Origin of the sequence: Paenibacillus sp. HGH0039 (assembly GCF_000411255.1) — a bacterium.
Lineage (GTDB): Bacteria > Bacillota > Bacilli > Paenibacillales > NBRC-103111 > Paenibacillus_F.
Genome location: NZ_KE150412.1, coordinates 359280 through 589965, shown reverse-complemented (window position 1 = coordinate 589965; position 230686 = coordinate 359280). Strand labels below are relative to the sequence as shown.

Below are 230686 nucleotides of genomic sequence, written 5' to 3'. Positions count from 1 at the left end.
GGTTTCGAATGGGGCGGGGATTGGACCAATTTCCCCGACTATCCCCATCTGCAGCTCAGCTACGGTTTAAGCATCGCCGAGCTTCAGCGCGGCACGAAGACGGCCCGTTCGGGTCCTTAACGGGTAAAAAGGCGGTTTCACGGGGACGACACCCCGGAAAACCGCCTTTTTGGTATGCAGTTACGCGTTCTCCCGGGAATCGGGGCTGAACGTCATGCAGTTTTTCCCGCTGCGCTTGGACATATACAGAGCCTGGTCGGCTAGACGCATCGTTTCGATCGGATCCTCATGATGAAGCGGCCATACCGCTGCGCCTATACTGCAGCCGATTCTTAACGCTTGATCGTCCACGAGAAACGGCTCGTTCATTCTCTCCAGAATGCTCCCCGCCAGACGGATGGCGGCGGGATCGGGAGCGGAAGCGCCCGTCGGAAGGACGATGACAAACTCGTCTCCGCCCACCCGTGTAAGGATGCTGTCCGTACTCATTCCTTGTGTGAGCCTGAGGGCGGTCTGCTGGAGAAGCTTGTCTCCGAATAGATGTCCCAGCGAATCGTTTACTTTTTTGAACCCGTCCAGATCCAGATAAAGAAAGGTCAGTGTCGTCCCGTTCTCTTTCGCCTGCCGCATCGCCTGCTCCAGATAAGCGTCCAAGGCAATCCGGTTCGGCAGTCCCGTCAGCTTGTCGTGAAGAGCGAGATCGGACATCTGGTCCAGAGCATTCTCGGTCTTCGTCAAGTTGTCGACGAGGTTGCGCAGGGAATCCGATAAGATGCGGATCTCCCGGATAAACGTGAAAGCGGGGAATGCGGCAGGCTCGCCTTTCCGGAGCCGGTCCGCGGACCGGGTAATTTTTTGCAGCGGACGGACGACCCAGCCGGCGAGAAATGCGGCAAGCGCCGCAAATACGAGGGACAGGATAATACCGGCTGCGGTTATGTACGTTTTCAGTTCGCTAACGGACGTAAATGCGACGTCTGCGGGCTCCCTCACGAGAACGGACCAGCCCAGCCCGGGATAGTCCAGGTAGCCGTCTCCGTACGCGTAGCCGCTCAAATAGGTGCGCCCGCCTGGATACGTCTCTGTCAGCCAGCCGTTGCCTCCTGCTTGAGCCTGACGGATGCTGACCGTATCCAGCGGACGATACAGGGTTTCTTTCGGTCCGAGAAGGACCGTATTTTCTTTTTTACTCACAATGAGCACTTCGAGCTGTTTCATTTTGTCTTTAAGCGGCTGCAGAAGCGTGGCTTCGACTTCCCGGGACCACTCCCAGCTGAGATGGGCGGCGAGTACACCGGTAAGCTGACCCTGCTTGTTGTAGACCGGGGTGCTGATGTCGACGAACTGAAGCGGTTCGCCCGACGGATTGGGCAGAAGTTTGGCGAGCAGGACGGCTTCGTGGACGTCCCCGATAAACCGCCCTTTCTTCCCTTCGGTAAAAACGGGACGGGAGGCGATGTTGGTTCCCGTCAAAATGCCGTCCGTCGAAGCGGTCACTTTTCCTTCGGGATCGATAAAAGCGACCCAGGTGTAGGAGGGAAAGCTTTTTTTCAATTGTTCGAGCAAATTGCGAAGCTCTTTGGCGTCACCGGAGGCTTCCCGGTCAGAAAGCAGTTCGCTCAGGACGTCGATTTCACCGGCGCGGGACCACATAAAATGGTCCAGCTTGTCCGCCATTTGATAAGCGACCTGGGAGAGCGAGACGCCGATGGATTCTTCGACCTGATGGGTCGTTTTTTTGCCGATTACCGTACTCAGCACTACTGTCAGAAGACAGATGACCAAGGCGGATACGAGGGCAAACGTAGTGCGTAAACTGAGCGACATTCAAGCGGTCTCCTTGTTCATGTAAATCCGGTTCCCTGACCCCAAAATTGCAATCGGGAACAACCTTATTTATATCGACATCTTCGGACAGCTTGTTTAGAGGAGGCGGACGGGGATAAGGGGATGTGCAAAATCAGAAGAATTGCTCATTGACTTGCAATCAAACAGTGGTTTACAATATCTAATATAATACAAACGAAAATATATATTGTTTAGTAAAATGAAAGAGGAGAGAGCGATGGACAGAAGGGCAGAGCTGATTCGGCAGTTTAAAGAGATGGAGACGGAAGCAGGGGTGTATCAAATCCGCAATACGACGAACGACAAAATTTTTGTGGAAAGTTCCCCCAATTTCAAAAATATAAACGGGCGGACTTTTGAACTCAACATAGGCTCCCATCTGAACAAGGAGCTTCAGAAAGATTGGACGGAGCTGGGTGAAGAGAAGTTTGTCTTCGAAATCCTGGAAATCGTCGAGAAGAAAAAAAACGGCTATTTCGACTTAAAGGACGCGTTGAAAAAGATGGAGCGGAAGTGGCTGGACCGTCTTCAGCCATACGGCGACAATGGGTACAACAAGCCGCCTAGAGCGTGAACAAGCGGCCCAACTGCCGAAGTTAAGAGAGGATGCCGTCCGGAAGGGCAGGCACGCCTCTTTTTTCTTTGTAGGCGGAGTCCCGATATTGGTATAATGGGTGAAAAGATTTCAGGAGCCGGGGGAATCGGAATCATGACATACATAGCCTCCTTTGATATCGGCACGACCCATGTAAAAGGAATTCTCGTCAACAGGGACGGGGAATTGTTTCACGAGCAGAATGTTTCCCTGACCTGCCGCCAGGAGCCGCCCTTCATCGAGCAGGAGCCCGAGCAATGGTTTAAAGCGGTAGGCACGATTGTGAGTGAGTGGTTCCGGGACGGAATCGGCGCCGGGCAAATCGGCCTCGTCGCACTCAGCGGGCAAATGCAGGACTGTATCCCGGTGAACGGGCAGGGACACGCTGTCCGTCCGGCCATCCTATACTCAGACAGCCGCGCGGGAGCGGAAGCCCGGATGATCCGCGATGAAATCGGGGAAGAAGAAATTTTCCGAAGCGCGGCCAACCGGATGGACGGAACGCTGACGTTCCCTAAGCTGCTCTGGCTGAAAACGCATGAAGCGGACAACTGCGCCCGTACAAGCCGCTATCTGATTTCTTCGAAGGATTACGTCATCGCGCGCCTGACCGGGGTCTTCGTTACGGACCCGACCTCCGCGGCGACCACAGGGTGCATGGATATCAGGCGGCGGGAGTGGAGGGAGGACTGGCTCGCGCGGATGGGGCTTCCCGCCGGCAAGCTGCCGGACATTCTCCCTTCCGGGGAGACGGCCGGACGGGTGCACGCGGAAGGCAGCCGGCTTACGGGCCTGGCCGAGGGCACGCCCGTTCTGTGCGGCATCGGCGACGCGGGAGCCGCTACGCTCGGAGCCGGTGTCTACGAGCCCGGCGAGGTGTACGCCTACATCGGAACGACCGGATGGATAGCCGGCGTATCCGGCGGGGTGGCTGACCCGGCGGCGGGCCTGTTCAACCTCGCTTACGCGGAGCCCGGCCGCTACATCAATGTCGCTCCGCTGACGAACGCCGGCAATGCCCATCAATGGGCCGCCGAAGTGTTCGGACCGGAAGCGGCCGGGACGGACGGCCGCGGGATATACGAGGCGGCCGAACGCCTCGTGGAAGCATCCGACCGGGGCAGGAACAAGATCCTGTTCCTGCCCTATCTGAACGGGGAGAGATGCCCCGTTCAGGATGAGGGAGCGTCAGGCTGCTTCATCGGTCTGCGTCCTTCCACGACGAAAGCCGATATGGCGGCCGCCGTGCTGGAAGGCGTCGCTTTCGCGATGAAGCAGGTCATGGAGCTGCGCGGGGCGCCCGAAGGGGCTGCTTCTCTGACCTTAATCGGGGGAGGAGCGAGAAGCCGCCAGTGGTGCCGGATCCTGGCCGATGTGTTCGGGACGGAAGTATCCGTAGCCTCGGAATCGCAGTTTTTGCCGTGCCTGGGTGCCGCGGCGCTCGGATTTCCCGGCTTGGGCTGGGAAAGCAGCTATGACCGGTTATGCGAGAAAATTAAAAATAGACGGAAATGCGAAACGTTTAGTCCGGATGTGGAGAAAAAGGCGCATTACGAGTCCAAATATGCACGCTATCTGGAATTGTATCCGGCGCTTGCTCCGGTTTTCCGGCAGGCGGCGACGGAAGCTTAACAAGATGGGAGATTGACATGGAGCACTATCAGACGCTAATCGGGGTGGTTCTGGAGAAATTGAGCCAGTCTCATCAAGAACTGAAATTTAATTTGGACGGGTTGAACAGCGTGCTGGCCAACCATACCGCGGAAGAAATCGCAGCCGCTCCCGAGCTGCTGACGATACGCGAGCTTAGGGACGTGTATGCGGACATAGTCGCGGCGGCGGAAAAGCGTTTCCCGGGCTTGAAGGGATAGCCGTTCGCGCTCAGCGATAAAAACGCCAAATAAACCGGATCGTGAAGTTTACGACCCGGTTTATTTGCGTCTGCGAGCCAGACGTCAGCGACCATGCGTCTGCGACCATGCGTCTGCGAGTCGGACGATAGCGTCCGGATCTCAGCTGTATTTGCCGAGCAGTTCGGCAAGCATGGCTTTTATTTCCGCCAGAAGCTCAGGCGAATCTTTCACGGTTGCTTCACCGCCCAAGCCGATAAAAAATCTCGCGAAATAGGGAAGATCCTCCCTGGAAATGGTTCCTTGAAGCCAGCCGGTGCCATCTTCACGCATGGCAAGCTTCGGTTCCGGCCACGGCTCCGCCTCGCACGCCTCGACCCCTTCAAGGGTCAATTCCGCAAATACACGGACCTCGTTCCGCTCCTTGCGTCCCGCGGATGCCTTGTTTTCAAGATGAATATGGCGGAGGTCCAGCGCTTCCGCTGCCGAAGGGATAGCCGAATGAATGCGGTCGCACCGGAACACACGCATCCCTTCCGACCGGTAACAGTAGGCGGAGCAATACCAGAGGCCGTTTCTCGTAAAAATGCCGATCGGCTGGATTTCGCGGTCGGAACTTTTTTCCCGGGATTGATACCGGATGAGCAGCACTTTCTGCTGAACGGCCGCATCGAGCAGAGTGGATAAATAAGGAGAGACAGCCTTCCGCGCCGGTGTGATAAAATCCACCCGGTTCTTCATCTGATCGATCCGCTCCCGGACATCCTCGGGCATGTACGCGTAAAATTTTTTCAAGGCGGAGGAAGACTCCGTTTCAAACGGGAGGGAGGAATAGTGCCGGAGGGCGTGAACGGCGAAAAAGATAGACACGGCTTCTTCTTCGGTGAAGGCGATAGGAGGCAGCAGTCTCTCCCTCAGTACTTGATACCCGCCGTGCGGACCGACCTCCGAATAGAGAGGGACCCCTAATTCGCCCAGCTCCTGCAAATCCCGCAAAATCGTTCTCTGCGAAACGCCGAATTCCCTCGCGAGCTCTCCCACCGTAAACTTACGCTTCCGGTTCACCGTCATCATCAGTTCCATGAGTCTTTTTGATTTGGACATGTATAGGCTCCATTTTTTTAATTATGACAAGAGTTGTCACTATTATGCGTTATACTGAGTACAAAGTCCAGGAGAGATTCCCGAAAGGAAGTCCAGGAAGCAAAAATTTGACGAGAAAGAGGAGATTAGATGATGGAGCAAAGCAAGGATCATTCATCCGCAAAACGCAGCTATTTCAGATCCGGAGCCAACGAGCTTTCTTACGTGGATTACGGCGGTGCCGATAAACCGGTACTTCTGCTGCTGCACGGACATATGAACGATGCTGGAACGTTTACGGACCTGGCCTCCCGGCTGCAAAAAGACTGGAGGGTCATCGGTCTCGACCAGCGGGGACACGGCTGGAGCGGGCATCCGGCCGACACGGATTATTCCAGAGAGAGTTACGTCACCGATATCCTGAATCTGGTCCGTCAGGAGCTGGGCGGTCAGCCCGTTGTCATCCTGGGCCACTCGCTCGGTGGCATCAATGCGTATCAGTTCGCGGCGCGTCATCCCGAATATGTCCGGGCCGTGATCGTAGAAGATATCGGGGCGGAAATTGACGCCGACCTTTCCTTTGCCGAGAAACTTCCCGAGCGTTCTCCGACCTTGCAAGATCTGAGGGATTCGCTGGCACGGCTGGGACTTAAAGCGATCGATTATTTTTCCGAAAGCGTGTTTGAGGATGAGAAAGGCTGGGGATTCCGGACCGATTTAAAGGGAATGAAGTCTTCCCAGGAAAACAGCAACGGGCAGTGGTGGGAAGACTGGATGTCGTCGACATGTCCTATCCTGCTCATTCACGGCAAAAAAAGCTTTGTCATGAACGCCGAACAGGCGAAATGGATGCAGTCCCGGCGGCCGAATACTTTCCTCGAAATGTTTGAAGATTGCGGCCACGGAGTTCATTCCGACGATCCTGACGGGTATTATGCCGTTGTAAAAAAATTTCTCGACGGACTGGGCTAAAGCAAGAACGAGAATGAGAACGAGAATGTGGGAGTGAATGGCTAAAAGGGGAAAGGCAAAGCTAATCGCCTCCGGTTGAGAAGCGGGAAAGGACGGCAAGCGGTGAAACACAAAAGCAAGAAAACTACCCGGCGGTGTGCGGTGTCTTATGACAGCGGTCACCCACAGTATGCAAGAGAACGATTATAGAAGGAAATAGAAAAGGAAGAAGGCGAACGGCATGCCTTTCTTCCTTTTTTCACGATCTAAAGGCCGGCCACTTGTGTCCCACATCAGTTGCTGTCAGCGCGGAATAAAAAAAAGGCCATCTCAAGATGGCCTCATCCCTTCCCGGGATCGGGTTCCCGGCCGTCCCCGCACAGCAGCAGCGCTTCTTCCCAAGATAGAGAAGGTGCGGCGGACGCGGGCTTTTCGCCCTCAGGACCGAATTCGATCTCGATCAGCTCGACCGGACCGGAGGAATCCGCGAGCAGCGCATGTCCTGTGCCCGGTTTCAGATAAAAGACGTCCCCGGCTTTGACGACGGCTAAATGCCCGTCCATTATCATTTGGCCGGAACCGGACAGCAGCGTCCAGCTTTTTTTCGCGCTGCCGTGGGCCCGGTAGGGAAAAGATCTGCCGGGCAGCACGGTAACCCGGCGAATGACGACCTCCGTTGCGGCGTTGTCCGTACTGCCGAGCGTAGTGACGGTACCCCACCTGTACTCCTCGTACATGGGAGCTCTGCCTTTACCCGGATTGATTTGCTTGATCCGGCTGCTGCCTGTTTTGCTGGCTACGAGAATTCCGTCGGGACTTGCCGCTACGATAATCCCGGACACGTCGATGACATGTACAGGGGAGGAAAGCTCGTTGACGATGTGCGTATTCGCCGAATCGTCGGATACTTCGCCGGGGCCGACGGCCCGGCTTTCCAAATGCGGAGCAAGCGCCTGCCAGCTCCCCAAGTCGTCCCATCTGCCTTCGTACGGGAGGACAACGATCGGCTTCGTCTTCTCGACGACTTCCTCGTCAAAACTCAGTTCCGGCAGTTTGTCGTACAAGCCGAGCAGCTGCCCGTAATCGTCCGGCAAACCGCGCGATGCCAGAACCTCCAGCATGAATGAATTCGCAAAAGCAAACACGCCGCTGTTCCAGAGAGCTCCCCGGGACAAGAGCGCCGAAGCGCCCTGTTCGTCCGGTTTTTCCGCGAATTCCGCGACGGAAAGATACGGTACTGCCTCCCGGTTCTGCGCAGGCACCGGTACGATGTACCCGTACTGGGTGGACGGGAAGGACGGCTTCGTGCCGATCAGAGCCATGCGGGCGCCGGACTGTGCGAGCACAGAGGGGAGGGAGGCGACCTTCTCGAAGAAAGCGGCGTCCACGAACGGATCGGCAGGCATAAAACAGACGATCTCGTCGGGGCTTATGCCTTGGGTGTGCAGGTACCGGCTGGCGAGACCGATCGCCGTGAACGTCCCTCTTTTGTGCGGCTCCGCCAAAACCGGAATTTTTTCGCCGACCTGGCTTCGGACGATTTCAAGCTGGCTGAAGTGGGTAACGATAGATGTCGAACTGAGCAGCCCGGCGGCATCGAGCTGTCTGCACACGCGCTGAAGCATAGACTCTCTGCCGCCGTCAGGCGCCGGTAACAGCTTCAAGAACGTTTTGGACCGGATTTCGTTGGACAGCGGCCAAAGCCTCTTGCCGGATCCCCCCGACAGCAAAATGATTTTCACGACCCTTCCTCCTTGTCTGAAAAGTGCTGGTCAAGAAAAATTCGCCGGCCGACCGGCTGCTATTTGGCTTTTTTGGCTTTGAAATAGTAGCCTCCCCGTTTATGGAACGAGAGCGACCGGAATTTGCCGGCCCATTTCTCCCTTTCGCTGTGAGGGACGAACCGGATGCTTTTTTTGAATTCCTTGTTGCGGGCGGGTTTTAACAGGGAAGTGCCCGGATACCTGGCATGAACGAAGTTGCCGTACGTTTCGAACTCGGAAAAACCGAACTGCTTGGTCGTGTTCAGGTTGTTGAGAATAGCCCTGTACCACGGCATTTTGTGACGGGCCGAGATCGCCTTTTTCAGGCGGGACAGCTTGACTTTGTCGTAGAGCATATAGTGGTTGACATAGGAAGGGCGGGAAGTGGCTTTCTGTCCCAGGAGTTTGGCATGAATGCGGAAATATTCCTGGTGGCTCCAGTTCCGGGTAAAGAACACCTGCTTGCCTTTTTCCAGAAACCGGTGAGGGCGAATAAGCACGGTATCCGCGTCAGTGACGAGAAAATAGCGGTTGCCGCAAATTTTATCGCCGTTTAGTTTCAGCAGCTGCTGGTACAGCCAGCCTGAGCGGTCCCATCGTTTGGAACGGTAACGGATGTCTTTTTTCGTCAGGGGAAGAACGGAATTTTCATGCACAAACTTGCATTTTTTAACCTTGCAAAGTTTCTTGATCCGGGGACTGTCGGGCGAAACGATATAGATGCTGCCGATCGGATGTTTGACATGCCGGCGGAGTCCGTCAATGACGAAAGGAAGAGTTTCCAAATCTTTGTCGATAGCCGGGATCAGAACATCAATGGGGGTTCTGCCGCTTCCGGAAGCTTCGCTCATTCTCGCTTCATCTCCATTTATCAAAATCTATCGAAAGACATGCAATAAGATATGCGAGGGGGGGCCAACCCGTTTGTGTCCCTGTCTACTTCCTCCTTTCATAGAAAAAAGAGGGCGGAGGCCGGATAAGAGAATTCTTATCGGCTTTAACAAAAGCAGGAAAACGAGGTGAAATGTCGAATGTGATTCTTAAGACCTAGGTCAATTCGACTCGCTGCCTGCACCGGGTCCTTTTCATGTTTCCGCCAGGGGCGGAGCTGCAGAGGGCTGCAGGAAGCTTGTTAAAATAAACGGAAAGCGACGGGAACAGCATGAAAACTCGACAAGTGAAGGTCTTGGGAACTGGGGCCTATCTGCCGGAAAAGCGGGTAACCGCGGAAGATTTGGATAGAAGGCTCGGCAAACCCGAGGGCTGGGTGTATAAAAAATCGGGGGTAAAAGTCAGGCATTACGCGGAAAACGAAAGTGTTTCGCAGATGGGGGCGAAGGCCGCTTTCGCGGCACTGGCGGACGCAGGTCTGGAAGCGGAGCAGCTCGACTGCATCGTTTGTACGAATGCGGTTCCGGAGCAGCCCATTCCATGTACGGCGGCGCTGATCCAAAGTGAAATGAAGCTGGGCGATTCGGGCATTCCGTGTCTGGACGTCAACTCCACCTGCCTGTCGTTTCTGGCCGGTCTGGATCTGATTTCCTATCTGATCGACGCGGGCCGGTATGAGCGTGTCCTGCTGGTGGCCCCGGAAATCGCCTCGGTCGGCCTGAATTACAGCCAGTCGGAAAGCGCGATCCTGTTCGGGGACGGAGCGGCCGCCGTGGTAGTCGGGAAAACACCTGCGGGCGAAAGCTCGGGGATCGTGGCTTCCCGTATAGAAACCTACGGCTCCGGCGCGGCGCTCTCCGAGGTGCGAGGGGGCGGCTCCAAGCTGCCCTCGATCGCTTACGAGCCGGATCGTATCGCGGATTTCCTGTTCGATATGCAGGGGGAAGCCTTGTTTAAGAAGACGTCCAAGCTGCTGCCCGATTTTCTGAAAAAGCTGTTCGGAGAAGCCGGCGTCACGCTGGAAGACGTCGCCCTCGTCATTCCCCATCAGGGAAGCGCCATGGCGATGAGGCTGCTTCAGCGAAAGCTGCGGATTCCGGACGACAAATTGATGAACATCATCGAACATCACGGCAATATGATCGCCGCCTCGCTGCCGATGGGGCTGCACGAAGCGGTCCGGCTGGGCCGGCTGAAACGCGGAGACTTGACGGCCGTTATCGGCATCTCGGCCGGGCTGTCCCTGGGCGGGCTTCTTCTTGAGTACTAGCAAGAAGTCCGGAAGCCGCCGCATCCTCATTACCGGCGGCCGGGCGCCCGCCGCGCTGGAATTGGCCCGCCAGCTATCGGCCCTCGGCCATACGATTTATGCGGCCGACAGTCTGGCAAGCCCTCTGCTGCGCTTTTCGCGCTGCATAGAGAAGTTTATCCGCATCCCGGGACCGCGGGACAATCCGTCCGCTTTTGCGGAAGCGCTGCAGGCAATCGTCCTGGAGCAGAGCATCGACCTGCTGATCCCGACGTGCGAAGAAATTTATTATATCGCTCAAATAAAGAACAAGCTGCAGGGCTGCACCGTGCTGGCCGATGATTTCGGCAAGCTGATCGCCCTTCATGATAAAGCGTCCTTTATCCGCCGGGTAAAGGAGATGGCACTGCCTGCACCCCATACGGTCCTTCTGGAAACGGAGGAGGACATGCACGCGCTTCTGGAACGGGAGGGCACGCGGAAATGGGTGCTGAAGCCTGTTTTCTCCAGATTCGCGAATCACATACGTCTGTTCAGTCCGGGTGAAGTACGGCCCCGGATTAACGTTTCGCATGAGAATCCCTGGATCGCTCAGCATTTCGTCGAAGGGCAGGAATACTGCGTCTATGCCATTGCCCACAAGGGCCGGTTGACCGCGTATGCGGATTACGCCGCGGATTTCACGGCGGGACGGGGCGCGACTATTTATTTCAAAACCTGCGGACGTCAGGATCTCTTCGGATGGGTGGAGCATTTTGTCCGTGAAATCGGGTTTACGGGACAGATCGCGTTTGACTTTATCGTCAATGAAGCCGGCGTTATTTATCCGCTGGAGTGCAATCCGCGGGCAACGAGCGGGCTGCATCTGTTTACGCCCGATGAGGGAATAGACCGGGCCCTGACGGACTGCACGGACACGGTTATAAGCCCTTCACCCGGAGGCCGTCCCGCGATGATTGCCGCTGCGATGCTGATGTACGGAGCGGCCGCGTGCGGAACGCCTGCCGGGCTGCGTCACTGGATTACCAGCCTTGCGCGGGGCAGGGATGTGATTTTCAGTCCGGGCGACTGGGGACCTGCTCTGGCCCAAGGCCGGATTTTGCTGGACTTATGGAGAGAAGCGCGGGCAAAACGTGTGCCGCTTAAAGAGATTACCACTTACGACATCGAATGGAATGGTTACTATGAAAGCGTTAGTGACGGGGGCGACAGGTTTTCTCGGAGGAAATCTGATCCGCCGCCTGCTGGAGGAAGGTTATGAGGTGACGGCGGTCGGCCGCAACCCGGAAGCCGGAAGAAAGCTGGCGCAAGAAGGGGCCGACTTTGCGCGGATGGACCTGGCGTCGGAAGAAATGCCGGAGGCCGTCCGCGGCCACGAGATTGTTTTCCACTGCGGAGCGATGTCCTCTCCGTGGGGGGTTTACCGCGATTTCTACACATCCAATGTGACCGGGACGCGGCAGATCATCCGGGGCTGCATGAAGCACGGCGTCCGGCGACTCGTTCATGTGTCCACCCCGTCGATCTATTTCGACTACCGGGACCGCTACGGCATCTCCGAAGAAGAACCGCTGCCGATGAGAGGCGTCAATGCCTACGCGCAGACGAAACGTCTGGCGGAAAGCGAACTGGACGCCGCCCGCAAGGCCGGTCTTCCGGTGATCACGATCCGGCCGAGAGGGCTTTTCGGTCCCGGTGACACGGCGATTTTCCCGCGTCTGCTGCGGGCCAACGAGGAGAAGTTCGTGCCCGTTTTCGGCGGCGGACGCGCGTTTATGGATGTCACCTACGTGGACAACGTGACGGAAGCGCTTCTGTGCTGCGCCCGCGCCGATAAGACCTGTGACGGGCAGAAGTATAACATCACCAACGGAGAGCCCGTCTATGTGTACGAGCTGCTGGCGGAGCTTTTCCGGCTGCTGGAGATGCCCTTCCGCGCCCGGAAGGTTCCGTATCCGGCAGCTTACGGCGCGGCGGCGGCGATGGAAGCGTTCGCCGCACTTCCTTTCGCGCGCAAAGAACCGATGCTCACGAGATACACGGTGGCGCTGCTGGCCTTCAGCCAGACGCTGGATATTTCCAAAGCGGAGCGGGAGCTCGGCTACAAGCCCCGGGTTTCCGTCGCGGACGGCATCCGGCGGTTCAGCTTGTGGTGGCGGGAACAGGAGGGACACGCATGAAACTGACGATGCACTGCACGGGTACCTGCAAGCAGTTGGAGATCCTGTCACTCCGCGGGGGGAAATGGCGGTCCGTCGCGTTTCCGGGCCTTTTTGCCATGCTTGAACATCTGTCCGAAGGGTTAATTTTGTTTGATACGGGATATTCCCCGCGTTTTGCGGAGGCGACACGCCGGCTTCCCTATGCGCTGTACCGCTGGACGACTCCGGTGGAGACGGGGGGACATCTAACCGCCGCGGAGCATGTAAGGGCGGCCGGATACGCTCCGGAGGATGTGACTGCGGTCATAATTTCGCATTTTCATGCGGATCACATCTGCGGGCTGGCGGACTTTCCGAACGCGAAGTTCATCTGCTCGAAGGCGGGCTATGATTCGGTCGCTTCCTTAAAAGGTCTGGCTGCGGTAAAAAGAGCGGTGCTCCCGGACTTGATTCCTCCGGATTTCGAGACCCGGGCAAACTGGGTGGAGCAGTGCCAGGAAGCGGCGCTGCCCGCCGCGTGCCGCCCGTTCGAGCGGGGCTGGGACCTCTTTGGCGACGGGAGTGTGACCGCCGTGGATCTTTCCGGCCATGCCGCTCACCAGATCGGCGTCTTTCTGAGGGGAACGGACGGAAATCCCGTGCTGCTCGGCGCGGACGCAAGCTGGTCGGCGCAGGCCGTGCGGGAAAACCGGCTGCCCAGTCCGCCCGCTTTTATTTTGTTCGACGGCAGGCGGGACTACAAACGTACTTTCGGCAATCTCGTGGAGCTGCACCGCAGGCAGCCGGAGATGCGCCTTCTTTTTACCCATTGTGCGGAAGCCTGGGAACTTTGCGGAAAGGAGGGCATTGAACTCCTGTGAAACTCATCCTGCTGCTCAAACAATACGCCCTGACCAAATGGAACGGGCAAAGATGGAAAAGCCGGGAAGACCTTGAGGCTTGGCAAAACGCGCGGGTCCGGGCATTTCTGGAAGAAACCCGGCGCAAGTCGCCTTTCTACGCCCGCCTGTTTGAAGGTCTCCCGCCGGATAGCTGGCGCGAATGGCCGACCATAGACAAGACGGCCATGATGGATGCCTTCGACGAGCTGAACACCGCGGGCATCACGAAGGACGAAGCGCTCCATGCGGCCCTTCAAGCCGAGCGGGAGCGCGACTTTACCCCCGAGCTGAACGGGGTTACCGTCGGGCTTTCTTCCGGCACGTCGGGCAACCGCGGGCTGTTCATCGTCAGCGCCGAGGAAAGAGCGGCGTGGGCGGGCGCCGCCCTGGCGAGAGCTCTGCCGGGTTCCCTGCTGCGGAAGCACCGGATCGCCTTCTTTCTCCGGGCGGACAGCAACCTGTACCAGACGGTGCAATCCCGAAGAATCCAGTTCAGCTTCTTCGACATGATCCGCCCGGTCCCGGAGCATATCGAGCGGCTCGGCCGGCTGCAGCCGACTCTCCTGATCGCCCCGCCGTCCATGCTCCGGCTGCTGGCGGAAGCGAAGCAGAGGGGAGAACTGGCGATTGCGCCGAACAAAATCATTTCCGTCGCGGAAGTGCTGGAACCGGTCGACCGGCAGGAGATCGAGCTTGCTTTCAACACCCGGCTGCACCAGATTTATCAATGCACCGAAGGGTTTCTGGGCGCAACCTGCGAACACGGGACGCTGCATCTCAATGAGGATATCGCCGTGATTCAGCGGGAGTACGTAGATTCCGAGCGGCGGACGTTTATGCCGGTGATTACGGATTTTTCCCGTACATCCCAGCCCATCATCCGCTACCGGCTGAACGATCTGCTCACGCTCCGGGATGAACCTTGTCCCTGCGGTTCGGTGTTCACGGCGGTCGAATCCGTCAGCGGACGCGCGGACGACTTGTTCTTCGGCCGGAGTATGGACGGAGGACAGGACGTTCCGGTCTTCCCGGATTTCATCCGGCGGGCGGTGATGCTGGCTTCGGACGGAATCACCGAATACAAAGTCATCCAGCGTGACCGGGAACGTCTGGAGGTATCGGTCCGCACGAAAGAAGGAGTGCCGGACGTCACCGGACCGCTCCGGCGGGAGTTGGCCGGGATTTTCGCCCGGCACGGCTGCCGGCCTCCGGAAATCACGTTTGCGCCTTACTCGTTCCAGCCGGGCTTGACGAAATTGCGCAGAATTGAGCGCGCCTATGCCGTAGAGCCGGATATGACGGCAAGAGAAGGGTGGATCGGCAGCAGATGAATGTGCTCCTCACAGGCTGCCGATCCTACGCGGCTCTGGATCTGGCGAGGCGGTTCCGGGATTCCGGGTGGAACGTATATGCCGCGGACAGTGTCAAATTTCCGGTGTGCCGCGGCTCACGGGCGATAAAAGAATTCTTCCATGTTCCTTCTCCGAGAGAAGGATGCCGGGAATTTATTGCCGCGCTGGCGGCCATTATCCGGTCTGCCGGAATCGATCTGCTCCTGCCTACGAGCGAGGAAATCTTTTATATCGCCCATGGGCGGGAAGAGCTGGCCCGGTACTGCCGCGTGTTCTGCGACGATTTCGAAGTCCTGAACTCGCTGCACAACAAATGGAACTTCTCCGGACTGACGGAAGGAATGTCCGCGCAGACGCCAGAGACGAAGCTGCTTATATCCGCCGCTCAATTGAAAGAACTCGGCGATCCGTCCGCATTCGCGTTCAAACCGGTGTACAGCCGCTTCGCTTCGGAGGCGCTTCTGGCTCCTTCCCGGCTTCCGGAGGGCTTTGCGCCGTCCGCGCACCGGCCCTGGATCGCGCAGCGGTACATCCGCGGCCGGGAGCTGTGCAGCTATCACTTGGCCGTGGACGGAGAAATCGCCGCGTACGGTTCCTACGAGCCTCTGTACCGGCTCGGCCAGGCTTCCGGCTATTACTTCAAGCCGGTGCATCGCGAGAAAATCGACCGCTTCGCGGCCGAACTGGTCCGCAAGCTGGATTTTACGGGGCATGTGGCATTCGATTACATAGAAGATAAGGACGGCACCCTGCACGTGCTGGAATGCAACCCGAGGGCGACGAGCGGACTGCATCTCGCAGACAACGCCGGGCTGATGAAGCCGTTCGGCCGCAGGGGAGAACGGCTTTCCGAAGTGACCGAGGGGAAGCTTTTTGCCGACGGCCGCACTTCCTTGGAAAATCCGGCGGCAATCCGGAGAGGCCCCGGAAGCCTCGAAAGCCCCAGAAGCCCCGAAAACCCCGAATGCCCGGAGCCTGCGGAAGCTCCCCCGATGATCGGGTACGCGATGCTGGCGAATCCCTTTTACCACGGCTTTAGCCCCTCGGGAATCGGGCGGTGGTTCCACGATTTCCGGCATGGGCGCGATGTGCTTTTCAGCAGGCAAGACCCGTGGGTGCCGCTGCTGCATGCGGGCAGTCTGGCCGAAACGGTTTTCGACTCGCTGCGCAGGCGGATTCCTTTTAAAGATGCGGCAACCGCCGATATCGAATGGGACGGAGAAGCTTTGAACTGAGGGCGTGCTGCGCCGCGGAGGCTCTTTTTTCCATATAAGACTAAAGACAGAAGAGGAGGTGCCTGCCGTTGCGGGACTATTTTTTCGACGAAGTGTTCGCTAAAGAAGCGGGGGCCGCGGAGGAAGTTCTTGAGAGCTTCCATCAAACATGGAAGTTGCCTTTGACGGAAGAAGAAATTCGGGAAATCGCCGCGAGACAGAAGAACCCTTTTCCGGTAAACTCGCCCTTTTACAATCAATATATCCCGATCGATCCGACAAGATGGCGTATGCCGCAGGGGAAACTGCCGGGCGCGTATGCGGAATTTCTGCGTTACTCGAACGGAGGGGAATTTCGGACCGGGGAACGATATTTCCAGTTTTTCTCCACTTCCGAATTCCGTGAGATGAATCTGGCGTACGAGCTGCCCGAATACATGCCGTTATCCGTTTCTTTTGCGATGGACGGCTGCGGCAACCATTATCTTTTCGATATGAGAAAAGCGCCGGTGGAAGGCGAATATCCTATCCTTGCCGCTCATTCGGGAAATCTCGGGTACGACGAATGCGTCCGGGTGGCGGATTCCTTCGAGGCGCTTTGCCGGGGAAGAAGCTCGCTGGACGAAGAATTAGACAGCCGTTACACGTAAACGGCCGGGGAGGTAGCGAATGACACAGCCGGCTGAATTTATAGAACGGCAGGCAGGACAAACGCCGCAAAGCGGAGCTGGAGCGGGGGATTCCCCCTCGAATGAGACCGGGCCGGGTAAAAATCATCCGGCTAACGCAATGACGGCGGCCTACACCGAGCCGCTGATCGGCAAAGGCGCCGATGCGTATATCCGGAATGTCCGTACGAAGGTGGAGCTGGTCCGGGCCGGGGAGCAGCTGCTTCCCGTGACGGTGAACGAAACGGAGTATGACAGCTCCTATGTTTGTTCGCCTTACTCGACCTATGTGTCCTACGCGCTGGAAGAGCTGGTTCTTTTCAAAAGCGAGCTGCTGAAAGGCGTGCTGCGGGGAGTGATCGGCATCCTTTCGCCGCTGCTGAAAAGCGCCCGGATCAACCGGAACGTACACGTCAATAACTGGCTGCTCTCGACGAATTTGTATGAAGAGCTGCCGAAAGAGGATGTCCGTGTGCTGACCGCCGGACTGCTGGAACGTTTTCCGTCGCATGCGGTCATTTTCAGGTCGCTGAACGAGGTGACGAATCTGCAGCTGATGAAAGACCTGACCGGACTGGGGTGGATTCTCGTTCCGAGCCGGCAGGTGTATTTTTTCGAGGGGCGCGAGCCGGATTACCTGCACAAACCGAACAATGTATGGGACCAAAAGCTGCTCCGGCGCTCGCCGCTGCGGATTGTGGAGCACGAAGAGATTGAGCCGTCGGATTATCCGCGCATCGTGGAGCTTTACGAGGATTTGTACATCCGTAAATATTCCCGGTTGAATCCGCGTTTCACGGAGGCTTACATCGCCAATTGCCATCGGCACGGGCTGCTGCGGATCCGCGGTTTGAGGGACAGCTCGGGGGTGCTGCAGGGCGTAATCGGCTGTTTCGATAAAGCCGGTGTCATTACGGCTCCGCTGGTCGGTTACAACACCGCTCTTCCGCAGAAGGAAGGGCTGTACCGGATGCTGATGAGCCTGGTGCTGACCCGGGCCGCCGAGGAAAGGAAGCTGCTGCATTTAAGCTCCGGCGCCGCGCACTTCAAACGGATCCGGGGAGGCCGCCCGGCCATCGAATACAGCGCCGTCTACATCCGGCATCTGCCTCTGAGGCGGCGGGCCGTATGGCTCGGATTGAGTCATCTTTTGAATGGAGTTGGGGTACCCGTGATGAGGAAGTACCGATTATGAATCTGACGAGGAACGATGTTTGCCAGACGGACGCCGAGAAGGAAGTTCTCTATGCCGAGCTGAAAAAGCACTGGCTCCCGCTTTGTCCGTCGCGGGACCTGAAGCGGAAGCCGCTCGGGCTGACGGTGCTTGACGTACCGCTCGTCCTGTTTCGCACGGAAGAGGGCGCGCACGCGCTGCTGGACCGCTGCCCGCACCGGAACGTGCCGCTTTCGGGAGGCAGGCTGAAAGCGGGGAAGCTGGTCTGCCCTTACCACGGGTGGGAGTTCGACGGGACAGGAGCCTGCACCCGGGTACCGGGGCTGTGCACGTTCAAGCCGGGTCCCCACCACGACGCGTCGCCGGTGGCCTTGCGGGAGCGGGACGGCTTTCTGTGGGCCCGGCTCGGCGGCGGGGCGCGGTCAGGGGAACCGCAGGAAGTATCCGTTCCGGAGCCTCTGGCCCTGCCGTTTATGAACAACCCGGAGTATTACTCCTTCGTCTGGAAAACGGCCGTCCGGGGTTCGCTGCTTAACGCGGCGGAAAATTTGCTGGACGCCACGCACACGCACTATGTCCACGCCGGCCTCATCCGTACGGACAGCGGCCGCCAGACCGTGAACGCCCGCATCCGCGCGGAAGGCGCCGCCGTTGAAATCGAATATACCGGAGAATCCGGGCAGGCCGGTCTTATCTCGCGTTTATTCGAGCGGGACAGGCAGCGGAGCTTCGGCCGGTTTTATATGCCCGGCGTCGCCCAGATCGAATACTCTTCCGCCAAAGGTTTGACGCTGCTTATTACGGCCGTGATGAGGCCGACTTCGTTCGCTTACCAGGATATTTATGCGATTATCACGATGAAGCGCGGCCGGTTCACGAACGGGCTGAAGAAGCGGGTGCTGACCCCTTTTCTGAAAAAAGCCTTGAATCAGGACATCGCCATCGTAGAAACCCAGCAGCGAACGATCGAGCGGTGGGGCGGCGAAAGCTTTCATTCCACGCAGGCGGACCTGATCCGTCCTTATCTGGAACAGCTTATGAAGGGAAAGGTATACGACACCCCTTTTGAGAAGAAGGTCCAGTTGTTTGTGTAAGGCTATTATCCCGTGATTTCTTTCAAAATCTTGCGATTTTCCGGCAACCGTTGTTATTTCCGTGAATTTAGATGGGATTTCTAGAAATATTCTGTTTTTTCAAAACCTTTATGCCTGAAAGAGACGGAAATATAGTACACTTAGAAAGATCGTTATCTGAAAGTAGAGAAAGCTGTGTGATAGCTATGACAAACAGGCACCAGGACCCATCCGGTTTTTATAACAATATAGAGGAAGCCGCCGCTCATATAATTGAAGTCGTCAGCGGACTGCTTCAAGTGAATACCATTTTTGTCGCAACGAACGACGGACGGACCAATACGATTCTGAAGGCGTTCAACCGGCGGGAACAGCTCGTGAAGGAAGGGGATGAGCTTCCTTTCGACATCAGCTACTGTAGTCTCGTGGGACGCCGTGCGGGCGAGCCTCTCGTCATTTCCGACACGGCTTCAAGTCCCCTTACCGCGGATCTGGAAGTAACCCGTGCGCTCGGAAGCCGTTCTTTTATCGGACTGCCGATTATTTTGAAGAACGGTCAGTTTTACGGCACGATCTGTATTCTCGATCATCCGTCTTATCCCGTTTCGGAGACCGATCTCAAAACGCTGAGCGCCATGGCGGTCTTTCTTGCCCACGTGGTGGAGCTTGAACATGCGGTCGCGGAGCTGCGTGAAGCCCAGCAGATTCTCCGGGATTCCCATGCGGCGTCCGAGCAGTCGTCTCGGATCAAGAGCAAGCTTCTTGCCATGATCGGGCAGGAGATCAAGACCCCGATGACCGGCATCATGGGCATGACGGATCTGATGCAGGATACGGAGCTGAGCGAAGAGCAGAAGAGCTATATGAACATCATTGAAACGAGCAACAACTCGCTGCTTACTCTCGTAACGGACATTCTGGACTACAGCAAAATGGAATCGGGCGGCGTGGCGGTGGAGGCGGAGCCCTTCGAACTGCTTCCTGCTCTGGAAGAAGCCGTGAATCTGTACGAAATCCGAAATACGGGAGGCCGAACAATCCGCCTCGACGCGGCGCCCGGACTTCCTTCCGTCGTAGTCGGCGATCCGGTGAAGATCCGGGATGTGCTGGTCAAATTGCTTGATCATGCCTCCAAGAACGCCCGATCCGGCGAACTTACCCTCGCGGCGGTCAATCTGCCGGATACGGAACATCCCGATACTCATCATATCCGTTTTGCCGTCAAAGCGCCGCTCATTACACCCGATAAACTGGAGTTCCTGCTGGAAGCGGCCGACGGCAAAGCGGGCGGATCTTCCGTTCCCGTCTATGAAACGAGTCTGGATCTGGCAATCAGCAAGAAGCTGGTCGACCTCATGGAAGGCCAAATCTGGACGGAGAGCGACAGGCAGAAAGAAACGGATTTGATCTTCTCCCTTATGCTGAGCAAGTATGCCGAAGCGGCCGAAGCTGCGGAAGCGCAAGAATTTAAATAAAAGATGACAGAAGCGCCCCGCGTTTCTGTCATCTTTTTTTCGTTTGGCGGTCATACTTGTTTTATCGAGAAGGAATGCGGAAAGAATGCGACAAATTATAAAACGAAATGGAGATAGAGGAGAGAAGTCCATGAATGCCGATCATGAATTCAATGCCATCCAGGCGGCGCTTCCGCAGTGGGTCGAAGAAAGCCGCAAGCTGACTTCCCGGGGAAACGTGGCGTCGTACATTCCGGAGCTTGCTAAATCACCGGCGTCCGCACTGGGCATTCATCTGCTGAACGGGCAGGGGGAACATTTGTCCGCGGGGGACTGCGGGCTGCCTTTTACGATGCAGAGTATTTCCAAAGTGTTTACGCTGATACTGGCGCTAATGGATCACGGGGAAGAAACCGTCTTCTCCAAGGTCGGCAAAGAGCCGACGGGCGACGATTTCAACTCCATGCTGAAGCTGGAGCTGGTCGAGCCGGGCATCCCGTTTAATCCCTTGATCAACGCGGGAGCGATCGCCGTGTCTTCGTTAATCAAAGGCGACGGGCCCGAGGCGAAGTCGGCGAGAGTGCTGTCGTTTTTCCGGGAACTCGCCGCAAACGACAAGCTGGATTATGACGAGGCGGTATACCGGTCGGAAAATGAGACCGGACATATGAACCGTTCGCTGGCGTATTTTCTGAAAGAGAACGAGGTTCTGGACGGCAGTGTCGAAGAAGTTCTCCAGGTGTATTTCCGCCACTGCTCGATCCGGGTCACATGCGGCGATCTTTCGCGGATGGCCTTGGTTCTCGCTTTTGACGGACAAGATCCGCTCACGGGGAAAACGCTCATTCCGCGGCGTTTCGTACAGATCGCCAAAACGTTCATGACCACTTGCGGCATGTACAACGCCTCCGGGGAGTTCGCCATCAGCGTCGGACTGCCGGCCAAAAGCGGCGTTTCCGGCGGCATTCTGACTCTCGTGCCCGGCCGGTACGGAATCGGTGTTATCGGGCCGGCGCTTAATCGCAAAGGCAACAGCGTTGCGGGCGTCGATCTGCTTGAGAAGCTGTCGGGGCGCTTTGACTGGAGCTTGTTTTAAACCTGCTTATTTCTGCCTTGCGCGCGGGGCTTTGGCCCTTCCGGGGCGCCTTTTGGCGCGTGAGCGGGCGGATAGCCGGAGCTCGATCCATTGGAGCTTTACTTCAAGCTCCTTTAAGTTTTGCTGAATTTCCAGGTTCTCCTGCTCGGCTTTATAATTGATGGCGATGTCGAGCATCTGCTCCTGTTTGTCCTTGGCGGCCTGGCGGTTCTGGCTTTTCTGAATCAGTGTCGATTGAAACAGGGAAAGGATGGACAGGGAGAAGCTCAAAATAAACAACGAATTTCTTTCGCTGTTGACGAGCATCCACACCGTAATGGTGACGGCGGATGCCGTAACAAACCACCAGCTGCCGGCCAGGACAGCAACGTGATCGGCCATCCGGTCCCAGCGGTTCGTCTTTTTCTCCTGCTGTTCGTGCAGATGCGCTTTGATCTTCCCCTGATAGTCGCGGACCATTTCGGTGACGCGCTCGACATCCTCTTTGTGCAGTTTCTGCCGGGGATATTTCTCCAACTGCTTAAAAAGCTGTTCTTCGGAAGTTCTCTCCGGCTCGTTTTTATTCCTCATGGTGTCTGTTCCTCCCGGTTTCTTAACATCTTTTATTTTTCTTGAAAAGGTTAGCCAATTTAAGTGAATGGGGGTAAAATAGTGAATTACCCGGTCCGCTTATCCTCTTAACTGGAAAAGAATAGGGGGATGCCGGAATGTTCCCTTTGGACAGGGGCAGAATAAGCGGACCCATACCTACTAAACGACAAGGGAGAAGCCCAATGCGCGCTATCGCGATGCTTCAAAATCCTAAACAGAGAAAACTGCTGTTCAGCGCCGGTTTAAGCTGGCTGTTCGATGCCATGGATGTAGGCATTATTTCGTTTATCGTCGCGGCTCTGACGGTCCACTGGAAGCTCAGTGCGGGGCAGGTCGGTGTACTGACCAGTCTTAACTCGGTCGGGATGGCCTTCGGGGCGGCGATAGCCGGCTATTTGGCCGACCGCTACGGGCGCAAGTCCGTCCTGCTATGGACGCTGCTTATTTTTTCGGCCGCCAGCGGCTTGTCCGCTCTGGCTGCCAGTTTTACCGTGCTCTGCATCCTGCGGTTTATCGCGGGTGTCGGGCTGGGCGGGGAGCTTCCCGTCGCGTCCACGCTCGTGTCGGAGAGTATGCCCGCGCAGGACAGGGGAAGAGCGGTTGTGCTGCTCGAGAGCTTCTGGGCGGGAGGCTGGATTCTGGCGGCGCTGATCGCGTACTTCGTCATCCCGAAGTACGGCTGGCAGTCCGCCTTCGTCATCGGGGCCTTGCCCGCGCTTTACGCGCTGTATTTGAGGCGGGCGATTGAAGATCCTCCGAGGTTCCGGAAAGAACGGTCGGGAGAAACTTCATTTGCCGCGAAAGTGAAATCCGTCTGGTCCCGCGATTACCGCCGGTCGACCGTGATGCTGTGGGTGTTGTGGTTTACGGTTGTGTTTTCGTATTACGGGATGTTCCTGTGGCTTCCTACGGTGATGGTGCTGAAAGGTTTTACGCTCGTCAAAAGCTTTCAGTATGTGCTCATCATGACACTCGCTCAGCTTCCGGGTTATTTTACGGCCGCGTATTTTATCGAGAAATTCGGCCGTAAATTCGTTCTGGTCACCTATCTTGTGCTGACCGCATTCAGCGCCGTATGGTTTGGCGGTGCTTCCACGGAAGGCATGCTGATCGCCGCGGGCATGTGCTTGTCTTTCTTCAACCTCGGAGCCTGGGGCGGGCTGTACGCTTATACGCCGGAGCTGTATCCGACGGCGATCCGCTCGACGGGTGCGGGACTTGCCGCCTCGTTCGGACGGATAGGAGGCATCATCGCCCCGCTGCTGGTCGGTGTACTCGTCGGCTGGGGAATCGGCATTCAGGCGATTTTCATCCTTTTTTTCGTCATGATCCTGATCGGCGCATTGGCCGTGCTCTTCTGGGGGGACGAGACCAAGGGTAAGGAGCTTTCGTCCTGACCGGAGGCGGCCGTAGATTTATGACATCGAATCCCGAAACGAGCGGAGCTTGTAAAAAAAAGCGTATCTCGTCGAACGGCCGGAGGATACCGGGCATTTGCTCCGGCGGGGAATTCATCAAAGGATTGTCTCATTATGGGACAATCCTTTTTTATGGGCGGAAGATGTTCCGGGGCAGCAGATGAGGCCGTCTTGTCGAAAACCAAGGCCATACCGAAGAGAGGACATGCGGGCGGCTACCATAAAGGAATGCTACGATACACACCGGAAACCGATGGCGCGAGGCGGTTTACAGATCGCTCTCGTTGTGCTATTTTAGATAAAGACCAATCATCCTATGTTTGGAGGTTTTCGAAATATGCTGGAGAAACCGAAAAAATTAACGCTGGTCGAGCAGGTTGCGGATCAGCTGCAAACTTTAATCGAATCCGGCCAGTGGCCCGTCGGAACGCGTATTCCTCCGGAACCGGAGCTGTCGGAGGCGCTCGGCGTCAGCCGCAATACGATCCGCGAAGCCGTGCGCGCCATGGTTCATGCGGGGCTGCTTCAGACGAAGCAGGGGGACGGCACGTATGTGTGCTCGTCCAGTGTCCTAGGCGTCGTTCTGCAGAAGCGGGTCAGGCAATCCACCCTGGCAGAGACACTGGAAGTACGGCAGGCGCTGGAGCGCGAAGCGGCAAGACTTGCGGCGGAGCGCAGAACGGATGAAGACATCGACTCCTTAAAGCTTCATCTGGATGCGTGCGCGGCGGCGGAGGAATCCCGGGACATGGAGGCCTACTCGGGCGCGGATATCCGGCTTCACCAAGCAGTCGTCACAGCTGCGCATAACGAGCTGTTCAGCGAGCTTTACGCGCATATGACCGAAGCGCTGGATCATTCCGTGCGGAGTTTGTCGGGGCTTATCCCGGAAATCGGACTTTATCGCCGCAGTCACGCCAAAATGATCGACGCCATCATCCGTCAGGATGTGGAAGAAGCCGCAGAGGCGGTCCACGAATATATCTCGCACTCGAGAAACGATCTGAAACGCTTGGAGGAACAATCATGAACACCAGAGAAATGACACCACCCGAAGAACTGCCGCTGGCGCGGCAGGATCAAGATACGGCGCGAACCGCCGGCTGGCTGCTGATCGTCGGCATTTTGTTTATCGGAGCCGTACTGAGAGCTCCGCTCACATCCGTCGGGCCTTTGATCGGCACCATTAAGGGAGAGCTCGGCATCTCCAATACGCTGGCAGGCACTTTGACGACGCTGCCTCTGCTGATGTTTGCCGTTATTTCCCCGTTCGCGCCCAAATGGGCGCGCAAGTACGGGATCGAGGCGGTCCTGCTCGCCGCGGCTGCAATCCTGACGGTCGGCATCTTACTCCGTTCGGCGTTGGGAGCAGGTACGCTCTTTCTGGGCACCGCCCTGCTGGGAGTCGCCATCGCCCTATGCAACGTGCTGCTTCCCAGTCTGATCAAGCGGGATTTTCCCGCACGGATCGGTCTGATGACCGGCGTGTACTCCGTGTCGATGAACTTGAGCGGTGCGGCGGCATCCGGCATCAGCGTACCGGCGGCAAGCGGCCTCGGCTGGAAAGGCGCTCTGGGGGCCTGGGCCGCGTTGAGTCTTCTCGCCCTGCTCTTCTGGCTGCCGCTGGTTAACGGCAGCCGCAAAGCCCGCCAAGGGGCGGCCCGGGTGTCCGCTGTTTCGGCGAATTCCTCCGGCGGAAAATCTGTTTCCGTCTGGAAATCTCCGCTGGCCTGGAAAGTCACCCTGTTCATGGGACTCCAGTCGACGTTCTTCTATGCGTTTGTCGCCTGGCTGCCGGCTGTCCTGAACACCAGAGGACTTTCCGCCGAATACGCCGGATGGATGCTTTCCCTGATGCAGCTTGCGCTTCTGCCCATCACGTTCGTCGTGCCCATTCTGGCGGCCAGAATGGCCAATCAGCGCTTCCTCGTTACGCTCACGTGCGTGCTGTTCCTCGCGGGGATTCTCGGACTGCTGCTGGGAAGCACTGCTCTCGTGCCGCTGTGGATCATCCTGGCCGGCATAGGCGGGGGCTGCGCATTCAGTCTGGCGATGATGTTCTTCAGCCTGCGTACGCGAAGCGCCCAGCAGTCCGCCGAATTGTCCGGCATGGCGCAATCATTCGGTTACCTGCTGGCCGCCGCCGGACCGATTCTGTTCGGGTTCCTGCATGACACGACAGGCGGGTGGACGACTCCGCTTCTCCTGCTCGCCGCAATCGCCGTCCTGCTCTTTGTGGTCGGCCAGGGTGCCGCGGCCAACGGGTTCGTCGGAGAAGAACGCGGAGCCGAATGAAGGCTTTACGTTTTACGCGTTTACGAGATCCGAAAGAAATGCGGCGTCCATCTGTGGTAAGATAGGGGGCATGGATCCGGTAAATGGAGTGAGGCTTTTTGACGAAAAAACAAATTAAACTCATACTTGCTTTCGGACTGTTCATTGTCCTGATGATCGCGGTGAAAAACGCGGGCTCTTTCCTCGTCTATACGGAAGAACCGGTTAAATCCGATGTGATCCTCGTTCTCTCTGGAGACAGGGGGGAAAGGACGGAGAAAGGAGCCGAGCTGTACAAAAACGGAGTTGCCCCGTATCTCATGTTTTCCGGGGGCGAAGTGTACCGGAACAGCAGAATGGCCGATCTCATGAAAGAACACGCCATGGAGCTTGGCGTTCCCGAGCAAGCTATCGTCCTGGAGGACCGGGCGGACAGCACGTATGAAAATGCCGTGTTTTCCAAAAAAGTCATCGAGAAACATGCGTTCAAATCCGTGACCGTCGTTTCTTCGGACTTCCATATGAGAAGGGTCAAGCTGCTTTTCGACCGGGCGTTCAAAGATTCCGGCATTCAGCTGCATTATGTGGCCGCCCCCGACAAAAACTTTACTCCCCGGAAATGGTGGGGCAATAACAAGAGCCTGATGGTTACTTTCACGGAGTATCTGAAGTTAACCGGCTATTTTCTCGGCAAAAATTCATAAGTTTAAAAGCCGCGCTTTCTGCGGCTTTTTTTATTTGGCGGGAACGGCAGGGGCAGGGTGTCCCGGTTACACGTCCTTGCGAATACGCGGATGCGCAAAAACGAATCAAACCTAGATTCGCGCCGCGCAAGGCTCCCGGCGCGCGATGCTCGGCGTCACATGAAGGCGGTCAGCCGTATGTTACTTGCCTATGGAGCGACACAGCCGATTATTCTGCCCGAAATGGATAGCCTGTACTAAGCTGCGCCCGCTGTGAATACAGATGAGTATAGAGGCTGATTGAACATGAGAACCGGCCTGCCGTTTTCGCTGTTTTCGGCCGTTCTGGCCTATTTATAGACGAGGAGATGAACCGGTAGATGGACCAGACGACTCCTGCAACCGCAATTCTGGGAATAGGTACGGCCGTTCCGGCCTACCCGCTGAAACAATCGGAAGTAGTCCTCCGGTTGGCACAGGCTTTGGAACGTTATCCCGATTCCGCCCGCTGGGCCAAACGGCTGTTCAAACAGTGCGGCGTTGAAACCCGGTACACCTGCGAACCCGGTCTTCTGGCGCCGGTTTCTTCATGCCGTTATCTGCCGGATACGGAGCCGGGTCTTATCCCGTCGACTGCCGAACGAATGGCGGTTTATAAAAGAGAATCGGTGCCGCTGGCGCGTCAAGCGGCCGGACAGGCACTGGCGGACAGCGGTCTTTCCGCCTCGGACATCACACATCTGATCACCGTCAGCTGCACGGGGCAGTTCCTGCCGGGACTGGACGCCTCGCTTGTAAAAGAACTGGGCTTGTCCAGGGAAGTCTCCCGGATTCCGCTTCAATTCATCGGATGCGCGGCGGGACTGCGTGCCGTATGCCTGGCCCGTGAAATAGCGGATTCCGCCCCGCAGGCGAACGTGCTGATCGTTAGCGTCGAATTGTGCACGCTGCATATACAGCCGTCCGGCGGTAAAGAGGCTCTTTTCGGAGCGTCATTTTTCGGGGACGGAGCGTCCGCCTGCGTAATCGGGCGCACGGGAGAATCAAGGCAAGGGATATTCGGGCTGGGGAATCACCGCTCCGTTCTCATTCCGGAAGCGGCCGAGGAGATGACTTGGGAAGTCGGCAATTTCGGTTTCGACTTATATTTGTCTCCGGCTATCCCCAAACTTATTACGAACCGGATTCCACAGGAGATCGGTAAACTGCTGGACGGGGAACGTCTTCCCTGGCTGTGGGCGATTCATCCCGGGGGCAAAGGGATCGTGGATGCGGTCGCGCAGGTATACGGCCTGACGGAAGAGCAGACTGCGCCCAGCAGACAAGTGCTGCGGGACTTCGGGAACCTCTCTTCCGCAACGATTCTTTTCGTCCTGCAGCAGATGCGGACGGAGCTTCGAACGGCGGGAGCGGATGCCGCCGACGGGATCGCTCTGGCCTTCGGCCCCGGACTTACGGCGGAGCTTATCCGGTTCACCTACATACCGGTAGGCGCTGCGCGGGAGAAAACAGCGGATGCCGCCGTTTGACCGCTTGCGCAGCCGTTCGCCGGAAGCGGAATATATGGATGATCTCACCTGCGGAGGAGCCGAGCTTACGGAGGCTTTACGGCATCTTCGCAGGCTCAACCGTCTGTTTGCGGCGTCCGGCCCGACCTTGTACGGGATCGAAAAATTGTGGACGGCAGCCGGAAAGCCAGTAGAACTGACCGTGCTTGATGTCGGTTCCGGCTCCGGCGACGTTAACCGTCACGTACTCCGGTGGGCGGACGACCGCAAGATACGCGTGACCGTTACCTTATGCGATATTACAGAAGAAGCCTGCGAAGAGGCACGGCGTTTGTTCCGCAGCGAACCGAGAGTGGAGATCCGGCGTGCCAGTTTGTTCGAGCTTCCCGAAGGCTGCGCCGATATTGTGACCGGCACCCAGTTTCTCCATCACTTCTCCCCGGACGAGCTCCCCGATGTCGTTCGCACGATGCTCCGGGCGTCCCGCCTCGGCATCGCCGTTAACGATATTCACCGTCACTGGCTGGCCTGGTCCGCCGTCTGGCTGGCTTCCCGCGTCTTGTCGAGAAACCGCTACATCCGCCATGACGGACCGCTATCCGTCGCCAAAGGCTTCTCGCCGGAGGATTGGTCCGTTCTCGGGAAAGCACTGGAGATGCCCGGTTATCACGTCTCCTGGAGACCGCTGTTCCGCTATGCGGTCGTGATTCCCCGGCAGCCGCAGCCGGATGCGGGATCGGAGCGTAAGCCATGAACGTAACCGAGACGGACGTTGCCGTTCTGGGAGCGGGCTTAGCCGGAAGCCTTATCGCTAAAAGCCTGGCGGAGAAAGGATGGCGGACGCTGCTGGTGGACCGGCACCGCTTTCCCCGCCATAAGGTGTGCGGGGAGTTTCTGTCGCCGGAAGTCCGGCAGACGCTGGATGCCGCCGGCCTGCTGGACCGCGTGTCGGCCCTTCGCCCGGCCCGGGTGGAGCGGGCGCGGCTGATTACCGCGGAAGGCGGCCATGTCGACATCCCGCTGCCGGGAACCGCTATGGGACTGAGCCGCTTCCGGCTTGACGAAGCGCTGCATGAAGCAGCCGCAGCCGCGGGAGTCAGGGTCCTGACCTCGGCGGCGGTTCTCTCGGTTACGAGGCTCGCCGATGAGAGCTGCGAGGTAAGAGTGAAGAGAGAAGGCAGGATGGAGCTCATCCGGGCCCGCACGGTTATTGCCGCCTGGGGAGCGAACGGGCAGGCTCCCGTAACCGGTGCTTGTTGCGCGGGTGACTCCGGTGGGGAGAGGTTTTCCGGAGGACCGGGAAGTCTGCGGAGGCCTCAAGGCGCGTCGATCTTGACAAGCGCGAAAACGGAGGGGCAGTTAAATTCTTTCATGCCGTTAAATTTACTGAACCCGGCAGATCGGAAAAACCAAGCTGGCTCATCTAGCCCGGCAAACCCGACAAATCCAACAAACCCAGCATGCCCGACAAGCCCGACAAACGCAGCATGCCCGGCAAACCCGGCAAACCCGGCAAACCCGGCAAACCCGGCAAACCCGGCAAACCCTGGAAAACAGGCCTGCTCCACCCATGCGTGGCGTACCCGCGGAACCCTGAACCCATGGAAACGCAGCGCCCCCGACTATATGGGCGTCAAATCTCATTACGCGGGAATCGAGATGGAGCCGATCGTCGAGCTGTATCTCTTTCCCGGCGGCTACCTGGGGCTGTGCCCCATAGAAGACGGCCTGGTCAACGTCTCCGCGCTGCTGTCGCGGGATGCGTTCCGCGGCGCGGGCAAAAGCGTGCTCGCGCTGCTGGAAGCCGCCGCGCAGCGGTGCCCCCCGCTTCATTCGAAGCTGAAGCGGGGGCTGCCTGTGCCGGGTGCACAGGCAGCGGTCGCGCCGGTGAAGCTGAACCGGCGCTTGAACCCCTGGGACATGGTGCCGCGCCTCGGGGATTCATCGGTGATGATTCCCCCGCTGTGCGGGGACGGCATGTCCATGGCCCTCCGCTCGGCGCGGCTGTGCGCCCCCCTGGCAGACGACTATCTGCGGGGGAAGCTCAGCCTTGCCGGGTGGGAAGAGCAGTACGTCCGCGCCGTTAAGCGCACGTTTGGGAGACCGCTGAGATGGGGACGGCTGCTGCAGTCCTCCCTCGATAGTCCGGCCGCGGTGCGCTTGCTGCTGCGTCTTGCGCAGCTTTCGCCGGGTATGGCCTCCGGATTATTGGAGGCCACTCGGCTGAAGCCGGAAGGAGAATACTAATCTTCGGTTGCTATTCGGAAAGAGAGGAGGGCATGGGCTTGCACAGACTGGCTGTCCTTTCTTTCCGCTATCCGAAGATCATTCTCGTCTGTTGGGCGGCCTGCCTCGTTTTCTTCGGGGGCTACGCCCACAGTCTTCCTTCCGTGCTCCAGGGGCACGGACTCGATCCCGAAGGCTCGTTCGGTACGGTCCGGGAGCGGCTGGACGCGGGTTTTAACCGGCCTGCCGAGCCGGTCGTTCTATGGTTCGAGCAGAACGCGCCCGGTCCGAAGGAGGAATTTAGAGCTTATATCCGCTCCGTCCTGCGCAATGCCGAGGGCTTGCCTGGACTGGACAGGATCGTTTCACCCCTGGATCAGGAGGAAATGCTGCGTTCCGGCAAGGCCTACGCGCTGCTGGATATCCGCTTTACCGGACGGAATGAACAGGAGGTACTGGGAGAGCTGCGCGGTCGCCTGCCCGCTCATCCCGGCTTCGCGTGGAAGCTCACCGGGAAGCCGGTCGTTCAGGCGGATGTGAATGAGGCGAGTGAAAGAGATATGAGAAAAGCGGAGCTGATCGGGCTTCCCGCTGCGTTTCTTATCTTGTGGATAGCCTTCGGCGGAGCGGCGACCGCTTTGATTCCGGTCGTACTCGGAATGGTTTCTACCGTCGTTTCGATGGGAATCGTTTACTGGATCGGGATGGTGACGGATTTGTCCAATTTCGTTCTCAACGTCATTCCGATGGTGGGGCTGGCGCTGAGTATCGATTTTTCCTTGATGCTCGTGAGCCGGTTCCGGGAAGAACTGAGCTGCGGCAGGGCCGAACCGGCGCTTCGGTTTACTATGCGGACTTCGGGAAGAGCGGTATTGTATTCGGCCGGATGTGTGGCGCTTGGCCTGCTCGGCATCCTGTTCATCCCTCTTCCGATGTTCGCCTCGGTCGCCTGGGCTGCCTTTACCGTCCTGATTGTCTCCGTTTTCTTGTCATTTACGCTGCTGCCTGCGGTGTTGTCTTTGCTGCGGACAAGGATTGAAGCGGAAAACGCCGCCCGGTTTCCCGTTAACGGCGGCCGGTTCTGGCATCGCTTGTCTGCGGCCGTTATGAAAAGACCCCTGCGGCTGGCGCTGCTCGCCATCCTGATCGTTTTCATCTTCATCCTGCCGGTGGGCCGGATGAAGATGGCGGTTCCGGACGCGGCTTCGCTTCCCGAAGGCACGGAATCGCGCGCCGCAGCCGAACGGCTGGCCGTCCGTTTTCCTTCGCCGGAAGCCACCCTTCTTCTGGGTGTCAAAGAGGCCGGTGCGCACAGCGGACAACGTTTTGACTGGCAGCATGCTTACCGGTTGTATCAGCGGCTTCAACGGGACCCGCAAGTGGTCCGGGTGGATTCGGTTTTCTCCAGACTGGGCATGAACGGCGAACAGCTCTCTCTGTTTCTTGAAAAGCCGGGTGTCCGTCACGAAGCCGCCTTGCTTCCCTTTTATTTTCATCAAAATCAGCTGGTCATGGACGTTTACCTTCGCACCGATCCCGATTCGGAAGCAACGAGGGAGTGGCTGCGCAAATGGGAGGCCGCGGGAAATCAAGAGCAGATTCCTTTTCAACTGGGCGGAGAGGCCAAGTATCGTCAGGAAGTGTACGACGCGATTTTTACCAACTTGCATAAGGTGCTGTTGTTTGTCCTCGTTACGAATTTTTTCCTGCTGTACAAGGCGTTCGGGTCCGTATTCATTCCTCTTAAAACGCTCCTGATGAATGTTCTCAGCATTACCGCTTCATTCGGTCTGTTGACCTGGATTTTTCAGGAAGGGGCGGCCGATGGCGGCGGCTCTATCGCGATCATGATTCCCGTATTCATCTTCGGCCTTGTGTTCGGCATCAGCATGGACTACGGAGTGTTCCTGGTCGCCCGAATTGCCGAAGTTTACCGGCAGACGCTGGACAACGATTACGCGGTTGCAGCGGGACTGGCCTCCACAAGTCGGATCATTACGTCGGCGGCGGCTATCATGATCGCCGTCACGCTTCCGTTTGCGGGAGCGGACGTAGCGGGGGTTAAACAGCTGGGAACCGGTATTGCGGGAGCCATTTTTCTGGATGCCACTCTGATCCGCATGATTCTGGTGCCTGCCTTGATGAAACTTCTGGGCCGTTGGAACTGGTGGTCGCCCTAAAAATAAAAAGGACGAAACCGCAGCTTCTGCGGTTTTTTTGTGTGTTTATAAGGGATTGAGGTTGTTTTTCAATAAGAAATACTTGTCACTTTTTACGAAGTTATAACTATATCGGGGGGATGGGCGTTTATTTGTGCTACAATCGAAGTAACTTTGTGCCTTACGCTTGATCTCTAGTCCAAACTTCGTGAGTGAGGAGCAGCGCTATGTCAGATGATGAACCCGATGATTTACAGGAAACCGGAAGTCTCAAGAAAGCCGAACCGGCCGGAATTTCCGCCGGCTCAGACCGGGGAGATGAGTATGCGTCCCCGGCTCATGAAGCGGTTACCTTCTGGAAACTGCTTGTCTTCTTTGTACCGCTCGGCATAGCGGCCAGTCTGGTCACGATGTCCCATTCGATCATTAACAGTACGCTTGCCCGGGCGCCCGATCCCGAACATGTTATCGCGGGATATGCCATTGCGATGAGCCTTCTGGGGATAACGGAGAAGCCGGCCGTGCTGCTCAGGCAGACGTGTTCCGCGCTTGTCCGCGACCGGGTCTCGTTTCGCGCCATGCGGCGGGTCGCGTTTTACGTATTCGCGTCCATTATGGCGGCCGGACTGATCTTGTCTTATTTACCGCCCGGAAAATGGCTGATGGGCGCCGTTTTCGGAATCGGCGGCGCACAGCTCGAAAACGTTCTGAACGTTTACCGGATTCTCATGTTCGTCAGCCTGTTTTCCGGGCTGAGATGCCTTTATCACGGCTTGATTATTTATAACAAAAGAACGTTCTGGCTCACGATCGGGATGGTCGTCCGTCTTTTCGGCATGTATCTCGTCGCGCAGTATTACATACGGGTACACGGAGTTACCGGAAGCAGCGTGGGCGCGATCATTTTCCTCGTCGGCATGGTGATCGAGAGCGCCGTTGCGGTGTGGGAGGGCAGTGCGCTGCTCAAGCACAAAATACCGGAGAAGAATCCGGAGCATACCGTTGAAAAAACGGGCGATGTTTTCCGCTTTTACAAGCCGCTCCTCTTCTCGTCGTTTATTGCGGTCGTGATCGGACCTTCGCTAAACGCTTTACTCGGCAAGGCGGGAGATGCGGTTATCGCTATCGCGGCGTTCGCGGTCGCCTCCAATTTGACGCAGCTCGTCCAAAGCTTTTTTTCGTATATTCATCAGATCGTGCTGAATTTCTACCGGATTCATCCGGGACGCGTGAAGCGTTTCGTGCTGGTCATCAGTTTAATTCCGTCCGTTCTGATCGGGCTGCTCGCTTATACGGATGCCGGGCCCTGGTTTCTGAACGAAGTCATCGGTGTCGGCGACCGGCTGATGGAGGAAGTGATCAAAACGCTGCGCGTGTTTATGATTCTCACACTTGTGTTTCCCTGGCTCGATTACGGCAACGGGATTCTTATGCTGCGCCGGGAAACGAGGACAATGGTCTATTCGCAATCGGCCAACGTTACCGTGATGCTCGTCTCGCTTGTTCTGCTGATTGTGATAACGCCGGGCTGGAACGGGGCAATCGGTGCGTTTGCCCAGTCAGTCGGAACGCTGGCCGAGTGTATCGTCGTATTCGTTGCGGTAAAGCGAGGCAGGGGAGAAGCGCTCATAAGCGGCAGCGCCCCGCGAGAAAAATCCGTCTGATCGTTTCCGAAATTTAAACGAAATTTAAACAAAACCCTTCCTCCTTTTAAATGGCAAGGTTTAGCATAAAAGTGGTCATCTTCGTTATGACGCTTTTACTTACCGGCTTACTTACTAGGGGGAATTTCTTTTGCATTCACATCATCTGAAACTAAAAACGATCAAAACGACTATCGCCTTGACAATAGCCGCCGTCTGCGCTTTTCCCGCTGCGGGAATGGCCGCCGCCGATACCGCTGCGGACAGCAAGCCGCCTGCAGTCAGCACAACGCAGCAATACGGCCGAAACTGGGCGAACTGGATTCAAAGCCATGCTTATGCCCTGGACCGCATCCAGCCTGAAGCAAGCGCGAAAGGCGTCATAGAGAAAGACCGGTTCAAGGATCTGGAATTTCTGAAACCGCTGCTGATCGACAAAAAATTGGTCTACCTCGGTGAAAACACACATGGGGCAGCGGAATACAGTTCTTCGAAAGTCCGCCTCATTCAATACCTGCACCAGGAGCTCGGTTACGATGTCATCGCTTTCGAATCGGGACTTGGAAATGCGTCCGCCGCTCTTGCCAAAAGCACTGATTCGACCCCGGAACAAATGATGAAAGAAGCCATTTTCGGAGTGTGGTGGTCTAAGGAGACGCTGCCTCTATTCGACTATATCAAGCAGACGCTCGAAACGGACAAACCTTTGATCCTAGGCGGATTCGATATGCAAATTCAGTCCCCGTATTCGGAGTTCGTCCGGGACTGGATCGGGTCCAGAGACGCCAAACTGGCCGGAGCGTTCGCGGATGCGGAGCAGGAGCTGGGCGATTGGAGCTTCAGTGAAGACGAAGCGGGATACGCCAAAGCGAAACCGCGTCTGCTGGAAACATATGCGAGCATGAAAACGTTTGTGAAAGAGAACGCCGACAAGCTGAAAGCGGACTATCCCCGCAATCCGCACTTGATCGAGATGACGCTGCGCGTCCTGGATAACCGCATCCAGGTCATCCAAACGTATACCGAAGCGAATATCCGAAGCAACCTTGCGCTCAAGAAGAACGATATCGTCCCCTTCCAGGAAACCGTTAGGATGCGTGACGAGATGATGGCCGCTAATCTGACCTGGCTTGCCGAACAAATTTATCCGGACAAGAAAATCATTGTCTGGGGACACAACGTACATATCCGGAAGAAAAACTCGGCGGTTTTAAATTCGGCCTACTCGGGTCTGAGCCTTATGGGCGAGAGCATGCCGGCCCGCTTAAAGAAGCAGAGCTACGTGATCGGCCTGTATGCGTATCAAGGCGAAGCCGCCAACAATATGGGGCAGAGCTATCCCATCGTTAAGCCGGAACGGGGCTCGCTCGAAGACATTTTGAAGCAGCACGGGCACCCTTATACGTTTGTAGACATCAAATACCGCAAAGACAAGCCCGGAACTTCCTGGATGTTCGAACCCCGTCTTTCACTCGATTGGGGATTGATGCAGGAAAGCTTCATTCCACGCGACCAGTTTGACGGGCTGCTGCTTATTGACACGGTCCATGCGCCGTCTTACATACGCGGTAAAGGGGGTTCGCAGTAGCACTACCCTCCCAAATTGAACGGCCGGAATCTGCTTGGGCAGATTACCGGCTTTTTTTCGTTTAACCCGAAAAGATGCAAGCGGGATACAAAATCCGATATAATCAAAAATAAAGTAAAATTGTTCCAATGAAAGGAGGTTGGATAGATGGACTATTTTGAGGACCGGATCGAAGCCGAAGCGGAATTGCGGGAGATGCTGGGGTACCCCAACAAAATCGTGGAAGCGATGAAAATCACTTATATGGAGCGGCACTGCCGGGAGTTTATCGGGCTGTCGCCTATCCTGTTTGCGTCAACGGCCGATCTCCGGGGAAATTGCGACGTTTCGCCGAGAGGCGATGCGCCCGGTTTCGTGAAGGTGCTGGACGATCATCATCTGATTATCCCCGAAAGGCCGGGCAACCGGCGCATGAATACATACCGGAATATCCTGGAGAATCCGCATATCGGACTTGTTTTCATTATACCGGGCCTGGAAGAAACCTTGCGGATCAACGGAAAAGCGTGCCTGACGAGAGATCCCGGTCTGCTCGCTCCGCTTGAGGCGCACGGTAAGATTCCGAAGCTGGCGATCGGGGTCGAGGTGGAAGAGGTTTTTCTCCACTGTGCGAAAGCGTTTAAACGGTCCGAACTGTGGGACATGAAGACCTGGCCTGCGGCGCTGCCCTCCGTGCCGGTAATGATTGCCGCTCACGCCAATCGTCCGGACATTACGGCGGATGAGGTTTCCATAGGGTTGAAGGACAGCTATGAGAAGAGAATGTATTGAGGCTGTCAGCATAATTTACGTATATAGGAGGCCGGTTTAATGCCAAACGCTGAGGAAGAAAAGGAGCTTACCGGGGAACGCCCCGGCTTTGTTTCCTTGTGGGTGGGACAGTTCAGCGAGGATGAAGGCCTCAGGCAGTATACCGAATTTACGTATGATGAAGACGGAGAAAGCGTATTGCCGGCATTTTGCGCCGACTTCGGAATCGACTGGTTCGACGAAGATTTTTTCGAAGCCTATCTGGCCCTGGAAGAAACCTCTTCGTTAGCTGAGCTGCTGGCAGGATGTTCGTACGATGAAAAGATCATTCCTGAGTTCGAGGCGCAAGGACTTCCGGAGGGAACCGCCTGGAATACGGTGGTGCTCCTATTCAATTTCGGCTACCCCTTAAAAAACCGGGGAAAAAGTGCCGCGTCCGGAGCGGACCGTCTTGTATTCGTAGGGATGGCCGAGTACGAGTAGGGAGAAAACTTTTTGTTATCTCACCGATTAAAAGGATGATTTTTACATCGTGTGTTTTTGCCTGTAAGGTAGATAGCAGAGGTGAAAGATCATGACAACTGATTTCGGAAAAGTATCCGGCGACTACGCGAAATACCGGGATGCCCTTCCCGATCTGCTGTTTCGTCAGCTGAAAGCGCGCGGGACGGATTTTGGGGGCAGGAAGGGACTGGATCTCGGCGCCGGCACCGGTATTTTCACCAGAGCTCTTGCGGAGCGCGGGGCTGAAGTTACGGGGATCGAGCCTTCGGCCGAGCTGATCGAAGCGGCTGTCGCGCAAACTCGTCAGGCCGGCATGGAACCGATTCCGTACGTACAGGCCGCCGCCGAGGAATTCCGGCTGCCTGGAACGTACTCGTTCGTGACGGCCGTCCGGGCCTGGCACTGGTTCGATCGCGGTCGAACGCTGGGAAATATCCGGCGGCATCTGATGCCCGGGGGCAGCCTCATCGTGATCAATTCCGTATTTGAATCCACATCGGAGGCTGTTCGGCTCACGTTCCGCATTTTGAAAGAAAACGGAATCGTCCTGAAGCCGGCAGGCTCGAACGCGGAAGTCAGGGAAAGAAGAAGCGGCTTTCCCGTAAATTGGTTTGAGGAGTGGGAGCGGCACGGATTCCGTCTCAGGCACGAATGGGAACAGGCTTATACGCTTGCCTATACCCACGAAGACTGGTGCGGCAAAATCAGGTCGGTTTCCTGGCTGGCCAACGAATCCAATGAACTCCGCATGAAGGTGAGCGGCGAACTGCTGCGGAATCTGTCCGACTTTGACGCGGCGGTGTTGCCTATTCCGCATAAATACTCGGTGGCCGTGTTGACTCTGGAGAGCTAGAGCGGTCTCCGCACATTTCAGGAAAGCGAGTGACTTCCATGATTATATGGGTGAACGGCGCTTTTGGCTCCGGTAAGTCCCAAACGACATACGAACTGCACCGGCGGATACCCGGCTCGTTTTTATACGATCCCGAAAACGCGGGATATTTTATACGCAAAAATGTGCCTTCTTCCACGGCGCTGGATGATTTTCAAGATTATCCGATGTGGCGGGAAAGCAATTACGGCATGCTGAACTACATAAGCGGCAAATTTGACGGCGTTATCCTCGTTCCGATGACGCTCGTCAACCCGGTTTATTTCGACGAGATCGTGGGAAGGCTGCGCCGGGATAACAGGACGGTTCACCATTTCGCCCTCTGCGCATCCAAGGAAACGCTGCTCACACGATTAAGATCGAGAGGAGAAGGCGCGAATTCGTGGGCGGCCCGTCAGATTGACCGCTGCAGGGAGGGACTCTCGCAGGAAGTTTTCAAACATCACATAGATACGGATTTTTTGACGATCGGTGAAGTAAGCGAGGAAATCGCCGCCATTGCCGGGATACAGCTTCTCCCCGACAACAGGAGCACAATCCGGAAACAGGCCGACCGCCTGCTGACCCAGCTCAAACAAATCCGGTTCTAGAAAGGAAGTCGCCGTGACGACCATTCAAAACATCACAGGCTTGTTTCTGCTCGTGTTCGGAACGTTTTTTACTTTTTCGGCAGGCAATCTGTCGGCAGCGTTAATATGTCTGGTTGGCGGTTTTATGCTTATGTCCATATCTAAGCTTGTGGATTTTCAACAGGGGGCGTATCTGAGAGCGCTTGGAGTGCCGATAACGGCGGACCAGTTCCACCTGATTATGAAATATTCGCCGGAATATGCGGTAGAATCTGCGGATTTTGACGTTTATCCGGAAAGTCGTAAGGAATATGCTCTCATTCGTCTGGAAGGCGAATTATACTTGTCCGTACAGGTTTTTAAAAACGTAATGACCCAGGTGGAGAACGAGTATAAGTTCCGCTTTCCGGGGCGGGAGCCCATCAGCCTTCACCGTACCCTCTCGTTATACAAGGGGGCCGAGTTGTTTGATTACGGGGGACTCGCGTTTGTCAGCATTTCGGCATTAAATCTGGTAAGTAACATCTGCGAAGGCCGGCTCCTGCTGAATTTCGCGTTACGAGGGAGAGAGGCAGACCATTAAACTATTATTTCTTTGCAGCCGCAACAGGTGGCGAAGCTTAACGGCCGAGAAAGTGTTTAACGGGCTAAAAGATTGGCAGGTCCGTTCCGCCGGAACGGAACAGAACGCGCGAATAAAGGTGACGGAAGGTCACGTGGGCTGGGCGGACGTGATTTTCGTCATGGAGAAGAAGCATAAAAGAAGAATCGAGGACAAATTCGGCTCCATCGTGAGGCATAAGCGGGTGATTTGCCTAGAGATTCCGGACGAGTACGGATTTATGGACGAGGAGCTCATCGAACTCCTGGAATCCCGGGTATCGGACTATTTTCCTCTCACGGAAAACGAATGATTTTTCGGCGTGGGGGATTGCATTTTTGAAGCGGAAGGACAGGGTTTGGAGAAGGATGTCATCTGAACGCTTATCTTAGCGTTTTATGCGGTTGCCCGGGAAATGAATCGCTTATTTCTCCGATTATTTCCTGAGGGTCAAACATGTGGGGAATGGAGGGACGCGACTTTGGAGGTAAACGGGGAAAACGGGATCGGCTGGCTGACACTGGCGCTCATCAATGCGGGTCTGGCCCAAGGGAAAAACAGGAGCGGATTAAACTGGTTTTTCATTTCGCTGCTGATCGGGCCGCTGGCTACTCTGCTTATTGTCGTTTGGGATAGAATCCCGAAGGAGCCACAGCGGAAAAGAATGTACTAAAAAAGAGCTGTCTTCCCCTGGGGGAGACAGCTCTTTATACTATCGGAACCGGGGAGCGGAATGATACGCCGGCGCCCCGATGCGGGTCATCTCTACGGCGATAGAGCCCATGAACTGGGCCAGTTTGCGGATAGCGATCACGCCGACAGGAGCGGCCAGGATGCCGATTCCCGTATGGATCAGGGAAAGCTGCATGGAATCGATCCGTTCGTTCATCAGGAAGAAGTTCAGCTGATCCTGAAATATATCGATGTGGAGGGTCTGAAGAAGAACCCAGTACACAATCGGAGAAACCAGCAGAGCCAGGACGACCGAGGCAATCGAGACCGCGAACGCAAAAGCGAGAATGCCAAGAGGCAACCGGATGAACTGCCAAAGCAGCGCGCTGAACGATCTTGCGTCGACCAGCTCCGCGCCGAGCAGGGCCCAGAAGGACTTCCGTTCTCCCCGATGAGTGCCGCCGGACGTTTCCGCCTTGGTCTGCGGTTCCAAGCAGAGCAGCCGGGAGGCGAGTCGGGCGTCCAGATCCGTTAGGTTCCGATTCGTCCGCAGTACAAACAGAAGAAGCGGGAATCCGATAAAAATCGGCATAAGCCCGATTGACAATGCGATCCCTACGACTGCATATACAAAGCCGAACAGTCCCATGGGAAGTAGAGCAAGCAAATAAAAAAACGATGCTGTAAAATCTGGCGATTTATTCAATGTCTTCCACCGTCCTTATGTGATCTGCCTAATAAGACGACGATGGAGGACGATGCCCTTCAAAACCTACAAAAACGGGATTTTGAAAGACTTTTTGTAGAACGGATACAGCCATTTCACACCGCTTGGCGTCAAGGTATCCGCGAACAGATGGGAGAAGTAGCCCGCGACGGCGACCATCATAATGCCTTCCAGCTTCAGCTGTTTCTCCAGCTCCATGCCGATGGCGCCCCAAGCCGCAAGCGCCCATACCGTGTGCGTCATCCCGCGGTGTTTCAACCAGGGAGCCCAGACGACAAAAGCGCCGAGTCCGATCAGCCATCTCATTTGAGTATTCCAGCCCCAGTAAATGAGGCCCGCTCCGACCAGACTGACCAGCGCGTTGCGGATGATCCCTTCCTTGGTCACGAAGCCGATCAGAAAAATCATGACCGCGATCGTCATCCGTTCCGGGTAAAACTGATGCTCCGTAAAAAAGAGGTAGGCCACGGCTGCTACAAGCAAAGCGCCTCCCCACAGAAACACTTCGCGCAGCCATTTGGAAATTTTGCCGAGCTTGCTGCTCAGCATGCTGGGACCGTCCAGATCCGCGCTCAACGCGGAGAAAGCGGCCACCGATATGTACACCGCAAAATTCGTTGGGGTAAAAGGATGAAAAGCGGACGCGGCAAGTCCGATGGCAGTGCCGATTGCGAGATGAGTTGAACCTTTCATAATGCCTCCGTTGACTGACGATGATAGGAATGCAAACATATGTTTGCTAAGACAGTATACAAGGAAAGCTCCATACGCACAAGGCATGGAGGAAAAATAAGTACTTCGGCGGAAATTCGAACTTCGGAGAAATCAACAGAAAAGACGCGGCACCCGTCAAAACGGGCTGCCGCGCCTTTTCTTGCATTTGTCTGCGTTCAATCAAAGAAATTACCGAAATTTTTGATATGGAAATCGGCATGGACATGGACTTGTACGGACGGATAGGCCTCTGCCCAGTCCAGCTTCTTCCACTGCGCATACCCCAGTTCGTTCCGGACATACCGGCCCAGCCCGATGCTATCGACGCCGTGTTTTTGCATAAACGAGAGGACCCTCTCGGAATGCTCCGAGATATAGGCCGACATCATCTTCTCGACCTTGGCGCTGTCATCCGTGCTTAAATTTAGTTTGCCGATATACTCAAGGACGCTTCCATGGACCACCATTTGTATATCCGCATGAAGAACGCCCTCCTCATCCCGGCGGATTTTAATTTTCCGCTTGCTGGAGATAGCGTTGAACATGATGGATTTGGTATCCTCGTCGTTCAAGGTAAATGAAAATTCGCCCTGCTTCTGATTCTGGTACAGCAGATTGAAAAAGATCATGTCTTTCGTAGGCAGCTTCGTGACATACACATCTTCTTTGAATAAACCGATCCCGCTGACTTCCAAATCATTACCGGAAATGCGGATGACGGTCGCGATGGGATCGATGCCTTCATCAAAATAATCCCGGACAAATTGATGGAGGAGAATGCGCGGCGTATTCTGAAGCTGGAATTCTTTTTGCAGCAGTTTATCTACATATTGTTCCGTTTTGGGATGCCCCGTGTAGTCCCGGTTGATGATATCGTGCGCTTCGCCTTCCGTCAGGATAATATTGGACCTTTTGGAGATCGAAGGATCGCGCAAGATGGAGTCCATGTTCCGACGCAACCCGGTTTTGGCCAGCTCGATGCCGTAAAGCAGGTTTCTGAGCTGGCCGCTGACCAGCGTCCGGCTCGTTTTCCGGGATAGCAGGTTTTTCGCCGCTTTGCTGCTCGAAGCTGTAATGGTCAGTATTTCGTCGTATCCGTCCCGGGACTCCCTCTCGATCACCGGGATACTGAGGGTGACCTTCATTTTGTTGTCGGGCGCCCAGTCATAAGCGGCGGATTGGATGTATCCGATCTTTTCCAGTATATTCTGGTCGCTTGAGCATCCGGTAAGGAAAAGCAGCGAAGGAAGAAAAAGATGCCGCATCTTAAACATTCGGCAGGCTCCTTTTACGGAAAAGTAGGACAACGAGGGCAAATACCGGAAGAAAGAACGCCAGCCCAATAATCATGACACTGAGATAACCGAACCACTTCTCCACGACCGTCAGGGTCTGGGCCATGTAAGAAATGAAAAACGTGACAAACATGATGGCTGCGGATAGATAGGTCCCTTTTATTTTGGGAACCAGCCTGCTAAGGGTCTCTTTGCTGGTCCAGAAATACATGGAGGACGTAACGATAACCGAAATCAGAAAAACGCTGTAAAGGAAATTCTGAATGCGTTCCATAAACGGAAATTTCAAATAAGCAAGCAAATCCAGCAGCGGGAAAGATTGAAGTTTAAGCTGGACATAGCTGAACACGCCGTAACAGATGAAGGTCACCATAAGATAGACGAACGTAACCACGAAATTTCCGATATAAACTCCCCGCATCCACTTGACGCTCCTGCTTGCGTAGGGAATGAAGAAGAGACTGATCTCGTAACCCATAGACGCGCTGTACATGGTGATGAATCCCTTGACACTGTTCTCTCCATCTTTAAAAAGGGAGGTGGTTAGCCGGACCGAATCAAACTCCGTCGTAAAAGCAACGAATATCGGGGCAAGCAGCAGCAAAAGCAGACAGAATATGATGTTCGCTTTCGAAATGGTATAAATTCCTTTGAGAAGAAGAAGCAGTACAAGCAGATCGACTACCAGCTTCAACACGATATCGGGCGTAGACGGAAAAATCAGAAGCTGGTAAATGAGCACATACTGCTTGACTACCAGGCATCCGATCATACTGAACACGGCGGTCATGAACAGGTAAAGCGGCGCCAGCACCCACTTGGAAATCGCTTTCTCTAGGATATCGAAGAAAGACTCTCCCTTGCCTAATTTGTTGACAAGCGAAATCAGGTAGATATTGAAGGTGGCGATTACACAGACGATCAGCATGGATGCCCATCCGTTCGTTCCGAAATAGGTGGCCGCGATCCGGGGAAGAGTGAAGAACACGACGCCCATCTGCGTATTGAAAACGAGAAATCCGACATGGTGGGTATACAATCTTTCCCTGGACAACGCAACCACCTACTTTTTGAGCTTGTTGTATTTTTTGTTCATCGACAAGGATTGGGCAGGCCGGCTTTTCAGGCTCCAGAAAGGGGCCCGGATAAAGATGTCCTTCCAGTCCTTTAATTTGAGGGGGGCGACGGGAATCGTATACGGAGCGCCCAGGCTCGTTAATTTGGCCAGGTGGATGATGACCAGTGCGATACCGGCCATTATGCCGAAATTGCCGAGCACGCCGGCGGCGATAACCAGACCGAAGCGGATCAGCCGGATGGAAGCGCTCATTGTATAGCTGGGAATCACGTAAGAGGCTATCGCCGAAGAGGCCACCGCAATAATCAGGATATTGCTCGTAAAACCCGCCTGGACGGCCGCCTGTCCGATGACGATACCGCCAACGATGCCGATCGTTTGGCCGATTTTGGTCGGGAGCCGGGCTCCGGCTTCCCGGAGCAGTTCAATCGTCGTCTCCATCAGAAGCGCCTCGAAAACGGGCGGAAAAGGGACGCGGCTGCGTGATTCCGTCAGCGTCGTGATCAGATTGTCCGGAATCATCTCGTAGTGGTAAGTCGTAACGGAGACGTAGAGAGCCGTAAACGAAATCGTGATGACAAAAGCCGTGTAACGCAGTAAGCGGGTCGCGGTGCCGACCGCCCAACGGCTGTAATAGTCGTCCGGCGAAATAAAAAATTCGAAAAAGGAAGTCGGTCCGCAGATGACCGACGGGCTCTGCTCGACAATAGTGACGACTTTGCCTTCCACAAGTTTGGAGGCCGCAACGTCGGGGCGTTCCGTGTTCAGCATAACCGGAAACAACGAGTTGGGAAAATCGTCGATGAGCTGGACGAGCATGGTTGCATCGAAGATCGCGTCCGTCTCGATGGCCTGTATACGCTGCGTCATCGTATTGACGTAATCCATGTTGGCGATTCCATCGATGTATAGGACGAATATTTTGCTGTTCGTAACCTCGCCTACGGTAAACGCTTGGACTTTCAGGCGGTTGCTTTTCACCCGCCTGCGGATGAGAGACAAGTTCGCTTCCGGAGATTCCGTAAAAGCGTCGTGGGGGCCGACGATAACGCCTTCCGTCTCCGACTGTTCGATGACCCGGACTTCGGGCCCGTAAATATCGACGGCATAGGCGGCCCCCTTGACGAACAGGGCGGCCCAGCCGCTGACGATTTTCTCGACAAGGATGTTTTCCTCGGTCACACGGAGAAAAATCGAATTTTGCAGCAGCTGGTCCGTTTCGTTCTCCTGGATATTTTCGAGCGGGGTCAAAATTTCACGCTCGAGCAAATCGGGGCTGACCATGTGTTTGAAATAAAAAAGCGTGATCTCCGGCTCCGGAAACTCCCGCTGGGTAAGATCGCTGCAGTCTTTAAACTGTTCCTTGATCCTGGAAAGCACGGGAGGATCGGCATGAATTTGCCGGATGACGGGCGAAGGGGGATTCGTACTGGAAAACAAACGTATCCATTTTTTGAAACGCATAGCCGATCACCTTTCCGGCGGTTTTTCCTATTTTGTGAAAAGAGGGAAGATTTATACCTCCTGTCCCCTTATTCGGCTTTAACGCACGAACGCATCCGACAACACGCAGAAAACCCGGGAAAGAGCCGATTTTTTTGCGGGCAATGGGGTAAGTATAAGCAGGCGCAGCCTTATTTGGAAAACTACGGAGTACGGAGAGGAGCCGGATGGATGGAAAATACATTTGAAGACAAAAGGTTGCCGGTTACGTCTATCAAGAGCGGGGAAGGGACCGAGGCCGCCCCGGACATCTACTGCCTCACCCTGCAGATCGTGAATGTCGTGTTTGTGGGGGAAGTCAGCAATCCGCAGGGCTGGGTGCTTGTGGACGCGGGAATGCCGCGTTCCGCGGACGAGATTATCCAAGCCGCGGAAAAGCGGTTCGGGACCGTGCCTCCGCGCGCGATTGTATTGACCCACGGTCATTTCGACCATGTCGGGGCTATCATCGAGCTTGTTAAGCGGTGGAACGCGCCTGTCTACGCGCACGAGCTCGAATTTCCTTATCTGAACGGCATGCAGGACTATCCGCCCGCCGACCCGGACGTGGACAGCGGACTCGTCGCCAAAATGTCTCCCGTTTTCCCGAACGACGGGATTGATCTGGGCAGCTATTTGCGCAAGCTTCCGCCGGACGGCTCCATACCCGAAATGCAGGACTGGAGATGGATTCATACGCCGGGACACACACCCGGGCATATTTCCCTTTTCCGGGACAAGGATAAGGCACTGATCGCGGGTGACGCTTTCGTGAACGTCAAGCAGGAGTCGCTTTATAAAGTGATCATGCAGACGCCGGAGGTAAACGGACCCCCGAAATATTTTACGACCGACTGGGAAGCGGCCAAAATCTCCGTCCGGTTTCTGGAAGGATTACAGCCGTCTTTAGCCGTCACCGGACACGGAAGACCGGTTTCCGGACCGGAATTGGCGGAAGGATTGCGAACACTTTCTGAACATTTCGAAGAACGGGCGATGCCGGAGAAGAAATAACGGCTGAAATCCCTCTTTTTTTAAGGTGAATTGTCTGAAAATTTGTCGAAAAAACCGGCAATCTATGAGGTTTTTACCAAAAAAGCCATAATTGCCGGCTAAATTGTGAACTCTTGTGACAAAATGCGCAATTTTTTTGGACTTTTCTATAGACTGCATTATAATAAGTATTGTAATTTCCACATTTGATGACGATACCTGAAATTGAGGAGAGATTCTCGACGAGGAGGGCTATCGTTATTGTTATGCTAGGATGTTCTATACGAGCAGAACTAATATCTTAAAAGTGAGGCGGAAAATTACAGCTATGAGGAATGAAGTGGAAGGCAGTCGGTGGCCCTGGGAATCTTATTACGGGCCGAACCTAGGTTACATTCAAGAGAAGTATGAGCAGTATCTGAACGATCCCGATTCTGTGGAAGCAGCTTATCGGGACCTGTTTGCGCGTTTTGGAGCGCCTCCGGCATCGGTACAAACCGTCCAATCCGAAGGTCAGGCAAACGCAGGAACCACTACCACCAGCGACCCGAACGTGCTGAAGAAAGTCGTCGCCGTCGGCAAACTGGTGTGGAATATTCGCACATACGGGCACTTAGCTGCCAACCTGGACCCGCTGGGTCTGAGCACCAACCCGGATACCAGACTTCTTGAGCCGGGCACATACGGTCTGACCAAAGAAGATCTGTTGGCAATGCCGGCTTCAATCGTGTGGGAAGAAGCTCCGTCCGACGTGGCGAACGGCTGGGAAGCGATCCAGCGTCTGCGTCAAAGATACTCCCAATCGATCGGTTTCGAGTTCAGCCATGTTCATGAGGAAGACGAGCGTAATTGGCTGAACCGTCAAGCGGAATCGGGCGCATCTATCGAGCCGCTGACCAAAGAAGAGCGGACCAAGCTTCTGGACCGCCTGGTACAGACAGAGCAGTTCGAAAGCTTCCTGCACCGCACGTTCGTCGGTCAGAAGCGTTTCTCCCTGCAGGGTACGGACGTACTTATTCCACTTTTAGACGAAATCGTTCATGAAGTCGTTCACGACGGAGCGGAACACATTCTGATGGGGATGGCCCACCGCGGACGCTTAAACGTGCTCGCTCACATTCTGGGTAAGCCGTATAAGAAAATTTTTGCGGAATTCCATCATGCGCCGAACAAAGACATCATTCCATCCGAAGGTTCCACGGGAATCAACTACGGCTGGACAGGGGACGTAAAGTACCACCTGGGTGCACGACGCTCAATCAAGGAAGGCGAAACTAGAGAAGCCAAGCTGACACTCGCGAACAACCCGAGTCACTTGGAGTTTGTAGGCGCAGTCGTTGAGGGCTTTGCGCGTGCGGCACAAGATAATCGTGAAAATCCCGGCTATCCAGAACAGGATCTGAACAAGGCGGCTTGTATTGTCATGCACGGCGACGCCGCGTTCCCTGGTGAAGGTATCGTTGCGGAGACACTCAACTTTACGAAGCTGACCGGTTACGAGAACGGCGGAACGATCCATATCATCGTCAACAACCGGGTAGGTTTCACGACCGACAGCACGGATTCCCGCTCCACTCACTATGCGAGCGACCTGGCCAAAGGGTACGAGATTCCGATCGTTCACGTTAACGCGGACGACCCGGAAGCATGCCTTGCGGCGGCGCGTCTGGCTTGCGAATACCGCAACCGGTTCAAGAAAGACTTCCTGATCGACCTGATCGGCTACCGTCGTTACGGACACAACGAGAACGACGATCCGGAAACGACTCAGCCGCTGATGTACGGCAAAGTGAAGAACCATTCGACGATCTCCGTCCTCTATGCGGAAAAGCTGAAGCAGGAAGGGCTCGTAGACGACAACGGCTACCAGCAGATGATCCAGAACATCCAGAATACGCTTCAGGAAGCGTACGAACTCGTCAAAAATCACCAAGGCAAGGGAAAGCGTGTCGCCGAGCCGGCTATTTTCGACGATCTCAAGAAAATCAAGACGGCCGTTCCGCTTCAGGAACTGCAGGAAATCAACCGCGAGCTGATTACATGGCCGGAAGATTTCAACGTCTACCCGAAATTGCAGCGTATCCTGGAACGCCGCGGAGACGCGCTTAACGAAGGCGGCAAGGTAGACTGGGCGCTCGCGGAGACGCTGGCGTTCGCATCGATCCTGGCCGACGGCAAGCCGATCCGGATCAGCGGACAGGACGTAGGGCGCGGAACGTTCGCGCATCGCCATCTCGTGCTTCACGATGTGAAGAACGGCTCGACCTACTCGCCGCTGCACAAGCTGCCTCAGGCGCGCGCATCGTTCGCGATTTACAACAGCCCGCTGTCCGAAGGCTCTGTCCTTGCTTTCGAATACGGCTACAACGTGTATTCGCCGGAAACGCTCGTGATCTGGGAAGCCCAGTACGGCGATTTCGCCAATGCGGCGCAGGTGATCATCGACCAGTTCATTTCCGCGGGCCGCTCCAAATGGGAGCAAAAATCCAGTCTCGTGATGCTTCTGCCGCACGGCTACGAAGGTCAAGGACCGGAGCATTCCAGTGCCCGTCTGGAACGTTTCCTGCAGCTTTCCGCAGAGAACAACTGGACGGTCGCGAACCTGAGCAGCGCGGCGCAATATTTCCATATTCTCCGCCGCCAGGCTGCCATTACGGAACGCGAAGAGGCTCGTCCGCTCGTTATTATGGCGCCGAAAAGCCTTATCCGTAACGCGCGCGTATCGTCCGACGGCAAGGAATTCAGCGAAAGCTCCTTCCTGCCGGTCATGGAACAGAAAGGCCTTGGCGATCAGCCGAAGAAAGTGAAACGTCTTGTGCTGACCACCGGTAAAATGGCGATCGATCTGGAAGAAGCGCTTGAAACTTCCGAAGACCGCGATTTCTCGTGGCTTCATATTGCCCGTGTAGAGCAGCTTTACCCGCTGCCGGAACAGGATATCTCGGAAATCATCGCGAAGTTCCCTGGACTGAAAGAAATCGTCTGGGTACAGGAAGAACCCCGGAACATGGGCTCCTGGAACTTCATGGAATCCAGAATCCGTTCCCTTGCGCCGGATAAAGTCAACGTGCGTTACGAGGGTCTGCCTGACCGCTCCAGCCCGGCCAGCGGCTTCCAGGAGATTCATACGTTCGAACATAACCAGATCATCTCGCTAGCTCTTAAACAACCGGAATAATAAACCTGCATAGGAGGTCACCATCGTGGCTGATATTAAAGTGCCTGAATTAGGCGAATCTATTACTGAGGCAACCATCTCTAAATGGCTTGTGACTGAAGGAAGTACGGTAAGTCAAGGCGACTTGCTTGTTGAACTTGAAACGGACAAAGTAAACCTGGAAATCAGCGCGGAACAAGACGGCGTCCTGTCTGAGATCCGCAAGCAGGAAGGCGACAACGTATCGGTCGGCGAAATCGTCGGCGTGATCGGCGCTTCCTCCGGCGCACAGGCGTCTGCGGCTCCTGCAGCAGCGCCTGAGGCTCCGAAAGCGGCGGAAGCTCCTGCAGCTTCCCCGGCGGCTCAAGCTCCTGCCAAAGCTCCAGCGGCTTCCGCAGCGGATAGCGACAGCGCGTCGCTGGCCGCTTCGCCGGCAGCCAGAAAGCTTGCCAGAGAGCGCGGTATCGACCTGAGCCAGGTCAAATCGCAGGATCCGATCGGCCGCGTATACTCGGACGACGTGAAGTCCCACGGCACGCAAGCGGCACAACCGGCGAGCGCGCCGGCTGCCGCGAAGTCTGGGGGCGCCGGACAAGCCGCACAGCAAGCGGTACCGGGCAAACCGGTTGAGCGCAAGCGCATGTCCCGCCGCCGTCAGACTATCGCGAACCGTCTGGTGGAAGCTCAGCACACGGCTGCCATGCTGACGACTTTCAACGAAGTCGACATGACGGCGATTCTCGACGTGCGTAAACGCCGCAAGCAGGCGTTCCTTGACAAGCACGATGTGGGTCTGGGCTTTATGTCCTTCTTCACGAAAGCGGTCGTTGGCGCGTTGAAGAAATTCCCTCATCTGAACGCCGAGATCGACGGAGACGATATCGTAGTGAAGCAGTTCTACGACATCGGTATCGCTGTATCCGCGAAAGAAGGTTTGGTCGTTCCGGTCGTTCGCGAAGCGGATCGTCTGAGCTTTGCGGATATCGAGAAGCAAATCGGAGACCTGGCCGGCAAAGCGCGTGCCAACACACTGGCGCTGTCCGACCTTCAAGGCGGTACGTTCACGATTACGAACGGCGGCGTATTCGGTTCCCTGCTGTCCACACCGATTCTTAACGCTCCGCAAGTGGGCATTCTGGGCATGCACAAAATCCAGATCCGTCCGGTTGCGATCGATGCGGAAAGAATGGAAAACCGTCCGATGATGTACATCGCGCTTTCCTACGATCACCGTATCGTAGACGGCAGCGAGGCGGTTCGCTTCCTCGTAACCGTCAAAGAACTGCTCGAAGATCCGGAATCCCTGCTGCTTGAAGGTTAATCGCTCAATTTGAGCGCTAACCGACCGGCACGTACCCCCAGCTTATTGACATAAAAGCCTGCTGAGCATTTGCTCGGCAGGCCTTTTTGCAAATAATGTCCCGTTTGCCTTTCAGATATCGATCTAATTAAGGGTAATAATTATTAACAAGATTAATGAACGGATTTCAGACAAACTGCTCCTGCTTTTTCTTCTGATCCGTCACGGTACTCGGCTGTCGGTTCTTATTCCGGCGGTTCCGGCACAGCGTGGGATTTGTCAGATAAGCAGGCTGCTTTTAAAATTCAGGAAGCTACGGCTGTCATAGTACTTGCATTTCTGGGTAATGAATGAAGAGAAGCGGGATTTAGTGATGACCATTCGAAGGGGGAAGAAGAGATGAAGATCATGATTACGCAAAGCGAGGCGCTGGAAAAGGGAATCTGGCCCGAAGTGATGAAAATGTTCGGCTTGAATCAAGAGGACGATGTGTGGGCCAACGAAGAATTTGTCCTGACCGAAGAACAGGCTAAAGCACTGGGACTGATATCCTAAAGAATCGCCCGGAAGAGAGGGGATGGGAAATTCCCGGATTCGGTGTATAATAGGCTTCGAAGGTTTTGATGAGAAAGGAATGCTGACATGCTAACGATTACAGCTTTTAGTGCAGAACTTGTAAAAGACCCGTTCGGGATTATTTCGGGAAAGCGTTATGAATTTAATCTGGAGGTAGACGTTCCGGAAGACGACGAGCTGTACACGGCTAACGGAATCTATCTGCGGGTCATATACGGCGTGGACGAAGGCCAAAGCCGGATAATCAAGTACGATCTCCATGAAAATTCGACGGATACCTACCTCGAGTTCGATCTTGAGGACGAAGAGCTTGCGGTCGTCGATACGTTCTGCAGGGAGCATCTTCCGCAGAACGAATAAAATGCGGGGATGAGGGGACGGCTTATTGCCCGGACCAATCCCGCCATGCTGGCTGGCAAGAGGCTTACCAGGCGCGTCTTCGGATGGCCGCGGGAAGCCTTTTTTCATGCTTTTTTGCTGTGTAGGAGGGAACCGCCGCTGTTTGAGCGCCAAACGGATGCCGGCCGCCGCATAAAAAGCCTGTTCCTACAGGAACAGGCTCGGCAGATGTAAGTAAGGATTGCGAAGGGATTGCAGGGGTTAATCCGTAACGTCTTCGGACGCCGTGTCTTCGACGGCTTCTTCCGCTTCACCGGTTCCATCGGCTTCCGGGACTTCGCCGTCGACCTCTTCTGTACTGTCTTCTAAGGCATCCGCGTCCGGGGCGACATCTTCCGCCGTTTCGGTTTCCGCAGCGTCGGCGGCGCTTTCCGCCTCCGCTTGGGCTTCCCGGGCTGCTTCTACCTCGCCGGCAGCGGCTGTTTCTGAGGCTGCGGCTTCTTCTTCAGACAATTGAATTTCATTTTCGGACTCTGCCATCGTTCATCCCTCCATTTGTACACTTAGTTCTCTAAGCGCATCCTAAGCATACCAAACGGAAAGCGAAGAAAATGTCGGAGATTGAGAGCGAATTCATTAAAATCTTATAAATCCTGGGACATCCGGACCATATCGATAACCTGCATCCCGTTCTCGTAGATTTCTTCGGCATAGTGCCGGACGAAAAAATCTTTGTCGATTCCCGTAATCCGGAATCCGCACTTTTGATAGAGCGCAAGCTGGGCGACCCCGGTGCTGCCTGTTCCGATTTCGATCGTTTTGAAGCCGATCTCCCGGGCCTGCCCGACGGCATGGAGAACCAGCTCCTTGCCGTAACCTCTGCCGTGACAATCCTCGCGGACCGCCACGTTGACGAGCTCGACCGTCCCCGGGCGGGTCGGCAGCAGCACATAGACGCCTATCACGGTCCCGTCCGCAGCCGCTCCGGTAAAGCAGCGTCCTCTCTGTACGTATTCCCGAACCAGTTCTTCCGAAGGGTCGGCAAGCAGAAGCAGGTCCATCGGATAAGGTTCGCCATGACGCAGTTCCGTAATGTTCATCGTTTTTTTCTCCTTTTATACGATTTCTGTCTTCTAAATAACTCCACACCTTTACTCGTATTAAACATCCGTCTCCCAATTCCTGTCTCGTGAAAAGGAAAAACGCCTTTCGGCTCGAATTATTTGGGGTAACAGCAATCGGGAGGCGCAAAAATGGAACCTATCGTAAACTACTACAGCCAATTTGACGAGTGGGGGAGGCTGGACCGGGAACCGTGGGAATACACCATCAATTTGTCTTTTATAAAAAAGTATCTGCCCGCCGGCTCCGCTGTTCTGGATAACGGGGCGGGGCCGGGCAAATACGCCATGGAGCTGGCTCGTCAGGGCCATGGCGTGACCTTGGCCGACTTGACGCCGAAGCTCGTGGAAACGGCGCGAAGCAAAGCCGGCGAGCTGGGGCTGCTGGACCGGTTCCGCGGCTTTCACGCAGCCGATGCCAGGGACCTCAGCCTGTTCGGAGACGGGCAGTTCGACGCCTCCTTGATGCTCGGGCCGCTTTATCACCTGCAAGCCGCTGAAGACCGGGTGAAGGCGGTAGGCGAGCTTCACCGGGTAACCGCCAAAGACGGCTGGGTCTTTGTCGCTTTTATGCCGCGGATAAGGCACCTCGCCAATTCCCTGCGAGATCCGCTGAATTGGAAGCCGAGCGATACGGTCCGCGGGCTGGAGGCTTTCGCCGAAACGGGCCGCTTCGATCACAGCGATGACGGGCGTTTTACCGGCGCGTACTATTTTCCGGTAGGCGATATCATCCCGTTCATGGAGACGAACGGCTTCGGGACGGTCAAGCTGATCGGTTCCGGAAGTATCGCCAGCGGAATGACGGAGGAGCAGTGGGATTACTGGCGCTCACAAGGGGAGGAAGTCTCCAGGAGAGTAATGGATCTGATCCTGCAAGCGGCCGAAGATCCGTACAATCTAGGCTCTTCCTCGCACCTTTTGTACGTGGGCAGGAGACTTTAAAGCAGGCGTCCGATTATTCTCTGTATAGGGATTGGAATAAGATGATATTAACGCTATAATCGAGTTAGGATTTTTAGCTCTTTTTGCGATCCATTTCAAATTCAAACGAAGTAAGGAGCCTTTATTGATGGAAAAAACATTGATTTTCGGACACAAAAACCCGGACACCGACACCATTTGTTCCGCACTCGCATATGCAGACCTGAAGACCCAGCTTGGCGAAAACGTAGAAGCGGTCCGCCTGGGAGCCGTAAGCGGCGAAACCCAATTCGCGCTGGATACTTTTAAGGCAGAAGCTCCCCGTCTTGTCGAGACGGTTGCCGGCGAAGTCAAGACCGTTATTCTCGTCGATCATAACGAACGTCAGCAGAGCGTTAGCGACATCGATCAAGTGCGCGTAGCCGAAGTCATCGACCACCACCGCATCGCGAATTTCGAGACGAGCGGCCCGCTTTACTACCGCGCCGAACCTGTCGGCTGCACGGCGACGATTTTGAACAAGCTGTACAAAGAAAACGGCAAGTCCGTTCCGCAAAACATTGCCGGACTGATGGTGTCCGCCATCATTTCGGACACGCTGCTGCTGAAATCGCCGACCTGCACGGAGCAGGACGTGGCGGCCGCCCGCGAACTGGCGGAGATCGCCGGCGTTAATCTCGAAAGCTACGGACTGGATATGCTCAAAGCGGGCGCGGACCTCAGCGACAAAACGATCGAGCAGCTCATTTCGCTGGACGCGAAAGAGTTCCAGATGGGCTCCCGCAAGGTGGAAATCGCGCAGGTAAACGCGGTGGACACGAATGAAGTACTCGCCCGCCAGGACGAGCTGGAAGCGGCTTTGAACGCGATTATCGAGAAAAAAGGGCTGGATCTTTTCCTGTTTGTCGTAACGGATATTCTTAACAACGATTCCGTCGGTCTGGCGCTCGGCTCCTCCGCCAAAGCGGTTGAAGAAGCGTACAACGTAACGCTTGCCGACAACAAAGCGGTGCTGAAAGGCGTCGTTTCCCGCAAATCGCAGATCGTTCCCGTTCTGACAGACATTTTGAGCAAATAAGACTTTAAAAATAACGGCCGCCGGGCATCCAAGCCTGGCGGCTTTTTAACATTTTTTTACGGTGCCTCTTGACGAAACGGTCATTCGGCTTTTATTATTTATTTATCGATAAATAAAAAGGGGGTGCGGAATTGGTTGTCCGCGAAGATCGCAAAGAACAGATTATAAATGCAGCCGTTGGAATATTCGCGGAACTCGGATATTACAAAACAACGACAGCCATGGTGGCTAAAGCGTCGGGCGTGACTCAGCCGTATGTGTTTCATTTTTTCAAAAGCAAGGAAGAACTGTTCAAGGCGGTGATTGACCGGGCCGTACAGCGGCTCTATGATGTCTTCATACAGGTGGAAGCTTCAGGGGATCTCATTCTGGAATCAATGGGCCAGGCGTTCAAAGATCTCATGCGGGCTAACCGGGCGGAAATGTTGATGGTGTTGCAGGCGCCTGCCATATCAGAGCCCGAAATCCGCAGGCATATGAGCGAGAAGTTTGCGCTGATACACACCACAATCGTGCGAAAATTCGAAGAATCCGGAGTGGACGAGGTCGAGACGGCAGCCGGAAATTTCATGGCAATCGGACTTCTGATCGTAACTTCGGATGTGCTGCAGCTTCCCGAGATGCTTCCTTTCAAAGATTTGAACTGCTAGGAAACCTAGCAAGGCGGCACGTTAAGGCTGCCTATTTTTTTGCAGGATTATTTATTGACTAATAAATAAATATTTAAGAATAGGATGTGGGCAAAATGAAACCAGCTTTTTATAACGGGCATGACGGCTCCAAATCGATGTTTTCCGGCGAACGCGTACTAATCTGGACGGGTTTGGCAGGCTTGGTCCTCGCCGCTTTTATGGCGGTTTATATGACCTTATACGGAAGCCGGGTCCTCCCGGAAGGCAATGTGGAAAGCGCCTTTTCCTTTAACGCGGCGCTAGGTGTTTTCATCTTGTCGATAGCGGCCATTCTCCCATTGGCCGGAATGGGCAGCCGCCCGCGCAAAGTATTCCGCTGGCTGCTCGCATTTACGGCAGGAGCAGCTTATCTGCTGGAATCCGTCCAGCATCTGAGGGGAATCAATCCGCGGTTTACACAGGCGGGCTCCGCCGTCGATCACATCGCAGGCATCACCTTCGGTCTTGACTCCATGCTGCTGATTGTTCTCATCGTCTGGCTTGCCGCGGCTTTTTTCAGAAAATCGGTACTTGCGGAGCGACCACTTGTTATTCTCGGCATCCGTTACGGGTTTCTCTCCACGATGGCGGCCGTCGCGGCGGGTATCGGCATGATCGTGCTCCAGAGCCGCTTCACCGGCTCTTCGGGCAATCTGATTGTTCTGCACGGGCTGGGGTTTCATGCGGTTCAGACGCTTCCGCTGCTTGGCTGGCTGCTGGAAAAATCGGATGACGCGCAGTCCCGCAAAGTCATGCTCGTCCACGCCGGTTCACTCGGCTGGATGCTGGCGGTCGCGGGCATTGGATTCCAGACGGCTTCGGGCATGTCCGTCGCCGAGCTGTCGCCCTGGACGCTCACGGCAGCCGCCGGAATGCTCGTGTGGCTCCTTGCTCTGGGCACGGCTCTCCGGAAGTCGGTAACCGTAACCTGGAGAGTCCGGCCAGAGGCACCGAAGCTTTAACGGCCCCCTCCTTCGGCAAAGCTGCGCGGCATACTGCCGCACGGGTTCCGCACTCAGCCGGATTTTCCTTGCAGACGAAGGAAATCCGGCTTTTGTCGGCGGATTGAAGAGAGATTGAAAGTTTTAGAGAGCGGAAGCCGATTTCGGCGTTTCTAAATGGTTCGTTGTTGTTATAATAACTACATCGAACCTATCTGTTTCCCGGACGCATCGCCGGTTTTGGTGAAACAGAGCCCCTGATTCAGGGGCGGAATCAAGGAGGCTTCCCGTGAACATCCCTTCGCAGGCTAAAGAAACGCTTTTTACCCATTTGTACGGTCAGGCGGCGAACGGCCTGGTATTCGCATCTCCTGAAAACGGGGAGTGGCTCGGCGTTAATCCGGCTTTATGCAAAATCCTCGGCTACTCGGAAGCGGAACTGCTCGGGAGAACCGAAAAATCACTTCTGCATCCGGACGACGAAAGCTTTAGGAGTGAACACAAACACGTGATGGAGAAGCTTGCCGCTTTTCCCGGTGAGGTCTCCGACAGAGAGAAACGGTATTTTCATAGAGACGGGCGCGTCATTTCGCTAAACGTCCGCACGACACTGGCACGCGATCCGGAGGCTGGACAGCCGCTGTATCTTCTTCATGAAATCACGGATATTACGGACCAGAAAGCAGCCGCAAAAGAGCTTGAGGACAACCGCGACCTCTCCCTGCTTTTTTCCCAAAACATTCAGGATGTCATTTCGTTCAGCTCTCCGAGCGGGACAATTCTATATATTTCGCCCTCTGTCGAAGGGCTGCTGGGCTATAAGCCGGAAGAAATGATCGGCCGCAAACGCGTCGATTTCTATCATCCCGACGATGCTTTGCAAATGAGGAACCGGGACAAGCTCTATTCGGAGAAAGAGGTTTTCATAAGACGGGTCCGGCACAAGCAGGGACATTATATTTGGCTGGAGACCGCCTTTCAGCTCGTGCGTAACAGCGAAGGCCGCGTCATCAAAGTTTTAGCGATCGGCCGCAACGTGACGGAACGCAAAAAGTATGAAGAAACGCTGGCCGCGGCTCAGCGGATTGCACATATCGGTTCCTGGGAGTGGGATCTGCTTAACTCGCGGCTTTCTTTCTCGGACGAAATGCGCCGCATTTTCGGTTATGCGATCCATTCCGTGGATTCCAATGCGGAATTGTTTCTGAGGTGCATTCACCCCGAAGATCTCCCGCGTGTCCGCGGAAGCATCGAAAAGGCGTTTGAAAACGGGGAATCCGGTGAAACTTTCTACAAAATTTGTCTGCCGGACCAATCGGTACGCACCATTGCGGGTCAATGGGAAGTCGTGACCGACGAATTCAATAAACCCATCCAGATTATCGGGATGGTGCAGGATATCACCGAACGGCGGCGGATGGAAGAACGGATTCTGGAAAGCGAGCAGAATTACCGGCTTATTTCGGAATATTCGCTTGATTTTATTTCCAGACATGCCGTGGATGATCTGGCGACATTCCTGTTCGTGTCTCCGATCTGCCGCACGATGCTCGGTTACGAGCCTGAAGAAATGGTGGGTACGGCGGGACTCGGCTACATTCATCCCGACGACGTCGGCTATGTTAAAAAGTATCTGCAGGAAAATCTCCACGGGGAAGGAGAGGAGAAGGTTACGTTCCGGTTCTTCCGTAAAGACGGCACGTATGTCTGGTTCGAAACGACCAGTCGTTACACCCTGGACGACCAGGGCAGAGAACAGGAAATCGTAGCCATTTCACGCGATATTACAGAACGTAGAAACACGGAGCTCCGGCTCCAGGAATACAAGTCGCTGTTTGACTACAATCCGGTCGGCGTAGCTTCGCTCGATCTTCATGGAAAGCTGCTGACGGTTAACCGGGGTCAACAGGTTCTAACGGGTTATTCCGAAAAGGAGCTGACCGACGGTTACTTCGCATCGCTGGTTCATGAGGCCGATTACGACAAGACCTTCCGGCATTTCGAACTGGCGGCACAGGGCGAACCGCAGACTTACGAGACGGGGCTCATTCATAAAGACGGACACCGCATCGAAGCGAACGTCATGAATGTTCCCATCGTGCTGGGCGGGAACATTGTCGGGGTGTATGTCCTGACGAGCGACATTACGGACCGCAAAAAATATACGGAAGAAATCGAGAAGCTGAGCTACGAACACGCGCTGATTCTCAATTCCGTTTCCGAAGGAATCTTCGGGCTGGATCTGCAGGGGCAGGGGATGTTTATCAACCCCGCAGGCGCATCTATGCTCGGGTTTAACCCGAAGGAACTGATCGGGAACCGGCACCTTCAAACCGTCGAGCAGGCCTGCCCGGACGGCAATCAATACCTTCCCGGCGATTCGCCGATTGAACGGACGGTAAGAGACGGCATTTCCGTATCGCCGAGCGAAGGAATTTTCTGGCGGAAGGACGGAACGAGCTTTCTGGCGTCCTATCAAGTTACGCCCCTGTTCGATAAGGGGGAGAGAAAAGGCGTCGTAGTCGTTTTCCGGGATGTGACGAACGAGAAAGAAATTATCCGGGCCAAAGAATTTGCCGAACAGGCCGACCGGGCCAAGTCGGAGTTTCTGGCCATTATGTCTCACGAACTTCGCACGCCGATGAACGGGATTATCGGAATGACCGGGCTGCTCCAGGAAACGATGCTGGATGAAGAGCAGCGCAGCTATGCGGATATTATCCGGGAGAGCAGCGACGCCCTGCTGCATATTTTAAATGAAATTCTGGATTTCTCCCGGATCGAAGCCGGCAAAATGGAATTAAACCTGGGCGCGGTCGATTTAAGGGAAACGCTGGCGGGCGTTCTGGAGCTTTTCCGGGTAAAAGCGGAGGAGAAGAACCTGAAGCTCTCGTACGATATCCCGGCCGGGGTGCCCCGGTATGTGCTGGGGGACGAGGCGCGAGTGAGACAAGTGCTGATCAATCTGATCAGCAACGCGATCAAATTCACCGAGCAGGGCAGCGTCTCGGTAGCGGTGGAGATGACGAATTCTCCCGATCCCCAGTCGGTCCTGTTGGAATTTAAAATCCGGGATACGGGAATAGGAATTCCTGCCGGGAAAATCCACCAGCTGTTTCAATCGTTCTCCCAGCTTCATCCCGCCATTAACCGCAAATACGGCGGTACGGGTCTCGGCTTGTCGATCAGTAAGAAGCTGGTCGAGCTGATGGGAGGCGAAATCGGCGTCGAGAGCGAAGAGAACGCCGGCTCGACTTTCTTCTTTACCCTGCACTCCAGTTTAGGCGGCACAGAAGCGCCGGACACGGCTCCCGCGATCCCTCCGGCGGAAACCGCGCCTGTTCCGTCCCTTCCGGAGGCGAAGCCTGCGCCGCTGCGGGTGCTCATTGCGGACGACCATCCCATGAACCGTAAGTTGCTTCATACGTTAACCGGCAAGCTGGGTTATTCGGCGGATGTCGTAAACAGCGGAGCGGAAGCCGTGCATGCTGCAGGGGAGCGGGCGTATGATTTGATTTTCATGGATGTGCAGATGCCGGTCATGGACGGGCTCGAGGCGACCCGTCTTATCCGTGAACAACACGGGGAGAAGGCAATATCTCCCGTCATCATTGCCGTAACCGCTTTTGCCAGAGAAGAAGACAAAGAGCAGTGCCTGGCATCCGGGATGAACGATTATATCAGCAAGCCGATCCTTGCCGATGAGCTCAAACGTCTGATTGCCGAGTGGTCCGCTCGGATAAAAGAACGATAGAAGCCGTGAAAACCCGCCGTGAAGCGGGTTTTTTGTTTGTACAGGCCCGAATACCGGGCCTATCCGCACCGTACGCGATTTGTGAAGTCGATCCGAATGTTTTATAATAAGCTACATTTAAACCTACAATAGATTAGCCGCATACAATAGTTTAGGTGAATACGTCAGTATATTACTGGAGGAATCTTCATGCAGTTTATTAATCAGGCGGCCGTCCAGCAAGTTCTTGATCTGCTTAAGGGCCAAGACCTGTATATTCATCTGGAAATGACGAACGGGGCTTATGCTTCTCATCTTGACCAGTCCAAACATACGGCCTCGACGTTTATCCGCAATTCGAAGATCCGTTATCTGCAGGGGTCCATTGCCGGAAACGGCCCCTACCGGGTAGGGCTCAAAATGGAAGAAGGCTGGGTTTATTCCGAGGGACTTACCCATTGGGATGAAACAGAGACGCAGAGACTGATTTTGTCGGGACATGATAAGGACGGCAAGCTCGTCGTTTCGCTGCAGCTGAGCCGCGCCCCTTTTTAACTTACAAAGAGAGAAGGTAGATGGAGATGGAACGACACATACTGGTCGTCCTGCCGCATCCCGATGACGAAGCGTTCAGCGTATCCGGTACGCTTGCCGGCCATATACGGCAGGGAACCCCGGTGACTTACGCATGCTTGACACTGGGAGAGATGGGACGCAACATGGGCAATCCCCTTGCGGCCAATCGCGTAACGCTGCCTGAAATTCGCAAAGCCGAGCTTGAGGAATCGTGCCGGTCAATCGGAATTCAGGATCTGCGTATGCTGGGCTTTCACGATAAAACGATTGAATTCGAAGACCGCGAACTGCTCGTCGGCAAAATCCGCGGCCTCATCGACGAGCTGAATCCTTCGCTTGTCATTACGTTCTACCCGGGCTACAGCGTGCATCCGGATCATGACGCAACGGGCGCGGCCGTGATTGATACGGTCCAGCGAATCCCCGTGGAAGAGAGACCGGTCGTTCACTGTATCGCTTTTTCCAAAGGGTGCGAAGATGTGCTCGGCAAAGCGGATATCGTGAGCGATGTCAGGCCGTATCTGGGGCAGAAGCTGGGCTCGATCCTTGCACACAGCTCCCAGTTCCAGCTCAACGGAAAGCTGAGCGGCAAATCCGCGAACGACAAAGAGGTGCAGGAACGGTTCGGCCACGAGCGGTTATGGACGTACCGGTTTCAATAAAAGAGTGTGCGGGGCGGAAGCCGTTTGCCGCACGCCGAAAGACCGCCAAGGAGCAGGCGTATCGCTCCTTGGCGGTTTTTTGCCGTTATTCGAGGGAGAGGGCGGCCCGAGCGTTGACCGCGTCGTTTTCCAGCAGTTCCTTCAGGTCATAAGCGGGGTACGCACCGTCCGCATACATCCGGTTGAACACTTTGGCATGAAATTCGACCGCTCTCAACAGATGTTTCACAAAGGTTGCCCGGAGACGGGGAGTCGCGGTTTCCGTGAGGGCGCAGGCGTAACCGCGTACGGCGGTTTTGGCAAAACCGAGAAGCTGTCCCGCTTCCAGGACGGGCGGCTCCGGATTTTTATTCCTGGAGGAAGCAGGCGCTTTGGGATAATACGCCAGCAGCTCGTTCAGATTCTGCTCCAAGGTTTGTATCGCCTCTCTGAAGAGCGTTTGAAGCCCTTCGTCCGTAAGCGTCGGCAATTTTTGTTTAAAAGCGATCAGTTGTCCGGTTTGAAGGCTCACAAGCTCGTGAAGCTCCAAGGTTTCGTGCCAGGCGAGATGCTTGGGGACTTTCGGCAGGCTCATCTTCTCAGACTCCGTTCGTGGGGTTTCTAACAGCCTATGTGAAGGGGCGGAAATTAGTAAGTTGTCAGCATCTACAGACGGAAGTTCAAGTTTACAGAAAAGTTAACGGTGAATAGGTAAAGTTAATTGATAAATATTTAATACCTGTCAGGGGATGCGGCAACGATGCTAAGATATTTTTAACCTTAATTAAGGAGCCCTCGGAGTGCCGAATAATAGCAGCCTTATTTCAAAAACGGTTTTAATAGCAGAAAAAGCCGGATTAAAGGACATTACTCCTCTCGAACTTGGTAATGGCGGGAACCTGATCGTTCATTTGGCCCCGTATCCGATTGTGGCCCGAATAGCCACTGTGCTTTCAAAAAATCATGCAGATTACGCTTACAAGGTACTGGTTCGTGAATTAAGAGCCGCACGTCATCTCCATTCAAAGGGAGTGCTGGTACGACTGCCAACGGACCGTACGGATGCAGGACCCTACGATATTGGCGGCACATGGATGACGTTTTGGAAGTATGTTCCCCCTACAGAACTGCGGCGCCCTTCCCCAAGCGAAGCAGTTGATTTGGTTAATAGACTTTCACTGGCATTGAAAGATTTTACCGACGAGATTCCTCTGCTTGGTGTTTGGGAGAGGACATGTCAATCGGCTTTTAGATTAATGAAGCATCCGGATCGGCGTATACAAAATTTGCTGAGTCTGTTCGTAGCGATTGATAGACAGATGCGTCTCGAAACAAGTTTGCTGCTACCGTCTCATGGAGATGCCCATTCAAGAAACTTATTACCGAGTCCCGAAGGTTGGGTCTGGTCGGACTTTGAAGATTTATCCTGGATGCCCGCATACTGGGATCTGGCTTCATATGTAGGCAATCTTGCATTATTCAACGGAATTCAGGAGCCAACCTTTCAATATATCTGGAGTCAGATGAATAATCAGGCCGACAAGCAAGCTTTTGGATTTGCCGTTACCGCACGCATACTGATGTCCACTTTAGGTAACTTGGATTTCGCATTTTCAGGCAGCGGAGATTTGGAATTTGCATATAAACAGCTTGGGCTGGCAAAAGATTTTATTCATCAAATCAACCTGATTATTGAAGGGGAATAGCGGAGTCATAAACCGTCGCGGCTCCACTTAATAGTCCAAAGTTTGGCGGGCCGCTTTACCGGTACACCTGCTTGCCCGCACGCTTCGGTCATTTGCCAAAACGCCGGATTTGGACTACTATTAACCGTGAAGTTGTTTGGCATACATGCTTTTCTTAATAAGACAATGAACTATCAAACATTCTTTATTAAACAGGTTCCGGTTCTTTCTCTGGGAAGAGGGAACGGATTAAAAGGGAAGTTCGGTGCAATTCCGATACGGTCCCGCCACTGTAAGGGGAAAAGGGGGGAGAAGCCCCGGCCGAAGCGCATCACGTCACTGGTTAATCCGGGAAGGCGCGCATAGGGTTCCCGAGTCAGGAGACCTGCCTGTTTACCGGTAACTTCATTCCTACGCGGATAGGATGGCGTTGATGCGAATGTTCTCCCTAATCGTCCGGGTCCTGACCCGAGCGTATTCATGCGATGAACCCAAACATCCTGCCTCCGGCGGGATGTTTTTATTTGTTTAGGATCGATGGACTCCTCCGGCTTTACAGGTAAAATGAAGTCCGCCGCATTTTGATCGAAAGAAGTATGACTAACAAGATCTTCAAACCGTATGGGGAGGCAAACGATGTATTACGGAGTCAAACTAAATACGAATTACAAAACCCTCTGGCAGGAGGGGATGAAAGACTGGGACGGAAATCTTCCCGTACGGATGACTGATGACGTCAAGGAAGAAGGGTTCTGGAACGCTTTTATGAAAAAGAAAGAACAAGCCGGGGTGGATTCCTGGGTCGCCAACCTGCGCAAGGAGCTGATCGCTTTGATCGATCCCGGCGAGGATGTGCTGGAAATCGGTCCCGGCTGGGGAAACTATACGTTCGAAGCGGCCGAGAAAGCGGGTTCCCTTACTTGCGTCGACAGCTCCGAGAGCGTGCTTGCTTACCTGAAAGCCGCAGCGGAGCGGAAGGGCTGGAATCATTTAAACTTCGTACATGCCAAGTGGGAAGAACTTCCCAAGGTGGAGCGAGCCGACGTGGTATTCGGCGTCAATTGTTACTACCGGATGCAGGAAATCGACCGGGCGCTGCTGCACATCAACAACACGGCGAAGCGTCTTGGAATCGCGGGCATGGTTAGCGGTCCTGAAAGACCGCATTACAAAGACATTCAGGAGCAGCTGGGCTGCCGGATTAAATTTCAACGCCGAGATTACATCCATTTGCAGAATCTGCTTTATGAATTGGGAATCGATGCGAACTGTAAAATGGTCAACCTGCACAAAACGTATGCCTACGATACGGAGGAAGAGCTGCTCAAGGACAACCTGAGCGCGGTTTTGGACAAGGAATATGACCGCAGGAAGGCCATTGATCTCTTGTACTCTTATGTGCGTGAAGAAGACGGCAGGCTGATTTACCCGCACAATTTCAAAGCGGCTCTCCTTTACTGGAAGCCGGAAAAACGGCTGGAACCTGCGGACCTGCCCACGGAAGTGAAACGGATCATGCAGGTTTAAATCAGAGCGGTTGAAGCATGTCCCGGTAACGCGGTTTCGCGTGCCGGGATTTTTTTGGCTTCACGGGCCGGACAAGAAGGAGCTTGTCATAGATTCAGACAGACTCGCATAGAGATGAAGAAGAGGAGCGGGTTTAAGGGAGAAGTCTTTTTTGTTGAAAAACGTAATAATTACGATTAAAATAAAGGTACTGTCTTACACAGGAGGGGAGAACGTGCATTTCAGCGGAGCAAGCAGAGGGATGAGAAAAAGACACCTGATTTATATCGCAGCGGGAAGTTTCCTGGCTATACTGGCTTGGCAAGCCGTGCGGACAGGGAATGCGGTGTTGCCGGACCCTTCGGTCATCCGCCTGTTCAAGACGATGTTTATCGGCATCGTGCTCGAAGCGGTTCCTTTTATTATGCTCGGTGTGCTGCTTTCCTCGTTCATGCAGGTCTACATCCCGGAGACCTGGATCCGCAAAGCGATCCCCCGGAATCCTTTGCTCGGATTCGTGTTCGCCTGTCTGCTGGGCATCCTGTTTCCGATTTGCGAGTGCGGCATGATCCCGGTCGTCCGGCGGCTGATCAACAAGGGAATGCCGCTGTACATAGGCGTAGTCGTCATTCTGACGGGTCCCATCGTCAACCCGGTCGTCTATGCGGCCACGTACACGGCGTTCCGGATGAATCCCGAAATGGTGTATGCCCGGATGGGACTGGCCCTTGGAGTTAGCGCGTTTATCGGCTTGTTCGTGTACGCGTTTATTAACAAAAATCCTCTGAAACACAGGCTGGACTCGCTGTACGCCGGGAACGGACAAGACTGCGCGCACGTGCAGGGCGGCGGCAAATTCGTTACGATGATGGGTCACGCGGGCGGGGAATTTTTCGATATGGGGAAATATCTCATTTTCGGCTCTCTCCTTACGGCCGTTATTCAGGCGTTTGTGCCGAGAGGCGATTTGTCGGCGCTGGGGGAGGGGGAGGTGCTTCCGCATCTGTTTATGATGGGATTTGCCTACATGTTGTCGCTCTGTTCCACCTCGGACGCCTTTGTCGCTTCTTCCTTTCTCCAGACGTTTTCCAAAGGTTCCCTGCTCACGTTCCTCGTTTTCGGGCCCATGCTCGATTTTAAAAGCACGCTGATGCTTCTGTCCGTCTTCAAAACGAAGTTTGTCCTGCTGCTGGCCGTTCTTATCACGGTGACCGTGTTTGCCGGTTCCGTAGTGGTCGAGCATCTTTATTTCAAGTAACCTTTTGAATTGGGTGAGGTGAACCGGGTGGAAGACAGGCGCGCTTACGCCTTCCATTATTTTATCCGGGCGGCGATTCTATGCGGGTTTTCGTTCTATATCGTTTATCTGGTCAAAACGGGCAGCATGCCGCATTATTTGGCGCCCCGCCTGGTACCGTACGTCAAAGCTTCGGCGATCGCCCTGTTCGTGCTGGCCGTGATCCAGATTTATCTGGCTCTGCAGCCCGCTGCAGGCAAGGAACCCGACTGCGGATGCGAGTCCGATGTAAGGAAATCGAAGCTTTCGCATAGTGCGGCTTATTCCTTGTTCCTTTTACCGCTGCTGCTCGGCTTTCTGCTGCCCGACCGGGTAACGGGGAGCGATATCGTTCAAGTCAAAGGGATTCAATTGAATACCTCCAGCCTCCAAACGCAGAGGAACGCAAGTCCACAGGACGATCCGCCCAAGAAGGAACTATCTTCCGGGGGGACAAGTCAGGGCGGGGAAGACACGGAAGAAGCCAGGCTCAAGGAGATGTTCAAAGGCAGCCGGTTTACGGAAGACTACGCGAAGCTGGCCATGCGGCTTTACAAAAACAAAACCATTCTTATCGGAGATAAAGGCTTTATGGAGAAGCTGACGGCAGTAGATCTGTTCGCCGGGAATTTTGCCGGAAAGCAGATGGAAATCAGCGGCTTCGTTTACCGGGAGGACGGCATGCCCAAAAACCAGTTCGTCGTCGCAAGACTGACGATGCAGTGCTGCTCGGCCGATGCATCCCCGTACGGCGTTATCGTTGAAGCGCCGGGAGCGGATTCGTATCTCAAGGATACATGGGTGACGGTGAAAGGCACGATCCGAAAGTCCGTGTACGAAGATAAAGACGTGATGAAGCTGGAGGGAGCCGTAATCCAAAAAATCAAAGAGCCTTCGTCCCCTTACGTGTATCCGTATGCCGGTGATTTCGCCGATCTCGGAAAATAAAGGCTGTGGCAAAAACAAAAACCGCTTTCCCACGGAAGGCGGTTTTGTGCGGTGCAAGAGCCGGATGTTGAAGGTACTTAATCGGTAGACATACTCAGGCAGAACAGGGAGGAGGGGACAAAAAAAATCGTATAGATCGTGCCGAATAGAAGGCGCCTCCCTCTCCGTGCCTGAAGCTATTTCCGTCGGCCGGACTCCGGTTCAAGGGACTGCGGTGCATCCAGAAGACGTTTCCATTCTTCGCTCAGCCGGTCCGCATCCAGATCAATCCCGATAAACACGAGATAGGGCTCTCCCCGGTAAAAGGAAGGCTCCCAGTAACTCCGTTTTCCTGCGTATTGCAGCAGATGCATGTGCCCGGATTCCGTGAACGTCACATAACCTTTGGCGCGGATCAGACCGTCCTTCCACCGCTGGAGGAAGGCGTCCACATCCGCTTTGGTCAGCCCCGCAGCCGGATTCCACGGGAGGGTGACGGTACGGACGCGGGAGTGGGAAGGCGCGGTTTCCGCCGGTGCCGGCGAATCTGCGGGGTGCATGCCGCGTCCGGAGCCGGCTGTGCTGGGCTCCTTCGGATGAGTCCGGATCTTCGTCATCCGGATAGGCCGGACCGTCAGAGGACCCTTCTGCGCGGGCTGAACTCCCTCCAGGATCGGTTTAAGCTCAATGCGGCAGTGAGTCGTATACACGAGCATAGCGTGCCCGTTCAGCTTGCGTATCGCCTTCTCGATTTGGTGCAGCCGGATGCGGTGCACATAATCCGTTTTGTTGACCAGGATAAGGTCGGCAACTTCGACCTGCCTGCGAAGCGTCCGCACGAGCTGTTTGTCCGATGCGAACAGGCTGTTGTAATCCATGAAGTTTTCGGCATCGAGCACAGTGATGACCTGCTTGAGGGCAACGCGGTCCAGCAGACCGGGTTCCGTGAGCACATCGGCAATTTCTTCGGGGTTGGCCACGCCGGTCAACTCGATGAACAACATATCCGGATTGCGCACAAGCAGAGCCTGCAAGCTGCCGGTAAGCTCGCTTTTCTTACTGCAGCAGACACAGCCGTCCAGCAGTTTTTCAATCGAAGCGGAACTGTGCCCTTCCAGAATTAAGCCGTCGACATCCGCCTTGCCCAGCTCGTTCATCAGTATTCCCGGGCGCAGACCAAGCTTCTTGGATTCTTCGAGCATACGGAGCAGAAGAGTCGTTTTACCGCTGCCCAAAAAACCGCTAAGTACGAATACAGGTATTGTCACGGTTTTAGTTCCTTTCTGAAATAAAAGATATATTCTCATTGTATTCTTGTCCGGGAACGAACATGCAACAAAAATCGTAATCGTTACGTTTAAATTTATTGTACAGGAATCAGCGCTGTCCGGCAAACGGAATGTCTTCATTAGGAGGGGAGTGGAAGGCAACTTCCAGAGCTTCCTTATGTTTTTGTAATCCGGGTAAAAAATCCTTTATTTTTCAAAGTGGCAAAAAAATCCTCCACGCCCATTAAAGGGTATGGAGGATTTTTTTTGAATTTCCTATGCTTTATTGCAGAGACTGTTGAGTTTTAGCGGAACCCGCAAAGGTCTGAAATTGATCCTTTAATTTCTGGCGGGCGTCTTTATTGCGGAGTAAGTAAGCAGCTCCTAGACCAATTGCAGTAAACATCATTTTTTTACCCATTTTCGTTTACCTCCTCGTATGTTAAGGTTGCTGGCTCTACAGAAAATTACCCGCTCAGCCCGATGCTAAACATTTTTCCGCGTCATAAACTAAAAAGAGAGGGCGGTGCTGCCGTGCAGACCCATCTTCTTCAAATAAAAAAGACCACCCGATAAGAGCTCGGATGGTCCTTCTTGTTGAGTGAATTAAACGGTTTTCCAAACGTCGGCTTTACCAGGAGTTTCACCTTGTGTCCACCATTTGGCTTCGTAAACGACACCGTTGTAAGTAACGCGGTTGCCTGCTGTGTAAACGGAGGATGCGCTCCAAGCAGGTGCAGTCGTGCCGCCACCGCCGGCCGTTGTTTTAGCCGTTACAGCGGAGCTTGCAGCGGAAGTGTTGCCTGCTGCGTCTTTCGCTTTTACCGTGAACGTGTAGCTAGTGTCAGCCGTCAGGCCTGTTACCGTGAAGCTGGTTGTCGTGGAAGTTCCTACAAGAGTGGAACCTTGGTATACATCGTAACCCGTTACGCCGACATTGTCGGAAGAAGCGCTCCAGTTCAGAGTTACGGAGTTAGCTGTTACGCCGGAAGCAGTCACGCCTGCAGGAACAGTAGGAGCTTGATTGTCTGTAGGTGTGCCAGTTCCGCCACCGTTTACGTTAACGTCGATTACGTTGTAGAAAGCGTTAGGCGTATCGGCGATTTCCCAAACAGCCAGGATTACGTTGTAACCGCTGCGGGCAGGAACGTCACAAGTGTGGGAAGTGGAAGGGTTCGGTTTTTTACCGCCGTCGTTGAAGGAGCAGAACAGTTCGAAATCCGAACGTTTCAGAGCTGCGTTAGGATTCCAGCCAGTTTTCGTGATGTAGTATTTCCATTCTCTCGTTGCGTGTGCGGCAGTCAGCTTCCAAGTGAACGTGTTGCTACCGCTGTTGATGTTCACTTTGGACCAGCGGTCTGCAGTTTGAGCGTTCAGTTCAGGGAAAGCGGCGCCAGCGCCGGCGATTTGACCGTCAGCAGGGCCTCCTGCAGGGTAGCTGCCAGGTGCTTCAAGGCTTTGCGGCTCGTACACGATGGCTCCGCAGTTTTTGTTAATGCCTTGATTACAGAGGGCTGCGCGGCTTGCCGGACCTGTGATGTAACCATGAGCGGAAGCGCTTTCAGCGAAAACGAGCGAGCAGATGGCACCGATTACGAGCGCAGCAAATGCTACGAGAAAAGGAGAAACTTTGAAAAGAGAGCGGTTCCATGAAATGGATTGGGACATTAGTTTAATACCTCCGATTTAATTGAATTTGGAATACAGGGAATTTAGAACTATACTGCTGCGAATCGTAAAAAATCAATAATGACACAAACCAGAGAGATTCTGGTGGATAGGTCAGGATTCGGCATCGTAAGCAGTGAATGGCTATCTACCGAGAGCAGCAAATGAGCTTTAATTCCTGCCTGTCAAAAAGTTTAGCATCTACCTCCTGTCAATTTATGTCTAAATGAATCAATTCACCTCCTCATATCCATATTATAGTATAAGGCAGAAGCAATGGAAGTAGGTCTTTAGAACTATTTATATACATAAAATGGTGTAAATAGTAAAACATCTCCTCCGAAATATCCAGAAAATATGGATATTTTTTTGTAAAGATCGTAAATTGGAAAATAAATTAGAATTAAAAGGGAAATTGTCGAAAGAAACGAATTAGATGTATACGAATGCGGAAGAGGAAGGGAGTGAGCCGGTTATGAGTGTCGCGGCAGACATCAAATTGTTTATTTCCGTCAAAAAAGCATGGATTTTGGTCCTGGCGATGATTTTGTACGGAATCGGCGTCGGGATTTTGGCGCCCATGAACGCCATTTACTTAAAAGAAGGGATCGGACTCGGGAAAGGCGAGATCGCGTCGATTTTTGCCGTTTCGCTTGTGCTCAATATGATTTTCACGATCAGCGTGGGCATTCTAAGCGATAAGATTCCGCGGAAGAAAATCATCCCCATGGCGGCTTCCGTCGTGTGTGCGGCCGGGCTGCTGATCTATATGAGAGCCGACGGGTACGTATCCGCGCTGGTGGGCATGTCGATCGCATCGGCCCCGTCCGGGATGGTTATGGGTCAGATGTTTGCCATGGCCCGGAACCATTTCTCGAAGCTGGCGCCGGACATCGTGGAGATTTCGCAGCTCTGGCTGCGCGCGTCTTTCAGCGTGGGTTTTTTTACGGGACTGCTGCTGGGAGCGAACATTTACTTATGGTTCACCTTCTACGGGGTACTCTGGGGCAATCTTGCGGGATACGCGGCACTCTTCGTCCTTCTGATGTTTTACCGGGAAACGGTGGAAGCGCCTTCCAAAGCGGTCGTCAAGAAGAGCGGCGAACCCTTCTCGCTGGCTATGCTGGCCGCGCTGCTTATGCTGTCGTGCGCCGATGCGATTCGGGGACTGTATCTTCCCCTTGTCGTGAACGAGAAGTTCGGCAATCCGGAGCTGATGTCTTACATCTGGAGCGCGCAGGCGGTGTTCGAACTGTTGTTTATGACGGTTGCGGGCTATTGGGCGCTGAAATACGGCTTCAAGCCGGTCATTCTATTCGCCGGTCTGTTCGCTCTGATCGTCTATCTGGTGTACGCCAATGTCGATTATCTGCCGTTCTTTTTCGCCATGCAGCCGCTGTATTCGTTTTACGTGGCCGTGCTGCTCGGGGTGGCAATGGGCTACGTCCAGCGGATGTTTTTGCACAAAACCGGGTTCGGAGCCAGCCTGTATGTCGTGATTACCCAAATGGCTTCTCTGGTCGGCTATTTCCTGCCGCTGCTGATCGATGGCATCACGCCGTCCATCTTTTATATCCCGGCTGCGCTCATTGTCGTCTCCATGCTGCTTATCACGAGAACGATGCTGAAAGAACGCGGCAGCAGAAAACCGGGAAGCGTACAAACTTTGTAAGTGAGGCGGTGTGCCAAACGATCTTGAAAAAAAATGCTTCTCCGGCACTTTACCGTAAAACGTTCGCTGTGCTAAAATGAGGCCACTGGAACGGTGTGTAACTGGCGGAACGTGGGGAACCACGGGGGAGCACACGGGAAATATAGCCGTACGCCTGGGCGAAAGTATTTGCAGATAACGGGAAACCGCGGTCTGCGGATACTTTTTTTGTTTTCTTTTTGCAGGGAACCAATAAATCGGGGGGCGGAAAACATGGGAATGTTAATGAAAACGGCAGATCTTGCCGGTCGGTTAAGGGAATCGATCCGAATAGAAACGGACGCGTGGAAAAAGCGGGGAATAGAACCTTCCCTGGCGGTTGTACTCCTAAAAGGAGATCCGGCTTCCGAATACTACGCCAGAGCCAAGGAAAAGACGGCGCAAAAACTCGGCATCGGCTACCGGCTGATGGAATTCGATCCGGCTATTACGCAGTCGGAATTGCTCGGACATCTCGGAGAGCTGAACGAAGACAAAAGCGTGCACGGAATCATGCTGGAGCTTCCACTGCCCCGGCATTTGAACCCGTCCGAAGCTTTCGAGCTTATCCGCTCCGACAAAGATGTGGACGGGATTACGCCCGGCAGCAAACTTGCCTGTTATCTTGGCACAGAGGGACTGTACCCGGCAACGCCCCAGTCTTGTATCCGCATTCTGCAGGAATTCGGATTCGGACTGAAAGGGCGGCATGTGGTGCTCGTCGGGAGAGGCGAGACTGTCGGCAGGCCTTTGATGCCTATGCTGCTGCGGGAGCACGCGACCCTTACGGTATGCCATTCGCACACGGAGAATCTCGCGCGTCATATTGCCGGTGCGGACATCCTCATTACAGCGGCCGGAAGGGCGGGGATGGTTACCGCGGACATGGTGCACCCGGATCTGGTCGTTGTCGATGCGGGCATCAACGAAACGGACACGGGATTAACGGGGGATGTGAGCCCGGACGCTCTGCAGCGGGTAAAGGCGATGACGCCGGTGCCGGGAGGCGTAGGGACGTTAACGACGCTGATCTTGTTTGAAAATCTGTTAAAAGCGGTCGGAATGCAGATCGGGGAGGGAGCGCACAAATGAGGGTGTACGATCAGTCGATTCGCGAATTTCTGGCCGAGGCTTCTTCAGGCTCCCCGGTGCCCGGCGGAGGAAGCATTGCCGCTTTGGCCGCAGCCCTCGGAGCGTCCATGGGATCGATGACCGCCTGCTTGACCACGGGCGCCAAGTTTAAAGAGCAAGAAGCCGCGATGCTCGAGAATGCGGAACTTTTTCGGCAGGCCATCGTGCGGTTCGAATCTTTGCACGAAAAAGATATGGCTTCCTTCAGCCGGTTCATGAAGGCGCTGAAGCTGCCGGCTTCCACTTCCGCAGAGAAAGAAGCCCGGAGTCTCGCTATCCGGGAAGCCTCCGCTTATGCGGCCGATGTGCCGCTGGAACTGATGGAGGCGTGCCTCGGGGTCATGCGGCGGCTGGCGGCCCTGGCCCCGGAAGTCAACAAGAACGTGGTGTCCGATCTGGGAATTGCGGTTCTGATGCTGGAAGCCGCGGTACAATCCGCCTGGATCACGGTGGAAATCAATTTGAATACCATGTCCGGCGACAGCCGAAACGTATACAGAGACAAAGGAATGCTTCTGCTGAGAGAATCGGAAGAAATAAAGCGGAATGCTTTGATACAAGTAAGAGAACGGATTTGAGAAGCGGCTTGGGGCCGCAGAGCTTTCCGATCATGGACGGCAAGATGAACCGTCCCGGCGATGATACAAAAAGCCGTCTGAGCTTCTTCTGAGAAGAAGAGTTTCAGACGGTTTTTTTTGCCGGTTTAACGAGCCCGCGCCTTTATTCGTAGTGGCGAGTCGCCGGCCAGGAGCCTTGAAGCTTGCGGATCAGCACGATCTCGCCGGTATGAAAAGCGTCGTGCTGGATGACGCTGCCGATGCGGAAACCGATCGGAGAATCGCGGTATACAGCGTCCATGTCCGGATCGGATTTGGCGCCCAGAAGGCTTCCGATGCGGGTATGAACGGCGTCGAGCTCACGAAGCGTCCGCTGCCAAGCTTCTTCGGAACCGTGCGTATCGGGCGTTTTGAACGTGTCGTCGTTGTTTTTAGCCCAGTTGTCCGGTTCTTCGCCCTGGAGCTGCTCCAGCAGCCGCTGCTTGTAGTAGACCAGATGGTTGACTGTCTCCCAGATGGTATTGCCCGCTTCACCCGGCGGCCGCCAGGAAGCCTGCTCCGCGCTTATCCCGCTGACGGCGTCTTTCAGAGGGGCATACCAGTCTTCCGTTCCGTAAGCGTGTTCCCAACCTCGTTTGAGAAGATCCAATCCGTTCATTCGATTTCCTCCTAAATTAAGAATGGTGTAAAATTAGTAAGGCGATGTCATCATGCGTGGACAGGTTGTGCAATGAGCCTGCCCGTTAGCGAACAATTCGACAGGTTTATTGTAACCATCTAAAATGATTATGATGGTTACACATTGGATTTTAACATCCATTGGAAAAAGACTCAATCTTTATTCGGAGGTTGTTTTGGAAAATTCGGCTTTAGAGTTTATGAACAGCCAGTGGTACGACTGGCGGGGAACGGGGCGGAGCGAGGACAGGCTTGACCGGCCGGGCTGGCTGGAAGCTTTTCTCGAGAAGTGGGAGCTGCAGGCCCAGGTGCCTCCGCAGCCCCACGAACGCGCCGCCCTCGGCGAGCTCCGGCAGGCCATGCGCGCGATCACGGAATGCGCTTGCACTAACAGCGAGCCGGATCGCGCGGACATCGCCAGGCTGAACGAAGCGATGGCGGAAGTGCCTTCCCGCCCGGTTCTGGCGAGGGAAGAAGGCGGCTGGCGGCTGGAGCGCAGGACGGGCGATAGGGGCTGGGCCGCGGTCATGGGCCAGGTGGCCGTCGCATTTGCGCGGCTGCTGGCGGAAGAAGACGTGCGGCGGCTCAAAATGTGCGCCAACGAAGACTGCCGCTGGGTTTTCTTCGACGAGAGCAGAAGCCGGACGGCCCGGTGGTGCGACGATAAGATGTGCGGCAACCTGATGAAAGTCAGGCGCTTCCGGAAACGCCGGAAAGAAAACGATTGATCCGGCGCCGGAGTATTTTGCGGCCGTGCCACAAGGAATACGGCTTCGAAAGTCGAAGATGTAAGAGGAACCTACATAACGAGCAGACCGAGAGTAAATTTACCTACAAAGGAGAATGAATATGGCGAATCAATTCGAAAGAAATCTGGAAAAATACGCCGAGCTAGCGGTGAAAGTCGGTTTGAACATACAGCAGGGTCAGTCCTTATGGGTGAATGCTTCCATTCAGCAGGCCCCTCTAACCCGTTTTATTGCGCAAAAAGCATACGAAGCGGGAGCGAAATCGGTTCACGTGGAATGGATGGACGATGTTATTACGAAGCTGAGATATACGCTTGCTCCCGACGATTCGTTCGATACCTATCCGGCGTGGAGAGCGCAGGCGGTAGAAGAGCTGGCCGAAAACGGCGGCGCTTATCTGCTTATCGAATCAGGCAACCCGGAACTGCTTCAGGGAGTGAAGCCCGAACGCATCACGGCTTATTCCAAGGCAGCGGGCAAAGCGCTCGTCAAGTGGAGAGAATACATGACCTCCTACAAGATGACGTGGTCGATTCTCGCGGCGCCTTCCACCGGCTGGGCCGGCAAAGTGTTCCCCGATCTGCCGGAAGATGAAGCCGTGGCCGCTTTGTGGGAGGAGATTTTCAAAGCTACCCGCGTGGACCAGGACAATCCCGTTCAGGTCTGGGAGCGGCACAATGCGACGCTCCGTACTAAAGTCGAGGAGCTGAACGCCAAACAGTACCGGAAGCTTCATTACCGGGCGCCGGGCACGGAGCTGAGCGTAACGCTGCCGGAGCGGCACATCTGGTGCGGAGGCTCGACTGTGAACGAGCAGGGGGATGCTTTCAATCCGAACGTGCCGACGGAGGAAGTATTCGTTTCTCCGCTTAAGGACGGCACGAACGGAGTGGTTCGCAGCACGAAGCCGCTGAGCTATCAGGGAAATCTGATCGAGAATTTCACGCTTACGTTTGAAAACGGCCGTGTCGTGGACTTTCAGGCAGAGAAGGGCTATGAAGCGTTAAAAGGACTTCTCGAACTGGACGAAGGAGCCCGTCATCTGGGCGAGGTTGCGCTTGTGCCTCATGAGTCGCCTATTTCCGCGAGCAACATCATATTCTTTAACACGCTGTTCGATGAGAACGCGTCGAATCACCTTGCTCTGGGGAAAGCCTTCGGCTTCAGCATCCCGGACGGAACGAAAATGTCGGTGGAGGAGCTGACGAAGGCGGGCCTCAACGACAGTATTACCCACGTGGACTTCATGATCGGATCGGCGGAAATGGACATTGACGGAGAACGGGCCGACGGGACGATTGAACCGATTTTCCGCAAAGGGAATTGGGCTTAATTACCCGTAAAATGCGCATATTCGGCCTGTAAAGGCAGGGTAACGAGCGCGATAAGGATATCAAAGGTCAGCCGGGATTGCCGGCTGGCTTTTTCTTTGAGTGCATCCGTTCTTTTCTTTATGTGCAGCTCGTTATGCGTTTCTTACGGAAGCGTGCGGCGGGCTTTTTTTGTTTTTAGGAAAGGTTTATTTGGAATTCCCTGGAATATCCTTTTATACTTACAAAGGGGCCCTTATAAAACTCATGGGGAGTGAGGAAATGAACGTTTACGAGCATCTGGTCCAACCGGAACGGTCAGGCGACTTGAAAAAAGAGGTGTATGCTTTTCTGACCGAAAACGGACACCGCGAAACCGCGGAGCACTGCATGAAGGTGGGCGAGAAGGCTCGCGAACTGGCCGTCCGCTTCGGGGCGGACCCGGAAACAGCGGCATCGTCCGGTTATTTGCATGATATCAGCGCCGTTTTTTCCAACGATACGCGTATTTCCGTGTCGGTTCAGCTTGGGATCGAAGTGCTTCCGGAGGAAGAAAGCTTTCCGATGATCATTCACCAGAAGATGTCGAAAGCGATAGCGCGGGATCTATTCGGAGTGGCGGACCCTGAAATCTTGAGTGCCGTCGAATGCCACACCACGCTCAAAAAACAGGCATCTCAGATGGATAAGCTGCTTTTCACAGCCGACAAAGTGGCTTGGGATCAGAAGGGGACGCCTCCGTATCTCGAAGAGCTGAATAGGGGACTCGCGCTTTCGCTAGACCATGCCGCGTTTGCCTATATCCGCTACTTATGGAGCCGGAAAGACACGCTGAGAGTCGTTCATCCATGGCTTAGAGAGGCGTACGCGGATTTGTCGGGACGAATTGGAAGTGAGCCGGAAACGTGCGGAACCTAAGCCGGGGAAAAATTTTTGCACTGTCAATCGTTCTGATCGTTTTACTGGCTCTGTTTGTTTATGTTCAGGGAAATAAAATGGCCTATGCGGAAAGAGTCAGGAGCTACCTGCTCCAGGAAAAAAGCTACAAAGAAGAGGAACTGGCATCGGTCAAAGGGATTTGGGGGATGAAACTGCCCTCTTTCTATACAGTCGTTGTTTTCAAGGATGAGCCGGAGGTGAATTATGTTTATTTTTCGCATAACGATGTCCTGCAATTCGATCAGTGGATTACCCCGAAAGGAGTAGAGATGGGGATAACGCCTGAAAAGCTGAAACACACGGAAAAGCGAAGGGAGGGGTAGGCGGTCAAAAACCGAAACGAACTGATTTTAATTTTTTTGTAGACAAATCAAATAGTTGTTGACCTAAAACCAAACGTTATTATATTATGTTTATGTAATACATAAACAAAACGAGATATCGTTTGTTGACCAGGTCTTATTCTGAGTCTGAACAAAATCTCAGTGGGAATGACAGGAAGGGGCTCTCAGTCGTGTTTAAAAATACTTTTGTCAGAACGATTATTTTATCTAACGTTCTGCTCCAGCTTGGCATCTGGGTAAGAAACTTTGCCATTCTGCTGTACGTGACGGATATAACGAATAACAATCCCAAGTTTGTATCGTTGATCTCAGTCGCCGAATTTACTCCGATTTTTCTTTTCGCGATTATTGGAGGAACTTTTGCGGACCGGTGGAAACCGAAGCGGACGATGATCGTTTGCGATCTTCTCTCGGCGTTGTCCGTATTCGCCGTCCTGCTCGTCGTAATGTTCGGTTCGTGGCAGGCGCTGTTTTTCGCGACGCTGGTGTCGGCGATTTTGTCGCAATTCTCCCAGCCGTCCGCATTAAAACTGTTCAAACAGCATGTCCCGGAAGAGCAGCTTCAAGGGGTCATGGCGATGTTCCAGACGTTAATGGCCATCTTTATGGTATTCGGCCCGATTCTCGGGACATTCGTGTACCAGCACTACGGTCTGGAAATTTCGATTGCGGTCATGGGGGTTTGTTTCATCGCTTCCGCCGCCGTTCTTACTTCACTACCGGCCGATCAGGAGAATCCGGCTAAGGCGGAACGCAATTTCATGCAGGAAATGAAGGACGGACTCCGTTACGTGTGGAACAGCCGTGCATTGAAGACGCTTGGAGGAACGTTCGTCGTTTCGGGCTTGGCGGTAGGGGTTATTCAGCCTTTGATGCTGTTTATCGCTATCGAAAATCTCGGGCAGGATAAACTGTTTCTGCAATGGCTTCTGGCGGCGAACGGAATGGCAATGCTGGCAGGCGGGGGTTTCGTCATGGCACTCTCGAAAAAAATGCAGCCGCAATCACTGCTTGCGGCGGGGCTTATCGCCAGCACCGTTGGAACGATAGGAATCGGCTTGTCCACAAGCGTTCCGCTGACGATCTTTTTCCAGGTGGTGAATGGGCTTTTTTATCCGTGCATCATGATCGGAATTAACACCATGATGATGAAAAACACGGAAGCGGCTTTTATCGGCCGCGTGGGAGGCGTATTAACGCCGATGTTTATGGGGTTTATGGTCATCGGCATGTCTGCCGCTGGATTTATGAAGGATATTTTGTCCCTTCAAACGGTTTATGCCGGCAGCGGAATTCTCTTCTTGCTCGGTGCGCTGCTGCTTGTTCCGCTAATGCTGCGCCGGACGGAACCTCCCCGGGAGAGTCAAGGTGCCGCAGCGGCAGCGGACAGCACCGATTAATCAAACGGCATCGCACGCAGTCCGGTACCATAGAAAGCCTCCCCTTTTGTTAGAAGGGGAGGCTTTAGTCTGTAGACAAAGTCTTAGTCAGACTTAAGTCTACCGCAAATTATTTTAATATGGTTGAAATAGAAACAAAAATTTGAATATACTGTTGTTAATGCGCCAACGGGCGGGAGGACAGGCCATGAACAAAGAAGAACAGGTCATAATGGGTTTCAGGGACTTATTTAACAAGCTGGTTTGGCTTAATAAGGATAAGATGGAAAACAGTCTTAAAGGGTATAAGCCTTCTGAAGTCCATTGCATCGAATACATTGAAAGAAATGTAGATTCCAACGTGACAAAACTTGCGGAGTCCTTTTATATGACTCGCGGCGCCATAAGTAAAATAACTAAGCAGCTTTTAAAAAAAGGCCTTATCGAAAGTTACCGGAAGCCGGATAACAAGAAAGAAATTTATTTTAGGCTTACTGAGCAAGGGAAAGTTATTTATAACATTCATGAGGACCTGCACAAAGAATTTCAAGAGCGGGATAAAGCCGTATTCGAGCAGGTGACCGAGGAACAATTTGACAGTATGCTCAGCTTCGTGGAAAAGTATAGCAGGCATTTGGAGGCAGAAATAAAGAAACGGGGTTTAGATATTAAGTCGGAATAAATTTGAATAATGAAAATGAAACCACAGGCAGCCGGGCTCTATTGAGAACGGGCTGCATTTTTATTGCTTTTATTTTGTTGACGAGGAAACAAAAATGTAATAAGCTAAGTTTGTTTCCTAGGAATCAAAATCATGATTTTTGAGGGGAGAATGCGATGTTTAAAGGTAGATCGCACAAGGAACGGAACACAGAACAAACCGTAGATAAACACGCTTTACTATTCGGTCTTATCTCTGTGTTTCTTTGCGGAATAGGCTTCAGTATCCTAACGCCCGTCGTCCCCTTCTTAGTGCAGCCTTATATAAGCCATCCGGGAGAACAAGCTATAGTTGTTACGCTGCTGACCTCTGTTTATGCATGCTGCGTGTTTTTTGCGGCCCCCGTACTCGGAGCTTTGAGCGACAAATATGGCCGTCGTCCATTACTCTTGGTATGTCTGTTGGGTTCCGCAATCGGGTACTTCGTTTTTGGCATAGGAGGGGCTCTATGGGTACTATTTGCCGGGCGTATAATAGAAGGGATAACAGGCGGGAGCATAGGCACGATCTTCGCCTATTTTGCAGACATCATTCCTGCGGAACAGAGAACCAAATACTTTGGATGGGTGAGTGCGGTTGTAGGTGTGGGCACCGTCATTGGCCCGACTCTAGGCGGATTACTTGCCAAGTTTGGTTATTCCGCACCCATGTATTTTGGAGCCGTCATAACTTTAGTGAATGTTATTTATGGATTCTTTTTTATGCCTGAGAGCCTTAAGAAGAATAACAGACTGAAAGAGATTACCTTTGTAAGACTGAATCCGTTTACACAGCTTGCAAACCTGCTTTCCATGAAAAACTTAAGAAGGCTGCTTGTCTCAGCGTTCTTACTTTGGGTACCTAACGGATCTTTGCAGGCCGTTCTTTCACAATTTACAATGGACACTTTCAGTTGGAAGCCTGCACTGATCGGACTTATGTTTTCAATCATGGGCGTCCAAGACATCATTTCACAAGGTTTCATCATGCCGAAACTTTTGAAAAAACTTAATGATAAACAAATAGCGATTCTTGGAATGGTTTCGGAGATTATAGGTTACAGTCTGATTGCGCTATCTGCTTTGTTCTCCTTCTATCCTCTTCTTATCGCTGGCATGTTTATATTCGGTTTTGGCGATTCGATCTTTGGGCCCTCATTCAATGGGATGCTCTCCAAGTCTGTCGATTCCAGTGAACAAGGAAGGATTCAAGGAGGCAGCCAATCTATTCAGGCTTTGGCAAGAATGATTGGGCCTATCATTGGAGGTCAAATCTATGTATCACTTGGTCATGCCGCTCCCGCTTTTATGGGGATGATCCTTATAGCGGCGGCAATACCCGTTTTGTATAAGAGAACGGATGTAAGTAGGTAAACTGCTTTACAGACTGAAGCCTCCCCTTTTGTTAGAAGGAGAGGCTTTTTGGCGTTAAGGCGCGGCTTCAACCGGCTGCGGTCCGGCATGTCGGCTGAGCGCGCGGAGCAGCGTACCGTCCACGAGGTCGCTGATCCGTTTCATCATCGTTTCGGGCAGTTCTTTCATGCCCGTTTTGACCCATTTGACGACGATGCCAACGAACGCGAAGGTGTAAAATTCCGCGATAAAGCATTTGTCCGCATCCGATACGCCAAGGCCGGAGGAAGCGTCGTCCACTACTCGTTTGATCATGTCCTTGGTAGCCTCGAACAAATAGCCGTCAAACGCGTTTTGTCCCGGTGTATGGAGCGCGTTGACGTAGAACAGCCGGTTTTTCATCAAATAATGCAGGATTTGTACGGCCATGTCGCTCCAGTGTTCGTAATCGCGGTAATCGGCGATGCTTTCCACCGCTTCCGAATAGTAAATCCAGTGAACCAGGTCGTATTTGTCTTTAAAATGATAATAAAAGGTCTGTCTGTTCAGTCCGCTGCCGGAGGAAATATCCTGAACACTGATTTTCGCCAAAGGTTTCGTTTCCATCTGCTTTTTAAGCGATGCGGCCAGCGCTTTTTTGGTCATTTGCGAATCGGTCATGATGTCACCTCGATTGGTTCTCCACACTCCACTTTCCAGTATAAAGGAATTGAGATCTTTTTAAAAATGTAGGAACGGATACGTGCGGTTCGTTAACGGAAAAAATCGAATTCATACATAGACAATCCCGGTAAAGTGGTTTGTTTTTGGACAATTCGCTGGAATTGTCTATTTTGCGGGGGCGGTTTTTCGCGTTACACTGGAAATGATTACATAAGGCATCCATACAAGTGGTAATTTTTTTCGCAGGCAGCCGGTGGAGAGCGAGAAAAAATGGATAGCCGTTCCTTTCTTTTCAAATAGTAGGGAGGATGTGTAAGTACCAGTATGGGATGAACAAGGAGGGCGAGAGTGTCTTGGCTAAATCAGAACCTTTAATTCCGCAGCCCAAAACCTACGGGCCGCTCGGCAATCTTCCGTTAATTGATAAAGAAAGCCCGCTGCAATCGATGATGAAACTGGCGGATGAACTGGGACCCATCTTCAAGCTGGAGATGCCCGGCAGAACTCAGCTGCTGATCTCCAGCCACGAGCTGGTCGCAGACGCGTGCGACGAATCCCGTTTTGATAAGAAAATCGGAGCCGCTCTTTCGAATGTGCGCGCATTTGGGGGAGACGGGCTGTTTACCGCGCACACGGATGAACCGAACTGGCAGAAAGCTCATCATATTCTGCTGCCGACGTTCAGCCAGCGTGCCATGAAGGGGTACCACAACATGATGGTGGACATTGCGGTCCAGCTCATCCAGAAGTGGTCCCGGCTAAACGCGGACGAAATCATTGATGTGCCGGAGGATATGACGCGGCTGACGCTGGATACGATCGGATTGTGCGGGTTCAACTACCGGTTTAACAGCTTTTACCGCGAGCAGCCGCATCCTTTTATTACAAGCATGGTAAGAGCGCTGCACGAAGCGATGAATCAGACCCAGCGTCTCGGACTTCAGGACAAGCTGATGGTCATTACGAAGAGACAATTCAACCATGACATCCAGGCGATGTTCGCTTTGGTGGACAAGCTGATTGCCGAACGAAGGGCCCAGGGCACGGAAGGTATCGACGACCTGCTGTCCCACATGCTGAACGGCAAAGACCCGGAAACGGGCGAATCCCTGGGTGACGAGAATATTCGCTATCAGATCATTACGTTCCTGATCGCGGGTCACGAGACCACAAGCGGACTTCTCTCGTTCGCCCTTTATTTTCTTCTTAAAAATCCCGACAAGCTCCGGAAAGCGTACGAAGAAGTGGACCGGGTTCTGACCGATCCCGTGCCGACTTACGGACAAGTCCGCGAGCTTACCTACATCCGGATGATCTTGAACGAAGCGCTGCGGCTTTGGCCGACGGCTCCCGCTTTCGTGCTTTACGCGAAAGAAGACACCCTGCTGGCCGATAAATATCCCCTGCAAAAAGGGGACAGCCTGACGGTGCTCATTCCGAAGCTTCACCGGGACAAGACCGTGTGGGGAGATGACGTGGAATCGTTCATTCCCGAGCGGTTCGAAGACCCGGGGAAAATTCCTTACGATGCGTACAAGCCGTTCGGCAACGGACAGCGCGCCTGCATCGGCCAACAGTTTGCCATGCAGGAAGCTACGCTTGTGCTCGGGATGGTTTTGAAGCATTTCAACATTATGCCGCATACGGATTATGTCCTGAAGGTAAAAGAAACGCTGACGATGAAGCCCGAAGGCTTCACGATGAAAGTGGAGCCGCGCCAGCAAGGCGTTGCAGTCACCATTCCGGGGACTGCGGTTTCCGCGGCGGATGACAAGCGGGTCAAAGAACAAGCCGCCCCGCTCAGCGTGAACGCCCACAACACGCCGCTGCTTGTGCTGTACGGCTCGAACCTCGGTACCGCCGAAGGCATTGCGCGGGAACTGGCCGATGCGGCGAAATACCAGGGCTTCCGCCCCGAAGTCGCTTCCATGAACGACTATGCCGGGAAGCTGCCGAAGGAAGGGGCGGTGTTCCTCGTGACCGCCTCCTACAACGGCAAGCCGCCGAGCAACGCCAAAGACTTCATGGATTGGCTCGAAAGCGCGGAGCCAAGCGAAATCGCCGGCGTGCGGTTCGCCGTGTTCGGCTGCGGCGATCATAACTGGGCGAGCACGTATCAGGACGTTCCGCGCCGGGCCGACGAGCTGCTTGCCTCCAAAGGAGGACAGCGCCTTGCCGGCCGGGGAGAAGGCGATGCCAGCGGCGATTTCGAGAAGCAGTTGGAAGACTGGCGCGAAGCGCTGCGGCCGGACGTCATGAAGGCGCTGGGCCTGGAGCTCGCCGAGATCTCGGAGAAGGAGAAAAGCTCGCTCAGCCTGCAGTTTGTGAGCGGCTTCGCCGGTACGCCGCTGGCGGAATCCTACGATGCCGTGCATGCGGTCATCGCCGGGAACACGGAGCTTCAGCGGGAGGAAAGCGGGCGCAGCACCCGCCGGATCGAGGTGAAGCTGCCCGAAGGCGTGACCTACCGGGTCGGCGATCACCTGGGCGTTCTGCCGCGCAACTCGCGCGAAAGCGTGGCGCGTGTGCTCCGCCGGTTCGGGCTGCAGGGGAGCGACCACCTCATTCTGAGCGGAAGCGGACGAAGCGCCGCCCATCTGCCGCTGGACCGCCCGGTGAGCCTGGAGGATCTGCTGGGCCACAGCGTGGACCTGCAGGAAGCGGCAACCCGGGCCCAGCTGCGGGAGCTGGCGGGATGCACGGCGTGCCCGCCGCACAAGCGCGAGCTGGAAGCCCTGTTGGAAGAGGACGCGTACCGCGAGCAGGTGTGGAAGAAGCGCGTGTCCATGCTCGACCTGCTGGAGCGGTACGAAGCGTGCGAGCTGGGGTTCGAGCGCTTCCTGGAGCTGCTGCCGCCGCTGAAGCCGCGGTACTACTCGATCTCCAGCGCCCCGCAGGTGCAGCCGGAAGAGGCGAGCATCACGGTCGGGGTCGTGAAGGGACCGGCGTGGAGCGGACGCGGCGAGTACCGGGGCGTAGCGTCGAACTACCTGGCGGAGCGCCGGGAGGGCGATGCGATCGTCATGTTCGTCCGGACGCCGGAATCGGGCTTCGGGCTGCCGGACGATCCGAAGACGCCGGTCATCATGGTCGGCCCCGGCACGGGCGTGGCGCCGTTCCGCGGGTTCCTGCAGGCCCGCAGCGCGCTGCGGCGGGAAGGAACGGAGCTGGGGGAAGCGCACCTGTACTTCGGCTGCCGGTGCGAGAGCGACTACATTTACCGCGAGGAGCTGGAGCGGTACGAGCGGGAAGGCCTCGTCAAGCTGCACACGGCGTATTCGCGGGAGGAAGGAACGCCGAAGACGTACGTGCAGCACCTGATGAAAGAGAATGCGGCGGAGCTCATCGCTTTGCTGGATAAAGGCGGCCGGCTGTATGTATGCGGAGACGGAAGCCGGATGGCGCCGGACGTGGAAGAGCAGTTGATGGAGGCGTACGCGAATATCCATCAGGTAAGCCCGGACGAAGCCCGGAAGTGGCTGGACGGCTTGCAGACGGACGGGCGCTACGCCAAAGACGTCTGGGCGGGCATTTAACGATGATCGATCGAACTGAACGGGATCTCCCGAGATAAAATTACAGCAAGCCTCTGTAAGCGGGCAACTCCGCTTGCGGAGGCTTTTTGACTGCCGCTTTTGGGCAAGCGGGAAGGGCATGGACGAAAGGGCGGGCGCACGGAGCGCCGCCCTCTCTTGGTCCTGCTTCCTATTTGGCCGCTACGTCGGTTCTTACTACGCCCACATCGGAAGCGTTGATGGCGAATGCGTAGCCGCCTTGTCCCGTATGCGCCTTGGCCGATTGGTTAACGTTTCTTGCCTTTTTTAAACACTTTCACATGGACGGCGTTGCTGGCCAGCGCGTTTCCGGCGTGTGTTTTGGCGATGGCGGACTGGAAGATCTGGAAGACCAGAAACTTGTTTTTGCCCACTTTATAGGTATAGGATTTGGTTTTCGTATGAACCACAGGATGCGGCCTTCTTATCCGGTAAGTTATCCCTAGCATATGAAGAATGAGAGATAGGAGAAGCGACGAATGGCAGGGCGGATAAGCGGTCTCCGGAAAAAAGAGAGGCAGCTGCGGGCAGGCATGCAAATGCTTCCTGGTTTTCCCGGAAGTAAGGGTGGGAAAGACGAGGTTTTTAAGGTAAGCTTAGGCTAGCGGAAATGACCTTCCAAATGACCCCCCGAAAGGAAAAAGCGGAATTCATGGATATTTCAGACATCGTGTCCTATGTAACAAATGAAGACAATTTAAAACATCTGCTGGAACAATACCGGTCGCTCGGCCCGCTTCCGGGTATTTTGCTTACTTTTATGAAATCGTTTGTCCCGCCCCTGCCGACTTTGCTCATCGTAGGGGTAAATGCGGCGGTTTACGGACTCTGGGCCGGTTTTCTTTACTCCTGGATCGGGATCGTGAGCGGCTGTCTCGTCACCTTCCTGATCGTCCGCAAGATCGCCGGTCATTCTTATCTCGAAAGGCTGGCCCGCAAGCCGAAAATCGCAAGGACGACGAAGTGGATCCGGCGGAACGCTTACAGCTACGTTTTTCTGCTGAGCCTGTTTCCCGTGGGTCCGTTCGTGGTCATTAACATAGCGGCGGGACTGGCCGGCATGCGCCTCCGTTCTTTTCTGATGGCCGTTCTGATCGGCAAAGGCATCATGGTGTTCACCGTTTCGTATATCGGTTACGATGTGGCCAAATATATCGAGAATCCGTACCAACTGCTCTATGTCGTCCTTTTCGTCGCCGTATCGCTGATCGTCAGCAAAAAGATAGAGAAGCGGTTTTCGTCCGGCCAGACGATGGAGCTGGAATAGGGCGGAACTCACTGAAAACCACCCCCTCACCGCGGGAAACTCATTCTGCACGCTGCTTGGCTGCGTTGAACTTGTTCTTCTTCCGCCTTCGGATAATGTTCCGGCTGACGGCATATGTATGAAGGAATGCAGGAAACGGAATGCGGAATGCGGAGAGGAGCTTGGCTAGTGAGCGGATACGGTTATAGGGCCGGCCCGACGAATCATCACAAAAGTTCCGGCATGCCCAATCTCGCCTTTAACGCACGCGATAACGTGCTGTTTAAGCGCAACGAAGACAACGTGGCGTATGAAGTCACCTCAACGCAGCTTCCGCCTATGACGGGTGGAGCTTTTACGGAGCTGCGGCTCGGCAGGGGATATATCCGGGAACCCCACTGGCATCCGAACGCGTGGGAGCTTCATGTCATTGTAGCGGGAGAGGCGGAGATTTCGGTGATGTGCCCCGACAGCCCCCAACTGGTGAACTACCGCGCGAAGGAAGGGCAGGTCGTTTTTGTTCCCGCAGGCTGGTGGCACTGGATTACGCCGGTTTCCGAGAAGGTGCATCTTCATGCGTTCTTCAATCACGAGCAGCCCGAGACGGTGCACGGCTCCGATATCCTGCGGCTGACTCCGCCGGAAGTGCTGCAGAACGCCTATAATGTCAATGCCGCTCTTGCCGGCAAAACCTTCGCGCCGATTACGGAGTCGGTCCGCATCGGACCGGCGGTTCCTGCGCACAGCGAACCGGGAAAACCGGCCACCCCGGGTCAGCCCTATCTTAACGAAAAAAAGAAAACCTAGGCATTTCGGCCCCGGAGGCCGCCGTTTGTCTAAAAGCTTTCCGCATTCTTTCCAGAGCGGGAGGCTTTTTTTGTAAGCGGAAATTCGGAGACAGGGAGTACGACCCCATTTACAGGTGGAAAAATACAGGGTACTATATAACCTATAATCATATTATCAATGATAATATAAATGAGGCGGTTTATTCCTATGAATATCGAACAAGTGATTTTGGGTTTTATTTACGGGGAAGCGATGACCGGCTATGAGCTGAAAAAACGGTTCGACGAGTCGGTCGCCCATTTCTTCGGAGCGACTTTCAGCGGAATTTACCCGGCGCTCAGGCGGATGGAAAGGGAGGCGCTCATTGAGAAGGAAGTCGTCGTCCAGGAGGGGAAGCCTTCCAAAAATATAGTCCGCATTACGGAGAAAGGGCGGCAGTCGTTTGCGGACTATTTGAAGTCTCCATTATCGCCCGGTGTGCAGAAATCGGATCTGCTCGTCCGTTATTTTTTCGGCAGGTATGCCGCCGCGGATCAGATACAAGGCTGGCTGCTGGAGGAACGGGCGAGGCTTGCACATACGAGAGAAGGCCTTCTTCATATGCGGCAGGGAGCTTTGAATGATCCGGACAGCGATGCGTTTCGTCTTAAAACGCTGGAGATGGGTATTGCCCAGCTTGAGTTTTCCCTCCGCTGGATAGACGAGGAACTGACGAAACAGTCCGATGGAGGTTCCGGTGCCCAAGAGAAGCCCGGCAGAGAGGAGAAGGCGTGAATCCTATGAATATTCCTGCAAAAAGCCCGGATGCACTCGCCTCTTCCGCCATAGGCAGCGGGGAAGCTGAATCGCACGCTTCTTGCGCAAAGCTGCCGGAGCTCGGAGCCGCGGAAATGGCCCGCGGAATTAAAGCGGGCAGATGGACGTCGAGCGAGCTTGTGGAGGCGCATATCGCCCGGATCGGACAGATCCAGCCGCTGATCGGAGCGGTTGCCGTCCCGCTGTTCGAGGAGGCGCGCCGGGCAGCGGCGGAAGCGGACCTGCGGACCGCTTCGGGAGAACCGCTCGGTCCTCTGCACGGAGTGCCGGTCAGCGTCAAGGAATCCCTTGACGCGGCGGGAACCGCGTCAACGTGGGGGCTGACGGGACGCACGGCGCCTGCTTCTGAGGACGATCCGGCCGTCGCCGCTCTCCGCCGGGCCGGAGCGGTCGTCCTGGCGAAGACGAATGCGATGCAGCTGCTCATGGGCTGCGAAACCGTGAACCCGGTATACGGGCGCACAAGCAGCCCGTGGAACCCCGCCGGGCGTTCGTGCGGCGGAAGCAGCGGCGGTGAAGCCGCCCTTATCGCGGCGGGCGGATCGCCGCTCGGTCTCGGCACGGATGTCGGCGGCTCCATCCGTACGCCGGCGCACTTCTGCGGCGTCCACGGGCTGAAGCCGACGCCGGGCCGGGTGGCCTCGCGCCCGCCTCGCGGCATCGCGCACATCTGCCGCGAGGCGGCGGAGATGGCGAGCACCGGCCCGCTGGCGCGGAAAGTCGAAGACCTCGCGCTCGCCATGGAGGTGCTCGCTGCGACGGAGACGCTGCAGGCGCATCCCCTGCAGCGTCCCGGGGAAACCGATCCGGCGGGACTGCGGATCGGCTTCTACACGTCGGACGGCATTCTGCCGCCGTCTCCCGCCGTGGAGCGGGCGGTCCTGGACGCCGCGGAAGCGCTGCGTGCCCGCGGCGTGACCGTGAAGCCGTTCCGCCTGCCGGAGCCGGATTTGGCGCTGCATCAGTTCTACGCGCTGATGTCGGCCGCCGGGGCGGAAGGCATCGCGGAGACGGCCGGCGCGGATGCGCTTGTCCCGCAGGTGGAGGGCACACGCCGTTCCTTCGGGCGTTCGCGGACGGCGAATCGCATCCTGGCGCTGCTTCTGCGGGGTGCGGGACAGAAAATCGCCGGCACGCACATTCTTCCTTACCTCGGGCGCAAAACCCGAGAGGATCTCGGGAAAGCCGCGGAGCTCCGCCAAGCTTACCGTGAAAAGTTCGCGGCGGAGATGGAGCGGCAGCAGGTCGACGTCCTGCTGTCGCCGCCCTTCCTTACGCCCGCAATCCCGCACGATCATTCTCTCGCAATGACGTACGAGGGCTCTTATGCGCTATTGTATAATTATCTCGGCATGCCTGCCGGGGTCATCAGCCTCAGTCAGGTGCGGGTCGACGAAGCGGATGCAATGCGGGCCGTCCGAAGCCGGGACAGACTGGTCCAGGCCGCTGCGCAAGCGGACCTGAACAGCGCCGGGTTGCCTGTCGGTGTCCAGGTCGCGGCTGCACCCTGGCGGGAAGACCGGGTGCTTGCCGTGATGGATATGCTGGAGAAGCTTTTCCGGGACCGTCCTGATTATCCGCCGGGAAAACTTGCGGCGGCTCTTTTGCCGATTACCGATAAATAACTGTCAGGAGGAACGAGTATGCCCGGAGCACTTTTTAAAGAAAACGTTCGGAAGGAAACGGGAAATACCTGGGAAGAATGGGTCATCAAGCTCCAGCGTTCCGTGAACGAGCTTTGGTCGCACGAGGAGATCAGGGATCACATTTGCAGCTGTTACGGCGTTTCAGGCGAGTGGGGAGAATGGCTGGCTGCCATGTACGCTCCCTTTCTGGGAAGGACTCCCGTAGGTGTGACTAAGGACGCCGGCGTTCAGATCGGGGTAAGAAAAACGGTTGCGATATCCGCCCCGCAAGCCTGGAGCTATCTGACTTCGAGTGAAGGGTTGCCGTTGTGGATAGGCAGCGTGTCCGAGTTTCCTTTGGAGAAAGGGGCGGAATTCGCTTCCACCGAAGGTATTACGGGAAAACTTACCGTGGTCGATCCGTTTCGAAAGCTCCGGATGACCTGGAAGCGTAAGGAATGGCCGAATCCCTCGCGTCTTCAAATTACTTTGGCGGCCGCAAAGTCGGGAGGGACCACGATTTCCATTCATCAGGAAATGCTGGACGACGTGTATATGCGGGAAATGATGAGACGGGAGTGGGAGTCCGTGCTGAGCCGTATCCAGGAATTGGGTGCGGAGGAACACAAAAGGGTGTAAACTATAGAGAACGGATCACGCATTCCAAATCTGTTCAAAGGCGGTGCGAAGATGAAGCTGAACCATCTTAATTTAACGGTTACAGACGTCCCGGCGACTCAGGCTTTTCTGGAAACGTATTTCGGTTTGACAACGCGGAGTACACGCGGAAGCGCGTTCGCGGTATTGTCCGATGACAACGGAGCGGTCCTGACCTTGATGAAAGGCGCGGAAGTCAGCTATCCGAAAACGTTTCACATCGGTTTTATCCAGGAAAGCGAAGAGAAGGTAAACGAGATCAACCGGCGCCTGAAAGAGGACGGGTTCGACGTGGAACCGCCTCAAAGAATGCACGGCTGGACATTTTATGTAAAAGCCCCGGGCGGCTTTGTCGTCGAGGTGCTGAGCTGAAACCGTCAAGGAGGATTCATCCAATTGGACATCCGCTATAGTCATTCCAACGAAGTCAATATAGACGAGCTCCGGGAGCTGTTCCTGTCCGTAGACTGGGAATCGGGAAAACACCCTGAAGAGCTACATCAGGCGATTCTGAATTCCCACTCGGTCGTGACGGCATGGCACGGCGATAAGCTGATCGGGCTGGTTAACGCTCTTTCCGACGGGGTAATGACGGCGTATTTTCATTACATGCTGGTGAGGCCGGATTACCAGAACCACGGGATCGGCAAAGCACTGATGACCGAGATTCTCGGCAAGTACAGGGAATACAAAACGAAAGTGCTGATTTCTTACGCGGAAGCGGAATCCTTTTACCGTTCGCTTGGATTCCGGGGGGAACAGGGCGCTGTTCCGCTCTATATTTCCGAATTGGTTTAAAGAGAAGTGGAATAAAACCAAGTTGACAGCTTGGAAAAATATGTTATAAGATATGGAAATAACGGCATCGTCCTGCTCCGTGCGGGGTTGAACAGCATGATTTTTTCCTATCCAGACAGCCTCAGGCGGACCCATCAGGTGATAGCCGCGCGGCTGTTTTTTTGTTTGCACAGGAGGTGGGAGGAAATTCCGATCCGGTACAAGGCCGCCTTTAAACCTTGTTATCGGGTAAGAATAGAAGGTTTAACAGTAGGAGGAGAATTGTGCATCTCGACACGGACTTTATGTGGAAGCATCTGCCCGATTTTGTGCGAGCCGGAGGGGAGACGCTCAGAATCGGGGGCATCGCCATCTTTTTTTCCCTTTTCGTGGCTGTCATTCATTCGTTTATTCTGTATTTTCGCATCCGTCCCCTGACCTGGGCCGTCCGGCTGCATGTTGAACTGGCGAGAAACACACCGCTGCTTATCCAGTTGTTTTTTCTGTATTTCGCCCTGCCGCAGCTGGGGATTAAACTGTCCGCGATGACGACGGTTTTTATTGCGATGACCTTCCTGGGCGGCGGATATTTTACGGAGGTGTTCCGTTCGGGCATAGAGGCCGTTGAGAAGTCGCAGTCGGAATCGGGGCTTGCCATCGGGCTTTCGAAATGGCAGCTGTTCCGGTATGTCATCCTGCCGCAGGCGCTGCGGATTTCCATCCCGTCGTTATTCGCGAACTTTATTTTCCTGCTTAAAGAAACGACGGTCGTGTCGGCGATTGCGGTACCGGAGCTGCTTTATACGACGACGAATTATATTTCGCTGTATTACAAAACGTACGAGATGCTTCTGATGATGACGCTCTGTTATCTCGTTATTTTTCTGCCGCTGTCCTTTCTGCTGGGTTATCTGGAAAGGAGGTTCCGGCATGGCGCTTTCGGCTTATGAGCTTCTCGTCGGGAGCCTGCCTCAGCTTGCGGAAGGGCTGTGGGCCACGCTGCGAATCTCGCTTCTGACCATTGTGTTCAGCGTGGCCGGAGGAATCGGTTTCGGGCTGCTGAGAACTTCGCGCCTGCTTCTCGCGCGTCTGCTGTCCGGAACGATTCTGGAGCTGGTCCGGAGCGTTCCGATCCTGGTTTGGCTGTTTTTCTTTTTCTTCGGTCTGCCGATCCTCTTCGACATCCATCTTCCCGCATTCGCTTCGGCCCTGCTTGTCCTGTCGCTGTGGGGGATGACCGAAATCGGGGAAATCGTCCGGGGAGCCCTGCAATCTCTTCCCAAAGGGCAGACGGAGGCCGGAAAATCTTTGGGACTGAGCGGGTGGCAGCTGCTGGGATACGTGCTTATCCCGCAGGCGGTGAGGCGTATGGTGCCGCCGGCCATCAACGTCTTTACGCGGATCGTCATGACAAGTTCTCTGACGGTGCTGGTGGGTGTGACGGAACTGATCAAATCGGGTCAGCAGATCATTGAGCGCCATTACACGTTTTCTTACGCCTCCGTCGTTATTTACGGCCTCATGGCTCTATTGTATTTTGCCTTATGCTACCCGCTGTCTGTGTTCTCGCGCAGACTGGAAAGAAGATGGGCCGACTAGCCTGCTGAACGGCCGGAAAGGAGGTACTTATGGGGGAAGCGCTTCTGCAGCTTAGACAAGTGGAGAAATCGTTCGACGGGCACCGGGTGCTCAAGCGGATCGATCTGGATGTGGCACTGGGGGAAGTCGTCGTCATTCTGGGCCCGAGCGGATGCGGCAAAAGCACGCTGCTCCGGTGTTTGAACGGACTCGAACCGATACAGGGCGGCACCCTTTTGTTCAAAGGGGAAGACCTGAACGCCGGGAAAGTGCCGTGGCGGGTGACCCGGCAGAAAATCGGCATGGTTTTTCAGAGCTATCATTTGTTCCCGCATATGACGGTGCTCGATAACATTTTGCTGGGACCGCTCAAAGTACAAAAACGGAGCCGGCGCGAAGCGGCCGCGGATGCGGAGAAGCTGCTGGCGCGCGTCGGTCTGCTGGATAAAAAGAACGCATATCCCCGTCAGCTATCGGGTGGCCAGCAGCAGCGGATCGCCATCGTCCGGGCGCTTTGCATGCGGCCCGAGGTGATGCTGTTCGACGAAGTAACGGCGGCGCTCGATCCCGAGATGGTGAAAGAAGTGCTGGAGGTGATGCTGGACTTGGCCCGGGAGGGCATGACCATGCTGATCGTGACTCACGAAATGAGATTCGCCCGTGCGGTTGCCGACCGGATCGTTTTTATGGACGAAGGCGAAATTCGCGAAATCGCGCCGCCGGATACATTTTTCAGCAGTCCCCAAAGCGGCCGCGCCAAGCATTTTTTAAACCAGTTTTTCGAAATGGAGACCGGAAAAGGGAGAGAAGAAGCATGAGAAAAAGAATAGCTGTATGGGTAACAGTCGTCCTGCTTGCGGGCGTATTGGCCGCTTGCGGAGCCGCCAAAGATTCGAAAGACGCTTCGGGAAGCGGAGCCAAACCCGCATCGGCCGGTGAAAGCGGCGGAGGAAGCATCCAGAAAATCAAAGACCGGGGCAAGCTGATCGTAGGCGTATTTACGGACAAGCCCCCGTTCGGCTTTACCGACGACAAAGGGAACAAGATCGGCTTCGACAGCGATCTGGCCAAGCGTTTCGCCAAGGATCTGCTGGGGGACGAATCGAAGATCGAGTTCGTGACGGTCGAGCCCGCCAGCCGCATCCCGTTTCTGCAAAGCGACAAGGTGGACCTCATCGTGGCGAATATGACGGTGACCGAGGAGCGCAAGGAAGCGGTAGATTTTACGAATCCCACGATGAAAGTGGCGACGCAGGTGCTCGTGTCCGAGAAAAGCGGGCTTAAGACGCTGGCCGATCTGAAGGGCAAAAAAATCATCGTCACGAAGGGCACGACAGCCGATCTGTTTCTGACCAAAAACCGCCCCGACGTAGAGCTGGTCAAGTACGAGAAAAATACCGAATCTCTGCAAGCGCTGAAAGACGGGCGCGGTGACGGTTATGCCCAGGATAACTTCGTTCTCTTCGCCTGGTCCCGCCAGAACCCCGGTTTCGCGCTTATCCCGGAGAAGCTGGAGAAAGAAGCGCCGATCGCTCCGGCGGTCAAGAAAGGGAATACCGAGCTCCGGGATTGGGTGAACAAGGAGCTGGAGACGCTCGGGCAGGAGAAGTTTCTGCTGCAGCTTTATGACAAGTACGTCAAAGAGGAGCTCGGCTCCGCTACCGATCCGAACGATGTCATTACAGAAGGCGGCAAACTGTAAGCGGCGCAATTGCAAAGCATCCCCCTCTTCCGAACCAGGGAGAAGGGATGCTTTTTTTGTAACGTCTGATGAGCCTGTGCGATCCGTTAGTCTTGGCTTTTGAGGTCAGGTTGATTATCATAGACGCAGGGAAGCTAGTAAATACGGAGCAGTCCGTAAGGAGGGAACCGGGTGTCGCCGAGAAATACGGAACGGGATTTACGCGTCAGAGAAGAACGGATTCAGCTCATTCTGGATTCCGCCATAACGGTCATCGCGTCAAAAGGGTTCGGAGCTGCGAGCATCAGCGATATCGCAAAAGCGGCCGGCATCAGCATCGGCACGATGTACCATTATTTCAGCTCCAAAGACGAGATTTTCGCCGACGTGTTAAAACGCGGACAGCTCGATTACGGAAAGAGAGCGGCGGAGCTCGCCGATGAGCAAACGATGCCGCCGCTGGTCAAGCTGCACGAATTCGCCGCGGGCTGGCTTGCCAATCCGATCAATTGGGCCTACACGATCATGCTGCAGAGCGCACGGACGACCGAAACCGTGCCCGTGGCGATCAGGCAGGCCGTTACGGACCGGTTTACGGCCAATCTTCAGCCGATCGCGCGCATTATGGAGGATGGACAAGGCCGGGGGGATATTAGGGCCGGAGATCCGCTGCAGCTGGCTTTCTATTATGTGAGTCTGATTCAAGGTCTGACCCTGCAGAGGGCGCCGGGTTTCGAAATCCCCGTATCCATTGAAGTGGACGCGCTGATCCGGTTTTTTGAAGCTTGATTCAATTCCGATTTATCCGATAGGAAAAAAGTGTTGACAATCTTCTTTTCAGCCTGATAGAATGCTGGTAACAAACCGAATGAATATTCAGGTTGTGAAACGAACAACCGAATTCAGACCCAAACCTTTTAACGCATTCGACCAGACAGCTGGAGATTGGCGGTAGGCAAACAAGCGGGGAACGAACCTGCTTATAGTCCTGCGGCCATTTTTTATTTCTTAAAACCAATTAAAAAGATCGGTTTTGTTGTTTTTGGCATCGGCGCAAATTTGAGCGACATACGGAGGAGAGATACGGATGAAAACATGGACAACGGCGCTGCTTTTGCTTGCAACGGTTCTGATCGCGGCCGGCTGCGCCAAGAAAGACGAAGCGTCCCCGTCCGCAAACGGAGGCAAGCCGGATTATAAGGGGCTTACCCTTAAGCTGGGCGTCCAGGGAAGCGGGGGCATGTACGCCAAAGCGAGGGAAGAGAAATGGTTCGAGAAAGCCTACGAACCGCTTGGCGTAAAAGTCGAATGGGCGGAATTTCAAAGCGGTCCGCCCATGACGGAAGCGATGGCCTCGGACAAACTGGATTTCGCTTCCCTCGGCAATTTGCCGGTCATCGCCGCCCAAGCGGCCGGAATCAAGTTCCAGATTATTTCCCAGATACTCGACGGCAAGCGGAATACGGCTATTATCGTACCGGCGGACAGCCCGCTCAAGGATATCCGGGATTTGAAAGGCAAGAAGGTTGCCGTTACGAAGGGCAGCAACGCTTATAATCTGCTGACCCGGGGATTGCACGATGCCGGAGTTAACCCTGCGGACGTTCAGGTCATCCAGCTGCAGCCGAACGAAGCTCAGCCCGCCTTCGATTCAGGCAAGGTCGATGCCTGGGCCGCCTGGGACCCGTACATAACCGTCAACACCTTGACGGGAAAAGGAAAAGTGCTGGCCGAAGGCGAGACTTTGGGCGTTCTGGCCCCGTCTTTTGTCATCGTGCGCAAAGAGATCGCGGATAAATATCCGGAGCTTGCCACCGTCTATTTGTCCGTCCTTGAGAAGGCGAGGCTGTGGGAGGAACAGAACTCCGCGGAAGTTCTGAAACGGTATGCGGCGGATTACAAAATCCCGGAAGCGGTCGTCGGCGGCATGCTGACACGTTCGAAATCGATCAATATCCCGGTCAGTGAGGCTACGGCTGCGGAGCTTCAGAAAACGGCCGATTTTCAAGAGTCGGCCGGAACGATCCGCAAGAAGATCAAAGTGGCGGACGCCGTAAACAACACCTTTATCGAAGAGGCTCTTAAAGCGGCCTCTGCGGCCAAATAAGATCCGAAAGAGAGGCGCTGCACATGCTTTCGGCGAGTACCCGAAACAAACTTATGGCCGGCAAGCGGTTCGGAAGTGCGCCGGCGGCCGGAAAATCACGCAAGAAATCTCTTCTTGCGGTTAACCGGCTCACCGGACTTCTGCTTCCCCTCGGTCTGCTTGCAGGATGGCAGATCGCCGGCTCCGCCGGGTGGCTGAATCCCATCCTGCTGCCGGCCCCGTCCGATATACTCGGCGAATTCGGGGCGATGCTGCTAAGCGGGGAACTGTTGCGCAATCTGGGAGTCTCGACATGGAGAGTGCTGTGCGGTTTTCTGCTGGGAGGGGGCCTCGGACTTGCGGCCGGGCTGTGGGTCGGATTTTCGCACAAGGCGGAAAGACTGCTGAATCCCACGCTGCAAATGCTGCGCACGCTGCCGCATCTGGCGATCGCGCCGTTGTTTATTCTCTGGTTCGGCTTCGGGGAGGAATCCAAGCTCCTGCTCATAGCCAAAGGTTCTTTTTTTCCGCTTTACATTCAAACCTTCCTGGGCATACGTTCTGTGGACAATAAAATGTTCGATGTCGCCCGGGTGCTTGAGTTCAGTCGCTTTCAGATGATCGCCAAGCTGATTCTGCCCGCTTCCCTGCCTAACATCCTGCTCGGCACCCGGCTGTCGCTCGGCGTCGCATGGCTGGGGCTGGTCGTCGCCGAGATGATGGGCTCCAGCACCGGCATCGGTTTTATGATCAACGATGCCCGGTCCATGTCGCTCACGACGGTTATGTTCGTCGGGATTATCATGTTCGCGGTGATGGGCAAGCTGTCCGACTCGCTTGTGCTTCTGGCCGAGCGCAGGCTGCTCCGCTGGAGAGACAGCTTCCGGGGGGAGGGGGGATAAGCATGGCGAAATCCGTATCCGCAAAAGGCGCTGCCAAAACGTTTTCGGGCAAAACGGCTCCGAACGCCTACGGCAGGACGGCCAAAGACTTGGGCTGGCTCGGAGTGTTCCCGTCCCGGATGCACGGCCTGCTTGTCCCGTTCGTCCTGCTGGCGGTATGGCAGGCGGCCGGTATGAGCGGACTGGTCGGCAAGGAGCAGCTGCCGACGCCTTCGGCCATTGCCCGGCGCTTCGCCGAGCTGGGCCTGAGCGGCGAACTGCTGCGGCATATCGGCGTCAGCTTCATCCGGGCCGCAAGCGGTTTTCTGCTTGGGGCGCTTACCGGGCTTCTGACCGGGCTGTTCACCGGAATCGGCAAAATGATCGAACGGACGCTGGACCCTTCGCTCCAGATGCTGAGGACGGTGCCGCTGCTTGCGCTGATTCCGCTGTTTATTCTGTGGTTCGGAATCGGGGAATTCAGCAAAATTCTGATGATTTCGCTGGCCGCTTTTTTCCCGGTCTACCTCAATACGTTCACGGGAATCCGGGGTGTGGATTCCAAGCTCTACGAGGTGACCCGCATTTTGCGGTATTCGCGCAGCCAGCAGCTGAGGAAACTCATTATCCCTTCCGCGCTGCCCCACATTTTGCTGGGTCTGCGTCTGGCCATGGGCGTTTCGTGGCTCATACTCGTTTTCGCCGAACTGATGGGGACGAGCGCGGGCATCGGATACATGATCGAGGATGCCCGGACGTATTCGAATACGGATATCGTATTCGTCGGGATTATCCTGTTCGCGTGCGTCGGTTCTTTATCGGACCTCGCGGTCCACGCTCTGGAGAAACGTTGGCTGGGCTGGCGGGATACGTTCAAGGGTTGACCGAAACATTTGAATTAGAGGAGGTTGAATGCGAATGTCTAAACGCATGGACCAGCTCCATCTGGGAGCTTTCATTTATTATGCCGGCCATCATCATGCGGGCTGGCGCCATCCGGAATCCGGGGTGGAGGGGATATACGATTTCGACCTGTACCGCTCCATTGCCGAAACGGCCGAACGCGGCAAGTTCGACATGATTTTTTTCGCGGATTTGTTGTATGTGCAGCATGTGGATAGGGCGGCCTCGGGCATGCTGGACCCCATAACGCTGCTGTCGGCTCTGGCCGCCGTTACGAAACGGATCGGCCTTACGGCGACCGTATCCACGACCTACAATCATCCTTACAATGTAGCCCGGAAGTTCGCGTCGCTCGATTATATCAGCAAGGGGCGGGCGGGCTGGAACATTGTGACCTCCCAGCTCGATATCGAAGCCCACAACTACGGCCTGCCGAAGCACCCCGATCATGCGCTTCGCTACGAGATGGCCGAAGAATTCGTCGAAGCGGTCACCCGGCTTTGGGACAGCTGGGACGACGACGCGCTGGTGCTCGACCGGGAAGCGGGTATCTATGCCGATCCCGGCAAGGTGAAGGCGGTCGACTACCGGGGGAAATGGTTCTCCAGCAAAGGACCGCTGAATGTTCCCCGCCCTCCCCAGGGGAATCCGGTCCTGATCCAGGCGGGGTCGTCCCCGCAGGGCCAGGAGTTCGCTTCCCGTTACGGCGAGGTGATTTTCACCGCTCAGCAGTCGCTGGAGGCGGCCAAAGCGTTCTATGCCGCCGTCAACGGCAGGTTGTCCGGAGCAGGCAGAAAGCCGGGCAGCCTCAAAATTATGCCGGGAATATCGCCGATTCTCGGAGCGACAGTGGAAGAAGCCCGGCGCAAAGAGCGGGAGCTGACGGATCTTATCCCGACCGAGCTGGCCGTCATGGCCCTGTCCGGCATGGTCAGCCACGATCTGTCGGCTTACCCGCCGGACGGCCCGCTGCCCGATATTCCCGATCCGGTGGAGAAGTCCAACGGGATGAAAAGCCGCGTCCAGCTTATTATGGATACCGCCCGTTCCGAGGGGCTTTCCATCCGGGAGCTGGGGCAGAGGATTCTGGGCGCCCGGGGACACTTGCAATTCGTCGGCACACCGGAGCAGCTTGCGGATCTCATGGAACAGTGGTTCCGGGAGAAAGCATGCGACGGGTTCAATGTCATGGGGCCGGTCCTGCCGGGAGACCTGGAGACATTTACCGACGAGGTGGTTCCGATTCTTCAGCGCAGAGGCCTTTTCCGTACGGAATACAACGGAACCACGCTGCGGGATCACTTGGGCCTCGAACGGGCCGAAGCAGGGCATTTCAGCAAACGCGGTTCGGCGGAGGTCGGCGTGAACGGATAGGGAGAGAGCCGGTTTCCGGCGGATTTGACGGCGATTCTTCCTGCAGGCCGTTTCCTATTGCGGGAAACGGCTTTTTAATTGGCATAAATTCAGGTTCAGCTAGAAAAGGCATAAAAAACCTCAATAGATAAAAATTACACATTTCTGCTAAAATGAAGAAGAATCCACCCGATTTAATAGAGAGGTGATAAAAAAGTTACCGGCGGACGCGGATAACCCCGGATTTCGGTTTGACCAAAACGAGAGAGAAGGATGGGAGAAAACCATGAAAAAATTGACTTACCTGACGGCAGCGGCTTTTCTGGGACTGAGCTTGATCGGCGGTTTCGGTATATCTACGGCAGAGGCGGCTCAAACAACGTCTACGACTACCCCCAAAAATGTGGCGGCGGGAGGCTCCGTAACGGCAAGCGGCGAATATGCGCCGACCCAGACCAAGGAAAGCGCATTCGACCAGTCTCTTTATTCAAAATGGCTTACGTTCAGTTCCACAGGATGGATTCAAGTCAAACTCGACACCGCGAAGACGGTCACCTCTTACTCGATTACGGCCGCTGAAGATTTTCCCGAAAGAGACCCGAAAAGCTGGGTTCTCAAAGGCTCCAATGACGGATCGACGTGGACCGTACTCGATACCCGGCAAAATGAAGCTTTTACATACCGCAATCAGACAAAATCCTACTCGTTTGCGAACACGTCCTCTTTTAAATATTTTAAATTCGACAGCATTACAAACCAGTCAGGCGGAATCCTCCAGATCTCGGAGATCAAATTATTCGACGGCTCCGTCGATACCTGGACCACGATCAAGCCGACCGTTACGGCCAGCGCTGAAAATACGCCTAACGAAGGCAAAGATAATCTGGTAGACGGAACCAGCGTGACCAAATGGCTGACATTCAATGCCACGGGCTGGCTGAAATTCGACTTCGGCAAGCCGGTTACGATCGACGGCTACGCGCTGACGGCCGCCAATGACTTTGCCGAACGCGATCCTAAAAGCTGGGTGCTTCAGGGCTCTAACGATAACGCCAACTGGACAAGCCTGGATACCAAGAGCAATGAATCGTTCAGACTCCGGCATCAGCGGAATCATTACGTTCTGAACGGCAACAACACCGCTTACCAGTATTACCGTCTGAATAATCTCCAAAACCACAGCGGGGGTATCCTGCAGCTGTCCGAAGTCGAATTCTCGCGCAAGGACGACATGTGGCATGCCGTGAACCCGGTCATCGAGGTCCAAAATCTTGACGCCGCAGGCAATGGTCAACTGTTCGACCAGGCATTGCCTAACGCGACGGATGATATCCGGGTTATCGTGCGCAAAGTAAACGAGCTGCTGTACAATAATCCCGGCGAGCTGCTGGGCGGCGTGCAGAAAATCAAGGTCACGATCGAAGACGTTCCCGGAGTGGCTTGGGCGTCCGGCGACCACATCCAGAAAACGGTCGGTTTCAGTTCCCGGTTTCTGCGCGATATCGCGAACGATCCGAACAAATCGGTGCGTGACGAAATTCTCGGCGTACTGTACCACGAGCTGACTCACTGCTACCAGTACGATGATAACCGGTATGCCGACAAAAGCGTCGGCGGTGTCAGCTACATGGTCGAGGGTCTGGCGGATACGATCCGCTTCGCAGTCGGCTATCATGACCGTTACAGCATGACCAAGGGCGGAACGTGGCAGGACGGTTACGGCACGACGGGCAATTTCTTCCGCTGGATCGAGGACACGAAAAAGCCCGGATTTATCCGCCAGCTGAATGCAAGCCTGACCCCGTTCGACGGACAGGACTGGACAGAAGGCAAAATCCAGGAGCTAACGGGCACGAACGTTAATACGCTTTGGACAGAATATCAGGCGACACTCCCTAACTAATCGCCGATGGGATTCATAGGTAAAGGCTGCCGGAAACGGCAGCCTTTCTTTTTTTTGAGGAAACCGGGGCAGCTCAGATCCTAACAGCCGGGAAGGGCAGGGCGGGAACGGACCACCGGTTTTTAAGCTTTCTGGATGGCTAGGCTGGGCGTGCCGCTGCTCACATCGACGAACAGGACGTAGGCCAGGCCGTCCGTACCCGTTAACAGCAGCCCGGGCTGATTCAGAACGCCGGGATTATAGTACCGTACCTGTTGAACGGAAGGAATACTGACCGGCAGTGTAGGCTGGTTGAGCGCTCCCACTTGTGCGACCGCACGAATGCTTCCGCCGGCCGTAATCGTTCCGCCCGCAGCCAGGTGGTTTAAGACCGTTTCGCTGCCGTTCACCTGCAGACTGCCGGCGATTGTCTGATTTCCATTCACGTTCAGATGCGAACCGACTGTCTCATTGCCGTTCACCTGAAGATCCTGTCCGATTGTCTGACTGCCTGTCACCTGTACGTTATCGAATGTCGGCAAATCTATCACACTCTCTTTCAATTGGTATATCTCATTCTATGAGGACAACTATCAAGAAGATATGATCTGTTGACACATTTTCGGCCGAAAAAGCGCCTAAATCACTGAAATGAGCTTTTTTTTGTTCAACTGCCTATCAATTTGGGATAAACACACTAAATCAAATGATTTTACCTGTGCATATGCTAGCTTAAAAGCCCCCTTGAAACGGACGTTGTCGCTATCCGAGGACTATGCGGAAATGAGGAGCAGCATGAAAAAAACGATCAAGAAGAAATCCCCTTCCAAACAGGCGCAAAATAAATGGATTTTAAATGATGTGAAAAAACCGTTAAACAAGAAGCCTCAGCCGCTCAAACACACGATGTCCGTTAACCGGCCCGGTACTCGGAACGAGTTGCCGCTGCCGCGGGATGTCCAGAGCCGGGAGATCACTAAAAAACGGCCTTACAAGCGGATGAACCTGCTTCTTGTTGCACCCGACCACCCTATGCCGGGCGCACCGAACGAGATACTGCTTGAAGAGCAGTTGAGGCATTTGGCGAGAAATGTGACGACAATCAAATACACCCAGCCTATGGCGGAGCAGCTAAACCGGCCGGACCTTGACCTGATTCTGATTATAGGCGGGGAAGAGCCGTTCTCCGATGAAAGTACGTACGCCTTGAAAAACACACCGGTTCGTAAGGTGCTCTGGCTGTCCGACAAAGAGAAGCCGTTCGATTTGGATTCGCGGACGGTTTCTTTGTTCGATTATATCCTTACTCAGAAAATGGCCCACATCCCCGTTTACCGGGCGTTACAATGCCGAAACTGCGTTTGTCTGCCCTACGCCTCCGATACCGGCATGTATTTTCCGAGACCGGTCGAGGACCGCTATAAATCCGATCTGTTGCTGATCGGTGACGCCGAGCCCAAAAGCATTCTGTATTCGTTCGCCTTTTCGGACTTACCGGCCGATGAGAAGGTTAGGGCATGCGGAAGAGGCTGGGAAACGTTCCCCTCTCTGATTATTATTCCGCCGGATGAAGATTTGGCGCCTTATTACAACGGAGCCCGCATCGTGATCAACTGCAGCGGTTCCCTCATGCAGACGCTGGAAGTGGCGGCCTGCGGCGCGTTTCAGCTCATCCAGCAGCACTCCGAATTGACGCCCTTTTTGGAAGCGGGGGACTGGGTCACCTTTCAGACGCAGGATGAGTTTGCGGATAAATTTCTGTATTACCGGGAAAACGTCGATCACCGGCGGCTCGCCGCTTCGAGAGCTCTGGCCGACAACAAGTACAATCATTCTTTTCTTCAAAAAGGCATACAACTGCTGGACCTTGTATTCGACTGAACCGGCGGAGGACATCCGGGGTGCGTTCTTATTCAACAAGGAGGGATAGGCATTGAAGCTCATTGCCTTTTTACTGCCCCAGTTTCATCGGATTGAGGAGAACGACCGCTGGTGGGGAAAAGGCTTCACGGAGTGGACGAACGTAAAAAAGTCCGTTGCGTTATACAGGCATCATAGTCAGCCCAGAGCCCCTCTGAACGATTATTATTATGACCTGACCGATCCGCGCGCAAGGCAGTGGCAGGCCCGGACAGCCCGGGACTACGGGATTTACGGATTTTGCTATTACCATTACTGGTTTAAAGGAAAGCGGCTGCTTGAGAAGCCCGTTCAGCATATATTGGCGAGCGGGGATCCGGATTTTCCCTTCTGCCTGTCCTGGGCCAACGAGCCTTGGACACGGAGATGGGACGGTATGGAGTCGGATGTGCTGATGCCCCAGGATTACGGGAACGAAGCAGACTGGAGTCTGCACTTCTATGCGCTCCTGGATGCATTCAGGGATAAACGGTACATCCGTGTCGACGGCAAGCCGGTGCTCCTGATTTACAGGCCCGCGAGCATTCCGAAGTGCGAAGCCATGCTCAACCACTGGAGAAACCTGGCGCGCCTCAACGGCTTGGAGGGGCTTCATCTGGTGCGGACGCTCGGCGGTTTCCCCGTCGGCACGCAGCACGGGTTTGACGCCAGCGTGGAGTTCGAACCGCATTACACATTCGCCCACGGCAGCATACATCTGCCCTGGCTGCAAATCCCGGTCATGGGAAAGGGGCATCTGGCCGTTGACTACGACCGGACATGGACAAACATCCTGGGGCGCACGCCGCACAGGAACGGCGAAGTGATTTATCCCGGCGCTTTCGTCAACTGGGATAATACGCCCCGGAAAGGTGCTGACGGCCAGAGCACTCTGGGCATGACTCCGCGGAAATTCGGCTGGTACTTGTCCCGGCAAATCGCGAGAGCCAGGGAGACTTTCGGCAGCGAATTTCTGTTTATCAACGCCTGGAACGAATGGGCGGAGGGAGCATATCTGGAGCCGGACACGAAGTACGGCTATCAGGTGCTGGAGGCCGTTAAAGCGGCTCTGGAACTTAACAGCGCGGCTTCTTACGGGAACCTCTGACCGGCTGCGGTCTCCCGGCGCTTCGCCTGCTCCGGCGGCAGGGGGGGTTCTTATGCGCGTGTTCCTCCTGCTGGCGACCGAAAGGCATTACAAAGCACATCCGTTTTCTGCGGGTGTGTCTTTTTTAGATAGGGAGAAAATAACCGTTATTATGTCGTCATTAAAAGAAAACAAACAGTTGTATCATGTTATTGTATAATTTGTAATATGAGGTATAATATGAGGTGTATTTTCGACAGTATGCGCCGGATTCTACGTTCTAGCCGGGTGGCTGTGGCCATGCAGCTTACTATCCGGCTGTTTATGAAATCGCTTACGCACGCTGTCGCGAAGAGGAAAGAGGCGGTTAGCTTTGTTTGCAGCCAGCCGCGATCCCCTGAAAGGAGGAGGATGCAGGGGTATCCGCAGGAATAATCTTTGCCGCTGCCCACTTGTACTTAATGGTAGACCCGGCTCCAACGCCGGCATTTGTTAAAACGCTTTCATTTTCATCGCCCACTAAAAGGAGGAATTTATAGTGACCATTCGTTTGCCCTATCAAGGGATGATCAAGATGCTTGCGGCCGGAGCTATTATGCTCATGCTGTCCATCGCCATGCTTCTTCTGCTGGAAAATAAAGCTTCCGCTCACGGGTATGTCAGTAACCCGTCCAGCCGCGCCGCTCTTTGCGCCAGCGGAGTGAACAAAAACTGCGGTCTGATTATTTACGAGCCTTACAGCCTCGAAGCGCTTAAAGGCTTCCCCGCCGCGGGACCTGCCGACGGTAAAATCGCAAGCGCGAACGGCCAGTTCGCACCGCTCGACGAGCAGTCGTCCACCCGCTGGACCAAAGTAAACCTCAGCCCGGGCCCGACGACTTTCAACTGGACGCTGAAAGTTCCGCATGCGACGTCCGCTTGGAAATACTACATCACGAAGCAGGACTGGAACCCGAATGCGCCTTTGAGCCGCGCTTCCTTCGACTTGACGCCTTTCTGCAACGTACCGTACAAGGGACAACCTTCCGGTTCGTACTCCGACACGTGTAACGTTCCGAGCAGAACGGGTTATCAAGTAATCCTTGCCGTTTGGGAAATCGCCGATACGGCCAACGCTTTCTACAACGTAATCGACGTGAACTTCGGCGGATCTCCGGGTACTCCCGACACGTCAGCTCCGACGGCACCAACAGGCCTGACGGCTTCCAATGTTGCCGCTACAAGCGCAACCGTATCCTGGACGGCGTCTTCCGACAATGTCGGTGTAGCCGGCTACCGGATCTACAACGGTTCCACTCAAATCGGCACGACCAGCGGAGCGCTCAGCTTCAACCTGACGGGCCTGACGGCCAATACGGCCTACGCCATCACGGTCAAAGCCGTTGACGCTGCTGGCAATGTATCGGCGGCCAGCAACACCGCCAGCTTCACCACAATCGTTGGCACGACTTATCCGGCCTGGAACGCTTCGACCGCTTATACGGGCGGAAGCAAGGTGACGTACAACGGCGTCAACTACGAAGCCAAATGGTGGACGCAGGGCGAAACACCCGGCAGCAACTCCGGCGTATGGAAAGTGATTCCATAACAGCCGCCGCTGACCGTTAGTCCCAGGATGACTTCCGAATATTCGGGAGTCATCTTTTTTATGCATGCGGCACCTCAAGAGGATTGAGAAGCCCGGCCGTTCATTCGAATGAATGAGGCCGGGCTTCCTTGTCCCTGCCGGCAGTCAGGCCCAGGGGTAAACTTTGCGCGTGGATTACGACCGGATAACCGAAACGCTGTCACCGTTGCTGTTGGTCACATACACCCGGTGCGTTTTGGAATTGACGCTGAGGTCCGACGGCTGGGCACCGACCGTAAGGGTGGCAATGACCTTGTTCTTGAAACCGCTGATGACCGAAACGGTTCCTCTCGATAGATTCGGAGAAGCGTTAGCGACGAAGATGCGGTTCTTCTTTGTATCGATACCGAGAACGGACGGCTGGCTCCCGACTCCGATCGTGTCGATAACCGACAGTTTTTTTCCGCTGATGACGGAAACCGTATTGCCGGACGAATTTGCGGTGTAGATCCGGTTGGTTTTTAGGTTGACTTTGATGTCGGAAGGAAATGCGCCCACACGGATTGTTTTGATGACTTTATTCGTTTTTCCGTTAATGACCGAAACGGAGCTGCTGTTCGTATTCGCGACAAAGATCCGGTCGGTCAGGGGATTGATCGCGATGGTGTCCGGTCCTGTGCCTACTTTAACGGTAGCGATTACTTTATTGTTGGCTCCGTTGATGACGGAAACCGTGCCGGCGCTGTTGTTGGACACAAAGATCCGGTTGGTGAACGGATTGACGGCCGCGTTAAACGGCGTGTCGCCTACTTTAACGGTTGTAATGACCCGGTTGGTGCGCCCGTTGATCACGGTGACGGAGTCGCTGCCCGCGTTGACGACAAACACCCGGTTGGTTGCGGCGTTCAAGACGATAGCCGCGCCGTCCTTGCCGACGTTAACGGACGATACCAGCCGGTTCGTCGCGCCGTTCACCAGACTCACGCTTCCGGTAAGTCCGTGGGGATTCGCCGTTACTGCCGTGTTTAACGTGTGAACACGGTTTTTCCGTGCGTTGACCACCAGGTGATTCGGCGCGTTTTCGATAGGGATGGTTTTAATGACACGATTGGTAAAGCCGTTGATTACCGCCAGCGCATCCAAGCTCCGGGTTACGAACACCCGGTTCGTTTTGCGGTTAATGGCGACATGAAGGGGAGAATTTACAGGAATCGTAGCAATGACTTTCGGTAGTGATTTTCTTCGGATAAGGGTTGCTTTCAACATGGATCGCAGTCCTGCCTTTCTAATGGGAACTACGACACTTTATTCAAGATCAAGACAGTTGCTTATGCGTCTGCCCATCCGAGGCTCAATCCGACTCGTCTTTTTGCCAATGGTTTGACCGGATTTCGCTTGCTAACAAAGTGGAGAAGACCAGCCCGTAACGGTAAGAAAAAGCGGGAGGAGGGCAGCGGCCGATCCCAACAGCCAAACCGAATAGCCAAACCGAATAGCCGGCTTTCGACAGGCCGCGGTAATCGGCTTTTTTGCTGTTTCCGCGTGTAAATTACGGCTGGAGGGAAGAGATCGGAAAGCCAAAAAGGCCCTATTATGCAAAAACTTGAGGACACACGATTTGAAAGCGTGAAGTAAAGAAGTGTATATAAAAGTCGGAAGTTATCTCTTTTATTCAAGAGGCGCGTCTCTTAAGGTTACATTGTAGGCGCTTTCATATCACCCATTTTAGGAGGGAAATTATGAGTTCGAAGAAGAAATGGTTATCGCTGGCACTGGGAGTGACCTTGATGGCTACGATGCTTCCCCAGGCATACGGCGCCCAAGCTCAGCCGGAAGTGCGCAATCTTGCCAAAGGCTTGAAGTACGAATGGTCCGAAGCTCCTCATTCAAACTATCCGGATCCGTCCGGCAAGCTTACCGACGGAGTGATCGGCAGCGCGAATGTGACGGACCCGTCCTGGGTCGGAAGCTTAAATAAGCAGACCCGTGAAATCGTCTTCGATCTGGGCGAGGCCAAGTCTATTTCCAAGATCCGGGCGCATTTTCTGCAGGATTGGCCGGGATCGGCGGTTCTTTTCCCTCTGACGGTCTCCATGTATGTGTCCGACGATAAGCAGAACTGGGGAACGGTAGCCCATAAGGCGACGGAGCATTTGTGGACGGACGGTCCGCCTGTCGACCAGTTCTATACGTGGGACGGAAGCAAGGACGGCATCCCTAATGCGGGCTCCGATGCGAAGATGGCCTATGCCCGTTATGTCAAAGTGGCGTTCTCCATGCATCCGAAGGCGTGGGAGTTTATCGACGAGATCGAGATCTGGGGAGCCGACGGCAAAATCGAAGGGGCGAAGCAGGTGCCTGCGGAAGCTTTCGATTATATGCAGCCCGGTGAAAACACCGCAGGTATCCGCAACCTGTCGCTGCTGTACAACGGATACTACTCGGACGGCGTCAAAATGACGAAGGAGAAACTGGTTCCCGAGATCGGCTATGTGAACAAGGAAGGAAAGCCCGTCGACTGGTTTTTTGACGGAGCCCTTGTCCTCGGTCTGCAGTCGCCGCAAGGACGCGATTTCGGAGAAGGGGGGGCGCTGCTGACGGACTGGAAATGGTACCTGGATAAAACGTTCGCGGATCAGGGAGACCTGGAGCAGCTTAACGAAGCGACGAAGGAAGTCGGCCAGAAGCTGGGACAGCCCGGCCACAAAACGAAAACGGTCATGATGATCCCTAATCCGGGCGAATATACAACCGATTTCGGGGATATCGACGGAGACGGCGTCACCGAGAATTTCAACGAGGGCGCGGTAGGGAAGGATAAAGCCATCGCCAACCGGCAGAAGGTGATCCGCTGGTGGATCGACGAGGTCAGCCGTAAGTTCGAAGAAAAGCACTATTCCAATCTGGAGCTTTCCGGTTACTACTGGTTGCAGGAGCAGGTGGGAACGAGCAGCTCGGGGCCGGATCTTCTGCGCTTTACGAATGGTCTCGTTCACGAGAAAGGGCTGAAGTCGTTCTGGATTCCCCATTTCCTCGCGTACAAAAGCTACATGTGGAAGGATGTCGGGTTTGACGCGGTCACTTTCCAGCCGAACTATTATTTCGAGCCCCTGAACATAGACCGCCTGCAAGACGCGGCCGAAACGGCCAAGAGGTTCGGAATGGGCGTCGAGCTTGAATTCGACGACCGGATGCTGACCGATGCCGTATTCCGCAAGAGATTCCTGGAATACCTGGATGCGGGCGAGCAGTTCGGCTTTAAGGGAAGCCCCTTCAAGGCTTACTATAAAGGCAGCGGGCCTGTCATGGCCCAGGCGGCGGCAAGCTCCGATCCGGAAATCCGCGGCCTGTACGACAAGCTCTACGAGTTCACCAAAGGCGGGACTCCGGCGGGAGGGGCTCCCGTAGCTTCAGACAGCGCACTCAGTACACCGCCGGATACGCCCGTCTCCGGTACTCTTCCGGCGACGGATGACGACGGCGATCCGCTGACTTACAGCATTGTGCGCAACGGCGTCAAGGGAAATGCCGCCGTGACGGATGCGTCCAAGGGGACGTTCACGTATACGCCGGGCAAGGGCCAGACGGGGACCGACACGTTCACGTTCAAAGCCAGCGACGGCAAGACGGATTCCAATGTCGCCACGGTGACGGTGACGATTGCGGCGGGGCAGACGGGCTGGCAGACCGTATTGACAGGCAGCGGAACGGTTCCGGCGGGAGAGAAGTTCTCCGTTACCTACGGCCTGACCGGAGGATCGCAGGCGGTATACGCGCAGGATATTAAAGTCGAATATGACGCCGCGTTTATGGATTTTGTGTCGGCGAAGCCCGTTTTGGACGGAATCTCCCTGCTTGAAACCGACAAAAAAACACCTGGGCAGCTCCGGCTGCTGGTGGCCAGTCAAGGTGACAGCCATGCCGTGACGGGTCCCGCCAAGCTGCTCGAATTAACCTTCCGCAGCAAAAAGGACAACCAGACGATCAAAGGAGTTGTCTCCGTCACGAGCGCGGTGATGGGTGACCGCGACGGACAAGAAGCGGCGGCCGCGCCTTCGTCTCTGACCGTACAAACCGCGGGATCGGTTCCGGGCGATTATAACGGAGACGGCAAAGTGAGCGTTGGTGACCTGGCCATCGTGGCGGCTCCGTACGGAAAAACGAAACAAAGTACGGACTGGGAGCAGGTCAAGCACCTGGACATCAATAAAGACGGTAAAATTAATAATCAGGATCTCTCTGCCGTGGCGAGTAAAATCTTGAAGTAGCCGCCAGCCTCTAGCCGCCGACCGGCGCTGAGCCGTTCATCCCGGACGGTGACTGCGCATAGGAACTAAAGGCGTACAAGAGTAGTACAAGAGTGAACTTACGATTGCCGGCAAAGCATGCTTTGAAAATAGAAAGGAGCCTGTTCCTGTCATACGTCCGGCACGTATACGCATAGGAAGGCTCATAGAACCGCCGCCCGCTTCCTTTGAAGGAAGCGGGCGGTTTTTTGTATGGAGATGAAAGGGGGAGGGAGGTTAGGTCAATCCCGTTCCATTAATCCGACTTCTTTGCAAAGCTCGACGAGTTCAGAGACAGCACGGAACTGCTGCCGGTTCCTCTCATGAATGCTATGAAGCGCTTGCTCCGTCACTTTTTTCGCCTTTTCGATGCTCTGGTGTTCCACGGCTTGTACGATATCCTTCATTCTTTCCAGGAAGTAAACCGTTCTGCGCAGCGTGCGGATCAGCAGAATCTGCCGGATGTGCATAGGCGTAAAAATCCGGTACCCGTTGTCCGGATCTCTACCCGGCTTGAGCAGCCCTTCTTTTTCCCAATGGCGGATGGCGGAATCCTGGACACCGGTGAGAGAGGCGGCTTCGCCGATGGTCATCGCGCTTTTCAGCTTTTTGTTGGCGAGGATCGGCAGCTCGGGGTCTTGGAGGAGAGCGAGTGTCTTGTCGGCCACCGCTTTTTCATGCTGGAGGACGGACTGCTCATGGCTGACGAGCCAGAACGCGCTGTCCATATCGCCGCGCTGGATATGGCGAAGCACATCGCAGCTGAGTCCGACGCCGAAGGCGGGGAACATGGCGCGCAGACAGCGGAAATACGCCAGATGCATCCTCGTGTACAGGCGGTACCCGTTCGTGGCCCGGTCCGGCGCAGGAACGACGCCCCACGATTCGTAATGCCGCAAGGCGCTCGTGCTGATGTTCAGTTGTCGGGCAATGTCGATGGGCTTGTAGTACTCCATGTCTCGGGCCTTTCTCCGCACGGAAATCGGCGGTTTCAGCGTTTGTTTAGGACGATGTTCCGGCTGCTGCTGCGAAACACAGTCCTTTGGCCGCCAGGGCGGGACGCAGCAGTTCAATCCCTTTGGGACCCATGCCGTGCAGCTGGAGCAGCTCTTTCTCGGTGACCCGGGTCAGCTGCTCCAGCCGCAGGAAGCCGGCTCCGGCAAGCGCGCGGAGTGCGGGCTTGGACAGGCCTGCGGGAAAATCGGATTCCGGTCCGGATGCCGCTTTTTTATTCGGCTCGTCAGGAAGGTTAGTCGGCACGTCATTACCTCCTCTCCGCAAATAATGGGTGTCTTCTCCTAGGAGCGGATAAAACTAGCTTTACTATACCACGGGGCCCATGATGTTTTTTCTTAGGAATTGCGGGACCTTAAAAAAAGATAACTCATGTTAAGTCACGGTATCCCGATTGAACGGCCCGTAAGGTACACTTCAATCATACCAAACAAAGCAAGGGTGATGGAATGTGAGCTACAGCGGGGCCGGTCTCGGAGCCGAATCGAAAAGACATCGTACGAGGAAGAAGGCCGGTTTTTTCGCCTATTACAGCCGGTTCAAAGTGTTATACCTCTTGTCACTCCCGGGTATCGCGTATTTCCTGATCTTCAAATACATCCCGCTGACGGGATCTGTGATGGCGTTTCAGGATTACAACATCTTCGCGGGAATCTGGCAGAGCGATTGGATCGGACTCGACAATTTCAGGCGGATGATCGAGTACGCGGATTTCTGGCACATTCTGGGAAATACGCTCTCCATCGGGTTTTACACGCTGCTGTTCGGCTTCCCGATTCCGATTATTCTGGCGCTGATGATGAACGAGCTGCGCAATGCGGCTTACAAACGCTTTGTCCAGACGTCGGTTTATCTGCCGCACTTCCTTTCCTGGGTCGTCGTAGGCGGAATTGTGATCGAGCTTCTGTCCCCGACAAGCGGCGCCATCAATTACATCCTGGGCCTCTTCGGCCGGGAACCGGTGTACTTTATGGGGGAGGATTCGTACATCCGCTCCATTATCGTAAGCTCCGGTATCTGGCGAGACGCCGGGTGGAGCACGATCATTTACCTCGCGGCCATGAGCGGCATCAATCCCGATTTGTACGAAGCCGCGCAGATGGACGGGGCGAGCCGGTGGAAGCAGACGTTCTCGATTACGATTCCTTCGATCATGCCGACGATTACGATTCTGTTTTTGCTGCAGATCGGGAATTTTCTGGATCTCGGTTTTGAAAGGGTTTTCGTTTTCCTCAATCCCTTAACGAACGGAAGCGGCGACATTCTCGACACGTACATCTACAGAGTGGGCCTGATCCAGAGAGAATACAGCTACACGACGGCAATCGGCCTGTTCAAGTCCTTAATCGGTTTCGTGCTAATCGTATCGGCGAATAAATTCAGCAAAAAAACTACCGGAGAAGGATTATACTAGGAAGGAGGAACCAGCTTGTCTCCCTTGGAAAAACAAAGCAAGACGGCGCTGCTGAATCCCGTGATCCTGCTGCTGATTTCGCTTGCCATGATTTTGCCGATCCTGAATATCGTCGCCAAATCGTTCAGCGGGGCCGGAGCGCTCAGCAGCGGCAGCGTACTGCTGTGGCCCTCCGACTGGACGCTGTCGAACTATACCACCGTGCTCCAGCAGTCGGCGATCTGGAGGGCGTTCGGCATCAGCGCCCTCGTTACGGTCGCCGGAACCTTGATCGCCCTGGTGATGACGGCCAGCCTGGCTTATCCGCTGTCCCGGTCCGAATACAGGGAACGCAAAGGGATTCTCGTGCTCGTGCTGATCACGATGATCTTCCACGCGCCGCTGATTCCCAACTACCTGCTCATCCGCTCGCTGGGAATGCTCGACAGCCTGTGGGCTCTGATGCTCCCGGGCGCGATCAGCGCGTTTAACCTGTTCGTGATGCGCTCTTTCTTCCAGTCGATCCCGAACGAACTGATCGAGTCGGCGCGGATAGACGGGGCGGGGGAGCTGCGCATCCTGTGGACGATGATTCTGCCGCTTTCGAAGCCGGCGATGGCCACGATGAGCATCATTTATTCCGTAGCCCTCTGGAACAACTATTCCAACGCGCTTTATTATATAAACGAACGGGCCTTGTTCCCGCTCCAGGTGAAGCTGAGGGAATACGTCGTCACGGATTCCTCGGACCTTGCCAATACGGCGGGCGACATAGCCAACTTGTCACCGGAAGGCCTCAAAATGGCGGTTATCGTCATTGCGACGATCCCGATCATGCTTGTCTACCCGTTCCTGCAGAAGCATTTTATTAAAGGCATGCTGATCGGATCGATCAAGTCTTAATCCCAGGATTCAAGATGTTATGAATCAGGTTAGACACACGCACCTTAAGGGGGATGTCCACATGAAAAGATGGAAAAAAAGCGCGCTGTTCCTCACGTTGACCGCATCTTTGGCTCTGACGGCCTGCTCGGGCCAAGGGGCGAGTCCGAAGGAACCGCCCGGACCGGTGAAAGTATCCTTGTCGCTGAGCGATTCCTTGAACAAATATGCGCTCGCCAGCACCGATATTAACAACGACAAATGGGTGAAAAAGCTCGGCGAGATGACCGGCGTACAGCTGGATATCAAACTGGTGCCGCATGCCGAATTCAAGCCCAAGACGGCTCTCATGTTCGCCAGCAACGACCTCCCCGACGTCATGAATACGATCCAGGGGATGTTCCCGGAAGGGCCGGATATGCTTGGCGCGATAAAAGGCGGGCTGTTCATGCCCCTTGATGATCTTTTGAAAGAATACGGCCAGGATTTATTGAAAGCGATTCCAAAAGAAGCGTGGGAGGAAGTTAAATACAAAGGTAAAATCTACGCCATTCCGGAATACTTGTCGGTACCGACACGCAGAGCCACTTTTATCCGTAAGGATCTTCTGGACGCGACGGGGCTGCCGGCTCCGAAGACGATCGACGAGTTTCTGAATGTGCTGCGGGCCATGAAAAAGAACGGGGTCGAGCAGCCGTTCGCTTTCCGGCAAAATTTCGTCTACTCCGATTTTATTTTCGGCGCCTACGATGTGATGCCTTACAGCACGATGTTCGAGAAAATCGGCGACGAAGTCGTACCGAAATTTTTCAAGGTGGAACAAATGCAGAAGGCCCTCCAGGTTTACAAAACGATGTACGACGAAGGGCTGATGACGAAAGATTTCGCCAGCGTGGACGGCAACAAATGGACGAACAACATCAATGCGGGCAAGTCAGGCATCTGGAATCATAACGCCAACCTGCTCATGACGTGGATCAACACGACGAAGGTCACGAATCCGAAATCCGAAGTCGTCATCATTCCGTCACCGGTAGGAGACGACGGCAAGGGCGGCATGATGAAATACAGCTACACCGGCGGCTTGTCGTATATCAACAGCAAGGTGAGCAAGGAAAAAGCGGCCGCCATCGTCAAAATGCTCAATTTCATGGTGACCGAGCAGGGCGACAAGTTCTTCAACTTCGGGATCGAAGGAGACACGTATCAGACGCAGGACGGCAAAGTGGTTTACAAGCAGCCTAAAACGCCGGAAGAAACGTACGAGGAGCAGTTCCGCTCGGTCATTCTGCGCCTGGTCGAAGATACGGCTCTTAACCGTACGCTGCTGAGCCAGACGGAAGACGGGAAGAAGCTGATCCAACAATTCGACACGATCGTGGCCAAAGAAGGCCGGGACGGTATTTCGTTCGCGCCGGAGCTTACGTCCAGCGCCAAATTCACCGATGCCGGGCTGAAGTTCTCCGATATGCCGCCGGTCATCCTCGACCATATGCTCAAAATGGTGTACGGCAAAGAACCGATCTCCGATTGGCCGAAGGTGCTGGAGGAATGGAAAGCCAAAGGCGGAAATGATATCATCAAGGAAGCAACCGAGCGGTACAACAAAAAAGAAGGCGTCAAGCTCGGCGATTCGAACTAACGGTTTAAACATTTATCCGCTCTCCGGGGCGGGTAAATGTGTTTTTTGCCTTCCACAACAACATCAGATCCGTATACGAAGGAGGGAACGGCATGAAGCGAATTTTGGTGGTCGACGATGAACCGCTGATCCGTCAGGGGCTGGTCGCCATGCTGGGGCGGCTGCCGTATGATTTCGAGTGGGTGAGGACGGCCGGCAACGGCCAGGAGGCGCTTGAACGGATGAAGGAATCGCTGCCGCAGCTTCTTTTAACGGACATCCGCATGCCCAAAATGGACGGATTGGAGCTGTGCAGACAGGTGCACGACCAATACCCTCTCGTGCAGAAGGTGATCATTTCCGGGTACGGGGATTTCGAGTATGCGCAGAACTGTATTTCGTACGGGGTAAAAGAATACATTTTGAAACCGTTTACACCCGCTAAAATCGGTGATCTGCTGGGCCGGCTCATTTCACGGGGGAACCCGGCCCTGTCCATTTCCAAGTACGAGGATCTCATCGGGAACCTGGCGGATTCGGTGTGGTCGATGCGGATCGAGGAAATGGAGGCGTATTTCGAGCAGCTCAAGACTTACTGCCTGACGGCTTCCCGGACGGATTACGATTTTGTCCAGCTGTTGAAGGATTGTCTTCCGATGCTGAAGAAAAGGCTTGCCCTCAAAGGGTTTCACCCGATTGTCGGGGAAATTCCGGATTCGGGCGATCACCTTCATTATTTCGAGCAGCTTCACGTCAGCATTCTGAAAATCATCGACGAGCTCGCGCTGCAAAGAGGGGGACAAGATCTGATGCTGAAAGCCAAAGACTATATGGACGCTCATATCACGAAGGAGCTGTCGCTGGAAGATACGGCCGATTATTTGGGTATCACCCCGCAGTATTTAAGCTTTCTGTTCAAAAAAGTGCACAAAGAGACGTTCGTTCAGTACCGGATTCTCAAACGGATCGAGCTGGCCAAAAAGCTGCTGGAAATCCCGCGTTACCGCACTAACGATATCGCGTACGAGGTCGGTTACGAGAATTACCCGCACTTTTCCCGGATGTTTAAAAAAGTGACCGGCGTTTCTCCGCTTGAATACCGGCAGCAGCTGGGCATCAAATAAATGAAAAAGACGTTGTCCCGGACGATTTTTATTTACATCGCGGTTGTCGTGATCATCACGGCGGCGTCGATCGGGTGGTTTTCCTACCATATTTCTTCCAGTCAGCTGCGGCAGCAAAACGAACAGCATCTGATCGAGGCGGTATCCAACGCGGTCAACCATACGGATCTGTATTTGAAGCTGTACGAGCGCGCCCATCTTTCTCTTTTTACCCACCCGGATATAAGAAAATTTCTCGACTCTCCGCCGAAGGACGATTACGCGTATTTTCAATATACGGATACGCTCAAGAAGCAGGTCATTGATCCGCTTTTTCTGAAAACACCGGAAATTATGACCGTCTATTTGACGGATTACAGCAAAAACTGGGTGTACTTCGTAAACCCGGCCCTGAAAATTATCCAGGATCCCGTTCCAGGAGCGACTCTGGAGGAGCTGGACAAGGAAACCGATTCCAACGGCAACCTGACGATCATCAATAACAGCGTGTTTACGGAAAGCGATACCCAGTTGATTACGCTCTCGCGTAAAATACACGGCCAGGTGTTTAACGAATTCAAAGGCATTTTGACGATCCAAATCAAATCGGATGAATTTTCCACGTTGTGGAAGGGAGTCAATCTCGGACCGGGCGGTTTTTTCTCTATTGTGGATCATGAAGGAAGGATTGTGCATCATCCGGACAAAACCCGAATCGGCCAGGTGATAGACAGCGAACTGCTGGCCAAGCTCGAAAACATGCAGCTGACTTCGTTCACGGACGCATCGTTCGGAGAAGAGCGCATGATCGTCAGCCGGAAGTCCTCGTATTCGGGATGGAATCTCATGGTGTCGATCCCGACCGAAGACATCAACAGGCCTATCGCCAGCATCCGGTATTTATCGTTTCTGGTCGGAGGCATCACGCTGCTTATCGCGCTGCTCATTTCGTACCGGTTCGGCCGGGTCATCACGAAACCGATCCATATCCTCAAAAGAGGCATGCGGCAGACCGAGCAGGGAAACTGGATGAAGATTCCCCAACTGCGCACGCGCAATGAATTCAGCGAACTCATCGACCGCTACAATTTGATGGTCGCAAGCTTGTCCGAACTGATGGATACCTTGTACAAAACGGAGCTGGACAAGAAAGACGCGGAGCTGGAGCGGCAGAAAGCCGAGCTTCAGTCTCTTCAGCTCCAGATCAATCCGCATTTTCTGTACAATACGCTGGAAAATATTATCTGTTACGCGGTAATCCGGCAGTCGGAAGAGATCACGGAAATTGTGGACGCGATCGCCGCCATGTTCCGTTACTCGGTGCAGACGCATATTGAAGAAACCGCCATCGTCAACGAGCTTAAGCATGTGCTGAACTATATGACGATCATGAAGCACCGGGTAGGGCGGGATTTCGAGCTGGATGTGCGGATTACGCCCGAATTTTTCCTGAAAAAAACGGCCCGGCTCACGCTCCAGCCGCTTATCGAGAATGTGTTTCAGCACGCGTTCGCGGACGGTATCGAGGATTACCACTATATCCGGCTGGACGCCTGGACGGACAAGGAGGACAGAGATCTCGTAATCGCGATCGAGGACAACGGGGTAGGCATTCCTCCGGAGAAGCTGGCTTCCCTGCAGCGCCAGCTGGAGTCCAACCAGCTTGCGGATTCCACGCTCGCCGGCCGTAAAGGGCACGGAGGAATCGGGCTGATGAACGTGCACCGCCGCATTCAGCTCGTATTCGGAGAAAAGTACGGCCTGTCCATAAGCAGCGCCCAGGGCCAAGGCACCTCGATTTCCATCCGGTTTCCGAACATCGGCTCCTGAACTTGAACCAGATGCTACAGTAAGCAGGGCCTGCTCGTTTAGAGCAGGCGTTTTTTTATTTTCCCGGAGGCGGCGGAAATTAAAAAAACACAATGCAGATTAAAAGGCGTCATGGGTTTGCGGTCCGGCGGAACTTATAATAGGCATGAATCGAAACCGAGAGGATGGTGGATGGATGATTAAGAGCATGCCGGGTTTTAGAACGCGTGTCCGTGTCTTTCTAAGTTTGCAGCTGGTTCTCTCTCTATGCCTTTCCTTAGCTTTCGTCACAACTGTAAGCGCTACCGAAACAGGCGGGCCTGCGGAATTAACCGATCCGGCCCCGGCCGCCGGCTTGACCGGCCCGTGGCTTGAACCTTTCGAGAGCTACGGTTCTTCCCAGACGGGATACACATCTCCGGTAGGCGCCAGCCCTACGGCCGCACAACCGTGGAAAGCGGTCCTAGGCGGAAGCGCCGGCTGGAGCGTAGGCGAGGAGCCCGCCACAGGGTCCGCGGAGGCCAATCATTTCCTGCAGCAGACGGATCCGACCAGCGGCACGGCCTATCTGATCGCCAACGGCTATTGGGGAACGGATAATCCCGTCCTTACGGACGGCAGTCTAACGTTGTCCGGCCGGGTGAAGGTAACCGGCGCCAACAGCACTTACGCGGGACTGGCCGCCAAATATTCGGTCAGCGGTACGAAGCCGACCTATTACCGGTTTATGACCAAGAAAAATTCGGTCAGCTATCAGTTTTATCTGGAGAGGGTGACGGGGACTTCCAAAACGGCTGTCCCGCAGTCGCCCGGAAGTCCTAACGCCAGCGGCGTATCGGTTCCGAATACCGTGCTGAATCCTTCCTTCGACAGCCAGGGCTACCTGCCGCTGAAGCTGGACGTGATTCACCAGGGAGACGGCAGCCTTAAGCTGGACGGCTACTACGGCGGCACGCTTGTCCTGTCGGGCACCGACGCTTCTCCGCTGACGGCGGGCGGGGTCGGCCTCTACAGCCAGTCGGGCACCACCGCCTTCGACGACATTCAGGCGGCGGCCTACACGGGCGGCGGACCCGGACAGCCGGGTGTTCCGTCCGCTCCGGCGGGCGTGTCCGCGTCCCCTTGGGGGGCGGGAGCCGTCAAACTGGCGTGGACGGCCGTACCATCCGCCTCCGGCTATAACGTGAGCATGTCCGCGAACGCCGGCGGACCTTTCACGCCGCTCAACGCGTCACCGGTCACGGCGACGGAGTACACCGCCGCCGGTTTGACGCCGGGGCAGACGTACTACTTCACGGTCAGCGCCGTGAACGCCTCGGGCGAGAGCGGCGCAAGCGCGCCCGTGAGCGCCGTGCCGCAGGCGTCCGCAAAGCCGCCCGTCACGACGACGGCGGAGCTGCTGACCCGCCTCAACGCGGCGGTGCCCGGAGAAGTGATCGAGCTGGCGGACGGCAGTTACACGGGATTTACGGTCCGCAGCAAGAACGGAACCGCCCAGAATCCGATTGTCGTAAAAGCGCAGCACAAGGGCAAAGCCGTTTTCCCTTCTACGGGCATAACGGTTGAAACCAGCTCCTATATCACGATTCAGGATATGGAATTCCGGATGAATCCGCAGGACAAGTGGATTAACCTGAACGGCTCCAACAACATCCGGATTACGAATAATGCCTTCCGTTCCCAAAGCACCACGACGGCTGCGGACAAATCCAACTGGATTTATATCAAAGGAACGAACAGCCACCATAACCGCATCGATCACAATTTGATGGAAAACAAACGCGACAGAGGGAAGTTCATTCTGTTCGACGGTGTCTCCAGCCGTCCGGAAGGCTCCACGATCCCGTACGAAATTACCCAGTACGATACGGTCGAGTACAACGTTTTCCGCAACACGCTGGAGCGGCAGTCCAACGAATCGGAGCCGATCCGCATCGGGGTATCGGTTTTATCCAGTCTGGATGCCCATGCGACGATCCAGTACAACCTGTTCGATCACTGCGATTCGGACACGGAAATCGTTTCGGTGAAGAGCGGGGCGAACACCATCCGCTACAACTATTTCGTCGAGTCGCTCGGAAGCGTAACGCTGCGAACGGGCAGCGGCTCCAGCGTGTACGGCAACATGTTCATCGGCAAAGGCCGTCAGGTGCTGAGTCCCGATCCCGACGATGCTCCGCTCGGCACCGGCGGAGTCCGTGTCTACGGCGAGAACCACAACGTGTACAACAATTATTTCGAAGGTCTGACCGGCACGAACTGGGACGCTACGCTTGCGTTCACGACCGGCGACAACGACAACATGACGAGTCCCATCGATCCGACGAACAATCACTATATCGCCAAAAACATCGTGATCGCCAACAATACGCTGGTGAACAACAAAAGCGGGTTCGAGCTTGGTATGGTCCGCTACGGAACGGCGCCGAAAAATCTCACCTTCGCCAACAATATCGTCGTCGGTTCCCGGGATGAGCTGATCCGTATCATGACGCCGATTCCGGGGTTAACGTGGTCGGGCAACCTTATGTTCCCGCAGAAAGGCGTGCCGCTCGTGACCGGAAATTCCGCGCCGCTGACGGAAGACGAGGTCAAAGTCGTCTACCCGAGCATGCAAAACGCCACCCTGGAGCTCGGACCTCAAGACTACCCGTGGTTGTGGGCATCGAGCGAATATGAACCGCTGCGCCATATCTCCTATAAGAAGCTCGCTGCGGACAGTCCGGCCATCAACGCTTCCAAAGGCAATTACGCGAGCGGCGGTCCGTTGTCTTTCGTAACGGAAGACATGGAGAGAGAAGCCCGGTCGGGTATACCCGATGTCGGAGCGGATGAGTATGTAGCCGACGGCAGGACGGACGCCGCAGCGCCCGCCTGGCCGTCTCCGAATCCGCTGGCGACGGACGGCGTGACACCCCGTACGGTGAAGCTGAAATGGGCCGCCGCATCGGACGACACGGGAATTACGGGCTACCGCATTTACCGCAGCGGCGCTCTTATCGACACCGTATTCGGAGATGTCTTGTCGTACGAGGCGGGTTCTCTGCAGCCGGGTGCGGCTTACACGTTCAAGATCGAAGCGCTGGACAGAGCGGGGCATACGACAGCCAGTAACACCGTTAGTGTGACAACGCCCGCTTTTACGGGAATCAGCCTCACGGGCGTACCGGCCCAGCTCGCTCTCGGCGGAGTGCCGAAACAGCTAGTCGTGGTCGCGCATTATTCCGACGGGTCTACTGAGCCCGTGCCTTCCGGCGCGGTATTCACAAGCAGCCATCCGGGCGTGCTGGCCGTCTCGACCGAAGGCAGGCTGACTCCGGCAAGTCTGGGCACTTCTTCGGTAAGCGCAGCTTACGGGGGCAAAACAGCCCCGTCGGTTGTGTACACGGTGCGTCCTTCTTCCACGAATCCGTTTGCAATCGGGGGAGACACCTATGTGGACAATATTCTGTCCGACAAGGCGGGAACAAATTTCAGCACGGAGACCGAGATGCAGATTAAGCGGAAATCGGCCAGCCGCAGAAACGGTTACGTTAAAGTAACCCTCCCGGCGCTCGCGCAGCCGGTCGATTCGGTCGAGTTGAAGCTGTTCGTCACCTCGGCCCAGTCCGGTTCGGACCTCCAACTGACCGGCATTCTGAATGACGACTGGAATCCGGCGGCGGTAACGGCCAACGATCAGCCCGCGCGCACTTATTCCGATATTCCGCTCGGCTCCAAGAGCCCTCTGGCGGACGGCAGTTACGTGGTTTTCGATGTCACGGAGTTTTATAAAAACCCGCAAGCCGCTCAGGACGGCGTTCTCAGCTTCCGGCTCGGCATGAATGAAAACGACCGGGAGGCCAGAATCGCTTCCCTCGAAGGAACGGATCCGGCTAAGGCTCCCGTCCTGCTTATCACGACGATTAATCCGTAACTAAGCACAGAACTTATCGGAATTCCGTTCAAAAAAGATATCAAAAGCCCGGGAGTCCAAACAACCCGGGCCATCTTATCCGCTGCCGGATGGGCGGGGAAAGGCGTAAGCATGCTGCATAACGGAGTGTATTTTCATAGTGTTTCGGAGCTGGAGCAGAGGCCGGGATTGCCGGGTCTTCTCCTCCAGAGGTTTCCCCGGGAAGTCCGGGAGGCGCTGTCGGCCAAAGGGCGCACAAAAGCGGCGGAGTCCAGCGGATGCGAAATCCGCTTTGTGACGGAAGCGCCCTATGTGCGGATCACGCTCGGAGCCCGGGAAAAGGACGGCCGCGTCTATGTGTTCCGGGGCGATTTTTTCCACTGCGCTTACGATTTGAAAGCCGGGACGGCCGTCACTCTGCAGCTGGAGGAGCCGGAAAGGTTTGCCGAGGTGCACAGGTCCGCCCTGCAGAGCGGGGCGTTCTCATCCGATGTGTGGCGCGTTTACTGCGACCGCTTTACGGCAGTTTTTTATGACGTCGACGCTTTCGGTTACGAGGTTCGGCCGCCGCATAAAGCGGAGATGCCGCAGCTGACTCTGCTCGCCTACGGATCTTCCATCACACAGGGCGCGGGCTCGCTCAGCCACACCGACAGTTACGTGCAGCAGGCCGCCAGAAGGCTGGGAATCGATGCCCTTAATCTGGGGCTGAGCGGAACCTGCTACTGCGAGAAGGAAGCCGCCGACCATTTGGCGCGCGGAAGCGGCTGGGATGCCGCATTTCTGGAGCTGGGCGTCAATATGCGCAGTGTCATGGACCCGCCGGAATTCGAACGCCGGATCACCTACTTGCTCGATGAGGTGACGGGGCGCAACCCGCACAAGCCTGTTTTCGTCACGACGATCTATCCGAACCGGGCGACTTTTTTTCGGGATGAGGAGCATGTGTTTACGAAACGCGACCTGATTTTCAATGACAGGCTCAGACGATACGTTTCGGACCGGAATCATCCTCGGCTTCATTTGCTGGAGGGAAGCGAAATCATGACCGATTTTGTTTCTCTGACGACCGACCTTATCCATCCCTCCGATTACGGGCATATCCGCATGGGGGAAAATTTGGCGCGACTGCTTGAGCCGGTTTTAACCGAGCTGCGCACATCTATCCGAGAAACTGGGGGAATTTGAAATGGCTATCGATTTAACGGGAAAAATTGCACTTGTAACGGGTTCCAATGCGGGAATAGGGCGCGCCGTCGCGGTCGCTCTCGCCGCTCACGGAGCGAAAGTCGGCATTAACTGCCTGAGCAATACGGCCCAGGGAGAAGAAGTCGTGGAGACGATCCGCGCAGCAGGCGGCGAAGCCGTTCTGGTCCAAGCCGATGTGACCGATATCGCGCAAATCGACCGTCTGGTAAGCGAGGTGGAAGCGGCCTTCGGCGGCACCGTCGATATTTTGGTCAACAATGCCGGACATCTGGTGCAGCGTGTTCCGAACGCGGAAATGACCGAAGACATGTATACGCGGATCATGGACGTCAACTTCAAGAGCACGGTTTTTATGTGCAAAAGAGTGCTGCCGGGTATGGCCGCCAAAGGCTCCGGGCGCATCGTCAATATGACCTCCGTCGCGGCCCATAACGGGGGCGGGCCGGGCTCCAGCATTTACGCGGCCAGCAAAGGCGCCGTGATGGCTTACGCCAAAGGGCTGGCCAAAGAAGCCGCCGGAAGCGGCATCACGGTCAACAATGTGTCTCCCGGGTTTATCGGGAACACGATGTTCCACGCCACGTTTACGACGGATACCGCCCGTCAGGCCACGATTAACGGCATTCCGCTTCAGCGCGAGGGGACGCCTGAGGATGTCGCCGGAGCGGTGCTATACCTCGCTTCCGATCTGGCATCTTACCTGACAGGAGAGACAATCGAGGTTAACGGCGGGATGATGATGAGATGACAAGAGAACGGGAGCGGGAGCGAGATCGGGAGCGTATGAGACTGCACGATGGCGGTGAATCCCGGCAGGGGCTTGAGAACGTATTCGGACAGCAGGGGCCGGACAAACCCGCAATTCAGCGCTATGGCAAGAAGGGGCCGCAGCTCCGGAACGCACCCCGAGGAGTCATGCCGCAGAACGAGCCGAGCGGAGGGGGCCGCCCGGCCGAGGCTTCGGGACCGCTGTCCCGGTCACAGGCAAGCCTCCGGGACAAGGCGGCCCGTTTTCCGTGGGCGAGAGAGACGGCGGAAGCCATCCGTGAGGAGCTTCTCCGGCTGAATGCCGCAGGCAGCCTGGCGATTCCGCGGGAACCCGGCGGCTGGTGGCACCAGTATGTGTGCCCGGTCCATCATACGGAGCTGCTGTTCGACCCGGCCGAAGCGGAGGCCTCGTCATTCCGCTGTCCGTACGGATGCGTGCTGGAAGGCGAAGAATACCGGGGCGCCTGGCTGGTGTTCAAGCACCAGTCGCTGGCCCGGGCAGCCCTTGAAGCGGCTGCCGTGCATGCGTCCCTTGGCGACGAGTCCTGTGCGCAGCTCGGCAAGGAACTGCTTATCGCGTACGCGGAGCAGTTCCCGTTCTATCCCGTGCACGCGGGCGCGCAGGGCTGGATGCTGAAGGGCAGAGCCTTCCACCAGGCGCTGACCGAAGCCATCTGGTCGACGACGCTGCTCGGCGCGTACCTTCTGCTGCGAGACGAAGGCGTATCGTTCGGCGAGGAGGAGACGGCTGCGCTCGGCATCTTCATGGGACTCTTGGAGGAGAGTATGACGGAGTATCGTCATATTCTGATCCACGAGCGGCAAAATGCCGAGAACAACTATACCGCCTGGCTGAACGCCTCCCTTTCCTGCGTCTATGCGGCCCAAGGCCGGAAGGACGCGCTGGAGGCGCTGATCGAAGGCGAAGGGGGCTTCAAGCACCATTTGTCCATCGGAGTCAACGCGGATGGACTTGAGTTTGAAGGCAGCACGTACTATCACGTGTTCGTGCTGCGCGCCTATCTCATCTCCGCCCGGATGGCGGAGAGGTTCGGCATCGACCTGTACGCCTGCGAAGGCGGGAACGGCCAGTCGATGCGCGGGATGTTCGAGGCCATGGCGGATCTGGCCGACGACCGGGGCGTGCTCCCGGCCCTGCACGACGGCCCGATGGAGCGGGGGCCTTACGCCCGGGAGATCGCCGAGATCGCCGAGCAGGGGCTGTCCCGCTACGGGATCGGCGGCCTGCGGCCGATTCTCCGCGAGGCGTACCGCCAGCTTGGCGGGACTCTCGCGTCGCCGCGTGCCCGCTGCGGGCTGGAGGCGCTGCTGTACGGCGAGGACGTACAGCCGGATGCCGCCGGTGAAGGAGGGGAGCCCCGGAGAGGCGCGAGGCTTTGGGCGGATACCGGCTTCGCTGCCGGCAGGAGGGCCGGGAATCCGCTCTCGTTCCTCGCCGATTTCGGCGGGCACGGCGGTGCTCACGGCCATTTCGACAAGCTTCATCTCACCGTCATGCACCCCGCCGGGACGCTGACGCCGGACTTCGGGGTGGTGCCTTACGGGTCCGCCCTGCGCCAAGCGTGGTACTCCGAAACGCGGAGCCACAACACCGTTACACTGGATGGCCTGTCACAGGCGCCCCACACGGGGCAGTGCAGGCGATTCGAGGAAACGGAGGAGGCTCTCTACGCGTGGTTTCAATCGACCGAAGCGTATCCCGGCTGCACTCTGGACCGGCATCTTCTGCTGACGGACGGCTGGCTGCTGGACTGGTTCCGGGTAACCATGGATGACGGCGGGCTGCGATCCGTAGAGTGGTGGATGCATCCGGCTGCGGAACCGTTGCCTGTTTCGGAGGAACCCGGAGAACGGCCGGGCAAGGGGTATCCGACCGCAGCCGGAACTTGTGAAGGGAGCGCGGAAGTGAATCCCGTCCAGCTTGCGGAAAGCCTGAAGGATGAACCGCTCACAGGGGCATCCGGCGGGAGGTACCCGTTAACCGGCAAGCGGGACCAGGACCCGACGGCTCCGGCTGCCGTGCAGATGCGGTATGAGCTGGGCGGCGAATCCGTGTACCACACAGCGCTTGTTATGCCGGGCGATGAGCTGCTTGCCGTACAGACTCCGGGAGATTCCGTCGATCCCAGCAGGCTTCTGACCGCGATTGTGCACAGCCATAAGGGAGCGTCCGCTGATTTTGTCCACGTTTACCGGGCCGGCCAGGCGGTAGATCTTAAACGGCGCTCGGAGGGCGTTGTCGAAGTAGCGGCACGGGGAATCGATTCCGGGGAAACCTGTGCAAGAACAGTCCGCCTTTCCGGCAAGACAGGGCTGGAGCTGATGGAACCGGGCAGCGAGTGATTGACGGGAATGACGTGCTTGAAATAAACAAGGGACACCCCGGGATTCGGTGAGGGTGTCCCTTGTCATGTTCGGCTGATCTCTGTAAGCCGAGAAACGCCATGCTTCATGAAGCGCCAAACGGTGCCGTTTGCTGGAGATTCGTGCGAGTACTCCTTCCTTACGGGTTTGGAAGTCCGGACTTACTTAAGCACATAAAACATTTCGTCCCCCCATACAAATAGGAAGGAGGAGAGGTTCCGTCATCACGAATAAGGAGAAGATGAATTTGGCGATTTCCTATATGGATTACACTTCACCGGATCTCCAGTTTTTTTATGATTTGCCGAAGAACACCGTGTTCAAAACGAACAGCCGCAATTACATCAATCTGCTCGGCTATAAGCAGCTCAATACGCTGGGCAGCGCCTCTCTGCTCGACATTTATTTAAGCAAGGGGCACTATGTGGAGCCGCATTATCATCAAAACGCGACAGAACTCGTTTACTGCGTCTCGGGTGCCGCTACGGTTTCGTTTATCAATCCCTTTACCAATAAGCTCTATCATATTCCCATTAAAACGGGGCAGGTGGCCAATGTGCCGCAAGGGTGGTGGCATTATGAGGAGGCGTCCGAAGACGATACCCATCTTATCGCGATATTCGATGCGCCTACGCCTGAAGTGATTCTGGGCTCGGATATTCTGAGGCTGACCCCCGCCCGTGTAATGGCTGAAACCTATTGTCTGGATGAAGAAAAATGGAAAGAAGCGATCGCCCCCATCACGAAAACGGTTGCGATCGGACCGCTGGACAACTGCCGCAAAAAGCCGCAGACAGTCAGAGATTCCGGCGAACCGAACGGTGAAATTCGGGGGAGCGGAGCTGCCGCTAACGTAGGCTCGATTCTTCCGCCGGGTTACCCGACCGCTTCTTACGGGGCCGCTCCCGCCCAGCCGTATCCGCCCGAGAATGCTCCGATCGGCTATCGCGGTCCGGCGGCTCCATACGGGAGCATCTCAAGCGCCGGGTACCCTGCTTCCGGATATCCCGCCCCATATTCTTCGCCGTTCTACGCAAATCCCGTTTCTGCGGCGAATTCGTATGGCCGGCCCTATGCCCTGCCGAACGCGCAGGCATATACGACGCAGACACACAACCAGGCGTACAACCAGACACAGAACCAGACACAGAACCAGGCATACAACACGGCATACAACACAGCGTACAATCAGATGTACGCGCAGCCTTATTCACGGCAGCCGTATCCGCAGACGCAGTCCGAAACTTACCGGACACCCGCGCCCGGGGCGCCAAGCTTTTAATCAAGCGGTGAATAAGACCCGGCAGCTCCGGGCACCCGCATGTAAATCCCAAACCGAAGGTGACAACAGGCAGGCTTCACAGTGGAGAGTGTCCGCCTGTTCTTTGTGCGGCAGCGGATGTTAGCGGGGACAGCCGGGCCTCCCGCGATCTTTCAACCCGCGGTGAGTCACTGCATGAAGGTGCACAGCCGCACTCCAAGGAGCATCTGTACCGGTACAGTTGCTCCTTTTTGGCGTTGTAGGCGTCTCCGCTCCCTTCTAGAATGGAATTACGCGGCAGGAAATCCATTTCCGGGCAAGCGTAATACGGGTACCCGAGGTGACTCTTTATGTATACATTGACGAGGGAAGAAGTGCGCGCTTATTTAAAAAGAATCGGGATTTCGGAAATCGGGGCGCCCACGCTTCTTTATCTGGCTGAGCTGCACAAAGCTCACGTCAAACATCTTTCCTGGCAGACGCTGGACATTTTCGGCGGAAAACCGGCCCCTATCGGGTTTAAAGAATCGGTGGCGCTCATTCTGAATCAGCGAAGCGGCTACTGCTTCCATTTGAACGGTGCGTTCAGCGTTCTTCTGCATTCTCTCGGCTACCGGGTTAATTTGCATCGTGCCGGCGTTCAGCCGATGGGAGCCGAGCCGCGGATCAATTCTTTTCATCTGGGACTGACCGTTGATTTTTCCGATGAAGAAGCGGGGAACGGGACCTGGATCGCCGACGTAGGGCTTGGGGATATGCCTTTCGAGCCGCTGTCTCTAAGCTATGGCCGTTATGTTCAGGGGCCTTACACCTACAAGGTGACGGAGTCGGGCGTTGCGGCTGACGGCTGGCGGCTGGAGCATGATCCCCTCGCTTCTTTTCCGGGTGTCGATTACGCGCCCGACGTGCTGACGGATCTTGAAGAGTTCAAGCCGAACCACGAGTTTTATGTCCGTTCCGAGGAATCTCCCTGGTTTAATAAGTTTCTGATCAGACAACGGAATGCGGCGGACGGCAATGAACTCAGAGGCTGTATCTGGAGTAGGCGGGATGCAAGCGGACTGGAAAAAACCGAGCTTCGCACGAAATCGCAATGGCTCGAGGTTTTGGCCGGTGTATTCGATGAACAGCTTGTCAACTACAGCAAGCCGGAGCGGGAGGAATTGTGGAAAAGAGTCGAGGCGGCCCATTCCGACTGGCAAAAAATAAAGGAGCGGCAAGAAAAGGCGGGAAGTCTGCCGACGGGATGATTCCGGTACAAATCGGTTATAACGAAATGCGGCTTTCCCGGCGTGACATTTCCGCTATAAAATGAGGGAAGAAGACAGCCGGCTTCAGCGGAAGGAGCAGATTCGTAATGAGCGGCAGTTTGCTTACGGTTTTAACGTTTTGTTCCGCCCTCGGTTCGGGATTGAACGCGGGCTTGTTTTTCGCCTTCTCGGCGTTCGTTATGACCGCACTCGCCCGGATACCGGCGGAGCAGGGCATTGCGGCGATGCAGTCGATCAACGCCACCATTCTGAATCCCTTGTTCGGCATCGTGTTTATGGGAACGGCTTTGTTAAGCGTCGTGCTGGCGGTCACCTCGTGCTTGAACTGGGAAGAGCCGGGCAGCGGCTGGTTATTGGCAGGCAGCCTGGTTTATGCCGCCGGCTTTGCGGTAACGATGGTGTTCAACGTTCCGCTGAATAACACGCTTGATGCCGTGAACCCGGGAAGCGCGGAAGGTGCCGACTTGTGGTCGCGTTATGTCGTCAAATGGACCGCCTGGAATCATGTTCGTACGGCCGCGTGCCTAGCGGCTCTGGCTATGTTCATACAAGCCCTCCGGCTGAAGGGATGAGCATGCCGGGACAGGCGGAAGCCGCATTCGAACCGTTGCGATAACGGCCGAATGCGGCTTTTGACGTTCTATGCCAGGATCTTAAAACGATATTCCGCAAGCGGGGCTTACAAGGGCTTATTCTTCTTGCCCATGGGACAAAATGTTGACCAGCTTGCCCAGCGGATCGCGCACAAAAAAACGCCGGACCCCCCAGGGCTCGTCAGCAGGGCCGTACTCCGCAGGAAAACCGGCCTTCTCCATGCGTGCAAGCGCTTCTTCCAGATCGTCCACTTCGATGGATAGAGCGGGTGTAGGGGTGCCGGAGCCTCCCTGCGAAGCGATGCTGATCTGGACGTTCATCGTCTCGCGGTTCCCGTATGTTGCGATCCAGCCGTGATCCATCAGCAAATCGAGACCGAGCGCCTCCTGATAAAAGCGTTTGGCCGCCGCAAGTTCCGGCGATTCCAGGTTCGCAATGATTCGTTTAACTTTCATAGTCCGCCTCCGTTTATAAGCCGTTATATCCCGACGGACTACTTCGACAAGCATGGACCGTTTCTCCTTGTCCGTGTGAAATTCGGGGGCGCCCGATCCCTCAGCGGAAGGTACGCCGAAGACGTACGTGCAGCACCTGATGAAAGAGAATACGGCGGAGCTGATCACTCTGCTCGAACAAGGCGGGCGGCTGTATGTATGCGATGACGGAAGCCGGATGGCGACGGACGTGGAAGAGGAAATCCGGCAGGCGTACGCGAATATCCATCAGGTAAGCCCGGACGAAGCCCGGAAGTGGCTGGACGGCTTGCAGACGCACGGACGCTACGCCAAAGATGTCTGGGCGGGCGTTTACAGCGTCGAAGCGCAGCCTGAATTCGCCGTCACGTATGCCGCCGGACGATCACCGGTTATTTTACGGAAGGGAAGGCGATTTTTATGAAAATCGAGCATGCGGCCCTATGGACGGCCGATCTGGAGCAGATGAAAGCCTTTTATGAAACTTATTTCTGCGCAGCGGCGGGCGATAAGTACACGAACGTCAAGAAGCAGTTTCAATCGTACTTTTTGCAGTTCGAAAGCGGTGCAAGACTGGAGCTGATGACCAAACCGGCGTGTATCGGGAGAGATGAAGGGCGGGTTTATCTGGGCTATGCCCATATCGCCTTCTCGGTCGGAAGCGAAGACAAGGTCGTGGAGCTGACGGAACGGCTAAGACGTGACGGGTATACGGTCGAGGGCGAGCCCCGAGTAACCGGCGACGGCTATTTTGAAAGTGTTGTTCTGGACCCGGAAGGAAACAGCATAGAAATCACGGTGTGAAACCAACGGACCCCTGAGGTTAAAAAGTACCCGAATGTATGCGAGCGCGGGTTGAAAAATTTTACGGCCCGCCCGAATAAAAAAAGAATACATACGGACCGGACGCCGGCGGCTATCCGTTGCGGTTTAAAGACACAACACGTGTACGTGCTGTGTCTTTTTATTTCCGTCCAATCATTCGTCGCATGAGAAAAAGTCATCGGCATCAAGCACGCCGTTTTCATGGCGGAAGAGCTTCTGTACGCAGAACGAGGGCTTTTTGCCGCACGGTTGTCGTTCCAATTCGTTTAGAACCTTAAAGTACGTGGCTACACATTTTGTAAGCCAGTGCCTGATACAACAAGCCCAAAAGACTTCAACCTTCTCATTTGCATGAATGTTATAGAATAAGGTTGTGTGGCTGGAAAGAATGCTTCCAATAAGGAAGAAAAATCAAATACGAACGGAGGACTTACTTGTGAGCAGCGAGATCGTGATCCGGGGAGCCCGGGAAAACAATCTGAGGAACGTGACGCTTCGCATTCCGAAATACAAACTGGTCGTGCTGACAGGACCTTCGGGCTCCGGCAAATCGACGCTGGCCATGGATACGCTCCAGCGCGAGTGCCAGAGGCAGTATATGGAGTCGATGGGCATGACCTCGGACGCTATTGCGAAGCCGAAGGTAGACGCGATTATAGGATTATCCCCGTCCATCAGCGTAGGGCAGCATGTCACGAACCGCAATCCGAGATCGACCGTCGGTACGATCACGGATATTCACACGTATCTGCGAGTCATTTACGAGAAACTGGGCGAGCGGCCCTGCCCGGACTGCGGAAAGCGCTTCGTACCGGCACCTGACGGGGAAACGGCCGGACAGGGAGACGGAGAAGACGGGGAGGACACGCAGCCGGCCGTGAAGTGTCCGCATTGCGGATCCGGCATGGAACGTCTTACGCGCCGGTATTTCTCCTACAATACGCCGGAAGGCGCCTGCGGGGAATGCGGCGGGCTCGGTCATACGGTTACCCTGAACACGGATGCCGTTTTCGATGAGGAGAAAAGTTTGCGGAACGGCTGTGTAGCGGTCTGGTATGACATGATCACGAAATACAACCTGTCGATCCTCAAAGCGGCGGGGGAGCATTACGGCTTCACCTTCGATGCCGATCTGCCTCTTAAAGAGTACGGGGCCGTCCAGCGCGATCTGCTTTACTACGGTGTCGAGAGCGAGGCGTTCTCCGCGCATTTTCCGGACGTAAAGCTGCCCAAATCGGTCGGCGGCGGGAAGTTCGAAGGCGTAGTAACCGGCATCTGGAGACGCTACAAAGAGAAAGGCGGCGAATCGGGCGAGTCGGCCCTGTTCGTTGAAGCGACGTGCGCCGCCTGTCACGGCGCCCGGTTGAAGGAGAGCATCCGGCAGGTGACGGTCGGGGGCGCTTCCATCTCCGATATTTCCGGCTGGGCGCTCCAGGATGCGCTCGGCTGGCTGCAGCGGCTGATGGGAGAGCTGCAGCCCGAGGCCAGGGAGACGGTCGGGTCGCTTCTGCACGATCTGACCGTCCGGACGGAGCGGATCGTCGCTGTCGGCCTGGGTTATCTGTCCCTCAGCCGACAAACGGTATCGCTCTCCGGCGGAGAGGCGCAGCGTCTCCGGCTCGCCTCGATACTCGGCTCGGGGCTGACCGGCGTGCTGTACATCCTCGACGAGCCGACGGCCGGGCTGCATCCGCGGGATACAGAAGGGCTGATCGGCGTGTTGAAGCAGCTGAGAGACCTCGGCAACACGGTACTCGTCATCGAGCACGACGTCGAAATGATGCAGGCCGCGGACCACGTGATCGACATGGGCCCCGGTGCGGGAAGCTTCGGGGGCCGTGTCGTCGGAGAAGGGACGCTCGCGGAGCTTATGGCCACCCCCGATTCCGTCACGGGAGCGTTCCTGCGAGAGTCTTCCGGCATGACCGCGTCCCCGTCCCGGCAGAGAAGGCCGGGAAACGGCCGGTTTCTGAACGTTCACGATGCCTATGAACGAAATCTGAAGCATATCGACGTGTCCTTACCTCTAGGCTGTCTGACCGCCGTCACCGGCGTCTCGGGTTCAGGAAAGTCGACCCTGCTTTTCGATCTGGTGGCCGCGGGCGGACGCGACGAGCAGCAGCGCCGCGGCTGCCGGAACATCACCGGTTTCGGCGGCATCGGCGGGATCGTGACGGTCGACCAGTCGCCGATCGGCCGGATGAGCCGGTCTAACGTTGCGACCTACACCGACGTATTCACGGCGATGCGGAGTCTGTATGCCGGCTTGCCCGAAGCGAAGCGGGCGGGGCTTACCGCCAAGCATTTCTCGTTTAACACGCCGGGCGGCCGCTGCGAGCACTGTCAGGGACTCGGCGTCGTGCCGATGGACATGTTCTTCCTGCCCGGTCTTGAAGTCCGCTGTCCGGTCTGCCGGGGGAAGCGGTTCAAGGAAGAAGTGCTGCGAGTCACCTGCAACGGGCACTCCATTTCGGACCTGCTGAACATGACGGTTCAGGAAAGCCTGCCTCTCTTGCAGGGCAGAATCAAGATGGACGGGCAAATCGCTCTTTTGACCGAAGTGGGATTAGGTTACCTGCACTGGGGGCAGTCGGTCCGGACCCTGTCGGGAGGAGAAGGGCAGCGGATCCGTCTTGCCAAGGAGCTGGGCGGCAAAACGAAGCAGCATACGCTGTATCTGCTGGATGAGCCGTCGACGGGCCTGCATCCGCGGGATACCCGGCAGCTGCTCGTGCTGCTGAACAAGCTGGTCGACGCGGGCAACACGGTTATCGTCGTGGAGCATAATCTCGACATGATTCGCGAGTGCGATTGGGTCGTCGATATCGGGCCTGAAGCGGGGGACAAGGGCGGAGAAGTGGTGGCCACGGGCACACCGGAGACGGTCGCGGCGGTCGCAGCTTCCCATACCGGACGCTTCTTGAAAAAAGCGCTGGCCGCCGCTTATTAAAAGAAGCCCCTGCTCACGGCCGAAATCTCGGCCGCGAGCAGGGTTTTTTTTCGATCCCGGGTCCCTGCGGGCCTGCAGGAGCAGAGACGGGCAGTGCGGTCCTCCCCGTCATGCGGCTCCGCACTGTGCGCCGGGAGCGGCGCGCCGTATGTTCGCCTTTTGAATCGCGCGCGATGAGCCTCTAAGGTATGACTAGCCGTTCGGGCCGAAAAAACGACTATAATCGAATCCACCTTAACGGAGCGGTCTATTTTTCCATTATAATGAATAGGACTGTGAGCCCTCACGGCTCTTACTACATGGATAAGGGGAATCTGAATGCCGGATACCGGAATTGTTCTGCCTGTAAATCGTTTAACCCACGACCAATTGGAGCAAGTGAAAGAGTTGGAAAAGCGCTGTAACGAATACGATTCCATTACTTTAAAGCTGAACTGGGATATGCTCGAGAACCGGAAAGCGGAAGAATGCAGCGACTGGCTTTATGTCGAGAACGGAAAAGCAGTCGGTTTTCTGGCGCTGTTTGCCTTTAAAAGCAGCGAAGCGGAAATCAGCGGCATGGTGGACCCGGAATACCGCCGCCGGGGAATTTTTCGGAAGCTGTTCGAAGCGGCCGCCGAAGAATGCCGGAAGCGCGGGATACCCGAACAACTGCTTATTGTGCAGCGGGGGTCGGAGTCGGGGCGCTCTTTCGCCGGATATGCCGGAGCTGCTTATGAATTTTCCGAGTATTGGATGGAGCTGCCCTCGGGTTATGACCGGGACGTGCTGAACTCCGTCATTTCTGCCGGTCAAATCGAGCTGCGTCCCGCGGAGCAGGCGGATATGGACTTAGCGATCCGGCTGGACGTTGCCGGGTTCGGCGTCACGGAATCGGATGCCAGGGGATTCAACGAACAGAAGTTGGCCGCGGCCGGAGAAAGCTTCTGGATTGCCGAGCTTGAGGGGATTCCTATCGGGAAAATCAACATTCAGCTCTACGACGGCGGGTTTATTTCCGGATTTTGCGTGCTCCCGGAATACCGCGGACAAGGTCACGGCAGAGTGATCCTGGGCAAAGCGATTTCAATAGCGGAGTCGAACCGGCTTACGGGCAAGCTGGCTCTGGAGGTGGCGGCGAGCAATGACCGCGCACTCGGTTTATACAAATCGGTGGGCTTCGTCGAGCGCAGCGTAAACGATTATTACCGCGTCACCGTGGGATAACCGTCATGTAAAAAGGACATCGGGAAGGCTGCCCCGGTGTCCTTTTTTTTCTTGGAGACACTTGATTTTCTGCAAAACGGTACTTTAGAGGCGAAGCCCGTAGGGGCCGCCTAATCCGGCATCGGAAGGCAGCCGTCCGTTGCCGAAGCGGAACCGGAACGGGAAACGCAGGCAGTGCGAACGTCAGCAGGCGGTATAGGTGTGAATGGAGTCCGGTCGTTAAGGACGCAGCGCTTTCATGACGTCGTCCACGATTTTCTCGGCCGCGATGACGCCGTTATACAGCCAACTGCTGGTTGAAGCGATCTCATAAACGTGACCGTTTTTAACTGCCGGGATGTTTTTCCAGAGGTCTTCTTCCAGGTTTCCGGCCTGGCCTTTATCGTAATTGACGAGGAAAAGATAATCGGCGTCCAGCTCGGCCAGCTTCTCCAGCGAAACGGGCACCCAATTGGCCTTGGAGTCCGGCAAGGAATTCAGCAGGCTCGGTTTGTTCAAGCCCAAGTCTCCATACAAAACCGCTCCGCTGGAAACATTTCCGTTGACGACGTAGAAGGTTTTCTTGGTGAGCCACAGAACCGCGACTTTTTTGTCTCCGAGCGTTCTCTGCAAGCTGTCTTTTGACTCTTTTGTCTTCCGGTCGTAGGCATCCAGCGCTTTTTTCGCTTCCTCTTTTTTGTTTAACAATTCGGCCATTTTCGTTAATGTTTTTTTATAATCGTCGGCGTCCTCCTTCGAGAGGACAAAGGTAGGGGCTATTTTCGCATACTGCTCGTAAAGACTCTCTTGAGCGGCGGCTTCCGGGCGGAGGATGATCAGGTCCGGGTTGAAGCTGAGAACGGTCTCCGGCGGCAGATTCGAAGGGATGGCGGGAATTCCCTCCAACTGAGGGCGTAAATATTCCTGTACGTTTCCGCCTTTTACCGACCATTGGGCCACGGGTTTGATGCCGAGGGCAAGCAGGGGATCTTCCAGGTAAGAAGCGATAATGTTCTTGGGCTCGGCAGGTAGGTTCACTTGGTGACCCATCCCGTCCGTGACCGTTTGCTGCCGGGGCTGTGCGCTCTCCTTATTGCCGCAGCCTGCCGTCAAGGCAAGTAGAAGCAGGATAAATAAAGCGAGCGTGCCGGACTTTTTGAGATTAAACACGGTAGAATTCCTCCATATATGTAGGTTGTAAGGGTAGCCTTTTCCAAACAACAGTATACTGATAATGATTATCATTGTCAATAAAAGAGAGGGCTGGCGCGCTGCGGCAGGGCACAATCATGGGCCGGTTACCTCCGGGTAAAATGCCGTTTCTTCGTCCGTTTTTTATTGTCGTGTCCGTGAATGTAAGATATAATCAATTCCGATGGAATTTATTAGGATAAATTACAAATTGAATTCGGGAAAGAAAATGGGAGGATGAGTGCAAGGATGACGATGCAAACGGAAGAACAGGAAATCATACCGGTTCTTACATCGGGTAATAATCTGGCCGATTACGAAGAGGCGTACGCCAATTTCGACTGGGCGGATGTGGAGAAGGAATTTACGTGGTCCCGCACGGGAAAAGTAAATATCGCTTACGAGGCGCTTGACCGCCATGTGGAAGAAGGCCGGGGGGACAAAACGGCGCTTATTTACACGGACGCGGCACGGAATGAATCGTATACGTTTGCACAAATGAAAACACTTTCAGACAAATTCGGTCATGCTCTGCGGTCTCTCGGCATCGGCAAAGGAGATCGTATTTTCGTGTTTATGCCGCGTTCTCCGGAGCTCTATACGGCTTATATCGGGGCCGTAAAAATCGGGGCGATCGTCGGCCCGCTGTTCGAAGCTTTTATGGAAGCGGCGGTGAAGGACCGGCTTCTGGATTCCGAAGCCGTAGCTATTGTCACGACACCTGCGCTTAAAGACCGCATTCCCGTTTCCGAGCTGCCCGCGCTCAAGCATGTCATCGTGGTCGGCGAGAACAGCGAGCCGGGCGACAGGGAAATTTCCTACGATGATCTGATGGCAAAAGCGTCCGATCAGCTGGAAATCGAGTGGGTTGGACTGGAAGACGGCATGCAGCTGCATTACACATCCGGTTCCACCGGCAAACCGAAAGGGGTTCTGCACGTCCATAACGCGATGATCCAGCATCTTCATACCGCCAAAACGGTCCTGGATCTCCAACCGGACGATATTTACTGGTGCTGCGCCGATCCCGGCTGGGTAACGGGGACCGTATACGGAATGTGGGCGCCCTGGCTGAACGGGACGACTTCGCTTGTACGCGGCGGCCGCTTCTCGTCGAATGACAGCTACCAGACGATCGAAACCTACAAAGTCACGGTGTGGTACTGGGCTCCGACCGCTTTCCGTCTGCTGATGGCGGCGGGCGACGATCTCCTCAAGCAGTTCGATCTGTCCTCTCTGCGCCACATCCTGTCCGTGGGCGAGCCTCTTAATCCCGAAGTGGTGCGCTGGGGGATGAAAGTATTCGGCAAGCGCATTCACGATACGTGGTGGATGACGGAAACCGGCGCACAGGTCATCTGCAACTATCCGGCGATGCCGATTAAGCCCGGCTCCATGGGCAAGCCGATCCCGGGCGTAATCGCGGCCATCGTCGACGATCAAGGCAACGAGCTGCCGCCGAACCGGATGGGCAACCTTGCGGTACGCGCTCCATGGCCTTCGATGATGCGCCTCATCTGGAACAATCCCGCGAAATACGACGAGTACTACCGGCTGAAGCCGTGGTATATTTCCGGCGACTCCGCTTACAAGGACGAGGAAGGATACTTCTGGTTCCAGGGCCGCGTCGACGATGTGATCAACACGTCCGGCGAGCGTGTCGGGCCTTTCGAAGTCGAGAGCAAGCTGGTGGAACATCCGGCCGTTGCGGAAGCGGGTGTAATCGGCAAACCGGACCCGGTGCGCGGCGAAATTATTAAAGCGTTTATCGCGCTGCGGGACGGCTACGAGCCTTCCGAGGAATTGATCAAAGAAATTCAGCAGTTTGTCAAAAAAGGTCTCGCGGCCCACGCGGCTCCCCGTGAAATCGAGTTCCGCGACAAGCTCCCGAAGACGCGCTCCGGCAAAATTATGCGCCGCGTTCTGAAGGCTTGGGAACTGGGGCTGCCTACCGGCGACCTGTCTACACTGGAAGATTAATTCATCCTCTTCGTTTGCTTGCCGTCTCCGGAGCTTGCGAAGGAACGACTAAGCCCCGGTGCCGTTAGTTAAGCGGACGGGTTTTATGCAGGTCTCTGCACACTGCTGCTTTAAAGCAGCACCCGAATAACCGGCCTCCCGAGAGGCCGGTTATTTTTTTCGGGATTCCGGTGAGCTTGGAAGCCTTTTATGGACTTCAGGACATATGTCCTTTTCTGCACTCCTATGGCTGGGATTTAATAAGAAAGAAGTTCTAAGCGAAGGAGACGGCCGCAATGAAAGGGATTTTATTTGCATTTTTAGGTGGGGCATGCATTACGCTGCAGGGTGTCGCCAACGCACGCATCAGCCACGATATCGGCACGTGGCAGGCCGCCACGATAACCCAGCTGACGGGCTTTCTGATAGCGCTGGTTATCCTGCTTTTTGTGCGGGACGGCAGCCTGCAAAGTTTCAAAGGGATTAAGCCGCTCTATCTGATCGGAGGCGCACTGGGGGCGGTCATCATTTTCAGCGAGGTCACGGCCATTCAGAAAATCGGGGTTACGTTTACGATTGCCGCGCTGCTGATCGCTCAGCTCAGCCTTACATTTCTCGTCGATATCAACGGATGGTTCGGCGTCGCCAAACAAAAAATGAAGCTGCCGCAGTTCATCGGTATCGGGTTAATGATCGCGGGTGTCGTGATCCTGAAACTGTGATAGGATAATGATTCGAGGAAAGGATAAGGAAAAGGCTGGAGGTGGACCGGCAGTGAAAGAAATTCAGGACCGGGAGCAGTTGTCCCGTTATTTGCGGGAACACCGGCTGGAAACGGTTTTTAACGAAGCCTTGAACCCTCATTTGTCTCTGTTCAGCTTCGAGCAGGGAGAGATGATCTGTTCCAGGGGCGAGCCGGCCCGCTATTTGTATGTGCTGGTTAAAGGGAAAATTAAAATTTACACGTCCTCCGCGGAAGGCAAAACGCTGATTCTCTGCTTCAAGACGCCGATTGAAGTGATCGGGGATATTGAATATATACGAGGAAGCGATATCGTGAACACGGTTGAAGCCGTATCGCCGGTTCATATGATCGGAATTCATCACCGCTGGCTCAAAAAGTACGGGAACGACCACGCTCCGCTGCTGCGATTTTTATTGGGGATTATTACGCAGAAATTTTACATCGACTCGAATTTTTCCAGTTTTAATTTGATGTATCCGGTAGAAGTTCGGCTCGCCAGCTACTTGCTGTCGGTTTTCTGTGAAGAGTCGGATAATCTCGTCCGGGGGCAACTGAGCACGACTCATCTCATGGATGCGGCCAATTTGATCGGAACGAGCTACAGGCATCTGAACAGGGTGATCCAAAAGTTTTGCAGCGAAGGGCTGCTTCAGCGTACGAGAGGGTTTATTACGATTAAAGACCGGGAAGGGCTGAGCGCGCTGGCCGGTCACAATATTTATGAGTGATACAGGTTAGCGGTCCTCACCGTGTACGGGGAATAGCGTTATTTGTAGAAAGAAGGGGAGCAAAACCATGATACTGGGAATAATGTTGGCGGTTCTGGCCGGTTCGCTGGTCAGCCTGCAGACGGTTTTCAACAGCAAAGTAAACGAGCGGACGGGATCTTGGGCAACGACGACCCTGGTACTCGGAATGGGGTTCCTGGCTTCGTTGACCATCAGTCTGCTGGTGGAAGGGAAGGAAACGTTCGCCTTGCAAAACATGCAGCTGTGGTATTGGGTAAGCGGCATGATCGGCGTCGGCGTCGTTATCTGCCTCGTACAGGGAATGAAGCTTCTGGGCCCGACATATGCCATTTCAATCGTGCTGACGGCGCAGCTCAGTTTTGCCCTGCTGTGGGACTCGCTGGGATGGCTGGGACTGGAGAAGGTGCCGTTTACGCTGAACAAGCTGATCGGAGTGCTGGTCATCGTCGCCGGCATCGTGCTGTTCAAATTCGGCGGCAGGCAAGGAGCCGAGCCGTCCGCGGCCAAGACGCCGCAAGGATTGCCGGACTGACGGATGTGCGGGAAGTCAAAATGAAAAACTCAGTCTCTCCCCGGAGAGACTGAGTTTTTCTGTTGTTTACGCGGCTGCAAGCTATCGCCTGACATGCAACTGGCGGGGATGAAGAAAGAAACGGCGGTCCCGAGACCGGGAGAGCTTTCGAGCGTCAATCCCGTGCCGTACATGTGCCGCAGCCGGCGGTCGGTGTTCGCCAGCCCGATTCCCCGGCGCTCTTCTCCGGCGTCGACGCCCTGGAGCTTCCCCAGGATTGCCGGGTCCATCCCCGTGCCGTTGTCCGTGACACGGACTTCCGTCCCGTTTTCGCGATTTTTCACTTCGATCCGGATAACGCCTCCCGACTTTTTGTCAGGCACGCCGTGGATGAGGGCATTTTCAACCAGCGGCTGTATGGATAGAGGCGGAAGTCTGAGCCCGGGAATGTCATCGATCTCCCAGTGGATGCCGAGCCTGTTTCCGTGGCGGACGGTTTCTACAGCGAGATAAGAGCGGACAAGCTCAAGCTCTCTTTGAAGAGGGATAAGCTGCTCCGAGTTTTGAAAATCGAAGCTGTTTTGCAAGTAAGCGGAAAATTCCTCCAGAAGCGATCTCATTTTTGCCGGGTCGATTTCGCTTAGGATGGAGATGGAGTTTATCGTGTTGAAGAAAAAATGCGGCTTGATTTGAGCCTGCAGCCATGCGGCTTCCATGCGCAGCCGTTCTTCTACCGACAGTTTGAGGCCGATCAGGGAGCGGACCCGCGCCTTCAGGTCGTAAGCGCCCAGCGGCTTCGTGACATAATCGTTCGCGCCGGCCAGAAAGCCCGCCGTAATATCTTGCGGGCTGCTCCGTGCCGTAAGCAGGAGGACGGGCAGCTCGGCCAGCGTATGCCTGCCGCGGATGGTCCAGGTCAGTTCGTAACCGGACATGAGCGGCATCATGACGTCACTGATGACAAGGTCCCAGCCGTTTCCGTCCAACAGGGACAGAGCTTCTCGGCCGCTTGCTGCCGTTTCGACGCGGTAGCCTTCGGATGCCAGCAGGTTGCGAAGCACCGTCAGGTTGACGGGATCGTCGTCGACGACAAGAATACTCGGCCGCTTCTCCGGCCATCCGGTCTGCTCTTGCCGGGCGGTTTGCGCGGCCTGTCCGGTCGGGCTGGCTGGGGAGAGTTCTTCTTCGGCGGCCGCTAAGGGAGCGGGGGACAGGGCGTCGTGCCCGAAGGGACCGTTCTTGTCCGGTCCGGCGGGATAAGCCGGATAGACAGCGGCCCGGAACGGCTCCGCGAGAGGCAGCGTAAAAGAAAATACACTGCCCTGCCCGGGCACGGAGGAAGCTTCGAGCACGCCGCCGTGCAGTTCCACCAGGCTTTTGCAGATGCCAAGACCGAGCCCCATCCCTCCACCGGGTGAGGTAATCCCGGAATCGGCCTGCTCATAGGGCTGAAATAATTGGACCAACTGCTGCCCGTCCATGCCGATTCCCGTGTCAGCAATCCGGATTTCGGCGTGACCGTCCCGGACCCGCGCTTCGATGACAATCGTCCCCTCGTTCGTAAATTTAATAGCGTTGTGGACGAGATTAAACAGGATCTGGGTCAGCCTGTTCTCATCGGCAAGGACGGGCGGAAATGTTTCGGGAATATCCAGCTTCAGTTCCAGGGGCTTGCCGCCGGTCATATAACGCAGCATATCCGCCACGCCGGCCGCGACGGACTGAATTTTCAGCTCCTTCGGCTGCAGGCGGACGCGGTTTTCTTTTAATAACGTGATGTCCAGCAAATCATTGAGCAGCAGAGACATCCGCTGCCCGACCGTCAAGAGCAGTTCCATGTTTTTTCTGCTCTCCTCCGTAAGCCTGTCCTGTTCCGTGTGGAGAACCGTCTGAGCCATATTCAAAATTCCGTGCAGCGGATTCCTCAGTTCGTGGGACGTGTTAGCGAGGAAGTCATCCTTCCGTTTGTCTTCCTTTTGCAATCTTTCGGCAAGCTCCGCCGTCCTGGCGGAAGTGCGGAAATAACGTTTAAACCAGTAGGCGGCAAGCGCAAACAAAGCGGCAAGCAGGTCAAGCGGATAAAAATCCGGTTCCGGACCGGTTACCGGCTCTATGGCGGCCCAGAACACGTTGGAGACGACCGCCGTAATCCCGAGCAGCAGAAACATGCCGTCCTCCTTTTCCCTTTTTACCGTTCTCAGCATAAGGACAAGAAAGACGAGATCCGTCGACAAGCCGGATAACGTTAAAAATAAGGAAGAGCGGGAGACCATATAAGCGGGCGCGAACAGAATGAACAAGGTGTACAGGACATAAACAAATTGAAGCATTCTAAAAATCCGTTTGCCGGTCTGTTTGAGAAACCACAGTCTGGCGAGTTGAATCAGGCAAAGGGCGATTCCCGTGTAGGCGATCAATATCGTCCTCGTGGCGGTTTCGTAACCCATATTCAGCCAGACGGCCAGGGGTTTGCCGTCGTCCAAAAGCACGGCGACCGCCGCAAAGAGACCCAGCGAAGCAAATGTGAGGACGGATTTGCGCTGCGCGCCGATCAAATAAAGCAGCACCGCATAGGCCGAGTGGATCAGCAGAACGAGGGCGATGGCAAGCTGCGAACCGATGCCGATCCATACGGTGCGCGTCAGGGCGCCCTCTTCACCGAAACGGACCGAACCCGTAATGCCTCCGGCTTTCATAGAGGACGGACTGGCTGCATGAATGATCAGATCCGCTTGGCCGCTGTCCGCCGTAAACGTGACGGAGGAGGGGTGGTAGCCCGGGATGAAGCCCTCGCCTGTATCCGCCGGCCGGCCGATTAGATGGATCGGCTGACCGTTTACGAACACGCCGGAAGCCGAGCGGATATCGGGCAGGCGGATGCTGAATGTCAGCTTCGTATCACGGGGTAGAGACACACGCAGCCGGTAACTGCCGAAGCGGTAGCTGTCTTTCGCTTCCGTGGCAAAGGCCTGCTCCCAGGAACCGGGAACCTGCAAAACCTGCATCCTCGCCGGTGCCGCCGAGCCGCTTTCGAAAGGAATCAGTTGATTGGGATAAAATTCCCATTCGCCGTCAAGCGTTACCAGCGGATTTTCGGCAAAATCCCAGTTCTGCAAATTGAGCGATCCTTTAACGGCCGGAGGATGAGCGGGGATGGAGGTCATTTGGGACCAGATCAGACGCAGTCCGCCGAGCGACAGGAAAAAAAGAAGCACCCATATAAACACTCTTAATTTTTTGTAGGTTTTCATCTTGTTGCATTTCTACAAACTTCCTTGAAATCCTTTCACATCTCAAAATGCGTTTCCGTACGATCTAATTCTTTTGGCCTGATAAAAATAGGTAGGAAGGCTCTTACATTTCTGATATGGTAGAGAAGAGGGTGCGAAAACCCAACCCTTGTTTTTTGGACCAAAAGCCGATCTATCACAACACGATAAAAGACCGATAAGATACATAAGTTCGTTTGAAAGAATAGAGTCTGATTCGGAGGGACTGAGGATGTTAAAAGCGATAATTCTGGAAGACGAGCCCCTTGCCGCTTTGCAGATGAACCGCATGCTGGAAGCAATCCCGGGAATTGAAGTGGCGGGTTCCTACTCGGATGCGGACGAAGCGATAGCCAAGGCCGAAGGGCTGCAGCCGGATGTAGCGTTCATCGATATACATCTGCCCGGTAAATCCGGGATACAAGCGGCCGAGCTTCTGCAGGAGGTTTGCCCGGAATTGGACATCGTATTTGTTACGGCCTACGATAAATACGCCGTTCACGCGTTTGATTTGAACGCTGTCGACTATGTGATGAAGCCGCTGCGAAAGGAACGGCTCTTAAAAACCGTCCAGCGTTTGACGGATAAAACGCAGCTCTTCCGCCGCGCCCGTACGGACGATTCGTCCCGCTCCATGCGGATTCGTCTGCTGCAGACGATACAATTCGAACGCCTGAACGGTACCGTAGAGCGGCTGAAGTGGCGTACCGCCAAAGCGCAGGAGCTCTTCGCCTACTTGATTCATCACCGTGGACAGGCTATCCGTAAAAGCGACCTGCAGGAGATGTTCTGGCCGGATTTGGAGGCCAAGAAAGCGGCCGCACATCTGTATACGACGATCTATCATATCCGGCAGGCGTTAAAACATACGGGCACGGATATCGGAATCCGGAGTATGAACATAAAAGAGGGTTATATGCTGGATGCCGGAGACATCCGGATCGACTCGGAGGAATGGGAGCGGGATCTGAGCCGGCTGGAATCCGTTCATACCGGCAATGCGGCGGAGCATCGCAAGGTGCTGGATCTGTATCCCGGAGACTTTCTGGCGGATTGCGATTATCTCTGGGCGGAGAATGAGCGGCAGCGGCTGCGCATTTTGTGGATCGAACATGCGCGGAAGCTGGGAGAATTTTATGCCGGTCATGGCCAGGTTAATGAAGCGGTCATGATTTACAACCGGATGCAGGAGAAATACCCGCACTTCGAAGGCAGCTATTTCCCGCTGATGAAGCTGTATGCTTCTCTTAGGGACCGCAAGGCCGTAGAAGAACAATTCAACCGGCTGGGCGCGCTGCTCAAAGAAATGGATGTGCTTCCCGAGGGTTCCGTTCAAATGTGGATGGAAGAGTGGAGGGAAGGCGCAGCAAGTGTGCTTTGAACAGGAAGCTGTCCTTTTTTCGGCAAGCCGCTTATCAGGAAACCGGGCTGTTTATACAGGCCGGTTTTTTTGTGCCGCTCCCGTTGTTTAGATTTTGTCGAGATGGCCGCGCTACAATACAAAGTGTGCCTTTTTGCGGCATAAACGGATCGGGAGAAAGGAGTGAAACAGGAGAGATCAGACCCTGATGATGCCGGACGGCAAAAAAATCACCGTTGAAGTCTCTGTCCACTTTGTATGCACTTGTCCGAAGAGATGAGGAGCCGGACGTCTTCAGCGTCTCGGAGTCTTCTTCCTGCACGGCGCAGGTGAGCGATGCTCTTGCAAGTTAACTACAAACATAAGGTGATATTGACTTCAGCAAATAAATGAGGGAATGGAGGCGTGAAACGTTCATGCTGAAGCAAAAAATTAGCGCGGCCCTTGTTGCGCTGCTGGTCTTCGTCCAGGTTTTTAACGGATTCGGCCAGTGGAGCGCGGCGAATGCGGCCGGTATTACCGGATCTATTTTGGACAGCGTAACCTTGGCCGTGTACGACAAGGCCGGTAACGTCGTGACTGACAATGTTTACGAGCAGGGCTCCAAAGTGCAGGTGGATTATCATTGGTCTCTGCCTGACGGGCACGGTTACAAAGACGGGGATACGTTCCGTTTCGCCCTGCCTGCGGAGTTTCTTCTTTTCAACAACATAAGCGGACCTCTTCTCATTGAATCCGATGATGTGGGTTCGTTTACGGTCAACAAGGATACCCGTCAAGTAGTGATGACTTTCAACTCCTACATAGAGACACATGATGACGTACGCGGGATTTTAACGATCCAAACCCAGTTTGACAAACAGAAGATAACCGGCTCGACCCTTCAGAAAATTAAAATTCCGATTAAAGGCGGAGAGCAGGTCATTTCACTCCAGTTTAAACCTAACGTTGCCTCGACAATCGGAAAAAGCGGTGTTCCCCAGGGATACAATGCTAAACATATCGATTGGACCGTGGACGTTAACAAAGAATTAAAATCCGTCGAAAATGCGGTGATGACAGATCCGCTTCCGGCGGGACTTTCCGTTCCGGTTACAGCCGCGGTTTATAACCTGGACGTAAATCTGGACGGTACGGTCGTTCAGGGGGCGCTTGTCGATCCCGGCAAGTATACCTTGGACACATCGGGCGGAACGGTGAAGGTGAGTTTTGCCGATAGCCCTATTACGACGGCGTACCGCGTTCAGTTTACAACGCCCGTAACGGACGGCTCGCCGGCGACATTCAACAACACGGCCACGTTTAAGGGCAGCAACCAGAGCGCGGTCAGCGCGAGCGCGACCGTAACCGTACAGCGCGGAAGCGCGCTCAGCAAGAGCTCCGTAAGCTACGACGCGGCCACGCAAACCATCGACTGGGCCATCAAGTACAATTACAACGAAAGAGCGATATCCCAGACGAACGCCGTTCTGACCGATTTGTTCGACAATGCTCACGAACTGGTAGCGAACTCGGTCAAAGTATACCCGGTTACGCTGGATAACGCCGGTAACGAAACGGTCGGCGGCGAAATTCCGGCCGGCGATTATACGGTGACATCCGCATCCGCTGCCGGTAAGAACGGGTTTAAGCTGCAGTTCAATCAGCCGGTTAGCACCGCTTACAAAGTGACCTATCAGACCAAGACGGCCGACCGCGTGATCGCCGACGGAACCATTGCCAACAAAGTGACGTCGGGAAGCGGAGACAGTGCGACGGGAAGCCGTACGATCAAACAGGTTGTGCTGGTTAAGAGCATGGATGCCGCTAACTATCAGGACAAAACGGCTTCTTGGACATTAACGGTAAACGGCGATAAACAGCCCATGAGCGAAGTCGTCATTACGGATGCGTTCCCGAATAAGGGAATGAAGATCGTACCGGGCACGTTTAAAGTCAATCAGGGAAGCACGGTTTTGAACAGCCCTGCCGACTATACGCTGGACGGTACGGTAACGGAAGATTCCGGATTCAAGCTGACCTTCGCGGGTCCTCTCTCGGAGACCGTCACGATCAGCTATAAAACGGAGTACAATTTCGATTGGATTACGCCTCCGGGCAGCACGAAGAACTTTGTGAACAAGGCGGACATCACATGGAAAGACAGCACATCCGCAGCGCAAACAAAGTCCGTATCGGCTACTTTCACCCCGCGCAGCGAGGCTAAAAACAACGGATTCAAAAACGGTTCGTACAATGCTTCGACGAAACAGCTAAGCTGGACAATCGGCGTCAACTACAACGGAAAGCCTCTCACAAGCCCGAGCGTCGAAGACCTTCTCGAATCGAAACAAACTCTGGTCCCGGGCTCGCTTGCTCTGTATACGATGAATATTGCAGCGAACGGAAACCCTTCCCTGGGTACAATCATCGACAGCTCCGAGTACAGTTATTCGGTTGACAGTGCGAATAAGCTGGTGGTGACGCTTCTTAAGCCATCCTCCACTCCGTTCTATATTGTTTATAAAACGAGTTTGGACGGGGAGCTTATCGACAGCACGGTTAACAACACGGCGGAATTGTTCGACGCTGCCGCTCCCGTATCGGAGAAATTGACCGCCAAGGTGACGATTCCGAAAGGCGGCGAGTACGTCAACAAAACCGGTTCCCAAAGCGGAGACAAAATCAACTGGACCATTCATATCAACCGGGGACAATCTACGGTAGCGGATGCCAAAATCGTGGATACGCCGACAGAGAACCAACTGCTCATGCCGGAATCGTTCCGATTGTACACGACGACTGTATCCGCTAACGGAGACGTTGTCAAAAGTACCGAGGCTGCCAAAGGGAATGATTACAAGCTTGTGATATTGACGGACGACGATGGCAAGCAGACGTTCGAGCTAAGCTTCCTGCATGAAATTACAGCGCCTTACGTTCTGGACTATCAGTCTTTAATCGTTGCGAACGATCAGGACACGGTTTCCAACAAAGTCAGCTTTAGCGGAAATAACGTAAGCGTGGTATCGAAAGAAACCACCGACAGCATCATCGTTGGAGTATCCAGCGGTTCCGGTACAGGCAGCGGGATCAGAGGTTCGCTTACCGTCAAAAAAACGGATGCGGCGGACTCTTCGCACTTGCTTCAAGGTGCCGTGTTCGAACTGTACCGCAAATCCGGAAGCTCGCGTTCCCTGATTGGTAGCGGAACAACGGATTCGACAGGCACATTGATCTTTAAAAAGCTGCTGGCCGGTGATTATATCATCAAAGAGAAAGCGGCGCCGTCCGGTTATGTGCTTGACAATACCGACCGTCCCGTTACGATTAATTCCACAGCCGGCTTCACGCTGAACGTGACAAACGCCAAGGTGTCCGTACCGACACCGACACCGACACCGCCGGTGACACCGACACCGACACCGACACCGACACCGACACCTACACCGCCGGTGACACCGACACCGACACCGCCGGTGACACCAACACCGACACCACCGGTGACACCAACACCGACACCGTCGGTAACGCCAACACCGACACCGTCGTCGTCACCGTCCGATAATTCGTCGTCGGAGACACCAACACCGACGCCGACACCATCGGTGACGCCAACGCCGACACCGTCGATAACGCCGACGCCGACACCATCGGTGACGCCAACGCCGACACCGTCGGTGACGTCAACACCGACACCGTCGGTGACGCCAACACCGACACCGCCGGAGACACCGGCACCGACACCGTCGGAGAAGCCAACTCCGGCGCCAACGTCCTCTCCGGCCGCAGGTAAAGTCACAACGGACAAAGATACGCCTACCGGAGGAAAAGTCGATGTACCGGAAGGGCAGAAGCCGTTGATCGACAAGCAGCCGGAACACGGCAAAGTGACGATTGACGAGAACGGCCGTTGGACGTATACCCCCGATCCGGGCTATACAGGCAAGGACCGCTTTACCGTAGCAGCCAAGGACAGCCAAGGCAACGAAACGATCCTTGCGCTTCTGGATGTCACGGTGCAGACAAAGCCGGTTCCCGGTCAAGGAAACCTGCCGGCTGCCGTACTTCCTCAAACCGGTGAAACCGGCCGCTGGAGTGTACAAGCCGCAGGTATCGCTTTAATTGTGCTCGGACTGCTTTGGAGAAGAAAATTAGCCCTAAAAAAATAAAAGGCGGCTATTGAAGGATGGACACCCTTTAAGTAGACTTTGTTTAGAGACTAAACGGGTTTGCTTAAAGGGTTTTTCTACGGGGGAAAGAAGCGGGACTAAAATTGAAATCAAAGCGGGGCGTTCAGATGACAAAACGGATATTCCCCCTGTTGTGCGTGATCCTGGGCATCGCTGTTTTTCTGTATCCGACTCTGCAGGACCGATACGAAAATATACAGCAGAGCAGGCTGCTGGAGCAGTGGCAGACCAATTTGAGGATTATCGACCAATCGGAGCCGGAGAACGAAACAGACGCTTCTTCTGCCGGACAAGCTCCGAGCGCAGCGGAAGACCCGATTTCACTTGCGAAGGACGGTAAACACGTGGAGGGGGTCCTGGTGATCGACAAAATCCAGTTGAAGCTCCCCGTTCTGACAGACGCCACTACAGAAAACATGAAGATTTCTCTCGCAAGCATCTCCAATACGGGGAAACCGGGGCAAATCGGAAACTATGCCATTGCCGGTCACCGAAACTTCGCTTACGGAAAAAACTTTAACCGGCTGGATGAAATGGCCGTCGGGGATACGATCGAAGTGGACACGTCCTCCGATAAGTATATTTACCAAGTCAAAGAGAAGCGGTACGTACTGCCGCATCAGGTGGAGGTACTTCAAGGCAACGGCAAGGATAGTGAAATTACTCTCATCACTTGCCACCCGATGAAAAATCCGACCCACCGGATTATCGTCAAGGGGACGCTGATCAAATCCGCGGCCGTGTAGACTCCTTTACGCACAAGGGGCGGGATACCGCGGTATTCATCCCAAATAAACGCTTACGGGGTTGTTTTGCCGCCCGGCTCTACCGGTTGGATCGGAACCCCGAATTTTACCGGAAAAAAGGCACTGAACCGGGCGGCTTACTCAACTTTGCCCGCCGGTTTTGCCGAAACAGATCGGTCCCGATCAGTTGAAATGAGTAAGGAGATCCGCGCTTTACCGGATCCGGGCACAAAAAGAACCCGTCAGCCTCTACGCTGACGGGTTTCTTTTATTTTTTCAGCAATAAATAGATGAAGTAAGGAGCGCCGATCAAGGCGACCATAATCCCCGCCGCGATGCCGTCGGGCTCGATAATATTGCGGCCGATCGTATCGGCAACGAGAAGCATCCAGCCGCCGAGCAGGATGGCGAGCGGGATAAACATCTGATTTCTCGGGCCTACGAGCGATTTCGCGATATGCGGCGCCATAAGACCGATAAAGGAGATCCCGCCTGTTACGGAAACGACGGAGGCCGCCAGTGCGATGGCAGCAAGCAGCAAGACGGCCCGCTCCTTTTCGACCGCGACGCCGACGCCGACCGCGACGCTTTCGCTCATGCCGAGCAGGTTCAGGCGGTTGGCTTTGTACAGGACGAACGGGATGAGGAGGACCAGCCAAGGGAGAATGGCGCCGATAAACGGCCAATCCGCTCCCCAGATGCTTCCGGCCAGCCATTTCGCGATAAAATCGACCTTGACCCGTTCCGCGGACGAGATGATCACAATCATGACGCCGGACAGCGCCATGGAGAATCCTACGCCGATCAGCACGAGCCTTACGGGCTGTAGGCCGGTTTTTCGGCTGTACGACAACAGGTAGATCAGGCAGGCGGTAATCAGGGCACCCAGGAAAGCGACGACAGGCAGCAGATAGACGAAAGATCCGGGATCGATCGGAACGAATAAAAAGAAAACGGCAATGGCGACGCCGGCGCCGGAATTAATCCCGATAATACCCGGATCGGCCAGGTCGTTGCGGGTAATGCCCTGGAGAACCGCTCCGGACAGGGCAAGTCCCATTCCCGCCAGAAGGGTGATGATAATCCGCGGCAGCCGTATGGAGAACAAGACAAAATTTTCTTTGAAAGAGCCTTGCCCAAGCAGGGTGGGAAGCAGCCGGTCGTACGACAGGGAAGAATACCCGAGGCCCATGCCGGCCAGGATGGTTAACGCAATAAGCACGATAGCGCCCGCGACCAGAAGCCGCTGTTTTCTGATTAGAGAAGGATGGATCATGACAGGGCTCTCCCTCCTTTGCGTTCAATGAGCAGGAAGAAAGGCAGACCCAGCATAGCTACGATCGTGGCCGCAGGCGTTTCGTAAGGGGCATGGATGGTCCGCGCGAGCGTGTCGGCGAAGAGCATAAAAGACGCGCCGCATACGGCCGACATGGGTAAGATGAACCGGTAATCGGTTCCGACGACGGCACGGACGATATGGGGGACCAGGAGGCCGATAAACGCCATATTTCCGACGAGAGCGACGGAGGCGCCGGCGAGCAGGACAACCACCACAAAAAGAACCGCTTTCACCCGAAGCGTCTTCTGGCCCAGCCCTACAGCGACCTCTTCGCTCAAGCTGAGGATGGTGAGCTGCTTCGAGAGAACGAGTGCGATAAGTATCCCTGTCGCGATAAAAGGGGCGATGGCCTGAAGCTGGCCCCAGGTCGTACCGACCAGGCCGCCTGCGGTCCACATGGACACATCTTTCGAGATTTTGAAAACAAGCCCGATGCCTTCGGAAACGGCGTACAGGAAAGCGGACACGGAGGCGCCCGCCAGTACGATTCTGAGCGGAGAGAATCCGCCTTTTTTGAGCGTCCCGATGCCGAAAACGAGTCCGGCCCCGATGACGGCTCCGACGAAGCAAGCCACCATGATGCCGAAGTAGCCAACCGCCGGGACGAACGCGATCGTGAAGGCGAGCGCGGCGTTCGCGCCGGCGGTTAAGCCGAGCAGGCCGGGATCGGCCAGCGGGTTGCGGGTCATGCCCTGCATGACGGCTCCGGATACGGCCAGCGCCGCTCCGACGAAAATGGCGGCAACCTCGCGGGGGAGCCGAATTTCCCGGAGCAGGGTGATCTGCCCGTTCGCCAAGGAAGAGGTGAGAGCAAGCCAGACATCCTTTACGGTGACATCGGCCGCGCCGAAAAGCATAGCCGCCATAAACAGGCCGGCAAATACGAGGATACCTGCTGCAAGCTTGAATGAAAAAGGTAGGATACGCGGGTTTTGTTTGTTCATCCGTCTCATCTTTTCTGTACTGGAATGGAAGAAGGAATTCTTTCGAGAAAGAATCCCTTCAGGGTGGCGCTGCTTATTTGCCGAGATTCTTGATAAAGAAATCGAGCTGATAATCGAGGGTAAGCGGATCATTGAAGTAAAACTCTTTGGCGTTTGCTTCGAACACATGGCCGTTTTTAACCGCCGGGATGTTTTTGTACGTTTCCGTCTGCTGGAACGAATGATCGGCATCCGGATTTTTACTGAAGATGACATAATCGCCGGCATACTGCGGCAGTACTTCGGCCGACAAAGCGTAGTAGCCGTCTTTGAGCGCCATTTCTTTCACTTTATCGGGCATTTTCAGCTTCATTTCCTGATAGAGGATTTCCGTGCCGCGTCCCCAGTTATCGCCGAAGACGTACAGCTGTTTGTCGAAGCTTTCAATGACGGAGATCGTTTTATCCGCTCCGATTTTGGCTTTAATCTCGTCCCCGGCCTTTGCCGCCCGTTTTTTAAAATCGTCGACCCAAGCTTTGGCTTCTTTTTCTTTATTGAGCAGTTTGCCGATCTCCAGATGCTGCGTGAGATAATCGACTTTTCCGTATGTAAAGGTAACGGTAGGGGCGATCTGCTTGAGCTTGTCGGCGTTTTTGATATTGGAGAGGCCGATGATCAGATCCGGCTTGAGCTCGATGATTTTCTCCAGACTTTCGTCGGAAACTTCTTGAACGTCCTTTAATTTGTCGAAACGGGGATTCTTTTTGGACCAGGAATCCACGCCCGCCAGGTTTACGTTGAGGGCCATCACGTTACCGGTGAAGGACGAAAGCACGATCACACGCTGGGGGTTTGCGGGAACTTCAACCGGACCGCTTTCGGACTGGTAGGTGATGGTCGCAGGTTGTTTGTTGTCCGAAGCGCCTCCTTTATCGGCGGTGGTTTCCCGCTTGGCGCCGCAGGCGGATAGAGCGAGAACCAGAACGAGCAGAATGGGTAGCAGAAGTTTTTTCATGATGTCAATCTCCCTTTATTAAATTATAGGTGCAGCACATCGGCTTGTTCGTACGCGGATCGCGGCCGATCTCCGCGTCGATCTGAAACACTTGCTTCAGAACTTCATGGCTTATTACTTCTTCGCAATTCCCGGCCTTTACGACTTCGCCGTCTTTAAGGGCGATGATATAGTCGGCGAACCGGGCGGCTTGGTTGAGGTCGTGAAGGACCATGACAATGGTGCGTCCCTGTTCCAGGTTCAGCTTTTGCAGAAGCTCAAGAACTTCCAGCTGATGCGCCATATCGAGGTACGTGGTGGGCTCGTCAAGGAAAATAATGTCCGTCTCCTGAGCCAGCGCCATGGCGATCCAGACGCGCTGCCGCTGTCCTCCCGACAAGGCGTCCACGGGGCGGTACTTGAACTCGTTGGTGCCCGTGACCTCCAGCGCCCAATCGATGACCTCGTAGTCCTTCTTCGATAACCGGCCGAAGCCCGTCTGATACGGAAACCGGCCGTAGGATACGAGTTCGCCGACCGTAAGCCCGTTTGCGCTTTCCGGAGACTGGGGGAGGATGGCCATTTTTCGGGCCAAAACTTTAGTGTTTTCCTTGGAAATCAGTTCGCCGTCCAGAAGGATAGAGCCCGACTGATGGGAAATAATCCGGGTCGCGGCTTTCAGCAGCGTCGATTTGCCGCAGCCGTTGGCGCCGATAATCGTCGTGATTTTTTTGTCGGGAAACGATACGCTTAAATTTTTAACGATTAAACGTTCCCCATACCCAATATTCAGTTCATCTGTATATAGGCGAACCATGATGCAACCCCCAGTAGCTGTGTAAAAATAAATACCGTTTATTGATAATGATTATCATCGTCAGCACATAACATACTTTAAAGGGGGGGCAAACATTTGTCAACCCGCATTTTGACTTGTAAAATTCAAGAAAAGGTCGTATATTTTATTGAGAATGATAATCAATCACAACTTTAAGGCAAGGAGTGAGGGAACATGAAGGAGAAAGAACTATTCGATGTAACCGTCATTGGAGGGGGGCCGGCGGGTCTCTACTCCGCTTTCTATAGTGGGTTAAGGGAACTCAAAACGAAGATCATCGAGTTTCAGCCGCATTTGGGCGGGAAAATTCATGTGTACCCGGAGAAGATGATCTGGGACGTCGGGGGACATACGCCTCTTACCGGGGCCCAGCTCATTGAAAAGCTGGTGGAACAGGGATTGACGTTCCGTCCCGAAGTGGTGCTGAATGAGAAGGTGGAGTCGATTAACCGCGACGACGAAGGAAACTTTGTTTTACATACCGCATCCGGGGAAACGCATTATTCCAAAACGGTGATCGTGGCTGTCGGCGGAGGAATCTTGAAGCCGCAAAGGCTGCAAATCGAGGGAGCGGAGCGGTATGAGGTTTCGAACTTGAACTACACGGTGAAATCGCTGCAGCGCTTCAAGGACAAGACGGTGATCATTTCCGGGGGCGGAAATTCGGCGGTCGACTGGGCGAACGAGCTGGAATCCGTAGCGAAGCAGGTGTATCTGACCCACCGCAAAGATGCGTTAACCGGGCATGAAGCGCAGGTTAAGCAGCTGATGGAAGGCTCCGCCGTCTGCTTCCTGAATTCGTCGATCACGAGGCTGATCGCCGCTTCCAGCCACGACATTATCGAGTATGTCGAACTGACGAATCACCTGACGGGTGAGCTTACACATGTGCCGGTCGATGAAGTGATCATCAATCACGGCTACGAACGGGACAGCACTTTGCTCAAAAGCAGCGGGCTGGATATTGAGCTTGCGGACGATTTCTACATTGCGGGCAATGCTTCGAGCGTCTCGACCGTGGAAGGGCTTTATGCGGCCGGGGATATTTTGAAGCATGACGGCAAGCTGCATTTAATCGCAGGCGCTTTCCAGGACGCGGCGAATGCGGTCAATCAGGCGAAGCAGTATATCCAGCCCGGCTCGGATAAAACCGGCATGGTTTCCTCCCACAACGAAATCTTCAAGAAGCGGAACCGCGAGCTTGTGAAGCAGATGATGGGGTAGGAGCGATACGTTCCGGAACGGGATGCCAGACCAAAAAAGGTTCGTGTACCGCCTTGTTCTCAAGGCAGGTTCAGGAACCTTTTTATTCGTGCGGGGACAGGTTTCGCCGGACGGGCGGTTCGGGCGGTTCTATGGGAAGAGGGGAAGCTCAGACACGCCGGCATGCTTTTGCACACAGGAGCGAACCGAGACTTCCCCGAGACGAATCTTCCACGCTTTTAAACGGGCGGCCGGGTAATTCTCGACATTCCGTAAAAGTCCGGATACATAAGCTTAAACCCGAACGATTGGTACAACCGGATTCCCGGCGTATCCGAGATGACAATCACCTGGGAACCTTCGGACGTATTTTCTTCCAGGTAACGGACAATTTCCTTCATAAGCGTATCTTCGATACCTGTTCCTTGATCCCGGCAAGAAGGATGCACCAGGACATCCACCACTTGAAAATAGCAGGCTCCATCCCCGACGATTCTTCCCATTCCCAAGAGCCGGGAATTCTCGTCACGCACAACAACCGTGAAAATGGAGCCGTTCAAACCGGCCTCGGCTAAGGTTTCTTCCAAGGGAGCTAACCCTGCGAGTCTCCTCAACTCGGCGTACTCCACAGGGCCGGGCCGCTCATAACTAACGTTCATATCCACCTCTCCTTTCTTCCTATATCCTCACTATACAACATGGATGCAAGTGATAAGGAAGCGGCGATATCGTGGGGATTTTAGGGAGCCAAAGTACATAAAGATTATCTTAGCACTTTAATCTTTTAGTTTAGAAATTCCGGTTTCCTCCCGTAAAATCAAAAAAGAACCGCGTAAAGCGGTTCTTTTTAGACAGGTAAGCGGTGTATGAGCCGCTTCGGACACGGATGGCGCTGTCGTCCGATCATAAAGCCGTCGTTTTATTTGCCGGCTTTTAACGTGGTGCCCAGCGGATTGCTCGAATTGATCACATAATCCCCTTGGCCGCCGAGCGGGAAGTCCGGAGAAATATTGCTCGGGAAAGCTGTGTAGCTGCCTCCGGATTGCGATTGCACGAGCACGTTGCTGAAAGAAGCGTTGGTGTAGCTGTTTTTGTCCTGGTTATCCTGCGTGGAATGAACCATTTTTACGGTTGTTGCCGCTTTAAGCTTACCCGCATTCGCGACCGGAAGGTTTGTGTAGGCCGCAACGCCGTTTACGTAAAGAGTGGCCGTGTCGTTTAAGTTATTGACCAGCTTCAGGGAGATTGTATCCCCGGGGTTGGGCTGGACAGTCAGCGGCGCCGTTTTGTTCGAGGCACTTCCTTCGCCGCCGCCGCAGTTCAGGAATTTGTTCCAGCCCGTGGAAGGCTTAAATGAAATGCCGCCTTCGCATACGACATCCAGCCCGAGGTAGAACGCGATGTAACTGCCGTCATTCGAGACATTCCAAGTACTCGGGATCGTCAGCGTCCCCTGGATCGCCGTATGCTTGGTGGTCGTGATCAGACGCGCGGCGCCTTGTCCGGTGACGGCAAAAGCAGACGAGGCAAAGAACAGGAACGTAAAGAGGGAGAGCAGTGAAATACCGATTTTTTTCATCAAATGACCTTCTTTCGTTATTTTTTTTGGAGCGTTAGTTGTAATCGGCCAAGCGCTTACTCTATTACAACTTAATACTAATACACCCATATACTAGTATCTTTTTGAGGATTCCAATAGATGATTCTAATTACTATATCTGGTAGATTGATGACTGGATGGTATAATCCTTTATTAAATTTCTTTGAAAAGAAGATATTGTTCGAAAATACTTAACCATTTTGTTTTTACATCTCCGGCTGATACACTAACAGAAGAACAGCCAGTCAGACGGCTGCCATCGAAATGATCTGAAATTGCGGAGTAACCAGGAGGAGATTATCATGCTGGCGATTCTTGAGAAAGCCCCGGACGGATACGTCGCACGTTTTGACCGTTGTTTCAGGCATTCCGCTGAGGCGGTTTGGTCCATGCTCACGGAGAATGACAAGCTGGCTCTGTGGTTTTCCGAGCTGGAAGTCGGGGAACTGCGTGAAGGCGGATTTATCCGATTCAACATGCCGGACGGCAGCTTCGAAAAACTGGACATCCTGGAGCTGCACCCTCCTTCCATACTCGAATATACGTGGGGAGAGGACCGGGTCCGCTTTGAACTGTATCCTGAATCGGAAGGATGCCGATTGGTAATGACCGAGAAGCTGCAAGCCATAACCGCGCATACTCCGAAAGACCTCGCAGGCTGGCACGTATGCCTGGAGGTGGTCCGGCTCCTGCTGGACGGAGAGAAAATGCCCTCCCAGAAGAAGGAATGGGAAGCGTGGTACGAGAAATACACCCGTCACGTGGATAACGTTTCTAGCCGAAGAGGGCAGGCAGGGGGACTGAGACAATATAGGAGGGAATGCGGAACGGACCGGTAAGGACGGTATTAGAAGCACAGCAAAAAAAGCGGGAGTTCGGAGGTAAGTTCCGGACTTCCGCTTTGAAAAGTAGTCATAGCTGTAATCTTCCATCGTAGCCAATCGGATAAACCGGCCCGCCGGAATAGTCCGGAAGATGAGTATATTCCTGATATTCGGGACTGGGTGTAAATGCAGCAAATCCTTCCCGATGTTTTCTTCTCATTCTGACATACAAACGGATGTATCGGTCCATCGTTATTTTTTCATGTCTTCTTTTAAAAGGATTCCACACTTTAATATAGGTGCTCCAATAGGCATCTCCAGCCGAAACTTCAAATTCTCCCGCTCCGAATATTTTCCCTTTATTGCTCAAGGCTTGTTTAACTGCGTCGGCCCCGACTTTTTTAACAAGATCCTCTAAACGCTGACCAAGATAAGCCTGGGCGCAGCCTAAATACACGCAAGCGGCTAATACAGCAAAATCTCCGGGACCATAGGATTCGGACCAAATTACAATGTCCCATCCTGTTTCAACGCTGTTCTTCATATCCTGAAAAGTACTAGGCATTTTGACCTCCCAAAATGGAATAGTAAACCTTATATGGATATATGTGTTTAACGGCTTTTCTAATTCCTAATGCACAAATAAAACAAACCAAACCAAAAACCCGGCAGCAGATCGTTGAGATCCGCTGCCGGGCTTTTTTTCGGTGAAACCGCTACTTGGACGAGACCGACTTATACCAGTCGTTGACTTCTTTCGTAATTTGCTCGCCGCCGTTTGCTTTCCAGTTGGCGACAAATTCGTCAAAAGCCGTGATGGGCAGTTTGCCGTAAATAATTTTGTTGAACGTTTCCATTTCCGATTGACGGAGAAGATTCCACTTGGACACCATCGTCGGCGTAGCCGCACCTGTAAAATAGTTCTGCTTGCGGATGTCCCGCTGGGACATGACGACTTTGGCCGCCGCCCAGTTTTCCGGTTTGCGGAATTCGGCCATCTGCTTCTCGTAAGGGGTCTCCGGTGTTTTACCGTCGGCGAGCTTCACGAGCGTTTTCATATACAGATCGGGAATTCGGGCAGGACCGGTCAAGAACGGGAACTCATTCGAGAAATCTTTGATTTTCTCTTTGTCGCTGGTCGGTTTCCCGTCGATGAGATCCCAGTCATAGCCTTTTGCAAAGCCGTATTCATAGTTGCTTCCGGCTGCCGGATTAGCTAAGTTGTCGAGCAGATAGTTGTAATACAGGAAGATCGCTTCCGGATGTTTGGCGTCTTTGTTGATCATGATACTGGCGTTAACGCCGGAATTTTGCCATTTCGTCCCGATTTGGCCGTTAGGTCCGGCAGGGATCGGATAGGCTTTATATTTCGCGCCCTTTACGTTTTTGAGCAGATCCGGTGCGGGCCAGTCCGGTACCCAGTTGGCTCCGGGCAGAATGCCTGCGGTACCCTTGGTCCAGCTTTCCGCCGATTTGGCTTCGTCCCATAAAGCGGAATCCGTATGGATGTAGCCTTTGTCCATCCATTCTTTCAGCTTGGCGAGGGCTTCTTTGGCGCCGGGGTTGGTGGAGCCGTATTCCAGGCTGCCGGAAGAGTCCTTGTTCCACTGCTCCTGGATCGTCCCGTAAGCGCCGAACAGCCAGTCAAGCGAACCCATCCAGGTGTTCGTATTGTTTTTCAGCGATATCGCAAGCGGAAAAACGTCTTTCGGAGCGAGACCGTCCGGGTTTTGGTTTTTGAATTTGTCCATGATATTTTCCAGATCGGCAATCGTCTTAGGCGCCTGAAGGTTCAGCTTTTCCATCCAGTCTTCGCGCAGCCACAGCAGCGTGTCGTCATTGTCGGTATACTCGAGAATCGGCATGTTGTATTTCTTGCCGTCTCTCGTGAACGGGTACCACAATTCCGGATGCGCTGAGGAATGATCTTTTAAAATTTTGTTGGCGTACTTGTCGAAAAGCTCGTCAATCGGCATGAACTGGCCGGAATCGATGAGCTGATTGGTCAGGACCGGATTGGTCGGCACGGATACGAAATCGGGCAGTTTTTCACCCGAAGCGATCGCAAGCTGCAGCTTTTGTTTATATTGGTCATCATTGGCCGGATACCAGGTATCCTTATGTTTAATGCCTAACGTTTCCAGCATCCAGCGGTCGTGGACGTTGTTCTCCTTGGTGTCGCCCTGAACGTACTTTTTGGGCATCAGCACCGAGCTGATTTCAATCGGCGGATCATATTTTCCTTTGGAGAAGGCGGCTTCGGCTCCGGAGGAAGCAGAACTGCCTTTCGATGTGTCATTGGATGCTCCGCCGCAGGCCGTAAGCGTGACAAGTCCCGCCGTGATGAGAACCGATCCCAATTTCCTGAACTTGACCATTCTTCATTTCCCCCTACTTGTGTGATCCTTACATGTGTTACTGTATCAACTTTCCGGGGAAAGCATCTATATGAGTTTGTTAGTATCGATAGGAATCTGTCATGGTAATAAAGCCCCGTCCCGGTATTCCTGGGGGGTAACCCCGAAATGGCGCTTGAACACTTTGATAAAATAGGCCGGGTCCATGTAGCCGATTTCCATGCTGATTTCATACACTTTCTTGCCGGTGGCCTTGAGCAGATGGCAGGCGCGTTCCATACGAAGCCGGGCTATATAATCGCTGATGCCTTCGCCCGTCTCGATCTTGTATATTTTGGACAAATGGGTCGGATGCAAATTGATATGGTCCGCCAAAGCCCGCAGGGAGACGTCTTCGTGCAAATGTTTGTCCGCATACTCCTGTATCTTCTTCACGTATTGGGAGCGGCTGTCCTTGACGCTGCTGGAGCTGACTTCTTTGAGCTTGTTAAGCACGCTCAGCGACCATTTTCCGAGTTTTTTGATGGTGACAAAAGCCTCTCCGCTTTGCAGCGCTCCCATATCTTCTGTCCCGAGCAGCTTCGTAAGCGTATAGCCGCTGCGGTGGGCGAGATTGCTGAAGGAAGAGGTGATGAGGAATCCGGCTTCCATACAGTGCTCCCAGGATTCCGGCCATTTCTCCTCCAGCTCCGTACAAACGGCCGCCAGCTTGGCTTCCGCCGCATCCCAGTGCCCCGCCTCAAGGAGATTAATGAGGGAGGGGGGAACGTACAGCGCGTTCAGCGGCCCCTGCGCCGGAGTGTGGTTGACTTCGTTGACGCGTACAACGAAATCCCGTTCGTCGCCGACGATTTCCCGGAAATAGGAGGAAGCCTGCCGGAAACGGTCGGGCAGCTGCTCCGGAAAGGCGAACCATTCCGTGATGACGATGGAGAGGGAGCCTTTCAGGAACTGCTTCACTTTGTGCTGGAGCTGCTGGGAAAGCTTCTCCAGGAGGGTTTCTTGTCCGGCGCCGCCAGCGGATTCTTTGAGCTGCAGGAGAAACACCAGATAGCCATGCTCCTCCTTGACGCCCCACACTTCCATGAATTCGCCCATGATCTCCTCGGCCATATTCATGATTGCATATTCGATCAAGGGCTGTCCGTTGTTCTTGTACCGGCCGAATTCTTCTTCGAGCCTGACGAGCATTAACGCGCTGTTCTCGAAATCGAACGGCAGCCCGTAGTCACTGAGCTTCCGGTGCCATTCGTCCGTGGACAGCCGGCGGCCTTGCAGGGCATCGAGCAGAAGCTGTCCGCGCAGAATAGGCAAATTCTCGCGCAGCGTATGCCGGGTGCGCTCCAGCGAGCTGATCAGCTCCCATTCCGCGTTGAGCTGATCCATCGCGGTTTTGACGGCGTCGAACAGCTCCTGGTCGGTCGGCGGCTTAAGCAGATAATCGACGGCGTTGTGCCGGAGCGCTTTTTTGGCGTATTCGAATTCCGAATGTCCGGACAGGATGATGCACTTCATCTTCTTGTCGCGGATTCTTATTCGTTCGATCAGCTCGATACCGGTCATTTCGGGCATCTGAACGTCCGAGATCATGATATCGATGGGATGGGTATCGATGATTTGCAGCGCCTCGAAGGCGGAGTAAGCCCGGTGCACCTGTTCGATTCCGAGTTCGTGCCACGGCTTGTGCAGCGACAGGTTGTCTACCCAGTGGGCTTCATCGTCAACGATGATCATTTGCATGTCTAAGGTCTCCTTGAGGTCTCGAATAGTCGGATGTATGTGCGGCAGGTGGCATCTCCCAGACGATTTCGGTCCGGAGTCCGCCAAGCGGCGATTTGACGAAAGCCAGATAAGACCGGCTGCCGAATTGGTGCATGATGCGCTGATTCGTGTTCCACAAGCCGCAGCCCATTTCTTCCTGCAGCGGCTCCCGCATTTTCCGGTTCAGCGCCGACTCCTGCTCGGCATTCAATCCCGGTCCGTCGTCATCGACATAGATTCTGCAGAAGCCGTCCGATATCTCGCCGGTGATCCGGATTTCGCCGGAGGTATAGGATTTGCCGACTCCGTGAATGACGGAGTTTTCCACAATCGGCTGGAGTATCAGGCGCGGAACGGACTGGCTGCGCATTTCTTCGGGAATGTCGATCCGGTAGTCGATCCGGCCGTTCCGGAGCTTCTGGATATCGAGATAGTTGACAAGCAGCTTGATCTCTTCTTCGAGAGAGGCCGTCTCCCGTTCCATCCTTGTGGTATAGCGGTAATAGGCGCTCAAATTATAAGCCATCGCGACGACGGCTTCCTCATCCTTCATCTGGGCCATGTTAATGATGTAGCCCAGGCAGTTATACAGGAAATGAGGATTAATTTGAGCCTGAAGCTGTTTGAGCGTCGCTTCCCGGGCACGAATTTTCTCGTTGAACACGTTCTCGATCAGGTCCTGGATCTGGCGGGACATATCGTTAAACCGGTAGAACAGGAACGAAAATTCGTTGTGGTCCCGGGTATGCAGACGGACGGAATAGTCTCCGCGCTGAACACGACGCAGTCCGTTGATCAGCTTGAGAATCGGCTTCTGGACGTTCCGGTACAGCAGAATCGAGGCCGAAATGCCGACAACGAACAGCAGGAACATCGAGAAGTAGAACAGATCCCGGCTGAACGAAATGGGTCCCAGGATCTGATCGAGCGGAACCACATCAACCAGATGCCAATCCAGGTAGGTCGATTTTACGGAGCTGACCAGATAATTTTTGCCGTCCAGCTTGATGACATACTGCGTCGTATTGTCGGGGGAGTGCTCGTCCAGGTAGCTTATCAATTGTTCCGACAGGCGCTTATCCGCACTGCGGTTCAAGATCGGCGTATCCCCTTTGTGGTAAAAAAACGGATCGCCTTGTCCGCCCGCTTTGTAGGTATCCAGCATATTCTGGATATTCTCATAGCTAAAGCTCGCTTCGATGACGAGACTGCTGCCCGTCAACATGCCGGGCTGGGCCAGAGAGTCATTATAGAACCAGTAAAAAGCGTCCAGCCCTCCCGGAGCTTTGCCGCTTCCGTCCCCGTAGGTCCATTTCCCGCTCCTGTTATTCTGTAAATAGTCCTCGTCGAAGGCCGGCGATTTGTAATTGGAGATGACGTCTTTGTTCTGCTGGGAGTAGACCGCGTACCGGGCCGGCCAAATGTCGGTCACCCGGGACTGGAGCGCCATTTTCTCCTGAATGACATACCGCGTCTGCATCCGGTCGTAGCGGTCTTCCCATATATTCAATCCGTTGAATTTACTGACATTCGGATCTTTCGCGAAGACCAGGCTGAAATCCATCATCTGACTGATGCGCGAATCGATCTGACCCGACAAAAACGTAAGCTGTTTGGTGCTGGACTTCTGCAGCTCTGTGCTGACGACATTGAAAGTCACGTCGTTTGAATACGTATACACAAGAATAATCGGGATAAAAAGAACGATGATCAGGGTGTTCATTTTGGCAAACAGACTGTATCTGTACCGCGCTTTTCCCCGGACTTTCGTAACTATTCCCGCTAATCCGAAACCCATTCCGATCTCCTCCAGACCCTGCCCCTAATAAATCCCTATGGAAGCCTAACATTGTACTATAGTCAGCTTTCCAAAATGCTTGCTACTATTTATAGCAGAGATTCATCGAACACACAAAATAATTTTTGGGGCGGGAGAGAGCGATGGAAGCTAACACGGTACAGCAGGTGAATGCCGGGAAAGCCCGGCGCACAGACAGACAAAAAGGCTACAAGCAGCCATGGATCCTGCATTTGATGGTCCTTCCGGCGGCCGTTCTCGTGTTTATATTTTCGTATATCCCCATGTCGGGGATTATCATGGCTTTCCAGGACTATAAACCGGCGTTGGGGATTTCGGGCTCTCCCTGGGTCGGATTGAAGCATTTCCGGTATATGTGGGAAAACGATTATTTTTTAAAAATTACGTGGAACACGTTGTTCTTCGCTTGTTCGAAAATGGTCATGAATCTGATCATTCCGTTTTTCTTTGCTTTGCTGCTTAACGAAGTGCGGAAAATGGCGCTGAAACGAACAATTCAAACGCTCGTCTATTTGCCGCACTTTCTGTCCTGGGTGACGCTTTCGGGAATTTTGATCGATATGCTCGCTCAGACCGGGCTAATCAACCAATTTCTTGTTGCCGTGTTCGGCATCAAGCCGATTTTCTTCCTGGGAGACGGCAGCTGGTTCCGGTTCACGATCATTTTCAGTGACGTCTGGAAGGAATTCGGTTTTAACACAATCATCTTCCTGGCGGCGCTCTCCGGCATTAACCCGTCGCTGTATGAAGCGGCGGAAGTAGACGGGGCCGGACGCTGGAAGCAGACGTTCTACATTACGATTCCCGCGCTCATCCCGATTACGATCGTGATTGCGACTCTGGCGCTCGGCAACGTGCTCAACGCGAACTTTGACCAGGTGTTCAACCTGTACAGCCCGCTCATTTACCAGCAGGGCGATATTATCGACACGTTCGTGTACAGGGAAGGTCTTCTCAGCGGGCAGTTCAGCTTTGCCACGGCCGTCAGTCTGTTCAAATCGTTTATCAGCCTGATCCTGATCGCGGTCTCGTACAGACTGGCCTACCGGTTTGCCGGGTACCGAATTTTCTAGAAGGGAAGTGAGCGCATGTATCATAAAACACTGCCATACCGGATATTCAGTCTGTTCAACAATGTGTTTTTAACGGTTCTGGCCATTCTTTGCCTGCTTCCTCTGTATCACCTGCTGATGGTGTCCCTCAGTGCTTCGGCTCCGGCGAATGCGGGACTGGTCACCTTCTGGCCGATCGGCTTTACATTCGAAGCCTACGCCAAAACATTCGATAACGCGAATTTCCTGTCGTCGTTGTGGGTGTCCGTGCAGAGAACCGTGATCGGGACGGCGCTGGCCCTGGTCGTGAACACCATTGCCGCCTACGCGCTGTCCAAAGAAAGTCACGTATTCCGTGCGCGCAATCTGTATCTCTGGTATTTTGTCGTGACGATGCTGTTCAGCGGGGGACTTATTCCAAGCTATATTCTGATCCTGAAGCTCGGACTAATGAACACGTTGATGGCCCTTATTCTTCCCGGGCTGGTGGGCGTCTTTAACATTATTCTGCTTATGAACTTCTTCCGCACGGTGCCCAAAGATCTGGAGGAAGCGGCCTTTATCGATGGGGCCGGCCAGTTCCGCACGTTCCTGAGCGTGTACCTGCCGGTTTCTCTGCCCGTCGTGGCTACCGTCTCCTTGTTTATGATGGTCGGGCATTGGAATTCGTATTTCGACGGGATCATCTATATCCGGGATTCGGAGAAGCTTCCGCTTGCCACGTTTATGCAGACGATCATCGTGCAGGCGGACATGTCGAAGCTGGACCCGGCAGCCGTTGCCAGCCTGTCTCAGCGTACGATCCGGGCGTCGCAAATCTTTATCAGCGCCCTGCCCATTTTGCTCGTGTATCCTTTCTTGCAGCGCTATTTCGTAACCGGCATCGTGGTAGGCGCGGTGAAAGAATAGGCCGGTTAATCGGCGGAAACTAACTTATCTATAGAAAAAACAGAAAAAACCTTGTGGAGTTTATCGCTAAAAACCGTGCGCCGCACGGTTTTTTTTGGTTTGGATGCAAAGTTTGAACGAACCGGTTATGCAACTTTTAACAGGAGATAACCGTGTTTTTACCGAAGGAGGAGAACATGAATGAATCGTTGAGTCTGGAAGACATTTACCGCAAGTATTTCAAAGACCTATACGCCTATCTGTTTTCCTTGTGCAAAGATCACCATTTGACGGAAGATATTCTTCAGGAAACCTTCTATAGAGCGTATGTGAACCTGGAGGATTACAGCGGACCAAGGATCAAATCGTGGCTTTTTACGGTGGCCAAAAACACGTATATCGACTATTTGCGCAAGCACAAACGGATGGATTTGAAACAGGATGAATTTTTTGCTCAAGTACCCGTTAAGGGGTCTACCGAACAAACTTTTTTGGAGAAAGAAGGGAAAGAAAAAATCGTGCAGGCGGTTTCTTCGCTTCCGGATAAGTACCGGGATGCCGTGCGGCTGTGTGATGTGGAGGAAATGTCCTGCCAGGCGGCGGCCGATGTCTTGAACCTGAAACTTTCTACGTTAAAAAGTCTGCTTTTCCGGGGGAGACAGAAATTACGGCAAATGAAAAGAAAGGAGAGTGAGCCCGGCCATGAACCACCAGGATCCGTTTAGAGAACGCCTAAAAGCGTTCAGAGAAGGAACATTGTCCGAAGCGGACGAGCGTGAAATGGAAGAAGAACTCGATAAATTGGATGCTTACAACGCGCTGCTGGAAGAGGAAATGGGAGGAAGTATACCCGGAAAACAAAGCGAGGAGATGATTATCGGCAGGAGCAAGTGGAGGGCCAGATGGACTTCTACCCTGATTACACTTGTCGTCCTGCTGTTGATTTTGCCCGTAGCGTATATGGGAACACTCGTCTATTATGCGCTTCATCCGTCCTTGAATGCGAACAAATTGATTGAAGTTCTGGACAAAACCGTTTATGTCACCGAACCGAATATGACTTTGGAAGAGATGCAGATCGAAACGCAGGTGCATCCGTTGTCGCTAACCGTCGATATGGAGCTGTGGAAAAAAGTCGGGAACCGGGACATCCGTGCGGGAAAGCAGTCGGCTTCCTTTATACTCGGAAGGCCGAACGGTTTTCCGAAGGCGGAGTACTTGACGGATGCTCCGCTGCCGAAAGTTCCGACCGTAGCGAACCGGATGCTCGTTCATCCCGGTTTTCCGAGCTTGCCCTATTTGACGGGCACGGAATGGCGGCGGCTTGAAAAGCTGCCTGAAGGGACGGTGGCCGAAGCCTACGTTTCGCTGAACCGCGTTACCGGCACGGACGAAGCGCTTAAAGCGCTCCAAAGCGGCACGGTCGAAGTCGTCTGGTACGCGGTAGACACCGGTTTCGAGCAGCGGGGCGTGGACAGCGGTGGCCGCGTGATCGGACCGATCGGCTATCCGGCACAAGAGGACTGGGACGCGTGGTCGCCTTTTAACGATACGAAAGAAAACGCGGAGCAGTTTATGGACACCCTCGTCTTTCTGAAAAACTATGAAAAGATGGCGGCGTTATTTTCCCGGAGCCAATCGCTGGAACTGGATAAGAGAATCCGGTATTTGAAAGACAACGGGATCAAAACGTATGGAGCTGTGGTGACAGGGCCCGTCAAGGATTTGGCCGCCCTGCGCAATAACGCCCTGGTCCGGGGAATTAAAGTCGGGGAGGTCCGGTTATGGAACTGACTTCATGGTTTGCCGGTTTTAAAAAGAAAAGGCCCGGAAACGGAAAAAACGGCAGGCCGGGCAGCCCTTTTCTCAAAGAATCGTGGGCGGGGTATTTGTCATGCAGTCTGGCGGTGGTTCAGCTGGCCGTTATCAATCTTACGTTTCTGTTTAATGTGTGGACGCTGGACGTTCTTGAATTTCTTTTTGCCGCCAGCACGTTAAGTGCGCTAACCGGTCTTTTCCTGCGAAACCGGAGTAAAAAGCTGTGTCTTTGGGCTCTCGCGATCCAACTGGTTTATGTCCTTTTCCTGGCGGTGGTATTCGTAACGAGCTGGATGATTAATCCGAAGCCTTGATCGGCAGCGGAACCGGGAGACGCAAGACGCGAGCTAAGGTGCCCCGTTGAACGGTCAGCGAGAACCGCTGTGAAAAAGCCTCCGTATCGGAGGCTTTTTTTGTTTGAAGTGCTGAGGCGCTAAACATCCGGTTCGGGAGGGTGTCCGATACCCGATGTAAACGATTGTATATAAATGTAAGAAGTTATCTCTTTTTAACGGGGGAGGGGGGCTTTTAGTATTAACAGTGGAAGGGTCTATTCATCGCATCAAGCATCGGAAGGAGGGGAATGAAGAAACCGGAAAATAATCGGAAAGCAACAGCAGGAGCCGGGCCCGACCTATGTCTCTTACGCGCAGGACCGGAAAAACGATCTAAAGTCCTTCACAAAGAAATGAGGATGAGTAAATGAAGACGAATCAAGGAATGCAAGCGAAGCTTTCCTTCATGCTGACATTTGTACTTGTATTTTCGATCGTTTTAAGCGCGGGCCAGCCCGCCGTGTATGCCGCTCAAAACCCGCTCGGGTTAGGAACGGACGCGCAAACGGGAAGTGCACCGCTAGACACTCCAGTTACGGAAGAAACGTACGGCGGATCGGCGGATCGGCCGTTTCCGGACGTACGTCCCGGGCCCTTGCCTCTGACCGCACCGCCTGTCGGCAGCGAAAACTTTGCCCTGAAGAAATCCGTTAAAGTTTCGGGCAATGAAGTGGATTACGGCTTGTATCCCGAAATGGCCGTAGACGGGGATATGGGGACCCGGTGGTCGTCCGCCAAAACGGACGATCAGTGGTTTGAGGTCGATCTCGGCGGGAAAAAGGAGATCGGCCAGGTGGCGATCCATTGGCAGACGCCCGCCAAATCGTACCGGGTGCTCACTTCCGTATACGGCGACGTATGGGAGAACATACGAGAGAATGACGGCCTGATCCAATGCGAAGGCGGCAAAGAAGTGCTGAATTTCCCGTCCCGTGAAGCGAGATACGTCAAGTTCCAGGGCGTGGAGCGTGCGCCGGCGAGCGACGGCATCCTGTACGGGTATTCTTTTTACGAATTCGAGGTGTATAAAGAGGACCCGATCGCCAAAATCATCAGCGGCATTCAAAAGCTCGACCCGGTCGTGAAGGGGCAGACTTCTCTAAACCTGCCTGCCATGCCGCCCGGTTATAAAATATCCGTGTACGGCAGCGACGCTCTGCCGGTCATCGACAAAGAAGGAACCGTTCACCCGCCGTTGTCGGACCGAACCGTCCAGCTCCTTCTGCAGGTGGAGAGCGAATCCGATCCTTCGCGGAAAGGAGTAACCGGCAACATCGGCGTGCATGTTCCCGGGTTGTTCACACAGACACCGGGTCTCAATCCCGAACCGAAAGTCATTCCTTCGCTGCGCGAATGGGCCGGGGGAACGGGCCGCTTTGCCCTGTCGGCCTCCTCCAGAATCGTAATCAGTGATCCGGCCTTGCGGCAAACGGCGGAGACCGTCCGGGCCGACTTGAAAGAGATGACCGGCCTGAATCCGGAGATCGTTCAAGGCAAAGCATCTGCCGGGGACGTGTACATGACGCTGGACCCGGCTATGAAGCATCTGGGCGCGGGAGGTTATCTGCTGGATGTGAAGGAGTCCGTTACGATTACAGCTCCGGAAACGAAAGGCGTCTTCTGGGCAACCCGATCGGTTCTTCAGATTCTGAAAGGAGACACGGAGCGCCGCCATCTTCCGGTCGGAACCGCGCGCGACTACCCCAAGTACGAAACGAGGGGGCTGATGATCGATGTCGCCCGGAAGTTTTACACGATTGATTTTCTAAGGGATTACGTGAAATTGCTGGCCTGGTACAAGATGACGGACCTGCAGATTCATCTGAACGATGACGTCGGCGTTCCGTTTAAGAACGGGCAGCGGGCCGCCTTCCGTCTGGAAAGCGAGCGTTATCCCGGCCTGGCGAGCTCCGACGGCCATTACACGAAGGAAGAGTTCCGCGAGCTGCAGCGTCTTGGAAGCGATTACAGAATTAATGTTATCCCTGAAATCGATACGCCGGGCCATTCCCGTATATTCACGACGTACGATCCTTCACTCGGGACGGACCACACTCTTGACATTTCGAAGCCCGCAACCGTGGATTTTGTCAAAAGTCTTTTCGACGAATATATCGACGGCTACAACAACGGGGAACCGACGTTTCTCGGGCCGGATGTCCATATCGGGACGGACGAATATGGGGGTCCTTCCAAAGAGGTTTTCCGCGGATATATGGATACGCTGATCAAGCATATCAACAGCAAAGGCAAGCATCCGTATCTGTGGGGCGGCTTGAATGAATATGCGGGGGCGACTCCCATCAGCAACGAGGCCACCATGGACATTTGGTATGAGCCGTACGGAGGGCCGAAACAAGCGATGGATTTGGGCTATGACATCGTCAATTCCGATACCAACTATATGTATCTTGTACCGCGGTTGTACCGCGATTATTTGAATACCCCGTTTCTTTACCGGCAGTGGGAGCCGGTGAAATGGCCGGGCGTTACGCTGCCCTACGGGCTACCGCGGCTCAAAGGCGGCATGTTCGCCATTTGGAACGATATTTCGTACGAAACCGGCGTTTCGATGGACGATTCTCATGTCCGGATGCTGCCTGCGATGCAGGTTCTTTCGGAGAAAATGTGGCAGGGAGCGCGGGAAGGCAGCGATTACGACGCGTTTATGGCGACGGCGGCTGAAATCGGCGAAGCGCCGGGCGTGAACCGCCTGCACCGCATACACGTGGATCAGCCGGACGGCTTGGTAATCCGGTATCCGTTCGACGGGGGTACGGAAGACACTTCCGGAAACAAGTTTCACGGAAAAGGCGAGAATATCGCTTTTACAGAAGGAAAATACGGCAAGGCAGCCCAATTCCGGGGCGGAAAAAGCTACGTCGAGACTTCGATTGACACGATGGGCTTCGGCTGGACGGTTTCCATGTGGATCAAGCCGGAACGGGATAACCCGGACGATGCCGTACTGATGGAGTCTCCTATCGGGAAAATTAAGCTGAAACAAGGAAAAACGGGCAAATTGGGCTTTTCCAAAGAGGATTATGACAGCGTATTCAATTATGAGGTACCGGCTGACAAATGGACGCATCTTTACTTGACGGGCGATGCGATGGGTGTGTCTCTATATGTGAACGGCAATGAATACGCCGAAAAACTCGCTCTGCCGGTCAGACGCATTCAGACGCTGATGCTGCCGGTTCGGAAAATCGGAAGCGAAACGAACGCCTTTAGAGGCGCGATCGACAATGTGCACATTTACAACGAGTTTCTTCCTCTGCTGGACGTCAACAATCTGGCTCTTCACCAAAAAGCGGAGTCTTCTCCCCTCGAAGCTCCCGAGCATACGCCGGGCAATACGATCGACGGCAATTTGTTCACCCGGTGGTCGAGCGCGTACGATGACGCTTCCTGGATGATCGTCGATCTCGGAGAAGCCCAGACGATCAACAAAATCCAGATCGGATGGGAGACGGCGGCGGAGAAGTTCAAGCTTCTCGTATCCGAAGATAAGCAGACGTGGACCAATGTCAAAGGGGGTGACAAGATCCTGTCTTCCGCCGGCAAGCTGGACACCATCGACTTTCAGCCTGTAAAGGCGAGATACGTGAAATTCCAGGGAGTCGAGAGAAAGCCGGTCGACGGCACCAAATACGGGTACTCGATCTACGAGTTCGAAGTATTCGGCGACGACAAAATGGCGCCGTACCAGGAATTGATCGCCGAAGCCGGCAAGCTGCTGTCCACGGGAAAAGGCAGTCCAGATATACGCCGCCAGGTAGAGAGTCTGTTGCTGGAGTATCCGGTCCGTTTCGAAACGGTCATTGACACGTTCCGCGATTTAAACGCCCGTTTAAAAGAGTCCATCAATCATCCGGGAACGGACCCTGATCCGGGGAGTCCGGGAGACGGAAGCAGCGAGACGGGTACAGGCGGCGGCTCAAGCGGCGCAGGCGGTACACAGCCTGACGGCGAGACCGGCGTACTCACGTTGAAGCCGGGCGAAGGGGGAACAACTCGTCTCGGAAGCGAGATCAGTATCGAGATTCCTGCCGGAGCCTCGAAGGAAACCGTTACGTTCGGCATCCGAAAAATCACGGCACCTTCCGGTCTTAATGGCGGGGGACAGGAGAGAGTCAGTCCTGTCTTTGAAGTGACGCGCAGCGCGGGCACGAGCCTGATAAAGCCGATTAAGGTAACACTGGCTTACGAAGCGGGGAAGACAGGCGCGGGCCGTCAAGCTGCCGTCTTCACCTATGATCCCGGCCGGAAAGAGTGGACCCGGCTCGGAGGCGCATCCGCGGGCGGCAAAATCAGCGTGGAGGCGTCCGACACGGGGATATTCGCCGTCTTTGCCGTGAAGGAGGACGGCGCGAATCCGCCTCCGCTTTTCCGGGACACCGCGGGACACTGGGCGGAGGAAGCGGTCTCCCGAGCGGCCGCGGAGGGGATTGCCGACGGGTATCCCGACGGCACGTTCCGGCCGGACGCCAGGGTGACGCGGGCTGAATTCACGGTGCTGCTGGCAAGAGCGCTGCACCTTGAAGGCAACGCGGCCCTGCCCGGCTTTGCGGACGCGGCCGATATCGGCGCCTGGGCCGGGACGGCGGCGGCTCAAGCCGTCGAAGCCGGCATCGTCGACGGCTACGAGGACGGCACGTTCCGGCCCGGGGCGGATATCACCCGCGCGGAGATGGCGGTCATGGCCGCCCGTGCGCTGAAGCTGCCGGCGGAGCCGACGGCGCAGACCGGTTTTGCCGACGACGGCGACATTCCGGTCTGGGCACGCGGGTATGTCGGCGCAGCCGCCGGGCTGGGACTTGTCGCGGGACGCGACGGCGGCATATTCGCGCCGGGTGATCCGGCTTCGCGTGCGGAAGCCGTAACGCTGCTGCTGAGGGCCGCCGGCCGGAAATGAACAGCCGGCCGCGGTGTGAAGACCGAGGTACCCCGCCCGCTTTGTGCTTGCCTGCGCCTTTGAAAAAAGGACGGAAGGTGGTATACTTTTGAGAAAAATCAAGCGGGGGTACATCGTATGACAGCAGCAAGTATTGATAAAATCGCGTGGATCTATGTGGATAACGGCCGCATTCTTAGCGCGCGTTCCAAAGGAAAAGATACGTATTACATTCCCGGCGGCAAACGGGACCCCGGCGAAACCGACACGGAGACGCTTGTGCGTGAAGTGGAGGAAGAGGTTTCCGTCCGCATCAAACCCGAAACGGTGTCGCATTTCGGGACGTTTGAAGCCCAGGCTCACGGAAAAGAGGAAGGAGTTCTCGTGCGGATGGCTTGTTACCAAGCGGATTTCGAAGGCGATCTAAGCCCGGCTTCCGAAATCGAGGAGCTGGTCTGGTTGGCTTACGGCGACCGGGAACATGTCTCTCCTGTCAGCCGTCTCATTTTCGACCGGCTTCATGAATTAAAGCTGCTTCTGTAGCCGGTAAAGTCGGTAGACCGCATCCGGCACAAAAGAAATGTTCTATTGGGAGCATCCAGTAACGGCTATGCTTGAGACTCATTTGATCAATAAATGAGACCAATTAGTGTTTTTACTTGAGACTGATTTTAAAACCAGTAACGGCAAAAAACTTGCCGCTGCTGGTTTTTTTATTCCATGATAAAGTTTCGTCGGGCCAGTGACACATACGCAATTTTATAAGAACACACGGATGTAATGCTGAATAGTGGAGAGTAAAAGAAAGGAAAAAATAGCCATAGTTAGCTATATTTCAAATCATCCAATTGATGTAATATTTAAACTGTCTTTTACAATTTTATATGAAGTCGGGAAGGAGTGAGCCTCTTACAATTGTTTTTTAAAAACCGCTAAGCGGATGATTAAGCTGGGAAGGGGAGAATTTGTGAAAAGTAAATACGCTTTCTTGCTCTCGTTGCAATCGCTTGAGTATGAAATCAATCAATTGAATGCGTTCTCAAGAGAATATCCGGAATGCTTCGAACTTCTAAAGATCAAGCTTGACGATCTTTGCCGGTTTATGGTGAACGACGAAAATGAAAAGCGTTGGCATGAATGGGGAACCCATGATGAAGTGAGACAATACAGCGAGAAACTGCGGGAGACATCGGTCAAGGCACTGTGTGACATGGAGAAATATCAATCGCGGCTGTTGATCAACCAAGAGCTGGAAGCTACCTCTTACATCGAACAGTTGTCCCATGCCGTTCAGGAGGAGCTTGATTTATTCGGGATCGGACCGGCATCCAGAGTGCTTTTTATCGGTTCGGGAGCTTATCCGCTGTCGGCTTTAACGATAGCCAAGGAATCGAGCGCCAAGGTACTGTGCCTGGATATTGATGAGGAAGCCGTCAAACTCGGTTTCCAGGTTGCCTCGGCTTCCGGACTGCATACCCTAGTGGAGTTTGCGGGAGGCCGATTATCGGACCATCCGTTTATCCGAGAGGCTACCCATGTCTTTGTCGCTTCTCTCGTTGCGAATAAGCTGGAGATCGTTGAAGAGGTGAAGCGCACGGCGAGGCCGGACACCAAAATTATTGTGCGTTACGGCAACGGATTGAAGTCGCTTTTTAATTATCCTCTGCATGCGGACTTGTCTTATGAGTGGAATCTGACGCCCGTTGTTAGAAACAATAGCCTCTACGACACGGTTCTTATGGAATCCAAACGACTAACCCGGGAAAGGACGATTGCCTTTGACTAGTCCTGAGCAGGTGATTCCCCCGCTCGGAAATACATTGATCGTGGGAGCGGGACCGGCGGGCATTCATATCGCTGTGGATGTAGGCCGGGGATGGTGCGGCCGGCTGGGCTTGGCGAATCGCAAGGGGGCGCATTCTACCCGTATTCTATGTGAGCTGGATCGGCAAGGCTATACCCTTTCTTCTGTCGTACAGATTCAATCAAAGCGTCATCTTACGGGTGAGGTCCGACTGGACGATTACTACGATGGCTTCGATGGAATTGACGATAAGTGGCATACCGTGATTCTATGTACGCCATCCGACAGCTATTCAGATGTCATCGGCGCGTTAAGGCTGGAGAACCTTTCTCAGGTAAAGCGAATTGTGCTTCTCTCGCCAGGGATCGGATCGAATCTGCTGGTGCAGAGTCTGGTGAGACCCTCGGGCTCCGATATCGAGATCCTCTCTCTTTCCACCTATTACGGCGCCTCCAGGTTCGCATTTGAAGAGGGCCAGTGCACAGTGCTGAGATCGATCGTACGAGGGCTCAAGCGCAAAGTTACAGTCGGCAGCAGTAAGCCGGACAGTCGGGCGATTGGCGATATAAAACGGTTTATTGAGTCGCTCGGCATTCAATTCGAAAGCGTTTCCCATCCTGTGGCTGCCGAAAGTCGCAGTATTACGACTTATGTACATCCGGCCTTTTTCATCAATGAGTTTTCAATGAGTGAGATATTTAGCCGTATACCCTCCAGAAAATATATGTACAAGCTGTACCCGGAAGGACCCATTACCCCACAGGCGATCCAATCTATGTTGCTGCTGTGGAAGGAAATAGGGGAGCTTGTTACCCGCCTGCACGCCGAACCGATCAATCTGCTTAAGTTCCTTAACGATGACAACTATCCTGTTCATGAGACCACACTCTCCCGGGAGGATATCGAAGGCTTTACCCGAGCGGATCCGATCAAGCAAGAGTACCTCTTATATGTCCGATATGCTTCCATTCTGATCGACCCGTTTGCCGAACCGGATGAACAAGGCAAATATCCGGATTTCTCGGCTTTTCCTTATAAACAAATTTCGAAAGACTCCGAGGGCAAATGGATCATTCCCAGAGTGCCGTACGAGGATTATAAGAAAATAAAGCTGGTGGAGCGTTTAGGCAAAAAGTTAAATCTCTCGATGCCGCAAACGTCCGCCTTCATCACCAAGTTTGAGAGCAAGCTGTCTTCTTTTGTGGAAGAAGAGGGCATAGAGCACTTCCAGCCCGATCTTTTCACGGATACGACAGAGAGGGAGGCAGACCTCATTCTAAGCGAGCTAGAGCTCTCTTGGGATGCACATGCGACAAGGCATGCCGAGCTTGGAATTAAAACGGAATAGGATTTTTTATAAAGCCGATTCATGGTAAGGAGGAGTAAGGGAAGGATGTATGATTTATTCAAACGAAAAGGGGGAAGCCGCCCAAGGTTGAGAACGACTTCAGCCATGATCGTGCTGTGTGCGGTACTCTTGTTAACCGGCTGCAATCAAGCCGCTCCGCTAAAGGAAGGACAACCTTCCGAGACAGGCGATGCAACGCAGCGGGAAGCCGTCAAGAAATTAACCATTGTCCACAGTCTCCCGAGCGATACGCTGGACCCGCATAACACCTGGGTTCCCCTCAGAGCGGGGGTCTCGGAAACGCTGGTACGTCTGGACGAGAAGATGCAGGTGGTGCCTTGGCTCGCCGCAAAGTGGGAGACAAAAGACTCCCGGATATGGTCGTTTACCCTGCGTGACGGGATCTTCTTCCAGGACGGCACTAAGCTGGATGCCGCCGCCGCAAAAGCGTCATTCGAGCGAGGAATCGCTGACAGCGCGGCCCTGTCCGCTTCCTTGAAGGTAGAGTCCATTGAAGCAAACGGACAAGAGCTGATTTTTAAAACCAAGGAACCGTTCCCTGCATTTCCCGCTGAACTGGTTCATCCGACAGCAAGCATCATCAGTACAGCGGCCGAGAAAGCTGTGGGAAAGGAAGCATTCAACAAATCACCGGTGGGCACGGGGCCATTCAAAGTAGCCTCCTTTATTCCGGGGAAAGAGGTTACCCTGGTGCGGAACGCCGAATATTGGGACGGTAAGGCCAAGCTCAGCGAAATCAAGTATCAATTTAATTCCGATGCTAACGTACGGACGCTGGCTTTACAGTCCAAGCAGGCGGGTATTGTGTATCATTTGGCGCCCGAATCGCTGGCGGCGATCCAGCAAGACGGACAGCTTTCGATACAATCGGTTACCAGTCTCCGCACGCATTATTTTACGTACAATCCCAAGAGCGCCACGGTTCAAGACATCCGGGTAAGACAAGCGATAGATAAACTCATCGACCGGGATGCTATCGTCAAAGACGTGATGCTGGGTCATGCGCTTCCTGCGAACGGACCGTTTAACAGCACACTGCCATTCGGCAGGAAAGGCGGCTATCAGAAGCTTGACCCGCAAGGGGCACTGGAGCTGTTGGAAAGTGCAGGATACAAGAAAAACGCGAAGGACAAGCTGGAGAAAGACGGCAAACCGCTTACTCTCAAGCTGATTGCCTTCAGCGGAATTAACCCTGAGCTCCCGCTGATCCCGCAGTTGCTCCAATCGGAGGCGGCCAAAGTGGGAATTGAGCTAAAGATCGAATCGGTGGAATATCCGGATGTCTACATCAAGGATCACAACGATTGGGACCTTTCGACATCCAGTTACCTTACCTCGCCACGCGGCGACGGGGGCTCGTTTCTGAATTCGGCTTATGTGCCGGGCGAATCCTATAATCCCGCCGGGGTTAAAGTCGAGAAGCTTGCTCCTCTGCTGAAGGCACTGAACGAAACGGGGGAAGTGGAGAAGCGCAATATGCTCACACAGCAGGCCGTTGAAGTCATTACGGAAGCGATCCCTCATTCCTATATTATTTATCCGAATATACTGGTAGGTATAAACAAAGGGATCAGCGGGTGGAAGCCCGGAGCGGAAGAGTTCTACATTGTCACGAATAAGCTGGATGTGAACTAGGATGATCAAGCTTGCGGCAGGGCGGATTGCGTATCTCGCCTGTGTTCTCTTCTTCTTGAGTATCGTTACCTTTGCCCTGATGAAGCTGGCACCCGGCGATCCGGTGCGGGCTGTGCTGAAAGCGGACGAAGGGGCGGTATCCGCTGTGGATGCGGCGGCTGTAAAAGAGAAGCTTGGTCTGAATATGCCGATTCACGAGCAATACGTAAGGTGGTTTGCCGGGGTTCTAAGGCTGGATCTCGGACAATCTTATACGACAGGCCGGGATGTGTTTGATATTCTCATAGAACGTATGCCGGCTACGTTTTCCCTGATGGCGGGAGCCATGTTGGTCGTTCTGCTGACCGCGGTTCCACTTGGCATACTGGGGGCTAAGTATCAAGGCCGCTGGCCGGACCATATCAGCCGCTTGATCGCATTACTGGGCATCTCCATGCCGACCTTCTGGCTCGGGCTGCTGCTTATCTATCTATTTTCCTATCAATTGAACTGGCTGCCAGTGATGGGCGGAGGAGATCTTCGGCATTTGGTTCTGCCATCGCTTACGCTGGGTTTTGTCATGGTGCCGGAGTATATCCGGCTGCTGCGATCAGGACTGCTGGACACCCTTTCGCAGCCATATATCCGGGCGGCACGAGGAAGGGGAATCCCGGAATGGCGGATTACGGTAAACCATGCGCTAAGAGCCGCTTTACTTCCGGTGATCTCGCTCTTCGGGCTCAGCATCGGCAGCCTGTTGGCCGGTTCCGTTGTCACAGAATCTCTCTTTGGATGGCCGGGTCTCGGCAGCCTTGCGATGGAAGCCTTTACTCAGCGTAATTATCCGATCATCCAAGGGTATGTTCTGTTTTCGGGTCTGTGCATTGGTCTTGCCAATCTGCTGTCGGATATCAGCCTGGGGTATATGGACCCCAGAATTCGTTATTCGAAGGGGAGAGAAGCATGAACGGTCGCATTGCGAATAGCACCGCATCGGCTCCTAACACGGCATGGAACAGGCTGCGTCATAACCGAATGGCCTGCGTCGGGATCCTGATGATCGCGTTGTTTCTCCTGCCGGCCTTGTTCGGGGGATGGCTTGCTCCCCATGATCCGCTGCTGATCAGCATGTCGGAGCGGCTGAAACCCTCCAGCCTGCAGTACCCTCTCGGCACAGACCATCTAGGCCGGTGTATTTGGTCCAGGCTTCTGGCGGGCACTCCGGTCACGCTGGGCCTCTCATTTCTCGTCGTGACGGTTGTCATGGTGATCGGCATTCCGATCGGCATTCTGTCCGGCTATAGGGGCGGCCGCACGGATGCTTATTTCATGAGGCTGGCCGACGCGGCAGCCGCTCTCCCCGAATTTCTGCTTGCCGTTACAGTTGCGGGCTTCTTGGGGCCGGGTTTGATGAAGGTTCTGCTTGCCGTCTCCTGCATCAAGTGGATCAGCTATGCCCGAGTGGTACGCGGGACCATAATGTCCGAGAAGAAACAAGATTATATCTTGGCTTCGATCGTCGCCGGCAGTACCCCTTGGGCGGTCAATCGGCGTCATCTCATCCGGCATGTCGCCTCCCCGCTGGCCGTACTGGCTGCCCTGGATGTGGGGAGGACAATCCTTCTTATTTCAGCATTATCTTATCTCGGTTTGGGCGTACAACCTCCTGCTCCCGAGTGGGGGGGGATGCTGAGCGAAGGACGACCCTATTTTCAGGCGGCACCGCAGTTAATGATCTATCCGGGTCTCACTATTCTTGCTGTTGTAATCGCATTGAATCTGCTGAGCGACGGTTTGAGAGACGCACTTGATGTTCAGAGCGACCGTTACAGCCGCCGTAAGAGGAGGTATTCGTGATGCGTACGGAGCATGAGATAAGGTCCCCGGGAGCTATCGGTGCTTCATTGTCAGCCGTTGAACTTGGGCGGGTAATCCCATCATCTGATGAACCGGTACTGGTCATAAAGGAGTTATGTATCCGCAGGAGAGGACACGATCGGTCTCAGCCCATTATCCAGGATATATCCTTTTCAATCCGAAAAGGGGAGACGCTGGCCATCGTTGGGGAGAGCGGCAGCGGCAAAAGTGTGACCGCGGCGGCCATTACGGGTCTGCTGCCTTCGTCGCTCCAGGTAGCTCTGGGAACAATCACCTTTCAAGGAGAGGACCTTCTAACACTGCGGGGCAGGAAAAGAAACGGGCTGCTCGGCCGCAGAATCGGCTGGGTAAGTCAGGACTACCAAAGCAGCTTTACTCCATTGATTAAAATCGGCGCTCAGCTGACCGAAATGATCCGTGTCCATCAAAGGATGCCATCGAAAGAGGCGGAAACCCTGGCGCTGAGCTGGCTGGAGAAGGTCATGCTGCCCGCGAAGCGCGTGTATGGCAGTTATCCGTTCCAACTCAGCGGCGGCCAGCTGCAGCGGGCGGCGCTCGCCGCAGCATTTATGCTGCATCCCGCCTTGTTAATCGCGGATGAGCCAACCACGGCGTTGGACGCGCTCTCGGCTGACCGGATCCTTGGTCTGCTGGACGAGCTTCGCGCCCAAACGGAATGCGCAGTGCTGTTTATCTCCCATGATCTTCGCCATGTGCATCGCACTGCCGACCGGGTGGCGGTTATGCGGGAGGGGCGATTGTTGGAAATGGGGGAAGCGGCTGAAATCTGCAGGCTGCCTCAGCATCCCTATACGCAGCAGCTATGGGATGCTTGTCCACGGATCATTCCTCACGGCAGGTTAACGAGCATGCAGAACAATGATAGCTTATGTGAGAGTCAGACCGCCCCCAATCCACCTTTAATGACAGTCGTTGAACTTGTAAAAAGTTACCCTAACAAGAGCGAGCAGGAGGCGGCAGTCCGGCAACTATCTTTTGAAATTTATGGAGGGGAATGTCTAGGGCTGGTCGGGGAGAGCGGATGCGGGAAGAGCACGGTCGCCAAGCTGCTGTTAGCGCTGGAGCGGCCGGATGCGGGAGACGTGATTTTTGACGGAGTATCCTTGAATGCCCTTACAGGGCGTGCGCTGCGGTTGGTACGTAAGGATATACAGGCCGTCTTTCAAAATCCCGCTTCATCTTTGAATAGCCGGCTGCCCATTTGGCGCTCTATTGTGGAGCCGTTTGATAATTTTCAAAGTCATGATCTTTCGGAATTTGCAGGGAGAGGGCAGTCAAGAAGAGACACGGCCGCCAAGCTGTTGGAGATGGTCGGTCTGGAGCGGACGCTCGGAGACCGGTACCCCCATGAGCTCAGTGGGGGACAGCGCCAGCGAGTGGCCATCGCCCGAGCTATCCTGCTTAAACCCCGGCTTCTGATCTGTGACGAGCCCACTTCCAGTCTGGATATTACCGTACAATCGCAAATTTTGAACTTGCTGAAGCAGTTAAGACAGGAACTCGGCATGTCCTGCTTGTTCATCTCTCACGATATTGCTGTTATTCAGCGAATGTGCAGCCGTATCCTGGTAATGAAGGAAGGGCGGATTATGGACCGTTTCCCAGTCGACCAGCTCTGCAGTGAAGAACGTCATCCTTACACGCGTCAACTGGTATCGGCGTTTATGCGCGAATAGGATGCAGTCTGAGGTGAATATGAAAAACGGAATCCTGCTTTCTCTTCTGTCTTCCCTCGTGTTCAGTGTGATGAACGCGCTGGTGAAAGGCATCAGCAGTACCATCCCCGCCGCCGAAATCGCGTTCTTTCGCGGGCTTGTAGGAACCCTGCTCATCTTGATCTTGATGCGATACAGCGGAGTAGCCTTCTCAAGAAAGGGGATCCCGATGCTCGCGGTAAGAGGGCTGAGCGGCGGCCTGTATATGCTTGCCTTTTTTTACACGTTATCAAACATTCCGCTCACGGACGCGAGTCTCTTGGCACAGTTAGCCCCTATCTTTGTGGCCATGTTATCCGTTCTCATTCTGAAAGAGAAGCTGAGTCGCAGGGGAGCGGTGGTATTTCCTGTTATTTTAGCGGGGGCTCTCCTGCTGATGAAACTGCATGAATATTCCAGTTACTCGGTCTATGCGCTCGTCGGACTGCTCAGCGCTTTTTTCTCCGCAGCAGCGAGCATATCGATAAGATATCTGAGCAGGACGCATCCATCTTATGAGATTGTGTTTTATTTTGTGGCGACCTCTATGCTGGTTGCTATTCCCTTCATGTGGGACTCGTTCGTTATACCGGATGCCCGGGAGACTGTAATGCTGGTGATCATCGGGCTTGTATCGCTTCTTGGTCAGTTGTTCCTGACGAAGGCCTTTACCCATGAGAATGCGATCATCGTTCAGGTAGTCAGCTATTTCGGCTTATTTCTGAACGTTTTATTCGGCTATCTGTTCTGGAACGAAGTTCCTGACCTGCTGACTGTCGCAGGCGGTGTATTGATTGTAGCCGGCTGCATGATATTGTGCGGAGGGAACCGCCAAAGTAGCCCTAAGACAAAGCTTAGAATATAAAAAGTGTCCGTTGAAACGAGGAGGAAAAGCGATTGAATCAGGATGTTCTGTACGATGTTTGGTGGAAGCATCATGAAGAGGGTGACCAGGGGATGGAGAACGATCATATCCCCCACTGGAAACGGGTGCTCAGCTTTATCCCGGAAGAAGACCTCTCGCAGTGCAGCGTACTGGATTTTGGCTGCAATCAGGGAGGGTTCCTCCGGCTGCTCTACGAGCAGAGACCATTCAAGGAAGGCATCGGTACCGACCTGGCACGCCGGTCGGTCGAGGTGGCCAATAGCCGTAAAGGCGATCTGCCGATTCAATATGTGGCCACTGCGGAGCCGGAGCAATTCGAGGGACGGTTTGATCTGGCTTTCAGTTTAGCAGTGCTGTATCTGATTCCCGATCTCGGAGAACATGCGAGGAAGATGAAGAAAGCGCTAAAGCCGGGAGGGGTCTATTATGCTACCTTCGCCGATTACAGCGAAAATCCAAGTCTGCCCTATATCCAAGAGCGGATCAACAGCAATGCCTCCATCCCCATGCAGGAGCATACCCTCGACCATATAGCGGAAATGTTCTTTCAAGAGGGTTTTCGTGTCGGCATCCGGCGCATGATACCGACATGGTATCTCGATTTGTCACCGGGTAAAAGGTGGTACCAACGTGTGGCCGACCATCTTCAATATGCTTACGAGCAGGCGTATGTACTGCGATTCGAGGCGCCTGACGATCAAGAAAGCAAATGATCGAAGTAGTTTAACAATGGGGAGGATCGTGAACGAGGGTTCACTCCATGCGTTTTTGGTAAGCTGGCCGCAAAAAGCGGATTTTACCGGGAAGCGACTCCAAACACAAGTAACCCGCAGGAGGGGCACTTTTTTAAAAGTGTCCATCTTACGGGTCACTGTGCAGAGTTGAGGTTAGAACAGCAACCTCATCCGCCTTGACTAGTTATTTCTTCGAGGGTGTTTCATTTTTGTGCTCAATCACTTGTAATACTTTTGGTTCAATAGCTTTTAACATCTGTTCAATTGAGCGATTGCCTGGAGGAACGTCGCCATTCTTTTCACCTTGAATTTGTCCGTCAACCTGTGTTTTTGCGATGACGTCAATCACTTGTTGTTTAGAGACCTGTTTAGATGAGGCCACTTCCACAACCGATTTGCCTTTTGCTAGTTCTTGTTTTAATTCTGTCGGGCTGATTTTTAGTAAAGAAAACAGTTTGGCATCGTTTAAAAAGTCGTCGGCAAAGTAATCGGGCTTACCGTCTCTTGAGAAGAAACCTTCTACTTGAATGGTTGAAGGCGCAGTCTCACCTCCGATCAAAGAAGCACTGATCGTATTGCCCTGAACGAATACCTGGTAGAACGGTGTTTTTGAACCCTTTTTGCTGTAATTCAACATAAACGTTTTTTGATCCGGGTTCTCCATTTGCTCCATAGCAAACTCATACTGTTTGATGCTGCCATACAGTTTATCAATCAGAACATCTGTCTTTGACTTGATTTCCTGATCGGTTAAAGCAGTGAGCGGCTTCTCCTTAGGCTCCCAATTCTCTTGAATCACGTGTTCAATCGCACCCGTAACGGCGTTGGTATGAAGGGTAATCTTCTTGCCGGTTCCTCCTTTTTCCTGCAGGATGATGCTTGTTTGGACACCTTGAACGCTGCTTGCCTCGATAATCTCAAACGATTTTGTTTCGGGAAATGCGTGATACAGCTTCTCAAGCGCTGCTTTGCCAACCTCATCCACCTTGACTTGTTCGGCAGTCATTGGTGTTCTCGTTAGCATTTCAATCAAAGTAGGGGCCGCGTAGGCCGCGGTCGGAATCAAAATCGCAGCAGCGACTATTCCGCCGATTAATCGTTTTTTCATGGTTATTTCGCTCCTTTTTCGTTGCAAATAGTGAGAATAGGATTGTTCGATTCGTCTGGTAATAGCCGGTGGGCACTCCATCGTTTCGGCTTCTTCGTGCAGATGTTCACGGATTTTGCGTTCAATAGTCATTGATCTTTTCCATCCTTTCCGGGGGGAGATTCCATACGTTTTTTCGAAGCGCCTGAAGACCGGCATGATATCTGGACTTGACTGTACCCAGCGGAATATCGAGCAATGTCGCGATTTCCTCCAGCGTATAGTCGTGAAAAAAGCGGAGGACAATCACCGTTCGCTGTTTGTCGGTCAGTTTTTGGATGGCCTGCGATATCATTCGGTTCGTCCCATCCATCAACACGGCAGGTTCATCCCAATGAGATTCCTCCCGTGAGAAGGCACGGATGCGTTCAAAAATTCGGAATCTCCGCCAGCTCTTGACCCGAAATCTCTGCACTTGACGGATGACCAAGCCGTGCAGCCAGAAGTGGAAAGGCCGGTTCGTATCGTAGTTGGCAAGTGAGGTCCACATTTGCATGTAGATCTCATTCATGACATCTTCCCGATCCTGCCGATGATCCACCAGAAAGGAGACTGTCCGGTAGACGTTCTGATAAGTGGCGTCATACAACGCGTGAAACGCCTGTCGATCACCATCTTTCATTTTTGTGAGCAATTGGTACATATATTCACTTTGCATTCAGAGGGCCCTCCTGAGTAAGCAGCTTACACCCTATATTGTCTCTCTATCGAAAAAAGGTTCGGTTCTTTCTTTCTTTTTTTGCAAACGGCTGAGTATCGGCGGACTTAGATCAGGTAGACAACCGGGAGTTTAGCGATCCGCATGGCGGCCGCTGCAATCCTTACATTCACTGCGAGAAGAATACAAAAGCCGGATTCCTTAGAGTAGGAAAACCCGGCTTTTTAACTATTCAACAGTCCTTAACGTATATTTTTGTTAAAATGTGGGCGGGACCCTTATACTGTAAAAGAGAGGCGGAGGGAAGCGTAAGCCGATTGGGCTCGCGGCACTTCTCTTCCGCAACACGCGGCCCAAAATCGAATGCTCCGTTGTTTACGTGCAGGGTTCACGTTCTCGTCAAATCGCACTTGTCGTCCGGTCATTGCGTTCCATGTCCGGCGGCAGACCAATGCGAGGGATGAACGAGCGCTGCCGGAATCTTCGTGCGCGCATCGCCTTTCGCCGCATTGAGCTGGGCCTGCGTGAGAAATAAACTCCCGCGCAGATCGGCTCCGCCGAGATCGGCGTCGCGGAAATCCGCGCCGATCAGGTCAGCCCCTCTCAGATCGGCGTTCCGGAGATCGGCGGCGATGAGGTACGCTCCCCGCAAGTTGGCGCCGCTCAGATCGGCTCCCTTCAGCTTCGCGCCCATGAGGTCGGCGCCCCGGCCGATTTTGCGGCGCTGCGTGCCGCCTTTCCGCCGGCTCGCGGCGTCGGCGCGGACGAGTTCGCTCGTCCGCAAAAGAAGCTCGTTGACTTTCCCCCTGTGTGCGACGACATCAAGCTCCAGTAGCGCTTCCGGGGCGAGGAAAGTCAGGCGTTCCGTCTCGTCCAGCGCGGTGCGCAGCTCGCCGTGTACAGAACGGGCGGGCTGGAGAGTCAGCGCTTCGGACAAGTACCACAGAAGCTCATGGAGCTGCCGCATAACCGGGAACACCTCGAACATCTGCTTCGCGGACCCGGGGACCCGGCGCCAGTCTTCTCCGGCATAAGTCACCTGAGACACCTTCTGTCCGGCGCCGAAGCAGTCAAAGACCGTGCAGCCTTTGAAGCCCTGCCGGCGGAGGCCGGTGTGAATGCCGCACCGGAAGTCCTGCTGCAGATTGGGACACGGCTGGCCGGCGTCCTTGTCTTTCGCAAAGTCGGCGGATGCCGCATAAGGCAGCGCCACGCAGCAGAGGCCGAAGCATTTCTCGCAGTCGGACAGGAGCGCCTGCGGGTTTTTATAGGAAACCGTTTCCGGATTTTCATCAGGTTGAGACATGGTAAATACTCCCTTCGTATAACCGTGCGTATATTGCAACAACCTCCATTTTAAAGGCAGGTACGCCCGGAACGAAAGGATTTTTTTCTTATCAATTAAAAAAGCGGCTGTTTCGGACAGGCGAGAGAGGAGGAGAGCCATGCCTTTTACGTTCGCGCATCCCGTCGCGGTTATGCCGTGGTGGAACAAAACGACCCTTCCGGTATCCGCTCTGATTATCGGGTGCATGTCCCCGGATTTCGAATATTTTGTCCGGTTCCGGGCTGCGGGCGTATGGAGCCACCATGGAGCGGGGATCGTGTTTTTTAATCTTCCAATGATCCTTATGCTGTTTCTGCTGTTCGAAACCGTTGTCCGGCCTGCGCTTTACGATTATTTGCCCGGCCGGTTTCCTTATCGCTGGAGAAGGGAAGGAGCAATTCCCGCTTCCTTCAAAGGCTGGTTCACCGTCGCGGTTCTGGGCTTGGCAGGCACCGGGACTCACCTGATATGGGACCAATTCACGCATAAAGGCGCCTGGCTGGTCAACCATATCTCCTTCCTCGGCGGAACGATAACGGCGGGAAGCTTGGAAGTACCCGTATACAAAGCGGCGCAGCACGGAAGCACGCTGATCGGGTTGATAGGGACGGCCTGGTGGATACATCGGCATTTACGCGTACCGGCAGAGGAGAGATCGCGGGTTTCCTCCGCGCCTTTCTGGTTTACCGTGCTGGTCCTGTTTGTCTTGATTTTTGCGATAGCGGCTGTTTTCGTAGTGGACGGCAAAGGTCTGGCGCTTCTTTCACAGCTTGTCGTCCCGGCCATCAGCTCACTTATGCTTGCCGTTCTTCTGGCTTGCCTGTTTTTTGGCAAAAGCGTCAGCAGAACCGGCCGAAGTTGAACCGGTTTTAACGAGAAGCCCGTCGTTCGGCGGCTTTAAAAAAGAGGGCTGAAAGAGCAAAAAGAGCAAAAAGAGCAAAAAGAGCGGGAGATCCCGCTCTTTTTTTCATTCACACGCAAGGTTTAAAAGTTAGGCGCCAGACGGACCAGCTTATCGGGCGATCCGTCTCCGTTCTTATCCCCGTTATTGCTGGTCACGAAATAAAGCGATCCGTCGGGAGCTTCGACTATGTCGCGGATGCGGCCATACTTATTCACGTACAAATAATTGAGACTGCCGCTGTCGATGACGGGCTTGCCGTTCTGTTCCTTGACGGTCATGCGGATAATCTGTTTGCCCTTCAAGTTGGTGACAAGCAGATTCCCGGCCCACGGCCCTTTGGTCACAAACGTGATACCAGAAGGCGCCCAAGTCGTCCCGCTGGCGTAAAGGAGGGGCGGCGTAATGCCCGGTTGATTCTGATTTCCGCCCTCGTACTGCGGCCAGCCGTAATGGGCTCCCGGTTGAATGAAGTTAATCTCGTCTTTGGACGATTCTCCATGCTCGGACTCGAATAGCCGGTTCGTTCCGGGCTGCCAGGCCAATCCTTGCGGATTCCGGTGACCCCGGCTGTAAATCGGCGAAGAAGCGCCGAACGGATTATCGGACGGGATCGTGCCGTCCAGATTCAGCCGGAATATTTTTCCTCCGAGATAGGTTAGAGTGTCATCCTTGTTGCCGTAGTTGCCGTCACTGAAATAGAGCTTCTTGTCCGGGCCGATTTTAAGACGGCCGCCGTTGTGATACACCGCCCCGGGAAGATTCGTGATCAGGACTTTGTCGATTTTGGCGGTATTGTTGCTTTCGATCAGACGGACCACCCGATTGGCGACTTTGTTGTCGGAGGTCTTGTAGGAGTGGTAAATATACATATAATGATTGTTGGCGAAATCAGGGTCGAGCGCTAGTCCCAGCAGACCGCCCTCACTCTTGGGCATGTAGTAGAAAGGCGATCCCAGCGTAATGACCGGCGCGGACTTCAACTGGCCGTTCACGATGACGCGCACTCTTCCGCTGTTGCGTTCGGTGAAAAAAATCCGGCCGTCCGGCGCGAAGTCGACCGCCCACGGCGTTTCCAGATTGGAAGCGACGACCTCGGGCGTGTAAGGTTCCGAAGAGGCCGGGTTCGTCTTAACCGACAGCGCTTTACTGGCGGGGGACACATTGCCAGCAAGATCCCTGGCTTTCACCGTAAAGCTGTAGGAGGTATTGGCGGCAAGACCCGTCACGTTGAATGAGGTCTTGTCGGTGCTGCCGGCCAATTTCCCGTCCGTGAAAATATCATAGGCGTACACGCCTACGTTATCCGTCGCTGCGGTCCAGGTTAACTGGACGGACGTGGAGGTTTTGCTTGAACTCGCAAGTCCGGCCGGAGCGGCGGGGCTCTCCGTATCGGACCCGCTGGTTGTCGTCACCGACAGAGGTGCGCTGGCTGCCGAGCTGTTTCCGGCCGCGTCCCTGGCTTTTACCGTAAACCGGTAAGTGGTGGCGGGTTTCAAGCCCGTAAAGGTATAGGAAATACCGGCAACGTTCGCCTGGGTCAAAACATCGTCCTTATACAAATCGTAGCCGGTGACACCGACATCGTCCAGCGATGCGGTCCAGGCGATTTCCGCAGACGTATCGGTTACGGATCTGGCCTGAACGTTCGTCGGTTCGGTCGGCGGAAACACATCGCCCGCCGCGTTTACCGTCACATTAGTAAACGTGGCGGTGCTCAGCTTGGAAGTGTTATGGCTGGAGACGGCAAGACCGACAAACACGGAGGCGTTCATCTTTAAAGTAAGCGTCCCCAGGTCGCCCCAGTTCAATCCGTTGTTGGACACATACCCCCGGATGACGTTTCCTTTGCGCTCCAGCTTTACCCACGCCGGGCTGGTCGAAGCGATTTTCTCGCTCTCGGAGGCGCCGCCGGTTTCCGTTCGATACTGGAACGTGAATCCGTTGGAAGGCGTCAGAAGCAGATCGGCATGTTTGGAATCGGGCTTCAGCGTTTCCCGGATCGTAATGCCCGCTTTGGCGAAATCGTGGGTATTCGTCTGCGAGGAAACGAGAGCGATGATCGAGCCGTCCCCCGTCCAGGGCTGATAGACGAAATTGAACTGGTCCGATTTGCCCCAAATATCCGTGCCGGAGCCGCTGACTTCAAAACGGCCCGCACCCGGGTCATAGGAGGCGCTGCCCGCCAGAGCGGGCGAACCGATGTTTTGCTGCTTCCAGGGAGCCGGCACGCTTTCCGCCTTGGCTGTTCCCGGTACGGGTATTAAAGCAAGCAGAAGACAAAAGCAGAGACTTAAAGCAACCTGTTTGCAATGCATAATCATTCCCACACGTCCTTTTGATTTGGAATGGCACTAAGGGTTTGCTTATAGACGAAGGCGATCCTCCTTTCGCTTTCGAAAGTTAAAGCGCTTATACTTTCGTAATTCATTTTACCATAAATCCCAGTAAAAGGTATATACGAAATGTAAACGCTTAGCGTTTTGGCTCGTACGGTAAACATGTTAGAATGAAAATGATGCAAAACGAACATAAAGGAGTTCAGACACGATGACGGACCCGAAGCCTATGACCGAGAAACAAAAGATGTTAGCCGGTAAACCCTATAAAGCTTTCGGCGAGGAGCTTCTGCTCGAACGGCAGCATGCCAAGGAAGTCTTATTCGACTACAACGCGCTGCGTCCCGGCGAAGTCGAGAAACGGAACGAACTGCTCCGTGCGCTTCTCGGACGTACGGGCAAAGTCTTTTTTATAGAACCCCCATTCCGCTGCGATTACGGTTACAATATTTCGCTGGGGGAAAATTTTTATGCCAATTATAATTTAACGGTGCTCGACTGCAATCGGGTAACGATCGGGAACAACGTTCTGATCGGTCCCAATGTGAGCGTGTTTACTGCAGGCCATGCCATTCATCCGGAACCGAGAGCGAATGAGGTGGAATACGCGCTCCCGATCTCGATCGGCAACAACGTCTGGATCGGCGGCGGGGCGATACTCAATCCCGGCGTGTCGATCGGCGACAATACGATTATCGGATCGGGGAGCGTGGTTACGAAGGATGTCCCCGCAAACGTTATTGCCGCGGGCAATCCGTGCCGCGTCCTTCGACCGATCACAGAGGACGACAGGAACCAGTTCCGGGAAGCTTAGAGCCGGAACCGCTGCAAAAGGCTGCTTCCGCGGAAGCGGTCTTTTCCGTTTGCCGGATCGTACGTGCCGCATTTCTTCTTCGGAAGCGCCGCAAGCAGAGGCGGCAATCTTTTATCGCTTCACTCAATAAAAAGGAACCTTGGATGCCCGATTCGGGCATCTTTTTTTTATGATTGACGCTTTCCTGCATTGTGAGTATGATAATAGTAATCGTTACGATTACGATTAAATTCGGTAGAGCGACGTGATCCTACATTTTTTTAAAAAAATCGGTCCAGGGGTAGTTGTCTGATGAAACATGAAATCGACTTTGTGAAATGCAATCCCACCCAGAATATGACCATTCTTGTGAGAACGAATCACTTGGCTGAGGACTATAAGCCCATTGCCGCTAAAATGATGTCTTACGACAGTGTGTACGCCGAACAAGTAGGCTTCATCGAAAAACCCGGCAACTATGAAGCCGATGCCAATTTGCGAATGGCGGGAGGTGAGTTTTGCGGGAATGCTTGCATGGCCTTAGCCGCTTTTCTTGCATCTGAAAAAGGAATGAATCCTGACGATTTCATGGAAATTGTCCTCGAAGCTTCCGGAACGGAGCAGTTAGTCACCTGTCAGGTGCAAAAAGTCAAGGAAGAGTATGTGTGCCGGCTTGCAATGCCTGTGCCCAAAAAAATCGATCGGAAGACAATCAAGTTTGAAGGCGATGACTTGGATATCGTCACGGTGAGATATCCCGACTTTCTACATATTGTGATCGAAGTCGATCATTTCAATGAGACCGTGAGAAATCGGGCAGAGGCCTTGGCGAAGCTGCTTGGAGCGACTTCGGAAGCCAAAGTGATCGGCATTTTGTTATTCAAGAGTCATTCGGACGAATTGGCTCCGCTCATATATGTCCCACCCTTGGACAGCCTGATTTGGGAAAGAGGGTGCGGCTCCGGCACGGCTTCACTGGGTGCCTTCCTGTCTTGGAAACACAAGGGGACCGTTTCTGCGCAAATCAAGCAGCCCGGCGGCACCATAACTGTCATGGCCGAATGGGAGGAAGACGAGGTAACAAGCCTCAGCATTGAAGGATCCGTTGGAATTGTAGCCCAAGGCAGAGCTTTTGTTGATGTTTAATATCCTGAATAAGATTGGAGTGAAGGTATGCATAAGGACGAACAATTTCTACAAACTTTAACCGGGTTTCAAGCGAAATTTACGCATTTCACCGATCGTTACGAAGGTACCGCTCAGCGAAGCGCCGAGTTAGAAGCGATCTTAGATGACTATTCCGCTTTTATTACGAACGAGGCTAACGAAGAATCATGGGAACAATTGAACCGGCAAGATCCCGGCCATATGTCCCGGCTAGTGGAAGATTTGAGGAAGACGTCGGCGTTTTGTGTCGCGATTATGGAAAAATACCGTGCATGGAAGCTGCTGAATGGAGACGCGGAAAGGACGGAGTATTTCCGAAATATAGAATCATGCATCGAAAAAGAATTTGGAAGCTTTCAAGTGACAGCGGATTCGAAAGTGCTGCTGGTGGGCTCGGGTTCATTTCCCATGACGCCCTTGTACATAGCGAAGCAAACCGGCGCGGAAGTGGTCGGCATTGATATTGACAGGGAGGCTGTAGAACTTGGAAGAAGGGTTGTAGAGGAGTTGGGAAGTGGATTGAAAATCAGGCTGGAGAACGTGTTCGCAGAGCATCTGGACGGTATACAAGAGGTGACTCACATCATATTCAGCTCAACGGTTGCCAATAAATACGAACTGCTGGACCAATTGGATCGGCTAACCAATCGGCATGTGATTGTGGCCATGAGATACGGCGGCGGCTTGAAATCTTTATTCAATTACCCCATGCAAGAGGTGAACAGACGTAAATGGAGCTTGGTTGAAACTGTTTTGCGTCCCGGTCACGTGTTTGATATCGCTTTGTATCAAAAAGCGTAGGCTTCATTTTGGGAGAGGAAGGGTCAGATGGGTGATTTTCAACGAGTCTTAGTGCTGGGAACGGGGCCCGCTTCGATTCAATTGGCCGTCCTGCTAAAAAAAGTTGCGGACTGCCGCGTAGGAATCGCCGGTCGAAAGTCCGTTCGTTCCGAACACTTCTTTGCGGCGCTTAAGCAGAGCAACCGGCGTATCCGCGCAGACATTCAAAATGAAAAGCACCGGCGGCTGCAGGGCGAGTGCGTCATCGATGATGTTTTTCACGGATATGAGAGCATTACGGGAAGATGGGATACCGTGATCTTGTCCGTTACGGCGGATGCATACATAGGGGTACTCCAACAAATCCATGAACGGCTTTTGCGGCAAGTAAGGTGTGTGGTCTTAATTTCCCCGACCTTCGGTTCAAACAGCTTAATCCGCCACTATATGACGGATATTCGTGCGGATGCGGAAATTATTAGCTTTTCCACCTATCTTGGCGATACGCGCTGGAGGCACGACAAGCCGTCCGATCAGGTCATCACGACAGGAATCAAGAAAAAAGTGTTCATTGGCTCGACGAAGGCTCCATCCGATCATGTGACGAAGCTTCGTACGTTGTATGAACAACTGGGTATAACCTTGGAAATCATGGGTTCTCCACTCGAAGCGGAAACGAGAAATAGTTCCTTATATGTCCACCCGCCTCTGTTTATGAATGACTTTTCGTTAAATGTCCTGTTCGGAGAAGCGGCTCCCAAGAAATTTGTATACAAAATGTTTCCCGAAGGTCCCATTACACCCGGTTTAATCCGCGATATGGTGGCCTGTTGGAAAGAGATGACGGCCATTATCCGCAAGCTAAATATAGACGGCCTTAACTTGCTTAAGTTCATGACAGACGACAATTATCCGGTGCGGCCGGAAAGCTTATCGCGTCATGAGATCGAAAACTTCCTTCATTTCGAAACGATCCATCAAGAGTATTTGGTATACATCCGGTATACATCGCTGTTAATCGATCCTTTTTCCGAACCGGATCAGGATGGGAAATATTTCGATTTCTCGGCAGTCCCCATTCGGCAAATCTTTGTCAACCATGAAGGGTACTGGGACATCCCGCGCATGCCCAAGGAAGATTACTACCGAATAAAAATCATACAAGGCATTGCGAGGTATGTAGATTCAAGCTGTCCGACGATCGATACGTTCATTGCAACTTATGAGCGGAAAATAGAGGAAGCGGCCCGGCATAGGCTGCAAGGCGAGCTGTTGTCGGATGCATTCACCGTCCAAAGTTTTGAAGAAGACTTGAAGAGGATACGAAGTGAAATAGAAATCAGGCCCGGATCAAAGAACATATAATACGCTGCATACTGGAGGAGAAGACGTGACGAGAAGAATAGCGGGTTTATTAGCTGCTTTCATGATTTCCATTGCGCTGCTGGCAGGCTGCGCCGGCGAGAAGAAAGCGAATACGGGGTCCACGGAACGAAGCAAAGAACTGGTGTACGCCACGGCAAAAGATATCAACGATATGAATCCCCATTTGTACACGGGTTCAATGCCGGCGCAAGGAATGGTATACGAATCATTAGTCGAAAATACGGAAGACGGAATCAAGCCGCTGCTGGCCGAGTCTTGGGAAACTTCAAAGGACGGGAAAACATACACCTTTCATCTGAGAAAAGATGTGACCTTTCACGACGGAGAACCGTTTAACGCGGAGGCTGTGAAGAAAAATATCGAAGCCGTGCAAAAAAACGCAAGCAAGCATTCCTGGATCAAACTTTCCGCTAAGATCGTGAGCTGTAATGTGCCGGATGAGTTTACGGTGGAATTGAATCTATCGGAGCCCTACTATCCGACTTTGCTGGAATTGTCGATGACCCGGCCTTACGTATTCATCTCCCCCAAAAATTTCGTTAACGGGGAGACAAAGGATGGCGTGAGCGGATACAACGGCACGGGACCCTATAAGCTCACGGAACATAAAACCGATCAGTACGCCACTTTTGAAGCCAATGAAAACTACTGGGCCGGCGCGCCTAAAGTGAAGAAAGTGACGGCGAAAGTTCTTCCGGCAGGGGAAATGACATTTTTGGCGCTGCAAAAGGGCGAAGTCAACTTTATCTTTACGGATGATCGAGGCGCGGACAGCATTGATGTGGAAGCGATGAATCGGTTAGTTCAATCGGACGATTTCCAGCTGGTCAGAAGTAAAGCGATGAATACGAAAATGATCGTGGCCAACAGCAGCAAATCAGGCCCCGTTCATGAAAAGGCCGTACGCGAGGCCATCTGGTATTCCATTGACCGGGAAACCGTCAGCAAGCAAATTTTTAGCGGAATGGAAACGGCGGCTTACACTCTATTCTCCTCCAATGTCCCGTATGCGGACGTCGATTTGAAGAAGCGGGGCTACGATCCGGAAACAGCGAAAAAGATTTTGGAAGAAGCGGGCTGGAGCCTGGAGAGCGGCAAAGCAGTCAGAACCAAAGACGGAAACCCGTTAGCCATGAAGCTTTACTACGACGTCAATTCTTCCTCCCAAAAAACGCAGGCTGAATTCCTTCAACATACGTTGACAACAATGGGGGCCAAGCTGGACCTTATCGGCGAAGAATCTTCTTCTATCGCGAAAAGAAGAGCCACGGGAGACTATGATCTGCTGTTCAACCAAACATGGGGGCTCGCCTACGATCCGCAAAGTACGATTGCCGCCTTTACAGCGGAAGGCTCTTATCTGCATACAACCAGAGGCATACCGAAAGCGGCCGAACTCTATAAGAAAATCGATGATGTGATGGTGTCTGCCGACGAGAAGACACGGAGATCGTTATACGCGGAAATTTTAACTCTTGTCCATGACGAAAGCGTCTTTATCCCCATCACCAATGGCAGCGTCACCGTTCTGGCTCCCAAAAATTTGAAAGGGATCTCGTTTAAGCAAACGCAATACGAGCTGCTTTTTGAGCGAATGTACTTTGAGTAGCTAAATGAATGCACAGGGATACCACTTGGTTGGTGCCCTGTGCAAAGAAGGAGATGGCTATGGGCAGTTATATCCTAAAAAGAGCGTTACTATCGCTTCCTTTGCTTGTGATTATATCCTTTTTAACGTTTGTTTTAAATCATCTGTCTCCTTTGGACCCGGCCGAAGTAGTCCTGCACGCGCAAGGCGTGCCGAATATAACCGAAGAATTAATCGCGGAAACGAAAGGGGCGCTCGGACTGGACCAGCCGTTTCTAACCCGTTATTTCAATTGGCTCGTTTCCTGCCTGCAGCTCGATTTCGGCCATTCGTACGTGACGGGAAAACCGGTCTGGTCCTTACTGGGCCCCGCTTTTCTGAATACATTAAAGCTGACGCTGGTTTCGATGGCTGCCATTATTGTCCTATCTATTGTCCTAGGCGTGATCTGCGCATGGAAAGAAGGGAAGAGGGTGGACAAATCGGTTAGAGGGGTCTCGTTTTTGCTGACTTCTATGCCGTCGTACTGGCTTGCGTCGCTCATGGCATGGTATTTTTCCGTCCATCTGGATCTTCTCCCGACAAGCGGCATGGACTCCTTCAAAAGTTACCTATTACCGGTTACCGTGATTACCATCAGTTACACAGGCATTTACTTTCGGATCGTCAGAAGCTCCATGATCGGCCAGTTGAACGAGGACTATGTGTTGTACGGCAGGGCAAGCGGTTTACCGGAAAGAAAAATAACGATGCATATCCTAAGAAATTCGCTTCAGGTGGCCATTTCTGTGTTTTGTATGGCCATCCCCATTATATTGGGAAGCACGGTCGTTGTAGAAAACCTGTTCGCGTGGCCCGGGCTGGGGACGTTAAGTGTCAAATCCATTCTAAGCCGGGATTTCCCGATCATCCAAGCTTATGTCCTTGTGTTGGCGGCGGCCTTCGTTCTGTTCAATACCTTGTCGGACATGATTCTTGCGGCGATGAATCCCAAACTAAGGAAGGGGATGTAATGGAACGATTTAAACGTATAGTGAAAGACAAGCCGGCTGTCCTATCTTTATTCATTCTCGTTACAACCATGGCTGCCGGGATCTTTGCCCCTCTGATAGCGCCGCATGCTCCCGGGGAAGTGCATATGGAGCTTCGGTTTGCGGGTCCGTCGCTGGAATATCTGTTAGGCAACGATCACCTGGGGCGATGTGTTTTATCCAGATTAATATACGGGATCCGGCCAAGCGTGCTCTGGGTGATGGCCGCCTTGATCCTGACGGTAGGAATCGGTGCCTTTTTCGGCTTTATTGCCGGGTATTTCAGGGGAAGAACAGATGCCGTCGTGATGAGAATTTGCGATGTGATGCTTTCTTTTCCAGGTTATGTCATGATCTTGGCCGTGATCGGTATTGTGGGCGTAGGCTTTGAAAATATATTGATCGCGTTTGTATGTACGAAATGGGCATGGTTTGCCCGCGTCATCCGAACGTCTGTCATGCAATACGCCGAAGCGGACTATGTGAAGTTCTCTAAAGCGCTTGGCGCCGGCAGCGTTCAAATTATGGTCAAGCATATTGTGCCCGTTTCGCTTCCCGACATTGCCGTTCTGTCAAGCAGCTCTTTCGGTTCCATGATTTTGCAGTTATCGGGCTTCTCCTTCCTCGGTTTAGGCGTTCAAGCTCCGAATGCAGAGTGGGGCATGATGTTGAATGAAGCAAGGGAAGTCATGTTCTCGAAGCCGGAGCTAATGTTAGCGCCGGGTTTAGCGATCGTTCTTGTCGTGTCGGCTGTCAATTTTCTGTCCGATGCGCTCCAAGCTGCGTTAGATCCTAAATTAAGGACTTCCGATCCAAAGCCGCAAGGTCAGACCGCCGCTGCCGGTACGGCAATTCAAGGAAATGGGGTGGCTTAATCCGGTCATGAATAGTTTAGAAGTGAAAAATTTAAAAGTTTGGGATCACCTGACCGGTGAAGTGATGATCCCGAACAGTTCCTTTCATGTAAAGCAGGGAAGCTGTCTGGCCATCGTCGGAGAAAGCGGAAGCGGGAAGTCTCTGACCTGCAGGGCCGTTATGAGATTGACTAAAGCCAATATCCGCCAATCCGGGGACATTCTGTTTGGCGGAGTAAACTTAAGCGAGCTGCCCGAGAAAGAAATGAGAAAAAGAAGGGGGAAACAGCTCTGCATGATTTTGCAAAACGGCATGCGAGCCTTCGATCCCTCTTGTGTGGTCGGGGTTCATTTAAAAGAAACACTTGCCGAACATTTCGGCTGGAGCCGCGACGAAATAACGGCGAAGATGAAAAAAGCCATGGAAAGCGTGAGGCTCCAAGATCCGATAGCGGTGATGAACAAGTATCCGCACCAGCTTTCGGGGGGCATGCTTCAGCGCGTGATGATTGCGCTGGCTATTGTGCTGGAACCCGATCTGGTGATCGCGGACGAACCGACTACGGCACTGGATACGATCTCCCAATTCGAGGTCGTTGAACAGTTGGCGCAACTCAGGAAGAGAATGGGCTGCTCCATGATTTTTATTTCGCACGACCTGGGCATTGTCCGAAAACTTGCGGATGAGGTGCTGGTTATGAAAGAAGGAGAAGTGGTGGAAAGAGGGCCGACCCCGGCCATTTTCTCTGATGCACGCCACGAATATACCCGCTATTTGGTCTCCTCGAAGCTTTCGCTGCATCATCATTTTAGGAACCTAATGGGAGGCGTCAGCCATGCTGAGGGTTAAAGGCGTCGGGAAATCGTACAAAACGGGCGGCTTATTTTCCGCGAAAAAACAAAACGTGTTAGCAGACATTAGCTTCGAATGCGGGCAAGGGGAATGCCTGGGCATCATCGGAGAAAGCGGAAGCGGCAAATCCACACTGGGCCGATTGATCATAGGAATTGAGGAGCCGGATCAAGGAACCGTTCTATTCGAGGGAAAGAGGATAGGGGCGCGGAATGCGAGACGGGGGAACATTAGCGCTGTTTTTCAAGATTATACCTCCTCCATTAATCCGTTTTATACGGTTGAGCAGGCTATTATGGAACCCTTGAAGCTGCAAAACAAAGCCCGAAAAGAGGCTTCGGGTAAGATTGATCTGCTGTTGCATCAAGTTGGACTGGACTCGTCCTATCGGACCAAATACCCCCATGAATTATCGGGCGGAGAAGCTCAACGGGTGTGCATAGCCAGAGCCGTTTCAACCGAGCCGAAATGTATTTTGTTGGACGAAGCCATCAGCTCGCTGGATGGTTCGGTTCAAATCCATGTGCTTGAGTTGCTCAAAAGATTGAGGGAAATTTACGGCATGGGATACATCTTCATCACCCATGACATCCAGGCTGCCGCCTATATTTGCGACAGGGTCGTTTTCATGCGACAGGGTCAAATCGAAGAAACGGTGAACATCGCACACTTAAAAGACGTTCAATCCGCGTATGCAAGGAAATTATTGCAGATGATCATTACCTAGCGTATGGGGTGGACGGAGAGAATCGGGAAGGAGCAAGAACGGTGAGAGGAGCTTTGTCCTGGCCTTTTCTGAGGCTGTATATGTTGACTCTATTGTATTTCAGCGCCAACTCTATTTTAAACGTCATCATTCCTTTGAAGGGCGAATCGCTGGGGGCCACGAATACAACGATCGGGATTATTATGGGGGCGTACTTATTTACAACCATGTTTTTTCGGCCTTGGGCGGGTCATTTGATTCACAAGCACGGTCCGATTAAAGTGCTGCGCACGATTCTTGTTATAAACGGAGTAGCCTTACTCCTGTACACGTTTACCGGGCTCGGGGGATACTTCGCCGCCCGTATGCTGCAAGGGGTCTGTACCGCTTTTTTCTCCATGGCCCTGCAGCTTGGTATTATAGACGCGCTGCCGGATAAGGACCGGTCGCAAGGCATCTCAATGTATTCCTTATGCGCTTCCATGCCGAATATTATGGGTCCTTTGTTGGCTTTGGGCATGTGGCATACAGCGGATAGCCGTTATTTTACAGCGGCCATGATTACGATTGCCATTCTTACCGGAGTGGTGGGTTACAGTGCCCGTATGGAAAAAAAAGAGGCTGAACCCGCTGCGGGTCAGCCGGGACCTGGCGCCACGATGCTCCACTCCTTCGGCCATCTGGTTAAAAACCCGCATCTATTCAAATGCAGCGTTCTGATGCTGACAGCTTCCCTTGTATTCGGAGCCGTGACAACCTTTATTCCCCTATATGCCATGCAGATCGAAAGCGGCAATGCAGCTATTTATCTGATGATTCAGGCGACGGCCGTAGTGGCCGCCCGTTTTGCGCTCAGGAAGAAAATTCCTTCGGACGGAAAGTGGCATTCGTCCTTTATGATAGTGATTATGCTCATTTTAGCCGCAGGGGCGCAATGTGTAAGCTTTTCCGCAGCCGGCGGAACGGTGTTTTTTTATGTCGGCGCAGGTTTAACAGGCATCGCTCAGGCCCTGCTTTATCCGACCTTGACGACGTATTTGACTTTTGTATTACCGCAGCATGATCGCAATGTGCTACTCGGTTTATTTATCGCTACGGCCGATTTAGGCGTTTCGCTGGGCGGTGTCGTTATGGGCCCCGTCGCGGATCTTTCCTCGTACTCGTTTATGTACCTGATCTGTGCGATTTTAGGTTTGTCGATGATCTTTTTTGCCTATGATCGACGTAAGATTTTTGCCCGCTCAAGATAAACTTGAATGCTGATCAGTCACAAACTTGCAAGCTTGCAGGCTATCGGCGTATTCAAACCAGCTTCTGATAACTTGCGATACCGGCCATCTGTCGAACTTGCGGCTGATTTCTTTAAAATGAGCTGCATTTTGGGTAGCCGAGGGTGGTGTTCCGGACTTCGATGCCGGCACTTCAGGCGATGGCACTCTTCGAACGGTGTAAATTGCATGGTTCTTCTTCCTTTCCCGTTGTGGCAGATGAGGGAGCAAGTCCGCCTCTTTCCCAATGCCTCGAGTGGAACGATAATAAAAAAGGAAGACTACTACTGGTAATGGTTGGGGAGTGATATAATAAGTGTGCAAAAATACCTAAAAACTAAACTTATCATGATTTGGACAAAGCAATGTTAGTCTATGAAGAATTGTAAAAAGTTATTTCCAACTTATTTTTCGAGGGGTCAAAATGAATATAAATGAGGTCGCCCAAGTTTTTATAGAGAAATATGGTCAAGAGGAACTGTATACTAAGGATATTGAAAGTAAGTTGGTATCATGGTTGGAGAACACATCTCTAGATGAAATAAAGGAAATTTTGTTGCATTTGTTTTCAGAATTTATCTTCTTTACTAAGAGAGATATTAAAGAATTGATGAAGAGTCAATTAATAGACGTATTAAATAGTTACCCCCTTGAAGATATTTGTATTATTCCTATGGTCTCTAAAGATGGTAGAGCAAATAGTTCATTTGACTTAACAATGCTCCTAAAGGAAGTCATTAAAGAAAATGGCATAGAATTGTACAAAGATACAATAAAAGTTGGTTTAGATCAAATAGATGATGATATTACTACGTTGATTTTTTTTGATGACATTTCTGGTAGCGGTGGGACTATTGTTTCTTTTCTCAAGGAGAACGAGAGTGAATTAATTGGAAGAAAAATAATCATACGACTTATTGTTATTACTGAAACAGCACATGAAGTGATCGATAAATACTTAGCTAATCAAACAGAACTTGATGTAACAGTTATTGCAGAATTTAAGTACGATAAGGTTTTCAAAAATCATAAATTTTTAAATGATTCACATAGATTACTAATTAACGATTTTGAAGAAACAATTTGGGGAAAAGGAAATAATAATGTTATGGGTTTTCGGGATAGCCAACTTTTGGTTGGATTTTCTCATAACATACCTAATAATACCATCAGTTCATTCTGGTATCATACAGATTTTTCTGGAAAGAGAGAAGAGTGGAATTCTTTGTTTAAGAGATATACTCAACTAAATAGAAAAAACAAGAAGAAGACTAGGTCAAACCAAAACCTATCAGTTAAAAGAGAGGGTGGAGGGAGTAAGATTGGATTATAAAAACTTACTGATATTAGTGTATTTTAATTCGGTTCAAGCTAGCTACTCATACAGAGAAATAAGTGATAATTTTGGACTGAGTTTTTTTCAAGTAGAAAATTTAATTAATAAACTTCAAGAGGAAAATTTATTAACATTAGAGGGGTACTATAAACTTACCTCAGCCGCTGTAAAGTTATTAGAAAAGTATAATATGTTACACATTGATTACTTTGAATCTTTCGAAGTTAATAGCATATTTACAAAAAAACCAATGGGTTTTGATGAATTATACATTCCTATTGGATTTACAAAAAAAATCAAGTAAACTACTATGTGATAGTCAGTAGTCTTCTAGATACGGTAGAGAGTCTCTATCTATAATAATGTCACTTAATTGATTTGGGCAAAATCAGAAAACCGCTGCTTTTACCCACTGCAATATTTCATTGCAGTAGTAAATAATTAATGAAAACCACATTAATAATTTACTAAATTTCCAAAACAGGTTAAAGGCAGCGCAAAAAACAAGATCAAAGTAGAAGCTACTGACTATTTAAACGAGGGTATCATGGACTTAAACTTGTTGGAATCATCGTTAACGCAAAAAGGATATGGAAAAAGATACAAAAAAATATGCATAAACTATGCAAAAGCCTTAAATGAACAGGGCTTACCTGTAATTTTTGATAATAACCATCTATCCCTATTAATGGGGATTGAAAGTAAAATACTAGGTCATTATATTATGAATTCGAATAAGTTTTATAAGGAATATCAAATAGCTAAATCGAATGGGTCTCTAAGAACTATTTCAACACCTAGCTATAATATGAAAACAATACAAAGATGGGTACTTGATAATGTCCTATCTTCTTTTGCTATTCATTCTAATGCTTTTGGATTTGTAAAAGGAAGAAATATTAAAGATAATGCTTTATTGCACACTAAGAAGAAAGTAGTTCTTAATATAGATATTAAAAATTTTTTTCCTACTATTAAATTTGATCGTATATTCTATATGTTTTACCATCATGGCTATACTAAAGAACTTTCCTATACTCTGGCTGCACTAACTACATATAATGGTTCGCTACCTCAGGGAGCCCCTACCAGCCCCTATATTTCAAATATTCTTTGCCAAAGAATGGATAAAAGATTATTGGCTCTTGCTAAAAAGATGAATGCGGATTATTCACGTTATGCAGATGACATCACTATGTCAGGCGATGAGAATGTCAGGCAATATATAGAAACAATAAAGTCAATTATAATTAATGAGGGCTTTGATATTAATTATAAAAAGTTAAGATTGCAGACAGATAATAACATGCAAGAGGTAACTGGATTAATTGTAAACGAAGATGTCAAAGTAAAAAGAAAATATAAAAAGCGACTTGAGCAACATATTTATTATTGCAAAAAATTTGGTGTTTATAGTCACTTAAAAAAAATTGAATCTGAAAGTAAATCATATTTTAAAGAATACCTATATGGTATAGCTAATTTCATAAAAATGATAGAACCAGATGAAGGTTTGGAATTCTTGAAAAAACTAGATGAGATTAATTGGGGGAACTGAGATTTCCCTTTTTAAATTTCTGTACTTTAAGTTGAATGAATAGATTCAAATCATCATTAGAGCAAACACTGTCCCTTCGGACATTTGCTGTCACTGTCAACTCTACACATGTGAAATCAGTCGCGCTGCTTGTACGAAATGAATGTAGAAGCCAATTAAAGCTCTCCCAAAGCTTGTAAAGCTCTCACAGGAGCCTATAAAGTCGTATCAAAAAGCCGAGCGAAATTCAGGTATCCACTCCTGTTTTCCTCGGCTCTTTTCATCTTTGGAACGGGTCGTATGACCCGCCAATCTCCGATAAATTAGGCTTTCCTCAACTTTTTTCTCTAACGTCCTTCCTGTAATCCCATTCATTTTCCTAGTTGAATCCCCTTCCTTCACCTCGACTTTATTTACTTGTTTATCAAGGTTTTTCTCCGATTTGCCCCCGATTTTACTCTGATTTGCAGGATGACTTTATTTACTCGTGTTGAACCAGGGGAGAGAGGGCGAGAGGTGTTTAAGCCAAGTGGGGAAAGGGTTTGCGGTGATTTGGTAGACGAGGTTTTGTAAGTCGACTTTAAATCAATGGCACAATGACTAATAGCTGAGATGTATTGGCGGATAAAATTAAAGGTTGGGGAGAAATCCCTACTCTTTATTACTTAAATACGAAATGTAAGAATAAATTTCGTGCGTTTATTTTGGAATATATGGTAGGATTATGTCGAATGAATAAATTTGGATATTTGTTATTAGAAGCTCAATTATAGTGAGATTTTTAGAAACCAGCTATGTTGAGTTATTATTTTGGGGGAGAGGGATGGCTGAATGCATTCAAAAACTACTCAAGAAGCTATTATTGTGCTAAAAGAATCTATAAAAGAATTAGAAAGTTCCAAGGGTAGTGTACTTGTCGGTATTCAAAAGTTATTGAGAGTATCAAAAATGATTAGCGATGAGAGTTGTATCATTTGGGGCGAAATTCAACTGGGAAATACTAAGTATACTCAACCTCTTGAGAACTATATTGATATGCTAGTTGCTACGAATAAAAGCAATACTAAGGCTAATTTAACGAAGTTAAACGAAGTTACAGAAGAATTAAAAAAATTGGGAGTAGACATAGATGAACATTGCTCACTTGAAGAGCTAAATGTAAAAGCAAATAAATCAGGTGGAGGATACAAAAATATCGGATTTATAGAGGAGAGATATAATGATCTTGTAAGAACAAAGAAAGGTAATGACGGCACGTACTATAAAAACAATTTAAATAATCATTTGAATTATGTTAGAAAGACAGCACATGAAAGAGCATCCTTATTGTACAATACGCTTGCTTTTTCAGATGCGCCACAATCAGCCTTTGATATTTTGAAGTTTGTTATTGATGATAAATTACTTGATATTAACCCCGAACTTGCAGAAAAATTAATGCAGGCGTTTAAATCAGTGTCCACTGATAATTCAGAGGAGTGGTCACATGCCCTAACTTCTTGTAGAAGACTCATAGAAAATTTAGCTGATGAATTATTTCCTGCTACAGATGAACTATATAATGGGCGCTCTTTAGGAAAAAATCAATATATAAATAGAATATGGGCTTTTATGGATAGATCCATTTCAAGTGATAGTAACAGAGATTTAGCTAAGATTCATGTCGATTTTGTTGGTAGTTATCTACAAAGATTGCATAAGTTGACCAACAAAGGCGTCCACGCTCAGCTATCTAGAGCGGAAGCTATTAAGGCTGTTTTTCACGTTTATTTAATTTGCGCTAGTATTCTTGAATATCATGATGTACAGCAAAAAGGAGTGTCGGAGAAAATGAATATTCACACAGCATCACTTGATGAACTTGAGGCTGTTCTAGATATCAATAGAAATATGGCAAAAGAAATTGTGAAAATGCGCGTAGCTAAAGGACGTTTAAGTTTGGATGATATAAGTACCATTAAAGGTGTTGGTGCAAAAACAATAAGCAAAATTCAAGATACTGTTAGCTTTGACTGATAAGCCAATGTTGGTCAGGAAAGACTGATAGTTGAGATATATTGTCGGAAATAGTAGAGGGGCGATTAGCCCCTCTCATTTTTTAATTCGAAAAGATATTAGTCCTGACCAAAGACTCTAAGGAATCAACCTGTTCTGTACGATAATTTCAATGTAAATCACTCCTTTTCGCCGAGGAGAACACAATTGTTTTTTTTGAAAAGATATAACTAGTGATTATCAAAATGAGTTTCGAGTGGTCATCCTGAATAAAGATACCGAAGAACCTTTGATAACTGACGTTGGAGATTTATCTTATATAAGTTTCATTGTTACTTCTGAGCAGTTGTTTACAAATGAACTTGTAATTTCGGTGAAAAAATCAGATAAATCATTATCAGAAGGGGAATATCATGGAGAATAAGAGAAAGTTGCTTGAAGAGTTTTTCGAACTTGAGGATTATAATTTAGAGAATGAAATAACAGAAATTATTACTAGGTTTCGAAAGTATAATCCATATGAAGTTTTTTGGTTAATAAATAGTTTAATAATGGATAACACGAGATATGTCTTTGAAAATAGAGACAAACGGGTGTCTCCAAAACTGGTTAATAGATTGTTTTATTTGTATAAAAAGAATTCGGTCATTAAAAATAACACGAAAATTAAGAACAGATCCAACGAGCTAAAATGGCTGAGGAAAAAGTTTGTAAAAATTGTAAACTATTATTGTATGGAACAGTTTAATCAAAAAGAAGAGCAAGAAGATATTCATATGTCTTTACGCAATTTTCACTCCCAAAATTTCATTAATTACCATTTCGATTATCCAAATACTTCTTGGTTTCAGTATTTACGTGCTTTAGAAATCAACAGTAAAGTGATTGATACAATTTTCATCAAAGATAATCTAACAACTCTAGAAATTGAGAAGGGGTTATTGATTTGTATTCTATATGACTTTATATATCAAGCTTGCAGAAAAAACATACTCAATGATTTGCTATATGAAAAAGAGAAGTACAAATTCGAGAGTTTCTTGACTAGCTTTTCCGTGCAACAATTTTCGAAAGTTTTAAGAAGATTCGGTATTAAAGAAAAAGAGTTTATTAATAGATTTTTCCCTATATTGAGAAATGAGAATGAAGTGACTTTAAGTTATCCGACTGACAAATATTACAGGGAAGAGTTCTCCTTGGGGATTTGTCATAAAGACAGAATATTTTTTCCGCGTTCTAATTTTATACTCGACGAGTTTTGGAATTATATATTAGAACATGAAGAAATGAAAGGTGGGAAAGGTAAGAGAGGTAGGAAAGATGATTTTGTAGAAGAATACACAATTATGTTATTGAAGGACTTTTTTGGGAAAGAGAGCGTTTATAATAATTTGTACGATGAAAATGGGGATGAACAAGATATTATTGTGCTCTATGGAGAATATACACTGTGCTTTGAGTGCAAATCAGAGGTTTTAAAAGAACCATTCAGAGACTCTAATAAGTCTGATACAAGAATGAAACAAAACTTTGACCGAGTTATTCAAAAGGCTTATATTCAAGGATGGAGAGTTAAAAATAACATTAATAATAAAAACTCTAAGTATTACAATAGTGATAAAAAGTATTCTCGGAAAATAATTTTGGATTTGTGTGAACAAGACCATACGAAGGTGCTCAAGATATGTATAACCATTAATAATTACTTAAATCTATCTAATCGTGTTAATAAATATCTCGAATTCAAAGATGATGATAAAGACTATCCTTGGGTTGTAGATATTTTCAGTCTGGAGCACATCTTTAATAAAGTTAGAGCTATTAATAGAGATGAGAAATATTTTATTAATTATGTTCAGGACAGAATTAAATCTTATTTAGGTGTTCAAGCTCTGGGAGCAGAAGAGTTGGAGTGTTTCGGTTATTATTTACGATATGGAAAATTTAACAATGCTCTAGATGGTTGGTTCATGACAAACTTAGGAAATGGATATACAACATTTGTTTTAGATTATATCCCCAGTCCGGAAATCAATTTAATGCAACTATATTTCTTGGAACTCGCGTCCATTACTGAGCAAGATTAAGTAGAGCAAACAATATTCATTCGGACATAAATGTTTGTTGTCCACTGTTTACTCCACACATGTGTAATGCTGTGCGCCGCTCGTAAAGAACTAACATTTTAAGAGCCGCATTTACCTAGTATTTTTTATCCAAAGAAGAAGTACTTGGGCTATTATATCGGTTCTATCCTCTCGAGCTATGTGAGGTGCCTAGTATAGATATATCGGGAGGATATTGAAAGGTAAATGCCTCGACAAGGTCTGCTGAGAAAGCAGGCTTTTTTATGAACTATCCTGTTGATCTTTCCCCTCAGCAGTGGAGGTATTTTCATTCAAACATAGTGGATGGAGTGCCGGTTATTGTATGATAGATTAATAGAGCGACTGCCTCAGTAGGCAGATATTAATATAGAACAAGGTGAAGTACATGTCCTGGAGCAAATTGAAACAAAATCTCGAGAGTTTTCTTTGTCCTGCGTTAGATAGAAGAGTCGAATATCGTGCAACCAGTTACCGTTATTTACCTGATAAAGCAGGGGATTGTTATATTACGGTAGATAAAAAGAACGTGCTCAATATGAATGATGCAACTAACTTAATCAGATGGTATCAGACGGAGTTGGAAATTAAGAATGATCCAGATATCCAAATTCCTATCAGCAATGAAGAAATTGAAGCTGCCCGAATAACTACCAAGGGGACAGTTCCGGAAGATCGTCTAAAAGTAATTGTAAGAAATAGAAAAAGTTCAGAATATGCAAAGGAGCTTTTGTCAGCACAGGCTTCCTTAAGTAAATCAAATTTTATCGCTGTGGCTAATAAGTTCTTAACCACTTCTATAGAAGAAAGTTTAGAGAGCCATGATATCTTATTGAATATTCTAGCTTTGGTGGACAGACGAGTTGGAAAAAAGCGAATTTTGAACATGTCCGAGAAGATGAAGTTAAAGCATCCGATTGTGCAGTATTTTTATGAACTACGGCGTAGTACGTTATGAAAAAACATCCTACCTCTATTGTTGAATATGCCGATTTTCAGTCGGCACTTCAATATAAAGGAAGGATAGGGGCAGATTTGGGGGCGGAATATAATTTAAATCCACCCCTGTTTAGTCCATTTCATTTTTATTTAGTACCAATAGGGGCTGCAATCCCGCTGCTCATTTTTTTGAATAGTAAGATCGCAAGAAGTAAAGCTATGCCTACAGCGACAAGACCCAGCCAATTCAAATACAGGACAGATGTACGGCTGATGACAAGTCCGCCTAATCCAGATCCCAGTGCAAAACCAAATTGGATGAACGAAGTATTTACGCTTAGGGCAATGTCCGGATTTCGAGGCGCCAGAGTAACCAGATATAGCTGCTGGGCGGGGGAAATACTCCAAGTGGCTAACATAAAAATCATTAAAACCAAGATCAATACAAAGAGATTGACATCGGCTAGAGTGAATAAAAGGAGAGTTGCTCCTTGTAACAGGAGTCCGAGACAAATGGTGAATTTCGATCCCTTTGCATCTGCCAATTGTCCGCCCACTCTTGATCCGACGAAGCTGCATATTCCCGCCAGGAATAGAACACCGCTAATTTCGGTAATGGAAAGAGAGGATGTGGCTTGCAAGAAAGGCGTAATATAAGTGAACAGCGTAGAATAGCCGCCGACATAAAATAAAGTAATAACCAAGGCGGTCAAAATTTTTGAATTTCTTAAAATGGAGAGCTGCATCCTAAGGGTAACCTTTTCTTCTTCTTTGATTGACGGAACCTTTTTATAGATGATGAGTAATGGAAGAACGCTTAATAAACCGATCCCAATAAATAGAACTCTCCATCCGAACATCTCACTAAAAAATGTGCCGATTGGAACACCCAGCACTAGCGAACTGCTAAGCCCCATCAAAATGATCCCGATGGCATTGCCCCTTCTTTCTTTTTCAACGAGTCGTGTCGCTACTGCCATGGCTACTACGGTAGTGATTCCTCCGCTAGCTCCTTGAATAATTCGTACCCAAAGTACGGTTTCGTAAGAAAGGTTTACAAACATAAGTCCGTTGCTGGCAATAAACACACTGAGGGCAGCCATCAGCAGCTTCTTGCGATCCACATTTATCGTTAATGCAATCAGAATCGGAGCGACAATGGCCGCTGAGAGAGCAAATACAGTCACCAATAACCCAGCTTCGGAAGTAGATACCCCCAAGTCCGCGGCGATCATTTCAATGACTCCTGTAATAATGTATTCAATGGTTCCGATCAGAAAAGCAGCAAGTGCCAGAACATAGATGATCCGATTATTTTTCAATTCAATCCGCTCCTCCTCCAGTTATCTATGACTAATTGGAATTTGGATTTCCATTAATTGTGCATCTTCTTTTGTAGATAACGGGTAATAGATTTCCCTGCCAGGTTCGTTTTCCTTGATCTGATAGTTATTTTTCTCAATCCATTTAGCCAAATCAACACAGGCTGTACAGGCAAAGTTAGAATCCGAACGAAAGGCCATTGTGGCCATCATCGGCTCAGGAGGAAGAGTCCGCAGTTGAAACGGATCTGGAGATAATGGAAGCTCGCAGGTTAAAAAATAACCGATTACAAATTCAAACTCATCCTCCTTTCCGTCTATTTCTTTCCACAACACAACCTGCGGACCTTGAGCCAATTGGCGAATTTCCTTAGTTAATAATGGATTAAAAGTATGAAACAGGTGTGGAATGTCTTCTTCTTTCCCGTGCGCTTGCAGAAAAAGAAACTGTCGAGCGTCTTCTGCTTTGATCCTGATTTCTTGTCCTGTTTCGACTTGCCCCTCTCTTTCTATAAGCTGCATACGCTCCTCAATCCGGGCGAGCTTGGCTTGTTCCGTATCGATGAGTTGCTGGATTTCGCTTTTTTTCAGCTTAAACATTCCTTGAATATTCTCCAATGTAATATCTTCGTGGAGCAACTGTGTAATTTGTGGCAATGTGAAACCCAATTCCTTATAGATTAAGATTCGGTTGAGCTCAAGAAGCTGATCTGCGGAATAGTAACGATAGCCGGTATCGTGATCCACCTTTCGCGGCTTTAGTATGCCAATTTGGTCATAATAACGCAGTGTTTTTAAGGTGACCTTACTTAGCCTGGAAAACTCACTGATTTTAAACAAACTATCACCTCCAATTTATAAGATAATGAGAGTATACAGTTTCCCGTGCAGGGGAAAGTCAAGTGTGCCGCAATGCTATCGAGAAACGAGACCTTTTCAGGAGTATATATCCATCATTTTATTTAAATAATTTCGAAAGTCTTCGACATATGTTTTGGGCTCTACGATTTTTAGATTTGTGCCGAAACTTGCTAAAAATTGAAATCCCGTACTGTTTTGAGGGACATAAATGGTGGCTAATAAACATTCGGAACTATAGTTTTCAATACTCTTTCGACCGTACCTTTCAATGAACTGATCTTTTATGCTAGGCGAAATCAATGCCTGAATAGCGACTAGTTGCGGTTGATAACTTGCTTCGCGTTCTTGTTCCAACAAATCATCTCTAGGGCTAAACGTTTGTTCATCCATATGAAGATGATCGATCCGAGATAATTTAAACGTTCTATTGCTCATACGATGTAAACAGAATCCTTTGAGATACCAACTCGTTTCGCTAAAATGAAGCTGATAGGGCTCGACAATTCTATTCGTCGCGGTGCCATTTTTATCTATATAATCAAATGAAACTAACCTTCTCTTTAAGATGGATTCTTGACACGTCCTCAAGGTTTGAATAATTTCAGACCGACCCTCCCAATCATAAAAAGACAGTTGAATCGAACTTTTCGGAGCCAATGGGCTAACCATGGCTTCTATTTTTTTGATCGTTAGTTCAACTTCTTCGCTAATTAGAATTTGTTCCAATCCGCCGAGCGCAGTCAATATATTCTCTAAGTCGGAGCTGCTTAAAAGACGTTTATCAACCTTGTATTCATCCATAATACCGTAGCCGCCATGAACTCCATGGATAGAATAAATCGGGATGTTGGATAAGCTCAAGGTTTCCATATCGCGAAGAATGGTTCTTTTGGAAACATTAAATAATTGCGCGAATTCGTTTGTTGAAACGATCTTTTTTTTCAGCAAAATCATTATGATAGAGAGTAGTCTCTCAACCTTTTCCATCGGTTCGCCTCTTTTTCTACTTCAGTATGAAATGGTGACATATAGATGTCACCTTTCGTCGATTATACTACATGTATCACAAGAAGGAGGTAATGCTTTATGGCAGCTATTGTATACTTAAATTTGGATGGAAATGCAGAACAAGCGATTGAATTTTATTCGGAGGCTCTAAGCGCAACCGAAGTAAAAAAAGTGAAATTCGGGGATATCCCGCAAGATCCGAACTACCCAATGCCGGAAAATGAGTTAAATATGATCATGGAGTCTTCCATAGAATTCGCAGGCGGGAAAATCATGATGTCGGACATTTTGCCTTCCATGAAGGCGATAACAGGCGAGCTGGTGAAAGGGAACAATATTCTGATTAGTCTGGTCATGGATGATAAGAAAAAACTGGAAGAATACTTTACTAATTTGTCAGTCGGCGGCTATGTCATCATGCCGTTATCCAATACTCCTTGGTCTTCGTGCTTTGGAATGCTGGTTGATAAATTCGGAGTTAACTGGAAATTTAATAGCGACGCAGATAAGTTTCTGGATAACGTAATAGCGAGCAAACAGTAACTTATTCTAAATCAACTATGGAAATGGATCATTTAATTCCCGTCAAATCGAGAGAAGAGTTGAGGTTTTGGCTGCAGGAAAATAGGAAGATGGATTACGATTCTTTTCGAATCGATCCGGTTATAGAGCAAAGGCTGAAAGAGGAAAAGCAAGTCTATGAGAATTTCAAGGCATTTCCGGATCTTTATAAAAGAGTTCGAATCGACACGATACAAAGCATAAAAAATCAACCGGAATTAGTTGAAAGCAGATTAGACAAATTCATAGCAAACACGAGAGAAAACAAAATGTACGGTCAATGGAATGATAATGGACGTCTACGGGATGATTAAGATCCAGGATGTTGCAATGTAGAAGCGGGCATGTTAAGATCGTGCTGACACTTAACGATCGGAGTTGAAGAGGATAATGTAAATTTTCTTGCCGCTTTTTAAAGAATAAAACAAAAATTTGGTTTATTCTTTATTGGCAAGAAAGTTACCTTATTCTTTTCACTCAAAAAATAGATCCTTTTCCTACCCTTTATAGGGTTGGATGTGCCGTATTTTTTGAGCTACAAGAAAGGTAACTTTCTTGTGGCTCTTTTTTATTTTGACAAAGAATGTAAAGCTGAAAGAGATCAACCATTTCTAGGAGGATGAAAGCGATGAAGAACGAGGTTGTAGATGATTGTGTGAGCCGGTTCTTGTTAGGTGAAGCGGTTCACAAAAAAACAATTCGGTTGCCGGAGGTTTACCCATCTATCGACAGGTGCACATAGCGATTCATCTGCAAACTGTATGCGCTTTTTCTGTCTAGTTGGTTAACGACGTGTCAAAGCGCCGACTGACGGTTGCTTTTTTTACGTTTTCTCCGGCAGTAAGGAGAAGACATGAGACTACCCTCGAAATATGAAACGATTCGGCAAATATTGTCCGACCTCAAGCAACCCGAATATCGGTATGCTCAGATTATGGACGCGATTTTCAAGCACAACGTCGGCGAATACGAACGGATGACCATGCTGCCCCAATTTTTGCGCGACGAGTTGACCCGGATGCTTGGTCCGAACGTCTGCAGTATCGTTCCGGTAAAAGAACTCACGTCGAAACAGGTTAACAAGGTGCTGTTTGCCATTGCGGGCGACGAGCGCGTGGAGGCCGTACGACTCACATATGAGCGGGGCTGGAAATCGTATTGTATTTCCACGCAGTGCGGCTGCGGGTTCGGGTGCAGGTTTTGCGCCACCGGTACCATCGGCCTGAAACGAAACCTGACCGCCGACGAAATTACCGACCAATTGCTGCACTTTCGCTTGAACGGCCACGTCTTGGACAGCGTCTCATTTATGGGCATGGGGGAGGCGCTCGCCAACCCGTATGTTTTTGATGCCGTAACGATTTTGACCGACCCGCATCTCTTTGGTTTAGGACATCGACGAATTACGATTTCCACCATCGGCCTGTTGCCGGGTATCGACAAGCTGACACGTGAGTTTCCGCAAGTCAATCTAACCTTCTCGCTGCATTCGCCGTTCGACGATCAGCGAAGCGAGCTGATGCCGATCAACGACCGATTCCCACTCTATGACGTGCTGAAGGCATTGGATCGTCACATCGAACATACAGGGAGAAAGGTGTATATTGCGTATATTCTTCTTCGAGGAGTCAACGACTCGGCTGCGCATGCGGAAGCAGTTGCGGAGTTGTTAAGGGGAAGGGGACCTGTGGAACATCTCTACCACGTTAACTTGATTCCATTCAATTCGACCGAAGTTACGCCGGACAACTATCAGCAATCTGAACCTAATCGGATTAAAGCGTTTGTTCGGATCTTGAAGTCGAAGGGAATCAGTGTCACGGTCCGAACTCAGTTCGGATCGGACATTAACGCGGCATGCGGCCAGCTATACCGCTCCGAATAATCGATCAACCGGTTCCCGAAACAGGTTTTGGGTTTGAGGACACGAGGGTCATAAATAATAGGTGTTCGATATAGGAGACACATCTGAAATAATGAAGCCTGCCTGCCAACGGCAGGCTTCTGACGTTTTATTGCCCTTTAGGTTCCGGCAAACTTACCCGCCATAGCCTCGCTGTACTAGTTAACATTCCTTCATCAAATTCCATCTTGTAGATATCAGGCTTTGAAGTCTTTAATAAAAAGTCCAAATCAAACCGGGGATCGAAATATCCCATCATCATCGTCATAACGGCTCCATGAGTTCCAATAGCAACTTTCTGCCCCTTATATTCGCTTATAATGTTTTTAAAAATAGTTACAACACGGTTTTGACAATTTGTAAAAGACTCTCCTCCAGGCAACGAAAAGTCTGGGTCTGAAAACATCTTCTTTACTAACGGATACACTTCCGTATCAGGCAGTATTTTATCATCACCAATAAATACGATTTCTTTTAGTTCCTCAATAATAATCATTTCTTTGCCTAAAGATCGGGCTAGCCCCTCTAGTGTTAATATGGCCCTTTTATATGGACTTGAGATGAACGTGTCTATACCCTCATCTTTCAACAATTGAGCTACAATTTGGGCATCGGATTCGCCCTTTAAAGTCAGTCCGCGTGTTCTTTCGTTCCCTTCCATTTTAGGTGATTCTCCGTGCCTGACCATGTATACACAGGTTTTCATAAATTCTTTTTTCTCCTTCTCGACTGCAAAATATGTTTTCCTCATCCTACCATTCTCAACTAAACATGTACATTCGTGTTTTTACGGAATACTGTCGATAACTTATAGGATATGTGACATTGACCCTTGAACGAATAATCGGGATAATTAAAACTAAAGGGCAGGAAGGAAGTGGAAGTAATGAACCCTCTGGATTATATTGAATATTTGGGACACAGCAGCATTTACCCTCCTTTGGTCGATCAGCTTTCGAGGGACAAGATAACTTGGCGGCCGAATGTGCGGAGGAATCTTAATACGACCTATTTTGTGAGTGGAGAGGGTCTCGTTCTCCATTTCGATATTGGCGATGAAAACAACGGTATCATTAAGAAAAGCGAGGGTGATTATATATTTGACGAATTAACCATGACGATTATGGAAGAAAATAAGAAACATGGAAAATATGTAGGTCAGATTCCCTATGGATTGTTACAAAATGATTCAAGATCCCAGATCGAAGCCAAGCTGGGCACACCCACGAGGAGAGCCGAGGAGTTGGATAACTACTATTTGGATGGCCTTGTGTGGACGGCAGCCTTTGAAGGGGAAAGGTTTCAATTTCTGAAGTTGGCTGTTCCAACAAACGGCAAGCGAAAATATGGCCTCTGCCCGTGATGTACTGCCGCAACCGACCCGAAAGGAAGGGATATAAGCATGAAAGAACCATCTGAACAGCTCATTGAAATGCTTGGGCATCCATACAGTCCCAAGAATGTTCAAGCTTTGCTGCAATCATTCGGCATCAAGCGAATGCCGCCCGCAAACAGCTATTTTAACGACGATATCATCTGGTCTGTGAAAACATCGATACGCATCGATCTTTATCGCGCACCCAAAATAAATGATCTGACTGGGCTCAATTATACAAAAGAAGATGGATGGATCATTGGGGCGATACATTTTCTTGCGCCCGGGTCGGATGACAGAATTAAAACTCCGTTTCCCGGAAATCTTCCCAAGGGAATCACGATGCGCTCAACACCGGATGAGTCGATAAAGGCATATGGTCAGCCCGAACTGGATGAAGAATGTGAATGGCCCGGATTTTCCGGTCGAATTTTGGCATGGCGCAAGCCGGGCATAAATATCGCAATTAACTACGCGGACAGTGAGATCGGCAGCAGGATGATAAGCTGCACGGCCTGCTTAATAGGGTGCATAGGCGCCTGGCGAAACGATAATCCGGAAGTCTTTGCCCCCTAACTAACAGTTGAGGTGTACTGGTATCTGCACGCACAAAAAAGCCCCTGCCATATCGGTGGGGGCGAATTGTCTTACTATGAATCGGCTGTAACTCTTTAAGTTCTTCTTGTTCAGTCGATGAAAGTAATTTCCTATCGTGTATGTAGACAATCGCCTTATGTAAAGTCGGGAAGTCGACAAACGAGGCCTATCAAAATTTGACCATCCTCATCAATTTTACTTCCTCTTAGCAGGTTTCCACTTAAAGCCGCAGTTCATACAACCGTTTACAATTTCACTTCTCCCAACGAACCCGACTAGGATACTTACAGGTAAGGACAAGGTGAATGAAATCCAACATAAAATGCCGATGATAGTTGTCAGACTTTCAAAAAATCCGCCATTTACGCTGCTTCCGCCGCCGCTGCCGAGTTTGACATTAGTCCACACCATATAACTTCCAGCTACAGTGACTACCAAAAATAGGAGAGGAAGTAAAGCCATCCACCCAAGGGTTTTGAACATTTTAGCAAAGCTGTAACCTCTCTTGTTGGCAACAATTTGTGGTGACTTACATTTGCGGCAAACAACGACCTTAACATTGCCGGTACTGCCGGACTGACTCCCCGCTCTACCTGCTTGGCTGACAGTATCCCTGTTTACTTGGGGACTTGCCGCCCTAGATTGACCGCTAGCCGTCCTGTTAGTTTGGGCGGATGTTGGTCTATTGGACGGATTGTATGTAGGTCTAGTAGTACGTTGCACTTCTTTTGACTCCCTTCTGATGTATGTTTGTAGGTATAGGGAACTATTCGGAAAAACTTTCCAAACTCCTTTCACTGTCTTCCAATTGTTGGACGCACCTTTCCAAATAGGGTCGACGGCACAAAAAAACCTGCTCCGAGGAACAGGATTCAAATGATCGGCCGCACGCAGTATTTGGCATTCCGGTGTAGCCAAAACCGCCCTCGCCAAGGTTCGCATGCATTTTTTTTATTAATTAAAAGGCCGGATTTTGTGGTTGTCGTTCAAATGAAAGCACCTTAGAATCTATTAAACGACTGTATACTTCTTGAGTAAACTCTACATGCACTCCGGCATCGTGAGATGGACGATATCGTCATACATGGTCTCTCCTCGTCTTCATATTCCCCGTGTGCTTTTTGTCCCGCTTTTGCAGAGATTTCAGTTTGAGGTTTACCAGTGCAACACCTATGAGAATTAGAATGAGTCCCACCACCATCTTGGGAGTGATCGTTTCGCCCAAAAAGAGAACGCTGATCACGATCGCAATGAGGGGGACCAGAAAATTAAACGAACCGATTTTGCCGGCTTCGCCCGATCTGACAAGCAGAAAGAAAACGAGCCAGGTCAAGGCCGTACAGAAGATCGCAATAACCGACAACGTCGAGATGAACGGCTGGTTCCAGACGATATCCGTCCAGTTTTCAACGGTAGTACCCGCAACCAACAATACAATTCCGCCAAAAATCATCTGAAGAGTAGTCAACCAGATCGCATCCACTCTAGTTGAGGTTTTCTTCATATAGATCGTACCGAACGTCCAAGTAATCGTGCTGGCTAAACCGAGCAAGATGCCGGCGGACGAAATATTCCCGGAGCCATCGTTTATGCTGATAACAGCGACTCCGATGAAGCCGAGAATCAAGCCGATTATTTTGAAACCAGTCATGGATTCACCCAACCACAACCAAGCTCCGATACCGAGTAGAACGGGCTGCATGAACACGATCGTCGAAAACAAACCGGCCGGCATCATATTCAGTCCGAAAGTTTGAAAGCCGAAAAAGAGAATGATGTTCAGCAATGCGGAGATCAGGTAGATGTTCCAAGTATGCTTCATATTAAGTTTTCTATAACGCGGCAAAGCGAAAAGAAGCAAAATGAGACCTCCGATAAAAATCCTCAAGCCGGCGAAAAGCAGCGGTGGCGCGAATTCGAGTGCATATTTGGAAAGCGGCCAGTTCACCCCCCACATCATAACTAAAAACGTTAAAAGGATAAAAGTAAGTGTTCGCGAAAGTTGCATGGTTCTACAGCTCCTTTGTGTGATGGTGCTTACTATGGTACAATAGCTCACTAGATAAATAAAATGCATGTTTATTATAGAGGAGATACCATAATTGTTATGACACATTCGCAGCTGATGTTGTTTGTGAAAATAGTCGAGACCGGCAGCTTTACCAAAGCTGGTGAGCAATTGAATATGACGCAACCTGCCGTAAGCCGCGCCATCTCTGCGCTTGAATCGGAATTAGGAGTCACCCTCATGATACGGGATCGGAAAAGCGGGGTCATTCTCACCGATATTGGCTTGCGCTTGCTTGCCATATTCAGAGACATTTTGCACGGCTACAATAAGGTAGAGCAGGAGGTAACGGCTGAAAAAGGGTTTGAAGTCGGCACCGTTCGCGTCGGGGCGTTCCCGATTGTGTCCGCGCACTTCTTGCCGAAAATATTGCGGGTGATCGGGGAGAAGCACCCGGGGCTGACATTCGAACTGTACGAAGGGACCACAGACGAGATTAAAAAATGGCTAGATTCCAGAACGATCGATGTCGGATGGATTATTCCGCCGATCAACGAACTGGAAACGATTCCGTTCTTCCGAGATGAATTATGTTTGCTGCTTCGGGATGATCATCCATTGCAAAGCCGCCCGACAATCCATATCACGGATCTGGACAATGAACCTATGATTGTGTGCAGAGGTGGGTTTGTAACGCCGATTTACGAGCTGTTCCAGCAATTCGGAACCACTTTGCGCGCCAAATATGACGGCCACAACATAAACACGGCGTTGAGCCTGATTCAAGAAGGGCTGGGCGTTTCGATCGTATCGAAAACTTCGTTGTCGCTGTCGGCACTGCCGCCTAATGTCCGCATCCGGACAATTGACCCGCAGCCTTTTAGAGAGATTCACCTGGCGGTTCCTTCTTTGAAGGAGGCTCCACACGGGGTGAAACTGTTCCTGCAGACCGCAAGAGAGCTTTATTTGTCCGGCGACCCGAACCGCTAATGTGCAATTTTTGCGCAAAAGTTCTGACAGGCATAGTTCCTGCAAACCACTGGCGGACATGGGCTTTTCTCATGATGAACAACATGGGGCGACCCCCGATAACCAGGGAGATATAATAACCTGTAAAATTAGAAAAAGCTTGTGCCGCATTTGGCCCAAGCTTTTATTTTGTTTTAACCGTCAACCCGTAAATTTTATTGGTCAAACCTGCTTGAAAAAAATAAGTAGGGAAATAAGCTTCCCATCGAACCTGAGTCGATCTGTCCCAAGGATTATCCATGCCGTGTAGTTCCACGCTGGATAAGCTTTACTTCCAGTTGGTGGTTTTCCTCATCCAAATGTATCTGTTCAATTTTCTTGATCAGAATTCGCGCGGCAAGCATGCCCATTTCATAGATAGACTGCGATACCGTCGATAATTCAGGGAAGACCATTTCAGCTAACGAAATGCCGTCATAGCCGATAATTTGGACTTGATCCGGCACACGAATACCGTGCTCCTGCAAGGCACGGAGCGTACCGATTGCCATCAGGTCATTACCGGCGAATACCCCGTCAATGTCGGGATGCTCTTTGAACAGCTTTTTCACGGCTTCAGCCGCTTCTTTTAACTGGAAATTCCCATTGGCAATAAGCTTGGGTGTAAACCATGACATATTTTCAACCAAATCAAGGTAGCCCTGGCACCGCTCTTCCGCAATCCACAAGCCCTTAGGCCCTCTGATATGCGCAATTTTGTTGCATCCTTGCTGCAATAAGGCTTGCACGGCTAAGTGAGCCCCTTCCCGATTCTTCGAAGTGACGGTGGGGACGACGGGAGAGCTGCTGCGGTCCACAGCGACCATAGGGATATCGAGTTGGTCAATTTCCTCTTCCGTTAAGGTATTGGTTGCCATGATGAACCCATCGATATATTTCTGCTTTAAGTTCTGGATGTATTGCCTTTCGATTTTGGCCGACTCATTGGTGTTGCACAGGATCGTTGTATACCCGTACAACTGTGTTACTTTCTCTACGGCAAGCGCAAGCTCGTTAAAGAAAGGGTTGGTAATATCCGGAACGAACAGCGCAATAGTCTTGGTCGATTTCTTGGAGAGGCTGCGCGCGACGTCATTCGGTACATAATTAAGCAATTTAATGGCTTTATGAACTTTCTGCAGCGTATCCTCGTGAACATAACCTTTTTGATTGATGACACGAGAAACGGTAGCAACGGAAACTCCGGCTAATTTAGAAACATCCCGTATCGTTGCGATGCCCTCATCTCCTATTCATTAAGGTGTAATCGATTACACAAATAAATATGATTATCTTACTGTATCGTCATACGATTGTCAATGCAGGCTTTCCAACGATCTTCTTGTTGACATTAGTTTCGTATTGAATTAACATAAACTCGAAATAGGTAACCGGTTACACATTCCAAAGTTATTATTTTGTTAGCTGTTAGGGAAGGATAACCTAAGGGTTAAATTTTGCAATTTGAGAGGATGTTGAACAGAATGAGCGTAAGAAAAACTCCTATTATTATTGACACGGATCCCGGAATTGACGATGCGGTTGCGATTGGCGTAGCCCTGCACCATGAATCGCTGGACGTCAAGCTGCTGACAACCGTCGCCGGAAACGTATCCGTTGACAAAACGACCCAAAATGCGCTTAAGCTGATCGAGTTCTTCGGTACAGGCACTCCTGTTGCCAGAGGCGCAAAACAACCCCTCTGTATGCCGTATGAGGATAGCAGTCACATTCATGGGGAGTCCGGCATGGGTGGATACGAGTTTCCGGAGCCAACAACGAACATTCATGCTGAACACGCCGTCCATGCAATTCGCGAGACGATTATGCGCAGCGAGGAGAAGATAACGCTCGTGCCAATCGGACCGCTGACAAATATCGCTTTGTTCCTGGCGATGTACCCGGAACTCAAATCACGTATTGAACGGATTGTCTTGATGGGCGGTTCGGCGTCTGCAGGGAATCATACTCAGACGGCAGAGTATAACATTTACGCGGACCCGGAAGCGGCCAAGATGGTTTTTGCCTCAGGCTTGGATATTACAATGGTCGGATTGGATGTAACCCGTAAAGCAACCTTGACACCCGATAACGTGGTCAAGATTCGCGATTTGAATGAAACCGGCAACATGCTGTATTCCATGTTCCAGCACTATCGCGGCGGCAGCTTAAAGACGGGGCTGAAAATGCATGATTTATGCGCGATCGCCTATATCGTTAAACCTGAATTATTCAAAACTCAGAAATACTTCGTGGATGTTGAGAATGCGGGTGTGTACACGGTCGGCACGACGATTGTGGATCAAAATAACCGTTACAATAAAGAACCGAATGTAAACGTTTGCCTGGATATTGACGTGGATACATTCCGTACATGGGCGATCGAATGTATTGCGAAAGCAAAATAAATCTAACAACTTAGAGGGGAGATCTCGACTTGACAGAACTTATATTTGGCTTGATCGTGGTCGTGCTTGCAGGCTGGATGATCAGTAAGAAAGTCAATGCCACCGTTGTTTTGTTCGTTGCAGGAATTGTACTCTTATACGGCGCTGTATTTATGGGACATAGCGTTTTACCCGCGGAAGCGGCGACGGGTTCCAGATGGTTTGACCCGATGAAGTCGATTACAAATAATTTTATAAGCAATTTAGGCAATATCGGTATGACGATCATGGTATTATTCGGCTTCTCATCCTATATGACGAAAATTGGCGCTAACGAAGTGACCGTTCAAACCTTGATGAAGCCGTTATCCGGAATTAAATCGGTCTATGTGCTCGTCCCAGTCATTTTCGTAGTCGGTAACCTGCTATCGCTTGTGGTTCCGAGCGCTTCGAGCCTTGCCATTCTGCTCATGGCTACGCTGTATCCGGTTTTGAAGCGAATCGGCATGTCCGGATTGACGGCAGGTGCCGTTATTGCGACAACAGCGACGATCATCCCGACACCGCTGGGCGCGGATAATGTCATTGCCGCTCAGACGCTGGGCATTGATTTAATGGAATACGTCATGAAATATCATGCCGTCATTTCGATTCCGACGCTTATATTGATGACCTTCGCGCATTATTTCTGGCAGAAATATATGGATAAGAAACATCCGGAAACCGATACAATCGACGAATCAAAGCTTGGAACGCTGCGCGAGGATTTGCCGCCAACTTATTATGGCTTCCTTCCGATTCTTCCACTCGTCCTGATTACGGTATTCGGTATCTTCGTTAAATCGATCAAAATCGGTCTTGTTGAAATCACCTTTATTTCGCTGATCGTTGCAGTCATTGTCGAAATGATCCGTAAACGTAAAATTCAGCAAGTGTTCGAAGAACTGATGGTATTCTTCCGGGGTATGGGGGACGGGCTTGCGATGGTTGTTTCGCTGCTTGTTGCCGCAAGCTTGCTTGTTGACGGCCTGAAGGCGCTCGGCATTGTAGATATGCTGACCGATTCGGTAAAAGATTTGAATGGCGCCGGCATGATCCTGATGTTTGCTTTCTCGGGGATCACGGCCCTTATCGGCCTGATCAGCGGCGGCGGGCTTGCGGTATTCTACGCCTCGGTCGGATTGCTGCCCGACATTGCGCAAAACGTAGGCATTGACGGGGCGATGCTGTCCATTCCGATGCAGTTGATCGCGAACCTTGTGCGTTCGGTTTCGCCGGTGGCTGCATGTATCATTGTCGTTTGCAGCATCATTCAGAAAAGCCCGATGGCAGTTATCAAGCGAACCTCTGTTCCGATTATAGTCGGCATCATCAGTACGCTGGTGTTGTCCTACGTGATGTTCTCTTAAGCGGTAACGATGATCGCTGTGCAAGAACACTTAGACAGAGGGTTTTATAGGATTGGAGTGAGAGAAAAATGAAAAAGATATGCATACTAGGAAGTATTAATATGGATTCCAGCTTATTGCTGGAATCCCTCCCGCACGAAGGGGAGACCATTTTTGCAACGGGGAAACTTGTCGGTCCCGGCGGGAAAGGATTTAACCAGGCCGTGTCGGCGGCCCGGCTTGGAGCTTCCGTACACTTTATCGGCAAAGTCGGGGCGGATGAATACGGCAAGCAATTGGTCTCTACTTTGCAGCAGGAAGGCATTCATACCGAACATGTCGGCGTAAACCCGGATTTGCCTACGGGTGAAGCCTTGATCCTGTTCAGCAGCAGCGGCAGCAACATGATCGTCGTCAGCGCCGGCTCGAATATGGGAATTACAACGCAGGATATAGAGGAATCCAGAGAAATTATCAAATTATCCGATGTCATTCTGGCACAATTCGAAGTGCCGATTGAAGTCATTCAGCATATTTTTACAATTGCGAAGGAAGAAGGGAAGGTCACGGTGCTGAACCCGGCGCCGGCCAAGGCGATTCCGCCGACGCTGCTTCAAGTCACGGACTTCCTCATCCCGAACGAAAGCGAGATGCACATGATCACCGGTTGCGATACGAACTCCGAACAGGATATGGTGCAAGGGGCAGAGACTCTGCTTAAACAAGGCGTAGGATGCGTGATCGTCACGCTCGGCGATCGGGGCAGCCTCATTTGTCACCGTGACGGCAATTTATCGATTCCCGCCGAGAAAGTTTCGGCGATTGATACTACTGCCGCCGGCGATAGCTTTATAGGTTCCTTCTGCACAAAGTTGCGGAGACAGGAGCGGAAGCAGCTCGGGCATGTCGCGGAGGCGGTCAAGTTTGCCAGCCGTTTCTCGTCGATAGTTGTTCAGCGCAAAGGCGCATTTCAATCCATCCCCTATGCTTACGAACTAGCAGAAATGAGCTGATAACATGAGCATTTTATGGGGACTTGTAGGCTGCATGGTTATTTTGGGGATTGCCTATTTGATGTCTGACCATAAGAAAAAGATTAATTATCGTACGGTTATCGTCGGGCTTGGAATTCAACTGGTATTCGGTTATATCGTACTCAAATGGGATACCGGCAAGCAGATACTGGAGGTCGTATCCACAGGGTTTACGAACTTATTCCATTACGGATACGAAGGTCTTTCCTTCGTGTTCGGAAGCTTGGCGGATAAGACGCAGGCCACGGGGAATATATTCGCCATTCGCGTAGCGATGCTGGCTGTGTTCATTACGCCGCTGATCGGCATTCTATACCGATTCGGCATCATGCAGTTTTTCATGCGGGTCGTCGGCGGAGGGCTCGGCAAATTGCTGAAGACAAGCCGGGCGGAATCGTTGGCAGCGGCAGGGAATATCTTTCTGGGGCTGCAGGAAATTCCGATCATGATCAAGCCCTATATGAAGTTCTTGACTCGGTCAGAGATGTTCGCGATCATGGTCGGCGGCCTCGCCTCCGTCGCGGGAGGAATCATGGTTGCCTATGCCGCATTAGGCATTCCGATAGCCTATTTATTGTCCGCGAGCTTGATGTCGGCGCCAGCGGGTCTCATCATTGCGAAAATTATGATTCCGGAAACCGATAGACCGATTGAGGCAGGCTCTCGTGAACTTGAAGAGGAAGATTCGGAAACCAAGGATAACCTCATCAATATTATTTCGAAAGGCGCTTCGGCAGGGATGAGGATGGCAGTACAGATTATCGCCATGCTGATCGCGTTTGTTTCTATGGTAGCGCTACTAAACGGACTGCTAGGTTGGGTCGGAAGCTGGTTCGGGTACGGAGACTTGTCCCTTCAGATGATTCTGGGCTGGTTATTTGCTCCGCTCGCATTTGTGATCGGCGTTCCTTGGTCCGAGGCTACGATAACGGGCAGTTTTTTGGGGCAGAAATTCGTCATGAATGAAATGATCGCCTTTGGTTCGTTTGCTAAGGAAATGGAGCATTTGTCACCAAAGACGATTGCGATCGTAAGCTTCGCGCTTTGCGGATTTGCGAATATCGGTTCCATGGGGATCTTGTTAGGCTCAATGCGATCGTTAGCTCCTGAAAGAAGTACTGAAGTGGGACGTCTTGCCTTTAAGGCAGTGATTGCGGCTTCACTAGCTAATCTATTAAGCGGTACGATCGCCGGCATGTTTATGTAGAAAGTAAAAAAGTCAACGGAAAGTCATCGAAGCATTGCAATCTCGACATGAGAATCTGCAATGCTTTTGGTTGTGCGCCCAGCATGGTCGCTGTCTCAAGCGAGTGAAAGCTAACGGATCTTCTGCATAAACATGCTTGAAAATATCAGTTATCACATGTAAAATAATGACAATCTGTAAGCGGTGTGTGACTGGCGTAGACATGGAGTACCATGAGGGAGCGCACCGACGCTGCTGCATGGATGATCGCGGTTACCAACACGCATGGTCCTTGAGCAAACGCCGTACGCCTGGGCAAAGTATCCGATTTTCAGTCGGGTACTTTTTCTTTTCAACTTTTGGAGAGGACAGGTGAAGAAGGATGAGAATGGGGTTTGTTTTGTTCGACGGTATGACGGCGCTCGATTTTATCGGTTTTTACGAGGCCGTTACTTGGATGGGGATTTTGAAGGCCAAGGAGAACGTAACTTGGGAATTAGGCGCGGACAAAACGGAAGTGACGGACGACCGGGGCATGACGGTCAAAATTCATCGCGTTAAGCCGGATTTGTCGGAATACGACTTGATCTTCATCCCGGGAGGCTTATCGACCCGCCGGTTAAGAAGTGACACGGAATTTATAAGCTGGATAAAAACGGCCGCCCCGGTTCCGTACAAAGTGTCCGTCTGCACGGGCTCCTTGCTGCTGGGGGCGGCGGGCTTCCTCGAAGGCAGGAGAGCGACGACGAATCCTTCCGCTTACGGGCTGCTCGCCCCTTACTGCGCCGAAGTCGTCAAGAACCGTCTGGTGCGGGACGGGGATATTTTCACCGGTGGAGGAGTGTCGGCTTCGCTGGACCTGGGGCTGTATGTGGTCGAATCGTTGACGGATGCGGCCTTCGCGAAAGAAGTGCAGGCGAAGATGCACTATCCCTATTACACATCTCCGTAAGGCCGGACTTGTTCAGTCGGACGCTAAAACGCTGAAATACAGCAAAGCCGTTCCCGGGCTTAACGCCTGAGAGCGGCTTTGCTGTATTCCGTCTGCGGTCGATTAGACGACGCCAAAGTGAAACGGGAAGGCGCACCCGTTAAGGGGACGTTCTTCCCGCTGCGGCGTCAGCAAGACTCGGACAGCTCGGAGGTTTTGGCACCTGCGGGATTTTCACGAAGCTGCTGCCCTCTGTGAAAGAACGGGAATGCGGCGAACGCGAGCAGCGTCAAAATACCGAAGATGACCGGTCCCTGACCGAAGCCCAGTCCCTGTAGCAGGAGCCCGCCGATCCAGGCGCACAGGCTCTGCCCCAGGAATGCGAAGCCGCTGGCTCCGTAATAAGCGCCCCGAAGACGCTCGGGAGCGATTTCGCCGATGAGCACATCCCCGACGACGAAGCACAGAATTTCGCCCATGGTGAACACGATCATCGAGAGAAAGAGCAGAGCCGTATTCTCAAAGAGGCCGAAACCGAAAAGTCCCGCACCGAACAGGAGGCAGCCCGTTTTCAGCGACGTCAGGGACGTGTAGCGCTTCATAAACCGGGTCAACGGATACTGCAGGACTAGCACGCATAACGTGTTGACGACAAACAGGCTGGAGTAGACCGCTACCCGGTCATGTCCGATGTACTGCGACAAGGTTGTGTCGAGGTGCGAGTAAGCCCCGGCGACGAAAAAATTGCCGAGCAGCAGATAGAGAAACACCTTATCGCTAAAAACAATCTTCATCATTTGCTTTACGGTCGCGCCGGGTTCATCCCTGCTCTGGAGCAGATGCCTGAAGGAGAACATAAACACGACCAGCAGCGCGGCATAGACGGCGTAGATAGCGGCGCTGACCAGAAAAGGCAGCAGGGACGACGTGCCTCCGACACCCAGCTTCAGACCGATCAATGGCCCGACGGCACCGCCGATATTGATGGCGAAATAGCGTGCGTTAAACACCTCCGCGCGGCTTTCGGCCGGAGTCACATCGGCCAGCAGGGCACGCGCAGCAGGTTCGAACACGTTCCGGAACAGCCCGTTTAAAGCGCTTAGGACAAAAAACAGCCAGGTCGCATCGGCGAAGGCGAAGCCGATAAACACCAGACTCCAGGCCGCCATCGACGCAATCATCACGGGATAACGGCCCAGGCGGTCGGACAGCGCGCCTCCGGCAAAACTGCCCAGCGTGCCCACGAACAAGCTTACCGCGAGAATGGCTCCGATCGTCGCGGGATCAATGCCTTTGACCTTGCCCAGATAAATGCCGAGAAACGGAATCGTCATAAAAAAACCTGTCCGGGACAGGAAAGTCCCGATAATGACTCCCCAGGCGACGGGGTGAAAGGAGGGAATACGGAATCGTTTTGTCGTTTTCGCTTTCATGAGTATCACCCTTCTTTTTTGTCGTTATGTTCAGTATAGCTACACAAAAGGGGATGAAAAGTGTATGATTTGATGGAATCAGTTCACCTTTTATAACGGATTTATCGAAACGGAGGAACGAAAACATGCAGACCGTGCTGCCTTTTTTGGAACTCCGGCTGTTTTTCAGAGACCGGGAGCATCAGAAGCCTTTTCCCGTTACGGTCGACGAGCTGGCCGGTATCTGGCACTGTACGCCCCGCTACGTGAAGCTGATCGTCCGCACACTGTGTGAGCAGGGATGGATAGATTGGCAGCCCGGCAGGGGCCGCGGCAACAAATCGAAGCTGACCCTCGTGCTGGATTCCGACGAGCTTCTGCTGGAGGAAGTCCGCCGGCGCACGGAGCAGGGGGAGGTTCATGAAGCGATGGAGCTGATGAACCGGTTCGGCGGTCCCGCCGTCAAGGACCGGTTTATGGACTGGATTTCCGAAGGCATCGGTTTCTCGACGGCAGGAGTGCCGGATTCTCCGCAGGAGACGCTTTGTATGCCCGTTTTCCGCTCGATTACGACGCTGGACCCCGGACTTGTCTACTATGCTTTCGACTGTCATATGGCCCGGCAGTTGTTTAATACCCTCGTCGAATATGACGAAGAGCAGCGGCTCGTTATTCCCTGCATAGCGCATTCCTGGGAAAGCAGTGCGGACGCCAGAGAGTGGACCTTTTATTTGAGAAAAAACATTCTGTTCCATCACGGCCGGGAACTTACGGCGGAAGATGTGATGTTTACGCTAAATCGTCTCAGGCACGATCAAGGCCGTTATGACAGCGGGTGGATGTTCCGGGACATTGAGCGGATGGACGCTCCCGACTGGAAGACGGTCGTCATCCGGCTAAGGGAACCGAATTACTTGTTCCTGAGATTTTTGTGTACGATCGCGGCCGCAATCGTACCGGAGGATGTTGTGCGCCGGGACGAGGCCGCATTTGGGGAGATGCCCGTAGGCACAGGGCCTTTTCGGGTCGAATGCCGCAATGAGGGTAGATGCGTGCTGGAAGCTTTCCCCGCTCACTTCCGGGGCCGGGCCCATTTGGACCGCGTGGAAGTGCTCATTTTTCCGCGAGAGGAATCCGGACGGTTGAAAGAGCCCGACTGGACGTCCATCATGACGTCCCACGGAGAGACATCCGGCGCGAGGCGGGAGGCTCTGGTCAGCGGAGGAAGGGGATGGCGGAACATGGAAACGATGTTCAGCTGCAGCAGTATGCTCGTCTTCAACCAACGTAAAAACGGCCCCCACAATCATCCTTTGTTCCGGGAAGCGTTTCATCATATTCTCGACCGTGAAGCGCTGATCGCCGATCTGAAAGGCGAAAGATTATGTCCCGCCGGAGGCTTCCATCCGCAGGAAGATATGGGGAAGAGGGAGGGAGCGTTCTATCCCGTCAAGAGCCGATCTGAAATTATGGCGCTGCTGGAGAAAAGCGGATATGCCGGAGAGGTACTGGAGCTCGTCACGTATTCCCATCACGAAGAAGACGCCTGCTGGATTCAGGCACGCGCCCGTACGTTCGGCGTTTGCATTGAAATCCGGGTCCGGAACGCGGAGGAATGGTCGGACCGTGCTTCGCTGCAGCGCTACGACTGCCAGCTTTACGGAATTGTTCTGGGAGGCGACGAGGTACGCGAGCTGGAAGTCTATCTTCAGAACAATTTTTTTGCCGCCTTGTGGGACCGCGCGACGGAAGAGGTCGTCTTCCGGGAGACGGCCGCGATTTTGCGCGAGCCGGGCGAGGCGGCGCGGAGGGAGAGATTTGCGCAGCTCGAACGGTGGATTCGTCAGACCCACGCGATTTTGTTCCTCGTTCATAAAACGACGAACACGGCCTTCCACCAATCCGTCCGCGGAGTGAGAATCAACTCTTACGGGTGGGTCGATTTTTATCATATCTGGTTCAATAAAGGAGCCGCGGCTTTGTCTTGAACGATATATCCAGTATAGAGATTCAATATGAAAATGGAGATTCAATATGAAAAAATTTCGGGGAAAGAAAAGATACTTCCGTAATTTATGGAAGAAGGTTAACTCCTTTTATTTAGAACCGGATAACGAATCTTGGTTTGATTTTTGGCATTTCCATCTTGATTTTTACGGGATTGGAGAACATAGCTTAAAGCTGAGAAGAGAACATATTAAAGTCCATCTTGCGCTGTACCATATTTTATTAAAGAGACTGGAACGAATTGAAAAACCTTCTCAAAGCTGGATCTGCATTCATGAACAAGACGCGGGTTTGGATGCCGTTTATATTCATACACCCAATCCGAACGGTGACAATTTTCCCCATAAGCTTGAATCAATAGATTGGCATTATAAGTTACCGAATACGTTTAAAGATTTAATTGATCTTGAACAATTCAATGTCGGCTATTATAAGTCCGATGATGGGAATATTTATTTTATTCAATCAAAGGAGCAAGACATCAACTTATAAAAGAAGAACCTTTCTCAGGTTCTTCTTTTTTTTGTGGCGGAAGCGGCTGATCCCAATAATTGAAACTTCCTTTTTGGCCTCACTCCAGCGCTTCCAGCGTTTCCAGTCCGCTCTCTAGCGCCTCGGGAACCCCGTTTCCCACGCCGAACAACGCTTCCTGCAGGGCAAACGTTCCCTTGTAAAAGATTATCCGGCTCAGCATTTCGCGGGCTTCCGGATTTTTATCCAGAACAAGCCGGAAGAAAGATTCCCCGTAGGAGGCAAGTAAAGCCGCATAATCGACTCCGGATCTCCCATGCCGGCCGAGCCGAAATCGAGAATTCCGCTTACCCGTTTGGATGCGGGCTGGAACCGGAAAATCAGCCGGCCGTTTATGAGCCAAACGTCGTTGTTTTGCCCGGCTCCGATTTTTCCGCCGTGTCCAGCGGCAACTCGGGATAACGCTGCCGGACGGCTTCCAGATAAGGCTGTGCTTCATTCATGGCGGGCAGCTCCTTTTTTACTGGATTTTACTAGTACGAGTGTCTGAAAGTCTTCGTTTCATTTGTCGTACGTTCTTTTGCCCGAAAAGCACATGGAAAACCAGGCGCTGTGCGGCCCCGCTTTGCTGGACAGAATACAGGGCGGAATTGGTATAATAGCAGCATACACAAGCTTGCCGACACCCGATGACCCAACCGGCAGGGCAGCGTTCACAAGGTTTTGGAACCCGGCGAGGGCGATTTGTCCGTTTATGGGTAAGGTTACTATTTGAGGAGGAAAGTTGAGGAGGAAAAATGATGGCCAAGGAAATTTCCCGCATCAAAATCGGTGCACCCGCAGGTAACGTGTGGGACGCGCTTACCCGCCCCGAGCTCGTGAAGCAGTGGCAGTATGGAAGCGAGCTTGTGACGGACTGGCGGCCGGGCAGCGAGATTCGTTTCCGTAACGAGTGGGAGGGGCAAGTTTTCGAGCAGTGGGGAACCGTACAGGAAATCGTGCCTGACCGGCTGATCCGGTATACGCTTTTCGCGCCTCGCCCCGGATTGGAAGACAGGTCGGAAAATTACTTCGTCATGAGCTATCTTTTGGAGGATGACGGGGACTGGACTACGTTGACGATCGAGAAGACGGATAACCGTCCTGAAGCGGGTAGCGGGGTAACGGAAGACGATGAGGTTTCACCTGTGCTCTCTGCACTCAAAAAACTCGTCGAAGGGAACTGATTCTACAGGCAGGCGTTCAGATCTCGTAATCGAATCGTGACTACCTGCGGAATTAGGCAGGCCAATTCTTTTAATAGGTCAACGAGAGGAGCGGAACGATGAAGAAAATGATGAACAAGCCGGAAAACCTGGTTAAAGAGATGTGCAGCGGTTTTGTGCTCGCTCATCCGAATCTGGAGTTGGACCGTAAATATACGATCATCCGCAAAAAAACGATCCGTCCCGATAAAGTGACGCTGATCAGCGGCGGGGGAAGCGGGCACGAACCCGCACATGCGGGATTCGTGGGCAAAGGGATGCTGGATGCCGCGGTCTGCGGCGATGTTTTCGCTTCTCCGTCCCAGATTCAGGTGTATCAGGCGATCCGTTCAACCGCCAGCCGGAAGGGAACGCTTCTCATTATCAAAAATTACAGCGGCGACATCATGAACTTCAAGAACGCGGCGCATCTTTCGGGCGAAGACGGCATACAAGTCGATTTTGTGAAAGTGGACGACGATATTGCCGTAGAAGACAGCTTGTACACCGTCGGGAGAAGAGGAGTTGCCGGAACGGTTCTCGTACATAAAATAGCGGGCGCGGCCGCGGAAGCGGGGATGTCCCTGGAGCAGGTAAAGCAGGCGGCGCAGAAGGCCGTGGACCGTACGAAAAGCATCGGATTCGCTTTGTCGTCCTGCACGGTACCGGCCAAAGGCAGCCCGACTTTCTCCATGGAAGAGAATGAAATGGAGTACGGGGTGGGCATCCACGGCGAACCCGGTATCCGGCGTGAACGTGTGCTTACGGCCGATGACCTGGCCCGCAGAATGGTAGCCGAGCTGCTGCAGAGCCTGCCCGAAGACGAAGATAATCCGCCGGAAGTGGCGGTGCTGGTCAACGGGTTCGGAGGTACTCCGCTGCAGGAGCTTTATCTGCTTAACCATTCCGTACAAAGGGAGCTCGCCTCACGAAATGTTGCCGTATATAAAGTGTTTGTCGGCAATTACATGACCAGCATCGATATGGAAGGTGCCTCGCTCACCCTCATGAAGCTGGACGACGAGCTGAAAAATCTGCTCCGCGCGGAATGCGATACACCGGCTCTCACTGTCCGTGAATATACGGAGCCTGCGAGCTTCGCGGAAGTCGTTCCTGCCGAGGAGGCGCTCGGGGACAAGCCGGTTTCCTTCAGCGTTGTAACCCCGGAAGAGAGCGCCGTTATTCATAACGGCCGGGTGTCTTTGGACAATATGATCTATCTGATCGATACGATGAGTGAAATCATTATCGAAAACGAGGTGCCGTTCTGCGAGCTGGACGCGCATGCGGGAGACGGTGATTTCGGCATGAGCGTTGCCAAAGGTTTCAGGCAGTTGAAAACGGAATGGAACGAACTGACCGACGGGGCTTCGGACATCGGATCGTTCCTGGATGCCTGCTCCCTGATTATAATGGAGCACTGCGGCGGCGCTTCCGGCCCGATCTGGGGATCGGCTTTCCGGGCGGCGGGCAGAAGCGTCCGGGGCAAAGCCGGTCTAGATGCGGCGGATATCGCTGAAATGCTGCAAGCTGCGGTCAAAGGAATTCAGGATACGGGAGAAAGATCGTTCGGTAGGGGAGCGGCAGTCGGTGACAAGACGCTGATCGATGCGCTTGTTCCTTACGCCGACTCGTGGGAGGCGAGCGCCTCCGCAGGCACGGACTTGAAGTTGGCCGGAGCCGCAGCCGCAGAAGCTGCGGTAGAGGGAGCGAAGAAGACGGAAGCGATCGTCGCCCGGATGGGCAGAGCGGGAACCGTCGGCGAGCGGAGTATCGGCTATCCCGATGCGGGAGCGCATGCGCTGGGGGTTATTTTCACCGGCCTCGCCCAAGCGCTTAAATAATCGTAAGGAAAGATACCGTCCTTACGTCATGTTAACGAACCGGCCCTTTTCGAGGGGGTCGGTTCTTTTTTTGCATCGGCCTCGCTAGCTAGCTGCCCTGCGTCTCCATAACCTTATTTTCCGTATATCGGAGCGATTCAGTCTATGCGGTTCGTCCAGATTCCGCCGCGACCGAAAGGATGTACTGACCGTCTGTGGAACCAAACTTCCCCAAAACGAATTTC

198 protein-coding genes, 3 pseudogenes and 3 riboswitches (1 of these 204 running past the window's edge) are annotated in these 230686 nt (G+C 53.0%); of the genes and pseudogenes, 153 read left to right on the top strand and 48 right to left on the bottom strand.

All coding sequences use genetic code 11. The features are described from left to right. Positions 1-120, top strand: the 3' portion of a protein-coding gene (locus tag HMPREF1207_RS30510; protein WP_050803007.1) for a M15 family metallopeptidase. Its footprint begins 459 nt before the window's first position; the window shows 120 of its 579 coding nt (coding positions 460-579); its start codon lies beyond the left edge, outside the window; the stop codon is at positions 118-120. 60 nt (positions 121-180) lie between these two features. Here the strand turns inward: HMPREF1207_RS30510 and HMPREF1207_RS02280 are convergent, their stop codons facing one another. Continuing rightward, positions 181-1827 carry a GGDEF domain-containing protein gene (locus HMPREF1207_RS02280; protein WP_009672783.1) on the bottom strand — a complete coding sequence of 549 codons (1647 nt, stop codon included), beginning with the start codon at positions 1825-1827 and terminating at the stop codon, positions 181-183. A gap of 238 nt (positions 1828-2065) precedes the next feature. On the opposite strand from HMPREF1207_RS02280, the gene HMPREF1207_RS02275 reads away from it, so the two are divergent. From HMPREF1207_RS02275 to HMPREF1207_RS02265, 3 genes are all read left to right on the top strand, one after another. Further along, positions 2066-2422, top strand: coding sequence for a GIY-YIG nuclease family protein (locus tag HMPREF1207_RS02275; RefSeq protein WP_009672894.1), 357 nt, complete (start codon positions 2066-2068; stop codon positions 2420-2422). A gap of 135 nt (positions 2423-2557) precedes the next feature. Further along, on the top strand, positions 2558-4075 hold the full coding sequence (locus HMPREF1207_RS02270; RefSeq protein ID WP_016423420.1) for a xylulokinase: 1518 nt from the start codon (positions 2558-2560) through the stop codon (positions 4073-4075). A gap of 17 nt (positions 4076-4092) precedes the next feature. Continuing rightward, a complete protein-coding gene (locus tag HMPREF1207_RS02265) occupies positions 4093-4314 on the top strand; it encodes a hypothetical protein (RefSeq protein WP_009672673.1) in 222 nt (73 codons plus the stop codon). A gap of 141 nt (positions 4315-4455) precedes the next feature. Here the strand turns inward: HMPREF1207_RS02265 and HMPREF1207_RS02260 are convergent, their stop codons facing one another. Beyond that, on the bottom strand, positions 4456-5397 hold the full coding sequence (locus tag HMPREF1207_RS02260) for a helix-turn-helix transcriptional regulator (protein WP_009672850.1): 942 nt from the start codon (positions 5395-5397) through the stop codon (positions 4456-4458). A 129-nt stretch (positions 5398-5526) separates the two neighbouring features. Here HMPREF1207_RS02260 and HMPREF1207_RS02255 point away from each other — a divergent pair, with 129 nt between their 5' ends. After that, a complete protein-coding gene (locus HMPREF1207_RS02255; RefSeq protein WP_009672872.1) occupies positions 5527-6348 on the top strand; it encodes an alpha/beta fold hydrolase in 822 nt (273 codons plus the stop codon). Between the two features lie 320 nt (positions 6349-6668). Here HMPREF1207_RS02255 and HMPREF1207_RS02250 read toward each other — a convergent pair whose 3' ends face one another. Both HMPREF1207_RS02250 and HMPREF1207_RS02245 read right to left on the bottom strand, forming a co-directional pair. Next, entirely contained in the window at positions 6669-8069 is a 1401-nt protein-coding gene (locus HMPREF1207_RS02250; protein ID WP_009672726.1) for a sugar phosphate nucleotidyltransferase, read from the bottom strand. A 59-nt stretch (positions 8070-8128) separates the two neighbouring features. Next, positions 8129-8941 carry a DUF6492 family protein gene (locus tag HMPREF1207_RS02245; protein ID WP_009672738.1) on the bottom strand — a complete coding sequence of 271 codons (813 nt, stop codon included), beginning with the start codon at positions 8939-8941 and terminating at the stop codon, positions 8129-8131. 311 nt (positions 8942-9252) lie between these two features. On the opposite strand from HMPREF1207_RS02245, the gene HMPREF1207_RS02240 reads away from it, so the two are divergent. The 11 genes from HMPREF1207_RS02240 to glsA all read left to right on the top strand — a co-directional run bounded on the left by HMPREF1207_RS02240 (position 9253) and on the right by glsA (position 21304). After that, positions 9253-10251 (top strand): beta-ketoacyl-ACP synthase III, encoded by a 999-nt coding sequence (locus tag HMPREF1207_RS02240; protein WP_009672847.1) that lies wholly within the window; start codon positions 9253-9255, stop codon positions 10249-10251. Next, a complete protein-coding gene (locus tag HMPREF1207_RS02235) occupies positions 10241-11491 on the top strand; it encodes an ATP-grasp domain-containing protein (protein WP_009672687.1) in 1251 nt (416 codons plus the stop codon). The genes HMPREF1207_RS02240 and HMPREF1207_RS02235 overlap by 11 nt, the downstream gene beginning before the upstream one ends. After that, positions 11415-12410 (top strand): NAD-dependent epimerase/dehydratase family protein, encoded by a 996-nt coding sequence (locus HMPREF1207_RS02230; RefSeq protein ID WP_082211294.1) that lies wholly within the window; start codon positions 11415-11417, stop codon positions 12408-12410. Before HMPREF1207_RS02235 ends, HMPREF1207_RS02230 begins: the two co-directional genes overlap by 77 nt. Further along, entirely contained in the window at positions 12407-13252 is an 846-nt protein-coding gene (locus tag HMPREF1207_RS02225) for an MBL fold metallo-hydrolase (RefSeq protein WP_009672816.1), read from the top strand. Before HMPREF1207_RS02230 ends, HMPREF1207_RS02225 begins: the two co-directional genes overlap by 4 nt. Next, the gene (locus HMPREF1207_RS02220) at positions 13249-14604 is read left to right on the top strand and encodes a F390 synthetase-related protein (protein WP_009672756.1); all 1356 of its coding nucleotides are present in this window, start codon (positions 13249-13251) and stop codon (positions 14602-14604) included. The genes HMPREF1207_RS02225 and HMPREF1207_RS02220 overlap by 4 nt, the downstream gene beginning before the upstream one ends. Then, positions 14601-15860 (top strand): ATP-grasp domain protein, encoded by a 1260-nt coding sequence (locus tag HMPREF1207_RS02215; protein WP_009672751.1) that lies wholly within the window; start codon positions 14601-14603, stop codon positions 15858-15860. Before HMPREF1207_RS02220 ends, HMPREF1207_RS02215 begins: the two co-directional genes overlap by 4 nt. Positions 15861-15928: 68 nt before the next feature. Then, positions 15929-16489 carry an SMI1/KNR4 family protein gene (locus HMPREF1207_RS02210; protein ID WP_009672819.1) on the top strand — a complete coding sequence of 187 codons (561 nt, stop codon included), beginning with the start codon at positions 15929-15931 and terminating at the stop codon, positions 16487-16489. A 19-nt stretch (positions 16490-16508) separates the two neighbouring features. Then, positions 16509-17702 (top strand): GNAT family N-acetyltransferase, encoded by a 1194-nt coding sequence (locus HMPREF1207_RS02205; RefSeq protein WP_009672701.1) that lies wholly within the window; start codon positions 16509-16511, stop codon positions 17700-17702. Next, on the top strand, positions 17699-18775 hold the full coding sequence (locus HMPREF1207_RS02200) for an aromatic ring-hydroxylating oxygenase subunit alpha (protein ID WP_009672873.1): 1077 nt from the start codon (positions 17699-17701) through the stop codon (positions 18773-18775). Before HMPREF1207_RS02205 ends, HMPREF1207_RS02200 begins: the two co-directional genes overlap by 4 nt. 185 nt (positions 18776-18960) lie before the next feature. Next, positions 18961-20229, top strand: a complete 1269-nt coding sequence (locus tag HMPREF1207_RS02195; protein WP_009672745.1) for a GAF domain-containing sensor histidine kinase — start codon at positions 18961-18963, stop codon at positions 20227-20229. Between the two features lie 130 nt (positions 20230-20359). Next, positions 20360-21304 (top strand): glutaminase A, encoded by a 945-nt coding sequence (glsA, locus tag HMPREF1207_RS02190; protein WP_009672715.1) that lies wholly within the window; start codon positions 20360-20362, stop codon positions 21302-21304. 6 nt (positions 21305-21310) lie between these two features. Here the strand turns inward: glsA and HMPREF1207_RS02185 are convergent, their stop codons facing one another. Next, positions 21311-21874 (bottom strand): DUF1003 domain-containing protein, encoded by a 564-nt coding sequence (locus HMPREF1207_RS02185; RefSeq protein WP_009672824.1) that lies wholly within the window; start codon positions 21872-21874, stop codon positions 21311-21313. A gap of 203 nt (positions 21875-22077) precedes the next feature. Here HMPREF1207_RS02185 and HMPREF1207_RS02180 point away from each other — a divergent pair, with 203 nt between their 5' ends. The 17 genes from HMPREF1207_RS02180 to HMPREF1207_RS02100 all read left to right on the top strand — a co-directional run bounded on the left by HMPREF1207_RS02180 (position 22078) and on the right by HMPREF1207_RS02100 (position 39383). Beyond that, entirely contained in the window at positions 22078-23292 is a 1215-nt protein-coding gene (locus tag HMPREF1207_RS02180) for an MFS transporter (RefSeq protein WP_009672674.1), read from the top strand. Positions 23293-23650: 358 nt separating this feature from the next. Next, a complete protein-coding gene (locus HMPREF1207_RS02175; protein ID WP_009672910.1) occupies positions 23651-24343 on the top strand; it encodes a FadR/GntR family transcriptional regulator in 693 nt (230 codons plus the stop codon). Then, entirely contained in the window at positions 24340-25608 is a 1269-nt protein-coding gene (locus tag HMPREF1207_RS02170) for a CynX/NimT family MFS transporter (protein WP_009672877.1), read from the top strand. Before HMPREF1207_RS02175 ends, HMPREF1207_RS02170 begins: the two co-directional genes overlap by 4 nt. A 98-nt stretch (positions 25609-25706) precedes the next feature. Beyond that, entirely contained in the window at positions 25707-26291 is a 585-nt protein-coding gene (locus HMPREF1207_RS02165; RefSeq protein WP_009672711.1) for a YdcF family protein, read from the top strand. Positions 26292-26650: 359 nt separating this feature from the next. Further along, on the top strand, positions 26651-27799 hold the full coding sequence (locus HMPREF1207_RS02160) for a type III polyketide synthase (protein WP_009672829.1): 1149 nt from the start codon (positions 26651-26653) through the stop codon (positions 27797-27799). Next, on the top strand, positions 27786-28532 hold the full coding sequence (locus HMPREF1207_RS02155; protein ID WP_009672794.1) for a methyltransferase domain-containing protein: 747 nt from the start codon (positions 27786-27788) through the stop codon (positions 28530-28532). Before HMPREF1207_RS02160 ends, HMPREF1207_RS02155 begins: the two co-directional genes overlap by 14 nt. After that, positions 28529-30025, top strand: a complete 1497-nt coding sequence (locus HMPREF1207_RS02150; protein ID WP_009672728.1) for an NAD(P)/FAD-dependent oxidoreductase — start codon at positions 28529-28531, stop codon at positions 30023-30025. Before HMPREF1207_RS02155 ends, HMPREF1207_RS02150 begins: the two co-directional genes overlap by 4 nt. A 32-nt stretch (positions 30026-30057) precedes the next feature. Continuing rightward, a complete protein-coding gene (locus HMPREF1207_RS02145) occupies positions 30058-32184 on the top strand; it encodes an MMPL family transporter (RefSeq protein WP_231391997.1) in 2127 nt (708 codons plus the stop codon). Between the two features lie 206 nt (positions 32185-32390). Then, a complete protein-coding gene (locus tag HMPREF1207_RS02140; RefSeq protein ID WP_009672696.1) occupies positions 32391-33827 on the top strand; it encodes a hypothetical protein in 1437 nt (478 codons plus the stop codon). Positions 33828-33957: 130 nt separating this feature from the next. Beyond that, positions 33958-35394 carry an erythromycin esterase family protein gene (locus HMPREF1207_RS02135; RefSeq protein ID WP_009672802.1) on the top strand — a complete coding sequence of 479 codons (1437 nt, stop codon included), beginning with the start codon at positions 33958-33960 and terminating at the stop codon, positions 35392-35394. Between the two features lie 147 nt (positions 35395-35541). Beyond that, the gene (locus tag HMPREF1207_RS02130; protein WP_009672876.1) at positions 35542-36165 is read left to right on the top strand and encodes an MSMEG_1061 family FMN-dependent PPOX-type flavoprotein; all 624 of its coding nucleotides are present in this window, start codon (positions 35542-35544) and stop codon (positions 36163-36165) included. Positions 36166-36204: 39 nt separating this feature from the next. After that, the gene (locus HMPREF1207_RS02125) at positions 36205-36627 is read left to right on the top strand and encodes an immunity 22 family protein (RefSeq protein WP_009672866.1); all 423 of its coding nucleotides are present in this window, start codon (positions 36205-36207) and stop codon (positions 36625-36627) included. Positions 36628-36718: 91 nt separating this feature from the next. Then, the gene (locus tag HMPREF1207_RS02120) at positions 36719-37501 is read left to right on the top strand and encodes a class I SAM-dependent methyltransferase (protein ID WP_009672857.1); all 783 of its coding nucleotides are present in this window, start codon (positions 36719-36721) and stop codon (positions 37499-37501) included. A gap of 38 nt (positions 37502-37539) precedes the next feature. After that, positions 37540-38130, top strand: a complete 591-nt coding sequence (locus tag HMPREF1207_RS02115; RefSeq protein ID WP_036739407.1) for an AAA family ATPase — start codon at positions 37540-37542, stop codon at positions 38128-38130. Between the two features lie 13 nt (positions 38131-38143). After that, positions 38144-38692 carry a hypothetical protein gene (locus HMPREF1207_RS02110; RefSeq protein WP_009672770.1) on the top strand — a complete coding sequence of 183 codons (549 nt, stop codon included), beginning with the start codon at positions 38144-38146 and terminating at the stop codon, positions 38690-38692. 52 nt (positions 38693-38744) lie between these two features. Further along, on the top strand, positions 38745-39023 hold the full coding sequence (locus HMPREF1207_RS02105) for a protein-tyrosine-phosphatase (RefSeq protein WP_009672693.1): 279 nt from the start codon (positions 38745-38747) through the stop codon (positions 39021-39023). Between the two features lie 168 nt (positions 39024-39191). Then, on the top strand, positions 39192-39383 hold the full coding sequence (locus tag HMPREF1207_RS02100) for a hypothetical protein (protein ID WP_009672779.1): 192 nt from the start codon (positions 39192-39194) through the stop codon (positions 39381-39383). A 39-nt stretch (positions 39384-39422) separates the two neighbouring features. Here the strand turns inward: HMPREF1207_RS02100 and HMPREF1207_RS02095 are convergent, their stop codons facing one another. The 5 genes from HMPREF1207_RS02095 to HMPREF1207_RS02075 form a co-directional block, all read right to left on the bottom strand. Then, positions 39423-40088, bottom strand: a complete 666-nt coding sequence (locus HMPREF1207_RS02095) for a sensor domain-containing protein (RefSeq protein WP_009672737.1) — start codon at positions 40086-40088, stop codon at positions 39423-39425. Between the two features lie 66 nt (positions 40089-40154). Next, complete coding sequence (locus HMPREF1207_RS02090) at positions 40155-40802, bottom strand: metal-dependent hydrolase (RefSeq protein WP_009672882.1); 648 nt, start codon at positions 40800-40802, stop codon at positions 40155-40157. 197 nt (positions 40803-40999) lie between these two features. Beyond that, positions 41000-42097, bottom strand: a complete 1098-nt coding sequence (locus HMPREF1207_RS02085) for a Ger(x)C family spore germination protein (RefSeq protein ID WP_009672744.1) — start codon at positions 42095-42097, stop codon at positions 41000-41002. Continuing rightward, positions 42090-43181, bottom strand: coding sequence for a GerAB/ArcD/ProY family transporter (locus HMPREF1207_RS02080; RefSeq protein ID WP_231391996.1), 1092 nt, complete (start codon positions 43179-43181; stop codon positions 42090-42092). Before HMPREF1207_RS02080 ends, HMPREF1207_RS02085 begins: the two co-directional genes overlap by 8 nt. Further along, positions 43182-44660 (bottom strand): spore germination protein, encoded by a 1479-nt coding sequence (locus HMPREF1207_RS02075; RefSeq protein ID WP_009672856.1) that lies wholly within the window; start codon positions 44658-44660, stop codon positions 43182-43184. It lies immediately after the preceding gene. A gap of 210 nt (positions 44661-44870) precedes the next feature. On the opposite strand from HMPREF1207_RS02075, the gene HMPREF1207_RS02070 reads away from it, so the two are divergent. The 5 genes from HMPREF1207_RS02070 (at position 44871) to HMPREF1207_RS02055 (ending at position 51064) form a co-directional block, all read left to right on the top strand. Then, positions 44871-45692, top strand: a complete 822-nt coding sequence (locus HMPREF1207_RS02070) for an MBL fold metallo-hydrolase (RefSeq protein WP_009672760.1) — start codon at positions 44871-44873, stop codon at positions 45690-45692. Between the two features lie 307 nt (positions 45693-45999). After that, positions 46000-48849, top strand: coding sequence for a 2-oxoglutarate dehydrogenase E1 component (locus tag HMPREF1207_RS02065; protein WP_009672912.1), 2850 nt, complete (start codon positions 46000-46002; stop codon positions 48847-48849). 25 nt (positions 48850-48874) lie between these two features. After that, positions 48875-50149 carry a 2-oxoglutarate dehydrogenase complex dihydrolipoyllysine-residue succinyltransferase gene (odhB, locus tag HMPREF1207_RS02060; protein ID WP_009672834.1) on the top strand — a complete coding sequence of 425 codons (1275 nt, stop codon included), beginning with the start codon at positions 48875-48877 and terminating at the stop codon, positions 50147-50149. Positions 50150-50527: 378 nt separating this feature from the next. Next, positions 50528-50683, top strand: coding sequence for a hypothetical protein (locus tag HMPREF1207_RS29610; protein ID WP_009672761.1), 156 nt, complete (start codon positions 50528-50530; stop codon positions 50681-50683). A gap of 87 nt (positions 50684-50770) precedes the next feature. Further along, entirely contained in the window at positions 50771-51064 is a 294-nt protein-coding gene (locus HMPREF1207_RS02055) for a DUF6509 family protein (RefSeq protein WP_009672835.1), read from the top strand. Positions 51065-51304: 240 nt separating this feature from the next. Here the strand turns inward: HMPREF1207_RS02055 and HMPREF1207_RS02050 are convergent, their stop codons facing one another. Together HMPREF1207_RS02050 and HMPREF1207_RS02045 are read right to left on the bottom strand one after the other, a co-directional pair. Then, positions 51305-51583 (bottom strand): hypothetical protein, encoded by a 279-nt coding sequence (locus HMPREF1207_RS02050; protein WP_009672717.1) that lies wholly within the window; start codon positions 51581-51583, stop codon positions 51305-51307. 104 nt (positions 51584-51687) lie between these two features. Further along, positions 51688-52143, bottom strand: a complete 456-nt coding sequence (locus tag HMPREF1207_RS02045) for a GNAT family N-acetyltransferase (protein WP_009672880.1) — start codon at positions 52141-52143, stop codon at positions 51688-51690. Positions 52144-52296: 153 nt separating this feature from the next. Here HMPREF1207_RS02045 and HMPREF1207_RS02040 point away from each other — a divergent pair, with 153 nt between their 5' ends. From HMPREF1207_RS02040 to bshB2, 7 genes are all read left to right on the top strand, one after another. Then, entirely contained in the window at positions 52297-53109 is an 813-nt protein-coding gene (locus HMPREF1207_RS02040; RefSeq protein WP_009672806.1) for a class I SAM-dependent methyltransferase, read from the top strand. A gap of 127 nt (positions 53110-53236) precedes the next feature. Then, positions 53237-54166, top strand: coding sequence for a manganese-dependent inorganic pyrophosphatase (locus HMPREF1207_RS02035; RefSeq protein ID WP_009672724.1), 930 nt, complete (start codon positions 53237-53239; stop codon positions 54164-54166). 131 nt (positions 54167-54297) lie between these two features. After that, positions 54298-54816, top strand: coding sequence for a TetR/AcrR family transcriptional regulator (locus HMPREF1207_RS02030; RefSeq protein ID WP_009672732.1), 519 nt, complete (start codon positions 54298-54300; stop codon positions 54814-54816). A 95-nt stretch (positions 54817-54911) separates the two neighbouring features. Then, complete coding sequence (locus tag HMPREF1207_RS02025; RefSeq protein WP_009672902.1) at positions 54912-55799, top strand: hypothetical protein; 888 nt, start codon at positions 54912-54914, stop codon at positions 55797-55799. A 268-nt stretch (positions 55800-56067) separates the two neighbouring features. Beyond that, a complete protein-coding gene (locus HMPREF1207_RS02020) occupies positions 56068-59532 on the top strand; it encodes a PAS domain S-box protein (RefSeq protein WP_009672736.1) in 3465 nt (1154 codons plus the stop codon). A gap of 189 nt (positions 59533-59721) precedes the next feature. Continuing rightward, positions 59722-60066, top strand: coding sequence for a YojF family protein (locus HMPREF1207_RS02015; RefSeq protein WP_009672889.1), 345 nt, complete (start codon positions 59722-59724; stop codon positions 60064-60066). A gap of 26 nt (positions 60067-60092) precedes the next feature. Further along, a complete protein-coding gene (bshB2, locus tag HMPREF1207_RS02010) occupies positions 60093-60749 on the top strand; it encodes a bacillithiol biosynthesis deacetylase BshB2 (protein WP_016423418.1) in 657 nt (218 codons plus the stop codon). 85 nt (positions 60750-60834) lie between these two features. On the opposite strand, the gene HMPREF1207_RS02005 is transcribed toward bshB2, so the two are convergent. Continuing rightward, a complete protein-coding gene (locus HMPREF1207_RS02005) occupies positions 60835-61323 on the bottom strand; it encodes a spore coat protein (protein ID WP_009672804.1) in 489 nt (162 codons plus the stop codon). Between the two features lie 205 nt (positions 61324-61528). Here HMPREF1207_RS02005 and HMPREF1207_RS02000 point away from each other — a divergent pair, with 205 nt between their 5' ends. The 4 genes from HMPREF1207_RS02000 to HMPREF1207_RS01985 all read left to right on the top strand — a co-directional run bounded on the left by HMPREF1207_RS02000 (position 61529) and on the right by HMPREF1207_RS01985 (position 66143). Next, positions 61529-62434, top strand: a complete 906-nt coding sequence (locus HMPREF1207_RS02000; RefSeq protein WP_009672682.1) for an aminoglycoside phosphotransferase family protein — start codon at positions 61529-61531, stop codon at positions 62432-62434. 176 nt (positions 62435-62610) lie between these two features. Beyond that, a riboswitch (cobalamin riboswitch) is annotated at positions 62611-62820 on the top strand. Positions 62821-63049: 229 nt separating this feature from the next. Beyond that, positions 63050-63940, top strand: a complete 891-nt coding sequence (locus tag HMPREF1207_RS01995; RefSeq protein ID WP_016423417.1) for a class I SAM-dependent methyltransferase — start codon at positions 63050-63052, stop codon at positions 63938-63940. A 214-nt stretch (positions 63941-64154) separates the two neighbouring features. After that, a complete protein-coding gene (locus tag HMPREF1207_RS01990) occupies positions 64155-65177 on the top strand; it encodes a permease (protein WP_009672326.1) in 1023 nt (340 codons plus the stop codon). Between the two features lie 27 nt (positions 65178-65204). After that, the gene (locus tag HMPREF1207_RS01985; protein WP_009672327.1) at positions 65205-66143 is read left to right on the top strand and encodes a TIGR03943 family putative permease subunit; all 939 of its coding nucleotides are present in this window, start codon (positions 65205-65207) and stop codon (positions 66141-66143) included. A 176-nt stretch (positions 66144-66319) separates the two neighbouring features. Here HMPREF1207_RS01985 and HMPREF1207_RS01980 read toward each other — a convergent pair whose 3' ends face one another. The 3 genes from HMPREF1207_RS01980 to HMPREF1207_RS01975 all read right to left on the bottom strand — a co-directional run bounded on the left by HMPREF1207_RS01980 (position 66320) and on the right by HMPREF1207_RS01975 (position 69058). Next, the gene (locus HMPREF1207_RS01980; protein ID WP_016423415.1) at positions 66320-67390 is read right to left on the bottom strand and encodes a CobW family GTP-binding protein; all 1071 of its coding nucleotides are present in this window, start codon (positions 67388-67390) and stop codon (positions 66320-66322) included. A 283-nt stretch (positions 67391-67673) separates the two neighbouring features. Continuing rightward, the gene (locus tag HMPREF1207_RS29605; RefSeq protein WP_009672324.1) at positions 67674-67811 is read right to left on the bottom strand and encodes a hypothetical protein; all 138 of its coding nucleotides are present in this window, start codon (positions 67809-67811) and stop codon (positions 67674-67676) included. Between the two features lie 185 nt (positions 67812-67996). Beyond that, the gene (locus tag HMPREF1207_RS01975; RefSeq protein ID WP_009672322.1) at positions 67997-69058 is read right to left on the bottom strand and encodes a lytic polysaccharide monooxygenase; all 1062 of its coding nucleotides are present in this window, start codon (positions 69056-69058) and stop codon (positions 67997-67999) included. A gap of 475 nt (positions 69059-69533) precedes the next feature. On the opposite strand from HMPREF1207_RS01975, the gene HMPREF1207_RS01970 reads away from it, so the two are divergent. From HMPREF1207_RS01970 to HMPREF1207_RS01960, 3 genes are all read left to right on the top strand, one after another. Beyond that, complete coding sequence (locus HMPREF1207_RS01970; protein ID WP_016423414.1) at positions 69534-70730, top strand: MFS transporter; 1197 nt, start codon at positions 69534-69536, stop codon at positions 70728-70730. 87 nt (positions 70731-70817) lie between these two features. Beyond that, a riboswitch (ZMP/ZTP riboswitch) is annotated at positions 70818-70897 on the top strand. An 85-nt stretch (positions 70898-70982) separates the two neighbouring features. Further along, entirely contained in the window at positions 70983-71840 is an 858-nt protein-coding gene (locus HMPREF1207_RS01965) for a bifunctional 5,10-methylenetetrahydrofolate dehydrogenase/5,10-methenyltetrahydrofolate cyclohydrolase (protein WP_009672325.1), read from the top strand. Beyond that, positions 71837-72457 (top strand): cyclodeaminase/cyclohydrolase family protein, encoded by a 621-nt coding sequence (locus HMPREF1207_RS01960; RefSeq protein WP_009672330.1) that lies wholly within the window; start codon positions 71837-71839, stop codon positions 72455-72457. The genes HMPREF1207_RS01965 and HMPREF1207_RS01960 overlap by 4 nt, the downstream gene beginning before the upstream one ends. A 142-nt stretch (positions 72458-72599) precedes the next feature. Here HMPREF1207_RS01960 and HMPREF1207_RS01955 read toward each other — a convergent pair whose 3' ends face one another. Continuing rightward, on the bottom strand, positions 72600-73094 hold the full coding sequence (locus HMPREF1207_RS01955) for a DinB family protein (protein ID WP_009672331.1): 495 nt from the start codon (positions 73092-73094) through the stop codon (positions 72600-72602). A gap of 196 nt (positions 73095-73290) precedes the next feature. Here HMPREF1207_RS01955 and HMPREF1207_RS01950 point away from each other — a divergent pair, with 196 nt between their 5' ends. From HMPREF1207_RS01950 to HMPREF1207_RS01920, 7 genes are all read left to right on the top strand, one after another. Beyond that, the gene (locus HMPREF1207_RS01950; protein WP_009672317.1) at positions 73291-73842 is read left to right on the top strand and encodes a CGNR zinc finger domain-containing protein; all 552 of its coding nucleotides are present in this window, start codon (positions 73291-73293) and stop codon (positions 73840-73842) included. A gap of 121 nt (positions 73843-73963) precedes the next feature. Next, a complete protein-coding gene (locus HMPREF1207_RS01945) occupies positions 73964-75196 on the top strand; it encodes an aminopeptidase (RefSeq protein WP_009672328.1) in 1233 nt (410 codons plus the stop codon). A 259-nt stretch (positions 75197-75455) separates the two neighbouring features. Next, positions 75456-76091 (top strand): bis(5'-nucleosyl)-tetraphosphatase (symmetrical) YqeK, encoded by a 636-nt coding sequence (gene yqeK, locus HMPREF1207_RS01940; protein WP_009672323.1) that lies wholly within the window; start codon positions 75456-75458, stop codon positions 76089-76091. Next, positions 76079-76435, top strand: coding sequence for a DUF3139 domain-containing protein (locus HMPREF1207_RS01935; protein ID WP_009672321.1), 357 nt, complete (start codon positions 76079-76081; stop codon positions 76433-76435). The genes yqeK and HMPREF1207_RS01935 overlap by 13 nt, the downstream gene beginning before the upstream one ends. Positions 76436-76626: 191 nt before the next feature. Continuing rightward, positions 76627-77856: an MFS transporter gene (locus HMPREF1207_RS01930; RefSeq protein ID WP_009672320.1), complete on the top strand. Its 1230-nt coding sequence runs from the start codon at positions 76627-76629 to the stop codon at positions 77854-77856. A gap of 187 nt (positions 77857-78043) precedes the next feature. Further along, entirely contained in the window at positions 78044-78517 is a 474-nt protein-coding gene (locus tag HMPREF1207_RS01925) for a MarR family transcriptional regulator (RefSeq protein ID WP_009672319.1), read from the top strand. Positions 78518-78672: 155 nt separating this feature from the next. Continuing rightward, on the top strand, positions 78673-79908 hold the full coding sequence (locus HMPREF1207_RS01920; protein WP_016423412.1) for an MFS transporter: 1236 nt from the start codon (positions 78673-78675) through the stop codon (positions 79906-79908). A 54-nt stretch (positions 79909-79962) separates the two neighbouring features. Here HMPREF1207_RS01920 and dhaS read toward each other — a convergent pair whose 3' ends face one another. Further along, complete coding sequence (gene dhaS, locus HMPREF1207_RS01915; protein ID WP_009673977.1) at positions 79963-80547, bottom strand: dihydroxyacetone kinase transcriptional activator DhaS; 585 nt, start codon at positions 80545-80547, stop codon at positions 79963-79965. Positions 80548-80879: 332 nt separating this feature from the next. Here dhaS and HMPREF1207_RS01910 point away from each other — a divergent pair, with 332 nt between their 5' ends. After that, the gene (locus HMPREF1207_RS01910; protein ID WP_050803020.1) at positions 80880-84086 is read left to right on the top strand and encodes a bifunctional cytochrome P450/NADPH--P450 reductase; all 3207 of its coding nucleotides are present in this window, start codon (positions 80880-80882) and stop codon (positions 84084-84086) included. A 266-nt stretch (positions 84087-84352) separates the two neighbouring features. Here HMPREF1207_RS01910 and HMPREF1207_RS29600 read toward each other — a convergent pair whose 3' ends face one another. Beyond that, the gene (locus tag HMPREF1207_RS29600) at positions 84353-84514 is read right to left on the bottom strand and encodes a hypothetical protein (RefSeq protein ID WP_009673952.1); all 162 of its coding nucleotides are present in this window, start codon (positions 84512-84514) and stop codon (positions 84353-84355) included. A gap of 242 nt (positions 84515-84756) precedes the next feature. Here HMPREF1207_RS29600 and HMPREF1207_RS01905 point away from each other — a divergent pair, with 242 nt between their 5' ends. From HMPREF1207_RS01905 to HMPREF1207_RS01825, 17 genes are all read left to right on the top strand, one after another. Next, the gene (locus tag HMPREF1207_RS01905; protein WP_009673956.1) at positions 84757-85371 is read left to right on the top strand and encodes a TVP38/TMEM64 family protein; all 615 of its coding nucleotides are present in this window, start codon (positions 84757-84759) and stop codon (positions 85369-85371) included. Between the two features lie 168 nt (positions 85372-85539). Next, entirely contained in the window at positions 85540-86157 is a 618-nt protein-coding gene (locus tag HMPREF1207_RS01900; RefSeq protein WP_009673975.1) for a cupin domain-containing protein, read from the top strand. 189 nt (positions 86158-86346) lie between these two features. After that, positions 86347-86913 (top strand): PadR family transcriptional regulator, encoded by a 567-nt coding sequence (locus tag HMPREF1207_RS01895; protein WP_009673948.1) that lies wholly within the window; start codon positions 86347-86349, stop codon positions 86911-86913. 5 nt (positions 86914-86918) lie between these two features. Next, the gene (locus HMPREF1207_RS01890; protein ID WP_016423409.1) at positions 86919-88580 is read left to right on the top strand and encodes an amidase; all 1662 of its coding nucleotides are present in this window, start codon (positions 86919-86921) and stop codon (positions 88578-88580) included. Between the two features lie 18 nt (positions 88581-88598). Next, positions 88599-89219: an SRPBCC family protein gene (locus tag HMPREF1207_RS01885; protein WP_009673942.1), complete on the top strand. Its 621-nt coding sequence runs from the start codon at positions 88599-88601 to the stop codon at positions 89217-89219. A gap of 51 nt (positions 89220-89270) precedes the next feature. Next, positions 89271-89609: a VOC family protein gene (locus tag HMPREF1207_RS01880; protein ID WP_009673939.1), complete on the top strand. Its 339-nt coding sequence runs from the start codon at positions 89271-89273 to the stop codon at positions 89607-89609. 24 nt (positions 89610-89633) lie between these two features. Beyond that, positions 89634-90035 (top strand): GNAT family N-acetyltransferase, encoded by a 402-nt coding sequence (locus HMPREF1207_RS01875; RefSeq protein ID WP_009673954.1) that lies wholly within the window; start codon positions 89634-89636, stop codon positions 90033-90035. Between the two features lie 263 nt (positions 90036-90298). Then, the gene (locus HMPREF1207_RS01870; RefSeq protein ID WP_009673932.1) at positions 90299-90964 is read left to right on the top strand and encodes an amino acid ABC transporter permease; all 666 of its coding nucleotides are present in this window, start codon (positions 90299-90301) and stop codon (positions 90962-90964) included. Further along, complete coding sequence (locus HMPREF1207_RS01865) at positions 90945-91613, top strand: amino acid ABC transporter permease (protein ID WP_009673957.1); 669 nt, start codon at positions 90945-90947, stop codon at positions 91611-91613. The genes HMPREF1207_RS01870 and HMPREF1207_RS01865 overlap by 20 nt, the downstream gene beginning before the upstream one ends. A gap of 29 nt (positions 91614-91642) precedes the next feature. Then, positions 91643-92410: an amino acid ABC transporter ATP-binding protein gene (locus HMPREF1207_RS01860; RefSeq protein WP_009673969.1), complete on the top strand. Its 768-nt coding sequence runs from the start codon at positions 91643-91645 to the stop codon at positions 92408-92410. Beyond that, positions 92407-93294, top strand: a complete 888-nt coding sequence (locus HMPREF1207_RS01855; protein WP_009673960.1) for a transporter substrate-binding domain-containing protein — start codon at positions 92407-92409, stop codon at positions 93292-93294. The genes HMPREF1207_RS01860 and HMPREF1207_RS01855 overlap by 4 nt, the downstream gene beginning before the upstream one ends. Before the next feature lie 171 nt (positions 93295-93465). Continuing rightward, complete coding sequence (locus HMPREF1207_RS01850) at positions 93466-94062, top strand: TetR/AcrR family transcriptional regulator (RefSeq protein ID WP_009673972.1); 597 nt, start codon at positions 93466-93468, stop codon at positions 94060-94062. A 298-nt stretch (positions 94063-94360) separates the two neighbouring features. Then, the gene (locus HMPREF1207_RS01845; RefSeq protein WP_009673944.1) at positions 94361-95380 is read left to right on the top strand and encodes an aliphatic sulfonate ABC transporter substrate-binding protein; all 1020 of its coding nucleotides are present in this window, start codon (positions 94361-94363) and stop codon (positions 95378-95380) included. 53 nt (positions 95381-95433) lie between these two features. Further along, on the top strand, positions 95434-96261 hold the full coding sequence (locus HMPREF1207_RS01840; RefSeq protein ID WP_036739775.1) for an ABC transporter permease subunit: 828 nt from the start codon (positions 95434-95436) through the stop codon (positions 96259-96261). Positions 96262-96263: 2 nt separating this feature from the next. Continuing rightward, on the top strand, positions 96264-97124 hold the full coding sequence (locus HMPREF1207_RS01835; RefSeq protein WP_009673945.1) for an ABC transporter permease: 861 nt from the start codon (positions 96264-96266) through the stop codon (positions 97122-97124). 34 nt (positions 97125-97158) lie between these two features. Next, positions 97159-98517 (top strand): LLM class flavin-dependent oxidoreductase, encoded by a 1359-nt coding sequence (locus HMPREF1207_RS01830; RefSeq protein WP_009673963.1) that lies wholly within the window; start codon positions 97159-97161, stop codon positions 98515-98517. 265 nt (positions 98518-98782) lie between these two features. After that, the gene (locus tag HMPREF1207_RS01825) at positions 98783-100399 is read left to right on the top strand and encodes a basic secretory protein-like protein (protein WP_009673949.1); all 1617 of its coding nucleotides are present in this window, start codon (positions 98783-98785) and stop codon (positions 100397-100399) included. A gap of 122 nt (positions 100400-100521) precedes the next feature. Here the strand turns inward: HMPREF1207_RS01825 and HMPREF1207_RS01820 are convergent, their stop codons facing one another. Continuing rightward, positions 100522-100941 carry a hypothetical protein gene (locus HMPREF1207_RS01820; protein ID WP_016423408.1) on the bottom strand — a complete coding sequence of 140 codons (420 nt, stop codon included), beginning with the start codon at positions 100939-100941 and terminating at the stop codon, positions 100522-100524. Positions 100942-101173: 232 nt separating this feature from the next. On the opposite strand from HMPREF1207_RS01820, the gene HMPREF1207_RS01815 reads away from it, so the two are divergent. From HMPREF1207_RS01815 to HMPREF1207_RS01805, 3 genes are all read left to right on the top strand, one after another. Beyond that, positions 101174-102259 (top strand): glycosyltransferase family protein, encoded by a 1086-nt coding sequence (locus tag HMPREF1207_RS01815; protein WP_009673937.1) that lies wholly within the window; start codon positions 101174-101176, stop codon positions 102257-102259. A gap of 52 nt (positions 102260-102311) precedes the next feature. Continuing rightward, the gene (locus HMPREF1207_RS01810; RefSeq protein ID WP_009673961.1) at positions 102312-103385 is read left to right on the top strand and encodes a glycosyltransferase WbsX family protein; all 1074 of its coding nucleotides are present in this window, start codon (positions 102312-102314) and stop codon (positions 103383-103385) included. 517 nt (positions 103386-103902) lie between these two features. Then, positions 103903-104952, top strand: a complete 1050-nt coding sequence (locus HMPREF1207_RS01805) for a lytic polysaccharide monooxygenase (RefSeq protein ID WP_009673940.1) — start codon at positions 103903-103905, stop codon at positions 104950-104952. 174 nt (positions 104953-105126) lie between these two features. Here the strand turns inward: HMPREF1207_RS01805 and HMPREF1207_RS01800 are convergent, their stop codons facing one another. Continuing rightward, entirely contained in the window at positions 105127-106197 is a 1071-nt protein-coding gene (locus HMPREF1207_RS01800; protein WP_009673973.1) for a YncE family protein, read from the bottom strand. Between the two features lie 473 nt (positions 106198-106670). On the opposite strand from HMPREF1207_RS01800, the gene HMPREF1207_RS01795 reads away from it, so the two are divergent. Then, the gene (locus HMPREF1207_RS01795; RefSeq protein WP_009673976.1) at positions 106671-109199 is read left to right on the top strand and encodes a DUF4855 domain-containing protein; all 2529 of its coding nucleotides are present in this window, start codon (positions 106671-106673) and stop codon (positions 109197-109199) included. Positions 109200-109459: 260 nt separating this feature from the next. Here the strand turns inward: HMPREF1207_RS01795 and HMPREF1207_RS01790 are convergent, their stop codons facing one another. Together HMPREF1207_RS01790 and HMPREF1207_RS01785 are read right to left on the bottom strand one after the other, a co-directional pair. Then, positions 109460-110173, bottom strand: coding sequence for a TioE family transcriptional regulator (locus HMPREF1207_RS01790; protein ID WP_009673935.1), 714 nt, complete (start codon positions 110171-110173; stop codon positions 109460-109462). A 46-nt stretch (positions 110174-110219) separates the two neighbouring features. Continuing rightward, positions 110220-110477, bottom strand: coding sequence for a hypothetical protein (locus HMPREF1207_RS01785; RefSeq protein ID WP_009673965.1), 258 nt, complete (start codon positions 110475-110477; stop codon positions 110220-110222). A gap of 205 nt (positions 110478-110682) precedes the next feature. Between HMPREF1207_RS01785 and HMPREF1207_RS01780 the strand changes: the two genes are divergently transcribed. The 12 genes and pseudogenes from HMPREF1207_RS01780 to HMPREF1207_RS01725 all read left to right on the top strand — a co-directional run bounded on the left by HMPREF1207_RS01780 (position 110683) and on the right by HMPREF1207_RS01725 (position 128400). After that, positions 110683-111645 (top strand): ABC transporter permease, encoded by a 963-nt coding sequence (locus HMPREF1207_RS01780; protein WP_009673959.1) that lies wholly within the window; start codon positions 110683-110685, stop codon positions 111643-111645. Between the two features lie 15 nt (positions 111646-111660). Continuing rightward, the gene (locus tag HMPREF1207_RS01775) at positions 111661-112527 is read left to right on the top strand and encodes a carbohydrate ABC transporter permease (protein ID WP_009673943.1); all 867 of its coding nucleotides are present in this window, start codon (positions 111661-111663) and stop codon (positions 112525-112527) included. 61 nt (positions 112528-112588) lie between these two features. Continuing rightward, entirely contained in the window at positions 112589-114148 is a 1560-nt protein-coding gene (locus tag HMPREF1207_RS01770; protein WP_009673962.1) for an extracellular solute-binding protein, read from the top strand. A 92-nt stretch (positions 114149-114240) separates the two neighbouring features. Continuing rightward, positions 114241-115251, top strand: coding sequence for a response regulator transcription factor (locus HMPREF1207_RS01765; RefSeq protein ID WP_009673971.1), 1011 nt, complete (start codon positions 114241-114243; stop codon positions 115249-115251). Further along, positions 115252-117060 carry a cache domain-containing sensor histidine kinase gene (locus HMPREF1207_RS01760; RefSeq protein WP_009673930.1) on the top strand — a complete coding sequence of 603 codons (1809 nt, stop codon included), beginning with the start codon at positions 115252-115254 and terminating at the stop codon, positions 117058-117060. A 175-nt stretch (positions 117061-117235) separates the two neighbouring features. After that, on the top strand, positions 117236-120955 hold the full coding sequence (locus HMPREF1207_RS01755; RefSeq protein ID WP_009673946.1) for a chondroitinase-B domain-containing protein: 3720 nt from the start codon (positions 117236-117238) through the stop codon (positions 120953-120955). Positions 120956-121066: 111 nt separating this feature from the next. Beyond that, positions 121067-122122, top strand: a complete 1056-nt coding sequence (locus HMPREF1207_RS01750) for an SGNH/GDSL hydrolase family protein (RefSeq protein WP_009673934.1) — start codon at positions 121067-121069, stop codon at positions 122120-122122. 1 nt (position 122123) lies between these two features. Beyond that, on the top strand, positions 122124-122891 hold the full coding sequence (locus HMPREF1207_RS01745) for an SDR family NAD(P)-dependent oxidoreductase (RefSeq protein WP_009673953.1): 768 nt from the start codon (positions 122124-122126) through the stop codon (positions 122889-122891). Further along, entirely contained in the window at positions 122888-125275 is a 2388-nt protein-coding gene (locus HMPREF1207_RS01740; RefSeq protein ID WP_009673947.1) for a heparinase II/III domain-containing protein, read from the top strand. The genes HMPREF1207_RS01745 and HMPREF1207_RS01740 overlap by 4 nt, the downstream gene beginning before the upstream one ends. A gap of 262 nt (positions 125276-125537) precedes the next feature. Then, positions 125538-126113, top strand: a pseudogene (locus HMPREF1207_RS30120) (cupin domain-containing protein); the annotation flags it as partial. Positions 126114-126907: 794 nt separating this feature from the next. Then, the gene (locus HMPREF1207_RS01730; RefSeq protein WP_009673970.1) at positions 126908-127807 is read left to right on the top strand and encodes an arylamine N-acetyltransferase family protein; all 900 of its coding nucleotides are present in this window, start codon (positions 126908-126910) and stop codon (positions 127805-127807) included. Between the two features lie 107 nt (positions 127808-127914). Further along, complete coding sequence (locus HMPREF1207_RS01725; RefSeq protein ID WP_009673974.1) at positions 127915-128400, top strand: anthrone oxygenase family protein; 486 nt, start codon at positions 127915-127917, stop codon at positions 128398-128400. A 117-nt stretch (positions 128401-128517) separates the two neighbouring features. Here the strand turns inward: HMPREF1207_RS01725 and HMPREF1207_RS01720 are convergent, their stop codons facing one another. Then, entirely contained in the window at positions 128518-128877 is a 360-nt protein-coding gene (locus HMPREF1207_RS01720; RefSeq protein WP_016423405.1) for a VOC family protein, read from the bottom strand. A 106-nt stretch (positions 128878-128983) separates the two neighbouring features. Here HMPREF1207_RS01720 and HMPREF1207_RS01715 point away from each other — a divergent pair. The 4 genes and pseudogenes from HMPREF1207_RS01715 to HMPREF1207_RS01700 all read left to right on the top strand — a co-directional run. Then, positions 128984-129229: pseudogene (locus HMPREF1207_RS01715) on the top strand (NADPH--cytochrome reductase); the annotation flags it as partial. A gap of 86 nt (positions 129230-129315) precedes the next feature. After that, entirely contained in the window at positions 129316-129699 is a 384-nt protein-coding gene (locus HMPREF1207_RS01710) for a VOC family protein (RefSeq protein WP_009673955.1), read from the top strand. A 457-nt stretch (positions 129700-130156) separates the two neighbouring features. Beyond that, complete coding sequence (uvrA, locus tag HMPREF1207_RS01705) at positions 130157-132670, top strand: excinuclease ABC subunit UvrA (RefSeq protein ID WP_009673931.1); 2514 nt, start codon at positions 130157-130159, stop codon at positions 132668-132670. Between the two features lie 318 nt (positions 132671-132988). Beyond that, positions 132989-133876, top strand: a complete 888-nt coding sequence (locus tag HMPREF1207_RS01700; protein WP_016423403.1) for a GNAT family N-acetyltransferase — start codon at positions 132989-132991, stop codon at positions 133874-133876. A gap of 219 nt (positions 133877-134095) precedes the next feature. Here the strand turns inward: HMPREF1207_RS01700 and HMPREF1207_RS01695 are convergent, their stop codons facing one another. Then, positions 134096-135025, bottom strand: coding sequence for an ABC transporter substrate-binding protein (locus HMPREF1207_RS01695; protein WP_009674263.1), 930 nt, complete (start codon positions 135023-135025; stop codon positions 134096-134098). A gap of 270 nt (positions 135026-135295) precedes the next feature. Here HMPREF1207_RS01695 and acsA point away from each other — a divergent pair, with 270 nt between their 5' ends. The 4 genes from acsA (at position 135296) to HMPREF1207_RS01675 (ending at position 139031) form a co-directional block, all read left to right on the top strand. Continuing rightward, complete coding sequence (gene acsA / locus HMPREF1207_RS01690) at positions 135296-137026, top strand: acetate--CoA ligase (protein WP_009674254.1); 1731 nt, start codon at positions 135296-135298, stop codon at positions 137024-137026. A 275-nt stretch (positions 137027-137301) separates the two neighbouring features. Beyond that, on the top strand, positions 137302-137727 hold the full coding sequence (locus HMPREF1207_RS01685; protein WP_009674265.1) for a DMT family transporter: 426 nt from the start codon (positions 137302-137304) through the stop codon (positions 137725-137727). 52 nt (positions 137728-137779) lie between these two features. Next, positions 137780-138478: a Crp/Fnr family transcriptional regulator gene (locus HMPREF1207_RS01680; protein ID WP_009674241.1), complete on the top strand. Its 699-nt coding sequence runs from the start codon at positions 137780-137782 to the stop codon at positions 138476-138478. 67 nt (positions 138479-138545) lie between these two features. After that, positions 138546-139031 carry a DMT family transporter gene (locus tag HMPREF1207_RS01675; protein WP_009674255.1) on the top strand — a complete coding sequence of 162 codons (486 nt, stop codon included), beginning with the start codon at positions 138546-138548 and terminating at the stop codon, positions 139029-139031. A gap of 29 nt (positions 139032-139060) precedes the next feature. On the opposite strand, the gene HMPREF1207_RS01670 is transcribed toward HMPREF1207_RS01675, so the two are convergent. Next, positions 139061-142261 (bottom strand): ATP-binding protein, encoded by a 3201-nt coding sequence (locus HMPREF1207_RS01670; RefSeq protein ID WP_009674242.1) that lies wholly within the window; start codon positions 142259-142261, stop codon positions 139061-139063. A 250-nt stretch (positions 142262-142511) separates the two neighbouring features. Between HMPREF1207_RS01670 and HMPREF1207_RS01665 the strand changes: the two genes are divergently transcribed. From HMPREF1207_RS01665 to HMPREF1207_RS01655, 3 genes are all read left to right on the top strand, one after another. After that, positions 142512-143660 (top strand): response regulator, encoded by a 1149-nt coding sequence (locus tag HMPREF1207_RS01665; protein WP_009674238.1) that lies wholly within the window; start codon positions 142512-142514, stop codon positions 143658-143660. A gap of 395 nt (positions 143661-144055) precedes the next feature. Then, positions 144056-147790: a collagen binding domain-containing protein gene (locus HMPREF1207_RS01660; RefSeq protein WP_009674259.1), complete on the top strand. Its 3735-nt coding sequence runs from the start codon at positions 144056-144058 to the stop codon at positions 147788-147790. Between the two features lie 128 nt (positions 147791-147918). Further along, the gene (locus HMPREF1207_RS01655) at positions 147919-148557 is read left to right on the top strand and encodes a class D sortase (RefSeq protein WP_009674251.1); all 639 of its coding nucleotides are present in this window, start codon (positions 147919-147921) and stop codon (positions 148555-148557) included. 268 nt (positions 148558-148825) lie between these two features. On the opposite strand, the gene HMPREF1207_RS01650 is transcribed toward HMPREF1207_RS01655, so the two are convergent. The 4 genes from HMPREF1207_RS01650 to HMPREF1207_RS01635 all read right to left on the bottom strand — a co-directional run bounded on the left by HMPREF1207_RS01650 (position 148826) and on the right by HMPREF1207_RS01635 (position 152630). Further along, positions 148826-149833: a FecCD family ABC transporter permease gene (locus tag HMPREF1207_RS01650; RefSeq protein ID WP_009674253.1), complete on the bottom strand. Its 1008-nt coding sequence runs from the start codon at positions 149831-149833 to the stop codon at positions 148826-148828. Then, complete coding sequence (locus HMPREF1207_RS01645) at positions 149830-150840, bottom strand: FecCD family ABC transporter permease (RefSeq protein ID WP_009674268.1); 1011 nt, start codon at positions 150838-150840, stop codon at positions 149830-149832. Before HMPREF1207_RS01645 ends, HMPREF1207_RS01650 begins: the two co-directional genes overlap by 4 nt. A 73-nt stretch (positions 150841-150913) precedes the next feature. Further along, positions 150914-151834, bottom strand: a complete 921-nt coding sequence (locus tag HMPREF1207_RS01640; RefSeq protein ID WP_009674252.1) for an iron-hydroxamate ABC transporter substrate-binding protein — start codon at positions 151832-151834, stop codon at positions 150914-150916. A gap of 4 nt (positions 151835-151838) precedes the next feature. Beyond that, entirely contained in the window at positions 151839-152630 is a 792-nt protein-coding gene (locus HMPREF1207_RS01635) for an ABC transporter ATP-binding protein (protein ID WP_009674244.1), read from the bottom strand. A gap of 195 nt (positions 152631-152825) precedes the next feature. Here HMPREF1207_RS01635 and HMPREF1207_RS01630 point away from each other — a divergent pair, with 195 nt between their 5' ends. After that, the gene (locus tag HMPREF1207_RS01630) at positions 152826-153875 is read left to right on the top strand and encodes an NAD(P)/FAD-dependent oxidoreductase (RefSeq protein WP_009674264.1); all 1050 of its coding nucleotides are present in this window, start codon (positions 152826-152828) and stop codon (positions 153873-153875) included. A gap of 218 nt (positions 153876-154093) precedes the next feature. Here HMPREF1207_RS01630 and HMPREF1207_RS01625 read toward each other — a convergent pair whose 3' ends face one another. Beyond that, positions 154094-154513 (bottom strand): GNAT family N-acetyltransferase, encoded by a 420-nt coding sequence (locus HMPREF1207_RS01625; RefSeq protein ID WP_016423401.1) that lies wholly within the window; start codon positions 154511-154513, stop codon positions 154094-154096. 260 nt (positions 154514-154773) lie between these two features. After that, entirely contained in the window at positions 154774-155433 is a 660-nt protein-coding gene (locus HMPREF1207_RS01620; RefSeq protein WP_009674250.1) for a hypothetical protein, read from the bottom strand. Between the two features lie 323 nt (positions 155434-155756). On the opposite strand from HMPREF1207_RS01620, the gene HMPREF1207_RS01615 reads away from it, so the two are divergent. Continuing rightward, complete coding sequence (locus HMPREF1207_RS01615) at positions 155757-156293, top strand: SRPBCC family protein (RefSeq protein ID WP_009674248.1); 537 nt, start codon at positions 155757-155759, stop codon at positions 156291-156293. 73 nt (positions 156294-156366) lie between these two features. Here HMPREF1207_RS01615 and HMPREF1207_RS01610 read toward each other — a convergent pair whose 3' ends face one another. The 4 genes from HMPREF1207_RS01610 to HMPREF1207_RS01595 all read right to left on the bottom strand — a co-directional run bounded on the left by HMPREF1207_RS01610 (position 156367) and on the right by HMPREF1207_RS01595 (position 162194). Then, entirely contained in the window at positions 156367-156843 is a 477-nt protein-coding gene (locus HMPREF1207_RS01610; RefSeq protein WP_009674267.1) for a hypothetical protein, read from the bottom strand. A 151-nt stretch (positions 156844-156994) separates the two neighbouring features. After that, positions 156995-158656 (bottom strand): extracellular solute-binding protein, encoded by a 1662-nt coding sequence (locus HMPREF1207_RS01605; RefSeq protein WP_009674243.1) that lies wholly within the window; start codon positions 158654-158656, stop codon positions 156995-156997. Positions 158657-158755: 99 nt separating this feature from the next. Continuing rightward, the gene (locus tag HMPREF1207_RS01600; RefSeq protein ID WP_009674239.1) at positions 158756-160375 is read right to left on the bottom strand and encodes a response regulator transcription factor; all 1620 of its coding nucleotides are present in this window, start codon (positions 160373-160375) and stop codon (positions 158756-158758) included. Next, positions 160356-162194: a sensor histidine kinase gene (locus HMPREF1207_RS01595; RefSeq protein ID WP_009674272.1), complete on the bottom strand. Its 1839-nt coding sequence runs from the start codon at positions 162192-162194 to the stop codon at positions 160356-160358. The genes HMPREF1207_RS01600 and HMPREF1207_RS01595 overlap by 20 nt, the downstream gene beginning before the upstream one ends. 143 nt (positions 162195-162337) lie before the next feature. Between HMPREF1207_RS01595 and HMPREF1207_RS01590 the strand changes: the two genes are divergently transcribed. The 15 genes from HMPREF1207_RS01590 to HMPREF1207_RS01520 all read left to right on the top strand — a co-directional run bounded on the left by HMPREF1207_RS01590 (position 162338) and on the right by HMPREF1207_RS01520 (position 181184). Beyond that, entirely contained in the window at positions 162338-163288 is a 951-nt protein-coding gene (locus HMPREF1207_RS01590) for an ABC transporter permease (RefSeq protein ID WP_009674273.1), read from the top strand. Between the two features lie 15 nt (positions 163289-163303). Then, positions 163304-164176, top strand: a complete 873-nt coding sequence (locus HMPREF1207_RS01585) for a carbohydrate ABC transporter permease (protein ID WP_009674270.1) — start codon at positions 163304-163306, stop codon at positions 164174-164176. 176 nt (positions 164177-164352) lie between these two features. Continuing rightward, complete coding sequence (locus tag HMPREF1207_RS01580; RefSeq protein ID WP_016423400.1) at positions 164353-164880, top strand: sigma-70 family RNA polymerase sigma factor; 528 nt, start codon at positions 164353-164355, stop codon at positions 164878-164880. Continuing rightward, entirely contained in the window at positions 164858-165949 is a 1092-nt protein-coding gene (locus HMPREF1207_RS01575; protein ID WP_016423399.1) for an anti-sigma factor, read from the top strand. The genes HMPREF1207_RS01580 and HMPREF1207_RS01575 overlap by 23 nt, the downstream gene beginning before the upstream one ends. Further along, positions 165940-166287, top strand: coding sequence for a hypothetical protein (locus tag HMPREF1207_RS01570; protein ID WP_009674246.1), 348 nt, complete (start codon positions 165940-165942; stop codon positions 166285-166287). Before HMPREF1207_RS01575 ends, HMPREF1207_RS01570 begins: the two co-directional genes overlap by 10 nt. 388 nt (positions 166288-166675) lie before the next feature. After that, the gene (locus HMPREF1207_RS01565; protein WP_009674258.1) at positions 166676-171226 is read left to right on the top strand and encodes a galactose-binding domain-containing protein; all 4551 of its coding nucleotides are present in this window, start codon (positions 166676-166678) and stop codon (positions 171224-171226) included. 117 nt (positions 171227-171343) lie between these two features. Continuing rightward, positions 171344-171748 carry an NUDIX hydrolase gene (locus tag HMPREF1207_RS01560; RefSeq protein WP_009674245.1) on the top strand — a complete coding sequence of 135 codons (405 nt, stop codon included), beginning with the start codon at positions 171344-171346 and terminating at the stop codon, positions 171746-171748. A 424-nt stretch (positions 171749-172172) separates the two neighbouring features. Beyond that, positions 172173-172991 (top strand): nicotianamine synthase family protein, encoded by an 819-nt coding sequence (locus tag HMPREF1207_RS01555; RefSeq protein ID WP_009674247.1) that lies wholly within the window; start codon positions 172173-172175, stop codon positions 172989-172991. Further along, positions 172984-174357, top strand: coding sequence for an opine metallophore biosynthesis dehydrogenase (locus tag HMPREF1207_RS01550; RefSeq protein ID WP_016423398.1), 1374 nt, complete (start codon positions 172984-172986; stop codon positions 174355-174357). Before HMPREF1207_RS01555 ends, HMPREF1207_RS01550 begins: the two co-directional genes overlap by 8 nt. Positions 174358-174444: 87 nt before the next feature. Continuing rightward, the gene (nikA, locus tag HMPREF1207_RS01545; RefSeq protein WP_231391995.1) at positions 174445-176013 is read left to right on the top strand and encodes a nickel ABC transporter substrate-binding protein; all 1569 of its coding nucleotides are present in this window, start codon (positions 174445-174447) and stop codon (positions 176011-176013) included. 1 nt (position 176014) lies between these two features. Beyond that, positions 176015-176959 (top strand): nickel ABC transporter permease, encoded by a 945-nt coding sequence (gene nikB, locus HMPREF1207_RS01540; RefSeq protein ID WP_009674257.1) that lies wholly within the window; start codon positions 176015-176017, stop codon positions 176957-176959. After that, complete coding sequence (gene nikC / locus HMPREF1207_RS01535; protein ID WP_009674271.1) at positions 176956-177849, top strand: nickel transporter permease; 894 nt, start codon at positions 176956-176958, stop codon at positions 177847-177849. Before nikB ends, nikC begins: the two co-directional genes overlap by 4 nt. After that, positions 177849-179567, top strand: coding sequence for a dipeptide ABC transporter ATP-binding protein (locus tag HMPREF1207_RS01530; RefSeq protein ID WP_016423397.1), 1719 nt, complete (start codon positions 177849-177851; stop codon positions 179565-179567). Before nikC ends, HMPREF1207_RS01530 begins: the two co-directional genes overlap by 1 nt. A 19-nt stretch (positions 179568-179586) precedes the next feature. Then, the gene (locus HMPREF1207_RS01525) at positions 179587-180450 is read left to right on the top strand and encodes a DMT family transporter (RefSeq protein ID WP_016423396.1); all 864 of its coding nucleotides are present in this window, start codon (positions 179587-179589) and stop codon (positions 180448-180450) included. A gap of 32 nt (positions 180451-180482) precedes the next feature. Further along, positions 180483-181184 carry a class I SAM-dependent methyltransferase gene (locus HMPREF1207_RS01520; RefSeq protein ID WP_009676652.1) on the top strand — a complete coding sequence of 234 codons (702 nt, stop codon included), beginning with the start codon at positions 180483-180485 and terminating at the stop codon, positions 181182-181184. A gap of 205 nt (positions 181185-181389) precedes the next feature. Here HMPREF1207_RS01520 and HMPREF1207_RS01515 read toward each other — a convergent pair whose 3' ends face one another. From HMPREF1207_RS01515 to HMPREF1207_RS01505, 3 genes are all read right to left on the bottom strand, one after another. Continuing rightward, positions 181390-182445, bottom strand: coding sequence for a hypothetical protein (locus HMPREF1207_RS01515; protein ID WP_170318726.1), 1056 nt, complete (start codon positions 182443-182445; stop codon positions 181390-181392). Then, positions 182435-183010, bottom strand: a complete 576-nt coding sequence (locus HMPREF1207_RS01510; RefSeq protein WP_009676659.1) for a sigma-70 family RNA polymerase sigma factor — start codon at positions 183008-183010, stop codon at positions 182435-182437. Before HMPREF1207_RS01510 ends, HMPREF1207_RS01515 begins: the two co-directional genes overlap by 11 nt. Positions 183011-183431: 421 nt before the next feature. Next, positions 183432-184316 (bottom strand): pentapeptide repeat-containing protein, encoded by an 885-nt coding sequence (locus tag HMPREF1207_RS01505; protein ID WP_016423395.1) that lies wholly within the window; start codon positions 184314-184316, stop codon positions 183432-183434. A 139-nt stretch (positions 184317-184455) separates the two neighbouring features. Here HMPREF1207_RS01505 and HMPREF1207_RS01500 point away from each other — a divergent pair, with 139 nt between their 5' ends. Then, a complete protein-coding gene (locus HMPREF1207_RS01500) occupies positions 184456-185199 on the top strand; it encodes a DUF4184 family protein (protein WP_009676608.1) in 744 nt (247 codons plus the stop codon). Positions 185200-185321: 122 nt separating this feature from the next. Here HMPREF1207_RS01500 and HMPREF1207_RS01495 read toward each other — a convergent pair whose 3' ends face one another. Further along, positions 185322-187562, bottom strand: a complete 2241-nt coding sequence (locus tag HMPREF1207_RS01495; RefSeq protein WP_009676627.1) for a PQQ-dependent sugar dehydrogenase — start codon at positions 187560-187562, stop codon at positions 185322-185324. A 226-nt stretch (positions 187563-187788) separates the two neighbouring features. Between HMPREF1207_RS01495 and HMPREF1207_RS01490 the strand changes: the two genes are divergently transcribed. From HMPREF1207_RS01490 to HMPREF1207_RS01415, 16 genes are all read left to right on the top strand, one after another. Beyond that, on the top strand, positions 187789-188391 hold the full coding sequence (locus HMPREF1207_RS01490) for a sugar O-acetyltransferase (protein ID WP_009676600.1): 603 nt from the start codon (positions 187789-187791) through the stop codon (positions 188389-188391). Positions 188392-188682: 291 nt separating this feature from the next. Next, a complete protein-coding gene (locus HMPREF1207_RS01485) occupies positions 188683-189516 on the top strand; it encodes a diaminopimelate epimerase (RefSeq protein WP_009676614.1) in 834 nt (277 codons plus the stop codon). A gap of 27 nt (positions 189517-189543) precedes the next feature. After that, entirely contained in the window at positions 189544-190338 is a 795-nt protein-coding gene (locus tag HMPREF1207_RS01480; RefSeq protein WP_009676653.1) for a nicotianamine synthase family protein, read from the top strand. A 27-nt stretch (positions 190339-190365) separates the two neighbouring features. Beyond that, positions 190366-191682 carry an opine metallophore biosynthesis dehydrogenase gene (locus tag HMPREF1207_RS01475; RefSeq protein WP_016423394.1) on the top strand — a complete coding sequence of 439 codons (1317 nt, stop codon included), beginning with the start codon at positions 190366-190368 and terminating at the stop codon, positions 191680-191682. A 25-nt stretch (positions 191683-191707) separates the two neighbouring features. After that, a complete protein-coding gene (gene cntA, locus HMPREF1207_RS01470; RefSeq protein ID WP_009676624.1) occupies positions 191708-193312 on the top strand; it encodes a staphylopine-dependent metal ABC transporter substrate-binding lipoprotein in 1605 nt (534 codons plus the stop codon). A gap of 59 nt (positions 193313-193371) precedes the next feature. Next, entirely contained in the window at positions 193372-194304 is a 933-nt protein-coding gene (opp1B, locus tag HMPREF1207_RS01465; protein WP_009676655.1) for a nickel/cobalt ABC transporter permease, read from the top strand. Further along, positions 194304-195197 carry a staphylopine uptake ABC transporter permease subunit CntC gene (gene cntC, locus HMPREF1207_RS01460; protein WP_009676623.1) on the top strand — a complete coding sequence of 298 codons (894 nt, stop codon included), beginning with the start codon at positions 194304-194306 and terminating at the stop codon, positions 195195-195197. The genes opp1B and cntC overlap by 1 nt, the downstream gene beginning before the upstream one ends. Before the next feature lie 7 nt (positions 195198-195204). Further along, the gene (gene cntD, locus HMPREF1207_RS01455; RefSeq protein WP_009676612.1) at positions 195205-196026 is read left to right on the top strand and encodes a staphylopine uptake ABC transporter ATP-binding protein CntD; all 822 of its coding nucleotides are present in this window, start codon (positions 195205-195207) and stop codon (positions 196024-196026) included. Further along, entirely contained in the window at positions 196013-196756 is a 744-nt protein-coding gene (locus HMPREF1207_RS01450) for an ABC transporter ATP-binding protein (RefSeq protein ID WP_009676628.1), read from the top strand. The genes cntD and HMPREF1207_RS01450 overlap by 14 nt, the downstream gene beginning before the upstream one ends. A gap of 41 nt (positions 196757-196797) precedes the next feature. Next, positions 196798-197985 (top strand): staphylopine family metallophore export MFS transporter CntE, encoded by a 1188-nt coding sequence (cntE, locus tag HMPREF1207_RS01445; RefSeq protein ID WP_009676633.1) that lies wholly within the window; start codon positions 196798-196800, stop codon positions 197983-197985. A gap of 442 nt (positions 197986-198427) precedes the next feature. Next, positions 198428-199336: a phosphoribosyltransferase-like protein gene (locus HMPREF1207_RS01440; RefSeq protein ID WP_009676610.1), complete on the top strand. Its 909-nt coding sequence runs from the start codon at positions 198428-198430 to the stop codon at positions 199334-199336. Then, positions 199326-199643: a FaeA/PapI family transcriptional regulator gene (locus tag HMPREF1207_RS01435; protein ID WP_016423393.1), complete on the top strand. Its 318-nt coding sequence runs from the start codon at positions 199326-199328 to the stop codon at positions 199641-199643. Before HMPREF1207_RS01440 ends, HMPREF1207_RS01435 begins: the two co-directional genes overlap by 11 nt. A gap of 243 nt (positions 199644-199886) precedes the next feature. Continuing rightward, positions 199887-200897, top strand: a complete 1011-nt coding sequence (locus HMPREF1207_RS01430; protein WP_016423392.1) for a retron St85 family RNA-directed DNA polymerase — start codon at positions 199887-199889, stop codon at positions 200895-200897. A gap of 810 nt (positions 200898-201707) precedes the next feature. Beyond that, a complete protein-coding gene (locus HMPREF1207_RS01425; RefSeq protein WP_009676651.1) occupies positions 201708-202892 on the top strand; it encodes a ComEA family DNA-binding protein in 1185 nt (394 codons plus the stop codon). A 392-nt stretch (positions 202893-203284) separates the two neighbouring features. Beyond that, the gene (locus HMPREF1207_RS01420; RefSeq protein WP_009676605.1) at positions 203285-204958 is read left to right on the top strand and encodes a hypothetical protein; all 1674 of its coding nucleotides are present in this window, start codon (positions 203285-203287) and stop codon (positions 204956-204958) included. A gap of 406 nt (positions 204959-205364) precedes the next feature. Beyond that, positions 205365-205934: an SF0329 family protein gene (locus HMPREF1207_RS01415; RefSeq protein ID WP_009676644.1), complete on the top strand. Its 570-nt coding sequence runs from the start codon at positions 205365-205367 to the stop codon at positions 205932-205934. A 127-nt stretch (positions 205935-206061) separates the two neighbouring features. On the opposite strand, the gene HMPREF1207_RS01410 is transcribed toward HMPREF1207_RS01415, so the two are convergent. The 3 genes from HMPREF1207_RS01410 to HMPREF1207_RS01400 all read right to left on the bottom strand — a co-directional run bounded on the left by HMPREF1207_RS01410 (position 206062) and on the right by HMPREF1207_RS01400 (position 209085). Beyond that, complete coding sequence (locus HMPREF1207_RS01410; RefSeq protein ID WP_009676649.1) at positions 206062-207237, bottom strand: MFS transporter; 1176 nt, start codon at positions 207235-207237, stop codon at positions 206062-206064. Positions 207238-207258: 21 nt separating this feature from the next. Further along, positions 207259-208077: a MerR family transcriptional regulator gene (locus tag HMPREF1207_RS01405; protein WP_009676621.1), complete on the bottom strand. Its 819-nt coding sequence runs from the start codon at positions 208075-208077 to the stop codon at positions 207259-207261. Between the two features lie 96 nt (positions 208078-208173). Then, on the bottom strand, positions 208174-209085 hold the full coding sequence (locus tag HMPREF1207_RS01400; protein ID WP_009676625.1) for a helix-turn-helix transcriptional regulator: 912 nt from the start codon (positions 209083-209085) through the stop codon (positions 208174-208176). A 99-nt stretch (positions 209086-209184) separates the two neighbouring features. On the opposite strand from HMPREF1207_RS01400, the gene HMPREF1207_RS01395 reads away from it, so the two are divergent. The 3 genes and pseudogenes from HMPREF1207_RS01395 to HMPREF1207_RS01385 all read left to right on the top strand — a co-directional run bounded on the left by HMPREF1207_RS01395 (position 209185) and on the right by HMPREF1207_RS01385 (position 211552). Next, the gene (locus tag HMPREF1207_RS01395) at positions 209185-209649 is read left to right on the top strand and encodes a VOC family protein (RefSeq protein ID WP_009676639.1); all 465 of its coding nucleotides are present in this window, start codon (positions 209185-209187) and stop codon (positions 209647-209649) included. An 89-nt stretch (positions 209650-209738) separates the two neighbouring features. After that, positions 209739-209981: pseudogene (locus tag HMPREF1207_RS01390) on the top strand (YdeI/OmpD-associated family protein); the annotation flags it as partial. Positions 209982-210520: 539 nt separating this feature from the next. Further along, the gene (locus HMPREF1207_RS01385; RefSeq protein ID WP_009676626.1) at positions 210521-211552 is read left to right on the top strand and encodes a Cfr family 23S rRNA (adenine(2503)-C(8))-methyltransferase; all 1032 of its coding nucleotides are present in this window, start codon (positions 210521-210523) and stop codon (positions 211550-211552) included. A gap of 127 nt (positions 211553-211679) precedes the next feature. On the opposite strand, the gene HMPREF1207_RS01380 is transcribed toward HMPREF1207_RS01385, so the two are convergent. Then, on the bottom strand, positions 211680-212276 hold the full coding sequence (locus HMPREF1207_RS01380) for a histidine phosphatase family protein (RefSeq protein ID WP_016423391.1): 597 nt from the start codon (positions 212274-212276) through the stop codon (positions 211680-211682). 180 nt (positions 212277-212456) lie between these two features. Here HMPREF1207_RS01380 and HMPREF1207_RS01375 point away from each other — a divergent pair, with 180 nt between their 5' ends. Further along, on the top strand, positions 212457-212933 hold the full coding sequence (locus tag HMPREF1207_RS01375; protein ID WP_009676636.1) for a hypothetical protein: 477 nt from the start codon (positions 212457-212459) through the stop codon (positions 212931-212933). A gap of 39 nt (positions 212934-212972) precedes the next feature. After that, positions 212973-213521: a hypothetical protein gene (locus HMPREF1207_RS01370; protein WP_009676638.1), complete on the top strand. Its 549-nt coding sequence runs from the start codon at positions 212973-212975 to the stop codon at positions 213519-213521. 1099 nt (positions 213522-214620) lie between these two features. Here HMPREF1207_RS01370 and HMPREF1207_RS01365 read toward each other — a convergent pair. After that, on the bottom strand, positions 214621-215550 hold the full coding sequence (locus tag HMPREF1207_RS01365) for a DMT family transporter (RefSeq protein ID WP_016423389.1): 930 nt from the start codon (positions 215548-215550) through the stop codon (positions 214621-214623). 99 nt (positions 215551-215649) lie between these two features. Between HMPREF1207_RS01365 and HMPREF1207_RS01360 the strand changes: the two genes are divergently transcribed. Further along, positions 215650-216540 carry a LysR family transcriptional regulator gene (locus HMPREF1207_RS01360; RefSeq protein ID WP_016423388.1) on the top strand — a complete coding sequence of 297 codons (891 nt, stop codon included), beginning with the start codon at positions 215650-215652 and terminating at the stop codon, positions 216538-216540. Between the two features lie 272 nt (positions 216541-216812). Here the strand turns inward: HMPREF1207_RS01360 and HMPREF1207_RS01355 are convergent, their stop codons facing one another. Continuing rightward, positions 216813-217796 (bottom strand): LacI family DNA-binding transcriptional regulator, encoded by a 984-nt coding sequence (locus HMPREF1207_RS01355; protein WP_082211293.1) that lies wholly within the window; start codon positions 217794-217796, stop codon positions 216813-216815. A gap of 246 nt (positions 217797-218042) precedes the next feature. On the opposite strand from HMPREF1207_RS01355, the gene rihC reads away from it, so the two are divergent. From rihC to HMPREF1207_RS01330, 5 genes are all read left to right on the top strand, one after another. Further along, entirely contained in the window at positions 218043-218966 is a 924-nt protein-coding gene (rihC, locus tag HMPREF1207_RS01350; protein ID WP_009676658.1) for a ribonucleoside hydrolase RihC, read from the top strand. Positions 218967-218995: 29 nt separating this feature from the next. Further along, a complete protein-coding gene (dcuC, locus tag HMPREF1207_RS01345; RefSeq protein WP_009676661.1) occupies positions 218996-220354 on the top strand; it encodes a C4-dicarboxylate transporter DcuC in 1359 nt (452 codons plus the stop codon). A 68-nt stretch (positions 220355-220422) separates the two neighbouring features. Then, on the top strand, positions 220423-221346 hold the full coding sequence (gene rbsK / locus HMPREF1207_RS01340) for a ribokinase (RefSeq protein ID WP_009676618.1): 924 nt from the start codon (positions 220423-220425) through the stop codon (positions 221344-221346). Positions 221347-221350: 4 nt separating this feature from the next. Further along, on the top strand, positions 221351-222574 hold the full coding sequence (locus HMPREF1207_RS01335) for a NupC/NupG family nucleoside CNT transporter (RefSeq protein ID WP_009676616.1): 1224 nt from the start codon (positions 221351-221353) through the stop codon (positions 222572-222574). Positions 222575-222751: 177 nt separating this feature from the next. After that, positions 222752-222877: riboswitch (ZMP/ZTP riboswitch) on the top strand. Positions 222878-222935: 58 nt separating this feature from the next. Beyond that, positions 222936-223505 (top strand): DJ-1/PfpI family protein, encoded by a 570-nt coding sequence (locus HMPREF1207_RS01330; protein ID WP_009676630.1) that lies wholly within the window; start codon positions 222936-222938, stop codon positions 223503-223505. A gap of 167 nt (positions 223506-223672) precedes the next feature. Here HMPREF1207_RS01330 and HMPREF1207_RS01325 read toward each other — a convergent pair whose 3' ends face one another. Next, entirely contained in the window at positions 223673-224917 is a 1245-nt protein-coding gene (locus tag HMPREF1207_RS01325; protein ID WP_009676613.1) for an MDR family MFS transporter, read from the bottom strand. A gap of 125 nt (positions 224918-225042) precedes the next feature. Here HMPREF1207_RS01325 and HMPREF1207_RS01320 point away from each other — a divergent pair, with 125 nt between their 5' ends. After that, positions 225043-226884: an SgrR family transcriptional regulator gene (locus HMPREF1207_RS01320; protein ID WP_009676607.1), complete on the top strand. Its 1842-nt coding sequence runs from the start codon at positions 225043-225045 to the stop codon at positions 226882-226884. Positions 226885-226930: 46 nt separating this feature from the next. Next, positions 226931-227395: a hypothetical protein gene (locus tag HMPREF1207_RS01315; RefSeq protein ID WP_009676632.1), complete on the top strand. Its 465-nt coding sequence runs from the start codon at positions 226931-226933 to the stop codon at positions 227393-227395. 79 nt (positions 227396-227474) lie between these two features. Here HMPREF1207_RS01315 and HMPREF1207_RS30505 read toward each other — a convergent pair whose 3' ends face one another. Further along, entirely contained in the window at positions 227475-227597 is a 123-nt protein-coding gene (locus HMPREF1207_RS30505) for a hypothetical protein (RefSeq protein ID WP_016423385.1), read from the bottom strand. A gap of 574 nt (positions 227598-228171) precedes the next feature. Here HMPREF1207_RS30505 and HMPREF1207_RS01305 point away from each other — a divergent pair. Both HMPREF1207_RS01305 and dhaK read left to right on the top strand, forming a co-directional pair. Continuing rightward, positions 228172-228600 carry an SRPBCC family protein gene (locus HMPREF1207_RS01305; RefSeq protein WP_009676650.1) on the top strand — a complete coding sequence of 143 codons (429 nt, stop codon included), beginning with the start codon at positions 228172-228174 and terminating at the stop codon, positions 228598-228600. Positions 228601-228698: 98 nt separating this feature from the next. Further along, positions 228699-230462, top strand: coding sequence for a dihydroxyacetone kinase subunit DhaK (dhaK, locus tag HMPREF1207_RS28575; RefSeq protein ID WP_009676637.1), 1764 nt, complete (start codon positions 228699-228701; stop codon positions 230460-230462). The last annotated feature ends 224 nt before the right edge of the window (positions 230463-230686 follow it).

Bases quoted from the DNA above. Each gene is read 5' to 3' on its own strand.
- HMPREF1207_RS02280 (WP_009672783.1), bottom strand. From the start codon at position 1,827: ATGTCGCTCAGTTTACGCACTACGTTTGCCCTCGTATCCGCCTTGGTC.
- HMPREF1207_RS02275 (WP_009672894.1), top strand. From the start codon at position 2,066: ATGGACAGAAGGGCAGAGCTGATTCGGCAGTTTAAAGAGATGGAGACG.
- HMPREF1207_RS02270 (WP_016423420.1), top strand. From the start codon at position 2,558: ATGACATACATAGCCTCCTTTGATATCGGCACGACCCATGTAAAAGGA.
- HMPREF1207_RS02265 (WP_009672673.1), top strand. From the start codon at position 4,093: ATGGAGCACTATCAGACGCTAATCGGGGTGGTTCTGGAGAAATTGAGC.
- HMPREF1207_RS02260 (WP_009672850.1), bottom strand. From the start codon at position 5,397: ATGTCCAAATCAAAAAGACTCATGGAACTGATGATGACGGTGAACCGG.
- HMPREF1207_RS02255 (WP_009672872.1), top strand. From the start codon at position 5,527: ATGATGGAGCAAAGCAAGGATCATTCATCCGCAAAACGCAGCTATTTC.
- HMPREF1207_RS02245 (WP_009672738.1), bottom strand. From the start codon at position 8,941: ATGAGCGAAGCTTCCGGAAGCGGCAGAACCCCCATTGATGTTCTGATC.
- HMPREF1207_RS02240 (WP_009672847.1), top strand. From the start codon at position 9,253: ATGAAAACTCGACAAGTGAAGGTCTTGGGAACTGGGGCCTATCTGCCG.
- HMPREF1207_RS02230 (WP_082211294.1), top strand. From the start codon at position 11,415: ATGAAAGCGTTAGTGACGGGGGCGACAGGTTTTCTCGGAGGAAATCTG.
- HMPREF1207_RS02225 (WP_009672816.1), top strand. From the start codon at position 12,407: ATGAAACTGACGATGCACTGCACGGGTACCTGCAAGCAGTTGGAGATC.
- HMPREF1207_RS02215 (WP_009672751.1), top strand. From the start codon at position 14,601: ATGAATGTGCTCCTCACAGGCTGCCGATCCTACGCGGCTCTGGATCTG.
- HMPREF1207_RS02205 (WP_009672701.1), top strand. From the start codon at position 16,509: ATGACACAGCCGGCTGAATTTATAGAACGGCAGGCAGGACAAACGCCG.
- HMPREF1207_RS02200 (WP_009672873.1), top strand. From the start codon at position 17,699: ATGAATCTGACGAGGAACGATGTTTGCCAGACGGACGCCGAGAAGGAA.
- HMPREF1207_RS02195 (WP_009672745.1), top strand. From the start codon at position 18,961: ATGACAAACAGGCACCAGGACCCATCCGGTTTTTATAACAATATAGAG.
- glsA (WP_009672715.1), top strand. From the start codon at position 20,360: ATGAATGCCGATCATGAATTCAATGCCATCCAGGCGGCGCTTCCGCAG.
- HMPREF1207_RS02185 (WP_009672824.1), bottom strand. From the start codon at position 21,874: ATGAGGAATAAAAACGAGCCGGAGAGAACTTCCGAAGAACAGCTTTTT.
- HMPREF1207_RS02180 (WP_009672674.1), top strand. From the start codon at position 22,078: ATGCGCGCTATCGCGATGCTTCAAAATCCTAAACAGAGAAAACTGCTG.
- HMPREF1207_RS02175 (WP_009672910.1), top strand. From the start codon at position 23,651: ATGCTGGAGAAACCGAAAAAATTAACGCTGGTCGAGCAGGTTGCGGAT.
- HMPREF1207_RS02170 (WP_009672877.1), top strand. From the start codon at position 24,340: ATGAACACCAGAGAAATGACACCACCCGAAGAACTGCCGCTGGCGCGG.
- HMPREF1207_RS02160 (WP_009672829.1), top strand. From the start codon at position 26,651: ATGGACCAGACGACTCCTGCAACCGCAATTCTGGGAATAGGTACGGCC.
- HMPREF1207_RS02155 (WP_009672794.1), top strand. From the start codon at position 27,786: ATGCCGCCGTTTGACCGCTTGCGCAGCCGTTCGCCGGAAGCGGAATAT.
- HMPREF1207_RS02150 (WP_009672728.1), top strand. From the start codon at position 28,529: ATGAACGTAACCGAGACGGACGTTGCCGTTCTGGGAGCGGGCTTAGCC.
- HMPREF1207_RS02145 (WP_231391997.1), top strand. From the start codon at position 30,058: ATGGGCTTGCACAGACTGGCTGTCCTTTCTTTCCGCTATCCGAAGATC.
- HMPREF1207_RS02140 (WP_009672696.1), top strand. From the start codon at position 32,391: ATGTCAGATGATGAACCCGATGATTTACAGGAAACCGGAAGTCTCAAG.
- HMPREF1207_RS02130 (WP_009672876.1), top strand. From the start codon at position 35,542: ATGGACTATTTTGAGGACCGGATCGAAGCCGAAGCGGAATTGCGGGAG.
- HMPREF1207_RS02125 (WP_009672866.1), top strand. From the start codon at position 36,205: ATGCCAAACGCTGAGGAAGAAAAGGAGCTTACCGGGGAACGCCCCGGC.
- HMPREF1207_RS02120 (WP_009672857.1), top strand. From the start codon at position 36,719: ATGACAACTGATTTCGGAAAAGTATCCGGCGACTACGCGAAATACCGG.
- HMPREF1207_RS02115 (WP_036739407.1), top strand. From the start codon at position 37,540: ATGATTATATGGGTGAACGGCGCTTTTGGCTCCGGTAAGTCCCAAACG.
- HMPREF1207_RS02090 (WP_009672882.1), bottom strand. From the start codon at position 40,802: ATGAAAGGTTCAACTCATCTCGCAATCGGCACTGCCATCGGACTTGCC.
- HMPREF1207_RS02085 (WP_009672744.1), bottom strand. From the start codon at position 42,097: ATGTTTAAGATGCGGCATCTTTTTCTTCCTTCGCTGCTTTTCCTTACC.
- HMPREF1207_RS02075 (WP_009672856.1), bottom strand. From the start codon at position 44,660: ATGCGTTTCAAAAAATGGATACGTTTGTTTTCCAGTACGAATCCCCCT.
- HMPREF1207_RS02070 (WP_009672760.1), top strand. From the start codon at position 44,871: ATGGAAAATACATTTGAAGACAAAAGGTTGCCGGTTACGTCTATCAAG.
- HMPREF1207_RS02065 (WP_009672912.1), top strand. From the start codon at position 46,000: ATGAGGAATGAAGTGGAAGGCAGTCGGTGGCCCTGGGAATCTTATTAC.
- HMPREF1207_RS29610 (WP_009672761.1), top strand. From the start codon at position 50,528: ATGAAGATCATGATTACGCAAAGCGAGGCGCTGGAAAAGGGAATCTGG.
- HMPREF1207_RS02055 (WP_009672835.1), top strand. From the start codon at position 50,771: ATGCTAACGATTACAGCTTTTAGTGCAGAACTTGTAAAAGACCCGTTC.
- HMPREF1207_RS02050 (WP_009672717.1), bottom strand. From the start codon at position 51,583: ATGGCAGAGTCCGAAAATGAAATTCAATTGTCTGAAGAAGAAGCCGCA.
- HMPREF1207_RS02045 (WP_009672880.1), bottom strand. From the start codon at position 52,143: ATGAACATTACGGAACTGCGTCATGGCGAACCTTATCCGATGGACCTG.
- HMPREF1207_RS02040 (WP_009672806.1), top strand. From the start codon at position 52,297: ATGGAACCTATCGTAAACTACTACAGCCAATTTGACGAGTGGGGGAGG.
- HMPREF1207_RS02035 (WP_009672724.1), top strand. From the start codon at position 53,237: ATGGAAAAAACATTGATTTTCGGACACAAAAACCCGGACACCGACACC.
- HMPREF1207_RS02025 (WP_009672902.1), top strand. From the start codon at position 54,912: ATGAAACCAGCTTTTTATAACGGGCATGACGGCTCCAAATCGATGTTT.
- HMPREF1207_RS02015 (WP_009672889.1), top strand. From the start codon at position 59,722: ATGCAGTTTATTAATCAGGCGGCCGTCCAGCAAGTTCTTGATCTGCTT.
- bshB2 (WP_016423418.1), top strand. From the start codon at position 60,093: ATGGAACGACACATACTGGTCGTCCTGCCGCATCCCGATGACGAAGCG.
- HMPREF1207_RS02005 (WP_009672804.1), bottom strand. From the start codon at position 61,323: ATGAGCCTGCCGAAAGTCCCCAAGCATCTCGCCTGGCACGAAACCTTG.
- HMPREF1207_RS01995 (WP_016423417.1), top strand. From the start codon at position 63,050: ATGTATTACGGAGTCAAACTAAATACGAATTACAAAACCCTCTGGCAG.
- HMPREF1207_RS29605 (WP_009672324.1), bottom strand. From the start codon at position 67,811: ATGGGTAAAAAAATGATGTTTACTGCAATTGGTCTAGGAGCTGCTTAC.
- HMPREF1207_RS01975 (WP_009672322.1), bottom strand. From the start codon at position 69,058: ATGTCCCAATCCATTTCATGGAACCGCTCTCTTTTCAAAGTTTCTCCT.
- HMPREF1207_RS01970 (WP_016423414.1), top strand. From the start codon at position 69,534: ATGAGTGTCGCGGCAGACATCAAATTGTTTATTTCCGTCAAAAAAGCA.
- HMPREF1207_RS01965 (WP_009672325.1), top strand. From the start codon at position 70,983: ATGGGAATGTTAATGAAAACGGCAGATCTTGCCGGTCGGTTAAGGGAA.
- HMPREF1207_RS01960 (WP_009672330.1), top strand. From the start codon at position 71,837: ATGAGGGTGTACGATCAGTCGATTCGCGAATTTCTGGCCGAGGCTTCT.
- HMPREF1207_RS01955 (WP_009672331.1), bottom strand. From the start codon at position 73,094: ATGAACGGATTGGATCTTCTCAAACGAGGTTGGGAACACGCTTACGGA.
- HMPREF1207_RS01945 (WP_009672328.1), top strand. From the start codon at position 73,964: ATGGCGAATCAATTCGAAAGAAATCTGGAAAAATACGCCGAGCTAGCG.
- yqeK (WP_009672323.1), top strand. From the start codon at position 75,456: ATGAACGTTTACGAGCATCTGGTCCAACCGGAACGGTCAGGCGACTTG.
- HMPREF1207_RS01925 (WP_009672319.1), top strand. From the start codon at position 78,044: ATGAACAAAGAAGAACAGGTCATAATGGGTTTCAGGGACTTATTTAAC.
- HMPREF1207_RS01920 (WP_016423412.1), top strand. From the start codon at position 78,673: ATGTTTAAAGGTAGATCGCACAAGGAACGGAACACAGAACAAACCGTA.
- dhaS (WP_009673977.1), bottom strand. From the start codon at position 80,547: ATGACCGATTCGCAAATGACCAAAAAAGCGCTGGCCGCATCGCTTAAA.
- HMPREF1207_RS01910 (WP_050803020.1), top strand. From the start codon at position 80,880: ATGAACAAGGAGGGCGAGAGTGTCTTGGCTAAATCAGAACCTTTAATT.
- HMPREF1207_RS01905 (WP_009673956.1), top strand. From the start codon at position 84,757: ATGGATATTTCAGACATCGTGTCCTATGTAACAAATGAAGACAATTTA.
- HMPREF1207_RS01895 (WP_009673948.1), top strand. From the start codon at position 86,347: ATGAATATCGAACAAGTGATTTTGGGTTTTATTTACGGGGAAGCGATG.
- HMPREF1207_RS01890 (WP_016423409.1), top strand. From the start codon at position 86,919: ATGAATATTCCTGCAAAAAGCCCGGATGCACTCGCCTCTTCCGCCATA.
- HMPREF1207_RS01885 (WP_009673942.1), top strand. From the start codon at position 88,599: ATGCCCGGAGCACTTTTTAAAGAAAACGTTCGGAAGGAAACGGGAAAT.
- HMPREF1207_RS01880 (WP_009673939.1), top strand. From the start codon at position 89,271: ATGAAGCTGAACCATCTTAATTTAACGGTTACAGACGTCCCGGCGACT.
- HMPREF1207_RS01865 (WP_009673957.1), top strand. From the start codon at position 90,945: ATGGCGCTTTCGGCTTATGAGCTTCTCGTCGGGAGCCTGCCTCAGCTT.
- HMPREF1207_RS01860 (WP_009673969.1), top strand. From the start codon at position 91,643: ATGGGGGAAGCGCTTCTGCAGCTTAGACAAGTGGAGAAATCGTTCGAC.
- HMPREF1207_RS01855 (WP_009673960.1), top strand. From the start codon at position 92,407: ATGAGAAAAAGAATAGCTGTATGGGTAACAGTCGTCCTGCTTGCGGGC.
- HMPREF1207_RS01845 (WP_009673944.1), top strand. From the start codon at position 94,361: ATGAAAACATGGACAACGGCGCTGCTTTTGCTTGCAACGGTTCTGATC.
- HMPREF1207_RS01840 (WP_036739775.1), top strand. From the start codon at position 95,434: ATGGCCGGCAAGCGGTTCGGAAGTGCGCCGGCGGCCGGAAAATCACGC.
- HMPREF1207_RS01835 (WP_009673945.1), top strand. From the start codon at position 96,264: ATGGCGAAATCCGTATCCGCAAAAGGCGCTGCCAAAACGTTTTCGGGC.
- HMPREF1207_RS01830 (WP_009673963.1), top strand. From the start codon at position 97,159: ATGTCTAAACGCATGGACCAGCTCCATCTGGGAGCTTTCATTTATTAT.
- HMPREF1207_RS01825 (WP_009673949.1), top strand. From the start codon at position 98,783: ATGAAAAAATTGACTTACCTGACGGCAGCGGCTTTTCTGGGACTGAGC.
- HMPREF1207_RS01815 (WP_009673937.1), top strand. From the start codon at position 101,174: ATGAAAAAAACGATCAAGAAGAAATCCCCTTCCAAACAGGCGCAAAAT.
- HMPREF1207_RS01800 (WP_009673973.1), bottom strand. From the start codon at position 106,197: ATGTTGAAAGCAACCCTTATCCGAAGAAAATCACTACCGAAAGTCATT.
- HMPREF1207_RS01795 (WP_009673976.1), top strand. From the start codon at position 106,671: ATGAGTTCGAAGAAGAAATGGTTATCGCTGGCACTGGGAGTGACCTTG.
- HMPREF1207_RS01790 (WP_009673935.1), bottom strand. From the start codon at position 110,173: ATGGAGTACTACAAGCCCATCGACATTGCCCGACAACTGAACATCAGC.
- HMPREF1207_RS01770 (WP_009673962.1), top strand. From the start codon at position 112,589: ATGAAAAGATGGAAAAAAAGCGCGCTGTTCCTCACGTTGACCGCATCT.
- HMPREF1207_RS01765 (WP_009673971.1), top strand. From the start codon at position 114,241: ATGAAGCGAATTTTGGTGGTCGACGATGAACCGCTGATCCGTCAGGGG.
- HMPREF1207_RS01760 (WP_009673930.1), top strand. From the start codon at position 115,252: ATGAAAAAGACGTTGTCCCGGACGATTTTTATTTACATCGCGGTTGTC.
- HMPREF1207_RS01755 (WP_009673946.1), top strand. From the start codon at position 117,236: ATGATTAAGAGCATGCCGGGTTTTAGAACGCGTGTCCGTGTCTTTCTA.
- HMPREF1207_RS01750 (WP_009673934.1), top strand. From the start codon at position 121,067: ATGCTGCATAACGGAGTGTATTTTCATAGTGTTTCGGAGCTGGAGCAG.
- HMPREF1207_RS01745 (WP_009673953.1), top strand. From the start codon at position 122,124: ATGGCTATCGATTTAACGGGAAAAATTGCACTTGTAACGGGTTCCAAT.
- HMPREF1207_RS01740 (WP_009673947.1), top strand. From the start codon at position 122,888: ATGACAAGAGAACGGGAGCGGGAGCGAGATCGGGAGCGTATGAGACTG.
- HMPREF1207_RS01730 (WP_009673970.1), top strand. From the start codon at position 126,908: ATGTATACATTGACGAGGGAAGAAGTGCGCGCTTATTTAAAAAGAATC.
- HMPREF1207_RS01725 (WP_009673974.1), top strand. From the start codon at position 127,915: ATGAGCGGCAGTTTGCTTACGGTTTTAACGTTTTGTTCCGCCCTCGGT.
- HMPREF1207_RS01720 (WP_016423405.1), bottom strand. From the start codon at position 128,877: ATGAAAGTTAAACGAATCATTGCGAACCTGGAATCGCCGGAACTTGCG.
- HMPREF1207_RS01710 (WP_009673955.1), top strand. From the start codon at position 129,316: ATGAAAATCGAGCATGCGGCCCTATGGACGGCCGATCTGGAGCAGATG.
- HMPREF1207_RS01700 (WP_016423403.1), top strand. From the start codon at position 132,989: ATGCCGGATACCGGAATTGTTCTGCCTGTAAATCGTTTAACCCACGAC.
- acsA (WP_009674254.1), top strand. From the start codon at position 135,296: ATGACGATGCAAACGGAAGAACAGGAAATCATACCGGTTCTTACATCG.
- HMPREF1207_RS01685 (WP_009674265.1), top strand. From the start codon at position 137,302: ATGAAAGGGATTTTATTTGCATTTTTAGGTGGGGCATGCATTACGCTG.
- HMPREF1207_RS01675 (WP_009674255.1), top strand. From the start codon at position 138,546: ATGATACTGGGAATAATGTTGGCGGTTCTGGCCGGTTCGCTGGTCAGC.
- HMPREF1207_RS01670 (WP_009674242.1), bottom strand. From the start codon at position 142,261: ATGAAAACCTACAAAAAATTAAGAGTGTTTATATGGGTGCTTCTTTTT.
- HMPREF1207_RS01665 (WP_009674238.1), top strand. From the start codon at position 142,512: ATGTTAAAAGCGATAATTCTGGAAGACGAGCCCCTTGCCGCTTTGCAG.
- HMPREF1207_RS01660 (WP_009674259.1), top strand. From the start codon at position 144,056: ATGCTGAAGCAAAAAATTAGCGCGGCCCTTGTTGCGCTGCTGGTCTTC.
- HMPREF1207_RS01655 (WP_009674251.1), top strand. From the start codon at position 147,919: ATGACAAAACGGATATTCCCCCTGTTGTGCGTGATCCTGGGCATCGCT.
- HMPREF1207_RS01650 (WP_009674253.1), bottom strand. From the start codon at position 149,833: ATGATCCATCCTTCTCTAATCAGAAAACAGCGGCTTCTGGTCGCGGGC.
- HMPREF1207_RS01645 (WP_009674268.1), bottom strand. From the start codon at position 150,840: ATGAACAAACAAAACCCGCGTATCCTACCTTTTTCATTCAAGCTTGCA.
- HMPREF1207_RS01640 (WP_009674252.1), bottom strand. From the start codon at position 151,834: ATGAAAAAACTTCTGCTACCCATTCTGCTCGTTCTGGTTCTCGCTCTA.
- HMPREF1207_RS01635 (WP_009674244.1), bottom strand. From the start codon at position 152,630: ATGGTTCGCCTATATACAGATGAACTGAATATTGGGTATGGGGAACGT.
- HMPREF1207_RS01630 (WP_009674264.1), top strand. From the start codon at position 152,826: ATGAAGGAGAAAGAACTATTCGATGTAACCGTCATTGGAGGGGGGCCG.
- HMPREF1207_RS01625 (WP_016423401.1), bottom strand. From the start codon at position 154,513: ATGAACGTTAGTTATGAGCGGCCCGGCCCTGTGGAGTACGCCGAGTTG.
- HMPREF1207_RS01620 (WP_009674250.1), bottom strand. From the start codon at position 155,433: ATGAAAAAAATCGGTATTTCACTGCTCTCCCTCTTTACGTTCCTGTTC.
- HMPREF1207_RS01615 (WP_009674248.1), top strand. From the start codon at position 155,757: ATGCTGGCGATTCTTGAGAAAGCCCCGGACGGATACGTCGCACGTTTT.
- HMPREF1207_RS01610 (WP_009674267.1), bottom strand. From the start codon at position 156,843: ATGCCTAGTACTTTTCAGGATATGAAGAACAGCGTTGAAACAGGATGG.
- HMPREF1207_RS01605 (WP_009674243.1), bottom strand. From the start codon at position 158,656: ATGGTCAAGTTCAGGAAATTGGGATCGGTTCTCATCACGGCGGGACTT.
- HMPREF1207_RS01600 (WP_009674239.1), bottom strand. From the start codon at position 160,375: ATGCAAATGATCATCGTTGACGATGAAGCCCACTGGGTAGACAACCTG.
- HMPREF1207_RS01595 (WP_009674272.1), bottom strand. From the start codon at position 162,194: ATGGGTTTCGGATTAGCGGGAATAGTTACGAAAGTCCGGGGAAAAGCG.
- HMPREF1207_RS01590 (WP_009674273.1), top strand. From the start codon at position 162,338: ATGGAAGCTAACACGGTACAGCAGGTGAATGCCGGGAAAGCCCGGCGC.
- HMPREF1207_RS01585 (WP_009674270.1), top strand. From the start codon at position 163,304: ATGTATCATAAAACACTGCCATACCGGATATTCAGTCTGTTCAACAAT.
- HMPREF1207_RS01580 (WP_016423400.1), top strand. From the start codon at position 164,353: ATGAATGAATCGTTGAGTCTGGAAGACATTTACCGCAAGTATTTCAAA.
- HMPREF1207_RS01575 (WP_016423399.1), top strand. From the start codon at position 164,858: ATGAACCACCAGGATCCGTTTAGAGAACGCCTAAAAGCGTTCAGAGAA.
- HMPREF1207_RS01570 (WP_009674246.1), top strand. From the start codon at position 165,940: ATGGAACTGACTTCATGGTTTGCCGGTTTTAAAAAGAAAAGGCCCGGA.
- HMPREF1207_RS01565 (WP_009674258.1), top strand. From the start codon at position 166,676: ATGAAGACGAATCAAGGAATGCAAGCGAAGCTTTCCTTCATGCTGACA.
- HMPREF1207_RS01560 (WP_009674245.1), top strand. From the start codon at position 171,344: ATGACAGCAGCAAGTATTGATAAAATCGCGTGGATCTATGTGGATAAC.
- nikB (WP_009674257.1), top strand. From the start codon at position 176,015: ATGATCAAGCTTGCGGCAGGGCGGATTGCGTATCTCGCCTGTGTTCTC.
- nikC (WP_009674271.1), top strand. From the start codon at position 176,956: ATGAACGGTCGCATTGCGAATAGCACCGCATCGGCTCCTAACACGGCA.
- HMPREF1207_RS01530 (WP_016423397.1), top strand. From the start codon at position 177,849: ATGCGTACGGAGCATGAGATAAGGTCCCCGGGAGCTATCGGTGCTTCA.
- HMPREF1207_RS01525 (WP_016423396.1), top strand. From the start codon at position 179,587: ATGAAAAACGGAATCCTGCTTTCTCTTCTGTCTTCCCTCGTGTTCAGT.
- HMPREF1207_RS01515 (WP_170318726.1), bottom strand. From the start codon at position 182,445: ATGACTATTGAACGCAAAATCCGTGAACATCTGCACGAAGAAGCCGAA.
- HMPREF1207_RS01510 (WP_009676659.1), bottom strand. From the start codon at position 183,010: ATGCAAAGTGAATATATGTACCAATTGCTCACAAAAATGAAAGATGGT.
- HMPREF1207_RS01505 (WP_016423395.1), bottom strand. From the start codon at position 184,316: ATGTCTCAACCTGATGAAAATCCGGAAACGGTTTCCTATAAAAACCCG.
- HMPREF1207_RS01500 (WP_009676608.1), top strand. From the start codon at position 184,456: ATGCCTTTTACGTTCGCGCATCCCGTCGCGGTTATGCCGTGGTGGAAC.
- HMPREF1207_RS01495 (WP_009676627.1), bottom strand. From the start codon at position 187,562: ATGATTATGCATTGCAAACAGGTTGCTTTAAGTCTCTGCTTTTGTCTT.
- HMPREF1207_RS01490 (WP_009676600.1), top strand. From the start codon at position 187,789: ATGACGGACCCGAAGCCTATGACCGAGAAACAAAAGATGTTAGCCGGT.
- HMPREF1207_RS01485 (WP_009676614.1), top strand. From the start codon at position 188,683: ATGAAACATGAAATCGACTTTGTGAAATGCAATCCCACCCAGAATATG.
- HMPREF1207_RS01480 (WP_009676653.1), top strand. From the start codon at position 189,544: ATGCATAAGGACGAACAATTTCTACAAACTTTAACCGGGTTTCAAGCG.
- HMPREF1207_RS01475 (WP_016423394.1), top strand. From the start codon at position 190,366: ATGGGTGATTTTCAACGAGTCTTAGTGCTGGGAACGGGGCCCGCTTCG.
- opp1B (WP_009676655.1), top strand. From the start codon at position 193,372: ATGGGCAGTTATATCCTAAAAAGAGCGTTACTATCGCTTCCTTTGCTT.
- cntC (WP_009676623.1), top strand. From the start codon at position 194,304: ATGGAACGATTTAAACGTATAGTGAAAGACAAGCCGGCTGTCCTATCT.
- cntD (WP_009676612.1), top strand. From the start codon at position 195,205: ATGAATAGTTTAGAAGTGAAAAATTTAAAAGTTTGGGATCACCTGACC.
- HMPREF1207_RS01450 (WP_009676628.1), top strand. From the start codon at position 196,013: ATGCTGAGGGTTAAAGGCGTCGGGAAATCGTACAAAACGGGCGGCTTA.
- HMPREF1207_RS01440 (WP_009676610.1), top strand. From the start codon at position 198,428: ATGAATATAAATGAGGTCGCCCAAGTTTTTATAGAGAAATATGGTCAA.
- HMPREF1207_RS01430 (WP_016423392.1), top strand. From the start codon at position 199,887: ATGGACTTAAACTTGTTGGAATCATCGTTAACGCAAAAAGGATATGGA.
- HMPREF1207_RS01425 (WP_009676651.1), top strand. From the start codon at position 201,708: ATGCATTCAAAAACTACTCAAGAAGCTATTATTGTGCTAAAAGAATCT.
- HMPREF1207_RS01420 (WP_009676605.1), top strand. From the start codon at position 203,285: ATGGAGAATAAGAGAAAGTTGCTTGAAGAGTTTTTCGAACTTGAGGAT.
- HMPREF1207_RS01415 (WP_009676644.1), top strand. From the start codon at position 205,365: ATGTCCTGGAGCAAATTGAAACAAAATCTCGAGAGTTTTCTTTGTCCT.
- HMPREF1207_RS01400 (WP_009676625.1), bottom strand. From the start codon at position 209,085: ATGGAAAAGGTTGAGAGACTACTCTCTATCATAATGATTTTGCTGAAA.
- HMPREF1207_RS01395 (WP_009676639.1), top strand. From the start codon at position 209,185: ATGGCAGCTATTGTATACTTAAATTTGGATGGAAATGCAGAACAAGCG.
- HMPREF1207_RS01385 (WP_009676626.1), top strand. From the start codon at position 210,521: ATGAGACTACCCTCGAAATATGAAACGATTCGGCAAATATTGTCCGAC.
- HMPREF1207_RS01380 (WP_016423391.1), bottom strand. From the start codon at position 212,276: ATGAAAACCTGTGTATACATGGTCAGGCACGGAGAATCACCTAAAATG.
- HMPREF1207_RS01375 (WP_009676636.1), top strand. From the start codon at position 212,457: ATGAACCCTCTGGATTATATTGAATATTTGGGACACAGCAGCATTTAC.
- HMPREF1207_RS01370 (WP_009676638.1), top strand. From the start codon at position 212,973: ATGAAAGAACCATCTGAACAGCTCATTGAAATGCTTGGGCATCCATAC.
- HMPREF1207_RS01365 (WP_016423389.1), bottom strand. From the start codon at position 215,550: ATGCAACTTTCGCGAACACTTACTTTTATCCTTTTAACGTTTTTAGTT.
- HMPREF1207_RS01360 (WP_016423388.1), top strand. From the start codon at position 215,650: ATGACACATTCGCAGCTGATGTTGTTTGTGAAAATAGTCGAGACCGGC.
- rihC (WP_009676658.1), top strand. From the start codon at position 218,043: ATGAGCGTAAGAAAAACTCCTATTATTATTGACACGGATCCCGGAATT.
- rbsK (WP_009676618.1), top strand. From the start codon at position 220,423: ATGAAAAAGATATGCATACTAGGAAGTATTAATATGGATTCCAGCTTA.
- HMPREF1207_RS01335 (WP_009676616.1), top strand. From the start codon at position 221,351: ATGAGCATTTTATGGGGACTTGTAGGCTGCATGGTTATTTTGGGGATT.
- HMPREF1207_RS01330 (WP_009676630.1), top strand. From the start codon at position 222,936: ATGAGAATGGGGTTTGTTTTGTTCGACGGTATGACGGCGCTCGATTTT.
- HMPREF1207_RS01325 (WP_009676613.1), bottom strand. From the start codon at position 224,917: ATGAAAGCGAAAACGACAAAACGATTCCGTATTCCCTCCTTTCACCCC.
- HMPREF1207_RS01320 (WP_009676607.1), top strand. From the start codon at position 225,043: ATGCAGACCGTGCTGCCTTTTTTGGAACTCCGGCTGTTTTTCAGAGAC.
- HMPREF1207_RS01315 (WP_009676632.1), top strand. From the start codon at position 226,931: ATGAAAAAATTTCGGGGAAAGAAAAGATACTTCCGTAATTTATGGAAG.
- HMPREF1207_RS30505 (WP_016423385.1), bottom strand. From the start codon at position 227,597: ATGCTGAGCCGGATAATCTTTTACAAGGGAACGTTTGCCCTGCAGGAA.
- HMPREF1207_RS01305 (WP_009676650.1), top strand. From the start codon at position 228,172: ATGATGGCCAAGGAAATTTCCCGCATCAAAATCGGTGCACCCGCAGGT.
- dhaK (WP_009676637.1), top strand. From the start codon at position 228,699: ATGAAGAAAATGATGAACAAGCCGGAAAACCTGGTTAAAGAGATGTGC.